The organism is Curtobacterium sp. AC268 (genome assembly GCF_979258745.1).
In genome coordinates, this window is record NZ_OZ409878.1 from 2,845,599 (window position 1) to 3,070,887 (window position 225,289).

Below are 225,289 nucleotides of genomic sequence, written 5' to 3' on the forward strand. Positions count from 1 at the left end.
ACTGCCAGGATCAACCTGGCGCCAACGACCGTTCTCCCTGATCCTCCGGTCGGTTTCGGTGCCCGCATCGTCTCGACCCGAAAGTGATCATGCAGCGTACGAACCCGGGCACCGCTGTGTCCGCCGACGGTCCCGACCGTCCTGCCGGCACCCGTGCCACCCGCCGACCCGGCCTGCGCGCCGTCGCCGTGCTCGGAGCCGCGCTCCTGGTGGGCACCGGGTTGACCGCGACCTCCGCGGTCGTCGCGGCCGCGCCGGCCTCGGCCGTCAGCGCCACGAAGGACGGCGCCATGGTCTGCACCCCGCAGGAGACGCTGTACGCGATCGACGGCACGGGCAAGGTCCTCGCGGTCGACATCAGCACCGGGGCCTCGCGGGGCACCACCGCCGACGTCACGAACCTCGGCACCGGCGCGAACAACGGTCTCGGCATCTCGCGCGAGGGCGTCTCGATGTTCGCCGCGTCGAACAACCAGACCGCGACCCTGCGGCAGTTCGACCCGAAGACCGGTGTCGCGTCCGACCCGGTCGCGACGGACAAGACGCGCACCGTCATCCGGGGCGCGGTCAATCCGGTGACGGGGATCTACTACTACGGCGACAACACCGGGTGGCTCGGCGCGTACGACCCGTCGACGGGCAAGTACCTCGGCCAGGTCGGTCAGATCGACGGACTCACGAAGCGCAACGCCGCGGACACTGCGAACGCCAACGGCGACTTCGCGTTCAGCTCGCGCGGCCTGTTCTTCGTCGTCGCGGCGAACAAGGTCTACCGCGTCAACGTCGACCAGGTGCCGGCGACAGCGGGCGCCACGGCGATGAGCACCACCGAGATCGCGACCCTGCCGGCGAGCACGAACAGCCCCGGCATCGCGTTCTCGTCCGACGGCTACCTCTACGTCTCGAACACCGTGACGACCAACAGCGTCGCGACGACCACGATCTACCAGCTCGACCCGACCTCGGGCAAGGAGGTCCGCAGCTTCCCCATCGTCGGCAACTACGCCGCGAGTGACCTGGCGAGCTGCAACTACGCCGACACCGTGACCGGCGCTGCGAGCGTCGACCAGCGTTGGAGCAGCGGCGACCAGTTCGCCCTGGCCATCAGCGGGGGCGGCATCGACCCGGCGACCGCGGGCGTCTCCGGCACCACGACCGGTTCCGCCACGGGCGTGCAGGCGCAGAAGGCCGGCGCGGTCCTGACGACGCCGAACAAGGACTACACGGTCAAGCAGACCGCCGCGGGCACCACCGACCTGGCGAACTACGACACCACGTGGAAGGCGGTCGACCAGACGACCGGCACGACCGTCGCCAGCGGCACCGGCACCACGGGGACCTTCACGTTCCCGGCGGCCACCACCGCGGACGGCACCGACGTCCTGGTCACCTTCACGAACACGCTGAAGGCCACGCACGTCACCACCAGCAGCGACACCGCCACGACCCCCACCGGCACGGCGCTGTCGGTGCCGGCCTCCTCGGGCGTGCTCGCGAACGACCGTGGCACCGGCCTGTCCGTCGTCTCGAACACCACGCCGGCGCACGGCACCGCCACGGTCGCCGCCGACGGCTCGTACACGTACACCCCGGCCGGCGGGTTCTCCGGCTCGGACACGTTCCAGTACACGGCGAAGGACTCCTCCGGGCAGACCTCGACCAGCACCGTGACCGTCACCGTCGCACCGAAGGGCTCCGACGACGCGTACAGCGTGCACGCGGGCACCGTGCTCAAGGTGAACGCCGCGGACGGCGTCCTGACGAACGACCGCGGGTCCGACCTGACCCTCACCGGCAACAGCCAGCCGTCGCACGGTCTGGTGAAGATCGGCCCCGACGGGTCGTTCTCCTACGGCGCCGACAAGGGGTACTCCGGCCCGGACTCGTTCACGTACACCGCGAAGGACGGCTCCGGCGCGACCGTCACGGCGACCGTGCGGCTCACCGTGCTGCCGACCGCGTCGGCCGACGCCGTCACCGCGACGGCCGGGTCGACGACGACCGGCAACGTGCTGACGAACGACCTGGGCACCGGCCTGACGGTCACCGGCAGCAGCGCCCCCGCGCACGGCTCGGCGACGGTGCGCCCCGACGGCTCGTACTCGTACACCCCGGCAGCCGGGTTCTCCGGCACCGACTCCTTCACCTACACCGTGACCGACGGCAGCGGCGGGACCGACACCGTCACGGTCACCGTGCAGGTCGCTCCGGCCGCACAGGACGACACCGTCAAGGTCGCCGCGGGTGGCACGGCCACCGCCGGCACCCGGGCGACCGGTGTGCTCGGCAACGACTCCGGCACCGGGCTCACCGTGGCGTCGAACACGTCCCCCTCGCACGGTGCGCTGACGCTCGACAAGGCCACCGGCACGTTCACGTACACGCCGACCGACGGGTACTCCGGCCCCGACGCGTTCACCTACACGGCCGTCGACGGCTCCGGCTCGCCGAGCACCGCGACCGTCACCATCACCGTCAACCCGACCATCGCCGCCGACACCGCGTCGACGGACTCCGGCGCCCCGGTGACGATCGACGTGCAGGCCAACGACCGTGGCTCGGACCTCGAGACCACGATCGTCACCGGTCCGACCCACGGCACAGCCGTCGTCGCAGCGGACGGCTCGGTCGAGTACACGCCGACCGCCGGCACGTCCGGTACCGACTCGTTCACCTACACGGTGACCGACGGCAGCGGAGTCACCACCGGTGCGGCGACCGTCACGATCACCGTGCGACCCGTCGCGACCGCCGACACGGTGTCGACCCGTGCCGACGAGGCGCTGACCATCGACGCCGCCACCCTGACCGGCAACGACCGGGGCACGGGGCTGACCGTCACCGACGTGACCGCAGGCGCTGCCGCCGGCACCGGCACCGGCACCGGCACCGGCAACAGCACCGGCACCGGCACCGGCGAGACCGGCACCGCCCGCGGCACCGTCACGCTCGACCGTGCCACCGGCCGTGTCGTCTACACCCCGGCCGACGGCTTCTCGGGCACGGACAGCTTCACCTACACGGTGACCGACGCCGCCGGCCGCTCCACCACCGGCACGGTCACGGTCGTCGTCGGCCCCCGCGCCACGGCCGACACCGCCACCGCCACGGCCGGGTCGACCCTGACCGTCGCGAAGGGCGACGGCGTGCTCGCGAACGACCGGGGCACCGGCCTGACCGCCGCCATCGACCAGCAGCCCGCGCACGGCACGGTCGAGCTTGCGGCGAACGGCTCGTACACGTACACGCCGAAGGACGGCTTCTCGGGCACGGACACCTTCACCTACACGGCGACGGACCCCGCCGGCCGCACCACCACCAACACCGTGACGGTCACGGTCCGCCCCGGCGCGGAGCCCGACACCATCACCGTCGCGGCGGGTGGCAGCACCACGGTCACCTCCGGCGCCCTGACGGGCAACGACCACGGCACCGGACTGACCGTCGTGTCCGTCTCCGGCGGCGATCACGGCACCGCGACCCGCAACGACGACGGCACGATCACGTACACGCCGAAGGACGGCTTCTCCGGCACGGACACCCTCACCTACACGGTGACGGACCCGTCGGGCGCCACGAACACCGGCACCGTGACGGTCACCGTCACCCCGGTCGCCGGCGGCGGTTCGACCTCGGCCGAGGCCGACGCCACCACCGCCGTGCCGGCCGGCACCGGCCTGCTCGACGGTGCGAAGGGCACCGACCTCGCGGTCACCGACCACACGGAGCCCTCGCACGGCGAGGTCACGGTCGACGAGGACGGCTCGTACACGTACAAGCCCGAGCCGGGCTACTCCGGCCCGGACGGGTTCGACTACACGGTCACCGACGGTTCCGGCACGTCCACCACGGGCACCGTGACGATCATCGTCGCCCCGAAGGCCGCCGCGGACACCGCGACGACGAGCGCCGCGACCCCGGTCGACGTCGCCGTCACCGGCAACGACTCGGGCACCAAGCTGGCCGTCACCGCCGTGTCGCAGCCCGGCCACGGCACCGCCACGATCACCGGCGCCACGACGGCCGGCGGAACCGACGGCGGTTCGACCGCTGCCAGCTCGGTCACGTACACGCCCGCCGACGGGTTCTCCGGCACGGACACGTTCACCTACACGGTGACCGACCCGACCGGCGGCACCGCGACGGCGACCGTCACCGTGACCGTCACGCCGACCGCGGTCGCCGACGCCCTGCGCACCGCGGCGAACACCGCGCTGCCGATCTCCGGTGCGACCCTGACCGGCAACGACCGCGGCACCGGCCTCGCCGTCACCGCGCACGGCCGCGCCGAGCACGGCACCGTGACCGAGGGCACCGAGCCCGGCTCGCTCGTCTACACCCCGGCCAAGGGCTTCTCCGGCGCGGACACGTTCGAGTACACGGTGACCGACGGCGCCGGACGGACCTCGACCGCGACGGTCACGGTCGTCGTCGGCGTCGCCGCGATCGACCACTGGCACACCATGTCGACGAACCGCAGCATGCGCATGTCCGCCGACAGGGGCGTGCTGGTGGGTGACTCCGGTCGTGGGCTCTGGGCCGCCATGGAGACGAAGCCGTTCAACGGGAAGCTGTCGCTCGAGAAGGACGGCTCGTACGTCTACACGCCCACGTCGAACTGGTCCGGCCGTGACTGGTTCACGTACTCGGCCAACGACTCCGACGGCACCGCGGCGTTCGCGCGCGTCATCATCGACGTCGCCCCGTCCGCGAAGGACGACAAGGCGACGACCACGGCCGGCAAGACGGTCCGGGTCGTCGGCCACGGCGTGCTCGGCAACGACCACGGTGACGCCCTGACGGTCGTCGCGGTGGGTCAGGCCCGTCACGGCACGGCCTCCATCGCCGCCGACGGCACGTTCGTCTACACGCCGGCGAAGGGCTTCTCGGGTACCGACACCGTCACGTACCGTGCGCAGGACTCGACGGAGCAGCAGGTCGACGCCACCGTCACGATCACGGTCGGCATCGCCGCAGCGGACGACACCGGGCGCACCGTGTCCGGCACGCCCGTCACCCGTGACGCCCGCCACGGCCTGCTCGCCGACGACCAGGGCACCGGCCTCACCGCCGCCCCGGCCCGGAAGCCGGCCCACGGCACCGTCACGATCCAGCGGAACGGCGCGTACGTCTACACCCCGGCCGCCGGCTTCACCGGCAAGGACACCTTCACCTACACGGTGACGGACGCCTCGGGGCAGACGGCAACCGCCACCGCGACCATGACCGTGGTCGCCGCGGCGGTCGCCACCGACGACTCCGCCACCGGGATCGTCGGACACCGGGTCGTCGTGGATCCGCTCGACAACGACTCCGCCACCGGCGGCGCCACGTTCGAGCCCGGCACGCTGCACCTGCTCCACCCCGAGTCCGGCACGCCGACCGACCGCGTGGTCGTCGCCGACCAGGGCACGTGGACCATCCGCGACGGCCGGGTCGTCTTCACCCCTCAGGATGGCTTCACCGGAACCACCTTCGTCGGTTACGTGGTCACCGACAGCGCGGGACAGACGGTCACCGCGACCGTCACGGTCACGTTCCCGACCGGGCTCGCCGCGATCGTGCACGGTACCGAGCTCGCCTTCACAGGCGTGACCGGGCTGGTCGGCCTCGGGCTCGCGGCACTCGCGCTCATGCTGGCGGGCGTGCTCCTGGTGACCCGACGACGGATCGCGGTCCGCGTCGCGCCGGGCATCCGCCGCAGCGCACGTCCGTAACAGGGCACCGGACTGGAGGCCCGGATCACCGCAGCAGACCCGCTGCGGTGATCCGGGCCTCCTGTCCGCGCGCGGGGCGCGACCGCCTACGCGACGGGCGCGATGAGCTGCGGTCCGTCGTTCCGCACGCTGTTCACCGTGCGTGAGACCTCGTACTGCGCGAGGCCCGCGGCCACCGTCAGCGACTCGTGGTCGAGCAGGGCCAGCAGGTCGTCGGCGTGCAGGTCGCCGCCGAGCCAGTCGTCGTAGCCGTCGGGCGTCAGGAACGCCGGCATGCGGTCGTGGACCTCGCCCGGAGCGACGTGGGCGTCACGGGTGATGATCGCGAGCGACAGGCGCCACTTGTCCGGGTCACCCTCGGGCTTCGTGGGGTCGGGCCAGGCGCTCACGACGCCGGCCATCGCCAGGGCGCCGCCGGGTTCGTGCACGAAGTGGGGTTCCTTGCCGTCCTCGCGCACCACCCACTCGTAGTACCCCTGCGCCGGGACGATGCAGCGGTTCGTGGCGAAGGCCCGCTTGAACATGCCGCTCGTCGCGACCGTCTCGATGCGGGCGTTGATCGGCTTCGGGCGCTGCTTCTGGAAGTCCTTCGCCCAGCTCGGCACGAAGCCCCAGCTGATCTGCGGCAGCTCCCGTTCGCCGTGCCGCTGGCGGACGGCGTACACGGGGTCGGTCGGGGCGACGTTCCAACTCGGGGCGAGGCCGGGGTGCACCTCGCCGGTGTCCTCGTCGACGTGCTCGGTCCGGGCGGCGAGCTCGCCCATGAGCTCGGGCAACAGATCAGCCGTGGTGTCGGAGACGACGAACCTTCCACACATGCGCCCAGTGTGCCCGCCACCGCCGACAGTGGTGCGCGTCGGGGTGCGCCTCGGGCTCGTCGGTTCGCCCAGTGAGCAGAAGACGTCGGGTGCGGCTGCGCGACTCGACGTCTTCTGCTCACTGGATCGGGCGTGCGGGGGCCTCGGGGACGGGCTCGAGGGACTCGGCGGCCAGGCGGGCTCGTTCGGAGCGGCCGAGGTGGACGAAGTACTCCGACAGCCCGATTGCGTAGACCGCGATCCAGAGCACGTGGAACCAGCTGACGAGCCCGAGGACGAACGCCCCGAGGACGGCGACGACACCCGAACCGAGCAACGGTGTGACGCGGGCGAGCGTGCCGATCAGCCCCCGCCGCAGCAGGACCGTGTCGGTGCGGACGATGTCGCGGTGTTCCGGCAGGACCGGCACCGGACGACGCTGCACGTACAGCTGCGTGGCGCCCCGCGCCGCGAGCTGCCACGAGGGCCGCACCTGCCGGCCGTTGATCGTGGTCGAGGGGTCCGGCGGCCCCCACGTCGGGATGCACGCGAAGGTGAGCAGTCCGACGCCGAGCGCCAGGAGTACCATCGCGACCACACTGCGGACCGGGGTGGTCCCCGTCCAGTCGACCCGGGCCTCCAGGACGGCCATGCCGGCCAGCGCGACGACCGCCGCGAAACCGGACCACCGGGCAGCGCGACGGACGCGTGCCGGATCCAGCACGTCCGTGACGTGCCGGCGGAAGACCTGCCAGCCGAGCATGAACATCCATCATGTCTACCCGGTGGGGGGTGCTGGGTGCCCGCACGCTCGCGTGCGTGAGCAGAAGATGTCGGGTGCGGGCGGGGGACCCGACATCTTCTGCTCACCAAGCGACGCGCTCGCACCCGCAGCCCCCAACCCGGACACGCCCGAGCGCTCCCCGGCCCGAGCCGCCGCACCCGCGACGTGGTGCTGCCGCTCAGGATTCGTCCAGGCGAGCACGGTGACCTCGGACCATGAGTCTCGACATCGTCTACACCGCCGCTGCCCACGCCACCGGAGGCGGCCGCGACGGACACGTCCGCAGCGAGGACGACCGGCTCGACCTCGACACCCGTCCGCCCAAGGAGATGGGCGGCAGCGGCGAGGGTACGAACCCAGAGCAGCTCTTCGCCGCCGGGTACGCCGCGTGCTTCCTCGGCGCCCTGCACGCCGCCGGCAAGGAGCTCGAGGTCGACACCACCGGCGCCGAGGTCTCCGCCGAGGTCGGCATCGGCGGCACCGGCAACGGCGCCTTCGGTCTCGCGGTCGAGCTCGACGTCTACGCCCCGAACGCCCCGCAGGAGCAGCGCCAGCGCCTGGCCGAGCGTGCACACGAGATCTGCCCGTACTCGAACGCCACCCGCGGCAACATCACCGTCACGCTGTCCATCGTCGACTAGCGTTCGGCCGGTGGTCACCGACACGACGCGCTGCCCCTGCCTGAGCGGCAACCCCTACGGGGAGTGCTGCGGCCCCCTGCACGCCGGGGCCGTGGCGCCGACCGCGGAACGGCTCATGCGCTCCCGCTTCAGCGCCTTCGCGCTGGGCCTGCCGGAGTACCTGCTGCTCACCTGGCACCCACGCACCCGCCCGGCGGGTCTCGAGTTGGACCCGACCCAGCGCTGGACCCGGTTGGACGTGCTGGCGACCACCTCGGGAGGCCCGTTCGACTCCCACGGCACCGTCACGTTCCGCGCCTGGTGGCGTTCCGACGACGAGCGCGGCACGCTCGAGGAGACGAGCGACTTCGTCCGCGAGCAGGGACGATGGTTCTACGTGGACGGCGTGGTCGCCTGACGACTGCGCACCACGCCAGCTGACAGGAGCCCACATGCCCGTACGCGACCTCACCCGCTTCGGCGACCGAACCACGGCCGCCGAGGTCGTCGACGGCCTCGACCTGTCGGGGCGCACGGCGATCGTCACCGGTGCTGCGTCCGGCATCGGCGTGGAGACCTCCCGAGCGCTCGCCGGAGCCGGGGCGCGCGTGACGCTCGCGGTGCGGGACGTCGATGCCGGCCGACGGGTGGCGGACGACATCGCCCGGACGACGGGGACGGAAGCACCGGCCGTCGTCGAGCTGCACCTGGACCGTCCGGCTTCCGTCGAGGCCTTCACCGCAGCGTGGTCGGGGCCGCTCGACGTGCTCGTCGCCAATGCGGGCATCATGGACGCGCCCGAGACGTACACGCCCGCCGGGTGGGAGTCACACTTCGCGACCAACCACCTCGGGCACTTCGCCCTCGCGCTCGGGCTGCACGACTCCTTGGCTGCCTCGGGTTCGGCACGGATCGTCTCGGTGTCGTCGAGCGGACACGGTGGTTCGCCCGTCGTGTTCGACGACCTCTTCTTCCGCCGGCGTCGCTACGAGCCCGGCCTCGCGTACGGGCAGTCGAAGACCGCCAACGTGCTGTTCGCCGTCGCCGCCAGCCGCCGGTGGGCCGCCGACAGCATCACCGCGAACGCCCTCATGCCCGGCGGGATCTGGACCGGGCTGCAGAAGCACTGGGACCCGGAGGTCCTGGCCGCCACGAAGATCGCCGCGGCCGACGCCGTGAAGTCCCCGGAGCAGGGAGCCGCGACCTCGGTCCTGCTCGCCACCGCACCGGAACTCGACGGAGTCACGGGTCGGTACTTCGAGGACTGCCACGAAGCAGCGGTGGTGGAGCGGATCGAGGACGGCCTGCACGGGGTGCTGCCCTGGGCACTCGATCCGGACCAGGCCGATCGCCTGTGGGACGTCTCCGTCGCGCTGCTCGACGCCGAGGCGCGGTCCCGCCGCTGAGTGAGGGTTGCCGGCGCCGGCTAGCTGCCGATGACGGCGGGCAGGTCGACCGCGGTGCGCATCGCCCGGCGGACCCCGGCCTCGTCGGGGAGCAGCTCGTCCTCGTCACCGGTCAGGAAGAACCGGATCTGCCCGATCGCCTGCTCGGTGAGCATGTCGAGGCCGTTCAGCACACGGCCACCGGCGTCGGTCCACCGGCTGGCGACGACGGTGGGCCACGGTTCGTAGGCGACGTCGAACAGCACGGCGTCCGGCCCCGACGGACGGAACTCGAGCGGGTCGGCGGCACCACCCGGCAGCGTCGAGAGGACGAACCCGTGGTGCGTGCCGGCGAGTTCGCTCAGGGGGTGCACCTCGAGCGTCACCCCGAGCCGGACGGCCAGGTCGACCAGCGCACGCGTCTTCGCGGTGTCACGGACGAACACCCGGACGAGCGACGCCCCGAGCCGCACGGCAGCGGTCAGGGCGCTCGCCGCAGTGGCTCCGCCGCCCAGGATCGTGGCCTCGCCGGGCAAATGTCCGAGCGCCTCGACCGGGCGGACGAGTCCCTGCACGTCGGTGTTCGCGCCGGCTCGGACGAGCGTGGAGCCCTCGAGGCGGAACGCGACCGTGTTGGCGACCCCGAGCTCGTCGACGAGCGGGGTGGTGCGGTCGAGCAGCGGCAGGACCTCGCGCTTGAGTGGCATCGTGAGACTCAGCCCACGCCATTCCGGACCCAGCCCCGCGACGAACGCGGCGAGCTCGCCGGACGCGACCTCGTGCCTCCCGTAGGTGAAGGGCAGGTCGAGCGCATCGTAGGCCGCTGCGTGGAGCGTGGGCGAGAGCGAGTGCGCGATGGGGGAGCCGAGCACCGCGAGGTGCGTGCGGCCTGGATCGTTGAACGCCACGGTCACCCAGCCTAGCCAGCCGTGATCCTGAGCACCCCGTTAGGTTAGGCTACCCTTCGTGAACAGTTCTCCCTTGCGTCTCCGACGCGTGCTCGCCGCAGCCGGCGCCGTCGTCGCAGCGTCCCTCGTCCTCGCCGGATGCGCGTCCGGCTCCGGCTCCTCGACCGACTCGGCGTCGTCGGGGTCGTCCGACGCCGCGTTCCCGGTCTCGATCACGACCGGCCTCGGCACCACCACCATCGAGTCGGCACCAAAGCGCGTCGTCGCGCTCGGGTGGGGCGACGCCGAGACCGCGCTCGAGCTCGGCGTGCAGCCGGTCGGTGCGAGCGACTGGCTCGCGTTCGGCGGAAACGGTGTCGGTCCGTGGCTCAAGGGTGCGTACGACAAGTCGCCGAAGATCATCCAGACGCTCGAGCCGAGCTACGAGGACATCCTCAAGCTCAACCCCGACGTCATCCTCGACGTGAAGTCCTCGGGAGACAAGGAGCGGTACGACAAGCTGTCCGCGATCGCGCCGACCGTCGCGATCCCGAAGGGCGGCGAGAACTACCTCGCCTCGACCGAGCAGCAGACGACCATGATCGCGAAGGCGCTGGGCAAGGAGTCCGAGGGCAAGAAGCTGCTCTCCGGCCTCGACGACGCCTACGCCGCAGCACGCAAGGCGCACCCGGACTTCGAGGGCAAGACCGCCGTCGTCGGTGCCTACAGCTCCGAGGGCTTCGGGGCGTACGCCTCCACCGACAGCCGTTCGACCTTCATGCGGAACCTGGGCTTCGAGATCCCCAAGGCCATCGACGAGCAGGCCGGCAAGGAGTTCTCCGTGCACCTGTCCGACGAGAACCTCGACCTGCTCGACGCCGACCTGACGCTGATCCTGCCGATCTACGTCGACGCGTCAGAGGCCTCGTCGAACAAGCTGTTCCAGAAGGTGCCGTCGGTCGAGGCCGGGCACGCGATCGTCTTCGACGACAAGGACGTCTCGTCGGCGTTCTCGATGGGCACCACGGCCGCGATCGAGTGGGCGCTCGACAAGCTGCCGGCGCAGTTCGAGGAGAAGCTCGGCTAGGGCTGGTCGTCGCTGCTGCCCGGTTCCGCTGGTCAGTGCCACGAAAGCGACAGGGTGCCGCCGATGTCCGGTGGCACCCTGTCGCTTTCGCAGTTCGGGGAGGAACGGGGCTAGACGCCGATGGTGGAGCCCAGCAGCGCGAAGAGCAGCGCGATCAGGGGGAGCGTGCCCTGCTTGAACGCGGAGTTGACGTACTTGCGACCCGAGCCGAGCAGGATCACCGCGGCACCGAGCATGCTCGCCGTCGAGAACACCACGAGGGTCCAGCCGCTCACGGTGTTGCCGGCCAGTACGAGCACGACGCCGAGGATCGCCCCGATCGCCAGGAACAGGTTGTAGAAGCCCTGGTTGAAGGCGAGCGAGCGGGTCGCCACGGCTTCGGTCTCGGAAGCGATGCCGAAGATCCGGCGCGCTTGCGGACTGGTCCAGATGACCGATTCGAGGAAGAAGATGTACACGTGGATGAGGCCCGCGAGGACCGCACAGACACCCGAGATCACCAGCAGGACCGACATGTGCACATTCTCGCAGCAGCGGGCCGGGTTCCGCTGCACGTCCGCCAGTAGGCTCGGACCATGAACGACGACGTCACCCCGACCGAGGCCGACGCGAGCGCCGTCGCCGAACTGCGGAGCATCCGGCAGAGCATCGACAACATCGACGCCGCCGTCATCCACATGCTCGCGGAGCGTTTCAAGTACACGCAGCGCGTGGGGCACCTGAAGGCCGAGTCGGGCATGCCGGCCGCCGACCCGGACCGCGAACGGATCCAGGTCGCACGGCTCCGGTCGCTCGCCGCCGACTCCCACCTCGACCCCGCCTTCGCCGAGAAGTTCCTCAACTTCATCGTCGCCGAGGTCATCCACCACCACGAGCGCATCGCGGGCCGCGACGAATGAGCGCCGAGCTGCCGTCGCTGCTCATCGGGTCGTACACGGCGACCGGCGGCGGGAACGCCACGGGCATCTCGCTGGCCGACGCCGGACCGATCGGAGCCCTTCCGGCACCCCGGACCGTCGCGGTGCTCGACGACCCCTCGTTCCTGGCGGTCTCGGCTGACCGGGTCTACGCGGTCTCCGAGACGAACGACGGTGCCGTGTCGGCCTTCCGGCTGCAGGGCGGCGCACTCGAGCACCTGTGGGACGCCCCCGCCGGCGGAGACGCCCCGTGTCACGTGCGGGTCGACCCCTCGGGCGCGCTCGTCGTCACGAACTACGTCTCCGGTACGGTCACGGCGATCTCCCTCGCCCCGGCCGAGTCGTACGCCGCCTCGGTGACCGCCAGCGACGGCGTGGTGCTGCACGGGGACGCCGACCAGCGCTCCGTGCCGACCGAGGCCGTCGCGGTCGCCGTGCTGCCCGACGCCACGGGGCCTGACGACGACCGCCAGGACGCCCCGCACGCCCACCAGTCGATCGCCACCCCGGACGGCACGGTGCTCGTCGCCGACCTCGGCGGCGATGCCCTGCACGAGTTCCGCGTCACGGTGTCGGCCGACGGGGTCCCCGCGATCGAGGCACTCCGCGTGCACCACGTGACACCCGGCGCCGGCCCGAGGCACATGGCCTGGATCGACGGTGACCTGCTCGTCGCCGGTGAACTCGACGGGCACGTGCACCGCCTGCGCCGCGACGACTCCGGGTCGTTTGTGACGATCGCTGCCGTGCCGACGTTCGACGGTGCCGTGGGGGAGTCGCTGCTCAGCCACATCGAGGTCGACGAGGCCGGCCGCGCGTACGTGGCGGTGCGCGGGCGCGACCTGCTCGTGGTGCTCGACGCACGTGACGGCGGGCTCGCCGTCGTCGGGTCGGTGCCCTGCGGTGGGGTCTGGCCGCGGCACTTCGCGCGGGTGCCCGGGTTCGTCCTGGTGGCGAACCAGATGTCCGACGCCGTCGCCGTGCTGCCGCTCGACGCCGAGGGCATGCCCGGCGAAGCCGTCGCGCAGATCCCGGTCGGCACCCCGACCTGCGTCGTCCCGCTCTGACGCCGGCGTGTTCGGAGCCGCAGCGCGCTAGAACTCGATCAGGTTCTCGAACGGGCGACCCTCGGCCAGCGCGGCGACCTGCTTGCGCATGAGCTCGATCGACCGCGGCACGCTCAGGTCGGTGTTGCCGCCGACGTGCGGGGTGAGCACGGTGTTCGGCGTCGTCCAGAGCGGGTGTTCGGCGGGCAGGGGCTCCGGGTCGGTGACGTCGAGGGCCGCGAAGAGCCGCTCCGACCGCAGCTCGGCGACCAGGGCGTCCGTGTCGACGACCTTGCCGCGCGCCACGTTCACCACGAGGGCGCCGTCCGGCAGTGCCGCGAGCAGCTCCGCGTCGACCAGGCGTTCGGTCTCGGCGGTGAGCGGCGCGATGAGCACGAGCACGTCGGTCGTCGGGACGAGCTCGGGCAGCTCGCCGAACGCGTGCACGTGCCGGCCGTCCTGCTCGCGAGCGGTCCGGGCGACCACGGTCACCTCGGTGCGGAACGCCTCGAACCGGGTGGCGATCGCGGACCCGATCGCCCCGTAGCCGACGACGGTCACCCGGCGGTCGGCGAGCGATCGGGTCTCGCGGGCGTCCCAGACGCCGTTCGCCCGGTCGACCTGGAACGCCGAGATCTCACGGAGCGACGTCAGCGCGAGGCCGACCGCGAGCTCGGCGGTCTCGTCGTCGTGGATGCCGCGACCGTTCGCCAGCTGCGCGTGCCCGGGCACGTGCGGGACGGCGTGCTCGTACCCGGCGCTCGGCAGCTGCAGCAGCTGGAGCTCGGGCAGGTCGTGCACGAACTGCCAGCGGTGCCGCCCCTCGAAGTAGAACGGCAAGAACGTGATCGCGACGTCGTCCGGGCGACCGTACGGCGACTCGACGTCCCAGACGTCCAGCTCGATGCCGTCCGGCACGGGGCCGAACCGGTCGACGAGCTCGGCGAAGGGCAGGGTGACGATCGGCATCCGCGACCCGGCCTAGGCGTCGGTGCGCGGCGAGAAGGCACCGTCGGAGTCGAGCGGCCCGCGGCCGACGTACCCCTCGGTGACGTCCTCGACGATCACGTCGCCGAAGCGGGCCGGCAGCGTCGCGGCGTGGGTGCCGCGCAGCTCGTCGACCGTGGCCTCGAACGCGCCCTGGACCTCGAGCGTGCTCGACGTCGCGTCGGTCACGCCGATGCGCAGCACCGGGAAGCCCCGGCCGTCGCACATGCCCTGGAACCGCACGTCGTCCTCGCGGCGGACGGTCACGATGACGCGACCGGTCGACTCGGAGAACAGCGCCGTCGCGGTGTCGATGCCGTCGCGGGTCTCGAGCTCGTCGAGGACCACGCGGGCGCCGATGCCGAAGCGGAGCACGGACTCGGCGAGCGACTGGCCGAGGCCGCCGTCCGCCAGGTCGTGCGCGCTGGTGAGCAGCTGCTCGCCGGACGCCGCGTACAGCAGCTCGGCGAGGGCCTTCTCGCGCCCGAGGTCGACCGCCGGCGGACGCCCGCCCAGGTGCCCGTGCACGGTGCCGGCCCACGCGGAGCCGTCGAGCTCGAGGCTCGTGGTGCCGAGCAGGTAGATGTTGTGGCCGTCGTCCTGCCACCCCGACGGCACGCGCTTGGCGACGTCGTCGATGATGCCGAGCACGCCGACGACGGGTGTCGGGTGGATGGGGGTCGAGCCGGTCTGGTTGTAGAACGACACGTTGCCGCCGGTGACCGGGATGCCGAGCTCCATGCAGCCGTCGGCCAGGCCCTCGACCGCCTCGGAGAACTGCCACATGACCTCGGGGTTCTCGGGGGAGCCGAAGTTCAGGCAGTCGGTGACGGCGGCGGGGACGGCACCGGTGACGGCGACGTTGCGGTACGCCTCGGCCAGGGCCAGGCGTGCACCCTGCTTCGGGTCGAGCTGGCAGTAGCGGCCGTTCGCGTCGGTGGCGATGGCGACACCGAGCCCCGTTTCCTCGTCGACGCGGATCATGCCGCCGTCGTCGGGGAAGGACAGCGCGGTGTTGCCGAGCACGTAGGTGTCGTACTGGTTCGTGACCCAGTTCTTCGACGCCAGGTTCGGCGAACCGAGCAGGCTGAGGAACTGTGCCTTCAGCGCGGGGCCGTCGGCCGGTCGGTCGAGCGAGGCGGCGGTGTCGGCCTGCAGCGCGTCGATCCAGGTCGGGTAGGCGACCGGGCGGTCGTAGACCGGGCCGTCGACGGCGACGGTGCGCGGGTCGACGTTCACGATCTCCTGGCCCTGCCAGTCGATGACGAGTCGGCCGGTGCCGGTGACCTCGCCCAGCACACTGGTCTCGACCTCCCACTTGCCGACGACGCTCAGGAACTCGTCGAGCTTGTCGGGGCGGACGACCGCCATCATGCGCTCCTGGCTCTCCGACATCAGGATCTCTTCGGCGGTGAGCGTGGGGTCGCGGAGCAGGACGTCGTCGAGCGAGATGTGCATGCCGCCGTCACCGTTGCTCGCGAGCTCCGAGGTGGCGCAGGAGATGCCCGCGGCGCCGAGGTCCTGGATGCCCTCGACCAGGTCCTTCTGGAACAGCTCGAGGCAGCACTCGATCAGGACCTTCTCGGCGAAGGGGTCGCCGACCTGCACGGCCGGGCGCTTGGTCGGGCCGCCCTCGGTGAAGGTGTCGGACGCCAGGATAGACGCGCCGCCGATGCCGTCGCCGCCGGTGCGGGCACCGAACAGGACGACCTTGTTGCCGGCACCGGACGCGTTGGCCAGGTGCAGGTCCTCGTGGCGGAGCACGCCGACCGCGAGGGCGTTGACCAGCGGGTTGCCCTGGTACACCGGGTCGAAGTAGGTCTCGCCGCCGATGTTCGGCAGGCCGAGGCAGTTGCCGTAGAACGAGATGCCGCCGACGACGCCGTGCACGACGCGTGCGGTGTCCTCGTGGTCGATCGCACCGAAGCGGAGCTGGTCCATCACGGCGACGGGGCGGGCGCCCATCGAGATGATGTCGCGGACGATGCCGCCGACACCGGTGGCCGCGCCCTGGTACGGCTCGACGTAGGACGGGTGGTTGTGCGACTCGACCTTGAAGGTCACCGCCCAGCCGTTGCCGACGTCGACGACACCGGCGTTCTCGCCCATGCCGACCATCAGGTTCTTCGTCATCTCCGGCGTGACCTTCTTGCCGAACTGACGGAGGTAGTTCTTCGAGGACTTGTAGGAGCAGTGCTCGCTCCACATCACCGAGTACATCGCCAGCTCGCCCGAGGTGGGGCGGCGGCCGAGGATCTCCTTGATGCGGGTGTACTCGTCCGGCTTCAGGCCCAGCGCGTCGTACGGCTGCTCCTTGTCGGGGGTGGCTGCCGCGTCCTGCACGGTGTCGGGCTTCGGGCGAACGGGTGTCGTCACGGTGTCGTTGTTCCCTGTCACTTGACGAGCGCGTGCTCGATCACGGAGGTGAAGAAGGTCAGGCCGTCGGTGCCCGAGGCCATCGCAGCGGGGGTGTCCGGGCCGAAGCCGGCCTCGGTCGCGTGTTCGGGGTGCGGCATCAGGCCGACGACGTTGCCGCGCTCGTTCGAGACGCCGGCGATGTCGTCGATGGAGCCGTTCGGGTTCACGCCGACGTAGCGGAACACGACCTGGCCGTTGTCCTCGATGCGCTTGATCGTGTCGGCGTCCGCGACGAAGCGGCCGTCGGCGTTCTTCAGCGGGATGGTGATCTCCTGCTGGGCGCTGAAGCCGGAGGTCCAGGCGGTCGCGGTGGTCTCGACGCGGAGCTTCTGGTCGCGGCGGATGAACTGCTGGTGCGCGTTGCGGGTGTGTGCTCCGGGGACCAGACGGGCCTCGGCCAGCATCTGGAACCCGTTGCAGATGCCGAGCACGGGCATGCCCTTGCCGGCGGCGTCGATGACCTCGGCCATGATCGGGGCCTTCGCGGCGATCGCGCCGGCACGCAGGTAGTCGCCGTACGAGAACCCACCGGGCAGCACGATGGCGTCGACGCCCTGCAGGTCGTGGTCGCCGTGCCACAGGGCGACGGGGTCGGCGCCGGCGAGACGGACGGCGCGCTGGGCGTCGCGGTCGTCGAGCGAGCCGGGGAACGTGATGACGCCGATGCGCATCCGGGTCACTGGCCTTCGACGGTCACGGACACGACGTCCTCGATGACCGCGTTCGAGAAGACGTCGGCCGCGATGTCACGGACCTCGGCGAGCTTGGCGTCGTCGACGGGGCCGTCGACGGTCACCTCGAAGCGCTTGCCGATGCGGACGTTGGTCAGGTCGGCCTTGCCGAGGCGGGCCAGGGCGTTGCCCACGGCCTTCCCCTGGGGGTCGAGGATCTCGGCCTTGGGCATGACCTCGACGACGATCGTTGGCACGTGTTCTCTCCAGCACTTCAGGGGTGGGGGGACGCGACCAGTCTACGGGGCGCGCGCGACACGCCGGGACGGCCCCGGGCCTCCAGACCGGCTCTTGCTGTGCGTTTGCTCACGTCTGTTCCAACGCGTATATTCCAGTTCGAATAGTCAACAACGAACAAGCGGACTGGAGGCTCGTGTGCCGTCGCTCACGCCACTCGCGTTCGCCGCGCTCGGGCTCCTGGCCGAGGGGCCGACGCATCCCTACGAGATGTTCCAGACGATGACGCACCGACGGGACGGCCGGAACGTCAAGGTCCGGCCCGGCACCCTGTACCACCAGGTCGGCCGCCTGGTGGAGCTCGGCCTCGCCGAGATCGTGGGGACCGATCGGGCGGGCAACCGTCCGGAACGCACCACCTACGCCATCACGGACGACGGGTGGACGGCCCTGCACGACGGGCTCGTCCGGCTGATCGCCGAACCGGCCGAGGAGTACCCCGTCTTCCACCTGGCCGTCGCCGAGATCGAGAACCTGTCGGTCGACGAGGCCGAGTCCGCCCTCCGGGCACGGGCCGTCGCACTCCGGGCCCAGCGCGACGAGGCGGACGAGATCCTCGGGGTCGTCCGTGCCAAGGACCTGCCCGAGCGGTACTGGCTCGACGTGTCGTACGTGCGTGCCATGCTCACGACGCAGATCGAGTGGCTCGCCGCCACGGCCGACCGGATCGCCGCCGGCCACATCTCCTGGGACGCCTCCGTCGCGTCCGCAGACACCACCACGAACAGCAAGGAAACCACTCGATGACCACCGTCACGCCTCAGCGGACGACCGAGAAGAAGCCGTGGCCTGCCCTGTGGGCACTCGTCGTCGGGTTCTTCATGATCCTCGTCGACTCGACCATCGTGTCGGTCGCCACCCCCACCATCGCCCAGAAGCTCGACGCGGACATCAACTCCGTGATCTGGGTGACGAGCGCCTACCTGCTCGCCTACGCCGTGCCGCTGCTCATCACCGGCCGGCTCGGCGACCGCTTCGGCCCGAAGGTCATGTACCAGATCGGCCTCGTGGTCTTCACGCTCGCCAGCCTGTGGTGCGGGCTGGCCGGCTCGATCGAGGTGCTGATCGTCGCCCGCGTCGTGCAGGGCCTCGGCGCCGCGATGATGAGCCCGCAGACCATGTCGGTCATCACGCGCATCTTCCCGCCGCAGAACCGCGGCGCGGCCATGGGCCTCTGGGGCGCCGTCGCCGGTGTCGCGTCGCTCGTCGGCCCGATCGTGGGCGGCCTGCTCGTCGACGGCTTCGGCTGGGAGTGGATCTTCTTCGTGAACGTCCCCGTCGGTGTCGTGGCGTTCGTGCTCGCGCAGCGCTTCGTGCCGTCGTTCGAGCGTCACGGACACCGCTTCGACTACCTCGGCATCTTCCTGTCGGCAGCGGGCCTGTTCCTGCTCGTCTTCGGCATCCAGGAAGGCGAGACCTACGACTGGGGCGTCATCGCCGGCCCGATCTCGGTGTGGTCGCTCATCATCGTCGGCCTCGTGGTGCTCGCCGGCTTCGTCGTCTGGCAGGGCGTGCAGAAGGGTGAGCCGCTGCTGCCGCTCGGCCTGTTCAAGGACCGCAACTTCACGCTGGCCAACGTCGCCATCACGGCCGTCGGTGTCGCGATCGCGTCGTTCGCGCTGCCGATCATGCTGTGGGCACAGGACGTCCTGCGCTTCTCGCCGACCCAGGCCGCACTGCTCCTCGTGCCGCAGGCCGTGCTGTCCGCCGCGCTCGCGCCGATCGTCGGCAAGAACCTGAACCGCTGGAACCCGCGCTGGGTCGCCTCGTTCGGGCTCGCCTGCTTCTCGGTCGGCCTGTTCTGGTTCGGCGCCCTGCTGTCGAGCGGTGCCGAGTGGGGCTGGGTGCTCCTGCCGAGCGCGCTCCTCGGCCTCGCCAACGCCTGCATGTGGGGACCGCTGTCCGTCTCGGCGACGCGCAACCTGCCGCCGAAGCTGGCCGGTGCCGGCTCGGGTGTCTACAACACCACGCGCCAGATCGGTGCGGTGCTCGGTTCCGCCGGCATCGCCGCCCTGATGGAGGCGCGGATCACCGCGAACTTCCCGGCGTCGTCCGGTGGAGCCACGGCCGGTGGCGCGGAGCAGCAGGTCGGCGCACTGCCGGGCTTCCTGCTCGAGCCGTTCTCCAAGGCCATGGGTGAGTCGCTCTACCTGCCGGCGATCGTGCTCATCGTGGCCATCGTCGCGGCGCTGTTCCTGGCGAAGCCGAAGCAGACCGTCGCCTGGCAGCAGACCGGCTCGGTGACCACGCAGCCCGACGCCGAGCCCGCTGGAGCCCCGTCGAAGTAGGGCACGAGCGCACTTCGTGAGCAGGAATGGTCGGGTCGCCTTCGGGCACCCGACCATTGCTGCTCACGAAGTGGAACGCGGGAGATCCCCGACGCTCAGCCGCGGCGCTGCAGGTGCGCTCGGGTCAGCTCGTCCATCTGTTCGTCGGTCAGGGCGTCGACGGCCCGGGCCTCGCGGCGGTCGGTCCGCTGCCACCGGATGAACAGGGCGACGAGCACGGGGATGTCCGCCACCTCGGCGATGAACCACAGCAGGTCGCCCGCCAGGTGCTGGTCCTGCAGCGGTGACGGGTACCAGGCCCGCCCGACCACGGGCACGAGGGACCCGTCGAGCACGTGGTTCGTGATCCGCAGCACGATGCCGGGCACCGCGTCGACGACGAGCTCGACGAACGCCAGCAGGAACTCGGCCGTGGCGAACGTCGACGAGACGAGCACGCCGACCTCGGACAGCGGTGCGAGCAGGCCGAAACCGAGCGCCGGCACGGCCACGGTGATGACGGCCGCCCATGCGGGGGACTCCCGGATCACCGCCGAGAACGGGGTGAGCAGGACGGCGAACAGCGCGAGCGCGACCAGCGGCGCGACGATCGCGTTGCCGAGCAGGCGCACCGGACGTGACCCCATGACCGCGTCGGCGACCTGCGCGAGGCGAGCCGGGCCTCCGATCCGGAGCAGTGCGACGGGCGCACCGAGCGCGGCGAAGGTGGGGACCGCGAAGAACAGCAGGGCGGCCCGCAGGACGAAGGCCCAGCGCAACCGCTCGTCGTCGACGCCGACGATGCCGAACTGCAGGACGCCGAACAGCACGAGCGCCGTGGCGAAGGCGAGCGTGCGCCACCACGGCCACCGGGCACCCCGTCGCGCCGCGCCGACGACCCACCGGCCGTAGGCGACCGCGGCGACGACGAGGAGCACCGCCGCCAGGGGGTCGAACCGCCAGGTGCTCCAGAACTCGGGTGTCGACGGCGTGGGGAGCCTCCTGGTGATCAGGCGGACTCGTCCTTCGCACCGCCGGAACCATCCTCCGTCCGCCCGACGTCCGGCGGGGGTCCGTCGTGGCCCCGCGACGGTGAGAACCGGTTCAGATCCGGGCGACCCCGCGTGCCGGGACGGTCCGCGACAGCAGCCAGACGCCCACCGGCACGGCCACGGCACCGACGAGCGCGACGCCGAACGACAGGTGCAGCTGCATCACGAGGAACGCCGGGCCGATCGTGCAGAGGGCGGCGAACGCGACGACCGGCCACGACGGACGGTCGGCCGAGGGCAGCAGCCGGGGGAGCGGCCGGTCGAACCAGCGCAGGGCCCTGGCCACCCCGATCGCGACGGCGAGCACCACCACGAGTGCGACGACGCGCGACGCCCACCACGGACCGGACCCCGGCGCCGGGAACGGCACCCCGACGAGCAGTGCGACGCCGTTCAGCGCGATGAACAGCGGCAGGTGCCACAGGTAGATGGTCATGCCGTCGCGGCCGAGGACGAACACGGCCCCGAGTGCGGCCCGCGTCCGCATCAGCCTGGTGAGCGGAGCGTGCACGAGCTGGACCAGACAGGCCTGCGCGATCGCCAGGAACGCCAGCGGGAGCATCGGCGGGTTGAGGTCCTGCAGCATGTCCGGTGCCCAGAGCCCGACCGAGGTCATCGGCACGAGCACGGCGTACGCGGCGACGGCGATGCCGAGCAGGAGCGCCTTCGACCGGCGCGCGAACCAGCCGTCGGCCCAGAGGAAGCCGAGCTGCTGCGCGAAGAGCCACACCGGGCCGAGGTTGAGCAGCCCGACCTCGGCGACCCCGGTGGCCAGGCGGACGGCGTCGACCGCCCCGGCGAGCACGAGCAGCACGCCGAGGGTGGCCCACGGTGCTCGCTCGTGCAGGCGCATCATCACGGGCACGCAGCACTGGGTGATGCCGTAGGCGGCCAGGAACCAGAGCGGCGAACCGATGCCGAACGCGACCTCGGCCAGGAGCTCCGGCGGCGTGCCCGCGGCCGTGGCGACCCCGAGCCCGAGCGCGAGGAACACGAACAGCGGCACCGCGGGCCGGAACAGCCGCACCAGGCGGGTGGCCAGGTAGTCGCGGGCGGGGCTCGGCGCACCACGGGCGACGGTGCTGCGCCAGCCGACGGCGCTCGCGAACCCGCCGACCACGAAGAACAGCGGCATCACCTGCCCGACCCAGGTCGCGGCGACGTACCAGGGGAGTTCCTGCAGCGGGCTCGTGACCCGCACCCCCTGGTCATCGGCAGCGACGCCGACCATCGTGACGTGCACGATGACGACGAGGACGACGCAGGCCGTCCGGATGAGGTCGACGACCAGGTCCCGCTTCGCGATGATCCCCCGGACGTCCGCGGTGCTGTTCGCCTGTTCAGGCAGACCCTGGCTCGTGGACATGTCCGGACGTTAGCGTGCAGAACGGTCGGTCCAGGGTCGTCCCAGCTGATCGCGACCGGATCGTGACACTTCGTATTCCGGTAGCGGCATGTGGGTCCTCGCTGGTCGGCAGCAGAAGCTCGTGTACAGTGAACGCGTTGTCTTGATTCCTGCAAAAGAAAGGCTCAGCATGGACGCCGACGCCGATCTGCTCCGTTCCTCGGGGCTCCGGGTCACGACCCCACGACTCGCGGTGCTCCGCGCGACGGACTCGATGCCGCACGCCACCGCGGACGACATCGTCACCGCGCTCGCCGTGGAGCTGCCGACCACCAGCCACCAGGCCGTCTACGGCGTGCTGAACGCCCTGACCGGCGTCGGGCTCGTCCGCCGCATCGAACCGGCCGGCAGCCCTGCCCGGTACGAGCGCCGCACCGGTGACAACCACCACCACATCGTCTGCACCCTGTGCGGCGCGATCGAGGACGTCGACTGTGCGGTCGGCCACTCGCCCTGCCTGACGCCGTCCGAGACGCACGGCTTCGCGGTCACCACCGCCGAGGTCACCTACTGGGGCATCTGCGAACGCTGCGCGGCGGCAGAGCGCGACGACGCGGAACACGACGACGCAGAGCTCGACCACCCAGACGCGCCCGACGCGAGCGCGCAGGCGCCCAGCGCCCCCACGCCCGCCTGACGGCGACTGCCCACCGCACCGGCCGCACGACGCGCCGGACCCCGAACCACCCGAGCACCCCTGACCGAACCAACGTCCCACCTCCAGGAGGAACCGTGTCCGACCAGAACACGCCGACCGGCACCCCGACCACCACGACCAACAGCGGCGCCCCCGTCTCGAGCGACGAGCACTCGATGGGCGTCGGGGCCGACGGCCCCCTCGCGCTGCACGACCACTACCTGGTCGAGAAGCTCGCCCAGTTCAACCGCGAGCGTGTCCCGGAGCGCGTCGTGCACGCCAAGGGTGGCGGCGCCTTCGGTACCTTCACCGTCACGCAGGACATCAGCCGCTTCACCCGTGCCGCGTTCCTGCAGCCGGGAAAGCAGACCGAGATGCTGGCGCGTTTCTCGTCCGTCGCCGGTGAGCAGGGCTCCCCGGACACCTGGCGTGACCCCCGCGGCTTCGCGCTGAAGTTCTACACCGAAGAGGGCAACTACGACCTCGTCGGCAACAACACCCCCGTCTTCTTCATCCGCGACGGCATCAAGTTCCCGGACTTCATCCGCTCGCAGAAGCGCCTGCCGGGTTCGCACCTGCGCGACCACGACATGCAGTGGGACTTCTGGACCCTGTCGCCTGAGTCGGCGCACCAGGTCACGTGGCTGATGGGCGACCGCGGCCTGCCGGCGAGCTGGCGCGAGATGGACGGCTTCGGTTCGCACACCTACCAGTGGATCAACGCCTCGGGCGAGCGCTTCTGGGTGAAGTACCACTTCATCACCGAGCAGGGCCACAAGACCCTGACGCAGGAGGACGCAGACCGCATCGCCGGCGAGGACGCGGACTTCCACATCCGCGACCTGCACGCCGCGATCGAGCGTCAGGACTTCCCGCGCTGGACCCTCAAGGTGCAGGTCATGCCCTACGAGGACGCCGCCAGCTACCGCTTCAACCCGTTCGACCTGACGAAGGTGTGGCCGCACGCGGACTACCCCCTCATCGAGGTCGGCACGATGGAACTCAACCGCAACCCGGAGAACTACTTCGCGCAGATCGAGCAGGCGACCTTCGCCCCCTCGAACTTCGTGCCCGGAATCGCGGCGAGCCCGGACAAGATGCTCCTGGCGCGCATCTTCAGCTACGCGGACGCACACCGGTACCGCGTCGGCACGAACCACGCCCAGCTCCCGGTGAACGCCCCGAAGAACGAGGTCCACTCGTACTCGAAGGACGGCGGCATGCGCTTCGACTTCCAGAAGTCCGAGGTGCCGGTGTACGCGCCGAACTCGCTCGGTGGTGCGCACGCCGACCCGAACGCGACCGACGACGCCCCGGGCTGGGAGTCTGACGGTGCGCTGCAGCGTTCCGCCGCGACCCTGCACCCGGAGGACGACGACTTCGGCCAGGCCGGCACGCTCGTCCGTGAGGTCCTGGACGACGCCGCCCGTGAGCGCCTGGTCGGCAACATCGCCGGCCACGTCTCGAAGGTGACGCGCGACGACCTGCGCGAGCGCGTGTTCGCCTACTGGACGAACGTCGACGCCGACCTGGGTGCGCGCGTGCGCGCCGCGGTCGCGCCGAGCGCGCCGGGCTCCAACGAGGACCCGGAGAAGGTCGCGGTCGAGGCGTAAGCCCCGCTGGACGACCTGACGGACAGGAGGCCCGGTACCAGCTGGTACCGGGCCTCCTGTCCGTCGGTCGTTGTGTCTAGACCTGCTGGCCGTTCAGCCAGATCGGGCCGGCGCGTCGGGGGTGCCCAGTCCTCGTGCTCAGACCTGCTGGCCGTTCAGCCAGATCGGGCCGTCCGGCCAGTCCTCGAGCTGCGCTGCCACCGGCAGCGCCATCCAGCCGCCCTGCTCGGTGTTGCTGACGCCCGCGCCCTCGGCGGTGAACGCCGAGAAGGTGCCGACGGCCTCGGGGAACTCGTGCCAGCCGAGCTTCGCGTAGAAGGGGATGCGGTCCTCGCCCGCGCCGAGGAACCCGAAGGGCACGCGGAGTCCCTCGAGGACCGCGGCGGTGCGGGTCATCAGCTCGCGGCCGACGCCGGTGCCCTGCAGTCGGGGCGACACGGCGACCAGGCCGGTGTCGCCGACCAGGAGATCCTGCCCGCCGACGGAGATGTACATGCGGCGGATGCCGACGTGGGCCAGGACGACCCCGTCGGCGTCGTGCGCGAGCACCCGGCGTTCCGGCTGCATGCCGGACCAGCTCCGGCCGCCCACGTACCAGTGCGACCAGTCGGGGAAGGCCTGCCCGAGCAGTGCCGCGATCGCTTCGTGGTCGGGGAGCGACAGCATGCTCTCCTCGACCACCTCCCACCGGATGTCATCAGTCACGCGTCCATCCTGCACGGATGTGGTGACGGTCGTTGCGTTCTCGCACTGACCGGTAATACGTTAACGGTGACACCGGGGCGATGTCGCAACGAAGGGGAGATCGATGTCGATCAAGAACGTCGTACTGGGTGCGGTCGTGCTGGGGAGTGTCGTGGGCGGCGGGATCGCGGTCGACACCGTGACGGCGCCGGAGACGAGTGCGGCGACGTGCTGGCGGAAGGTGACGCAGAGCACGGGCTTCAACGAGTCCGGTTGTGGTCGCGCTCAGCACTTCAACCGTCTGCGGAGCGGGACGATGAAGTGGGGGAACGTGGTCGGTGGCAACAAGTGGTCCTACCAGGCTGCCTGCTGGACCAACATCGCCCAGTACGGCATGACCCGGGCCTGACGCGGTGATTCGGAGCAGGCTTCGGGGAGCAACGATCGTCGGGGCAATCGCCGCCGTGGGGCTCGTCGGTTGTGCCCAGGCGGATGCTGCACCCCGGGTCGTCGATCCGTCGGGCTTCTCCGCGGCCGGGCCGTGGGCGGGTGAGTTCGCGGAATCAGCCGCCGACGCCAGCCCGTACCAGCGGCAGATCCTCTCGGACGGAACGATCTCGGCGCGGGAGGTCGCGGATGCGCAGTCCCGCATGAGCGCATGCATGCGGGATCTCGGCTACGACTACACGACAGCGGAGGACGGCACGTCCGAAGCGTCGCCGCTCCCCGGGCGGAAGGCTGAAGACGCCACGGCCATGAACGATTCGAAGTCGAAGTGCGCGAAGGACTTCGACAGCGACGTGACCTACCTGTTCAACGAGGTCCGGCGGAACCCGGAGAAGCAGGACGAGGCAACGATCACTGTCGCGTGCCTCCGTGCTGCGAAACTCGTCGACGACACGTACACCGAACGTGACTGGCGTGATCAGAACGACGACGGGAACTTCTCCTTCTCGCCGTGGGATCCCGCAGCCGTACAGTGTCGGCTGGACCCCCTCGGCCTCTGGCGGCAGTGATGCGCTTCCCGTCTGCCGCGCTCCTGGCGCTCGGGGCGATGGTGGTCGCAGCGGCGACGGCCGCCGCCATCGTGGTCGTTGTGCCGGCCGAGGTCCCGGCCGCACTCCGGACGGCGGCCCCCGCGAGCACCGTCCGGGTGACCGAGCGCACCGATGCCGACGAACGACAGGTGCAGCTCGCACTCGACATCGGTGCCCCACGGGCGGTCGTGACGTCGCGGACCGGCACGGTGACGATGTCGACGTGCTCGACCGGGGCACCCGTGGGGAGCGGGGACGTCTTCGCGCAGGTCGACGGGCGGCCGGTGATCGCGCTCGCCAGTGACGAGCCGCTGTGGCGCGACCTCGAGCTCGGCGACCGCGGGGCTGACGTCACGGGGTTGCAGCGGGAACTCGCGCGCCTCGGTGCCGGATTGAGCATCGACGGCGTCCTCGGCCCGGGCACGCTCCGCGCTGCGCAGCAGTTCCTGGTCGACCGAGGCGTCGACCGCGACGACCTGCCCGACGACGTCGTGCCGCGGGCCCCGTTCGCATGGGTACCAGCCGCCGAGAACACCGTCCTGACGTGCGTGGCCGTCGTCGGGGCAACGGTCGGCGCCGACGGTGTCCTCGTCGAACTCCCGGCCGAACTCCGCGGTGCGCGCATCGAGGCGCTCCCGGTCGATCCGGCGCCGGGGAAGCGCGTGCTGCGGATCGGGAATGCCGACGTCCCGATCGACACCGCAGGGGTGGTCTCCGCGCCGACGGACCTCGCTGCGATCACCGCCCTGCCGGAGTACGCGGCGACGGTCGCTTCGGCGGACGGCGCACCGACGGTGGCCGCGACCTGGACGCTCAGTCGCCCACGAACCGTCCAGGTGGTGCCACCGACGGCCCTCTGGGACCTCGTGGGCGCGCAGGCATGCGTGCAACCGACGACGGGGCGGTCACTCCGGGTCGAGGTGCTCGGATCGGAACTCGGGCAGTCGTTCGTCCGGGTGCCCGGCGGACGAACGCTCGACCGGATCAGTGCCGCGCCGGACCGGTCCAGCTCGTGTCGGTGACGCTCGAGGGCGTCGGGCACGTCTGGTCGAACGGCACCGTGCTGTTCGACCGCGTCGACCGCACCTTCGCCGAGGGGACCGTGACCGCGGTCGTCGGGCCGAGCGGTTCCGGCAAGTCGACGCTGCTCGCGATCCTCGCCGGGATGCTCCGTCCGACGCGCGGTGCCGCCGTCCGTCCGCCGGGCTGTCGGCCGCTCTGGGTCTTCCAGAACCCGTACGGGGTGGCCCGCCGCCGCGTGCTCGACCACGTCGCGTTGCCGTTCGTCGCCCAGGGCGCGGATCGTCGGACCGCGGACGTCCGCGCGCTCGGGGTCCTCGAGCGCTTCGGGCTTAGTTCGCGGGCGCACGCGCGATTCGCCGAACTGTCCGGTGGTGAGGCGCAACGCCTGATGCTCGCGCGCGCGATCGCGAGTGCGCCGGGTCTGATGCTGGTCGACGAGCCGACGGCGCAACTCGACCGGGCGACCGCGATCGAGGTGAACCGTGGGATCGGTGCGCTCGCCGCGTCGGGGACGGTCGTCGTCGTCGCCACGCACGACGACGCGACCCGTGACGCCTGCGACGGAGTGCTCGATCTCGGGCGGTACCGATGAGCCTTCGCCGGATGCGGGTGACCGAGGTCTGGCGGGAGGCGTGGCGCGACATCGCTTCCGGAGCCTCGTGGGCAGCGACGTCCGCTGTCGTCCTCGCGGTGCTGCTCAGCGGTGTCGTGGGCCTGCGCGCAGCTGCGGTCGCCGATGACGTCCGAGCGGCTGCGGTGTTCGTCGCGAGCGGTGCGGCGACGACCGTCCAGCGGGCCGAGGGCCGGATCGACGGCCGCGTGTGCGATGCGCTCGTGGACACCGAAGGGGTCATCGCGTCTGGTGCGTTCCGGCGCCTCGACGTCGGGGTCGTCCCCGCCGCACTGCCGGGCTCGGCGATCCCGACCTACGAGGTGACCGCCGGGGTGCGTGGTCTGCTCGGCGGCTCCGATGCCGACGGCACCGCGGGAGTGATCGTCTCGCCCACGGTGCACGAGACCCTGGGCCTTGCTGCCGGCGATCGCCTCGTGACGGCGGGCGGTGCGGGCACCGGAGTTGCCGGTGTGTACGACTACCCCGACGACGGTCGGGACCCCGACCTGGAGTACGCGGTCCTCGCGCCGACGGTGGACGACGGGTCGCCGTTCGACGCCTGCTGGGCGACGGTGTGGCCACAGCGCGACGACACGGTCGCGATGCTCCGGCGCACCGTCCTCCCGGCGAGCGGGGCCGAGGGTGAAGACCGACCGACCGCCGGTCAGCTCAACCCGACGCTGGGCGCGGTCTTCACGCCCGCGGCGCGGCAGCCAGTGGTCGTCCCGTTCGGTGCAGCCGCCCTCGTGGGGCTGACGATCGGCGGGGCAGCGGTCGCACGGCGTCGGCTCGTCCTGGCCTCCGATCGGCACGTCGGGGTACCGCGGAGTGCGCAGGTCCTCGGCGTTGTCCTGCAGCACCTGGTCTGGGCATCGGTCGGGGCGGTGGTCGCGACGAGCGTCGCGGTGGTGTCGGTGCGTGGCCTCGACGTCGACGATGCGCTGCCGATCGTGCGCGAGGCGATCGCGATCGCGTCCCTCGGGCTCGTGGGCGCGCTGCTCGGTGGGGCGCTCGCCGCGGCCGCGATCCGCGAGCGCGCGCTGCACCGCTACTTCCGCTCCCGCTGACCGCGGCCGGCGGGGCGGACGCGCACCGGGCCTCCCGTCGCCTGCGCGCCCCGTCTGCTGCGCGCCCCCGTGCGCCAAAGCGACAGATCGCCGCGAACTGTTCGCAGAGACCTGTCGCTTTGGCGGGTACCGCGCACCGGGATGGCGTGGATCTGTCGCTCTGGCGCAGGCGACCGACGCCCATTTGGTTGACGCGTCAACTAAATGGGCGCACACTGGTGCCATGCACACGCAGGACCTCCTCGCCGCCGACACCGGGATGGGTGCCGTCACCCTCCGCGTCGCGAACCTCGACCGGATGATCGGCTACTACCGCGACGGCGTCCAGCTCTCGCTGCTCTCGAACGAGGGCGGCGTCGCCGTCCTCGGGCGACCGGGCGCCGGTGGCCTGGCGGTGCCGATCGTGATCCTCGAGCACGCGCCGTCCATGCAGCACGCCAGCCCGCACGACGCCGGCCTGTTCCACACCGCGATCCTGTTCGACACGAGGGCCGACCTGGCCGCCGCGCTGTACTCGGTCGCAACGAAGTTCCCGCAGACCTTCACCGGCAGCGCCGACCACCTGGTGAGCAACGCGTTCTACTTCACCGATCCCGAGGGCAACGGCGTCGAGCTGTACTGGGACCGTGACCGCACGGAGTGGTCGTGGACGCACGGCATGGTCGACATGGACACGAAGTACGTCGACCCGAACGCGTTCCTGCAGTCCCACCTGACGCAGGACGCCCTGGACACCGCCGCGGCACGCCCGGGCAAGGTCGGCCACGTGCACCTGTCCGTCGGCGACGTCGCCACCGCACGCTCCTTCTACGTGGACACCCTCGGCTTCGAGACCACCGCCGGCTTCGGCGAGGCACTGTTCGTCAGCGCCGGCGGGTACCACCACCACATGGCGATGAACACCTGGAACTCCCGCGGCGCCGGGCGTCGCCAGCTCGCCCTCGGGCTCGGACTCGTGCGGATCGAGGTGCCGGGGGCCGACGACCTCGGCGCCCTCGTGTCGCGTATGCACGACACCGGGGTGCAGACCGCCGATGACGGCCGAACGGTCGCGTTCGAGGACCCGTGGGCGAACCGCATCGAGGTGACTGCGCCCGGTCGCGCCTGACGCGGTCCGCCGCGGGACGGCCGAGACTCGGGCTGAGCGACACTTCTCGCGCCCGCAGTCACGAGAAGTGTCGCTGACTCCGAGACTCGGCGCCGGCTGCCCGGCCGCCCGCGTCAGGCGCTGTTCGAGATCCCGCCGTCCGACTTCAGCAGCTGCCCGTTCACCCAGGCGCCCTGCTCCGAGCAGAGGAACCCGACGAGCGCGGCGGTGTCCGACGGGCGTCCGAGTCGGCCGAGCGGAGTGCCCTCGACGGCCCACCCCTTGACCTCGTCGGACATCCAGCCGGTGTCGTTCGGGCCCGGGTTCACCACGTTCGCGCTGACGCCGAGGCTGCCGAGCTCCTTCGCGGCGCCGAACACGATCCGGTCGAGCGCGCCCTTCGACGCCCCGTACGGCAGGTTGTACGCGATGTGGTCGCTCGTCAGCGCGACGATCCGGCGTCGGTCGCGCGGTGCGGCGTCCCCGGCACGCTCGAGCCCGGCCGCGTAGGCCTGTACGAGCAGGAACGGTGCGCGGGCGTTCACGGCGAAGTGGCGGTCCCACGACTCGACCGTCGTGGTGCGGAAGTCGGAGTCGACGGACTCGCAGTGCGACATGACGAGGGCGGTGACGGGGGCGCCGGCTTCCGCCTCGGCGCGGCCGACGAGTGCGGCCGCCTGCTCCGGGTCCTCCAGGTCGACCGGGAGGCGCGTCACCCGTGCTCCCGCCGCCTCGCACTCCTGCACCACCGACTCGACCCCGTCCGGGTCCGCCCCGCCGCTCACGCGGTCGTCGTAGGGTCCCCACCACGAGATGGCGAGGTCCCAGCCGTCGGTCGCAAGCCGGGTGGCGAGCGCTGCGCCGATGCCGGCTCTGCGACCCACCCCGGTCACCAGGGCGAGTGGTCGTGCGGACGTCATGCGTGCCTCCTGTCCGGCGCTCCGTCGCGCCGATCGGCACCCAGTCTGCCGGAACCGGCCACCCGTGTGACCATCGCATCCGGTGTCCTGTCGGCGGACGGCCGACCACGGGGGCCAAGATGGACGGATGCCACGCACACGACGGCCCTCCCGACCGGGGCGCGGACCCCGCGGCGGTCGCCCGGACCCCCGCGACCTGCCGCTCGAGCACGTCCGCGACCGGATGTCGTCGTACATCTACGGCAACATCACGGTGCTCGCCGTCGCGATCGCGGTGAACCCGGAGCAGATCCACCACGGCGCCGCGGTGGCGACCGTCCTGGCGACCGCGGTGCTGACCTACCTGGCGCACGTGCTCGCACACCTGGTCGCACACGGGCTCGGCGACGACGGCGAGGAGTCCGCTGCGGACCGCGCTGCCCGCCGCGACTCGGTCGCGACGATCGTCCGGAACGCCAACCCGATCGCGACCTCCGGGCTGATCCCGGCGGTCCTCTACGCGGCTGCCTGGATCGGGTGGCTGCCGGCGGAGTGGGCGCAGATCGCGGCGACCGTCATCCTGGTGGTGCGCATCGGGCTGGTGGGCGTGTTCATGCAGCGGTTCAGCGGGAAGCAGCCGACGTTCCTCGGGCTGTGGGGTGGGATCGTGCTCGCCGCGGTGGCGTTCGTGATCGGTCTCGTCAAGGTGGTGCTGACGCATTGAGCGACACGCACGCACACGCCGGACCCCCCTCCGAGCCAGCAGCCGAGGACGAGCCGAAGCGCGGCGGGCTGCGGTTCCTGCGCGACCTCGTCATCATCGTCGTCGTGGCGCTGCTGGCGTCCTTCCTGGTCAAGGCGTACCTGGTCCGATCCTTCTACATCCCCTCGGCCTCGATGCAGAACACACTGCTCGTCGGGGACCGGGTGCTCGTCAACGAGCTCGTGCCCGGGGTCGTCCCGCTGCAGCGTGGTGACGTCGTGGTGTTCCAGGACCCGGGCGGCTGGCTCGGCATGGGCCAGGGCGACGACCTCATCAAGCGCGTCATCGGCCTGCCGGGCGACACGGTGTCGTGCTGCGACGCCCGGGGCCGCCTGTCGGTGAACGGGCACGCGGTGGACGAGCCCTACGTCGTGCTCGAACGCGGATCGGACCGTGTCGCCGGGAAGGACTTCGAGATCACCGTGCCGAAGGGGCGCATCTGGGTGATGGGCGACAACCGCTACGATTCCGCCGACTCGCGCGTGCACGGCACCGTGCCGGTCGACGACGTCGTGGGACGCGCCTTCGTGACCACGTGGCCGATCTCGCGGTGGTCGGTGCTGTCCCGCTACGGCGACGAGTGGGACCGGGTCCCGACGCCGTGACCGCTGACGACGAGGGCTTCGGCTACGAGACCGGCGGGGACGACGACCTGTCGATCCACCGGATCGCGACACCGGGCAAGCGGTCGGGGACGATCGGTCCGCGGCCCGACCATGTCGTGTTCTGGCTCGCCGACGGCCGGGCCAGCCTGACCGCCGACGACGGCGAGCACTGGGAGGTCGGTGCCGAGCGGCCGATGATGCTCTCGGCGTCCGTCGCGTACGGCTTCGAGACCGACGCGACCGCCACGACGCTGCTGCACCTGTCGCCGTCGCTGCTCGGCGACACGGGGGAGTCCTCGGTGTTCGGGCAGCCGGACGCGGCCGATCCCGCACTCGAGCCGCTGCGCGCACTGCTGCGCGAGGCCTCCGGGCGCATCCTCGACCCCGCCCTGCCCGCCGACGACCGTGCGGCCCTGAACCGGCGGATCGCGACCGTCGTCCTGTCGACCTTCGCCCGGTCGCGGTCGGACGTCGCGGACCGGATGCGGCGGGCGATCGGCTTCGTGCACGACCACGCCGACCGGACGCTGACGGTGGCGGACGTCGCAGCGGCCTGCGACCTGAGCGAGCGCGGACTGCAGGACCTGTTCCGCCGTCGTCTCGGCGTCACCCCCATGCAGTACCTGCGCGAGGTCCGGCTCGACCGGGTGCACCTGGAGCTGGGGCGGCCGGGGTCCCGCGCGCTGCTCGTCAGCGAGGTCGCGCGGCGGTGGCGGTTCACCCACCTGGGGCGGTTCGCGGCGCACTACCGGGAGCGGTTCGGGGAGCAGCCGCACCAGACCATCGCGCGGGGCGGCACACCTAGAGAACGGTAGTTCTCGCGTTCTTTGCGGATTCCGGCTATCCTGCTCGCGTGGATGCGCGACGGTCCGAATTGGGGCAGTACCTCCGCGCCCGTCGGGCACTCGTCCAGCCCGAGGACGTCGGCCTCACCCGCGAGCCCGGACGACGAGTGGACGGCCTGCGCCGCGAAGAGGTCGCACGGCTCGCGGGCATCAGCCCCGAGTACTACCTGCGGCTCGAACGGGGCCGTGACCACCAGCCGTCCGACCAGGTGCTCGTGGCGCTCGGCCGGGCCCTGCGGCTCGACCACGAGGCCGTCGACTACCTGCGCCGCCTCGCACACGCCGAACGCCGCCGCCCCGAGGGGGTCGTGCCGCCGGGGCTCGTCGATTCGGTCCGGTCGCTCCTGGCGCAGTGGTCGCACACCCCGGCGTTCGTGATGGACCGCAACCAGGACATCATCCTGTCCAACGCCCTGGCGAGCGCCCTCGGCCCCGGGTACATGGAGCCGGGCGCGAACCTCGTCCTGCAGATGTTCTCCGAGGCGTCCCGGCAGCACGCTGCCGACTGGCACCCCACCGCGCACCGGGTCGTCGCCGCGCTCCGGCTGCACGCCGAACCCGAGGACCCGCGGCTGCAGGAGATCGTCGGGACCCTGACCCTGCAGGACCCGGACTTCGCCCGCATCTGGGCCCGGCACGACGTCGCCGTGCAGCGCACCGGGGTCTCGCGGCACTGGATCGACCCGATCGGGTGGGTCGAGTTCCGCTGGCAGAACCTCGCGATCCCGGGCAGCTCGCACGTGCTCGTGACCTTCTGGGCCGACCCCGGCACCCCCGCAGCCGCGGCCGTCGCGTACCTCGCCGCGCAGGTGCAGCAGGGAACCGCCCGCCGGCAGCCGGTCGCGGGCGAGACCGCGGTGGGGTAGCGAGGCGGTCGCGGCGCTCCCGGTCAGGCGGTCGTCGCGTCCTCGTCGAGCAGTCCCCGGAGCGTCGTGAGCCGCGCGGCGGACTCCTCGTCCGCCGCCGTCCACACCACGAGCACGTGCTCGGGGTCCTCCAGCCGACGCAGCTGCTCCCACCGCAGGTCGATCCGGCCCACCAGCGGGTTCTCGAACGTCGACTCCCCGCGTCGAGCCGGCCGTACCGCGCCGCCGGCCCACTCGGTCGCGAACGTCGTGCTCCGCGCCATCAGCTCGCCCAGCAGCTCCTGGAACCGGTCGTCGGCGTCGTGCTCGTCCAGCGAGTCCCGGAGCATCGCGGCGGTGCGGTGCGCCTCGGCCTCCCAGCCGTCGACCGAGTCCTCGACCCAGGGGTTCAGGAAGGTGAACCGCGCCAGGTTCGTGCCGACGGTGAGGGACGCGGACAGGGCCCCGGCGAGCCGGTTCGCCGCCACCACGTCCAGGTGCCGGTCGAAGACCACGATCGGTTCGGCGAGCGCGTCCACGAAGTCCTGGGCCGACGTCGTCGTCGTGCCGTCCTCGTGTTCCATGCGATCACGCTAACCGGCTGGGCAGTGGAGCAGGGGGGAGAAGGGGACCCCGGCGGGGACCCCGTCGCCGTGCCTCCGCCCCGCAGGGGGACCCCGGCACGGTGCGTCCGGCCGTCCGAGGGCACCCCGCGTCGCTCCCGGGGCCGCCGAGACGCGCTGTCGTCGGGGTGACGGGCAACGACAGGGACACGACGGCCCCGCGCCCGCAGCCCTAGCGTGACGACGCCGGGACCCCCGGTCCTGCACAACCCGACGTTCGTCACGAAGGAGACCCGCAATGGCTGCACCCACCATCGTCCTCGTCCACGGCGCGTTCGCCGACTCCGCCAGCTGGGCGCCCGTCACCCGGGAGCTGCTCGACCGCGGCCACACGGTCCTCGTCCCGCCGGTCTACAACCGCAGCCTCGCCGAGGACGCCGCCTCGATCCGCGCCGTCGTCGAGCACGTCGACGGGCCGGTCGTCCTCGCCGGGCACTCGTACGGCGGCGCCGTGATCACCGTCGCCGGCGAGGCCGAGAACGTCGTCGGACTCGTTTACGTCTCCGGCTACGTGCTCGAGGTCGGCGAGAGCCTCGGACAGCTGCAGGGCGGGTTCCCCGACTCCGACCTCGCCGCGAACCTCGTGTACACGCCGTACCCGGTCGCCGGCGCCGAGGACGGCACCGACGTGTCCGTCGCGATCGACGCGTTCCCGCAGGTCTTCGCCGCCGGGGTCGACCCGCGCGTCGCCGAGGTCTTCGCGGTCTCGCAGCGTCCGCTCTCCGGTGCCGCCTTCGGCGAACCGGCCTCCGCCGCCGCGTGGAAGACCACCCCCGCGTGGGCGATCGTCTCGTCCGACGACCACACCATCAACCCCGAGGTCGAGCGCTTCGGCTACTCCCGCGCCGGCATCACCGACGTGACCGAGCTCGCCGCCCCGCACCTCGTCATGCAGACCCACCCGAAGGACGTCGCCGACGTCATCGAGCGCGCCGTCGCCGCGACCAGCGCGACCGACGGCGCCGCCTGACGCGACCACCCCTGGAGGCGCGGCGTGCGCCCGACGCGCACCGCGCCTCCAGGATGTCCCCGTTCCACCCCAGGAGGCGACGTGACCACGGAACGCACCACCCCCGCACCCCGCGGCGGCGCCCTGGCACCGCTCGCGATCCCGGTCTTCCGCGCCCTGTGGATCGCGGTGCTGGTGAGCAACATCGGCAGCTGGATGCAGACCGTCGGCGCGCAGTGGCTGCTCGTCGACGAGCACGCCGCACCCGTCGTCGTCGCCCTCGTGCAGACCGCGTCGAGCCTGCCGGTGCTGCTCGTCGGGATCCCCGCCGGGGTGATCGGCGAGTTCGTCGACCGGCGGCGGCTGCTCATCGGCGTGCAGGCGTTCCAGGTGGTCGTCGGCGTCGTGATGACCGTGCTCACCGCGACCGGCGACATGACCCCGGCGCTCCTGCTCACCGTCACGTTCCTGCTCGGTACCGCCTCGGCGCTCCAGCTGCCCGCGTACCAGGCGCTCGTGCCCGAGATCGTGCCGCGTGCCGCGATCACCGACGCCGCGGCGCTCAGCTCCGTCGGCGTCAACGTCGCCCGGGCGATCGGACCGGCGCTCGCCGGGGTGGTGATCGCGCAGCTCGGCGTGCCGTTCGTGTTCGCCGCCAACGCGCTGTCGTTCGCGCTCTTCCTGGTGGTGCTCGTCACCTGGCGTGGGTACCAGCGCCCCGAGACGCGGGCCGAACCGTTCATCGACGCCACCCGCGCCGGGCTGCGGTACGTCCTGCACGCGGCGGTCGTCCGCCGGCTGCTCGTGCAGCTCGCCGTCTTCATGGTGCCCGCGAACGCGCTGTGGGCACTCCTGCCACTCGTCGCCGACGGCCCGCTCGGCCTGTCCTCCGGCGGGTACGGACTGCTGCTCGCCGCCGTCGGCATCGGATCCGTCGGCGGCGCGTTCCTGATGCCGGCGATCCGCGCGCGGCTCGGCATCGGCCGCACGGTCGGGCTCGCCTCGGTGGTGTTCGGTGTCTGCACCGCGGTCGTCGCGCTCGTCCCCGTGCCGCCGGTCGTGCTCGTCGCGCTGCTGGTCGGCGGGGTGGCCTGGATCGCCGTGGTGACGACGCTGAACGGCACCGTGCAGGCGTTCCTGCCCGCCTGGGTCCGGACCCGCGGACTCGCCGCCTACCAGCTCGTGCTCTTCGGCTGCACCGCGATCGGTGCGGCGCTCGCCGGCGCCGTCGCCACGCCGCTCGGGGTGACGGGGGTGCTCGCCGGCGCCGGGGTCGTCACCGCGCTCAGCGCCGCGCTGCTGCTCGTGTCCGGGTTCCCGGTGCTCACCGACCGGCAGCGCGCCGTGACACCGATGCCGTTCGGGGACGAGGTGTTCGTGCCGGACGACCACGGCGCGGCGACGGGGGAGACCCTCGTGCTGCTGCACTGGACGGTCCCGGCGGACGCGGTCGACGAGTTCCGGGCGCGCGCCGGACGGCTCGGGCGGAGCCGGCGGCGGACCGGTGCCCGTGACTGGAACCTGTACCGGGACGCGGCGAACGGGCCGGACGCCTGGGTCGAGGCGTTCCGGGTGGGGTCGTGGCAGGAGCACGTCGACCAGCACGAGGTCCGGCAGACCGGGGACGACGCGCGGACCCTGCAGTCGGTGCGCGAGGTCGCAGGGGAGCCGCGGGTCGAGCACCTGGTCGCGGAGGGGGTCGGCGGCCCGTCGTCGGGGTGACGGGCAGGGTCAGCGGCCCGTCGGCGGGGTGACGGGCGGGGTCAGCGGCCCGTCGGGGCGACGGGCTGGGTCAGCAGTCCGTCGTGGTGGCGGGCGGCGTCAGCAGCCGGTCGTGGTCAGGGTGACCGTCGCGACCGTGCCGTCGGACACCTTGGTCGTCTGCGGGCAGAGGTCGCCGGCGCGGACCGTGACCTGGCCGAGGGGAACGCCCGCGAAGTCGGCCGTACCGCCCGGGAACACCCGCTGGTGCTCGGAGAGCTTGCCGGTCGAGGCGAACACCTTGACCTCGTAGGGGTGGTCGGCGGCGTTCGACGACACCGTGACCGACACCTGGCCGGTGGAGTCGTGGGCGCCACAGCCGGCGAGGGCCAGGAGCGCGGCCACGCCGAGGACGGTTGCGGGGACGACTCGGAGCACGACGACCAGGGTACGCCGACGCGCCCGACCACCTGCGCCCTCCGGACTGGGGCCAGGCCCTGTCCGTTCAGCGCGTTACCGTGGGAGCATGCAGCCGGAAACCGCGATGTCCGTGCCCGCGCCGACCGGGGCTGATGCCGTCCGGCGAGCGGCCCTGATCGCGGCGCTCGACGTGGTCGACGGCGGCGTCGAGGAACGGTTCGAACGGATCACCCGCATCGCACGCGAGGCCCTCGGGGTCTCCGGCTCCTTCCTCAACCTGGCCGGCGAGACCACGCTGACGATCAAGTCGCAGCAGAGCGACGCCGCCTTCGGCCCGGTCATCCCGCTACAGGACACGTTCTGCGGACGCACCCTGGGCGAGCAGGGCCCGGTGGTGGTCCCCGATGCCCGCGAGGACGCCCGGTACGCGGACCTGCCGATGGTGCTCGGTGACCCGAACGTCCGGTTCTACGCCGGTGTCGGGCTCCGGGCCGGCGACGACGACCTGAAGATCGGCACCCTCTGCCTGATCGACCCCGAACCGCGAACCCTCGACGCCGACGAGCTCGAACTGCTGCAGGAACTCGGCATCTGGGCGGAGCGCGAGCTCCTGGCCGGAGCCGACGAGGACCGCCTGCGCACCGTGCTCAACGGCCTGCAGCCGGCCGCAGTGCAGGTGCCCGGGTACCGGGTCACGGGGATGTCGATCCCGCACGGGCTCGTCTCCGGCGACTTCCACGACTGGCACCGGTCCGGCGAGGACTCGATCCACCTGACCGTGTCGGACGTCATGGGCAAGGGGATGTCCGCCGGGCTCCTCGCCGCGAACATCCGCGGAGGCCTGCTCGCCCGCGGCGACCAGGACCCGGGCACCGCCGTCGCCGAGCTCGAGGCGCAGGTCGCCCCGGAGCTCAGCCGCGCCGAGTCCTTCGCGACGATGTTCCACGGCCGGCTGACCCCGTCCACCGGGCGCCTCGACTTCGCCGACGCCGGCCACGGGCTCGTGCTGCAGCTCCGTGACGACGGCGCCGAGCGGATCCTGCGGTCGTCGGACCTGCCGATCGGGCTGCACCCCGCCGGGATGCCCCGCGCCGCCGGGTCGCTCGTGCTCCGGCCCGGTGACGTGCTCATCGTCGTGACCGACGGCGCGCTCGAGCTCTGGGACTCCACGCTCGCGTCGCTGTCCGAGCTCGGGTCGCTGTACCGGGAGTCCCCGGACGTCGAGACGTTCCTGCAGCGGGTGCGCGCACGCGTCGCCCAGCACGACCCGGGCGACGACCTGACCGTCGTCGTGGTGGCGCGCGAGGCGCTCGGGTCGCTCGGGGACTGAACGGTCGAGAACTGTCGTCGGCTCGTCGCCGGTCGAGTGGTCGCGACGTGTCGTGGGTGGGCCGCCGAGTGGTCGTGAACTGTCGGTTGGCGGGGCTTCGGCCGACGGTTCGTGACCGCTCGACGGACGTGAGCGGGGTGTCGTGACCGCTCGGGCGGCGCCGGTTCGTCGCCGGTCGAGTGGTCGCAACGTGTCGTGGGTGGGCCGCCGAGTGGTCGCGAACCGTCGGTTGGCGGGGCTTCGGCCGACGGTTCGTGACCGCCCGACGCACGTGAGCGGGGTGTCGTGACCGTTCGGGCGGCACCGGGCGCCGGCGCGGCGGGTGTCGTGACGTGTCGTGGGTGGGCCGCCGGGTGGTCGCGAACTGTCGGTTGGCGGGGCCTCAGGCGACGGTTCGTGACCGCTCGACGCACGTGAGCGGGGTGTCGTGACCGTCCGGGCAGCACCGGGCGTCGCGCGGCGGGTGGTCGTGACGTGTCGTGGGTGGGCCGCCGACTGGTCGTGAACTGTCGGTTGGCGGGGCTTCGGCCGACGGTTCGTGACCGCTCGACGGACGTGAGCGGGGTGTCGTGACCGTTCGGGCGACACGGGCCACGCCACACCACACCACGCCACGCGCCGGGCGCCGGGCGCAGCGTCAGGCGCCGAGGCGCTCGATCAGCTCGGCGTAGCGCGCAGCCGTGCGCTCGACGATCTCGTCCGGCAGCACCGGCGGCGTGCCCTTGCGGTCCCAGTGCGCGCTGAGCCAGTCCCGCACGATCTGCTTGTCGAACGAGTCGGTGCGGTCGGCCGAGCGGGCGTCCCAGTAGCGGCTGGAGTCGCTCGTCAGGACCTCGTCGGCGATGCGGATCCGGCCGGTGGCGTCCTGCCCGAACTCGAACTTGGTGTCCGCGATGACGACGTCCCGCTCGAGGGCGATGGCCGCGGCCTCGGTGTAGACGTGCAGCGAGAGCTCGCGCAGGGTGGCGGCGGTCTCGGCACCGACCAGGTCGACGGTCTGCTCGTACGAGATGTTCTCGTCGTGCTCGCCCTGGGCCGCCTTGTACGCCGGCGTGTAGATCGGTTCCGGCAGGCGGTCACCGTTGGACAGCCCGGCGGGGAGCGCGACGCCGCACACGCTGCCGGTCTCCTGGTACTCGGCCCAGCCGCTGCCGACCAGGTACCCGCGCACGACGCACTCGACGGGGAACATCGTGAGCGGCATGACGTGCATCGACCGTGCCTCGACCTCGGCGGGCACCGGGGTGCCACCGGAGGACGGGCCGATGATGTGGTTCGGGACGTCACTCAGCTGGGTGAACCAGAACCGCGACAGGCGGGTCAGCAGCTCGCCCTTGCCCGGGATCGGTGGCTCGAGCGCGAAGTCGTACGCGCTGACCCGGTCCGAGGCGACGAGCAGCAGCTCGGAGGCGCTCGCCAGGTCCGCGGTGCCCTCGGGCACGTAGAGCTCGCGCACCTTGCCGGACGAGACGTGCCGCCAGCCGGCGATCGGAGCGGCGGCGGTCACTTCGCGACCTTCGCGGCGATGTCGGTGCGGAACTGCGCGCCGTCGAGCGTGATGTCGCCGAGCCCGGCGTAGGCGCGCTCGCGGGCCTGGGCGAAGTCCGACCCGGTCGCCACGACGCTGAGCACCCGGCCACCCGTGGCCACGAGCGTGCCGTCGAGGACGCCGGTGGCGGCGTGCGCGACCGAGACGCCGTCGCGGGCGTTCGCGTCGTCGATGCCGGCGATCGGTCGACCGGTCTGCGGGTTCTCCGGGTAGCCCTCGCTCGCCAGGACGACGGTCACGGCGACCTCGTCGCGGAACACGGGTGCGGGGACGGCACCGAGCTGCCCGGTGGCGGCGGCGAGCAGGAGTTCACTGAGCGGCGTGGCCAGGCGGGGGAGCACGACCTGTGTCTCCGGGTCACCGAAGCGCGCGTTGAACTCGATCACGCGGACGCCCTGCTCGGTGACGATGAGGCCGCAGTACAGGAGCCCGACGAACGGCGTGCCCTCGTGCTCGAGGCGGCGGACGGTCGGCAGCGCGACGAGCTCGGTGACCTCGTCGACGAAGGCCTGCTCGGACGGCCAGCGGTCGGCGAGCCACGGCAGCGGCGAGTACGCGCCCATGCCGCCGGTGTTCGGGCCGAGGTCGCCGTCGGCCAGGCGCTTGTAGTCCTGCGCGGGGCTGAGCGCGCGGACGTCGTGCCCGTCGCTCAGGAAGAACAACGAGACCTCTTCGCCGTCGAGGAACTCCTCGACCACGACGTGTCCGTGCTGGAGCCAGTAGGTGGCGTGGTCGATCGCAGCCTGGCGGTCGTCGGTCACGAGCACGCCCTTGCCGGCGGCGAGCCCGTCGGCCTTGACCACGTACGGGGCACCGAGCTCGTCGATCGCGGCGACGGCTTCGTCTGCCGTGCCGGCGTAGACCGGACGCCCGGTGGGCACACCGGCCTCTCCCATGATCCGCTTGGCGAACGCCTTCGAGCCCTCGAGCTGCGCGGCGGCCTTGCCCGGCCCGAACACCGGGATGCCGCGGGTGCGCACCGGATCGGCCACGCCGGCGATGAGCGGGGCCTCGGGGCCCACGACGACGAGTTCCACGTCGTTCTCGATCGCGTACTCGGCGACGAGCGCACCGTTGGTGGGGTCGAGGGAGACGGTCTCGACGTCGGCGGCGATGCCGGCGTTGCCGGGCGCTGCCGTGATGACGTGACCCGCATGCTCAGCGAGGAGGGCCGTGATGATCGCGTGCTCGCGGGCACCGGAACCGAGGACGAGGATTCGCACCCGATCACCCTACCCAGCCCGACTCGCCGCCCGCGATGCGAGGGCTAGCCTGTGGAGATGCCACCCAGGAGGATCGAGGACGCCGACGGGCGCGCGGCACTGGCCGCGGTGCGTCGTGGGGAGACGGCGCGACCGGCCGTCGCGACCGCGGTGCGGTGGACGTTGCAGTGCCTGGCGGACGAGGTGCCGGGCAACAGCGTCGAGGTGCGGGTGCCGCCGTTCGCCGCCGTCCAGGCCGTGCCCGGACCCCGGCACACCCGCGGCACGCCGCCGAACGTGGTCGAGACCGACGCCACCACGTGGCTGGCGCTGGCGTCCGGCGAGCTGACCTGGGCCGAGGCGGTCGCGCAGTCGCGCGTCAGCGCCTCGGGCTCGCGCGCCGACCTGACGGCGTTCCTGCCGGTCCGGCTGCCCGCCCCCGGCGCTTGACCCAGCGGCACCAGAACCAGCGGCACCAGAACCACCGGCGCCAGACCCACCTGCGCCGAACGCGCCTGCGGAGAAGTCCCGCGCGAATTAGGTAGTGCCTACCGATGCGCCCGCATCGACCCGGTTCCTAAGCTTGAAGTCGCCGGGATTCGGACCCGACCCGAACGGGTCCGAACCCGGCGACAGGCACCAAGGTACGCGATGTTCCACACAACGTGTCAATCGTGGCGGCGCGTCGTGCTGCAATCCGCAACGTTCTTGCGTGTGCGACAGCCGATGCCGAACGCCGAGCAGCTCAGAGCAGCTCGCTGAGCTCCGACCGCGCGTGCAGGTCCCACTTCGCGAAGACACGGGACAGGTGCGCGTCGATCGTCCGCGTCGAGAGCCCGAGGGACTCCGCGATCCGCCGGTTGCTCAGCCCCTGCGCGGCGAGCTCGGCGACCTCGTACTCACGCTTCGTCAGCGGCGGCTTCGAGCGCCCGGCGGCCACCGAGACCCCGTGCGCCGCGAGCACGCCCTGCGCCGCGATCACCCGCGTGCGGTCGTCGGCACGAACGGCGTCGGCGTACTCGATCACGGCGGCGGCGAGTGGTCCGTCGACGCGGGTGGCGGCGTCGCGCATCCGCTCGAGCGAGCCGGTCGAGTCGCGCCCCTGCGACATGCCGACCGCGTGGTGCAGGGCGTACCCGTACATCACGTGCGTCCACGAGCCGTTGGCCGTGCTGCGTTCGATGATCTCGTCGGCGTGCTGCAGCCCGGCCGGGTTGCCGAGCACGGCCTCGGTCCAGGCGATCGACACGGCGACCTGCTCGCCGGTGATCCGCATCGCCCGCTGCGGGGTGGTCCGGGCCCGTTCGAGCGCACTGGAGGCTGCTTCCGGGCGTCCTGCGTAGGCGTGCGCCAGGGCCAGACGTGCCCAGGGGTAGGCCGCGAACCCGCCGTGGTCAGCGATGTCGTACCGTTCGCACGCCGCCGAGAACGCGGCGACGGCGTCGTCCCAGCGGCGCTGTGCGATCGCCAGGTTGCCCTGGCCGATGAGCTCGAGCGTGAAGTCGTACTTCAGGTAGGGGCTCGACCGCCCCGCCGGCACCTCGATGATCAGGTCGTCCAGGTCGCCGCGCCACATCTGCACCTGGTGCAGGACGGAGGAGTTCTCGCCCACGCTCCAGGGCGCTGCCTCGACGTGCGCCACGGCGGTGGCCAGAGCGCGGTGGCCGAGCGCGGACGCGTCGTCCAGTCGGCCGGCGGTCGCCAGCGCCATCACGGCGCAGGGTGCGACGGCGAGGAACGACATCGGCATCGTCGGGGCGTCCACGATGCCGCTGCGCTCGATCTCGGCCCGGACCTCGGCGAAGTCCCCGCCCCAGCCCTGGTGCGCCATCCGCAGCAGCCGCAGCCGTTCGGCGGCCTCGTCGGACACCACCAGGCGCGTGGCGGCATCGGTCAGGGCGACCGCCGCCGTGACGTCGTCGTCGTGGAACTGGCGGATGTTCGCCAGGGTCTCGCACGCTTCGATGACGGCCTCGTCGGTGACGTCGCCGACGTGCCGCTTCGCCACGCCCCAGGCGGCTTCGGCGTCGGCGCGGCCGGCTTCACGGCCGTCCGAGTACGAGTACGCCAGCGAGCGGAGGCAGTGCGCCGCGGCCTGTTCGGTGGGGGTGAGCGTCGTGCGGAGCGCTGCCGAGGCCAGGGCGATCCCGCTCTCGTGCTCCTGCAGCCGCACGGCGACCTGCGCCGCGTCGAGCAGCTGGTCCACCGACGGCAGGACCCCGCACTCGAGCGACCACAGCGCGGCACGCAGCCGTGCGGCGGGCGGTGCACCTTCGGGCCGGTCGGTGCGGAACGCGTTGGCGCGCGCGAAGAGTGCCGTGCGCCGGGCCACCGGCACCAGGGTCCGGATGACCTCGCCGACGAGCGGGTGCGACGGCCGGACGACCGCGGCGCCGTCCTCGAGCGAGTCGATCCGGACCAGGCCGAGCGCGACGACCCGGTCGACGTCCCCGCCGGTGACCAGGCCGAGCAGGCGCGCGAGCGGGATCGGGTCGGCGAGGGCGACGATGTCGACGACGTCGCGCAGGTCCTCCGGCAGCGACCCGAGCTCCGTGCGGTACATGTCGGCGAGGCTGTCCGACGCGGTCACCCGTCCGCGCCAGTACCACCCGGTCGCGGTGTGGTCGAGGGCGCCGGAGACCCGTGCCGCGCGGACCACCTCGCGCAGGTACAGCGGGTTGCCGGCGGTGGCACGGTGGACGCGCTCGGCCGAGGCGTTCTCGAGCGGCGAGCCCAGTGCCTCGGCGACGAGCGCCGCGGTCTCGTGCAGCGCCAGGGGCTGCAGGTCGATGCGCTCGAGCAGGTCGTCCTGCCACAGCGCGCGGAGCGGCTCGGGGAGCGCCGTGAAGTCGCGGCAGGTCAGGACGAGCCGGGCGCCCTGCCGGCGGACCAGCCAGGCGACGTACCGCGCGGAGATCGCGTCGAGGTGGTCGGCGTCGTCGACGCGGAGCAGGACGTCGCGGTCGACGAGGTCCTCGATCGCCCGGAGGCGTTGCTCGGCACCGGTGTCGTCGGACAGCTCCGAGATGGACGCCGGCAGCTCGCCGAAACGCTCGGCGACGGCGCCGAAGGGCATCGACCGGCTCGCGGCGACCGCCGTGATCGGCACGACGACGGTACGGCCGGTGCCGTCGCGACCGGCGACGCGGTCGGTGACCCGCGCCGCGGCGGTGCTCTTGCCGATGCCGGGGGCACCGACGAGCGCGACGCTCCACCGGTGCTCGGCGACGACGGCGACGGCGCGGTCCTCCTCGACGCGCTGTGCGACGGGCCAGGCCACGCGGGCGGGGGCGGTCGGTCGGCGTCGGCGGGCGGGTGCGGTTCGTTCACGCATCCGACACACCTCCTCCGCTTGCGATACCGACCAGTAGCGACCATCCTCTCCCGGATCAGTCGCCGCGCACAGGCCGCGGGACGTCCCACAGTGGGGGACAATGGACGGGTGAGCAACACCGATCAGCCCGACGAGCAGCCGCTCCCCACGCCGGCGCCGGCTCCCAGCGCGGTCGCCAGCCCCGACGAGGTCACCATCCGCCGTGCACCGAAGTTCGGCGTGTTCATCGTCGGCGGTGCCGTGCTCGGATTCCTCGCGACCCTCGTCGTGGTCGCCCTCACCATGAACCTCGGTGGTCAGCGGGACCAGACCAGCTTCGGCAGCCTGGTCGGCTACTTCAGCCTGTGGGGCGTCACGATCGGCGCCTTCATCGGTGCGGTCGTCGCCGTCGTGTTCGACCGGGTCTACGCCCGGCGGTCGGCCCGCCTGACGGCGGAGCGCGTCGAGGTCGAACTGCCGCCCGAGACGGTCGACGGCGAGCTCGACGACCACGGTGACCAGCGGCCGTAGCCGCTCCCGATCAACGGACTGGAGGCCCGGTGCCAGCTGGCACCGTCCCTCCAGGCTCGGCCGTCACCCCGCTGGCGCGGTGCGCCGGTACCGGCTGGTGGGGCCCACCTCCCGTCCGTCTGGTGGTCGCGATCGCGACCCCCACTCAGCTGAGCTGGTTGGCCTCGACCCAGGACAGGTACTCCGGGCTCACGGTGCCCGTGACGTACTCGCCGGTGAAGCAGCTCATCTCGAGGTCGGTCACGTCGGAGCCCTCGATGATGGCGTCCCGCATGTCCCCGACCTCCTGGTAGATCAGGTGGTCGCTGCCGAGCACACGGTTGATCTCCGGGATCTTCCGGTCGTGCGCGATGAGCTCCGCGCGCGTCGGCATGTTGATGCCGTAGACGTGCGGGAACCGGACAGGGGAGCGGCGCTCGTGAACGTGACCTCGTTCGCGCCGGCGGCCCGGGCCATCTCGACGATCTCGCGGCTCGTGGTGCCGCGGACGATCGAGTCGTCGACGATCAGGATGTTCTTGCCCTTGAACTCGGACGACATCGCGTTGAGCTTCTGGCGCACCGAACGCTTGCGCTCCGCCTGCCCCGGCATGATGAAGGTGCGGCCGACGTAGCGGTTCTTGTAGAAGCCCTCGCGGTACTCGATGCCGAGCTTCCGGGCGACCTGCATGGCCGCCGGACGGCTCGAGTCCGGGATCGGCATGACCACGTCGATGTCACCGGTCGGCGCGTACTGCTCGATGGTGTCGGCGAGACGGTTGCCGAGGCGCAGACGCGCGTCGTAGACCGAGATGCCGTTCATCACGGAGTCGGGACGTGCCAGGTAGACGTACTCGAACGAGCACGGCACCAGACGCGGGTTCTTCGCGCACTGGCGGGCGTGCATCTGGCCGTTCATCTCGATGAACACGGCCTCGCCCGGGGCGATGTCGCGGACGATCTCGTACCCGCCGGACTCGAGCACGAGCGACTCGCTCGCGACGACCCACTCCGGCTGCCCGGCCTCGTCGAACTTGTGGCCGAGGATCAGCGGGCGGATGCCGAACGGGTCGCGGAAGGCCAGCAGCCCGTGCCCGGCGATGGTCGCGATCGTGGCGTAGGAGCCCTCGACCCGCTCGTGCACGCGCTCGACGGCGTCGAAGACCTGACCCGGGTCGAGGTTCGCGCCGCGGACCTGGCCCTGCAGCTCGTGCGCCAGCACGTTCACCAGGAGCTCGGTGTCGCTCGTCGTGTTCAGGTGGCGACGGTCGATGTCGAACAGTTCACGCGTGAGTTCCCGCGTGTTGGTGAGGTTGCCGTTGTGGACGAGGACGATGCCGTACGGCGCGTTCACGTAGAACGGCTGGGCCTCTTCCTCGTTCGTCGCGGCGCCCTTGGTGGCGTAGCGGACGTGTCCGAGCCCCATGGTGCCGAGGAGGGCACGCATGTCGCGGGTGCGGAACGCCTCACGCACGTGGCCGCGGGTCTTGTGCATGTGGTGCACGTGACCCTCGACCGTGGCGATGCCCGTCGAGTCCTGCCCGCGGTGCTGCAGGAGGAGCAGTGCGTCGTAGATGGATTGGTTGGCGGGGCCCTGCGCAACAAGGCCGACGATGCCGCACATTCGCGGGTGTGCTCCAGACCGTAGAATCGGGGGGTACCGAACAAGTCTGCCATGTCACCGCGAAGGACTCCGCATGCCCAACCCGTACGCCGAAGCCGGAGTGGACACCGCTGCCGGTGACCTGGCCGTCGAACTGATGAAGTCCGCGGTCGCGGCCACCCACAACGCCTCGGTCCTCGGCGGCGTCGGCGGGTTCGCCGGGCTCTACGACGTCTCGTTCCTGAAGGACTTCTCACACCCGTTGCTCGCGACCTCGACCGACGGCGTCGGCACCAAGGTCGCCATCGCGCAGGCGATCGACAAGCACGACACCATCGGGCAGGACCTGGTCGGCATGGTCGTCGACGACATCGTCGTGGTCGGCGCGAAGCCGCTGTTCATGACCGACTACATCGCCTGCGGTCGCGTCGTGCCCGGCCGGATCGCCGACATCGTCGCCGGCATCGCCCGCGGCTGCTCGGAGACCGGCACCGCCCTGGTCGGTGGCGAGACCGCCGAGCACCCGGGGCTGCTCGGCCCGGACGACTACGACGTGGCCGGTGCGGCGACGGGTGTCGTCGAGGCCGACGCACAGCTCGGAGCGCACCTGGTGCAGGACGGCGACGTGGTCCTGGCGATCGAGTCGTCGGGCCTGCACTCGAACGGCTACTCGCTCGTGCGGCACATCCTGTCGTCGCGGGGCGTCGGCTTCACGGACCAGCTGCCCGAGCTGAGCGGCGTCGGGTTCGGCGGCGCGGTCTCCGTCGGCGAAGCCCTGCTCGAGCCGACCCGCCTGTACACCGCACCGCTCCTGGCGCTGCTCGAGCAGCACCCGGGTGCGGTGCACTCGCTCTCGCACGTGACCGGTGGTGGCATCGCCGCGAACCTGGCGCGCGTGCTGCCCGTCGGCTCCTGGGTCGAGGTCGAGCGTTCCACCTGGCAGCCGCTCCCGGTCTTCCGGGTCCTGGCCGACATGGCCGGCACCCCGATCGAGGACACCGAGGGCACCTGGAACCTGGGCATCGGCATGTTCGCCGTCGTCTCGGCCGGGGCCGCTGCCGAGGTCATCGCCTCGCTCGGTGCCGCCGGCATGCCCACGTGGCCCGTCGGCACGATCGCCACGTCCGCGCGGGACCTGACCGGGTTCGAGCAGGGTGCCAAGGGTGTCGACGGCGGCGCGGTCCGGCTCGTCGGGAGCTACGCGGGCTGACCCGCTCGGCGCCGTGCTGTGGCGTGCCGTGCCGTGGTGCGTGCGGTGAGTGGTCACAAACCGTCGTTCGGCGGGCCGGCAACCGACGGTTTATGACCACTCGGCGTCATGCACGCGGGGAGTCGTGACCACTCGAGGCCGGGAGTCGGGCGCGGCACCGGGCGTGGGACCGGGACGTGTGGCGAGCGCGGGCTGCCCTCTGCTCCCTGCCGCCGGCGTGGGTGTGCCGGGACTCGCCGTGGTGCGTGCGGTGAGTGGTCACGAACCGTCGTCCGGCGGGCCTGTAACCGACGGCTTGAGACCACTCGGCGTCATGCCCGCGGGGAGTCGTGACCACTCGAGCAAGGGAAGTGGGCGCGCCGAGAGGCGTCTGGACGCACTCGGCGTCTGGACGCGCCCAGTGTCCGGGAACGCGGAAACGCCGCGCTGCCCGAGGGCTGCGCGGCGTGACTGCGAGAGAGGTCAGGCGGACTTGTTCTGGTCTGCCTGGGTCTCGAACTCGTCTTCGTCTTCCGCCGGTTCCGGACCGTACTGGTCCGCCCAACGGTCGACGTAGTTCTCGTCGGAGTGTTGTCCGGCGGAGAGCTCCTGCTCGAGCGCACCGTAGTTCGTCTGCGGGCTGAAGTACTTCAGCTCACGGGCGACCTTGGTGTGCTTCGCCTTCTGACGGCCGCGCCCCATGCGTGACCCCCTCGTTCGGCTCTGGTCCGGTCCTGGCGAATGACGGAGGATCACTCGGGGAACCAGACGGTTCGTGGTTTGAAATCTGCCGATCACTCTACCATGTACCTCGATCTGGACGTCGCGCGACGGCTGGCCCGCACAGCAGAATCGAAGTGATGACGGAACCCCTCGAGACCCCGGTCGACCAGCACGCCCGCGTGGTGGTGATCGGTGCGGGGCAGGCGGGGCTCTCGGTGGGATACCACCTGCGTCGCCTCGGGCTCGTCCCCGGCAGCGACCTGGTGATCCTCGACCGCGCGCCGAGCACCGGTGGGGCGTGGCAGTTCCGGTGGGAGGCGCTGCGGCTCGGAGCGGCGCACCGGGTGCACGACCTGCCCGGCATGCGCGCGATGGGCCTGGAGTTCGACGACGCCGACCGGTCACGACCCGCGCGGGACGTCGTCGGGGAGTACTACCGACGCTTCGAGCAGCACTACGACCTGCGGGTCCGGCGCCCGGTCTCGGTGACGTCCGTCTCGCGCATCGACGGCGACGACGGCGTGGCGGGCGGCGCTCCGGCGGACGGCGGCCTGTGCGTCACGACCCGGAGCGCCGACGGCACCGTCACGCGCATCCGTGCCGAGGTCGTGGTGAACGCGTCCGGCACGTGGGGCACCCCGTTCGTGCCGTGGTACCCGGGGCGCGACGTGTTCCGCGGGCGGCAGGTCGACACGACCGAGTACCGCAGCGCCACCGAGTTCGCCCGCCAGGACGTCGTGGTGGTGGGCGGTGGGACGAGCGCGATCGGGTTCCTGCTCGAGCTCGACGGCGTCGCCCGCTCGACGCGGTGGTTCACCCGGCGCCCGATGGTCTGGGCCGGGACCGCTTCGCTCGACGTCGAGTCCGCGGTGGCCGCCGTCGACGAACAGGACCGGGCCGCCCGTGCTGGCGAGGTCCTGCCGAGCATCGTCAGCGGCACCGGGGTCCCGGTGTCGCGGCGGATCCGTGCCGGCGTCGACCGTGGCGTGCTGCGTGACGAGCCGATGTTCACGCGGATGGACGAGACCGGCGTGTGGACCGCGGACGGCACCCACGTACACGCCGACGCGGTCATCTGGGCGACGGGGTTCCGGGCCGACCTGCGGCACCTCGCGCCGCTGCACCTGCGGACCACGGCGGGCGGGGTGGTGGTCGAGGACGGCCGGTCAGCCGAGGAGCCGCGGTTGTTCCTGGCCGGCTACGGCCCCCAGGCGTCGACCATCGGTGCGAACCGGGCCGGCCGACGCACCGCCCGCCAGGTCATGGACGCGCTGGCGGGCTGAACGGCCGCGCGGCCCCTCGCACGGTGCGAGGGGCCGCGCGAACGGTGCGAGGTTCCGTTCCCGGTGCGGACCTCGTGAGCTCGCACGGGCGACGGAACCTCGCACCGGACGGACCGAAACGCGCGGCTCAGGCGGGCAGGGACTCCTCGACGCCACGACGACGGCGCGACGACTTGAGCACCAGGGCATCGAGCGAGAACCGTCCGGGCCCGGTCAGCGCCACGGCGAGCGACGCCACCGCGAGGACGAGCACGTACTCGAACCCGCCGTCCTGCGAGTAGAAGCCGGCGGTGCCGTGGGCCAGGAACCCGGCGACGACCATGTCGACGGCCAGCAGCACGCCGACGACGCGGGTCGCGACGCCGAGCACGAGCAGGATGCCGCCGACGAGCTCGAGGCCGGCGACGAGGGGTGCTGCGACCTCGGCGAGGGGGACGCCCATGCCCGAGAAGCCCTGCACCACGTTGGGGATGCCCTGGGCGAACTTCTGGGCGCCGTGGGCGATGAACACCACCCCGAGGACGATGCGGAGCGCGGTCAGGCCGATGGAGGTCGATGTCGTTCGCATGGCCACGAAGGTAGCCGGTGACGCGTCATCGATCGTCCTCGAACAGGGGACTGACCGCGCTTCGCCAGAACATGCCCAGAGCATGCCCAGACAGCGGTCCGCCGAAGGGCGGACTGCTTCTCAGGAATCGGCGCCGCGGCCGGTCTGCTGCTGGAGGCGGTCGATGTGCTCCGACGCCTGCGCCTTGGTGAGGTCGGCGGGGAGTTCCTCGCCGGCTTCACGGGCCAGGGTGTCGAGGTAGCTGCGCTGTGGTCCGGTCATCGGCTCGTCGCCGGTGACCCACTGCTCGGGGTCCTTGCTCGCGTCGGTGGAGGGGTCGGGTCGGGGGCCGCCGAGGGTCTCGCCCTGGATCGGTGCGTCCGGGGTCTGCTGCTGGTCGCGGTCTGCGTCACTCATGTCCGCGACGGTACGCCGCACCCCCGTCACGACACGCAGCAGCGGCGTCCCCCGAAGCGGCACAGCGGCTCAGCGCGCACAACGGCACAGCGGCACGCATCCGCACCGAAGCGGCTCAGACCGCGGTCGCCGCGTACCGCACCAGGTCGGCCCCGACGGCACTCGTGGCGATCGGCACGACGCGGTCGTCCCGCCGGATCCAGATGGTCGCCGCACGCTCGTCGATCCGGTCGACCTCGTGCAGCTCGCCGTCGAGCAGCACCGACGCCGTGACCCGGACGTGCCCGCTCGCCGGACGTGGGGGCAGCCCCACCACGTCGTCGCCGTAGGCCGGGTGTTCGCCGGGCTGCAGGAACGGTGACACCGGGGCGGTGACGACCTCGAGTCCCTCGTCGACCGCGGTCACCGCCACCAGGCGGACGGCCTGGTCGGTCGGCAGCGGCACGTCGACGACGGGCTCGGGGGTGGGGCCGGCCAGTGCGCGGAAGGCGGGGCGACCGTCGGGGGCGAGGTGGGCCTCCAGGCCGTCGATCCGGACGCGACCGCGCCCACGGGAGTCGGCGTAGACACCGGGCTCGATGCCGGACTGCCGCGCCTCGAGCCGGGTGAGGACGACGCGGTCCGGGCGGTACCAGTCGCGGAGCGCGGCCGGGTCCACCCAGCCGACGCTCGGGACGCCGCGGGAGAGCGCGGCGGACTCGTCGGCGGCACGCTCGTCGCGCGCACCGAGGGGGTGCTCGCCGCGCACGGCGACGAGCCCTTCGAGCGGGCTGCCGGCCGGCGGTTCGTGGTCGAGCACCTCGACGCGCTTCGAGACCTTGCCGCCGTGTCCGTCGAACGTGGCGAACGTCCGCAGGTCACTGATGGTCATGGGGCCACATGCTACGACTCGTCGGCTCCCCGTCGCGGCGGCGAGGGCACGAGGGCGTGGATCTCTCCCGTGCAGAGCGCGGGGTCGATGCCCTCGGCGGGGCCGGCGGGCCGGGTCGCGCGGCGCGGCTGGATGCTGTTGCGCTCGGCGGACCGGAGCAGGCGGTCCTCGGCCGAAGCCGAGGCCGCGGCCTCGGCCGACGAACCGGGCTGCGCTGGGCGGCGGAGCGGGGGCCGGACGGGCTCGCCGCGGCGCTCCTGGCCGGGCAGCGGGCGGGATCGGCGGCCGTACAGCAGCTCGGACGAGTCGAGCAGCCACGGCACCAGGGCCACGGTGACGCCGTGCACGAGCAGCAGCTTCTTGCGGATGCGTCGGCCGCGGTGGTTGTGGAGCAGGCCCTCCCACCAGTGCCCGACGATGAAGATCGGGGTGTAGACGGTGACGACCTCGGAGCCGTGCTCGGCCCGGTGTGCCTTGATGTACTTGATCAGGGGCATCGAGATGTCGCGGTACGGGCTCGGCACGATCGTCAACGGCACCTGGATGCCGTACTCCGCCCACTGGTCGCGCAGGCGCTGGGACTCGGCGTCGTCGATCGCGACGTGCACCGCCTCGATGCTCGCGTGCTCAGCGGCGACCGCGTAGTCGAGCGCCTTGAGCACGGGCTTCTGCAGCTTGTTCACCAGGACGATGGCGTGGTCGCCGGTGGCGCCGAACTTCGTCTCGACGTCGGCCTCGATCTCGTGCGAGACGTCGCGGTAGTAGCGGTTCACGCCGAGCATGAGCACGTACAGCACCGGCATGATCAGGAACACGAGCCAGGCGCCGTGGGTGAACTTCGTGATCGTGACGATGACGAGCACCACGAGGGTGAAGGTCGCACCGATCGCGTTGATCGTGCGGGAGCGGACGACCTGCCCGCGGTTCACGGGTGGCTCGCCGTCGGCGGCGGGCGCCCCGTCCCGGTCCCGATCGGCCCGCAGCAGTCGTGTCCAGTGCACGACCATGCCCGTCTGTCCGAGCGTGAACGACACGAAGACACCGATGATGTAGAGCTGGATGAGGCTCGTGACGTTCGCCCGGTAGACCACGAGCAGCGCCGCGGCGACCAGGGCCAGGACGATGACGCCGTTCGAGTAGATGAGCCGGTCGCCGCGGGTCGAGAGCGCCTTCGGAGCGTACGAGTCGCGCGCCAGGATCGAGCCGAGCAGCGGGAACCCGTTGAAGGCCGTGTTCGCCGCGAGGAGCAGGACCGCGGCCGTCGTCGCCTGGATCACGAAGAACAGCACCGAGTTGTTGCCGAAGGTCGCGGCCGCGATCTGCGCGATGAGCGAGCGCTGCGGCGTGGTGGCGCAGTTCGCGAAGCCCTGCAGGTCGCAGGCACGCTCGGCGTAGTGCACGTGCGACACCAACGCCAGGGTGATGAGCCCGATGAACAGGACGATCGCGATGCCGCCCATCGCGACCAGGGTGGCCTGCGCGTTCTTGATCTTCGGCCGGCGGAACGCCTGCACGCCGTTCGCGATGGCCTCGACGCCGGTCAGGGCCGAGCATCCCGAGGCGAAGGCGCGGAGGAGCAGCAGGATGAACGCCGCCTGCGTGGTGTGCTCGACGTTCTGCACCGTGTACGCCGCGGACTCGGCGACCGGGGCGTTGCCGGCGGCGACCCGGACGAGCCCGGTCACGACCATCACGAAGACGCTCGCCACGAACAGGTAGGTGGGGATCGCGAAGGCCTTGCTCGACTCCCGCACGCCACGCAGGTTCGCGGCGGCGAGCAGCACGACGAACAGCAGGGCGAGCTCGACACGGAAGTGGTCGAGCATCGGGAGCGCCGAGATGATGTTGTCGACACCGGAGGCGACCGACACGGCCACCGTCATCACGTAGTCGACGAGGAGCGCGCTCGCGACGACGAGCCCGGCCTTCTCACCGAGGTTCCGGTGCGCCACCTCGTAGTCGCCACCACCCGACGGGTACGCCTTGATGAGCTGCCGGTACGAGGCGACGACGACCACGAGCAGCAGCACGACGAGTGCGGCGACCCACGGCGCGAACGTCAGGAAGGCCATGCCGCCGAGCAGCAGGATCATCAGCAGTTCCTGCGGCGCGTACGCGACAGAGGACAGCGGGTCACTCGCGAAGATCGGCAGGGCCAGGTGCTTCGGGAGGAGCTGTCCTTCGAGCTTCTCAGAGGGGAGGGGATCCCCGATCAGTCGTGCTTTCAACGACCGGATCTCGTTCGTCACGAGCGGCAAACCTACTCAGTTCCGGGCGCGAGTCAACACGGTTCGCCTGCCGCATATTCCCGGCTGCCCACCGGTGCTCCACCCAGGGGATCGCGCACCCCGTGTGGTTGACGCAGCGTCAAGCATTACAGTCGCCAGCATGAGCGCATCGACAGGCCCGGGCGACCCAGCTGCGAAAGCTCCCCACGTCATCACCGAGGTGGCGCGTTCCGCCGGTGTCTCGAGTCGGACCCTTCGGCACTACGAGGCCGTCGGACTGCTGCCGGCCACCGCCGTCGGCGCGGGTGGGCTGCGGCGCTACGACGACCGTGCGCTCGTCCGACTGCAGCGCATCCTGCTGCTGCGCGGGCTCGGACTCGGACTTCCCGAGATCGCGCGACGGCTCGACGACGAGGGTGACGATGTCGCCGCGCTCACGGCACACCTGACGTGGCTCGAGCACGAACGAGACCGCCTGGCCCGGCAGCTCGCGGCCGTGCGCACCACCGTGGCGCGCGTCGAGCACGGGGAGGACCTGGCGGCGGCCGACGCGTTCGCCGGCTTCCCGCCGACGCGGCTGCCGGGTTCCTGAGGTGCCGGCAGCCCCGCGCACGCGGCGGGCCGACAGTCGGTGCGGACGGCGGCCGGGAGGCCCGTGGTCGCGACCGCCTGTCGGCCGTCGGCCGTCAGAGCGACTTGCGCAGGGCCTCCAGGCCGTCACGCAGACGCGTCACGGTGTCCGCGCCGAGTGTGCCGCGGGTCGCCCGACGGCGCAGGTCCGCACGCACCTGCTGCCGGAACGACGACAGGGCCATCTCGAGCTCGCGCAGGGCGCGGGCGCTGTCCGACGGCACGGACACGGGCTCCTCGGCGGAACCCGTCGCCGGGCTCTCGGCGGCGGCGGCCAGGTCGGCACGGAGCGAGCGCATGGCCTCGCCGACCGAAGCGCGCACGCCATCGGCCAACGACTTCACCGAGTCGCTCACGCCGGACTCGACCGCCGCGATCTCGTCGGCACGCGCCTCGAGCTCGGCACGGCCGGCGTCCGTGATCGCGTAGACGGTCTTGCGGCCGTCAGCGGTCTTGGTGACCAGGCCGTCGTCCTCGAGCTTCGCGAGCCGGGGGTACACGGTGCCGGCGCTCGGCACGTAGGTGCCGCCGAAGCGGTCGCCGAGTGCCTGGATGAGCTCGTAGCCGTGCATCGGGTGGTCGGCCAGCAGGACGAGCAGGTAGAGGCGCAGGTGGCCGTGGGCGAAGACGGGGCTCATTCGGGCACCTCGCTCTCGTTCGTCGGGGTGGTCGACGGGGTGGTCGGTGTCGTCGGGGGCGTCGGCTCGGCGACCGGCGGGGCGTGCAGCACCGCGATGTCGCCGGAGACGGAGTTCACCCGCAGGTCGAGCCACTGGCCGGACAGTTCGCCGCCCTGCTTGACGTACGAACCGCGCACTCCGCGGATCTCGGCGTCGTCGAACTGCAGCTTGCCGGTCGCGGTGTTCACCGTGCACTTGTAGGCGACGCCGTCCGCCAGGCGGACGCTCACCGACCCGGACACCGTGTTGACGCGGGCGGACTCGGGGACCCCGTGCAGGTCGAGCACGACGTCGGCCGAGACGCCGTCGGCCTGGAACCGCGGGATCTCGCCGGTGGCAACGACGTCACCGGAGACGGTGTGCACCGCGAGCGCACCGTCGAGGTCGCGGATCGTGGTGGCGCCCGAGACCGCGTTGACGGTGACGTCACCCGCGACGCCGTCGACGACCAGGTCGCCGGACACCGTGTTGAGGGTGGCTCCGCGGTTCGTGCCGGACAGCAGCGCACCGGCGGAGACGACACCGAGCGTGATGCCGGCGTCGCGGGGAACCAGGATGCTGACGTCGGCGTGGGCCTTGCCGCGGAAGGACTTCAGGAACCCGATGGGGTCGTCCCACCGGACCTGGGGGTGGTCGACGGTCAGGGTGTCGCCGTCGACCTCGATGAGCATCTGCTTGCCGGACACGCTGTGGATCTCGACCCGGGCCGTGGGTTCGTCGTGTGCGACGACGTCCACCTGCCCGCCGACGAGGCCGACACGCACGGTGCGCACGATGCCGGTGTCGATGACCTTGGGCTCGTCGACGAGCCACTTCTCCTGCGCCATGTTGCCTCCTGAAACTCGCGATGTATCGCGTCTGTGGTGGTCACGCTATATCGCGTTCCCCGCGGCCGCAAGGGGTCGCACGCGATCGCCGGGCGATCGCCGGGCGAGTGCCGGGCGATCGTGAGCAGGAATGGTCGGGTCGGCGCCGTGGACCCGACCGTTCCTGCTCACGAAGCGGGCGTGGCGGGGGTGGGGCGGGCCTCCAGGGCGGGTGTGACGGCGGGCGCAGTGACGTACCGCGCTGCGGCCGTGCGCTCGGGGCTCCACGGGAACCGGCGGAAGTGCGGCATGAGCGGCTGGACCATCGGGCCGATCGCGAACGCCGCGATGACGGTGCCGGCACCGACGTCCCCGCCGAGGACCCACCCGACGATCACCACGGTGACCTCGACCAGGGTCCGTGCGAGCCAGATCGGCCAGCCGAGCCGCTGGTGCAGGCCGACCATCAGGCCGTCCCGCGCCCCGGTGCCGAACCCCGCGCCGATGTAGAACGCCGTCGCGACCGCGAGCAGCACGAGTCCCGCGGCGAACAGCCCGATCCGGGCGACGATCCCCGACGGCTCCGGCACCAGCCAGAGCACCAGGTCGGCACTCGGCCCGATCGCCAGGGCGTTCAGCAGCGTCCCGATGCCCGGCTTCTGGCGCAGCGGGATCCACAGCAGCAGGATGACGCCGCTCGACACGACCGTGATGACGCCGAACGACCACGGCACGACGTTCTCGAGCCCCTGGGTCAGCACGGTCCACGAGCTCACGCCGACCACCGCTCGGACCTGCAGTGCGGTCGAGGCGCCGTAGAGGAACAGTCCGACGAAGAGCTGGACGAAGCGCAGGGTGAGAGCGGTGCGGCGGGGCATGTGGCCATCGTCCCGACGGATTGGCCTGCTGGTCGAGAGCCAATCGCGCTACCGTGGACCTGTGCCCCCTGTCCTGATCAGTGCCCGCGCCGCCGCCCACCTGCTGACCGACTGGCGTGCCAGCACCGACGCCCCGGCCTACGAGGCGCTCGCCGATGCGCTCCGGGTCCTCGTCATCGACGGGCGGGTCGCCCAGGGGGTCCGGCTGCCGGCCGAGCGCGGTCTGGCCGCAGCCCTGGGCGTCTCACGCACCACCGTCGCGAACGCCTACGCCCGCCTGCGCTCCGACGGGTTCCTGGTGTCCGTCCGTGGCTCCGGCAGCGTGGTCCACCTGCCCCGTGACCTGGTCGGCCGGCCCGACCCCGAACGCCTGGGCGGGGTCGTCGAGGGGGACCTGCTCGACCTGCGCAAGGCGGCCCTGCACGCGGCCCCCGGCATCGACGAGGCGGTCGAGCGGGCGGTCCGGCACGTCCCGGCGGCGCTCGCCGGCATCGGCTACGACACCGTCGGTGACCCCGGCCTCCGCGCCGCGATCGCCGCGCGCTACACCGAGCGCGGACTGCCGACCGAGCCCGCCCAGGTCATCGTCACCATCGGCGCGCAGCACGCGATCGCCCTGCTCGCGCGGGTGCTCGTCCGCCGTGGCGACGCCGTCCTCGTCGAGTCCCCGACCTACCCGCACGCGCACGAGGCCTTCCGTGAAGTCGGCGGCCGCCTGGTCGGCGTCCCCGTCGACGCGCGGACGGGGTGGGACGCCGCCGCGCTCGAGACGACGCTGCGTCGGACCGCGCCCTCCGTCGCGTACGTCATGCCCGAGCTCCACAACCCGACCGGTGCGACCATGTCCGCATCGACCCGCCAGCTCCTGCTGTCGGTCGCGGCCTCGGTCGGCACGACCGTCATCGCCGACGAGACGATGGGGGAGCTCCGGATCGACGGGTCGCCGTCGCCGCCGTTGGCAGCGGCGGACCCGTCGGGGGCGTCGGTCGTGATGATCGGTTCCGCCGCCAAGGTCTTCTGGGGCGGGCTGCGGATCGGCTGGATCCGCGCCGACCCGGCGCTGCTGCAGCGGCTGCTGCTCGCCCGCCCGACGGGCGACCTGGGCACCCCCGTGCTCGACCAGCTGGTCGTGCGCGAGCTGGTCCCGCGCACGGCGGCCGTCCTGGAGGCGCGGCGTGCGTCCCTGCGCGAAGGTCGCGACGCGGTCGTGGGGGCGCTCCGGGCGCGGCTCCCGGAGTGGGACGTCCCGGCGCCGGCGGGCGGGTTGACGACGTGGGTGGGGCTCGGGCGGCCGGTGTCGAGCGCGCTCGTGCTCGCCGCCCGGGCCGAGGGCGTGGTGCTGGCCTCGGGCGGGGTGTTCGGGCCGGACGGCGGGTTCGAGCGGTTCCTCCGGGTGCCGTTCACGATGGCCCCGGCCGATCGGGGACGGTTGGTCGACGTGCTGTCGCGTGCGTGGGAGCGGGTCGGTGGCGAGTCGACCGGGGTGCGGGGGTCGTTGGCGGCGGTGGTCTGAGCGGTGCGTCGGGCTCCGGGGCTCGGTGTCGTCCGCCGCGCTCGGTGTCGTCCGCCGGGCTCGGTGTCGTGCGCCGGGGCTCGGTGTCGTGCGCCGGGGCTCGGTGTCATCCTCTGGGGTGAGGCCGGGTCGGGGTTGTCGCTCCCCGGGGTGATGCGGCGGCGGTGGGGTCCGGCGAGGCTGGAGCCATGAACGCGACCCTGTCCGCCGGAACCCGCTCCGCTGTGCCGACGCCCGTCGACCCGCCCGCGCCGGTCCCCGCCGTGGTGCGGGTCACCATCGCGCTGAGCGGGGCGGCCCTGGCCGGCGTCCTGACGTCGTTCGGGCAGGCGGTGCCCGCACTCGCCTCCGTGTCGAACTCGGCCGGACCGTGGTTCCTCGTCTCCGCGCTGCTGTGCCTGGCGGCGGGAGCACGAGCGGGCCGGTTCGCCCTGCCGCTCGCGATGGTGCTCGGCGTCGTGCTCCTCGAGCTCATGCACGTCGGGTACTGGGCCACGACGGTCCTGCGCGGGTTCCCGGACGTGCTGTCGATCACGAACCCGTGGGTGCTGCTCGGGGTGCCGGCCGGGCTGCTGGCCGGGGCGGTCGCCGTGGCGGTGCGGTCCCGCGACGCCCGGTGGCGCGCGGGGGCGCTCGGCGTGACGGCCGCGGTGCTCGTCGGTGAGGGGATCCGCGGGCTGCTGCAGGTCGCCGCGACCACCGGGCACGTGACCTGGGTCGTCGAGATCGTCGTCGGCGTGGTGCTCCTCGGCATCGGGGTCCTCGGCACCCGTTCACCCGTCGCGCGCGTGGTGGCGCTCGGCACCGGGGTCGTCGGGACGGTCGCGGTGCTCGGGGCGTACCTGGTGCTCGGCGGGTTCTGATCCGGCGGCGGGTTCTGATCCGTCGGTAGGTCCTGGCCCCTCGGTCCTGATCCGACGGCGGGTTCTGGCTGCCAGCCGAGCGTTCGTCGGTCGGTCCTGCGAGGATCGATGACGTGCACCTCCTCTCGGTCTTCAGCCTGCGCAACCGGGCCCTCATCGCGCTCGTCACGATCGTGGTCGCGGTCTTCGGCGGCATCGCGCTCTCGAGCCTCAAGCAGGAGCTGATCCCCAGCGTCGAGTTCCCGCAGGTCGCGATCGTCAGCGCCTACCCCGGGGCCACGCCAGAGGTCGTGTCGAACGACGTCTCGACCAAGATCGAGCAGGCGATCCAGGTCGTCCCGGACCTCGAGTCGACCAGCGCGACCTCGTCCACCGGGCAGAGCGTGGTGTCGGCGTCCTTCCAGTACGGATCGAACCTGGCCAGCGCCGAGGACAAGATCCAGACCGCGGTGAACGCGCTGTCGCTGCCCGACTCGGTGCAGACGCAGATCGTCACCGGGTCCTTCGACGACCTGCCGGTGCTGCAGGTCGCGGTCTCGGCGTCCGGCAACCAGGAGCAGCTCGTCGACCGGCTGCAGGCCTCGGCGATCCCCGACCTCGAGAAGCTCGACGGTGTGCGGCAGGCGGACGTCTTCGGCAACCCGGGTCGTCGGGTCGTCATCACGCCGAACCAGGACGAACTCGCCGCCCGCGGCCTGACCCAGACGGCGATCTCGGACGCGCTCGACGACAACGGCACCCTGATCCCCGGCGGCACCATCACCGAGGACGGCTCGACCCTGTCGGTGCAGACCGGCGAGCGGATCGCTTCGCTCGAGGACATCCGCGCGCTGCCGCTCACGAGCTCGTCGAGTTCTTCGGGCTCGTCGGGCTCATCGGGGTCGGACGGGTCCGGGTCGGGTGCCGCCGGTGCCGCCGGGACGACATCGTCCGGTGACGGCACGGCTGCGGGTGCCACCGGTACGGGTGCGACCGGTGACGGCGCGACCGGAACCGGCACGGGTACGACCGGCACCGGGGCGACCGGTGACACCGCGACGGGCGGGTCCACGACCGCGGCCACGCCGACGGACACCACCCTGGGCGACGTCGCGAAGGTCGCCATCACGGAGTCGCCGCGCACCTCGATCAGCCGCGTGGACGGCCAGCAGGCCCTGACCATCTCGATCACGAAGACGCAGGAAGCCAACACCGTCGACGTCTCCGAGACCGTGCGCGACGCCCTGCCCGGCATCGAGGACAAGATCGAGGGGGACCCCCGCTTCACCGTCGTCTTCGACCAGGCGCCCTACATCCAGCAGTCCATCGACTCCCTGGCCGAGGAAGGCCTGCTCGGGCTCGCCTTCGCGGTGATCGTCATCCTGGTGTTCCTGCTGTCGTGGCGCTCCACGCTCGTCACCGCGATCTCGATCCCGACGTCGGTGCTCCTCGCCGCGATCGGCATGCGCGCGGCCGGGTACACGCTCAACATCATCACGCTGGCGGCCCTCACGATCGCGATCGGCCGCGTGGTCGACGACTCCATCGTCGTCATCGAGAACATCAAGCGGCACATGCTCCCCGGCGTCGACCGCGGCCGTGCCGTGCGGGACGCCGTACGCGAGGTCGCCGGTGCGGTCACCGCGTCGACGCTCACGACCGTCGCGGTGTTCCTGCCGGTCGCCTTCGTCGCCGAACTCGTGGGGGAGCTGTTCCGGCCGTTCGCCGTGACCGTCACCCTGGCGCTCGTCGCGTCGCTGTTCGTCTCGCTCACCATCGTCCCGGTGCTCGCGTACTGGTGGCTGCGCCCGCCGAAGGCGAAGCCGGGCGACGCGACGACGGCAACGGACGCGGAAGCGGAAGCGGTCGCAGCGCCGTCGGCTCCCGACGCCGAGCACGATCGCTCCGAGGGTGCGCTCGCCTCCGCCGCCGACCTGCACGACGCCGGCACCGCCGACCGTCTGCGTCGCGTCTACCTGCCGGTGCTCCGGTGGGTCGTCCGGAAGCCGGTCGTCGTCATCCTGCTCGCCGTGATCGTGCTCGGCGGAACGGTCGCGACGCTGCCGTTCGTCACCACGAACTACCTCGGCGACTCGGGGCAGAACACCTTCACGGTCACGCAGGACCTGAAGGCCGGCTCCAGCCTCGCCGTCCAGTCCGAGTCCGCACGCAAGGTCGAGCGCGCGCTGCAGGACGTCGACGGCGTCGAGACCGTGCAGACCACCATCGGCACGAGCGGCCAGTCGATCCAGGCGGCGTTCGGCGGGGGCGGCAGCGCCTCGGTGCAGTACGCCGTCACGACCGACGCCGAGGCCGACCAGCCGACGATCCAGGCCGACGCCCGGAAGGCGATCGGGGCGATCGAGGACGTCGGCGAGGTCACCATCGCGTCCTCCGGTGGCGGGTTCGGCGGCAGCAGCGACATCGAGGTCGACGTCACCGCGCCGACCCAGGCGCAGCTCGAGACGGCGTCGCGCCAGGTGCTGAAGACCATGCAGTCGGTCCCGGACACCACGGGCGCCACGAGCAACCTGTCCGCCGCTGAGCCGTTCCTCGCCGTCCGGGTCGACCGCCAGAAGGCCGCGTCACTCGGCCTGACCGAGACCCAGGTGGGTGGCCTCGTCGCCGCAGCGGTCTCGCCGCGGGACACCGGCAGCATCGAGATCGACGACGCGACGCTCGACGTCTACATCGCCGACCCGGAGCCGCCGACCACCATCGGCGCACTCCGTGCCCTCGACGTCCCGACGAGCACGGGCACGGTCCCGCTGTCCGACGTCGCCACCGTCGAGGAGTCCGAGGGGCCGACCACGGTCACCACGTCGAACGCGGCCCGCACCGCCACGATCACCGTGACGCCGGATGCCACGAACCTCGGTGCAGCCGTGCAGTCCGTCACGACCGCCGTCGACGAGCTCGACCTGCCGAAGGGCGCGACCGCCTCGATCGGTGGCGTCGCCGCCAGCCAGTCGTCGGCGTTCTCGCAGCTCGGGCTCGCGGTGCTGGTCGCCGTGCTGATCGTCTACGTGATCATGGTCGCGACGTTCCGGAGCCTGCTCCAGCCGCTGCTGCTGCTCGTGTCGGTGCCGTTCGCGGCCACGGGCGCGATCCTGCTGCAGATCGCGTCGGGCGTCCCGATCGGCGTCGCGTCGCTGATCGGTCTGCTCATGCTCGTCGGCATCGTCGTGACGAACGCGATCGTGCTCATCGACCTCGTCAACCAGTACCGACGGCGCGGGTTGCGGGTGCGCGAGGCGTTGATCGAGGGCGCCACACGACGCCTCCGTCCGATCCTGATGACGGCGATGGCGACGATCTTCGCGCTGCTGCCGATGGCGATCGGGCTGACCGGCAAGTCCGGCTTCATCTCGCAGCCGCTGGCGCTGGTCGTGATCGGTGGCCTGGTGTCCTCGACGCTGCTGACGCTCGTGGTGCTGCCGGCGCTGTACTTCGTGGTCGAGCGGGCTCGCGAGCGCCGCGCGGATCGACGGGCTGCGCGGCAGACGGAGCCGGGCGAAGCGGTCTAGCGGCGGTACTCGGCGTCGATGGCGGCGAGGGGCGAGACGACGACGCGCTCGGTCCGCTCCTCGCGCTCGACCGCACGGAACCACGACACGAGCACCAGGGTCAGCGTCACGAGGAACACCACGGCGGCGCCCTGCGACACGACGGCCAGCTGCCCGGTGACCGAGGCGTACCCGCCGAACGACACCGCGGCGACGAACGACAGCCCGAGCAGCAGCTCCCCGAACGTCTGCAGCGCCGGGCGGTCCCAGCGGGTCGCAGCGGCGCGGGCAGGGCGGGTCGAGGTGTCGGTCACCCCCGAAGTCTGCGGCCGGGCGCTCGGCAGCGGCAGTCCCGACTCCGGGTGGCACCCACCCGGGGCACGCGGTCAGCCCAGCTGCGTCCGCAGGAACGTGACCACGCGGCGGCTCATCGCCTCGTCGAGCTGGGCGATCGAGTGCGCCGTGCCCTCGACCGCCACGAACGTCACCGGGACGTCGTGGGACCGGAGCGTCGCGGCGAACTCCTGCGACTCCCACATCGGGATGAACTCGTCGGTGGAGTGCCCGATGAAGAACGGCGCGGTGTCCGAGGTGACGTGGAACTCCGGCGACGCCCGGCTGGCCGCCGGGCACCTGGCGTACGACCGGCACCCCCAGGTAGAGCAGCTGCTTGCGCTGGAAGGCCGCGGAGACCCCGTCGGGCTCGGTGGACCGGGTGGTCAGGTTCGTCGGACCGCTCAGGTCGACCACGGCACGGATCCGGTCGCCGTCGGCGTACGCGGCGGAGTCGTGGTCGGTGACGGCGAGCATCGCGGCGAGGTTGCCGCCGGCGCTGCCGCCGAACACGCCGACGCGCTGTGAGTCGACGTCGTAGGTCTCGAGCGTCGCCGGGCGGAACACGTAGTCGAGCGCACGGCGGACGTCGTCGAGCCCGGCCGGGAACGGGTCGGTCGGCGCCAGCCGGTAGTCGACGTTGAACGTCACGAAGCCCTCGGACGCCAGGTACTTGCACACGGACCGGTAGGCGGCGGTCGCCTTGTCGCCGTGCGACCAGCTGCCGCCGTGGATCATCAGGACCGCCGGGCGTCCGCTGGCGGCCCCGGCCGCTCGGGCCTCGGGGTCGGCGGTGGCCGAGGCGGACGGCGTCGCGGTGGGGGTCGCCGTCGTCGCGGGGCCGCTGTCGGCCGGCAGGCACACGTCGAGGCGCTGCAGCGGATCGGTGCCGTAGGGCACGTCGGCCACCACGTCGATGCCGTGGTACCGCAGCGACAGCGGGTAGATGATGCTGTTCGCGGTCACCGTGGCGTTCTCGTCGCCGACCGGGTCCGTGCTGCAGGACGCCATCGCACCGAGCGCCACGACCGCGGCGACGAGCGCGAGCACTGAGCGGCGGCCGGACTTCATCACGTCCACGCTAGCCGCACCGGCAGCCGCCCACGTCACCCGAGCGGAGGACGGCAGTGCGAGGATGAGCACGGCAGCCGCCGACCGGAGCACCGCAGGAGGACCCGTGAGCAATCGCAAGGCCTGGAACGCCGATCCCGAACCACTGCTCCGCGTCGAACCCGGGTTCCGCCTCGACCAGGTGGACCCGGACGGCACCCCGGGCTTCCCCGGCCGCAAGATCGACGGCCTCGAAGCCCTCGCCGCCGGAGCCGCCCGTCTCGCCGCCCTGCAGGAGCGCCTGTACGCGGCGTCGACCGCCGGTGACGAGCGCCGGGTGCTGCTCGTGCTGCAGGCGATGGACACCGCGGGCAAGGGCGGCATCGTCTCGCACGTCGTCGGTGCGGTCGACCCGAACGGCGTGCACTACGCCGGCTTCAAGGCCCCGACGGCCGAGGAGCGCGAGCACGACTTCCTCTGGCGCATCGAGCAGCAGCTGCCCGCAGCCGGGCAGCTCGGCGTGTTCGACCGCTCGCACTACGAGGACGTGCTCGCCCAGCGGGTCCGTGGGCTCGCCGCGCCGGACGAGATCGAACGTCGGTACGGCGCGATCACCGCCTTCGAGGACGGCCTCGCCGCCGCCGGCACGACCATCGTCAAGGTGATGCTGCACATCTCGAAGGACGAACAGCGCGAGCGCCTCGGCGACCGGCTCGACCGCCCCGACAAGCACTGGAAGTTCAACCCGGGCGACATCGACGACCGCCTGCTCTGGGACCGCTACCAGCAGGCGTACCAGATCGCCCTCGACCGCACGTCGACCCCGCAGGCGCCCTGGTACGTCGTGCCCGCGAACCGCAAGTGGTACGCCCGCCTCGCCGTGCAGCAGCTCCTGCTCCGGGCGCTCGAGGACATGCACCTGTCGTGGCCGAAGGCGGACTTCGACGTCGCCGAGCAGCGTCGTCGGCTCGCGGAGTCCTGAGCGCGCGGCCCCCGGCCTGGAGGCCCGTCCCGGGTCCGGCACGCCGCCGCCGGACCGCGCGGGGCTGGCGTCAGTGCACCGGCTCGCGTAGACTCGCTCGGTCGGCCTTCGACGTCGTGACATTGTGATCACGGAAATTCTGCTGGGTGTGTGTTGCTCGAGGGCTGGAATCACGTCGACTCGCGACGGGATGAACCCCCTCTCCGCAAGCAGCCCCCGCCGATGTCGCTGTCGGGCGCTGCGGTACGTTGCGCACCCGAGAAAGCAGCCATGGCCCCGTACAACAAGGGCGGCGCGGACAACCGCGCCTCCGACCGCGTCCGCCACCCGAACGGCACCCCCGCCGCCCGCAGCAGCAAGCACCGCGGGTTCCGCGCCGCCGACTCCTCGCAGCCGCGCCAGAAGCAGCGCTGGGACGCCGAGGAGCGTCGCGGCCGCGCGTCGCAGGGCGAGCGTCCGGCCCGTCCGAACTGGGAGCCGCGTGACAGCGGCGGCCAGCGTCGCCCCGAACGCGACGACCGTGGCGGCCGCGCCCCGCGTCGCTTCGATCGTGACGACCGTGCTCCGCGTCGTGACAACGACGACCGTCCGCGTCGCTTCGATCGCGATGACCGCGCACCGCGCAGCTTCAACCGCGATGACCGTGCGCCCCGTCGGGACAACGATGACCGGCCCCGTCGCTTCGACCGCGATGACCGCGCACCGCGCAGCTTCAACCGCGATGACCGTGCCCCGCGTCGGGACAACGACGACCGGCCCCGTCGCTTCGACCGCGATGACCGCGCGCCGCGCAGCTTCAACCGCGACGACCGCGCGCCCCGCCGTGACAACGACGACCGCCCGCGTCGCTCGTTCGACCGGGACGACCGTGCGCCCCGTCGTGACAACGACGACCGCCCGCGTCGCTCGTTCGATCGCGATGACCGCGCCCCGCGCAAGTTCGACCGCGACGACCGCGCCCCGCGCAAGTTCGACCGCGACGACCGCACCGACCGTGCCCCGCGCCGCTCGTTCGACGAGCCCGAGCGCGGCAAGTTCGTGCCGGCCGACGACGTCAAGCTCGAGAAGCTCCAGGCCGAGGCCACCATCGCGGCCGACGTCGAGGGCGTGACCTTCGGCGACCTGGGCATCGGCGGCAACATCTCCCGCGCCCTGCAGGAGCTCGGCGCCTCGAGCCCCTTCCCGATCCAGGCGGCGACGATCCCCGACGTGCTCGCCGGCAAGGACGTCCTCGGCCGTGGCCGCACCGGCTCCGGCAAGACCATCGCCTTCGGTGCGCCGCTGGTCGAGAAGCTCATGGAGCACGGCGGCGGCACCAAGCGCAAGATGGGCCGCGCCCCGCGTGCGCTCATCCTCGCGCCGACCCGTGAGCTCGCCCTGCAGATCGACCGCACGGTGCAGCCCATCGCCCGTTCGGTCGGCCTGTTCACGACCCAGATCTACGGCGGCGTGCCCTACGGCCGTCAGGAGGGCGCGCTCGAGCGCGGCGTCGACATCATCGTCGGCACCCCCGGTCGTGTGCAGGACCTCATGAACAAGGGGAAGCTCGACCTCAGCGAGGTCATCATCTCCGTGCTCGACGAGGCCGACCACATGTGCGACCTCGGGTTCCTCGAGCCGGTGCAGGAGATCCTCTCCGCCACGGCGGAGGTCACCCCGCAGGGCAACCGCGCGCAGAAGCTGCTGTTCAGCGCGACGCTCGACACCCAGGTCGCGGCGCTCGTCGAGCAGTTCCTGCACGAGCCGAGCGTGCACGAGGTCGCGGGTGAGGACCAGGCGTCCTCGACCATCGACCACCGTGTCCTCGTGGTCGAGCAGCGCGAGAAGGACCGTCTCCTCGAGGAGCTGGTCGCCGGCGACGGCAAGACCATCGTCTTCGCCCGGACCCGCGCCTACGCCGAGCGTCTGGCCGACCAGTTCGAGGACGCCGGCATCCGCGCGACCTCGCTCCACGGTGATCTGAACCAGTCGCGCCGCACGCGCAACCTGCAGCTGCTCACGAGCGGTCGCGTCAACGTGCTCGTCGCCACCGACGTCGCCGCCCGCGGCATCCACGTCGACGACGTCTCGCTCGTCGTGCAGGCGGACGCCCCGGACGACTACAAGGCGTACATGCACCGCTCCGGCCGCACGGGTCGTGCCGGCAAGGAGGGCACGGTCGTGACGATCGTCCCGCGTGGCCGCATCCGCAAGATCGAGGGCATCCTCGAGCGCGCCGAGATCGAGGCGGACCTGGTGCAGGCCGCACCCGGTGACGGCATCGTGTCGGAGCTCGCCGCGCGCTAGTCGCGACCACACGACGGACAGGAGGCCCGGTACCAGCTGGTACCGGGCCTCCTGTCCGTCACACGGTGCGACCGAAGACCGCACTTGCGCCCGGGTCATCCGCTCGGAGGACCCAGAGCCGCCGTGCTCATGCCCCCGACTGATGACACGGGCGAGCAGGACCGCTGCAATGATCACGTGACACCCGCAGCGCTCGTCGGACGACTCCGCCGGTTCCCCGTCTCCGTCTCCGTGGCCGCAGCGACGACCGCGCTCCTCGTGACCGCGCGGATCGCTCACGCCGAACCCGACTTCCCGCACCACCCGCCCGTCGCGTGCCTCGCCATGGTCCTCGTGATCGTGACGACGGTGCTCGCCGAACGGTCCCTCGGTTCCGTCCGCACGGTGGTCATCGGCGTGGTGGCCCCGGCGCTCGGCGTCCTCGGAGCCCTGCTCACCGTCAGCATCGGGTCAGCGCTCGGCGAGGCACACGCCGAACTCGCGGTCGGCCAGCCGCTCTTCGCCCCGTCGATCGTCGCCGCCGCCTTGCTCGGTGCCGCTTCGGCAGCGATGCCCGCGCAGCACCGGTGGCGGACGCGAGCCGCGCTCTGGACCGTCGTCCTCACGCTCGTGCTCTTCGCTGGCCACGGATCGGACCTCGCCCGTGCCCTGGCGACGCTGCTCGGCACCGCGGCCGGTTCGTTCGTGGTGCGCCGGGCCTCCGGTCCCGACGCGCCGACCGCGCGTGGCACCGTCAGCGCACGCACCTGCGTCGTCGCGACGCTCATCGCGCTCGGCGCGGGCACCCTCGTGACCCCTGTCGTGCCGGACCCGGACGGTGTGCTCTCGGTGTTCGCCGACGCCATGAGCGACCGTGCGGTCGTCATCGTCGGGCTCCTCCTGCTGGTGTCCGCCTGGCTCGTGCAGCGTGGCCGGCGGACGGGCATCGTGCTCGCCGTCGGCGTGCTCGTGACGCTGACCGCCGTCCTCGCCGATGTGTTCCTCATCGAACCGATGACCGACGACGCCGTGCAGTGGCGCGGTCTCGGGCTGGACGCGATCGAGTGGCAGGTCACGCTGCTCGGCGCGTGGCTCGTGCCGGCGATGGTGCTGCTGGCGGTCCTGGCGCTCCGCGGACGCCTCGTCCGCTCGCGGTTCCGTGCCGCCACCGACGGCCGCGGTGCCCTGGTCGAGATGCTCCGCGACGGCGATGCCGGAACCCTCGGCCACATGGGCACCTGGCGCGGCAACGCCACCTGGACGGACCCGGACGGACGTGGGGCCGTGGCGTACCGGGTCCGCGGGGACGTGGCACTCACCGTGTCGGACCCGGCGTGCAGCGCTGCGGACCGCGCCGAGGTCGTGTCCGCGTTCACGGCCTTCTGCGACCGCAACGGCTGGGTGCCCGCGTTCACGAGCGTGCACGACCCGGTGCGGCAGATCCTCGCCGCCGACGGGTGGACCGCGCTGCCCGTGGGAGTCGAGTCGGTGCTGGACGTCGCCACCTTCGACCTGCGCGGCAAGAAGCGGCAGGACCTCCGGACGGCCTCGAACCGGGCGGACCGCGAGGGGGTCCGTGACGAGTGGACGACCTTCGACGCCCTCGCTGACGAACGACGTGCCGAGGTCGAGGCGATCTGCACGCGGTGGGCGAGCGACCGGAGACTGCCGGAGATGGGGTTCACCCTGGGCGGCTTCCACGAGCTCGACGACCCCGACGTCCGACTCATGCTGGCGGTGACGGCCGACGGACAGGTGACCGCGGTCACGAGCTGGCTGCCCGTGTACGAGCTCGGCGTGCTGGCCGGCTACACGCTCGACGTCATGCGCCGCGGCGACGACGGCATGCCGGGCGTCATGGAGTTCCTCATCGCCCGGACCGCGATCCGGGCACGCGACGCAGGCCTGCGGATGATCAGCCTCTCCGGCACGCCGCTCGCCGCCCACGACGGCGCACGATCACTCGTGTCCGTCGGATCGGTCCTCGTCGCCCGACTCCTCGAGCCGGTGTACGGGTTCCGGTCGCTCCAGCGCTTCAAGGAGAAGTTCGGCGCCCGACACGAGGCGCTCTGGATCGTGGTCCCCACGCCGTTGCACGTGCCGCGGGTCGCACGTGCCCTGGCCGGCGCGTACGTACCGGGCCTCCGTCCGAAGCACCTCTGGGCACTGCGGCAGGCACACCGCTCGGCCGTGCGCGAGCCCGCTCCGGCGCGGGTGGTGTCCGAGCAGTGAGTCCGACCGAGTGGCTGCTCGCCACCCAGCTGCAGGCGCCGTCCAAGCTCGTCCCGCTGGACGTGGCGTTCGCCGTGCTCGGTCTCGCCGTCCTGCTGCCGGCGCTCGGGGCGCTGCGTTCGCGCGTCGCGTGGCGGCGGGCCGGGGTCCGCGCTGCCGTCGCGGTGGTCGCCGCCGCGGTGGTGCTCCTCGTGTGCTGGGTCCTCAGCGATCTGATGAACCTGTTCGGCGTCGCCCTGAGCCCCGTCACCCGGATGTGGTTCGTGGTTGCCGCAGCTGCACTGGCCCTGGCGGTCGTCGGACTCGTGCAGGGCCGTCGCTGGCGCCGCGTCCTCGCCGGGCTGCTCGTGCCGACCGCGCTGCTCGCGTCCGCCCTCGGGGTGAACGTCGAGTTCGCGATGTACCCGACGCTCGGCACCGTCGTGCAGACGGACCCGTTCCCGGAGCTCGACCTGGCCGCTGCACCCGTCGCCACCATGCCCACGACCGGCGAGGTCCGCACCGTCGAGATCCCCGGGGAGCGATCGGGGTTCCCCGCACGGCCCGCCGTCGTCTACCTCCCGCCCGCTGCCCTCGTCAGGGGTCCGACGCCGCTGCCCGTCGTCCTCGCCTTCTCCGGCCAACCGGGGGCTCCGAGCGACCTGTTCACCGCCGGCCGGATGGGCAGCGCACTCGACGGCTACGCCGCAGCCCACCACGGCCGAGCGCCGATCGTCGTCTCCGTCGACCAGCTCTCCGCGCCCGGCCTGAACACGATGTGCGTCGACTCGGACCTCGGCAACGCAGCGACGTACGTCACCGAGGACGTGCCGCGCTGGCTGACGGCGCACCTCCCGGTGACCCCGGACCGCCGTGCGTGGGGCCTCACCGGCTTCTCGCAGGGGGCGACGTGCGCGATGCAGTTCGCCACCGCGCACCCCGACCGGTTCGGGGCCGTGCTCGCGGTGTCCAGCGAGCTGCAGCCCATCGACCAGAACCCGCAGCACAGCGCCGACCGGGCCTTCGGCGGATCGGTCACCGCGTGGAAGGCCGCCGGTCCGATCGCGCAGATGCGGGCGGACGACCTGCACGGGCACGCGTTCTGGTTCACCGCGGGGTCGGCAGACGGGGCGTTCAGCCGCAACGCTCGCGTCCTCGCCGACGCTGCTCGGGCAGCGGGCGCGGACACCAGCGTCGCGTCCGCCCCGGGGAGCGGACACGACTGGAACACCGTGCAGTGGTCGTTCCGCACCGAGCTCCCGCACCTGGCCGACGCGCTGTCCGCGGGGCGTCACTGATCCGCGCCACCGGGGTCTGACCCACCTTCTGACGGACGGGAGGCCCGGTACCAGCTGGTACCGGGCCTCCCGTCCGTCACATGGTGAGCACCAATGGTCGGGTCGCGACGTCCGACCCGACCATTCCTGCTCACGAAGCGGCGGCGCGACCGCGACCGCGCGCGCTCAGCGGTTGAAGAACAGCAGCCCGCGCACGAAGCCGGCCTGCCCGGCGTGCTGCGTGCAGTCGTCCAGGATGCTGACGAGTCGCGCGCCGGCCGTGACGGGCGGGTCCCACGCGTCGTCGACGACGGGGTCGAGGTCGTCCGGGCCGAGCGTGCCGAGGTACGCGACCGTGCGCTCGTGCACCGCGCGCAGGTACCCGGTGAGCAGCTCGGCGGAGGCCCGCACCCGACCGACGTCGTCGCGGGACATGCCGTACCCGAGCGCCTCGGCCGGGAACGGCAGCCCGAACCGGTCGTACCAGCCGTCCGCCGTCCAGACCTGCTCGGAGCCGGCGAGCTCGGCGATCTGCACGTCCTGGCCGCGGGCGATGTGCCACGCGAGCCACGCGAGGGTGTTCGCCCCGGCGGCCGGCCGTGCCGCGAGCTGGTCCTCGGAGAGCCCGTCGACGGCCCGCTCGACCGTCTCGGGGACGCGGGAGAACGCTTCGGTGAGGAGTTCAGAGGGGGTCATGGCGCTCACGCTACGCGCGGGCCGTGACACCCGCTGTCACACGGCGGCGCTGCGGTGGTGGCGCTCCAGGGCGGCACCGAGCCCCTCGAACGCGGCGGCGACGACGGCTCGGTCGGACGGTGCGACGACCTGCTGGAACGCCTGCGAGTAGACGGCGCCGACCTCGCGGGCGACCGCCGTGCCCGACGGCGTGAGGTGCAGGAGCACGCTCCGGCGGTCCTCCGGGTTCGGACGACGCTCCAGGTGTCCGTGCTTCTCGAGCCGGTCGATCAGCGACGTCATCGCCCCGGTGGTGAGCTCGAGGTACTCGCCGGCCTGCTTCGGGGTCACGCCGTGGCCGCCGGCCGCGTTGAGGAAGAACACGAACCGGGTGTCCGTGGCGTTCAGTCCGCGAATCGTGCTCTCGTGGTGCAGGACGCGCGCGTGCTGCATCTGGAGCACCCGGAAGGCGGTGAGCAGTCGCGGCAGGTCGGCGTCGGGGTCCGCGTCGGCGGTGACGGGGTCCATCGACGTGACGTCGGGCGACATCGGCGCTGGCGGCGTGGTGGGGGCGACGCGCGCCGCGGGGACGGCGGGTGCGTGCGGGGGGAGGACGACCGGGTCGGTGTCCGTCATGGGAGCTCTTCTCGGGTACAGGGTGGGAACTTCAGTCAACAAGTAACTCACTCGTCAAGATACCCCCATCAGTGGGGACATCTCAGGTCTTGTGAGCTGTTCGAACGCCAAGTAGCTTGATCGTCGTACCACCTCGGCACGTAGCGCGACCAACCACCGCGGGCCCGTCCGAACCACCGATCAGATCTCTTCCTCACGGAGTCCAACCATGTCTCGTGTCACGCCTCGTGCTGCCCGCCTCGCCGCCTGGATCGCCATCCCCGCCGCCCTCGTCGCCTCGGGGGTAGTCGTCTCGACGGCCTCGTACGCGGCCTTCTCCTCGACCACCGTCAACCCGACGAACAACTGGACGGCCGGCAGTGTCGCCCTGTCCGACGACGACAACAACACCGCGCTGTTCACGGCGAACAACCTGAAGCCCGGCTCGACCGGTACGAACTGCATCGCGGTGACCTCGACCGGTTCGCTGCCCTCGGCCGTGAAGCTCTACGGCACGAACGTCTCAACCACGAAGGACCTGGCCGCGAACGTCAACCTGACCGTCGAGCAGGGCACCGGCGGTGGCTTCGGCTCCTGCTCCGGCTTCACCCCGGCCGCCACCGGCGGCTCGCTCTACAACGGCACCGTCGCGGGCTTCGGCGCTGCCTCGACCAACTACGCGACCGGCGTCGGTACCTGGGCCCCGACCGGCACCGCGTCCGAGACGCGCGTCTACCGCGTCACCTACACGGTCTCGAGCACCGCCCCGAACACCGTGCAGGGCGGCACCGCAGCCCTCGGCTTCACCTGGGAGGCCCAGAACAGCTGAGCCGGGACCGGGGCCGAACCAGCCCCGCCCGTTCCCTCCCCGCAACGCCCCCCCCGGTCGAAGGCAGTCATGAGCAGCATCGCAGTGCACGGTGGTCCCACACCGCACGCAGCGGTCCGTGACGCCGTCGACTGGGGGCGCGTCGTCGTCGCCACCCTCGCCCGGGGCGTGGTCGCGACGCTGCTCGGGCTCGCGCTCTGGGCGGCCGCGCCGGCGCTCATCGGCTGGCAGCCGACCACCGTGATGACCGGCTCGATGGAGCCGCGGATCGTCCCCGGTGACGTGGTCGTCTCGCGTCCGGTCGGCTCGGGCGAGATCGCGACGGGCAAGGTCCTGCTCGCCGACGACCCGGACCAGTCGGACCACCTGCGCATGCACCGCTACGTCGAGGACGGCCCCCGCGGCACGATGGTCACGAAGGGCGACGCCAACCCCCAGCCGGACTCCACGCCGATCGAGCGCTCCGCCGTGCACGGGGTCGCCTTCCTGCGCATCCCGTTCATCGGCGCACCGATCCGGTGGATCAGCGCCGGGGAGTGGGGCCTGGTCGCGATGCTCGCGCTCGGGCTGACCGCTGTGCTCGCGCTCTGCACGATCGACGGGTCGCTCCGACGACTCGTCGAGGCCGACGACGACACCGACGGTGCGGCCGGTGGTGCGGACGACGCGGCTGGTCCGGACGACGCCGCCGGTCCGGCAGACGGTGCCGACGACGGCCTGGAGGCGCGGGACGGTACCACCACGGGCCTCCCGACCGCTGCGTCCAGCGTCCTCACCCGTCGCGCCCTGCGACGACGAGCCCGTCGCGTGCGGCGGCTGCGCCGCGTCGGCGGGGGTGCAGCGGTGCTCGTGCTCGCGGCGGCCGCCGGCGTCCTGCTGCCCGGAGCGGCGGACGCGGCCCCGTGGTCACGGACCACCGTCGCACCGACCGCGAACTTCACGGCGGGCACGGCGACCGGTGTCCCCACCCTGACCTGCGCGCCGGCCGGGTCGAACACGGTGACGATCGCCTGGACCTACGACAACGGCGCGACCGTGCCGGTGTCGTTCGACCTGATGAACGGGACGACGCAGGTGGCCAGCACGACCACCGCCGGGGCCCGTTCGATGCCCTACGCCGGCGCCGGACTCCTCAACCTCGGCACGACGTACGAGCTGCGCCTCCGCACGAACCTCGGCAACAACTGGACCGCTCTGAGCACACCGACGGTCAGGGTCAGAGTCGTCTCGGTGCTGGGCCTGGCGTCCGCGAGCTGCGTGACCGCCTGAGTCCTCCACAGGGCACCGCGAGGTGCCCGGGGATGTCCCCGGCCGGCGTTACCGTGGCCGCATGCGCATCCTGCACACCGGCGACTGGCACCTCGGCCGCACACTGCTGGGTGCCGACCTGCTCGAGCACCAGGCGGCGTTCACCGACTGGCTCGTCGACCTCGCCCGCGAGCGCGCGGTCGACCTCGTCGTCATCGCCGGCGACGTCTACGACCGTGCGATCCCGCCGGTGGACGCCGTCCGCATGCTCTCCCGCGTGCTCGAGCGCCTCGCCGAGACCACCACGGTGGTGCTCACCCCGGGCAACCACGACTCCGCCGCGCGGCTCGGCTTCGGTGCCGGCGTGATGGGGCAACGCGTGCGCATCCTCGCCGAGCCCGCACACGTGGCCGATCCGGTGCTCGTGACCGACGACGACGGCCCGGTGGCCGTGTACGGCATCCCGTACCTGCACCCCGACCTCACCCGGTACGCCCTGGCGGCGGTCCCCGACGAACCCCTCGCCCGCTCACACCACGCCGTCGTGCACGCCGCCACCGAACGGATCCGCGCCGACCTCGAGACGCGGGCCGGCACCCGGAGCGTCGTCGTGGCGCACGCCTTCGTCGGGGGCGCCGACCCGAGCGACAGCGAGCAGGACATCCGCGTCGGCGGGGTCGACCGCGTCGCCGAGTCGGTGTTCGACGGGTTCGACTACGTCGCCCTCGGGCACCTGCACGGCCCGCAGCGCGTCGGCGACCACGACCGGATCCGGTACGCCGGGTCGCCGCTGGCGTTCTCGTTCGGCGAGCGGCACCAGCGGAAGTCCGTGACCATCGCCGACCTCGACGCGGCCGGTGCCGTCACCGTCGAGCTCGTGCCGACCCCGGTGCCACGGCGGCTCGTCGACGTCCGGGGCAGCATCGACGCCATCGAGTCCGGGGAGTTCCGGGCCGATGCCGACGCCTGGGTCCGCGTCGCGGTGACCGACACCGTGCACCCGGAACGCATGTACGCCCGCGTGAAGGACCACTTCCCGCACGCCCTGGCGATCACGCACGAACCGGCGGACCGGCCGGCCGCCACCGCCGCGCGGGCCGTCACCGCGACGTCCGACCCGGTCGAGGTCGCCGGCGACTTCGTGGCGTTCGCCACCGGGGGGCTGCCCGACGACGACGAACGGGCGGTGCTGACCGAGGCGTACGAGGCAGCGGTGCTCGCCCTGCAGCGTGAGGGGGACCGCTGATGTACCTGCACCGACTCGAACTGCGCGCTATCGGGCCGTACCCCGACCTCGTGACGATCGACTTCGCGGCGCTGGCTGCGTCCGGGGTCTTCCTGCTCGAGGGGCCGACCGGTTCCGGCAAGTCGACGATCATCGACGCCGTCGTGTTCGCCCTGTACGGCGGACTCGCCGGTTCCGACGCCAGCTCCGACCGGCTGCACAGCCAGCACGCCGACCCCGCGGTCGAACCGTTCGTCGAGCTCGTGTTCGAGACCGGTGCGGGCGTGTTCCGGGTCCGGCGCACCCCGCAGTACGACCGCCCGAAACAGCGGGGGACCGGCACGGTGAAGCAGCAGGCGTCCGTGCAGCTGTTCCGACTCGCCGCGCCCACCGACGTCGCCGGCGAACCCCTGTCGTCCCGCATCCCCGAGGTCGGGGTCGAGATCGCCCGGATCGTCGGGCTCGACCGCGCGCAGTTCCTGCAGACCGTGGTGCTGCCCCAGGGCGAGTTCGCACGGTTCCTCCGCTCCCCGGGCGAAGACCGCCGGAAGCTCCTGCAGTCGTTGTTCGGCACCCAGGTCTACGACCGCACCGCCGACGAGCTCGCCGCTCGCCGCCGAGCCGTCCAGGCCGAGGTAGAGGGCGCCGACGACCGCGTCCGCGAAGCCCTGGCCCGGTTCGCGCAGGCGGCCGACCTCGCCGAGGCCGACGAGTCCGTCGTCCCCGGCACGGTGGCGTCCCTCCGCGCCACGGCCGACGCCGCCGGGGCAGCCCGGGCGGCTGCGGCTGCCGCTGCGACGGCGGCGACCGACCACGAACGATCGGTGACGGCCCGTGCGGCCGCCCTCGAGCGCCGAGCGGCGCTGCTGCGGCGGCGGGCTGTCCTCGACGACGACGCCCCGGCGGTCGAGCAGGCACGGGCCTCGGTCGCGACGGCCGAGCGTGCCGCCCGGGTCGCCGCGGTGGCCGACGGCCTCGACGCTGCAACCGTGCGGGCCGACGACACCGCCGCGGCAGCAGCCCGGTTGCGCGACCAGCACGCGCTCCGCGCCGTCGACGCACAGCAGATCGCCCGGCGCCGCGACACGCTGACCGACGCCCTGTCCGACGTCCGGCACCTCGTCGCGGTCGAGGCCGGAGCGGACGGCAGGCGCACCGCGATCGCCGAGGCCACCACGACCGCATCGCGGCTCACCGACGACCTCGCCGCCCTCGACACCGCGCTCGGAGCCCGGCCGACGGAACGAGCCCGGATCGTCGAGGCCGCCCGGACCGCGTCGACGACCGCGGCCGACGCCGACGCCGCCGCGCACGAGGTCGCCCGGGTGCGGTCGCTCCGTGCCGACCTGGCCGCGCGCGACCACGCAGAGCAGCGCGTCGCCGATGCCGAACGCATCGTGGCCGGAGCCCGCCGTCGGGCCACCGAGGCGCTCGATGCCGAACGCTCCCTGCGCGAGCGCCGGATCGCCGGGCTCGCCGGCGAGCTCGGTGCCGCGCTGGCTCCCGGCGACCCCTGCCCGGTGTGCGGATCGACGGCGCACCCGTCGGTGGCCGCGCCGCAGGACGACCACCCGACGATCCAAGCGGTGGAGTCCGCGGGCGACGCAACGCGTCTGGCCGACCAGCAGCTCGCCGACGCGGCAGCCGACCTGGCCGTCGAGCGTGCGGAGCACCTCCGACTGACCGCCGTCGTCGGCACGATCGACACCGTCGCCCTCGACGCCATGACGGTGGCTGCCGACGAGCGGGTCCGTGCGGCGCACGACGCCGCGGCGCTGGTGCTGGAGCACGAGCGCGAGCGGACGGCGCACGACACCGCGACCCGGGCGCTCGAGCGTGAGCGGAACGATCTCGACGCCCGGCGCACGGTCCTCGCATCGACCGCGGCCTCCGATGCCGAGCGGCTCGAGGCCGACCTGCGATCGGTGCACGAGGCGATCGACCGGCTCGCAGCACTGCTCGACAGCGACAGCGACGGCGACGTCGACAGCGCGCCGGTCTCGCTCCGCGCCGTGGTCGACGACCTCGACGGGCGGCTGACGGTGCTCCGCGCCGTCGCCGAGGCCGACGACCGCGCGGCCACCGCGGCCCGCGCCCGCGACGAGCGCGGCGCCGAGGTCGCCCGGGTCCTCGACGAGCAGTCCTTCCCTGACGTCGACGCCGCACGAGCCGGTCTGCTCGACCCCGATACCGTCGCGCGCTTCCGCAGCAGCATCAGCGCTGCCGAGGCCGAACGCGCCGTCGTGCGGGCAGGGCTCGACGACCCCGCGGTGGTGCAGGCCGCCGACGACGATCCGGAGCAGCTCGACGTGCCGGCGGCGCAGGCCGAACGGGTCCACGCGACGGCCGAGCTCGACGAGGCCACCCGGCTCGCGGTGACCGCAGCGCACCGCGCCGAGGCCGTCGAGCAGTGTGCGACCGAGGTCGACCGCACCGTGCGTGCGCGACAGGAGACCTCGTCCCGCAGCCGCGCCGTCGTCCGACTCGCCGACGTCGCGAACGGCGTGGCGTCGGTCAACCCGACCGGCATCACGCTCGGCACCTACGTGCTCATGCGGCGCTTCGAGGACGTCGTGGCGGCGGCGAACGACCGGTTGCGCGGCATGCTCGCCGGGCGCTTCACCCTCGAGACCTCCGACGAGCGGGAATCCGGGTCGCGGTCGCGACGGACGGGGCTCGCCCTCGCCGTGCACGACCACACGACCGACACCGTCCGTGATCCCCGCAGCCTGTCGGGCGGCGAGACGTTCACCGTGTCACTGTGCCTGGCGCTCGGGCTGGCCGACGTCGTGCAGGCCGAGGCCGGCGGGGTCTCGCTCGGCACGCTCTTCGTCGACGAGGGGTTCGGCACGCTCGACCCCGAGACCCTCGACGACGTGATCGGACAGCTGTCCCGACTGACCGCGGGCGGGCGACAGGTCGGGATCGTCAGCCACGTCGAGGAACTCAAGCAGCGGATCCCGGAGCGGATCGCCGTGCGCCGCACCCCGACCGGTGGGTCGCAGGTCACGACCACGGTCTGATCAGACCAGACCAGATCAGATCAGACCAGACGCTACGGGGTCGGCGTGGCCCCCACCGTGCCGTCCGGCGGCGGCAGGATGTCCGCCGCGATCCACGGGAACACCCACTGGAACAGCACGAACACGATCGCCGCGAGCAGGACCAGCAGCTCGAGCACCTTCAGGGCGGTGGGGCCGGGCAGCAGCCGCCAGACCAGGGGGAAGATCACTTGGCGGTCTCCGAGAGTTCCTTCGGGGTGCCCTCGGACGCGGGCATCCAGTAGTCGAGCTTCGCGTGCGTCACGTACCGCTCCGCCGCCGACCACATCGGGTGGCAGGCGGTCAGCGTGAGCCAGCGGTCCTGGGTGGTCGGTTCGACGCCGGGCTTGTTCGGCACCGGCGCGATCGTCTCGATCTTGTCGGGCGTGACGATCTGGCTGTCGGTGACCTTGTAGACGTACCAGACGTCGAACTTCGTCTTCGCGTCGGTGACCCGGACCACGACCGAGTCGCCCTTCTGCAGTTCCGCGATCTGGTTCAGGGGCTTGCCGTAGGTGACCCGGTGTCCGGCGACGGCGAAGTTGCCGGGGGCGCCGGGCATCGCGGTGCCCTGGTAGTGCCCGAGCCCGATGGTGTTGAGGACCTTCTCACGATCCGTGCCCTCGCCGATCGGCCGGTTGTAGTCGTTGCCGAACCGGGGGATCTGCATCGTCCCGAACACGTCCGACAGCGCCGGCGGTTCGTCCAGCACGGGTGCGGTGCCGCGGTGCTCGGTGCCCTCGACCTTCGGGGTCTCGACCTGGTCGAGGCCCTGCACGAGCTTCGTCTGCTCGTTCACGGCGACCACGTCGGTCCACCACGCCGTCCACACCACGTACAGGCCGGTGCCGGCGCCCGCGATGATGAGCAACTCGGCGATGAGCGAGACGATCGCGCCGCCGACCGTCTGGCGTCGACGCGGGGAACGCCGGGACCGCGAGCCGGCTTCGTCGTCCCGTGCGCTGCGGCGCGACGGGATGGTGTCGTGTGCGGTCACGGGGCTCCTGATCGGCTGGGTGGTCGGACAGGTCTATCAGATCACGACGACAGGCCGGTGACGACGTTCTCCCCACCCCGTTAACGTGGGGGCATGGAGTACCGGATCCGCCCCTTCCGCACCGAGGACGCCGACGCGGTCGTCGCCCTGTGGGAATCCTGCGGGCTCGTCCGACCCTGGAACGACCCCCGACGTGACATCGCGCGCAAGCTGACCGTCCAGCCCGAGCTCTTCCTGGTGGCCGAGCCGGACGCCACCGACGGTGACGGTGACGACACCGACACCGCCGAAGCCGACGTGGTCGCCGCGGGCATGGCCGGCTTCGACGGGCACCGCGGCTGGGTGAACTACCTCGCCGTGCGCCCGGACCTGCAGGGCTCCGGCCTCGGTCGCACCCTGATGGCCGAGTTCGAGCGGCTCCTGACCGACCTCGGTTGCCCGAAGCTCAACCTGCAGGTGCGTGCGGGCAACGAGCAGGTGCTCGGGTTCTACGCGTCCCTCGGCTACACCGACGACCGCACGGTCTCGCTCGGCAAGCGCCTCATCCCCGACGCCTGACCGCGCTCGCCCGTCGCACCGTGCGGGTTCGCTCATCCGGTGCGGCGTTGGCGGCTCGGTGTGGTGCTGCAAGTCCGCACCGGGCGGTCAACCTCGAACGGTTCGAACGACTCGGCACCGTGCCCGGCCCCGCCCGCCCCCCCGCCCGGCCCCGCCCCGACCGCGCGCTACGCCAGCGCCAGCGCCACCGACGCGACGAACGCCAGCACGATGCCGATCCACTGCTGCGCCGTCAACCGCTCCCGCAGCACCACCCCGGCCAGCACCACCGTGCCGATCGGGTAGAGCGCGTTGAGCACACTCACGACGGGCAGGGTCGCCGGATCGTCGCTGCTGTGCAGTCCCGCCTGGATGAACACGTTCGCCATCGCGTCGAAGACGCCGCACACGGCCACGGTGACCAGCAGCCGCGGACCCCATCCGCGACCCGACCGACGCCCGGGGGTCGCGGCAGCCCCGTCGGGGCGGGCCGACGTCGGGGCGGACACCGGGCCTGGCGTCCGGAGTACGACAACGAGCGCCGCCGCACCCAGCAGCACCGCCTGCAGCACCCGCGCGACCACGAGGGGGGCGATGCCCGAGTCGGACGGCGTCATGTCGTAGGCCAGCACGATCCCGCCGAAGCCGCACCCGGCGACGGCGGCGGCGACCACGCCCCGGGCGGTGAGCCGTGCGCCCGAGGCGTCCCGGACCACCGCGACCAGGACCACCGCGACGACCGCGACCACGAGCGCGCCGGTGGCCACGGGCGACAGCACCGTGCCGCGGAACACGGCGACGAGCACCGGCACGACGGCCGCGAAGACGGCGGTGACGGGGGAGAGCACGCTCATCGGCCCGATGGCGAGTGCCGCGTAGAGCAGCAGCACCCCGACGCCGCCGGAGAGCCCGGCGACCGCGCCCCAGACCGCGGCCGGCCACGAGAACACGCCGCCGAGGACCACCAGTCCGACGAGCAGCGGCACGATCCCGATCGCGGCGGCCACCGCGGTGACGACGACCGGGCGGACCCGGCGCGAGGCGAGTCCGCCCAGGAAGTCGGCGAACCCGTAGACGATCGCGCCGGACAGGCCGAACAGGACGGTGAGCACGGCTCCCATCCTGCCCGGCCCGGTACCCTGCGGTGCGTGAGTGTTCCCTACCAGCGCCTGCCCCGGATCGACGCGCGCTGGAGGTGGTGGCGGCCGCTCGTCGCCCTCGCGTTCCTGGCGGGGTGGTACCTCGTGTCGCAGGTGCTGATCACCGTCGCCTACTTCATCCCGGTCGCCGCGGTCGGGGGTGCGTCCGGGCTGTACGGCCTGCTCGACGACCTGCAGAGCGGTGCCCTCGACCCGACCGACCCGTTGACCCTCTCGCTGACCCTGGTGTCGCTCGTGGTCCTGCTGCCGGGGGTCCTGCTCGCCGTGAAGATCGCGCGGATCGGACCGGCCGGCATCCTGTCGTCGACGCGGTTCCGGGTCCGGTGGGCCTGGACGGCGTGGTGCCTGCTGCCGACGCTCGTCATCGCCGTGGTCATGTTCGTCGTCCAGACCGGCCTGTTCGGGGACGGGGGGATGATCACGACCGACGGCGGCTTCGCCTGGAACCACGACGCGATCGGCCAGTCGACGGTCTCCCTCGGCACCCTCACCCTGACGATCGCCCTCGTCGTCCTGCTCGTCCCGTTCCAAGGCGCGGCCGAGGAGTACATCTTCCGCGGCTTCCTGATGCAGACCGTCGCGTCGTGGATCCCGCGTCGCGTCGGCACGGTCATCGCCGTGGCGGTCTCGACGGTCGTCTTCGCGGTGCTGCACATCCCGAACGGCTACAACGTCTGGGGCATCCTCGACGTCGGCTCGTTCGGCCTGATCGCGGCGATCATCGTCCTCCGGACCGGCGGGCTCGAGGCCACGGTCCTGCAGCACGCCTTCAACAACATCATGATCTTCGTGCTGCAGGCGCCCGGTTGGTCGAAGGTCGACCTGACCTCGTCGGACGCGAACGGCACCTGGCAGGGGACCCTCGTCACCCTCGTCACGTCGCTCGCGTTCTGGGGCATGGTCGAGTTCCTGGCGTGGTGGCGGGGGCTCGACCGCCGGTTCGCCGGGCACGAGGCACCCCGGTTCCGCGGTGTGACGCCGGCCTGGGCGGGCGGCGTCCGCTGGACCCGGCCTGGAGGCACGGGCTGGGCGACCACGCCGGCCCGCGCCGACGACGTGGCCGGTTCCGACCACCGCGCCGACTCCGGCACGGACGGTGCTGTGGACAGTGCGGTGGGTGTCGCCGGTCGCCCGTAGGCTCGTGGCATGAGCACCACGCCCGCTCCCGCTGCCGTGCCTGCTCCCGCTGCCGTGTCCGCACCCCGCCGTGCCGCTGCGCTCGACGTGCTGCACCGCGTGTGGGGCTACGACGACTTCCGCGGTGAGCAGGCGGCCATCATCGACCAGGTGGTCACCGGTGGCGACGCCCTGGTGCTCATGCCGACCGGTGGTGGCAAGTCCCTCTGCTACCAGGTGCCCTCGCTCGTCCGTGACGGCGTCGGGGTCGTGGTGTCGCCGCTCATCGCCCTCATGCAGGACCAGGTCGACGCCCTGGCGGCGAACGGCGTCCGGGCCGCGTTCCTCAACTCCACGCAGGGCCCCGACGAACGGTCCCGGGTCGAGCGTGCGGTCGTGCAGGGCGAGGTCGACATGCTCTACCTCGCGCCCGAGCGGCTCCGGCTCGAGTCCACCCGTGCGCTCCTCGACCGGGCGCGCGTCTCGCTGTTCGCCATCGACGAGGCACACTGCGTCGCCCAGTGGGGCCACGACTTCCGCCCGGACTACCTCGAGCTGAGCGTCCTGCACGAGCGATGGCCGACGGTGCCGCGCATCGCCCTCACCGCCACCGCGACGCCGCAGACCCACCGCGAGATCTCCGCCCGGCTCGGCCTCGACGACGCCGCGCACTTCGTCGCCGACTTCGACCGGCCGAACATCCAGTACCGCATCGAACCGAAGACCGGCGCGCTGCAGCAGCTGCTCACCTTCATCCGCACGGAGCACAGCGGCGACGCCGGCATCGTGTACTGCCTGTCCCGCAACTCCGTCGAGCGCACCGCGACCGCCCTGGCCGAGCAGGGGATCAACGCCCTGCCGTACCACGCGGGCCTCGACGCCCGGGTGCGTGCCCGCAACCAGTCGACGTTCCTGCGCGAGGACGGCGTCGTCATGGTGGCGACCATCGCGTTCGGCATGGGCATCGACAAGCCCGACGTCCGGTTCGTGGCGCACCTCGACCTGCCGAAGTCGGTCGAGGGCTACTACCAGGAGACCGGCCGTGCGGGTCGTGACGGGCTGCCGGCCACCGCGTGGCTCGCGTACGGCCTGAACGACGTCGTGCAGCAGCGGCGGATGATCGACCAGTCCGAGGGCGACGCCGCACACCGTCGGCAGCTCAGCGCCCACCTCGACGCCATGCTCAGCCTGTGCGAGACGATCGAGTGCCGTCGGGTGCGGCTGCTCGCGTACTTCGGGCAGGAGAGCACGGCGTGCGGCAACTGCGACACGTGCATCGCGCCGCCGGAGTCGTGGGACGGCACCGTCCCCGCGCAGAAGCTGCTGTCCACCGTCGTGCGGCTCGAGCGTGAGCGCCGCCAGCGGTACGGCGTCTCGCACCTCGTCGACATCCTGATCGGCAAGCGGTCGCCGCGCGTGCAGGAACTCCAGCACGACACCCTGGCGACCTTCGGCATCGGCGCCGACCTGTCCGAGGGCGAGTGGCGCGCGGTTGCACGACAGGTGCTGGCCCAGGGCTACGCGGCGGTGTCGGGCGACGGCTTCGGCACGGTCGTCCTCAGTCCGACGAGCGCCGAGGTCCTGACGGGCAAGGTGCAGGTGCGGATGCGTCGCGACCCGGTCAAGGCACCGAGGGCCGGCCGCAGCAGTCGACGGACGGTCGTCACCGACATGCCGCAGGAAGCCGTCGGCCTGTTCGAGGCCCTGCGTGCCTGGCGTGCTGCCGAAGCCCGCGAGCAGGGCGTCCCCGCGTACGTGGTGTTCAACGACGCGACGCTCCGGGGCATCTCCGCCGTCCGCCCGGCCGACGTCGACCAGCTCGGCGAGATCTCCGGCGTCGGCGCGGCGAAGCTCGAGCGGTACGGGCGCGCAGTCCTCGACGTCGTCGCCGCGGCCGACTGACGGCTGGCCACCACTGCATGCCGTTCGGGGCATGTGCCCTCCGCGCGCCTCATTACACTCGGTAGCTCGTCACCACGAGGAGGTCCGGTGTCCGGTTCGACGAAGTTCGCCACCGTGCTCAGTCGCGCGGTGGTGACCCCGCTCGCCCGGTTGCTGTGGCGGCCGAAGATCATCGGTCGTCGGAACGTCCCGAAGCGCGGCCCGGTGATCCTCGCGAGCAACCACCGCTCCTTCATCGACTCGCCCGCGATCACGCTCATGGCACCGCGCAAGGTGTCGTTCCTGGCGAAGCAGGAGTACTTCACGGGTTCGGGCCTCAAGGGAGCCGTCTCGCGGGCGTTCTTCGGTGGCATTGGCGCCATCGGGGTCGAGCGCGGCGCGGGGGCGGCTGCACAGCAGGCCCTCGACCTCGGGCTGGCACGCCTGCAGGAGGGCGAGGCGTTCGCGATCTACCCGGAGGGCACGCGCTCGCTCGACGGCCGGATCTACAAGGGCCGCACGGGAGTGGCATGGCTGGCGTTGACGAGCGGCGCCCCCGTGGTGCCCGTCGCGCTCACCGGCACCGAGGACGTGCAGCCGGTCGGGTCCCGGCTGCCGAAGCTCGCCCGCGTGACGATCGAGTTCGGGCAGCCGATCGACCTGTCGTCCTTCGGCGAGGCGTCGTCCGGCCGTGCTCGGCGCCACGCGACCGATGCGGTGATGGCGGCGATCCAGGAGCTCAGCGGCCAGGAGCCGGCGAACGCCTACAACAACCCGCCCGCGACGATCGTGGAACGGGTCCGTCGTGCACTGCAGCCGGACGACCCGACCGCGGCTGCCGTCGACCCGGACTGATCGCTGAGACTGTCCGGTCACTATTGCACATCTGAAATATCGATGGTTGAATGGCGGGCGTGCCGCTCGGCACGCCGCCATCGCCGGTCGCCCGAGAACGACCAGCCACGACATCCAGATCGGACCTTCCGCAGCATGTCCTCCACCCCGCTCTTCGACTCCATCGCCCAGCGTCGCGATCAGGCCGACGCCCCGCACTCCACGGTGCACTCCACCGTGCACTCCACCCCGTCGCCGGCGATCGCCGTCGTGACCCCGGTGCCGACCTCGCCGATGTCCGCGCCCGTCCGCCCGGGTGACTCCACGCTGGTCCCGGCCGCCCTCGTCGCCGCGATCGACGAGATCCCGGTGCGGGTGGCATCGGCCCTCGTGACCGAGGTCACGATCCGTCCCGAGCACCTCGTCCTGGTCGAGACCGTGGCCGACGCGCTCACCCGAGCGGTCGTCGACGCGGTCGTGTGCGAGCTCGACCGGATCGCCCGTGACGGCGTCGTCCGCGTCTGACCGGGCCGGTCACCGCACGATGACGACCCTCGACGACGGTCTGCCCCGGCGCCCGCGCGGTGCCGAGCGCCGTACCGCCGACCGACCGACCGAGCCCCCGCTGCGCCGTGCACGGCACGCTGCACAGCCCGGGGCCCTCCGAGCCGCCGGGGTGGCGGTGTCCCCTCCCGCCGCCCCGGCTTCCACCCGGCCCACGCAGGCGACGCAGCCGACCCGGCGCCCGCAGGCCGCGCAGCCGACCCGGCTCGCGCAGCCCATCGCTCCCGCGCGCCGCCGCCTTGCGTCGTTCCGGATCCCCGCCCGACGGACACTGCCCGCCGCTGCGGTGACCGCCGTCACGTGCCTGTTCGTCGCGGTCGGCTCCCCGCAGACCGCCGTCGCCGCTCCGGCCGCTCCGGGATCCACGTCGGCATCGGCCGGCATGCAGCACTTCGTCGCCGACGGTTCGTCCGGTCCGACCGCCGGGCGCGACGACTTCTCGGTGGGTCGGGCTGCGGCAGCCCTCCGGGTCCCCGGTGGTTCGGGCCCGACCGGGGGAGCCGTCCGCCCCACGGTCGGTGCGATCCCGGACGCCGGTGGCTTCGGCTCCCGCTGGGTCGTCGGCTGCACGGCCTGCTCGTCGAACCACCAGGGGCTCGACTTCGCCGCGGCCATCGGGACCCCGGTCGTCGCCGCGCTGCCCGGCCGGGTCGTCTCGGCGGGTGTGCTCGGTGGCTACGGCAACCAGGTCCTCCTGCAGCACGCCGACGGCACCGCGACCCGGTACGGGCACCTGTCGGCGATCGACGTCCGCCCCGGCCAGGTCCTCCGCGCGGGGGAGCGCCTCGGGGCCGTCGGCAACACGGGGGTCTCGACCGGCGCCCACCTGCACTTCGAGGTCATCGTGGCCGGCACCCCGATCGACCCGGCCGCCTGGCTGCAGGCTCGCGGGCTCCTCTGACGGCGTCGGGCGTAGCGTCGGGACGGTCGCGGCACGGAGCCGCGCCAGGACGGAGACGCACGTGCGAGTGACGGTGTTGGGAACGGGTGCGATGGGCGCCGGCGTGGCTGGATCACTGCTCCGCGAGGGCCACGAGGTGACGGTCTGGAACCGGAGTGCCGACAAGGCCTCGCCCCTCGGTGACCACGGCGCGACGGTGGCGAGCGAACCGGGCAGTGCCGTCGATCGTGCCGAAGTCGTCCTGCTCACCCTGTTCGACACCGATGCGGTCGTCGACGTCCTCGAGCAGGCCGCCGGCGACGCCCCGACCGACGCCGTGTGGGTGCAGGCCTCGACGATCGGCGTCGACGGCACCGCGACGGTCGTGCAACTGGCCGAGAAGTACGGCATCACCCTGGTCGAGGCGATGATGCTCGGCACGAAGGCCCCCGCCGAACAGGGCAAGCTCACGATGCTCGCGGCCGGCCCCGCGGACCTGATCGACCGTGTCGACCCCGTGCTCGACGCGATCGGCGCGAAGACCGTCCGCGCCGGCGACCACGTCGGCGACGGCACCGCACTCAAGCTCGCCGCGAACGCCTGGATCGCCTCGATCACCGCGGCGACCGGGCAGTCCCTGGCTCTGGCGGCGGCACTCGGGCTCGACCCAGCGCTGTTCCTGCAGGCGATCGAGGGCAGCGCGAGCGACTCCGCCTACGCCCACACCAAGGGTGCCGCGATGATCGCCCACGAGTTCCCCGCCCAGTTCGCACTCGACGGGTTGCGGAAGGACATCGGACTCATCACCGATGCCGCTCGGACCGCCGGGGTGTCCACCACGCTGCTCGAGGCACTCGGGCGCGTCTACGCCGATGCCAGCGCAGCAGGGCACGGGGGCGACGACATCGCCGCGGTCGGCACGGCGTTCTGACGCACGGGCGCACGCACGCGCACGGATCGGCCGACCGATCAGCCCCGACGGAACAACCGCCGCAGGCGCTTCGTGAGCCGTCCCACGGCCTCGTCGTTCAGGGTGTTGGCGAGGTCGAACGCCTCGCGAGCCGGATCGGACCCGGCCTGGATGCGTCGGAGTGCCGCGTCGGCACGGGCCCGCGAGTCGAGCTCGGCGAACGGCATGTCGTCCTCGGGGTGGTGCTCGCCGCGAGGGTCCATGCGGACCAGGTTACGCGCGACGGAGGTGGTCCGACCCGGCGTCGAGCTCGTCCACGACGCGGACCATCTCGTCCAGGAAGTCCACGACGACGGCCATCTCGTTGCTCGGCAGGTGCTCGGTGACCTCGAGCGCGCGGGCGTCGAGCTCCTCGATGACCCGGAGCGCGTGCCGCATCGAGGTGCCGGTGGCGGTGAGGATCACGCCACGGCGGTCGTTCGGGTCGGCGTGCCGTTCGACGTGACCGCTGCGGACGAGCCGGTCGACGAGGGCCGAAGTCGACGCCGCCGTGATCTCGAGCCGCTCGGCGAGGTCCTTCGCGTTGACGGTGCGGCCGTCGTGCTCGGCGTCGATCAGGAACCGGAGCGCCAGCAGTGCGTTCTCGCCGATCCCCAGTGCCTCGCGCGCTCGGCGCTGGGCAGCGCTCTCGGCCGTCCGGTACCGCCGCAGGGCGTTGAGGACGTCCACGGCGGAGACCGCGGAGTCCTCGTACCAGTACCCCGCGGTGCTGGTCATCACCTCGGACGTCATGTGCCCAATGCTAGACGCTCTAGTTAGATTGTCTAGCGAGCGCGGAGACGGGACACCTGCAACACCCGTGACGCGGTTCTGTAACACCCCGGCAACGCCGGCTCGTTAGGTTCTGGACATGCAGGAGCAGCCGTGCTGAGCCGCCTCGCGGGGAACGTCTTCCACGTGGGGAGCGCGGTGGAGCGCACCGACGTCGTCGCCCGGTTGCTCGACGTCTACGTCGCCCGCCGCGAACCAGGCACCCTCGACGACGACCGGCTCGTGTCCACCGAGCTCCGCAGCGTCATCGGGACCACCGGCCCTGCGAACGACCCGGACCGCGCCGCCACCGTCGACGCCCTCGCACTCGACCGGCACGAACCCGCGTCCATCGCCGCCGCGGTCGCCGTCGCCCGTGACCACGCACGCCGTGCCCGCGAGGTCGTCTCGAGCGAGCTCTGGGACTGCCTCGACGTCACGCGGTCGCGGATGCCCCGGAAGATCGCCCCCGACCGTGCGCACGAGTTCCTCGGCTGGGTGCGGGAGCGCAGTGCCCTCGCCATCGGGGTGGTCGAGGGCGACGCCAGCCGTGACGAGGTGTGGGAGTTCTTCACCCTCGGGCGATCACTCACCCGCTGCGCCTCCACCGCACGGCTGCTGGCGTCGCGGCTGCTCGAGCCGGACGCGGTCACCTCGTGGACGGCGGCGCTCCGGGCGTGCGGCGCGGGCGAGGCCTTCCTGCGCGGACGCGACCACCCCCCGGTGCCGTCGGACGCCGCCGCCTTCCTGCTCCTCGACGCCCACAGCCCGCGGTCGTTGCGCTTCACCGTGCACCGCGCGGCCGAGTGCCTGGCCGACGTCGCCCCGTCCTGCGTCGCGGACGAGGTCGCCGGGTTCGACGAGGTCCGCGCCCTGCTCGACGGCATCCCCGAGGAGTCGGCGCTCGCGGTGGCGGGTGACGTCGGGCAACGGCTGGCGGTGGCTGCCGACCGCGTCGCCGCGGCCCTCGACGAGCGCGTCTTCGCGTCGTCCGCACCCGTCCTCTGACCCGACCCGCCCCGGCGCGTGTGGCGGAAAGCGGCTGGTCCGCGCGTCGTGACCGCGGCCGTGGCCCCGGGTGGCGTCGGACGGGAGGCCCGTGGCGGCGCCGGTGCGGGCCTCCCGTCCGACGGTCGGTGCGTCACGGGCCGTCGGCCGACGGGCAGGGCGACCCGCCGGTCCGTCAGACGGCGCTGGAGCGGTCGGCGAGCGTCTCGTCGCGTTCCAGTTCGCGGCGGAGCGCCGCGCGTGAGCCGACCACCGGCACGGCGTGCGTGATCGCCAGGTGCAGCCGCGAGTCGGCGTCGTAGCGCAGCCGGACCCGCTGGTACCGGACGAGCCAGACGAGCGCGATCCCGAGTGCGACGAACCCCGAGGCCGCGCCGACGACGATCGCCCAGCGCGGGCCGAAGGCGTCGGCGACGGCGCCGACGAGCGGGGCGCCGATGGGGGTGCCGCCCGCGAAGATCGCCATGTAGAGCGCCATCACGCGACCGCGCATCGCGGGTTTCGTCGTCGTCTGCACCAGGGCGTTCGCCGTGGTCATGAAGGTCAGGGACGCGAGCCCGACGAACACCAGCACGATCGCGAAGGTCCAGTACGTCGGGGCGAGGGCAGCGGCCGTGCACGCGAGCCCGAACCCGCCGGCGGCGAGGACGAGGGTGCGCATCCGCGGCCTGTCCCGGCGGGCGGACAGCAGCGCGCCGAGCACCGAGCCGACCGCCATCACCGAGTTGAGCAGCCCGAACTCGCCGGCGCCCTGGTGGAGCTCGACCCGCGCCATGGTCGAGGTGAAGATCGGGAAGTTCACGCCGAACGTGCCGACGACGAAGATCATGCAGAGCACGACGACGATGTCCGGTCGGGTCCGGACGTACCGGAAGCCGGCGACGATCTGCCCCTTGCCGCGGCCCGCCCGGACCCGTTCGGCGAGCTGGGCGGGGTCGACGAAGCGGAGTGCGAGCAGGACGGCCAGGAACGACCCGGCGTTGATGACGAACACCCATCCGGAGCCGATCGCCGCGATGAGCACACCGGCGACCGCGGGGCCGATCAGGCGTGCGGCGTTGAACGACGCGGAGTTCAGGGCGACGGCGTTCGAGACGTCCTCGCCCTGCACGACGTCGGAGACGAAGGCCTGCCGGATCGGGGCGTCGAACGCGGCGACGATGCCGAGTGCCAGGGCGAAGCCGTACAGCGCGAGCAGGGTGGCGGTGTGCGTGAGGACCATGACGCCGAGTCCCAGCCCGAGCAGTCCCATCAGGCCCTGGGTGAGCATGAGCATCTTCCGGCGGTCGAACCGGTCGGCGGCGAGCCCGGTGAGCGGCAGGAGCAGCAGCTGGGGGCCGAACTGCAGGGCCATCGTGATGCCCACCGCGACGGCGTTGTTGTCGGAGAGCTGGGTCAGCACGATCCAGTCCTGGGCGGTGCGCTGCATCCAGGTGCCGACGTTCGACACCAGGGCCCCGGCGAACCAGATGCGGTAGTTGCGTCCGGCGAGGGAGCGGAACATGGCGGTCACTGCTGGGCCAGCCTCCTCATGATCTCGGTGGCGTCGGCGAGGGTGCTCCGCTCGTCGGCGGTGAGTGCTGCGAGTCGCGGGGAGAGCCAGTCGTCGCGGCGGCGTCGGGTCTCCTCGACGAACGCGGCTCCGGCGGGTGTCGCACCGAGCAGCACCTTGCGGCGATCGTCGCTGTGCCCGCACTTGGACACCAGGCCCCGCTCCACCAGCACCGCGACGGTCTTCGTCATCGACGGCGGGGTGACGCCGTCCTGTCGGCTCAGGTCGGCCAGGGTCATGGCGCCGTCGCGGTGCAGCCGTGCGAGGGCGGAGAACTGTGCGTCCGTGACGCTCGAGTCGGCCTTCTGGGCTCGGAGTGTGCGGGACAGCCGGTTCACCGCGATGCGGAGGTCGGTGGCGTCGGTCATCGGTCGTTAGCCTATCTCATTAGTTCAGCGAACGAACTTGATTTCGGGTGTACCGTGCTCGTAGACAACACGTGTTGCCGAGAGAGAAGGAGAACATGTCCGAGTTCGAGGGCAAGGTCGCCGTCGTCACCGGTGGTGGCAGCGGCATCGGCGAGTCCGTCGCGAAGGAGCTCGCTGCGGCGGGCGCCACGGTGGTCGTCGCCGACATCAACCTGGCGGGCGCCGAGCGCGTCGCCGCGTCGATCGTGGAGGCCGGTGGCACCGCTCGCGCGTTCGAGGCGAACTCCGCGGTCGCCGCGGACAACGAGCGCATGGTGCAGTTCGCGGTCGACACGTTCGGCGCGCTGCACTTGGCCGTGAACAACGCCGGCATCGGCGCAGCACCGCAGCCGATCGGCGAGTACGACATCGCCGCCTGGGACCGCGTCCGTGCGGTCGACCTGGACGGCGTCTTCTACGGGCTGCGCTACGAGATCCCCGCGATGGTGGCCGCCGGCGGTGGCGCGATCGTGAACATGGCGTCGGTGCTCGGCGTGGTCGGGATGGCGCAGAACGCGGCCTACGTCGCTTCGAAGCACGCGCTCGCCGGGCTGACCAAGGTCGCCGCGCTCGAGTACTCGTCGCAGGGCGTCCGCACGAACGCCGTGGGCCCCGGGTTCATCGACACCCCGCTGCTCCGCGGGTCGCTCTCGCCCGAGGCCATCTCGGCACTCGAGGACGAGCACGCCTCGAAGCGGCTCGGCACCGACGCCGAGGTCGCCGCGCTCGTGCTGTTCCTGCTGAGCGACAAGGCCTCGTTCATCACGGGCAGCTACCACCTGGTGGACGGCGGCTACTCCGCCCACTGACGGGTCGGGTGCACTGGACGTTCCGGGCGTACCTGGTCGAAACGGGCGTACCTGGTCGGTTCTTTCGACCAGGTACGCCCGTTTCCGCTTTCCAGCGCGGGTGCGATGGGAAGGAACGTCGGACGGGAGGCCCGCCCAGCGTGCGCCGGTCGGCTCGCGCTGGGCGGGCCTCCCGTCCTTCAGTGCCGCGCGTCCGTCAGGATCGCGTCGTGCGGGAGCAGCGCGTGCACGCCCCACGTGCGGTTCGCGACCTGCGTGATGCGCATGCTCACCGCCACGCTCGCCATCGCGAGTGCCTCGGCGCGGCCGATCCCGTGCAGCCCGGCGATCCAGTCGACCATCCGGTCGAGCGCCGTGGCCGTCGCGACGTTGAGGTCGGCGTCGAAGCCGAAGGTGATGCGTCCGGCGGGGGTGTCGGCGTGCACACCCTCGACCGGAGCCCGGTCGAGGAGCGTCAGGGTCATCGTCGTGGTCATGCCGCACTCGACCGCCGTTCCGGAGACCTCGCCGTCGCCCTGGGCCGCGTGCCCGTCGCCGACGTGGAGCAGGGCGTCCGGCACCGTCACGGGCAGGTACAGGGTCGAGCCGGCGATCAGCTCTCGGCAGTCGACGTTGCCGCCGCCGACCGTGCGGGGCGGGATCGTCGAGTGCTCCCCGGTGGGCTCGGGCGGCACCCCGACGACGCCGAGGAACGGTGCCGTCCGCACGCCGAGGCCGAGCTGGTTCACGGCGACTCCGGCGGACACGTCGATGTCCCAGAGCAGCGGGCCGCGCGACGCCGGGTCGGTCAGGCCGAGTGCGCGGTTCACCGGGGAGTCGACCCCGCCCGATGCCGTGTAGCCCCAGTCGTCGGGCACGAGGTCGTCGAAGTGCACCGCCAGGACCATCCCCGGATGTGCTCCCGCGACGGCGATCGGCCCGACCAGGCAGTGGCCCCGGCGCGGGTCGATCAGGGTCGGGGCGTCCAGGCCCGGGCCCGGCTGGCGTTCCGTGTAGCCCGCGGCGCTCAGGGTGCGGACGGTCACCGTGTCGCCCGGTTCCACGGTCAGGACCGGCTGGCGTCCGGCGGTGAAGACGTCGACGGCGGAGTCGACCGTGGCGTCGAGGTGGTGGGTGGTCACCGGTCGATCATCCCAGGCGGGTGTTCTGGGAAGGAACGTCCTCAGTGGAACTGGGGGATCGTCAACCAGATGCCCGCCAGCACCGCGGCGATGCACAGCGCGAAGCACACCACGGCTCCCGCCAGTGCCGCCGGCGGGGTGTGCCCGGAGCGCGGGGTCTCGTCGGAGTACTGCGTGCGCTCGCCGCCCGCGTCGTCCGGCTGCCCGGTCCCGAGCAGCCGGAGGCCGAGCGTGTACACGAGCACCAGGCCCACGGCGGCCACGAAGCCGACGCCGGCGACCGTGCCGATCGCGGTGAAGTCGATGTCCATCGTCGTTCCCCTCAGTTCGTCGCGCCGGTCGGCTGCGGCTCGGCCTGCTCGGCAGGCCCGGACTCGGTGGTGATGTCCTCGTGCGAGATCGGCTTGCGCTTGGCGAGGACGTAGAAAGTGAGCCCGCCGGCCAGGGCGAGGACCGCGACGAGCACCAGCCCGAAGGCCGAGGTCGACGCGAGCCAGGTCGCGAGCGCCCCGACCACCGCAGCGGCGGGCAGCGTGATCACCCACGCGACGACGATGCGGCCGACGACCGACCAGTGCACGTCGGCGAGCTTCTTGCCGAGCCCCGAACCGACGACCGCGCCACTCGTCACGTGGGTCGTCGAGAGCGCGAAGCCCAGGTGCGACGAGATGAGGATCGTCGCGGCGGAGCTCGTCTCGGCGGCGAAGCCCTGCGGCGACTGCACGTCGGAGATCTTCTTGCCGACGGTCTGCATGATCCGCCAGCCGCCCATGTAGGTGCCGAGGCCGATCGCGAGCCCACACGCCAGGATCACCCAGAGCGCCGGACCGGTGCCGGCAGCCTGGTAGTTCGCGGCGATGAGGGTCAGCGTGATGACGCCCATCGTCTTCTGCGCGTCGTTCGTGCCGTGTGCGAGCGACACCAGCGACGCCGAGATCGTCTGCCCGTGCCGGAACCCCGTCGCCGCACCGTGCGTCGTCGCGTTCTTCGTGAGCACGTACGCCAGGTACGTCGCGACCAGGGCGATCACCCCGGCGATGACCGGGGAGAGCAGCGCCGGCAGCACGACCTTCGACACCACCGTCGCCCAGCTGATCGAGTTCAGACCGGCCCCGATGATCGAGGCGCCGATGAGCCCGCCGAAGAGCGCGTGCGTGGAGGACGACGGCAGCCCGAGGTACCAGGTCGCCAGGTTCCAGAGCACCGCGCCGACGAGCCCCGCGAAGATCATCGTGGGGGAGATGTGGATGCCGTCCTGCCCCTCACGGATGATGCCCTGCGAGACGGTCTTGGCGACCTCGGTGGACAGGAACGCGCCGACCACGTTGAGCACGGCGGAGATGAGCACGGCGGTCCGGGGCTTGAGTGCTCCCGTGGCGACCGACGTGGCCATGGCGTTCGCGGTGTCGTGGAAGCCGTTCGTGAAGTCGAACACGAGGGCCACGACGATCACCAGCGTGACGATGACGATGACGTCCATGCGCAGGACGCTAGGCCCGCCCGGAACCCCCTGCGTGAACGCCGGGTGAACAGGTCCGGGATGGAGCGCGTCTGCGAGGATGGCAGTGTCTGAAAGGATGCGAGTGTGCCCACCTTCTCCGCCGCTCGCGGCGACGCCTCGTTCACCGACGCCCACGGCGTCGAGATCGTCTACTCGACCTGGCGTGCGGCGCGGCCGAAGGGTGTCGTGCAGATCGCGCACGGGGTCGGGGAGCACGGGCTCCGGTACGAACCGCTCGCGCAGGACCTGGTGCGTGCCGGCTACACCGTGCACGCGAACGACCACCGCGGGCACGGACGCACCGGCTTGACCCAGTGGGACGGCGACCACGCCAAGCTCGGGCGGCTCGGCCCCGGCGGGCTGCGCGCGGCGATCGCCGCGGTGGAGCAGATGAGCGCGGTCGCGCGGGCCGACGAACCCGGGCTGCCGCTCGTGCTGCTCGGGCACTCGTGGGGGTCGCTCATGGCGCAGCGGATCGTGAACACCTCGTCGGACCGCTACGACGGCGTCGTCCTGTCCGCGAGTGCCTACCGGCTGCCCGGCTGGATGAACAGCGGCGACCTCAACGCACGGCACGCGGGGTCGGGTCCCACCAAGTACGAGTGGCTCACCCGCGACCGCACGATCATCGACGCGATGGCGGTCGACCCCCTGGCGGTCGAGGCCGACGTCATCGGGCTGTTCGGGCTCGCCGACACCCTCCGGCTGCTCGGTGTGCCGCGGCGGGGGATCCCGCACGACCTGCCGATGCTGCTGCAGGTCGGCTCCGACGACACCCTCGGGGGTCCGCGCTCGATCGAGCGTCTGGCGCAGGCGTACCGCCGACGCGGCCGGCTGTCCGACGTGACCGTGCAGGTGTACGAGGGCGCACGCCACGAGGTCTACAACGAGACGAACCGCGCAGAGGTCATCGGCGACCTGGTCGCGTGGCTCGACCGGGTGACGGCGCGCTGACGGCGCTCGCCGCGTCCTGCGACGCGACCGGTGACGGACGGGAGGCCCGTGGCGACGCCGCCACGGGCCTCCAGTCCGTCACCGGGCCGGCCCACTGCCGGGCAGTCGGCCGTCCGGAATAGGGTTGCGGCATGCACGGTGAGTACAAGGTCCCCGGAGGCAAGCTGGTCGTCGTCGACCTCGAGGTCGTCGACGGCACGATCCAGCAGTTCCGCCTGGCGGGTGACTTCTTCCTGGAACCCGACGACGCGCTGCCGCTCATCGACGCGGCCGTGAACGGGCTCCCCGCCACCACCGACGCCGCGGGCATCGCCGCAGCCGTGCGGGCGGCCCTGCCGACCGATGCGGTGCTGCTCGGCTTCACGCCCGAGTCCGTCGGCGTCGCGGTGCGCCGCGCGCTGTCGCGGGCCTCGACCTGGCGCGACCACGACTGGCAGATCGTGCACGAGGGGCCGATCAGCCCGAACGAGCACCTCGCGCTCGACCAGGTGCTGACCGAAGAGGTCGGTGCAGGCCGTCGCGGTCCCACGCTGCGCATCTGGGAGTGGGACCAGCCAGCCGTCGTGATCGGCTCGTTCCAGTCGCTCAAGAACGAGGTCGACCCCGCCGGCGCCGAGAAGTACGGCGTGCAGGTGGTCCGACGGATCTCCGGCGGCGGCGCGATGTTCATGGATGCCGGTGCCGTGATCTCGTACTCCCTCTACGTGCCGTCCGACCTGGTGCAGGGCATGACCTTCGCCGACTCGTACGCGTTCCTCGACGAATGGGTGATCGAGGCGCTCAAGTCGCTCGGCATCGAGGCGTACTACCAGCCGCTCAACGACATCACCTCGACCAAGGGCAAGATCGGCGGGGCCGCCCAGAAGCGCCTCGGCACCGGTTCGCTGCTGCACCACGCCACCATGAGCTACGACATGGACGGCGAGAAGATGGTGCAGGTGCTGCGCATCGGGCGCGAGAAGATGAGCGACAAGGGCACCACCAGCGCCGCGAAGCGCGTGGACCCGCTCCGCTCGCAGACGGGGCTGTCCCGCGCCGAGATCATCGAGTGGCTGATCGGCACCTTCACCCGCCTGTACGGGGCGACCGAGGGGCACGTGACCGAGGCCGAGCGCGAGCGGGCACAGGAGCTGGTGCGGACGAAGTTCGCGACGAAGGAGTGGCTCGAGCGGGTGCCGTGAGCCCCGATCCCGATCGACGGTGGCGCGACGGCCGGAGCTGAGGGGGGACGTCCCGGCCGCCGCTTCCTCGAGTGTGCGCCTCGACCTCATGAACCAGACGTGTGGATGATGAGAATCCCCCGCGCGGCTGATCCGCTCGCCGCGCGGCCCACGTAGCGTCGCTGCCGTGAACTGGTTGATCTTCCTGGGGGCGGTGGCCGCCGTGGCCGTCGTGGTGTGGATCGCCGATCGCATGGGGTGGATCGACCTGTCGAACAAGTCCCAGCGGAGCGGTGGATCCGGAGGCATGGTCGGGATGCTGGACGAGGTGTTCGCACCGACCCGGCACGAGACGCAAGCCGAGTACGAACGGCAGGCGCGCCTGCCGAAACAGGCCCCGTCCCCGGCGGACGACGACCACGACCTGCTCAGTGGCAGCGTGCTCATCCGGGTGCCGACGGTGCGGAGCGCCGGCCGGCACGAGGCCCGCGTGGGGACGCACGACCGCTCGTACTGAGCGGACGGGCGCCGCGCTCGTCTGTGCGTCGCCCGCGTCAGCGGGTCGTGAGCTCCTGGTAGTCCGGGTGCCGCTCGATCCACGCGTGCACGTAGCTGCACTGCGCGACGACCCGGCGTGACGAACTCGCACGGACGTCGTCGAGCGCGTGCTGCACCAGGATCGACGCGTGCCCACCACCGCGGTGCTCGGGATCGACCTCGGTGTGCACGAAGCGGATCTCGTCGCCGTCGATCTCGTACGCCGCGAGGCCGATGACCTCGCCGTCCTCGATCAGGGAGTACTGCTGCTTGTCGGTGTCGTTGCGGACCTCGGGTGCTGCTGCCATGCACTCGACCGTACGCCGGGGCCCGGGGTGCGGTGCGTGCTCGTGCGGTGCGGTGCGGTGCGGTGCGCGTCGAGCGTGCTCGCTCGGTGCGCGACAATGGGTCCGTGCGCAGGGGAGACGACCGAGGCCCGGACCGCGTCGTCCTCGGCGACGCCCTCGACGTGGTCCCCGCCTACCCGGACGGGTCCTTCACGCTGGTGTACCTCGACCCGCCGTTCAACACCGGCCGGTACCAGCGCCGGCACGCGACGTCCGCCGTGCCGAAGGCCGACGGTCCCGTGATGGGGTTCCACGGCCGGACCTACGAGCGGGTGCGCGGCGACCTGATGCGCTTCGACGACCGGTTCGAGGACTACTGGTCGTTCCTCGAACCCCGACTCATCGAGGCCTGGCGGCTGCTCGCCGCCGACGGCACGCTGTACCTGCACCTCGACTACCGCGAGTCGCACTACGCCAAGGTGCTGCTCGACGCGCTGTTCGGCCGTGAGTCGTTCCTGAACGAGATCGTCTGGGCCTACGACTTCGGTGCCAAGTCCAAGACGCGCTGGCCCACGAAACACGACACGATCCTGGTCTACGTGAAGGACCCGTCGCGGTACTGGTTCGACTCCGAGGCCGTCGACCGCGAGCCGTACATGGCGCCGGGGCTCGTCACCCCCGAGAAGCGCGAGCGCGGCAAGCTGCCCACCGACGTCTGGTGGCACACGATCGTCTCGCCGACCGGCCGCGAGAAGACCGGCTACCCCACGCAGAAGCCCGAGGGGGTGCTGCGGCGGATCGTGCAGGCGTCCTCGCGCGAGGGGGACTGGGTGCTCGACTTCTTCGCGGGCAGTGGGACCACGGGCGCCGTGGCACAGGCGTTGGGGCGGCGGTACGTGCTGGTGGACGACAACCCGGCGGCGATCGACGTGATGCGGAAGCGGTTGCCGGGTGCGTCGTTCGAGGTGGCCGGAGGACCGGCGGCAGCGGCGGGGGGCGCGGCGCCGGCGGTCTGAGGCGCGGCACCGAGAACGGCAACGGCTCCCTCGACCCGACGACCTGAAGACCCGACGGAGAACCGACACCGATGACCGACCTGAAGCAGTGGATCGCAGTCACCGTGACCGCGATCGCGATCGTCGGCACGACTGCCGGCTGTTCTGGAGGACAGACGGAGAACCGACCGACCCAGGAGCCGGCCGATGCGGAGCGCAGCATCCAGCAGCTCGTCGACGACACGACCGATGCGCTCGGCGGGACGTGGACGGTCCAGGAAGGACCGCGGCTCGGCACGTGCGAGGACGAGCGCGGCGTCGGCGAGGGTGTGAACTACACGTACATCAAGTCCCGCGCTGATCGCGGCGACGTCGAGCAGGGGATCCGGACGCTCGAGAAGCTGTGGGGCGAGCGCGGACTCGACACGAAGCGGTTCTCCGATGCCGACGCGTCCTCCAGCGGCGTCGACGGCAGCGGGGACGGCGTGGCGAACATCGGGTTCCAATCCTCCGACCTCGGTGGGGGCGACACGGTCAGTGGTACCTCGGCGTGCGCTGCCGGGGACTACGTCGAGATGCGCGAGCGAGAGCGCTCGTAGTCTCCGCACGGGATCGACGATGTCGATGTCGCACGACGTCGACGGTGTCGCTCTCGCGCGGCCGCAACAGTTGCACGCGCGCCGATGCGACGAGGTCGCTGTCGTGCGACAGCGACCTCGTCGTTCGGCATCAGCGAGCGAGCGCCCGCGCCGACTACTCCGCGGAGTGCCGCCCGTGCGCGTGCGCGTCGTCAGCGTCCGGCCGGGAGGCGCGGCTCGCCTCCGCCGCATCGGCTCCGGCCCCGTGGGCGTTCGGCTCCACGACCGGGGCGGCGTGGGCAGCCCGGGTCCGGATGGCACCGGTCGTCGTCGGGGGCTCGTCGACCGGCGCAGCCGCCGAGTGCGCACCGTGCGTCGTGGCGTTCGGCAGCGGCGCGCGGGTGTCGTCGACCCCGTTCGGCAGCACCGAGACGTCCGACGCCCCGGCGGCCCGGGCAGACCGAGGCTGCACGTCCGGCGACCTCGGAACGTCGGGCGAGGTCGGGACTCCGGCGGAGGACGACGACCCCGTCGGCACCGGACCGGCCCCAGGTGCGGCGGCGGCAGCGGCTGCAGTGGCGCTCCCGTCCGACCCCGCGCCGGCAGCCGTGCGCGCGGCATCGGCCTGCTCCTGCAGCGCCGAGGTCTTGCGGAGCGGCGGCACCCGGAAGAACCACGTCAGCACGAACGCGAGCAGGATCACCGCGAGGCCGACGTAGTAGACGCGGACGGCCGAGTCGCTGAACCCGACCAGGAACGGACGGCTGAGCCGGGGGTCCGCCCCGTTCAGGAACGACGTGTCGCTCGTCGCCGAGTCGGTGGACGAGCTCGCGGCCGAGTCGCCGCTCTTGAGCTGCTTGATGAGCGTCGGGGCGACCTGGTCGACGACGTTCTCCCGCTGCCCCTTGTCGGAGTAGTCGATCTGCAGCGTGCCGTCGACGACCGAGGCGTTCGCCTTCGTGGCCGCCGTCTCGAGCGCCTGCTGCTCGGCTGCGGGCTTGGCGTCGTCGACCTGCTGGGTGATGATCGTGTCCGCTGCGGCGGCCGGGACGGTCCCCGCGGCGACCTGCTGCTGCACCGCTGCCGTCACCTGCTTGGTCACGGCGGCGTCGGCGGCCTGCTTCGCCTGCGCGGTGCCCTGGTCGAGTCCGTCCTGCACCTTCTTCTGCACCGGGTCGACGATCTTCGTCCAGATCTCGTCCATCACGCCCTGGTTCTTCGACGCGTTGGCGACCGAGGGCGTCATCGCGGCGTTGAGCGCGCTCTTCAGGTCGGACTCGTTCTGCATCGCGGCGCTGATGTTCGTCGGCATCAGGGTGAACAGCACGGAGAGCAGGACAGCGGTGCCCATCGTGCCGCCGATCTGGCGGAAGAACGTCGCGGCGCTCGTGGCGACACCGATGTCCCGCGGTGACACCGAGTTCTGCGCGGCGAGGGTCAGCGTCTGCATGAGCTGTCCGAGTCCGAGGCCGATGCCGAACATGCCGAGCATCAGGAACCACAGGGGTCGGTCGGCGGTCAGGAACGTCAGGACCGTGAAGCCGATCGCCGTGAACGCCGTTCCGGTGATCGGGAAGACCTGGTAGTTGCCGGTGCGGGAGATGATCTGGCCGGAGGCGATCGACGAGATCATCAGGCCGAGCACCATCGGCAGCATGGCGAACCCGGACTCGGTCGGGGTCACGCCCTTGACGATCTGCAGGTAGAGCGGGATCGTCAGCATCGCACCGAACATGCCGAAGCCGACGAGCACCGACAGGATCGCGGACATCGAGAACACCCGCGATCCGAAGAGCTTCATCGGCAGGATCGCGTCGTCGCCCATGGCTCGCTCGACGATGATGAACGCGATCAGCCCGAGGGCGCCGATGGCGTAGCAGGCGAAGGCGGCGGGGGAGTCCCAGCCCCACTCGCGGCCCTGCTCGGCGATGAGCAGCAGCGGCACGAGCGTGACGATGACGAGCGTCGCGCCCCACCAGTCGATGCGGGGCTTGCCCCGGTCACCGAACTTCGGCAGGTGCAGGAACGTCAGCACCATGAACAGGGCGATGATGCCGATCGGCACGTTGATCAGGAACACCCAGCGCCAGCCGGCGATGAACAGCAGCTGGTCCGCGCCGGCGAAGACGCCGCCGACGAGCGGCCCGATGACGGACGAGATGCCGAAGACCGCCAGGAAGTAGCCCTGGTACTTCGCCCGCTCGCGTGGGGCGAGCATGTCGCCCATGATCGCCAGCGGCAGGGACATCAGACCACCGGCACCCAGGCCCTGCAGCGCGCGGAACCCGGCGAGCATGAGCATCGAGTCGGAGAACGACGCCGCGAACGAACCGACGATGAAGATGCCGATCGCGGTGATGAAGAGCGGCCGGCGACCGAAGATGTCGGAGAGCTTGCCGTAGATCGGGGTCGTCACCGTCGACGCGATGAGGTACCCGGTCGTGACCCAGGCCTGCTGGTCGAGTCCGTGCAGGTCGTCACCGATGGTGCGGATCGCGGTGCCGACGATCGTCTGGTCGAGGGCACCGAGGAACATGCCGGCCATCAGGCCGTAGATCACCAACAGGATCTGTCGGTGGTTCATCACGACGTTGGACGCCGTGGTGGGGGCCGCGGGGGCGGTCGCCGTCTGGGTCATGAGCAGGGTCTCCCGGGGTACCGATGCGCTGGCAGAACGATTTTTGCGCTGCCTGCAAAGTTACAACTGCCGCAAGTGCTCGGTCGCACCGGAGACGGCTTCCTGAGTGGATCGGCAGTCACGGTACGCCCAGTGGGCCCCGGTGGCACACGGCCTGGAGGCCCGGCTCGGTTCCGGCGGACGGGCTGCGGTGTCCGAGACCCGCAGCCCGTCCGACGAGGGCGCTACGCGCCCAGGGCTGCGTCGACGATCTCCTTGGCCTCGCGCTGCACCTGCTCGAGGTGCTCCTGCCCGACGAAGCTCTCCGCGTAGATCTTGTAGACGTCCTCGGTACCCGACGGGCGCGCGGCGAACCACGCCTTGTCGGTGACGACCTTCACGCCGCCGACGGCTGCGTCGTTGCCCGGGGCCTTCGACAGCTTCGCGGTGATCGGGTCGCCGGCCAGGGTGTCCGCGGTGATGGCGTCGCCGTCGAGCTTGCCGAGGCGGGCCTTCTGCTCCTTCGAGGCCGCGGCGTCGACGCGCTGGTAGACCGGGGCACCGAAGCGTTCGGTCAGCTCGGCGTAGAGCTGCGACGGGGTCTTGCCGGTGACGGCGACGATCTCGGACGCCAGGAGCGCCAGGATGATGCCGTCCTTGTCGGTGGTCCACGCGGTGCCGTCGGTGCGCAGGAACGACGCACCCGCGGATTCCTCGCCGCCGAACGCCACCGAGCCGTCGATCAGGCCGGGGACGAACCACTTGAAGCCGACCGGGACCTCCCACAGGCGACGGCCCAGGGACTCGGCGACGCGGTCGATGATGCTCGACGACACCAGGGTCTTGCCGATCGCGGCGTCGTCGCGCCACTCGGGCCGGTGCGCGTAGAGGTACTCGATCGCGACCGCGAGGTAGTGGTTCGGGTTCATCAGCCCGCCGTCGGGCGTGACGATGCCGTGCCGGTCGGAGTCGGCGTCGTTGCCGGTGAGCACGTCGAAGTCGTCCTTGCGGGCGAGCACCGAGGCCATCGCCGAGGGGCTCGACGGGTCCATCCGGATCTTGCCGTCCCAGTCGAGCGTCATGAACGCCCACGTGGGGTCGACCTCGGGGTTCACGACGGTCAGGTCGAGGCCGTAGTGGTCGCGGATGGCGTTCCAGTACGGCAGCGAGGCGCCACCGAGCGGGTCGGCGCCGATCTTCACGCCGGCACGCTTGATCGCGGCGATGTCGATGATGTTCTCGAGGTCGGCGACGTACGTGTTCAGGAAGTCGTAGCGCTCGGGCTCGGCGTCCTCGGTGCGCTGCACCTCAGCGTTGCCGCCCTCGATGATCGCGTTCGCGCGGTTCGCGATCCAGCTCGTGGCGTCGCTGTCGGCGGGACCGCCGTGCGGCGGGTTGTACTTGAAGCCGCCGTCGCGGGGCGGGTTGTGGCTCGGCGTGATGACGATGCCGTCGGCCGTGTCCGGGTTGCCGGCGCGGTTGTAGCGGATGATCGCGTGGCTCAGCGCGGGCGTCGGCACGAAGCCGTCCTCGCTGTCGGCGAGCACGCGCACGCCGTTGGCGGCGAGCACCTGCAGAGCGGTCTGCTCGGCGGGGGCCGAGAGCGCGTGGGTGTCGCGGCCGATGAAGAGCGGCCCGTCGGTGCCCTGGTCGCGGCGGTACTCCACGATCGCCTGCGTGATGGCGGCGATGTGGGTGTCGTTGAAGGCGGTGTCGAGCGATGACCCGCGGTGTCCGGACGTGCCGAACACGACCTTCTGCTCGGGGACCGAGACGTCGGGCACTCGGTCGTGGTAGGCGGCGAGGAGCTCGTCGAGGTCGACGAGGTCGTCTGCGGTCGCTGGGGTGCCGGCGCGGTCGTTCATGCGTCCATCCTGGCATCGGCCGCCCTGGCGCGTTCGGGGGAAGTGCACCGGAGGCCGGGGGAACGCGAGCGAGCGGCCGCCCCACCCGGGTCGAGGGGGGACACCCGGGGCGGACGACCGCTCGCGGTCTGTGGAGGCAGGTGCCTCAGGCGGTGCGGAACGAACCCGTCGCCGTGCGGAACGAGCCGGTCAGGGTGCGCGTCGAGGACGTCGCGGTGCCGGGACGGCGGAACTGCGTGTCGACGAAGCGGCCGAGTGCTCGGCCGATGCCGGTGCCGGTGTAGCTGCTGACCGGGCTGCGGACCGCGTCGCCGGCGAAGGCGCCGAGCTCGGCGCGGGTCTCGAGGCCGGTCACGTAGGCGCCGCCCAGGGGGTTCTGACGGTTCTGCATGGGTGCTCCTCGTCGTCGTGCCGAGGTCCGCGGGTCACCGAGCCGGCGACCGCGACGCCGTCGGCTGGATGACCACCACTCTACGCACTTGTCTTGCATCATGCAAAACAAGAGTGCGTTCTGCGGTCAGATCCACCCTCGGTCCCAGGCCACGGCAGCGGCTGCGACACGGTTGTCGACGTGCAGTTTCGCGATCGCCGACGACAGGTGGTTCCGGACCGTGCCGTGTGCGAGCGAGAGCTCCCGGGCGATCTGCTTCGTCGCGAGCCCGTCGCGGGTGCAGCGCAGGACGTCGGCCTCCCGCGGGGTGAGCGGGCTCTCGTCCTCGGTGAGCGCAGCCGCCGCGAGACCGGCGTCGATGTACCGCTCGCCTGCCGCCACGTCGCGGATGATCTCGGCCAGCCGCGCCGCCGGTGTGGACTTCGGGACGAAGCCTCGGACACCGGCGGCCAGCGCACGTCGGAGGGTGCCGGGCCGCGCGTGGCGGGTGACGATCACCGTGGGCATCGCGTCCGACAGTGCGCGGGCGGCCTCGATGCCGTCGAGGACGGGCATCTCGAGGTCGAGCAGGACGACGTCCGGCCGATGCGTCCGGGCCGCGGCCACGGCTCCTGCCCCGTCGGCGACGTCGGCGACGACCTCGAGGTCGGTTTCCAGGCCGAGCAGTGCGACGAGTGCTCCACGGATGAGTTCCTCGTCGTCGGCGATGACGATCCTGATCACGGGCGCACCGCCGTTCGTGCGGGAACCGGGATGCGCACGAGGAGGATGAAACGGTCCTCGCTCCGGTCGGCGTCGACCGTCCCGCCGTTCGGCGCGACGCGCTGTCGGAGTCCGTCGATGCCGGTGCCGGCGCCGGTGCCGGGACGCTCGGACGGCCGCGGCGCGTCGTTCCACACCGTCAGTCGCCAGGCGTCGCCGTCCCGCAGCAGCTCGATCGACGCGGTGGTCGCGCGACTGTGCCGGATGGTGTTCGTCGCGGCCTCGCGGATGGCGACGGCGAACAGGGCGCCGACCGGGTCGGGCATGCCGGCGGTCTCGATGCGCACCGTGCAGTCGATCCCCGCCGATCGGAGGACGGCGGCGGCGTTCCGGACCTCGACCGCCACGGTGACCGTGCGGTAGCCGCCGACGAGCGCCCGGGTGTCCTCGAGCGCAGCCTGGGCCACCATGCGGATGTCCGACAGCTCCGCTCGGGCGCGCTCGGGGTCGCCGGGAAGCAGCCGTTCGGCGAGCTCGCTCTTCAGTGCGATGACCTGCAGGTGATGGCCCTGGATGTCGTGCAGATCGGTGGCGAACCGGAGTCGTTCCTCGGTGACAGCGAGGTCGGATGCGGTGCGACGAGCGGCTTCGAGCCGGAGCACGACGCGGTGGATCCAGACGACGCTGAGCGGCATCAGGGCGAAGAGCGCGAGGGTCCCGACCAGGACCAGTTCGGCGGGCTCGGCGCGGGCGTCGGCCGCCGCGACGAGCAGCACGACGGTGCCGGCGAGCACGGTGACCCGCGCCCACCCGCGCAGCAGGCAGCCGATCGTGCCGCCCGCGATCGCCAGGGTGAACGACCACGCGGAGCCGGTCGCCGACGGGACGAGCGCGACCACCCACGTGGCGGCCGCGAGCACCAGCAGGGCGAGCACGGCCGGGTGGCGTGCCGACGCCTCGCCGGCGGGGCGGAGCAGCAGCGGGATCGATGCGAGCGCCGCCACCGTCGCGGCGGCGGTGAGCACGACGAGTACGGGGGTTCGTGCCGTCGTCGGGCCGTCGGTCCCGATGAGCACCTGCACGCCGCCGCCCACCAGCACCACGAGCCAGAGCGACGCGACCGAGGACCAGCGGACCACCCGGACGTCGGCGTCGGCGCGGGGCTGTTCCTGCCCGGGGTGCGTCACGCGCCCAGGGTAGCGAGGGTCGCGTCGGTGTCCCTGGCGATCCGTTCGGACAGCGTGTGGTGCAGGTAGTGGTCGCCGACCAGCCCGATCACCCGTCCGTGGTCCACGCTCGCGGCCTGGCGCTCGTGCAACCGGACCCAGTTCGGCACGTCGTTGTCGTTCGTCCGCACGAACAACAGCACCGGCAGGTCCGCGGGGAACCGCGAGTCCTCGACGGACCGGAAGTTCTCCGGCGCGTGCCGCATCTCGTCGATGATCGTCGGGGCGGCACCGTTCTTCGCCGAGAGCAGCTGCATCTGGCGCCTCGTCGCGTCGTCGTAGGCATCGCCGTACGTGTCCGAGGACGCTCCACCGAGAACGCGCAGCAGACCGAGTCGGTCGAGGGCGACGATCGCGCCGGTCGGGATCGGCTCGTCCCAGCTCGACTGTCGCGGCACACTGCTGTCGATGCCGACGAAGGCGGTCACCTCGTCGCGGTACGCCTTCGTGTAGGGCAGGGCGTAGATGCCCGCGACCGAGTGGCCCATCAACACGTACCGGTCGACGTGCAGGTGCTGCAGGGCCTCGTGGACCTCGCGGGTGATGTTCGCGGCGGTCCGCGGGACGTCGGTCTGGTCGCTCAGCCCGGTGCCGAACGGTTCGACGGCGACGACCCGTTGCGTCCGGGCGAGCTGGTCGATGAGCGGCCCGAAGTCGAGCCCGGGAGCGGCGGTGCCGAGGCCCGGCAGGAGCACGATCGTCCCGGTGTCGGAGTTGCCGGTGCCGCGGACGACGACGTTCATCCGCTTGCCGTCCACGGGCACGCGCTCGCCGTAGTCGTCGATCTCGGACGCTTCGACGTGGGTCGCGACGACGTTGACGACCGTCGTCGTCGCCAGGGCGAGGACCGGGACCGCAACCAGTGCGCCGAGGGTGATCAGGGTGATGCGCAGGGACTTCCGCACGGTGCTCGTCTCGATCGGGCCGCGCGGGGTCCGCGCGGCGGGTCCGATCAGTCAAACGGCGTGGGGCGCGGAGCGGATGTGCCCCGGTGTCACGATCGACCGTGACGGATGTCACGGTCGATCGTGCCGCGGCCCGGTCAGGCGAGCAGCTCGCAGAAGTTCCGGCCCTCGGCCGTCCAGCTCTGCCGCGGGACCATCCCGGCGTCCGCTGCGTGCCGGTGCAGGGCGTCGAGGCCGACCTCGGCCCAGGGGAACCCGGCGCTCTCGTTGCCGTCGGCGTCCACCACCCGCGCGGTGTACACGCGGTCAGCCGCGGCTTCCGGGTTCGTCTCGACGATGACCCGGCCGCCGGTGCGCACGATCTCGCGGCAGCGGGCGAGCAGGGCCGTCGGGTCGCCACCGATGCCGATGTTGCCGTCGATCACCAGCGCGGTGTCCCAGTGGCCCTCGTCGGGCACCGCGTCGAACACGGAGCCCTGCAGGGCGGTGCCGCCGGAGCGCTGGGCGATGGCCACGGCCTCGGCGGAGACGTCCACGCCGAGCGCCGGGATGCCCCGGGACCGTGCGGCGACGAGCATCCTGCCCGGACCACAGCCGATGTCGATGACCCCGCCGTCGACGTCGTCGAGGAGCGAGCGGTCGACGCGGTCGGCGGCGGCGCTCCAGCGGCCGACGTCCATCGTGGTGACGGCGTCGGGACGGTCGGCGTCGGTCAGGCGCAGGTGGCCGTCGGTCCGCAGGGCACGGGCGTACGGTTCGCCGCCGCCGGCACCGAACGAGACGGGTGCGTGCATGGTCATCGGGTGCTCCCCACGGTCTCGGCACGGAGTGCCCGGGTGAAGTCGGAGTCGGGAGCGAGGTCGGCGACCCGCTCGGCGTCCGGGATCGTGTCGACGTCGAGCAGCTCCCCGAGCACGCCCACGTCGAGTCCGGCATCGGTCAGGCGTGCGAGCTGCACGGCTCCGGTGTCGTCGCGCGACATCGGGACGCCGCGCAGCAGGTCGCCGGTGGGCTGTCGCAGGTACAGCGACCAGAAGCCGCCGTCCTCGGCCGGGCCGAACCAGGCGTCGCGGGCGGCGTCCTCGAACACCGGGGCGAGGTCCGCGGTGGACACCTGCGGAGTGTCCATGCCGACGAGCAGCAGCGGACCGTCGACGGCGTCGAACAGGAACCCGAGGCGCTCGTCCAGACCGCCACCGGGCTGGTGCAGCACCTCGAACCCGTCGGCCGCGGCGGGCACGACGTCGCCGTCGAAGAACAGGACCCGGCGGGCCGCGGGCAGTGCGCGGACGGTGGCCAGGGTGTCGGCGAGGCTCGCGGACGCGACGCGTGCTGCACCCTCGGGGGAGAGCGCCGGCGTCAGCCGGGTCTTCACCTTGCCGGGCAGGCACTCCTTCGCCACGACGGCGACGGTGACGTCGGCGCGCGCAGCGTCGCTGGCGTGGGTGGCGGTCACGAGCGGGCCTCCTCGACCACGGGGGTGGACTCCGCCGCCTGGCGGAGCGGCCCCGGCGCGACGACCCGGACACGGGCCTCCCGGCGGTACGCACGGAGCAGACGGGACATGTCCCGCACCGCGTTGATCGTGCCGCGGAGCGTGCCGGTGACCTTGCTGTCGCCGATGCGCTGCGCGTACCCGATGTCGGACTCGTCGACGCGCCAGCCGGCGGCGTGCGCGGCCAGGACCATCTCGAGCGGGTAGCCGCTGCGGCGGTCGCGCAGGTCGAGGGAGACGAGGTCCTCGCGACGCATCACACGCATCGGGCCGAGGTCGCGCAGTCGGTAGCCGGTCGCGCGGTGCATGAGGACGGCGAGGACGCGGTTCGCGAAGCGCGCGTGCGGGGCCCACGCACCGCGGCCGGTCGGGACGCGACGGCCGAGTGCCAGGTCGACGCGGCCACTGGCCACACGGTCGACCAGGGGCGGGAGCTCGGCCGGGTCCATCGAGGCGTCGGCGTCGCAGAACGCGACGAAGTCGGCGGTCGCCGCGGCGACCCCGGCGGCACACGCCGAACCGAACCCCTTGACGGGTTCCGTCACCACGAGGGCACCGTGGGCGCGGGCGACGTCGGCCGATCCGTCGGTCGATCCGTTGTCGACGACGATGGCCCGGTAGCCCGTGGGGAGGCGCGCGATGACCTTCGGCAGGGCGTCCGCCTCGTCGAGGCACGGCAGGATCACGTCGACAGTCATGTCCGTCATTCGGTGCGGTCGGTCGGATCGACGGGTCTGTCCTGGCATGCACTCGACACAACACGACGACGCGCTGCGGGGTACAGGAAACTGCCGGGTCCTGGTCGTTCAGCGCGCTCGATCCGCGTCCGGTCCCCAGAACGGGGGACAGGGTGCGCGGGTATCGGGCGTTCCGGGGGCGGGGACTGCGGACGGGAGGCACGGGGCGGGGCCGTCACGGGCCTCCCGTCCGGTGGCTGGTCGCGCTCTCAGGCACGGCCAGCGGTGCGCCGCTCGCGCACGCGTTCCGGCTAGCGGACGGCGCTGCGGAGCGGTGCCGTCGCGAAGTCGCGCATCCCGGCCTCGAAGTCGACCTCGGCGTGCCAGCCGAGCTCGGCGGCGATGCGTGCCGAACTCGCGGTGACGTGGCGGACGTCGCCCAGGCGGTACTCGCCCGTGACGACCGGCTGCGGGCCGTCGGGTCCGGCGATCGCGGCGGCCATGTCCCCGATGGTGTGCACGGTGCCGGAGCCGACGTTGTACGCGCGGAACGTGTCCGACGGCAGGTCGGCGGTCGCCGCGATCGAGGCGGCGTTCGCGCCGGCGACGTCGTCGACGTGCACGAAGTCGCGTCGCTGGGCGCCGTCCTCGAAGACGCGGGGTGCCTCGCCGCGGGCCAGGGCCGAGCGGAACAGGGACGCGACACCGGCGTAGGGGGTGTTCGCCGGCATCCCCGGTCCGTAGACGTTGTGGTACCGGAGCGCGATCGCGCGGCCGCCCGTGGCACGGGCCCAACTCGAGGCGAGGTGCTCCTGCGCGACCTTCGTCTGCGCGTACACGTTGCGGGGGTCGAGCGCGGCGGACTCGTCGATCAGGCCGGGCAGCAGGGGCTGACCGTCGGGGCCGATGGGGTCGAAGCGGCCGGCGTCGAGGTCCTCGCGGCGGCGGGCCGGCGGACGGGTGGGTTCGCCGGAGGCGGTGGTGTACGCGCCCTCGCCGTAGACGACCATCGAGCTGGCGACGACGAGCCGGCCGATGTCGTGCCGGTCCATGCCGGCGAGGACGTGGGCGGTGCCGGCGTCGTTCGACGAGACGTAGTCGGGGGCGTCCTGGAAGTCCACGCCGAGGCCGACCTTGGCGGCCTGGTGGCACACGACGTCGATGCCGTCGAGGGCGGCGTCGAGGGCGACCCGGTCGCGGACGTCGCCGTGCACGAACGCGATGCCCTGCTGCTGGTGGGCGTGGATGACCTCGGCGGGGTCGCCGTGCACGTCGTCGCGCAGGGAGTCGAGGACGCGGACCTCGTGGCCGTCGGCCAGGGCGCGGCGGACGATCGCGGAGCCGATGAAGCCGGCACCGCCGGTGACGAGGAGGCGGCTCATGCGGTGGGGCCCGTGGTGACGGTGGCGGCGGGCTGGGCCTGCGTGGCGGTGGGGCCCGCGGGCTGGGCCTGCATGATGCTGGCGCTCGCGCTGCTCGGGACGAGTTCGCGCGGGGTGAAGTCGGCGGGGATCGCGGCGACGATCTGGCCGATGGCGCGGACGATGACCTCGTTGGCGCGGGCGAGGCGTTCCATGACGAGGGCGTGGGTGACGACGGCGCCGGCGTCGTCGACGTCGGGGCCGCTGGCTGCGGCTGCGGCGGCGGCCTCGTCCTCGGTCGGGGCCAGGCCGGCGTCGGCGTCGGTGACGAACGACAGGTTCACGGTGGCGATGCCGAGCTCGGCGGCCAGGGGGACCTCGGGCGTCATCGTCATGTTGATCGTGTGGCCGCCGGCCTGCCGGAGCCAGACGGACTCGGCGCGGGTGGAGAACCGGGGACCCTGGATGACGACGCAGGTGCCGGTCGGACGGAACGGCACGTCGAGGCCGCCGACGGCCTCGATCGCCGCGCGGCGGAGCGTCGGGTCGAACGGGTCGGCGAAGGACAGGTGCTGCACGTCGTCCTCGAAGAACGTGTCGGCGCGGCCCCAGGTGCGGTCGATGAGCTGGTCCGTCACGACGAAGGTGCCCGGGGCGTAGTCGGGGTGCAGGCCGCCCACGGCACTCGAGGACACGATCGCGCGGACGCCGAGCGAACGGAGCGCCCAGACGTTCGCACGGTGGTTGATGCGGTGCGGGGCGACGGAGTGCTCACGGCCGTGGCGGGTCAGGAACGCGACCCGTCGTCCGGCCATCGTGCCGATGCTGATCGGGCTCGACGTCGGGCCGAACGGGGTCGGGACGTCGAGCTCGTCGGCGGTGCCCTCCTCGAACAGCTGGTAGAGGCCGGAGCCTCCGATGACACCGATCGTCACGGCTTCGTCGTTCTCCACAGGTCCTCCGGTTGGTCGTCGGCGCGGGCTGCGCGCTGGATACGCTACTGACGGCGCCACCGGGCGAACCGGGAACGGCGCCACCAACCCCTGTTCGGAGGCACCTGTGCGAACGATCGGTCAGCACCGCGACGACCTGGCGGCGTTGCTCGCGCCGGTGGTGGCGGGCCTCGGAGCAGAAGAACTGCCGATCAACGAACTCGTCGGCGCGGGGTTCGGGGCCGGGTTCGCACACCGCGTGCTCGCGGCCGCCGTCCTGTCGCCCGTTCCGCTGCCGCCGTTCGACAACAGCCAGATGGACGGGTTCGCGGTGCGGGTCACCGAGGCCGGGCAGCAGGTCCGGGTCGTCGAACCGATCCCCGCCGGCGTGGTGCCCGAACCGCTCGAGCCCGGCACGGCCGCGCCGATCATGACCGGTGCACGGATCCCGACCGGTGCCGACGCGGTGTTCCCGGTCGAGGCGACCGAGCCCGGAGCGTTCCCGGCGGCGCTCGAGCTGCCCCGGGTGACGGCGCCCGCTGACCTGACCGCCGGCACGTTCGTGCGGGTCACCGGCAGCGACCTGCCCGCCGGTGCCGAGCTCGCTCCGGCCGGAGCCCCGGTGACGCCCGCCTTGCTCGGTGCGCTCGCCTCGGCCGGGGTGGCCACCGTGCTCGTACGCCGACCACTGCGGGTCCTCGTCGTCTCGACCGGCTCGGAGCTGCAGGGCGCCGACACGGACGCGGCGACCATCGGCGACGCGAACGGCATCGCGCTCCGGGCCGCCCTTGCTCAGGTCGGTGCGGACTCGCGGGCCGTCCGGGTGCCTGACGACGTCGCTGCCTTCGACCGGGCGCTCGATGCAGCCGTGGGGGACTGGGCTGACCTCGTGCTGACCACCGGGGGCATCAGCGCCGGGGCGTACGAGGTCGTGCGACAGGCGCTCGAACCACGCGGGCTCGCGGTGACGCCGGTCGCGATGCAACCCGGTGGGCCGCAGGCGTTCGGCAGCGTCGTGTTCGGAGACGGTCGCGCCGTACCGGTCGTGTCCTTCCCCGGCAACCCGGTGTCGGCGCTCGTCTCGTTCGAGGTGTTCCTGCGCCCGCTGCTCGCCGCCGCCGTCGGACTCGTGCCGGACCGCCCCACGCAGGTCCTGCCGGCGGCGTCCGCTGCCGGCTCACCCGTCGGCAAGCACCAGGTCCGTCGCGGCCGGGTGCAGGACGGGGCCGTGCACTTCGTCGGTGGGCCGAGTTCGCACCTGCTCGTGCACTACGCCGCGGCCACCCACCTGGTGCACGTCCCCGTGGGGGTCGACACCGTCGAGGTCGGCGACCCCCTGACCGTCTGGAGCCTCCGATGACTGACCCGTCCGCCTCCGACCAGCTGTCGCACGTCCGTGCCGACGGCAGCGCGCACATGGTCGACGTCTCCGCGAAGGACGTCACCGACCGGTCGGCCACCGCCACCGCCACCGTGGTCACCCGTCCCGACGTCGTCGCACGCATCCTCGACGGCTCGCTGCCCAAGGGCGAGGTCGTCGGCACCGCCCGGATCGCCGCGATCATGGCGGTGAAGAAGACCTCCGACCTGATCCCGCTGTGCCACCCGCTGCCGATCGCCGGCGTGCAGGTCGACATCACCGGCTCCGACGACCGCGTGCTGATCGAGGTGTCGGTCCGCACGACGTCGCGCACCGGCGTCGAGATGGAAGCCCTGACCGGGGCGGGCGTCGCCGCCCTGACGGTGTACGACATGGTGAAGGCCGTCGACCGAGCGGCCGTGATCACGGACGTGCGCGTGCTCGAGAAGCACGGCGGGCGCTCCGGGGACTGGAGCAACCGATGACCGCCGAGCCGACCAGGGGCCGGGCCGCCGTCGTCGTGGTGTCCACGCAGGCCGCCGCCGACCCCGCACTCGACCGCACCGGACCCGTCATCGCCGACTGGCTGCGCGACCGCGGGTTCACGACGAGCGACCCGATCATCGTCCCCGACGGCGGCGCGATCACCGAGACCGTCACCGCCGAACTCCTGGCCGACGCACGTGTCGTCATCACCACCGGCGGCACCGGGGTCACCCCGACCGACCGGACCCCCGAGGCCGTGGCGGGGCTGATCGACCTCGAACTGCCCGGCATCACCGAGGAGATCCGTCGACGCGGACTCGGGGGCGCCGGCCCGACTGCGCTGCTCACCCGCGGCGTCGCCGGGGTCACGAACGCCGGCTGCCTGCTCGTCACCCTGCCCGGGTCGCGCGGCGGGGTGTCCGACGGGCTCGCCGTGCTCGACGGTGTGCTCGACCACGTGGTCGCCCAGGTGCACGGCGAGGGCCACGCCCCGCGGAGCGCCTCGTGAGCACCCCCGAGTCCGCCGCACGGGTCGTGCTCGCCGACGTCGTCGACCGCGACATCAGCGTCGACGAGGTCGCAGCCGTGGTGGCCACCGAGCAGGACGGCGCCGTGGTGACCTTCGCCGGCATCGTCCGAGACCACGACGGTGGCAAGGGCGTCACCGCGCTCGACTACGAGCGGCACCCCAGCGCCGGCGAGGTCATCACCGAGGTCGCCCGGACCATCGCCGAGGACCACCCCGACGTCCGGATCGCCGTGCTGCACCGCGTCGGGGCGCTCGGCATCGGTGACGTCGCGCTCGCCGCAGCGGTGTCGTCGTCGCACCGGGCGCAGGCGTTCGCCGCGTGCGGTGCCCTGGTCGACCTGGTGAAGGAGCGCGTGCCGATCTGGAAGCACCAGCGGTTCACCGACGGGACGGACGAGTGGGTCGCGGCGCTCTGATCGGCCCCGACCCTGTGCACCTTCGCAACCGGGACGCTCGTTCGGGGCATGGTGAGACTCCAAGCGGATCCATAGAATCGCGAACATGAGCGTCTTGCTGCCCGGGATCACCGTCATCCTGCTGGTCTTCGCCCTGATCGACATCCTGACGAAGACGGATGACCAGATCCGCGGCCTGCCGAAGATCGCGTGGGTGATCCTCGTGATCCTGGTCCCCGTCGTCGGCAGCATCGTCTGGTTCGCCATCGGCCACGACTGGGCTCCGGGCGAACGGAACCACGGTCGCTACATCGAGCCGACCCGCCACGAGGACCGGTACGCCACCCTCGGCGACGCCCGCAGTGCCCACGGCGCCAAGCGCGTCACCGGTACCGAGCAGGAGCTCGCCGAGCTCGAGCGCGAGATCGAGTACTGGGAGGCGCAGGCCCGCCTGAAGCGTGCCAAGGAGGCCGCGGGCGAAGGCGACGCCGCTCCCGCGAGCTGACCCGGGCCTCCAGGCCGTCGCACCGACGAGCGGAGCGCCGCCTCGCCGACGCACCGTGCGCGGTCTGTCGGCTGGTGCGAGGTTGCGCGCTCCGTGTGCCGCTACAGGCTCGCACCGAGCCGGCAACCCCGCACCACTCGAACAAGCGCGCGCCGTGCGCCCAGAGCCATCCGCCCACCCGAACCACCCGCCCCGCACCCACCACCCCGCCGCGCCACCTACCCTTGACGCGTGGCACATCTCCCTCGGCGCCGAGAACCTGCATCTCGAGTTCCCCACCAAGGTCGTCTTCGACAACGTCACCCTCGGCATCGACGAGGGTGACCGGATCGGCGTGGTCGGCCGGAACGGCGACGGCAAGTCGACCCTCCTCGCACTGCTGTCCCAGCGCCTCGAGCCGGACGGCGGCCGCGTCACGCACCGCCGCGGGTTGACCATCGGCTACCTGGACCAGCGCGACATCCTGCCCGAGGGCGCGACCGTCGGCAGCACCGTCGTCGGCGACCTCGAGGAGCACGAGTGGGCCGGTGACCCGAAGATCCGCGACATCATCGGCGGTCTGGTCTCGGACATCCCGTGGGACGTCAGCGTCGACGAGTTGTCCGGTGGGCAGCGTCGCCGTGTGGCACTCGCGCGGCTGCTGGTCGGCGACTGGGACGTCCTGTTCCTGGACGAGCCGACCAACCACCTGGACGTCGAGGGCATCGAGTGGCTCGCCGGGCACATCAACCGCCGCTGGTCGTCGCACCAGGGCGGCATGGTCGTCGTGACGCACGACCGGTGGTTCCTCGACGCCGTGTCGACCGACACGTGGGAGGTCCACGACGGCGTCGTCGACCCCTTCGAAGGTGGCTACGCCGCGTACATCCTGCAGCGCGTGGAGCGTGACCGGCAGGCCGCCACGATCGAGCAGCGCCGCCAGAACCTGGCCCGCAAGGAGCTCGCGTGGCTCCGCCGCGGTGCCCCGGCCCGCACGAGCAAGCCGAAGTTCCGCATCGACGCGGCGAACGCCCTGATCGACGACGTCCCGCCGATCCGCGACACCGTCGCGCTGTCCCGGACGGCGACCGCGCGCCTCGGCAAGGACGTCGTCGACCTGCTCGACGTGAGCGTCTCGTTCGACGGCACGCAGATCCTCGACCGCATCGAGTGGCGCATCGCTCCGGGGGAGCGGACCGGCATCCTCGGCCCGAACGGCGCCGGCAAGTCCACGCTGCTCAACCTGGTCTCCGGCCGGCTGCAGCCGACGAGCGGGCGGGTGAAGACCGGCAAGACGGTGCAGGTCGCGGTGCTCGACCAGCAGCTCGCCGACCTGCAGCAGTTCGCCGACGACCGCGTGCGCGAAGTGGTGGCCCGCAAGAAGACGAGCTACGTCGCCGACGGCAAGGAGATGACGCCGTCGCAGCTGCTCGAGCGGCTCGGCTTCACCTCGGAGCAGCTCTCCACGCCGGTCAAGGACCTGTCCGGTGGGCAGAAGCGGCGCCTGCAGCTCATGCTCATCCTGCTCGACGAGCCGAACGTGCTCATCCTCGACGAGCCCACCAACGACCTCGACACCGACATGCTCGCCGCCATGGAGGACCTGCTCGACACCTGGCCCGGCACCCTGCTGGTCGTCAGCCACGACCGGTACCTGCTCGAGCGCGTCACCGACCAGCAGTACGCCGTGCTCGGCGGGCACCTGCGCCACCTGCCCGGCGGCGTCGACGAGTACATGCGGCTGCGCGAGGCCGGTACCGGTGGCGGGACCGCCTCTGCGGCTGCCGCCGCGTCTGCCGGGAGGCCCGACACCGTCGGCGGGACCGGCTCGGCCGGCGCCGCGGCTGGGTCCACGGCCGCTGGTGCGTCGGCCCTGTCGGGAGCGGACCGGCGGACGGCCGAGAAGGAGATGGCGGCGCTCGACCGCAAGATCGCGAAGGTCGGCGCGGACCGCAAGAAGCTGCTCGACCAGTTCGCGACGCACGACCAGTCCGACTACGCCGGACTCGGCGAACTGCAGGCGAAGCTCGGTGCGCTCGAGGCCGAGGTCGAGCAGCTCGAGGAGCGCTGGCTCGAGGTCGCTGAGCTGCTCGGGGTCTGAGGCGGTCTACTCGACGGACGCGGGGTCGACCTCGTCCTGGTCTGCATCCGTCGGCTTGGCCTCCTCGGGGGCTCCGCCGCCGGGGTTCGCCACAACCTCCCACAGGTGCCCGTCCGGATCCTGGAAGAAGCCGGACCACATGCCCCACGGGCGTGTGTACGGCGGTTCGGGCATCGTGGCGCCCGCTACCTGTGCTCGCTCGAGGAAGGCCTCGGCCTCGGCCTGGCTGCTCGTGAAGTGCCCGATCGTGCTGCTCGGTGCCGTGGCCAGCTGCACGCCGGAGTCCTTCGCCATGTCGTCACGGCCGTAGACGCTGACGATCAGCCCGTCGTCGAGGGTGAACATCGCCGTGGTGCCGCCGGCCTGCGTCTCGGTGGCGGCGTACTCGGTGCCGATGACGCCGCTGCCCTCGATGCCGAGCAGGGCGCGGTAGAACTCGGCCGATCGAGCGACGTCGGCGACGGCGAGGGTGATGGCGTGCATGCGCCGCACGCTACCCCGGGGCCGCTCGGCCCGTGTCGCGCTGTCGGTCAGTCCCCGAGGCCCAGGATGAGTCGGCGGAGCAGCCCGGCCAACTGGCCCTGCTCGTCGGCGGAGACCCCGGACAGGATGTCCCGCTCGGCGGCCAGCAGGTCCGCGATCGCCGCGTCCACCGCCACCCGGCCCTTGCCCGTCAGCGAGACGAGGATCCCGCGGCCGTCCTTCGGGTCGGTCCGTCGCCCCACGAAGCCGCGGGCAGCCAGGCGGTCCACTCGGTTCGTCATCGTGCCGCTCGACACCAGGGTCTGCTGCAGCAGGGTCTTCGGGCTCAGCTCGTAGGGCTCACCCGCCCGCCGCAGGGCCGACAGGACGTCGAACTCCCACGGTTCCATGTCGCTCGCGTCGAACGCGGTCCGCCGGGCGCGGTCCAGGTGTCGGGCGAGCCGGTCCACGCGGGACAGCACCTCGAGCGGGCCGAAGTCGAGGTCGGCACGCTCACGACCCCACGCCGCGACGATGCGATCGACCTCGTCCTCATGCGGCATCCCACCATCTTGGCCGAACCCGGAGCGGACAGCCAGCCTCGTCGGTCGTGGGAGGATGGAGGAGCACCCCTCGGTGCGTTCCGCCTTGGTGTAATGGCAGCACGACGGCCTTTGGTGCCGTTAGGTCCGGGTTCGAATCCTGGAGGCGGAGCGGGGACCGATAGGCCGATCGTCGGAATCGGTTCGGTCTATTCGTTCCGATGCGCCGCCGGACACGCGCAGACTTCCCGTGGCACCTTCAGCGCCGAGCGACTGGGGTCGGCCTGTTCAGTTCAAAGCCGGCCCGGGGTCAGGCCGCCACGGGTAGGTCCAGGGGCATGGTCGTGACCTCGATACGGATCGCTTCCTGCTTCCTGCTACCTCGTCGCGAGGTTCGCGCGACTGATGGAGCTTGCGGAGTAACTCGATCACTCGGGCGAGGAGCGCGGGCGAGCGCTCATCTCATGGGCGTGCGCGTCGGCTTCGGTCTTGTAGATCTCGCCCCATGCGATGCTCGCGGGCATGGCATGGGGACGCACGTCCGCGTCAGGCAGGCTGATCTGCACGAAGTGCGGGAAGGCGGGGAACGTCCAGAGGTCCTCGTCCTCGAACCGACTCCAGAGCAACAACTCTCCGACGCCGAGCGGGTGGCCGAGTTCCTGACCGTTCAACGGCGGATCGCAGCTCACCATCAGCGCATGGTGACCGTTCGGGAGCTCGATCGGTCGTTCCACCGTGCACCGGAAGACGGTCGAGAACCGCTTGCTGTCCATGGACGAGAGGAAGAAGACTTCCAGCATTTCGGGACTCCTGGTTGACTCCACTGACGTTGTCGACATGGATCGCTTCGTTGTCGATCCCGTGCGGAATGATGACGGAACCGACCCGGTCGGCCGCTCGTCACCACGAACTCGGCGCGTAGTCCTTCAGGAAGACACCGAACACGTCCTCACCGGCTTCGCCCCGGACGATCGGGTCGTAGACACGGGCTGCCCCGTCGACCAGGTCGAGCGGCGCGTGGAAGCCCTCTTCGGCGAGCCGGACCTTCGTGGGGTGCGGCCGTTCGTCGGTGATCCAGCCGGTGTCGACGCTCGTCATCAGGATGTTGTCCGTCTCGAACATCTCCTGCGCGCTCGTACGGGTGAGCATGTTCACGGCGGCCTTCGCCATGTTCGTGTGCGGGTGCCCCGGCCCCTTGTACGCGCGGCCGAACACCCCTTCCATGGCGCTGACGTTCACCACGTAGGTGCGGCGTCCTGTGCTCGCGGCCATCGCGGGGCGGAGCTTCGAGATGAGGATGAACGGCGCCGTGGTGTTGGCCAGCTGGACCTCGAGCATCTCGAGTGGGTCGACCTCGTCGACCTGCTGGGTCCACGAGTTCTCGTCGTGCAGGTCGGGGACCAGGCCGCCGGCGTCGATGGCGGTGCCCAGTGCGAGTCGTTCGAGCGAGCTCGATCCCGGCGCCATCGCCTGTTCGGTCAGCTCGTCGGCCCGGGCTGCGGCGGCCGCGAGGATCGGGTGCGCGGCCACCGAGCGTGCGAGCGCCAGCGGGTGCTGGTCGTTCGTGTGCCCGAAGGTCACGAGTTCGGGCAACGGTCCGTCAGGCAGCGGCGCGAGTTCCGCGTCGACCAGCGGCTGGTAGGCGCCGGTCGACCGGCGCACGGTCTGGGTGGCGTTGTTGATCAGGATGTCGAGGGGACCGGACGCGGCGACGTCCTCGGCGAGCCCGATCACCTGCGCGGGGTCGCGCAGGTCGATGCCGACGACCTTCAGACGGTCCATCCAGTCGGCGGAGTCGGGCAGGCTCGCGAACCGCCGCACCGCGTCGCGGGGGAACCGCGTGGTGATGGTGGTGTGGGCCCCGTCGCGCAGCAGCCGGAGCGCGATGTACATACCGATCTTCGCGCGGCCGCCGGTGAGCAGCGCCCGCTTGCCGGTCAGGTCCGTCCGGGCGTCGCGCTTCGCGTGGCTCATGCGAGCGCACGCCGGGCAGAGCTGGTGGTAGAACGCGTCGACGACCGTGTAGTGCTGCTTGCACATGTAGCAGGGGCGCGACTTCAGCAGCGTGCCCGCGGTCGTCGACGCGGTCGAGGCGCTGATCGGGACGCCTCGGGTCTCGTCGTCGATCCGGTCGGCGGCCCCGGTGGCGGTGGCGGCGATCACCCGGCGGTCGGCCTCGGCGATGACGCCGCGCTTCTCGAGTCGGTGCGCGCGCTTGACGGCCTTGAACATCTTCGCGGTGGCCTGGCGGACCCTGATGAAGTCCGGGTGCGTCTCGTCGATCGACGGCAGCTGCTCGAGCACCCGGAGCGCGACGGTCAGGTCGTCGGGGTCGATGCCGCTGGGTTCGGGGTGCTCGGAGCTCACACGCGATCCTACGTCGGGACCGAGCGCCGATCAGACGAGCTGCTGCTCCATGCACACGCTCGTCGGGTCGTCGACGTACGGGCCGAACCGGGGGATGTCCGCGTACCCGGCCTTCCGGTACAGCGCGATCGCCGCGGCCTGCGGCAGACCGGTCTCGAGCCGGACGGTCCCGATGCCGACCGCGCGGGCCCGGTCGTGCAGGGCGTCGAGCAGCCGCGTCCCCACGCCGAGCCCACGCGCGGCGTCGCTCACGAACATGCGCTTGACCTCGCCGGTGCCGTCGCCGGCGTCGACGAGCGCCACCGTGCCGAGGGCGACCCCGTCCTCGCGCGCCACCAGGAACGTGACGTCGGGCTGGTCCAGGTCGTCGACGTCGAGGGCGTGGTAGTTCTCGGCCGGGTACAGGCTCAGTCCGTAGTCGTCGCCCTGCTGCAGCAGGTGCAGGACGTCGTCCTGTCGGGGGCTCTCGATCCGCACGGTCAGCACCGTCACACAGTAGCGAGGACGACGAGAACAGTGGGCAGACGAGGCCCCCGGCCGACCGTGATCAGGCCAGGAGTCCCTCGCTGACCGCCCACAGGCGCCGGGCTTCGTCGGCGTCGAGCATCGCCGAGTTCGCGTCCGACGGGATCCGGTCCGCGGTGAGGGGCAGGACCCGGTCGTCGATCACGGCGACGTCACTGTCCTTCAGGTAGACCCCGCCGACGCCGTCGAGCAGCGGGCTCGCGGCACCGAACACGAGCGTCGCGGCGCCCTGCTCGACGGTCTTCTTGCCGACCTCGGGATCGATGACGGTCACCCCGTGGTCGTCGACCAGTCCCTGCTCGCGGTACGACGCGAGCACCGCCGGGTCGTGCGGGCCGGGTCCGATGATGACGCCCGGGTGTGCGGCGAAGGCGCGGATGCCCTGGTCGGCGTACCGCCGGTCGAGCTCCACCGTGAACAGGACGTTGGCGCGCTTCGACTGGCCGTACGCGGTGACCGGGTCGTACCCGTGCGCGAACGTCAGGTCGTCCCACCGGATCTGCCCGAACCGCGCCGCACCGGAGGTGACGGTCAGGACCCGCGCACGACGGGCCTCCAGGAGGGCGGGGAGGAGCGCCCGCGTGAGCTGGAAGTGCCCGAGGTGCGTCGTCGAGAACGCCAGTTCGTTGCCGCGGCCGTCGAGCCGGCGGTCCGGGGTGAAGAGCATCGCGGCACTGTTCACGAGCATGTGCAGCGGGCGGCCGGAGGCCGACCAGCGCGCGGCGAAGGCATCGACCGACGACGGGTCGGTGAGGTCGAGGGCCTCGACGTGGATGCCCGGGATGTCGGCGACGACTGCGGATGCCCGGTCGACGTCACGGGAGGCGACGGTGACGTCGGCGCCGGCCGCCGCGAGGGCGCGGCTGGTCTCGCGGCCGAGGCGGCTGTGTCCGCCGGTCACGACGACGTTCCGGCCGGTCAGGTCGACGCCGTCCAGGACGTCGGCGGCGGTGGACGCGGCGGTGAAGCCGCTGGGCAGGGGGTGCTGGTCGGTGATCACGAGTGGTGCTCCTTCGATTCGATGTGGCCGACGGCGGCAGCATGGCCGGCCGCGACGGCGGCAGCGGGGCCCGCCGCGTGGGCGGTGGCAGGGCCGACGGCGTCGGCGATCGCCGACCACGCGTCGGGGTCGAGCCCGAGCTCGGTCCGGAGGAACGCCGTCGTGGTGTGGCGGACGAGGTCCACACGCTCGGGGCTCTCGTCCGTGGTGGCGGTCGACTCGTAGTCCTGGATCCCGCCGAGCAGGTGCTCGCCTCCGTGGACGGTCACCAGGTACCGCGCGCCGGGGCTCAGGTGGTAGACGTCGGTGAACCAGTCCGGACCTCGCGTCGAGAGCTGGGACTGGTCGTGGTCGCCGGCGACGACCAGTGACGGGGTGTGCAGCTGGCTGAAGTCGGGGCTCATGAACGCGAAGTGCTCCTGCGCGAACGGCGCGAGGTCGCCGCGCGCGATCCCGGTGGTGGACAGCAGGACCCCGGCGCGCACGCGGTGGTCGGTGCGGTCCTCGCCCGGCCGCCCGTCGGCGTCCAGGACGCGGGCCCCGAGCAGCATGCCCACGGACTGTCCGCCCCACGAGTGTCCGACCGCGGCGAGGCGGGCGGTGTCGACGCGCCCGCTCAGACCGGGGACCGCGTCGATGATCTGGTCGAGGTCGTCGAGCACCCGCTCGAGGTCGTCGACGCGCGTCTGCCAGATGGTCGGGTAGCGCGGGTCCTCGAGCGTCAGCCCGTAGGCCTTCGCGTCGAGGAAGGTCGGCTGGACGACGACGAAGCCGTTCGCGGTCCAGTGGTCGACCAGGGGGTCGCCGCCGGTCATGGACTGGCCGAAGCCGTGGGCGAAGACGATGACGGGCAGGTCCGTTCCGGTCGTCGGTGCGGTGATCCGGACCTCGAGATCCTGACCGCGCGAGGGTGCGGGAAGCGTGACGGGGCGCACGCTGATGACCTGCGGTCGAGGTGCTGTGGGTGCCATGTGGGCCTTTCCGGGAGGCAGTGTCGCCCGTGGTCGGAGCGATCGTCGTCCGAAGCGGAGCGACGTTCCGGAACGATACGGAACAGCGATCCGGATTGCAAGATGAAGCGGAGCATTGTTCCGCATCGCGTCGGTGTCGTGCGATGATCGACGCATGAGCACCCCGTCGACCGACCCCGTGCCGCGTCGCCGTCGCGACGTCGAGCGCAACGAGCGCACGATCCTCGACGCCGCTGCCGCGGTCTTCACGGCCTCGGGCGTCGGCGCACCGGTGCGCGAGGTCGCCACCGCCGCCGGTGTCGGGGTAGGTACGCTCTACCGGCACTTCCCGACCCGTTCGGACCTGGTCGTCGCCGTCTACCGGCACCAGATCGAGGCCCTGGTCGACGCGGGGCCGGCGCTGCTCGACTCGGAACCGACACCGTTCGCCGCCCTGCTGCGCTGGGTGCACCAGTTCGTCGACTTCCTCGGCACCAAGCACGGTCTGGCGCGCGTCTGGGAGGGCGACGCCGACGGCTTCACGGCGCTGCACACGCTGTTCGTCGACGAGCTGGTGCCCGTGCTCGGCCGGCTGCTCGACGCCGCGCGGGCGTCCGGCGAGGTGGCCGCCCCGACCCCGCCGTACCAGCTGCTCCGGGCCGTGGGTGACCTGGTGGCGTGGAGTCCCCAGGACCCCGACTACGACGTCCGGACGATCGTGACCCTCTTGGTCACCGGGCTGCGGCAGGCGCAGCCGACGGTGACCGGCAGCGCGTAGCCGGCCACGTGCACTGGTCGCGACCGGCACCGGACTGGAGGCGCGGTGCGTGCCCGTGACGGGCCTCCCGTCCGGCGTCGCGACCGTCTCGGGCCGCACCAGCGCCGTCGGAGCGCCCCGCTCAGACCGCGCCCGGCTCCGCGGGGCAGCCCGCTGTGTCCTCGTGTTCCGGCAGCACGTCGACGTCGGTGACCGTGTACCCGAGCGGCACCTGGCCCAGCGCGAGCAGGAGCGCCGTCCGCCGGTCGTCGTGCTCGGTCTCGATCACCCGCCGCTCGGTGGGCACGACGACGAGTCGGACCCGGTGCGTCACGGGTGCCCCCACGCTGCGGTGCCGCGCAGGCGTCGCCCTGCGTGCTGACCAGGTCGCCGACGCAGCAGCAGGTGGCGGACCGCGAGCAGGTGCGGGAACTCGACGAGCATGCCGACGACGATCGCCGTGGTGATCAGTGGCTGGTGGGGGAGTGCTGCACTCGTCAGCCCGATCATCAGGGGCGCGTTGCGCGCTGCCGTCGTCATCGCGAGCAGCGCCGACCGCGGGTACGGCAGTGCGGCGAGGCGTGACGCCCACTCGGCCGCGATGAACACGACGGCGAAGAAGACCACCGCGCACCCCAGCACGGCGACGAACACCGGCAGGTTCGCCAGCAGCAGCGCGATGTGCGAGGCGAAGAGCCCGGCGACCATCGCGCCCACGATCCAGGGAACCGCGCGGCCGGGCAGGGTGGCGGCGCGGGCTCGGGCGCCGTCCGGCAGCAGTGAGATCCCGAGGCGGATCACCACGGCGATCGCGGCGGGCAGGACGAACCACTGCAGCAGGGTGCCGACGGTCCCCACGGCATCGATGCCGGCGTTGCCGCCCAGGACCGTGATCCACGCCGGGAACAGCAGCAGCTGGGTGACCATGTTGATCGGCAGCAGGGTCGCCCCGACAGCGGTGTCCCCGTCGCTCAGGCGGGTGAACGCCAGGAACCAGTCGGTGCAGGGTGCCAGGAAGTACAGCATCACGCCGAGTTGGACGGCGGGGTGCCCGGGCAGGGCCATGCGGGTGAGCAGGAACGCGACGAACGGGGCGAGCAGGAAGTTCATGCTCCAGGCGATGCCGATGACCTTCCACGCGCCCGGCGTCCGTGGGAGGCGGCGCAGCGGGACGTCGACGAACAGGGCGACGACCAGGGTGATCACCAACGGGTCCACCACGGAGCCCATGGCATCGCCGCTCGCGGGGGAGGTCCCGCCGATCACCGACCCGACCAGGATGGCGCCGCCGACGATCGCGGGGGTGGCCCAGAGTCGTGCACCGGCGGGGTGGGCGGGCCGCTGTGCCGGCATCAGCACGCGCATTCGACACCGCAGCAGCTCAGGTCGTCGGTGAGCATCCCGGCGTCGTCCCACTCCTGCAGGGCGCCGCAGTCGCGTCCGGCTCGTTCGCCGATGACGCGGGCGAACCGCTGCCGGAACTTGTACACGAAGCAGAACTGCAGCCCACCGTGCCGGAGCGCCGTGCCTGCCAGGAACAGCCCGGGCGTGGTGGTCGACTCGTCGTCCTCGGTGAGCAGCGGCCAGCCGTCAGCGCGGGTGTCGAACAGGCTCGCGGCCGGCCCGAGCCCCGGGCCGTACCCGGTGGCGAGGATCGGTGGCACGTCCGACACCAAGGCGGTCCGTCCGGCGACGCCGACGGTGAACCCCTCTCCGGACCGTTTGATGCCGGTGACCTGGCCGTCGTCGACCAGGGTGAGGCGTCCACTGGCCCGCGCGGCCGCGAGCCGTTGACGGGTCCGCGGGGCGAGGCGGAACGACGGGTCGGACCCGCTGCCGGCGTCCCAGGGGTGGGACGGGTCGACGACCGTCACCGTCGCCCCCTGCTCGACGTGGTGGCACGCCAGGTCGATGCCGGACTCGAAGCCGCCCACGACCACCACGTGTCCGGACTGCGCCACCCAGGCTGCCTCGGCGGACGCGTGCACCCCGAGCGAGGTGCCCGCGCAACGGGGCAGGATCGGGTCGGAGAACTCGCCGCCGGCCCAGACCACGTTGCGGGTGACGACGGGGCCGCGGCTCGTGGTCACGCGGAAGCGGTCGTCGTCCGGCTCGATGTGCTCGACCTCGGTGTCGAGCAGGGTCGGCAGGTGGAAGGCCGCGACGACGCCGCGCAGGTACCGGGCGTACTCCGGCCCCGAGGGGTAGTCGGTCCCCAGGCTGTAGGCGGGGGAGGTGCGCGGGTGGACCGCGTTGAGGTCGGTGGCCCCGAACCCGTTCCCGGTGAAGGACGGCGTCAGGAACCGCTGGTGCTCGGGCCACCGCCGGAACGTGTCCCCGACGACGCCGCGTTCGACGACGCCGAACAGCAGGCCGTCGACGGCATGGAGTGCCAGGCCGGTGCCGACGCCGGCCGGTCCGGCTCCGACCACGAGGGCGTCGAGGGTCTCGGTGGGGTGTGGTGCTGGCATGGGGTCGGTCTTCCCAGCAGCTGTGGCTGCGTCGATGGAACGGCCACCGTCGTGTGGTCGCTGCACGCCATCTTAGTGAGAAGACTTATCAACAAGCTACTGCGGCATCAGCCCGCCGGCGTCGAGTACAGGACCGCCAGGGTCGCTCCAAGTCCGACGACCACGATGCCGAGGTCGAGCACGGCCAGGGTGACGAGTCGGGTCCGTTGCGGCCGGACGGCCATCCGGACCACGACCATCGCCACGAACAACACGACGACGAGCACCAGCGCCGGCCAGCCGATCGTCGGCGCTCGGATCGCCATGAGCACCATCACCGCGGCGACGATGACGGCCGTGACGGCTCCCCACACGAGCCAGTTCGAGCCCGACGCCGTCCGGAGTGCGGGCTGGTCGCCGACGCGGGTGGGATCGGGGCGGCGGGGCTGTTCGTCGGACACGAGCCGGACGGTACGCGGCGGCCCCTGCCCGTGCCCGCAGCCGCCCGGACACGAGAGGATGGGGTGTGCACACCGCCGCGACCATCCTCGACGCCGTCGTCCGGCACATCGACGCGACGGGGTTCGCCGCACACGGCATCCACGTGCGCACGCGGACTGCGGCGCCGGGCACCGACGGCACCGCGGACGACGTCGCCGAGTACCACTGGACCCCCGACGTCCGGCGCGAGGTCCACTCCGCCGCCAAGGGAGTCTGCGTCCTGGCCGCCGGCATCGCCGCCGACGACGGCGTGGTCGACCTCGAAGAACCGATCGCGACGTACCTGGTCGGCACCGGCCTCGGGGCGGAGACCGGCCTCTTGCTCGGCCACGGCATCGACCGGGTCACCCTCCGGCACCTGCTCACCATGACGAGCGGGATCGACATGCCCTGGTCGGCGACCGAGCTGACGGACTGGCCGGACCTGGCGGCCGAGTTCCTGCGGCGACCGTCCCGCGGCCGGGTGTTCCAGTACGCGAACGCCAGCACCTACACCGCGATGCGCGTGCTCGAGGCCCGGGTCGGTGACGTCGGCGCGTTCGTCACCGAACGGCTGTTCGCGCCGCTCGGCATCCGGGACGTCGAGTGGCAGCGCTGCCCGAACGGGTTCGTCGCCGGCGGCGAAGGGCTGTCGCTCCGCACCGAGGAACTCGCCCGCATCGGGCACCTGATCCGCGACCGCGGGGTCGTCGACGGACAGCGGATCGTCAGCGCGCGGTGGTGCGACGCGATGCACACCGACTGGGTGGAGCGCGAGGGCACCGGCCCCGGCTACGAGCGCTACGCGATGGCGGGGTGGGGTGGTCCCGGCCGGCTCTGGCGGCTGCACGGTGCGTACGGGCAGATGCTGCTGTTCGACGAGACCGAGGCGAGCAACGACCCCGGCACCGTCGTCACCATCACCGCCGACGACCACTTCGGCGCCGACGCGCTCGCCGTCTTCGTCGCCGACGAGCTGGCCCGCCAGGACCCCCGCCGGTAGCGACCGCGACCATCCGACCTGCACGTCCGCGCGCGCCCGGCGTGGGAGGATCGATCAGTGCAGCAGCAACCCGTCGCGATCATCATCGCGGCCATGAGCGAAGAGGTCTCGGCCTTCGCCGACCTCTTCGGCGGCGTCCCCGTCCTCGACGGCCCCGTCGGTGGCCACGACCCGCACCAGCTGCTCGACATCGGCGGCGCCACGGTCGTCGTGCGCCGCAGCGGCATCGGCTTCACGAACGCCACGGCCGCGGTCGCCCACGGCTTCCACGACTTCGGCCCGGGCATCCCGGTCATCAGCGTCGGGACCGCCGGCGGGCTCATGCACGGTGTCGCCATCGGTGACGTCGTGGTCGGCGACCGGTACGTCAACCTCAACGCCGACGCCACCGCGTTCGGCTACGCCCTGGGCCAGGTCCCCGGCATGCCGACCGGCTACGCGCCGGACGCCCGGCTCGTCGAGCTGGCGATGGGCGCCGACATCGCGTGGCCGCTGCGGTCGGCGACGATCGGCTCGAGCGAGGTCTTCGTGACCGAGGGTCGTGCCCGCGCACTCCGGGTCGCGTTCCCCGACGTGGCCGCGGTCGACATGGAGTCGGCCGCGATCGCGCAGTTCGCCCACGTGCACGACATGCCGTTCGTGTCGGTCCGGTGCATCAGCGACCTCTGCGCGCCGGACGGCGCCGAGTTCCGCGAGCACCTGGACGACGCCGCGGCACGCGCAGCGCGCGTGGTCCACGACCTGGTGCTCGGACTGCGTTCCTGAGTCCGCACCGGTGCACCGGCCTGGAGGCGTGACTCGCCGCCGCCGGTCTGCCGGCGGTGATCCGGGCCTCCAGTCCATCCCGCTTGGTCGCGTCCGTGCCTGCGTTCCGCGGCCATCAGGCGGCCGGAACTGCGTTCCACGGACGTTCCGGGACGGATCGCGAACTCGGCTCCGAGGCCCTCGCTAGCCTCCATCCCGGGGGCCCAAGGAACCACGGCCAATCACACAGGGAGATCAGCCATGAGCGCCTACACGAGCGACGAGAACGTCGAACCCGCACGCATCACCACCTTCAAGCGCGTCCGCAAGCAGTGGCGTCGGACGGGTGAGGTCGGCTACACGCACAGTGGCAGCGACTTCTTCCGCGACGACGCCCCGGAAGCGGTCCAGCGGTAACCAGCGGCAGCCACGAAGTGCCCGCCAGGAGCGATCCTGGCGGGCACTTCTGCGTCAGCGACCGAGCTGGTCCCGCAGGTAGGGCGCGGTCCGGCTGGTGGTCGACGCGGCGACCTCGGCGGGCGTGCCGGAGGCGACGACCCGACCGCCGTCCTCGCCGCCCGACGGGCCCATGTCGATGACGTGGTCGGCGCTCGCGACGACGTCCATGGCGTGCTCCACCACGACGACCGTGTTGCCCGCGTCGGTCAGGCGGGCGAGCTGGGCGGTGAGCAGCTCGACGTCGGCCGGGTGCAGGCCGGTGGTGGGCTCGTCGAGCAGGTACAGGGTGTGGCCGGTCCGCGCACGCTGTAGTTCCGTGGCGAGCTTGATGCGCTGCGCCTCGCCGCCGGAGAGCTCCGGAGCGGGCTGGCCGAGCCGCAGGTAGCCGAGGCCGACCTCGCGGAGGGTCTCGAGTCCGCGCCCGGCTGCGGGCAGGGACGCCAGGAACGGCGCCGCTTCGTCGACGGTCATGCCGAGGACGTCGGCGATGGACGCCCCGTTCCACCGGACCTCGAGCGTCTCGGCGGTGTAGCGGGAGCCGTGGCACTCGGGGCACGGTGCCCAGCTGCCCGGCAGGAAGAGGAGTTCGACGGACACCGACCCCTCGCCCTGGCAGACCTCGCACCGACCGCCGGCGACGTTGAACGAGAACCGTCCGGCGGTCCAGCCCCGGGCCTTCGCGTCGTCGGTCTGGGCGAAAGCGGCCCGGACCGCGTCGAACAGGCCGGTGTAGGTGGCGAGGTTCGAGCGGGGGGTCCGGCCGATCGGCTTCTGGTCGACCTGGACGACGCGGTCGATGAGCGGGTGCGACGTCGCGACGCCGGGCAGCACGCCGCCGACGAGCGACGACTTGCCGGAGCCGCTGACCCCGGTGACCGCGGTGAGCACACCGAGCGGCAGGTCGACGTCGAGCCCCCGCAGGTTGTGCAGGGTGAGGTCGCGGAGTTCGAGCGTGCCGATCGGGGACCGGGCGGCACGGTCGGCGGTCGGCTGCCGGGGCTCCAGGAAACGCCGGGTGACCGAGGCCTCGACCTCGGCCAGGCCGGCGACCGGGCCGCTGTACAGGACGGTGCCGCCACCGGTGCCCGCGCGGGGGCCGACGTCGACGATCCAGTCGGCTCGGCGCACGATGCTCATGTCGTGCTCGACGACGAAGACGCTGTTGCCGCCGGCACGCAGGTCGTCGAGGACGTCGACGAGGGACTCGGCATCGGCGGGGTGCAGCCCGGCGCTCGGTTCGTCGAGCACGTAGACGACACCGAACAGGCCGGAGCGCAGCTGCGTCGCGATCCGCAGCCGCTGGCTCTCACCGGGGGAGAGCGTCGGGGTGGCGCGGTCGAGCGCGAGGTAGCCGAGCCCCAGGCCGACCAGGACCTCGACGCGGGTGAGCAGGTCGCGGGAGATCGCCACGGCGACCTCGGTGTGCTCGCCGGACGATGCTCGCGACGTCGCCGCTGCCGCGTCGGTGATCGCGGCGATCGGGCGCAGGACGTCGGCCAGGCCGGTCAACGGCAGGGCGTTCAGCTCGGCGATCGAGTGGCCGCCGATCGTGACGGCGAGTGCGGCTCGGGTCAGGCCGGTGCCGCCGCACAGCCCGCACGGGCCGGACTCGACGAACTGCAGCACCTTCTTGCGCTGGGTCTCGCTCTGCGAGTCGGCGAGGGTGTGCAGCACGAACTGGCGGGCGCTCCAGAACCGGCCCTTGTAGGGCTTCGCCACGCGGTCGCGCTTCGGCTGCACCTGCACGACGGGCTGTTCCTCGGTGAAGAGCAGCCAGTCGCGGTCCTCGCGCGACAGCTCGCGCCACGGGCGGTCGATGTCGTAGCCGAGCACGGCGGTGACGTCGCGCAGGTTCTTGCCCTGCCACGCACCGGGCCAGGCGGTGATCGCGCCGTCGCGGATGCTCAGCGACGGATCGTGCACGGCCGATGCCTCGGTCACCTCGTGCGCGGTCCCGATGCCGTGGCACCGGGGACAGGCGCCGGCGACGGTGTTCGGCGAGAAGGAGTCCGACTCGAGCCGGTCGGCGCCGGACGGGTAGGTGCCGGCACGCGAGTAGAGCATGCGCATCGAGTTCGACAGCGTGGTCATCGTGCCGACGGTGGAGCGGGAGCTCGGGGCGCCGCGACGCTGCTGCAGGGCGACGGCGGGCGGCAGCCCGGTGATCGAGTCGACGTGCGGGGTGGAACCCTGCGCGATCAGCCGCCGCGCGTACGGGGCGACGGACTCGAGGAACCGGCGCTGCGCCTCGGCGAAGACGGTGCCGAAGGCGAGTGAGGACTTGCCGGAGCCGGAGACGCCGGTGAACGCGACGATCCGGTCGCGGGGGATGTCCACGTCGACGTCGCGCAGGTTGTTCTCGCGGGCGCCTCGGACGCGGATGAAGTCGTCCGGCCCGGGTCGGTCGTCGGTGGGGGTCGAGCGAGGAGCGGGCATTCGCTCGATCGTAGGCTCGGCCACTGGGAGAAGCAGTACCGGTGCGGAACCGCGAACGACGAAGAGCCGCTCCGCCCTGATCGGCGGAGCGACTCTTCGTGTCGTGCGGTGTTGTGGTGGTGCGGGGTGTTACTTGATCTGTGCGGTGATGGTGGCGGTGCCGACGAGGAGGCCGCGCTTGACGGCGTCGGTGCCGAAGGTCTTGTTCAGCAGGCCGGCGGCGTCTTCGGAGATGTGGACGGTGGTGCCGGTGAGGATGGCGTTGTCGCCCTCGAGCTGGAGGGGCTTGAGGGAGCCGCCGTGCAGCTCGAACAGGAACGCGTTGGCCGCGGCGACCTTGCCGTTGACGAGGACGTCGCCGTAGAGCTTGGACGAGCCCGGGTTCACGACGAAGTTCTCCAGCGTGACGGTGGTGTCGCCGGCCTTCAGGGTCAGTCCCGAGTCGTCGTGGTTCAGCAGGCCCTGCACGTACGGGCGGTAGTTGCCGTCGGGGGACCAGTAGGTGACCGACCCGGCGGTGATCGGGAACGACACCGACCCGTCAGCCAGGGTCGCGTCGCCGGAGACGCCGGGGGTGAGCTTCAGGGCGGTGAGGGCGTCGGTGAAGCCGGAGTCGAGCTTCACGGCGGTGGAGCCGCCGAGGACCTCGGGGACCGAGGCGACGGGTGCGGGGATCTTCGACGACGACGAGGACACCGTGTGCACGTTCGGGGTCGCGGCCTGGGCGGAGGAGATCCCGAACGCGGCACCGCCGAGGACGAGGGCGCCGGTCGTGGCGAGGGTGATGGAGGTCTTGAGGCTCTTACGCATCGTGATCAGTCCTTTGCTGTTGTCGCGCTCGGCGCGGCTGCTGTGTGCGCGCCGAACACACCCTTGGTGGGGTGGAGAACCAGCGATGTGCGGCTGGTGAGCGCTCCGGGTGTTTCCCGGTCGTTGCAGGTGATTCGGCACCCTGCGGCGAAGAGTTTGGACGGATCTGCCGTCGTTACCGCTCTGTGACCTTCGGGCTCATCCGGACAGCAGTCACGCCCGCAAGTACGTTCTCTGAGAGGCCGCTGAACGTGGTCCATCGAGAAAGGCATTCCCCATGGCATCGACGTCCAGTCGTCCCACCTCCGTCACCGTGTCGTTCGTCATCTGGCTGGTGGTGGTCCTGGCGAACATCCTGCAGGGCATCATCGGTCTGGTCTCGGGTGGCAGCTCCTCCGCCGCACAGGACGTCGGCACCGCCCCGCTCGTCGGCGGCGCGATCTTCGCGTTCATCCTGGCCGTGATCGAGCTCATCATCGTCTTCAAGATGCGCGACGGCCGCAACTGGGCCCGCATCGTGCTGACGGTCCTCGCGGTCCTGCAGCTCATCGGTGTCGGCGTCGGCGCGGCCTCGGGTGGCAACGCCTTCGGCTGGATCGGTGGCGTCGCGGTGCTCATCGCGACGATCCTGATGTACGTCGGTGGCGCGAACGGGTACTTCCGTCGCCACTGAGCACGCGTGCGGATGCGCTCCTGCGTGACGCACACCGGTCGCTGAACGCGACCACCTGACGGACGGGAGGCCCGGTGCCAGCTGGCACCGGGCCTCCCGTCCGTCGTCTGGCCGGGTCAGAACGCCTTGCCCGGGTTCAGGGTCCCCGCCGGGTCGAGTGCGTCCTTGACGGAGCGGTGCATCGCGAGCACGCGGTCGCCGAGCTCGACCCGCAGGCCCGGCAGCTTCAGCAGCCCGACGCCGTGCTCACCGGTCACGGTCCCACCGAGCGCCAGGCAGTCCGCCACGATCTGGTCGAACGCGGTCTTCGCGCGGGCCTTCGCGGCGTCGTCGCCCTCGGGCGCGATGATCAGCGGGTGCAGGTTGCCGTCGCCGGCGTGCGCGATGTTGGCGATCGTGACGTCCTGTTCGTTCGCGGTCACCTGGATCCGCCGGAGCATCTCGGGCACCGCGCTCCGCGGCACGCAGATGTCCTCGGTCAGCACCGGGCCGAGCCGTTCGAGCGCCGGGTAGGCGAGTCGGCGGGCCTGGAACAGCCGGTCGATGTCCCCGGGGTCGGTGGCCCGCTCGACGTCCGTCCCACCGGCCTCGGCGAACACGTCCGCGACGTGGTCGGCGATCTCGTCACCGGCCGCACCGCGCTCGTCGACCCGGGCGAGCAACAGGGTGTCGACGTCCGCAGGCAGCCCGAGGTGCATCCAGTCGTCGACGGCCCGCAGGCAGGTGCGGTCGACGATCTCGAGTGCCGCGGGGACGATCCCCGCACGCGAGATCGCGGCCACGGCGTCGCCCGCTGCGGTCAGCGAGGGGAAGTACCCGATCACCGCCCGTTCGTCACGGCCGGCCAGGGGGAGCAGCTTCACGGTGACCGACACGACGATGCCGAGCGTGCCCTCGGAACCGACCAGCAGTCCGGTGAGGTCGTACCCGGCGACGCCCTTCGCCGTCCGGCGGCCGAGCTCCACGACCGACCCGTCGGCCAGCACGACGGTCATGCCGAGCACGTAGTCGCGGGTGACCCCGTACTTGACGCAGCAGATGCCGCCGGCGTTCGTCGCGACGTTGCCGCCGATCGTCGAGATCGCCGAGCTCGCGGGGTCCGGCGGGTACCAGAGGCCGTGCTCGGCGACCGCGGCGCGGAGTGCGTCGTTGATGACGCCGGGTTCGGTGACCGCGTAGCGCTCGTCGGTGTTCACCTCGAGCACCCGGTTCATCCGCTCGAGCGACACGACGATCGAGTCGGCCATCGCGTTGGCACCGCCGGACAGACCGGTGCCGGCACCGCGGGGAACGACCCGGAGGCCGGCGGCGGCTGCCCAGCGGACGGCGGTGACGACGTCGTCGGTGCTGCGTGCCAGGACCACGGCGAGCGGTGCCGTGGAGTCGGCCCACTCGGCGTCGTCGTGGCGGTAGCGCTCGAGCGACTCCGGGTCGCGGAGCACCTGGTCGGGCCCCAGCAGGTGTTCGAGGGCGGTGGCGTCGGCTGCGGTGGCGGATGCGGCGGTGACGGTCATGCGGGGTGGGGGTCCTTCCGGGGCGCGGCGGTGCGGTTCGGGTGCATCGACGATACGCCGGTCAGTCCAGGCAGAACTCGTTGCCTTCGACGTCCTGCATGACGATGCACGACTCGTTCACCTGGTCCGCCGTCATCCGACGGACCTGGGTGCCGCCGAGCCCGACCAGTCGGGCGCTCTCGGCGTCGAGGGCCGCGAGCCGTTCGGCACCGGTCATCCCGGTGCCGACCCGGACGTCCAGGTGCACGCGGTTCTTCACCGTCTTGCCCTCGGGGACGCGCTGGAAGAACAGGCGGGGCCCGGCACCGGTCGGGTCGACGCACGCGAAGGCCGATCCCTGGTGCTCCGGCGGCAGCGACCGGTCGAACGCGTCCCAGTCGGCGAACCCCGGTGGGGGCGGTGGCACCACGTAGCCGAGGACCTCGCACCAGAACCGTGCGACACGCTCCGGCTCGGCGCAGTCGAACGTCACCTGGACCTGTCGCACCGTTGCCATGGCGCCGAGGATACGACGATGCACGACCGGCGTCCGCTCAGCGTCCGCTCGACTTCCGCCCGGCGTCCGCTCGACGTCCGCTCAACCGAGCTGGGCGGCCGCGGCTCGGAGCTCGGCGAGCGCGGCCGTGGCGTGGTCGGCCAGTCGGTCGTCGTCGGCGCGCCCCACACCCGACCACCGCTCGAAGCCCTGCTTGAAGGCGAGGACACCCATCTCGGCGGCCAGTCGAGCGGGCGCGTCGGGGACACCGCGGCCGACCAGGGCGTCGGTCATGGCCGCGGCCATCCCGACGCTCTTGAGGGCGTCGCGCTCCTGCAGCTCGGCGCTGGCGGCGACGGCCGCTCGCAGTCGTGGTCCGAGCTCGCGGTTCAGCGGGCCCATCTCGTCCGAGGCCCGTTCCAGTCCGGCGGCGACGGCATCGAGCGGGGTGGCGTCGGCCGGTGCGTCGGTGATGCCCTCGGCCAGGAGTCGGCTCAGGGTCTCCTGCCCGGCGACGAGCAGTTCGCGCTTGTCCGGGAAGTGCCGGAAGAACGTGCTCTTCGTGACGCCGGCGCGCTCGGTGATCTGCGCGACGGTCGTCTCGTCGTAGCCCTGCTCGGAGAACAGGTCGACCGCGGCCAGGACCAGTCGTTCCCGGGCCCCGGGTTGCCATCGCACCATGCGACGATCATACGCGACGGGACAATTGTCCCGTCGCGGGTGTACGGTGACGGTACAAAAGTCCCATCACTTCTGAGGAGCACCCATGCACGTCTTCGTCACCGGCGGCACCGGCACCATCGGCACCGCGGTCGTCACCGAACTCATCGCCGCCGGGCACACCGTCACGGCCCTGGCCCGGTCGGACCGGTCGGCCGCTGCCCTCGTCGCCGCGGGGGCGACCCCCGCCCGCGGTGCGCTCACCGACCTCGACGTGCTGCGCGAGGGCGCACGCGCCGCCGACGGGGTCATCAGCCTCGCGTTCTCGAACGACTTCAGTTCGGCGGAGGCGCTCGAGCGGGGGATCACCGAGGAAGGCGCCGCCATGGCCGCACTCGGCGAGGCGCTCGTCGGCAGCGACCGCCCGTTCGTCGTCGTCTCCGGCACGCCGTGGGAGCCCGGTCGGGCCTCGGTCGAGACCGACCCGCTCCCGCTCGAGGGGCCGGTCGCGGGTCGAGCCCGATCCGTCCTCGCCGCCCTCGACCTGGCGGCACGGGGCGTCCGGGTCTCGGCGATCCGGCTGCCGCGCACCGTGCACGCGGACGGCACGGGCGGATTCGCCGGCATCCTGACCGAGACGGCCCGACAGGCAGGGGTCGCGGGCTACCCCGGCGACGGCGAGCAGCGGTGGCCCGCCGTGCACGCAGCGGACGCCGCGGTGCTGTTCCGGCTCGCGCTCGAAGGTGCACCGGCGGGGACCGTCTGGCACGCGGTCGCCGACGAGGGCGACCGGGTACGTGACCTGGCCGAGGTCATCGGGCGTCGGCTCGGCCTGCCGGTCGAGCGGGTGGCCGACGAGACGTTCGGCGCGTTCGCGCCGATCTTCGCGATGGACCAGCCGGCGTCGAGTGCCCACACGCGTGACGCGCTCGGCTGGGTCCCGACCCACCCGAGCCTGCTCGAGGACCTGGAGAACGTGCAGCGCTGAGCGCGGCCCGCACCGTCAGCGGTGGGCGCACGGCGCGCCGGACGGGAGGCTCGGTGCCGGGCCGCCACGGGCCTCCCGTCCGCCGTGCAGCCGCGTCAGTGCTGCTTGCCGCGTAGGCGGCCGATGCCCAGCACGATGCCGACGACGACCATGCCCAGCGCGAGGCCGACCACGGCCGACACGGCCGTGTCGGCGATCCAGACGACGACGGGGCCTGCGGCCTCGAGCGTGTGCTCGATCACGTGCAGCAGGTCGTACGGCCCGTGCCAGAAGGTCTCGGCGAGGTTCGCGATGACCAGGTGTCCACCGACCCACAGCATCGCGACCGTGCCGATGACGCTGATGACCCGGAAGACCATCGGCATCGCACGCACGATGCGGGCGCCGATCCGGCGGGTGCGGCGGACGGAGTTCTTCATCATCTGCAGGCCGATGTCGTCGACCTTCACGAGCAGTGCCACAGCGCCGTAGACGACGGCCGTCATGACCAGACCGATCACGATCAGGGCGCCGAGCGTCGGCCAGAGCCCCAGGTCGGGATCGAGGCCCGCCAGTGCGATGAGCATGATCTCGGTGCTCAGGATCAGGTCGGTGCGGATGGCGCCGAAGACGAGCTTCGGTTCGGTGACGGCCTCGTCGGACCCGCCCTCGTGGTGGACACCGAACCACTCGGTGACCTTCTCGGCGCCCTCGAAGCACAGGTACGTGCCGCCGAGCAGCAGCAGCCACGGCAGCACCCCGGGTGCGAAGGCCGTGAGCAGCAACGCCAGCGGGATGATGATGATGAACTTGTTGAACAGGCTGCCGAGGGCGATGCGCCCGACGACCGGGAGTTCACGAGCGGGCTCGAGACCCTGCACGTACTGGGGCGTGACGGCGGCGTCGTCGATCACGACCCCGGCGGTCTTCGCGCTGGCCTTGAGGGCTGCGGAGAGGATGTCGTCCACCACGGCGAGCAATCCGACTGACAATTCGTTCTCCACTCGTCTGACCTGTGACCGTGCACAGCGTAGTGGCCGCGGAGCATCCTGAACGCCAGCCACGGGGCGTCCGTAGGCTCGCGGCATGGCTGACTTCACCGCATCCCAGGCCGCCGTCGTCCGGATCGAGCGTTCCGAGCAGGGGCGCTGGGACCTCTCCGTCATCAGCGACGCCGGTGTCGCGATGGGGCACGGGGTGTACCTGTTCGACGCGGACCACGACGACGCCGAGGACGAGCAGGCCGCGGCCCTCGACTTCGTCCGCGACTACGGGTTCCGGTTCGAGCGCGACGCCGTGCAGGCCGACGGTCCCGACGCCTTCTGGGCACCGCTGCTGCCGTCCGACCAGCAGTAGGCGCTGCAGCGCGCGGGACTCAGCGCGCGGAGTCCTCGAACCCGATCAGCCAGGTGACCCCGTACGCGTCACGGACGGCGCCGTCCCAGTCGCCCCACGGGCGCTGCTGCAGCGGGTCGACGACCGTGCCGCCCTCGGCGAGCTGGTCGAACCACCGGCGCAGGACGTCCGGTTCCGCGGCGCCGAGCAGTGAGAAGAGCAGCCCCGTTGCCGAGAACGGGGTGTCGCCCTCGCTCGCGTCCGCGGCGAACAGCTGCAGCTCGCCGGTGAGCTGGCCGTGCGCGACGGCGTCGGCCGGACCGTCCGTGCGGGAGAAGTCCGCGTAGGTCGCGATCTGCACGTCGCCGCCGAACACCCCCTGCCAGTGCTCGAGGGCCTGCCTGGCGGTGCCGGCGAACTGGAAGTACGGCGCGGGTCCGGTCGTGTGCATGCCCGGCAAGGTACTCCGGCGTGCGGCGTGGGGGAACCCCGGGGCTCGTCAGTCGAGCAGCGCGAGTGCGCGCTCCACGACGTCCTCCGGTCGTCCGTCGCCGTGCAGTGCCCACCAGGTCAGTGCGGCGCTCGCGGCGGCGGCCAGCGTGTGGGCGCGCACGGCCACGGCGAGGTCGTCGGCGGTGACCCCGTCCCGCTCGGCCACGTACCGCAGGATCTCGTCGGTCAGGGCCGTGACCGTGGCGGTGCCGACGTGCTCGAGCGACGGGTTCGCGCGGATGACCCGGAGCCGGTGTCGGGTGACCTCGACCGCGTCGACCGGGAACGTCGCACCGATCCGGTAGGCCGCCCGGAGTGCCACCGCCGAGGGCTCGTCGGCGGGCCGTGACCGCAGGGCTTCGCGGAACCGTGCGGCGAACTCGTCGAGACCGCCCCAGACCAGCGCCGCCTTGTTCGGGAACAGCCGGAAGAGCGACCGGCGACTGACCCCGGCCGCCGCGGCGACGTCGTCCATCGACACCGCGTCGAAGCCCTGGTCGTCGAACAGCCGGAGTGCGACGAGGGACACGGCGTCGGGGTCGATGGTGCGCGGGCGCCCCGTCGGACGGTCGTTCGTCGAGCGCATGGAGACCTTTCGGCACTGAGTGCTATAACCGGGTGTGGCGCAGCGAGCGCCCCGCATCGAGGAGACCACATGACCGACACCACCGCCGGACGGTTCACCGGCAGGACCATCATCGTCACCGGAGCGGGTTCCGGCATCGGACGCGCCACGGCGACCCGCATCGCGAGCGAGGGCGGGCGCGTCATCGCGACCGACGTCGTGGCCGAGCGGCTCGACGCACTCCGCACGGAGCTCGAGGGCTTCGCCGTGGAGACCGTCGTCGGGGACGTCTCCGCGAGCGAGACCATCGACGCACTCATCGCCGTCGCCGGCGACCGGGTGGACGGGCTCGCCAACGTCGCCGGCATCATGGACGCGTTCCTGCCGCCGGACGAGGTCGACGACGCCACGTGGGAGCGCGTCTTCAGCGTCAACGTCACCGGCCCGATGCGCCTGACCCGCGCCGTGCTGCCGCTGATGATCGCCGCCGGCAAGGGATCGGTCGTGAACGTCGCGTCCGAGGCCGCGTTGAAGGCCTCGGCCGCCGGTGCTGCCTACACCTCGTCGAAGCACGCCATCGCCGGGTACACCAAGAGCGTCGCGTTCTTCCACGGGCCGCAGGGCATCCGGGCGAACGCCGTGGCACCGGGTGCGGTCGCCACGAACATCGAGGCGCCGATGCGCAGCGAGTACGCGGCCCGCCGGGTCGGTCCGATCATGCAGACCACCATCCCGCCGGTCGCCCAGCCCGAGCAGCTCGCCGCCGCCATCACCTGGCTGCTGAGCGACGACTCGGCGAACGTCAACGGCGCGGTGCTGCCGAGCGACGGTGGCTGGTCCGTCGTCTGACCCGTTGCTGCGGCACGAGACGCCGTCGTCACGTCGAGACGCCTCCGGAAACGGGGGTGTCTCGACGACTTCGCGGCGTCGGGCAGACACGACGGCGTGTTCGCCACCCGGCCACCTGACGGACGGGAGGCCCGTGGCGACACCGCCACGGGCCTCCCGTCCGCCTCCGGCCACGTCGACGACGCGCGGGTCCTTCCCAGAGCGCGTGCGCTGGAAAGCGGAATCGGGCGTACCGGGCAGGAAGTTCCTGCCCGGTACGCCCGATCCGACACGGCGAGCCGACGGCCGGCGGCTCAGGAGACGAGCGCCGCCATCTCGCGCACGACGGCACGGAGCCGATCCGCGAGCTCGTCGTTGCTCCGCACGGTCTCGCGGTGCGCCACCTCACTGAGCGCCGACATCACCAGGGTCACCGCGGTGCGGGCGGTCTGCGCGTCCGTGCGGGTGCCGACGACGCTGAGCAGGGACTGGCGCGACTCGGCCATCCACTGCATCACCATCGAGGACATCTCCGGCCGGAGCACGAGCAGCTCCTTCATGCGGCGGCGGTCCTGCGAGAGCGGGACGGTGGCCGCGACCAGGGCGCACAGGTCGTCGACCAGGGCGCCGTCGGCCTCGGCGAACCAGGCCGCTGAGCGCTCCGGGACCTCGACGGAGTCGAGCCCGAGCGCCGCGTGCGCCTTCGACGAGAAGTAGTTGAAGAAGGTGCGGGGGAGACGTCGGCGTCGGCGCAGATCTGCTCGACCGTGACGCCGTCGAGTCCGTGCGCGGACACCAGCGTGAGCGCTGCGTCGTGCAGCGCTTGCCGGGTCTGCTGCTTCTTCCGTTCTCGCAGCGTGCACGGCTCCGTTGCCGCAGCCGCTGCCGGGGTGGTGATCACGTGGACTCCTGCTGGGTTGGTGTGTGTGGGAGGGGCGCCCGCCCGGAAAGGGGGCACGGACGGACGCCCCGGTCGGTCACCGACGGTGCGTCGGCGTGGATCCGGTCGAACCCGAGCCGGTCGAACCCGAACCGGTCGAACCCGAACCGGTCGGCACGGACCCGGTCGGCACGGACCCGGTCATCGGGCCGGTGAACGAGCCGGCCTCGGCTGCGGCGGCGCCCGCCTCGGCCTCGAGCTGTGCTTCGGCGGACATGTCGGCCTGCTCCTGCAGGGCGGACCGCTGGCGCAGCGGCGGCACCCGGAAGAACCAGGTCAGCACGAACGCGAGCAGGATGACGCCGAGACCGACCCAGTAGATCGTCACGGACGAGGCGTTGAAGCCCGCCATGAACGGCCGGGTCAGGCGGCTGTCGGCACCGGTCAGGAACGAGGTGTCGTTCGTGCTGGTGGCGCTGTCGCTCGTGGTGTTGCCGTCGTCGATCTTCTTCGCCAGCTCCGGGGTGAGCTCGTCGACCCAGTAGGAGCGCTGGTCGGCGTCCGCCCAGTCGACGGACACGGTGCCGTCCTGCACGCTGGCGTGCGCCTGTTCGGCGACCTGCTCGAGTGCCGACTGTTCGGCGGCCGGCGTGGCCGCGGCGACCTGCTGGTCGATGACGGTCTGCGCTGCTGCGGCGGGCACGGCACCGGCGGTGACCTGCTGCTGCACGGCCGCGGTGACCTGCTCGGTGACCGCGGCGTCGGCGGCCTGCTTCGCCTTCGCCGAGGCGGCGTCGAGCTGCGACTGCACGGTCTTCGTCAGCGGGGTGACGACGGGCGTCCAGATCTTGTCCATGGCGCCCTGGTTCGCCTTCGCGCTGGCGACGGTCGGGTTGAGCGCGGCGTCGAGCGCCGGACCGAGGTCCTTCTGGTTCGCGGTCGCGGTCAGGATGTTCGCCGGCATCACCGAGAACAGGATGGACAGCAGCACGGCGGTGCCGAGCGTGCCACCGATCTGGCGGAAGAACGTGGCGGACGACGTGGCGACGCCCATGTCGCGGGCCTCGACGGAGCCCTGCGACGCCAGGGTCAGCGACTGCATGACCGAGCCGAGGCCGAGACCGATGAGGAACATGCCGATCATCAGGAACCAGAGCGGCTTGTCGATCGACATGAACGTCAGGACGACGTAGCCGGCGGAGACGAGCGCGGTGCCGATGACCGGGAAGATCCGGTACCGGCCGACGCGGGCGACGATCTGCCCCGAGGTGATCGAGGCGATCATCAGACCACCGACGAGCGGCAGCGTCGCGAAGCCGGACTCGGTCGGGGTCAGTCCGACGACGATCTGCAGGTAGAGCGGGATGGTGAGCATCGCGCCGAACATCGCGAAGCCGACCAGGAACCCGATGACGGTCGCCATCGAGAACGTGCCCGAGCGGAACAGCTTGAGCGGGATGATCGCCGCGTCGCCCATCTTCGACTCGATGAGCAGCAGGCCGATCAGGCCGACGACACCGACGACGTAGCAGGCGATGGCGGCGGGGGAGCCCCAGCCCCAGATGCGGCCCTGTTCGGCGACGAGCAGGAGCGGCACGAGGGTGACGATGACGGCGGTCGCGCCCCACCAGTCGACCTTCGGCTTCGCGTCGCCGGCGCCGTGCACCTTCGGCAGGTGCAGGAACACGATGACCATGAGGAGCGCCGCGACACCGATCGGCACGTTGATCAGGAGCACCCAGCGCCAGCCCGTGATCCACAGGATCTCGGAGGAACCGGCGAGCAGACCGCCGATGAGCGGGCCGATCACGGACGAGATGCCGAACACGGCGAGGAAGTACCCCTGGTACTTCGCGCGCTCACGCGGGGCGAGGATGTCGCCCATGATCGCGAGCGGCAGCGACATCAGCGCGCCGGCACCGATGCCCTGCACCGCGCGGAAGGCGGCGAGCATGAGCATCGAGGTCGACATCGACGACAGGACGGCGCCGAGGATGAAGACGACGATGCCGAAGATGTACAGCGGACGGCGGCCGAAGATGTCGGAGAGCTTGCCGTAGATCGGCGTCGCGATCGTCGAGGTGATGAGGTACGCGGTCGTCACCCAGGCCTGCTGGTCGAGCCCGTGCAGGTCGTCGCCGATCGTGCGGATCGCCGTGCCGAACACCGTCTGGCCGAGTGAGGACAGGAACATGCCCGCCATCAGGCCGTAGATCACCAGGAGGATCTGACGGTGGGTCATCAGCGGCTGCTGGCCGGCGCCCCCGGAGGCCGCGGGGGCCTCGGCGGTGTGCCGACCGTGCTGCACCGGGACGGGTGCGGTGGCGGTCATCGAACTCCTTTTTCTGGCTGTGAAACTTTGCAGACCGCGCAACGATACATCTGTTGCTTCCAGCAAGCAACTAAATGTGCCCGCTACGCTGAGCGCGTGACCGACGACCGGCGTGCCGCCGAGCGACTCCTGCGATCCCAGCTCGACCGGCTGTGGGTCCGGCAGACCCTGCGCTCCTCGCTCATCGAGTCCCGCGGCGGCCTCGACCCGACGGCCCGCGTGATCCTGCGTGCCGTCGCCGGGCACGGGCCGGTCCGGGCGACCGCGATAGCCGACGCGACGGGGTTGTCGCGCCCGGTGATCAGCCGCCGGGTCGCCTCGCTGGTCGAGGCCGAGCACCTGATCGGGTCGCCGGACCCAGCGGACGGCCGTGCCACGCTCGTCACGCTCGCCCCCGCCGGCCGACGACTGCTCGACGAGCTGGACGCCGCCGGCGCCGAGGTGTTCGACGACCTGACGGAGGAGTTCGCCTCCGACGAGCTGCGCTCGCTCGCCGAGATGCTGACGCGACTGAACGACCGGGCGGACGCGGTCCTGGGGATCGGCACCACGCGCTCCTGACGTGACCAACAGGACGGACGGGAGGCCCGTGGCGGCGTCGCCACGGGCCTCCCGTCCCTGCGGAGCGCGCATTCGAGATACCGTTGGTGGTATGAGCACGGACACCACCCCCACCACTGAGACCCTCGACGACGGGCCCGTGGTGACGTTCGCCGATCTCGGCCTGAGCGACGCTGTGCTCAAGGCCGTCAGGGACATCGGTTACGAGACCCCTTCCGCCATCCAGGAAGCCACCATCCCCACGCTCCTCGCCGGGCGCGACGTCGTCGGCCTGGCGCAGACCGGTACCGGCAAGACCGCGGCCTTCGCGCTGCCGATCCTGTCCCGCATGGAGTCCGGCAGCAAGAAGCCGCAGGCGCTCGTGCTGTCCCCGACGCGCGAGCTCGCCCTGCAGGTGTGCGAGGCGTTCGAGCAGTTCGCGTCCCACATGAAGAACGTCCACGTCCTGCCGGTCTACGGCGGCCAGGCCTACGGCGTGCAGCTCTCCGCCCTGCGCCGCGGCGTCGACGTGATCGTCGGTACCCCCGGTCGCATCATGGACCACCTGGCGAAGGGCACGCTCGACCTGTCCGAGCTGAAGTACCTGGTGCTCGACGAGGCCGACGAGATGCTCAAGATGGGCTTCGCCGAGGACGTCGAGACGATCCTCGCCGACACCCCGGACGACAAGCAGGTCGCGCTCTTCTCGGCGACCATGCCCGCGCAGATCCGCCGCATCTCGCAGCAGTACCTGACCGACCCGGCCGAGATCACCGTCAAGACCAAGACGAAGACCGCCGCGAACATCACGCAGCGCTACCTGATGGTCTCGTACCCGCAGAAGGTCGACGCGCTCACCCGCATCCTCGAGGTCGAGGACTTCGAGGGCATGATCATCTTCGTCCGCACCAAGAGCGAGACCGAGACCCTGGCCGAGAAGCTCCGTGCCCGCGGGTACGCCGCCGCCGCGATCAGCGGTGACGTCGCCCAGGCCCAGCGCGAGCGCACGGTCAACCAGCTGAAGTCGGGCAAGCTCGACATCCTGGTCGCCACCGACGTCGCCGCCCGTGGCCTCGACGTGGACCGCATCACGCACGTCGTGAACTTCGACATCCCGGTCGACATCGAGTCCTACGTGCACCGCATCGGCCGGACCGGTCGCGCCGGCCGCTCGGGTGACTCGATCAGCTTCGTCACCCCGCGTGAGCGTCGCCTGCTGTCCGCGATCGAGCGTCACACCAAGCAGCCGCTCACGCAGATGCAGCTGCCGACCATCGACGACGTCAACGAGACGCGCCTGACCCGCTTCGACGACGCCATCACCGCGGCGCTCGAGGACCAGGGCCGGATCGCCGCCTTCCGCGACGTCATCGCGCACTACGTCGAGCACCACGACGTCCCCTCGGACGACGTCGCCGCAGCCCTGGCCGTCGTGGCGCAGGGCGACTCGCCGCTGCTCCTCACCGCAGCCGACGACGCCCTCCGCAGCCAGATGGAGCGTGACGCCCGCCGGAGCGAGCGCGACGAGCGTGGTGCCCGCGACGACCGTGGCGGCCGCAACGACCGCGGCGACCGTGGTGGCGACCGCGACCGTGGTGACCGCGGCGACCGTGGCCCGCGCCGTTCGCAGCCGATGTCGCCGTACCGCATCGAGGTCGGCCGTCGTCACCGCGTCGAGCCGCGCCAGATCGTCGGTGCCCTCGCCAACGAAGGTGGCCTGCGTCGCGACGACTTCGGTGCGATCCAGATCCGTCCGGACTTCTCGATCGTCGAACTGCCGGCCGACATGGACCCCGGTGTGCTCGACCGCCTGACCGACACCCGGATCAGCGGCAAGCTCATCGAGATCCGTGCGGACCGCCGCGGTGGTGGCCGCCGCGACGACCGCGACGACCGTCCGGAGCGCAAGCCGCGCTACTGAGACGCGACCCCCTTCTGACGGGAGGCCCGGTGCCAGCTGGCACCGGGCCTCCCGTCCGTCGTCGGTGCGGGTCCCGGGCCCGCGAGACGCCGTCGTGTCGGTTCCACGCCGCCGAGTCGGCGAGACGCCGTCGGATTCGGCGGTGTCTCGGGAACACGACGGCGTCTGCCGGTACGGGCCCTGCGCATCTTGCGGTGCGGGGAACCGCAGATCCCGCCCGCAGGCGTTCCCCTGGAGTCCGCACGGTGCTGTGATGACCGGAGCCGTGACGCAGGGAGCCGCGGAGAAGGCAGGGGAACCATCGTGTACCGAGCACTCATCACCGCGGTCGCAGCCGCGGCGCTCGTCTTCGGAGGTGCGGTGCCGGCGACGGCGCACACCTCTCCGTCGGTGCCGGGAGCACCGACCGCCGTCCGCGTCACCGGCGACGCGGACAGTGCCACGCTGACGTGGCGCGGCCCGAAGCACGGCGCCGAGGTGACCGGCTGGAAGGTCGCCGTCGCCGCAGTCGCGAACCGGCACGACCACCAGGTCCACCGACTCCACCCGCGCGCCCGCTCCGACCGCTTCGACGACCTCTCGCCCGCGACCACGTACCGCTTCTCGGTGCGTGCCCTCGGCCACCGGGGGACCGGTCGCACGGTCACGCTGCGCTGGACGTCACCGTCGGTGCCCGAGCCGGAGACGACGCAGTCGCTGTTCGCCCTCGACGGCAACGGTGCCGTCGTGCGGTTCGCGGACTCCGGGAGCGGTGCGAAGACCGTCGTCGCGACGGACGGTGAAGGCTTCGCCGCGAACGCCGACGGTGACGTGTTCACCCCGTCGGCGGACGGCACCGAGATCCTGCGGGACCCGGCCGACGGCAGCGGGATCTCGATCATCGCGTCCGGCCTGCACCTGACACCGGACCTGCGCTCCGACGCCGAGGGCAACCTGTACTGGGTGGACTCGGTGACCGGTGCGGTGCAGAAGCTGTCCGTCGGCACCTCGACCCCGAAGGTCGTGCTGGACCTGGGCGGCAAGGCCGTCGGGAGCGACGAGCGTTTCTGGACGGTCACCCCGGACGGCAAGGTCGTCGTGCTCGGCGGAACGGTCAGCCAGCCGTACGTCAAGGGCACCGGCATCGCGCCCCGCACGTTCACCGGGCCCGGCGGCTCGACCGTCGGCTACCCCGCCGGCGTGCTCGCTGACTCGCACGGCAACGTCTACGTCGATATCCGCTCGCCCGGTGCCGCCGGGTCGTGGATCTGGTACCAGCTCAAGCCCGGGGCGACCGAACTGACGAAGATCGAACCGCGGTACGCGTTCGAGTACGCCGCCGCGAACGCGGACGGCTTCTCGCTCCTGCAGTCGGCGGAGTTCTGCCCCGCCCCGTCGGAGTACCCGACCAGCCCGACCGGTTGCAAGATCGACCGCGGCATCCCGGACAAGCTCGTGGTCGGCAGCGGCGGGACGTCCACCGTGCCGGTGACCGGACTGACCGCCGGGTCGCGTGGCGAGCACCTGGGTGCCGCCTCCGCCGACGGGGACGTGTTCGTCTCCATCGACAGCGGCCCCTCGGTCGGGCTGTGGAAGGTCCCCGCCGCGGGTGGAGCTGCCCAGCAGCTCGACGCGGCGCAGTACTCGAGGCTGCTGGTGATCTGACCGGCGGTGCGAGGCGGAAGGGGGATGGGGCGCAACGGCGCGTCCTGTCCCCCTTCCGTGTGCGGTGCGTGGTTTAGACCGCGCCAGCGGCCGTGCGGCGGCAGACCTCGTCCCACGGGGTCGGTTCGATGCCGAAGCGCGCCCGGCTCTCGCGGTCGTCGACCACGTACGGCGCGGTCCACTGGTAGGTCAGGTCGGCCAGCTCGCGCATCATCGGCGACACGAGCCCGCCGACGTGGAACAGGGCCGCGGGCATCCGGCGCACCGGCACCGCGGGCTTCCCCGCCGCCGTGAGGACGTCGGTGAGGGCCTGGTGCTGCGTCCGCGGGGCGTTGCTCGGCACCATCCACGTGCGACCGTGCGCGCCCGGGTCCGCGGCAGCGGCGACGAGGGTGCGGGCGACGTCGAGCACGTCGGTGAAGGTGTGCGGCAGGTCCGTGCGACCGACCATCGACACCGCCCGTCCCCGCAGCGCCGCCGGCAGCACGCGCGTGACGTGCCCGTTCGCGCCGATCCCGGGGCCGAGGTAGTCGGAGGCGCGGACCTCGACGACCCGGACACGGCCGGCGTCGTGCGCGGCGAGGGCGTCGGCCCACAGGGTGGCGCGGAGCACCCCCTTGTGGTCGGTGGCAGCGTCCGGTAGTCCCTCGTGCATCGGCCCGTCGACCGGGCCGTACGGGTACAGGTTCCCGGTGATGGCGTAGGTCGCCCCGGTGCGTTCGGCCGCGGTGAGCAGTGCTGCGGCGAGCGGGGGCCAGGTGTTCTCCCACTGCGTGTAGTCGCCGGGGTTCGCGCAGTTGTGGAGGACGGCTGCTCCCTCGGCAGCGCGGGAGAGGGCGTCGGCATCGGAGGCGTCGAGCGCGAGGTGCTCGACCCCGGCGATGCCCGTGCTGCGACCGGAGCGGGAGACGACGGTGACGCGGTCGCCCCGGACGGTCAACAGTTCCGCGACGTGCCGGCCGACGGGGCCGGCACCGACGATGAGGTGGTGGGTCATGGTCTCCTGCTTCCTGGTTCCGAGAGCACCGCTCTCGGAACCGAGCATGACGGTTCGTCGACGCGAAAGCAAGAGCAGTGCTCTCCTTTGTGTGCGCTGCTCTCCCGTGCCAGGATCGTCGGATGGCACCCACCGCCCGAGCACTCGCACGGCAGACGGTCACCGCGGACATCCTGGCTGCGGCGCGCACCCGCCTGACCGGCGAGGGTCCTGCCGCACTCAGCCTGCGTGCCGTCGCCCGTGACGTCGGGATGGTCTCGTCGGCCGTGTACCGGTACTTCCCGAGCCGCGACGACCTGCTGACGGCCCTGCTCATCACCGACTACGACGAGCTCGGCGCCGCGGTCGAGGCCGCCGGTGCCGCGGCCGGACCGGCTCCCGGTGCGCGCTGGGTGGCGATGTGCCGGGCGATCCGGGACTGGTCGATCGCGCACCCGGGGGACTTCGCGCTGCTGTTCGGTTCGCCCGTGCCCGGCTACGCGGCGCCGCGGGAGACCGTCGTGCCCGCGACACGGACGACGCTGGCGCTGGTGCGCGTGGTCGCGGACGCCGTCGGGTCCGGTGCGCCAGGTGCGCCAGGTGCGCCTGGTGTGTCCGGTGCGCCTGGCGCGTCGGGCTCGTCCGTCCCGTCGACGCCGGGGGCGGCCGGGAGGCCCGGATCACCCACCGCCCCTCCGGCGGCTCCCGGGGTGGCCGGTCCCGCCGTCGCGGACGGGGTCGCCACCCTGCGCTCGTTCGGCATCACCCTGCCCGACGAGGTCCTGGTCCGCACCCTGATGGCTTGGACGACGGTGTTCGGGACGATCTCGTTCGAGCTCTTCGGGCACTTCGTCGGTTCCGTGTCCGACCCGGCCGCCTACTTCGACCAGGTCATCGTGCGTCTGGCGGATGACCTGGGGTTCACCGCCACGTTCTGACGCGGGTGCTGTCCCCAGATCGGGTGCGCTGCCTGACAGAGCACCCGCCCGTGCGGTAGACAGGTCGTCACGCCGAGGTCGTGCCCGATGACCGGAGCGGACGACCGGCACGGTGTCCTCAGGGTCAGCTGCCGGACGGAACCACACTCGGGCGTGCGACGCGGCCGGGGCCCGCGCGGGGATCAGGAGGAACGCTTGCGACGCAGCACGTCCGGCGACGCCGCGGACGGGGAGACCCGGTGACCGCGCTCGACGTCAGCCGACAGGACCGCCGCCGCCTGACCACCGGCACCGCCCGCCGACGCCTGGTGACCGTGCGGACGGTGGCGCTCCTGGCGTCCCTCGCCGGTGTCAACTACATCGTGTGGCGCTGGGCGGCCTCGGTGAACTGGCACTCGTGGTGGATCGCGGTGCCGCTGATCCTCGCCGAGACCTACAGCGTCATCGACTCCCTGCTCTTCGCCCTCGGGGCCTGGCGGCTCCGGGAGCGCGGCGAACCACCGGCGAAGCCGTCCACCGACGTCACCGTCGACGTCTTCATCACGACCTACAACGAGCCGATCGACCTGGTCGAGCGCACCGCCCGGGCGGCGAAGGCGATCACGCACCCGCACACCACCTGGATCCTCGACGACGGCAACCGCCCCGAGATGCGTGCGGCGGCCGAGGCGCTCGGCATCGGTGTCATCACGCGCGGCGCCGACTGGGTGGACCGGCCCCGGCACGCCAAGGCCGGCAACCTCAACAACGCCCTGCTCGCGACGCAGGGCGAGTTCCTGCTCATCCTCGACGCCGACCAGGTGCCCGACCCGGCGATCCTCGACCGCACCCTCGGGTACTTCAAGGACCCGCGGATGGCGCTCGTGCAGACGCCGCAGTGGTTCGAGAACGTGCCGGACGACGACCCCCTCGGCAGCCAGGCACCGCTGTTCTACGGCCCGATCCAGCAGTCGAAGGACGGCTGGAACGCGGCGTTCTTCTGCGGGTCGAACGCCATCCTGCGGCGCGAAGCACTCATGCAGCTCGGCATCTCGCGTTACGTGGCCGAGGTCGAGGCGTCCGTGCAGCGCACCCTCGCCACCTCGCGCAAGCTCCTCGCCCGCTCCCGCGAGACCGAGACCGACCCGCGCGTGCTCGCCGCCCTCGACGACGCCGAGGCCGTGGTGGACCAGGCGCGCGAGCAGGTGCGGGCCGGTGAGCCGCTCGGCGACGTGACGTACGCGTTCCAGCGGGGGATCGACGCCATCGCGTTCCGGTTCGCCGCCGCCGACCTCGAGTCCGTGCGGAACGACCTGCAGGAGCTCGCGGCGATGTCCACCGACGCCAACACGTTCGCGGGTCTCGACGACGCCGCCCTCGACGTGCTCGGCCGGCGCGAGGCCTCACCGGTCGCCGCCATCGAGTCCATCGCCGTGCTCGCCCGTGCCCTCGACGTGAACCGCGACGACGAGGCGCAGCCGATCATGCCGCTGGCGACGATCTCGGTGACCGAGGACATGGCCACCGCGATGCGCCTGCACGGCCTCGGCTGGAAGTCGGCCTACCACGACGAGATCCTGGCGAAGGGCCTGGCCCCCGAGGACCTGCCGACGATGCTCGTGCAGCGACTCCGCTGGGCGCAGGGCACCATGCAGGTGTTCTTCCGCGAGAACCCCCTGGTGCAGAAGGGGCTGTCGTGGGGGCAGCGGCTCATGTACTTCTCGACGATGTGGAGCTACCTGTCCGGGTTCGCCGCGATCGTCTACATCGCCGCCCCGGTGCTCTGCCTGTCGTTCGGGGTCATCCCCGTGCAGGCCTACAGCGTCGACTTCTTCGCCCGGCTCATCCCGTTCCTGGTCTTCAACCAGTTGCTGTTCTGGGTGGTTGCCGCCGGCAGACCGACCTGGCGCGGGCAGCAGTACTCCCTTGCACTCTTCCCGATCTGGATCGAGTCGGTGACCAGCGCGTTCCAGAACGTCTACCGGGGCAAGCCGCTCGGGTTCCGCGTCACCCCGAAGGTGCGCGACGAGACCGAGCAGAAGCCGCGGTGGGACCTGGTCAAGCCGCAGCTGTACGCGATGGGAGCCCTGGTGGCCGCGCTGGTCATGATCGGCGTCCGCTACCTGACCGGCCAGGCCGAGGGGATCGCACCGCTCGTGAACACCGCGTGGGTCGTCTTCGACCTGTTCATCTTCAGCATCGTGATCCGGGCCGTCCGGTACCGCGGCCCGGCCACCCCAGCCCAGTCCGAACACGAGTCGAGCACCGCCGGAGGACCCCTGTGAGCACCGAGACCACGTTCGAGGTCGCCGCGACGCCCGACTCCCTCGACGAGGTGCAGGACCGGTTCGCCACGTGGTGGGACGGTCTGGGCATCGACGACGTGCGGCTCCGCTTCGCGCTCGAGACCGCCCTGGCCGAGGTCGCCGCGAACATCGTCGAGCACACCGTCCGCGCCGACCGGGGGACCGGGCGCCGGTACACCGTGCACCTCGAGGCCACCGACCGTGCCCTGACCGCGGTGCTGACCGACAACGGGATGCCCGTCGACATCGACCTCAGTGCCGTCACCATGGCCGACGTCGAACAGGAGAGCGGGCGCGGTCTCGCCCTCGCCATCGCGGCGCTCGACCGGTTGGAGCACCGGCACGAGCCCGGCCACAACGTCTGGACGCTTGCGTGCGACCGGTGAAGAAGCCGGTGGCCCGCGCGGTCGCCCTCCTCGTCACGATCGCCACGCTCCTGCTCGGTGGTGCGCTGCCGGCGTCGGCTGCGTCCGTGCACCCGGCGGCCGCCGTGCAGCCGGCCGAGGGGTCGACGTGGTTCGGCCCCGACCTCGACTGGGCCAGCGATTCGCCCGAAGGGTACGAGGGGCGGCTCGGCGCGACGCCGTCGATGTACGGGGTCTCCGTCGACTACCCGCTCGACCGCACCGCGAAGCAGGAGCTCCTCCGCTCGGCGCGTGCGGCGGCGACCCAGGGCGCGGTGCTCGTCGTGAGCCTCGAACCCGACCGCGAACTGCGGTCGCTCGACACCGCGGACACCCGTGCCGTCAACACCGTGTTCGAGGACCTGCACGACCAGTACGACACCCAGGTGCTCGTCCGGTTCGCACCGCAGATGAACGGCACGTGGGTCCGCTGGGGCCAGCAGCCGACGGAGTTCGTCCGGGCGTTCCGTGCGCTCGGTACGACCGTGCACGCGGGCACGTCGGACGCGCTCATGGTGTGGTCGCCCGGGTACGGTGCCGGTTACCCGTTCGGCGAGTCCGCCGGGCGGCTGCGGAACCTGTCCCCGGTCGACGTCGCGAAGGCGGACACGAACGGCGACGGACAGCTCACCGGCGCCGACGACCCGTACGGGCCGTACTGGCCGGGGGCCGAGGCCGTCGACTGGGTCGGGCTCTCGATGTTCTCGTACGGCAAGGGCGACCCGACCGAGGCCGCCGGTCGCGCCGTGCCGCTCACCCGCAGCGGTGAGGTCGAGGCCCGGTTCGACGAGGACTGGGGGTACGACCAACCCCAGTCGGGCACGTTCTACGACCGGTTCGCAGTGGCCGACGACCGTCCGATGCTGCTCGACACCGGCGCCCTGTACAACCGTGAGCTGCAGGGCGACGCCGAGCTCCAGGTCAAGCGGAGCTGGTGGCGGCAGGTGCTCGCCGCCGTGCAGGAGCGTCCGCTGATCCGGGGCATGACCGTGCTCGAGGCCGAGCGACGCGAGCCCGAGGCCGGCAACCGCGTGGCCGACTGGCGACTCACCGCGGACCCGGGCGTCGCGGAGTCCTTCCGCACCGACCTCGAGCGGTCCGGTGACTTCGCCTTCGGTCCGGTCACCGACCGCGTGACCGTGCAGCAGGGCAACGCGGCGATCTCCCAGGAGTACGAGACCGGCGGCGAGCAGATGGCGTGGATCGTCTGGCTGGCCGCCGGCCTGGCGATCGTGTTCCTGCTGAGCGGGGTGTTCGGCCGGCTCCTGCCGAGCTGGCGCTACCCCGACGACGGCAAGCCCGGCCGTGACCTGCGGCTCGACCTGTTCCGCGGGTTCATCATCCTCGCCGTGGTGATCACCCACATCGAGATCGGCGGGCCGTACTCGTACCTCACGCTGCATGCCGTCGGTGCGATCACCGGTGCCGAGATGTTCGTGTTCCTGTCCGGCATGGTCCTCGGCATGACGTACCCGTTCGCCGTGAAGAAGTTCGGCGAGTGGGCGGCGGCCGTCGGTGCGTGGAAGCGCGCGCGCAAGCAGTACGTCGTCACGCTCGTGGTGATCCTGGTGGTCTTCGCGCTGAGCTTCGTCCCGTTCCTGAACACCGACGCCATCACCACGTTCACCGACCGCGGCACGGGGACCGGCGGTGTCGATGCCGAGGGCCGGGTCTACGACCTGTACCCGAACGCGATGCAGCTGCTCGCCTACCCGCCGCCCTGGTACGCGATCCGGCAGTTCCTGCTGCTCGAGATGGGGCCGTGGCCGTTCAACATCATGGGCCTGTTCGTGGTGCTGAGCCTGTTCATCCCGGTGCTCATCTGGGTGATCCGCCGCGGGTTCTGGTGGGCGCTCCTCGCCGCCAGCTGGGCGCTGTACGTGTTCCAGGCGCTCAACCCCGACTTCCGTCCGCTGAACTCCCAGTTCGAGGCGGTGTTCCCCCTGTTCACCTGGCAGGTGGTGTTCACCCACGGGCTCGTGCTCGGGTACTACCGGCGGCAGATCGTCGGCGCGCTCACCGGGCGGCTCGGCAAGGTCCTGGTCGGCGTCGCCGTCGGCGGGTACGCGGCGTTCCTGGTCTACGTGTGGGCTGGTGACCACTTCGGGTTCACCCCGGTGCCGTTCCCGGCGACGATGTACGAGTCCCTGTACAACACGGCGTACCAGCGGGTGGACCTGCAGTGGGGCCGCCTGGTGGACATCGCGTTCTTCGCGGTCGTGTCCTACGCGATCCTCACGGTCTTCTGGAAGCCCATCGCCGCCGCCATCGGCTGGCTCTGGATCCCGCTCGGGCAGGCGAGCCTGTACGTGTTCGTCTGGCAGGTGTTCTTCGCCCTGGCGATCGCGTCGATCCCCGGTGTGCCGTGGGGGGACTTCTGGATCGGGTTCGTGGTGCACACGGCGCTGATCCTGCTGGCCTGGTACATGGTCCGCAAGAAGTTCCTGTTCTCCGTCATCCCGCGCTGATCGCGCGCACGGACGGACAGGAGGCCCGTGGCGGCGTCGCCACGGGCCTCCTGTCCGTCATGCGCTCACGCGATCCGCGTGACGCCCAGCGGCGTCGGGTCCACGGGGTCCGGCGGGACCGGGAGCGACCCGCGGATCTGGTTCTGCGCCTGGCAGTCGCTGGTGCAGTTCGTCGCACCCTGCGACAGTTCGACGGCGTCCTCGCCGAGCACTCCGCCCAGACGCCCGCCGGGCTGGACCGTCCACGTGGTGGTGGTCGTGGTCTGCGAGGTCTTCGTGGCGACCTGCGGGCTGTCCTTGCCGAGGAGCATCTGGTGGGCACCGCTGCCCGCGGACACCGCGGCCGTGCCGTCGCCGAAGTTGATCTTGCCCGTGTACGGGTTCGTGAAGTAGAACAGGCCCGCCCCGAGGGTGTGGGTGAACGTCACCGGCCCGGCGAACTCGGTCTCCATCTGGAAGATGCCGCCCTGGGCGCCGTCCTTCGCCTGGACCTTGAGCTTCCCGGCCCCCGTCGAGAAGATCGCGACGAGGGTGTCGTCCTTGACCTCGAGCGACGAGAGCTTCGTGCTGGCGAGCTGCGCGGCGGTGAGCGACGGGACCTTCGACGCGAACACCACGGTCGGCTTCGTCACCATCCGCTGGGTGTCGGCAGCGCCGGTCAGCGTGTAGTCGTACACGCCGAGGTCGGCGATCCGGATGTCGAAGCCGTTGTGCTTGCCGCGCACCGCGATCGTGCCGGCGACCGCGGTGTCGCGCACCTTGAGTTCCTTGCCCTGGGCGGGGTTCGTCGTGACCCCGTTCACGGTGACGGCGTAGTCGCCACCGGTCGAGGTCTTGCCGGACGCGTTCGCGGGGGAGACCCCGACGAGGGCAGCGGCGGCGACGGTGCCGAGGGCGATCGCGGCGACGATGCCGCTGCCGATCCTGCGTGAGCGCTGGGTGTGCATGGGTGCCTCCTGGTGGGCCTGTCTGGCCGGTACGACGATCGTCGCCGCCGGCCCGGCTCCGCACCATCGGACCTTGGTACTAGTACCCGGTCAGCAGCGTCAGCAGGGCACGGTCACCAGCCGTGGTCGCGCGCCCACAGCGCCGCGCTCGTGCGGTCCGCGACACCGATCCGCCGGAACAGCGACCCGACGTGCACCTTCACGGTGCGCTCCGCGATGCCGAGCTCCGTGCCGATCTGCCGGTTCGACATGCCCCGGGCGATGCGGACGAGCACGTCCCGTTCCCGGGGCGGGAGCTCCGGGCCCCGGTCCGCGGCGGCTCCGGCGGCTGCTCCGGGCAGGAGCGCCCGGGCCACCCGGGGGTCGATCGGCGTCTCGTCGCGCGCTGCGGCACGGACCGCCGCGACCACGTCGTCGGGCGCGGCGTCCTTGAGCAGGTAGCCCGTGGCGCCGGCTGCCAACGCGGCCCGCACACGGTGGTCGTCCGAGAACGTCGTGACGACGAGGACCCGGACCGACGGCAGGAGCGCCCGCACCTGCCTGGTCGCCTCCACACCGCCGGCACCGGGCATCGACAGGTCCATCACGACGACGTCGGGCCGGAGCGTCGGCACGAGCGACACCGCTGCTTCGCCGGTGGCTGCCTCGCCGACGACCTCGCAGTCGTCCGTCGTCCCCAGCACCGCGCGCAGCCCGCTCCGGACCAGCGCGTGGTCGTCGACCAGCAGGACCCTCACCGCAGGGCCTCCGCGTCGACGGGGACCTCGAGGTCCCAGGTGGTGCCGGCACCCGGAGCGGTCCGGAGCAGCAGGGACCCGCCGGTGTCCTCGGCGACCTCGCGCAGCAGGGTCGTGCCGAGGTGTCCGGTGCGGCCGCCCTCGACGACCACGGCGGGGTCGAAGCCCGCCCCGTCGTCGTGCACGACCACCCGGACCGAGCCGCCGGCCTGCGTCACCGTGACGTCCACCCGGGTCGCTTCGGCGTGCTTGACGACGTTCCAGACGGCCTCACGGACGAAGCGCACGACCGCGAGCAGCGCGGCGGGGGACGCGTCGACGGCGGCCGGCACCCGCACGGTGGTCGCGAGCCCCGCTGCACGCGCGCGGGCACAGGCGTCGTCGAGGGCGGCGCCGAGTCCCTCGGGTGTCGGAGCCGCCGGCCGGATCGTCGCCATCGAGGTCCGCAGCGACGACACCGCACCCCGGAGCACGGTGGCGGCGTCGCGCGTGGCGGGATCGGCACCAAGGGACAGTGCGAGTCCGGCGACGTCCTGCACCGGTCCGTCGTGCAGTTCGGCGGCCATCCGTCGGCGTTCCGCGGCTTCGGCGTCGAGCGCGCGACCGAGCAGCCGCTCCCGCAGGCGCTGCCCGGAACGGATCCGCAGCAGCAACCCGAGCAGCAGCGGCACCAGGAGCGCGAGCACCACGGCCACCGTGCCGAACGCCAGGACGGCGAACGACCGCCGCAGGTCCGCGGCGCGCGCGAGCACCTGGTCGTACGGCTGGTACGCCTCGAACAGCAGCGCCTCGCCGGACGGCGTGTGCACCGCCTGGTACGCCTCGAGCAGCGGCCCGTGCCCGCGCTCGTAGCGGTTCTCCGGCTCGGTCAGGTCCGACACCTCGGCGTCGGAGCGGTCCGACTCCAGCGCCTCCAGGTCCTCGTCGGACAGCGGGAAGCGCTCGCCGACCAGTCGACGTTCGTCCGACCAGAGCACCGTGCCGTCGGCCGCCCAGAGCTTCATCCGGACCGCCGATCCGGCGCGCAGCTCACCGGCCACCGCGTCGTCCAGGCGCGTCCGTGCGGCGTTCCGGTCGACGGCGGACCGGGACGGGTCGGCGACCGCGTCGAGCAGTGCGGGTTCGACCACGACGCGTGCGAGCGCCGCGGTGTCGCTGGTCGCGTCACGGACGGCGAACGACTCCGCGATGCGCTGCGCCACCAGGGTGCCGGCGGTCGCGACCGCGGCGCCTCCGACGACCGCGGCGAGCACGACGCCGACCAGGACGAGCCGCCAGGGCGTCCGGCCGGTCCGCCGGCGCGGGTCGGCCGCGACGAGCACGACCGGCTCCGCCGCCGTGTCACTGTCCGACGACCGTTGTCCGTGCACCCGGACACCGTAACCGGCGGCGTCCCCACCGGGCGCGCGTGGGGCCCGGATCGCCACAGAACGCAGGCCTGGAGGCCCGTGGCGGCGTCGCCACGGGCCTCCAGGCCTGCTCGGGGTGCGTCGTACCGCACATGGTGAGCAGGAACGGTCGGGTCGCGGTGCGCGACCCGACCGTTCCTGCTCACGAAGCGGGCAGCCGCTCGCGCAGGGCGCCGCGGACCGACTCCCACCCGGCCAGGCGGTCGCGGATCGCGTCGTCCTGCTCGGCGGCCAGGGCGTCCCGGTGTGCCTGTTCGAGCACCTCGTCGATGACGACCCGGCGCCCGCTGCGGGCCGAGGTGATGGCCGCGTCGACCATCGTGAGGCTCATCACGTTGCCGTGCACCTCGCCGTCCGGCACCTCGCCGTCCGGCACCTCGCCGGAGCGGACCGCCCGGACGAAGGACGCCAGCGACCCGGCGATCTCGTGCCCGACCGACGGCGCAGCGGCAGGGGAACCGGGGCTGCCGTCGAGGTCGCTCGAGGGGTCGTGGTCGCCGTCCCAGAGTGCCGTGCCGGCCGCTCCGGAGGCACGCCAGTCGCCGTTCCACGAGGTCTCGGCACCCGGCGCGCACCACGAGCCGTCGTAGACGTAGCGGACGTCGTCCTCGAACGTGAAGACGGCTGCGGCGGCCGCGTCACCCCGGTACCAGGACCACGACGGGTTCCACGACTCGCAGTACACCGACACCGGGTCGCGTTCGAGCACGTACCGGGCCGAGTCGAAGGCGTGGATGGCCATGTCGAGCAGCAGGACGTCGTCCATCTCCTCGCGGAAACCACCGAAGTGCGGCGCCTTCGCGAACCGGGTGCTCAGCCCGCCCACGACACCGAGGTCGCGGACGTGCTGCCGGAACGCGACGAGCTGGTCGTTGTAGCGGCGGGACTGCGACACCATGAACAGCTTGCCGGTGGCCTCGGCGGCGGCGGCGAGCGACAGCGCCTCGGCGACGGTCTGTGCGGCCGGTTTCTCGCCGAGCACGGGGAGCCCGGCCCGGAGCGCCTGCAGCGTGACCGGGTGGTGCGCGACCGGCACGGTGATGTCGAGGACGGCCTCGGCACCGGTCTCGGCGGCCAGCACGGTCAGGTCCGTGCCGACCGGGATCGACGGGTCGCCGGCGTGCTCGGCCCCGGCGCGGGCGGCGTCGAGGTCGAGGTCGACGATGCCGACCAGCTCGACCTCGGGGTCGGCGGCGACGGTGGCGAGCCAGGCCCGCCCCATCCCGCCGGCGCCGACCTGCAGGACGCGGAGGGGGCTCACGCCTGCGCCCCGTCGCGCTCGGCGGTCTGCTCGGCCGCCGGCTCGCTGGCCGCCGGCTCGGCGGTCTCGGGCTCGGCGTCGTCGAACGGGCCGCGGTAGTGCTGCCCGTCGAAGTACTCGCCCAGGTCGTAGCGGCGGAGCGTCGGGATCTCCCGCTCCCGCTCGGGCCGGGCCCACTCGGCGCCGTTCGCGATCACGCGGCGGACGTCCGGGTGGTGGTAGACGGGGAAGTCCTGGTCACCGGGGGAGAAGTAGAAGATCTTCCCGAGGCCGCGGCGGTACGTCATGCCGCTCCGGAACACCTCGCCGCCGGTGAAGCCCGAGATGAACACGAGCTCGTCGGGCGTCGGGACGTCGAAGTACTCGCCGTACATCTCCTGCTCGGGGATGACGATCGGGTTCGGCACCCCGCGCGTGATCGGGTGCTGCGGATTGACGGTCCAGACGAGCTCCTGGTCGTGCTCGCTGCGCCAGCGGAGGGTGCAGGTGGTGCCCATCAGCTTGCCGAAGATCTTCGACCAGTGGCCGGAGTGCAGGACGAGCAGCCCCATGCCGGAGAGCACGTGCCGGTGCACCCGGTCGACCACGGCGTCGTCGACGTCCTGGTGTGCGGCGTGCCCCCACCAGGTGAGGACGTCGGTGTTCGCGAGGACCTCGTCGGTGAGGCCGTGCTCGGGCTCCTGCATGGTGGCGGTCCGGACGACGGCCTCGGGCAGGTGCTCGCGGATGCCGTCCGCGATCGCGCCGTGCATGCCGTCGGGGTACCGCTCGGCGACGTGCTGCTCGACCTGTTCGTGGACGTTCTCGCCCCAGACGGTGATGCGGAGCGGGGTGCTGGTCATGGTGTGTGCCTTTCGGGGGTGGTGGGACCCGGTCACTTGACTGCGCCGCCGGTGGCCCCGGCGGCGATGAACTTCTGCGCCACGAGCAGCAGCACGATGGCGGGGATCGAGGCCATCACCGCGGCGGCCATGACGGTCGACCAGTCGGCGGTGAAGGTGCCGATGTAGTTGTAGATGCCGAGCGTGATCGGCCGGACGTCCTCGGTGGTGGTGAGGGTCAGGGCGAACAGGAAGTCGCTCCAGGTGAACAGGAACGTGAACAGTCCGGCGGTGATCAGGGCGTTGGCGCTGATCGGCACGACGACCGAGCGGAAGGCCCGGAAGTTGCCGGCACCGTCGACCTTGGCGGCCTCGATGATCGACGGCGGGATGTTCTGCATGAACGCCCGCATGATCAGGATCGCGAAGGGCACGCCCGCGGTGCTGTCGGCCAGGATCAGCCCCGGCACGGTGTTGAGCAGGCCGAGGTCGTTGTACGCCGCGTACAGGGCGTTCGCGACGACGATGCCCGGGATCATCTGCGAGATGAGGATGCCGAACAGCACCGCGTTGATGCCCTTGACCTTGAACTGGGCGAGCGCGTACGACGCCGGCGTCGCGATGAGCAGGCTGACGACGACGCTGCCCAGGGCGATCACCAGGCTCGTGACCAGTGCGCCGCCCTGGTCGGCGATGGCCTGCGCGTAGCCGCCGAGCTGCGCGTTGATCGGGAACCAGGCGGCCTCGATCGCGGAACCGGCCGGCTGCAGCGAGATGTTGATCATCCAGTAGACGGGGAACAGCATCACGGCGAGGATCAGGATCCCGACGCCGGACAGCACCCACTGCTTCGCGCTCGTGGGACGGACGGGTCGCCGGGTGCCGCGGGTGACCACCGCGCGGGTCCGGAGGACGTCGTTGGTGGACGCTGCGTCAGTCATCGACGGCCTTCCTGTTGAGGCGGAGGTAGACGATCGCGAACAGGGCCGAGATCACGATGAGGATGTTGCTCAGCGCGGCGCCCTGCCCGAAGTCGAACTGCTTGAACGACAGGTCGTAGGACTGGGTCGCGATGGTCTGGGTGGCGTTCGCCGGCCCGCCGTTCGTCAACCCGAGGATGATGTCGAGCACCTTGATCGTGTAGACGACGCCGAGCACGAGCGTGACGCTCACGACGGGGCGGAGCATCGGCCAGGTGATCGCCCAGAAGGCCTTCCACCCGGTCGCGCCGTCGAGCGCCGCGGCCTCGTACAGCTCGGTGGGGATGTCCTGCAGACCGCCGTACAGGATCGTGGTGTTGAAGGGGATCCCGATCCAGATGTTCACCGCGATGACGGTGATGAGCGCCACGGCGGGGCTCGTCAGCCACGGGACCGACGGGATGCCGAAGGTGCCGAGGAACTGGTTGACGACGCCCGAGTCCTGGTCGAGCATCCACTTCCAGACCGCGCTCGAGACGATGAGCGGCAGCAGCCAGGGCAGCAGGAGCAGCGAGCGCAGGAGGCCGGACAGCGGGAAGTTCCGTCGGAAGAACAGGGCGAGCAGCAGGCCGAGGACGAACTGGCCGACGATCGACCCGATCGTGAACAGCGCGGTGTTGAGCATCGCCGTGCCGAACAGCTGGGACGACACGACCGACGCGTAGTTCGCCAGGCCGACCCACGGTGCCTCGCCCGTGTAGAACGTCGACGTCGTGTACGCCTGGAAGCTCATGACGATGTTCTTGACTACCGGGTAGCCGAAGAACAGCAGCAGGAACAGGACGGCCGGCAGCAGGAACAGCAGCTGCGCGATCCGTTCGAAGCGCAGCGAGCGGCCCGGGCGGGGCCGCCGGGACGGAGCGGGCGCTCCGTTCCCGGCGGCCCGCCGTGGGGCGACGGGGGTCGCGGTGCTCGTCATGCTCAGTTGCTCGACTGCGCGTTCTGCAGGGCGTCGGCCGGGGAGTCCTGCCCGGTCAGCGCCGACTGCACGGCCGTGTAGATCTTCGTCGCGGCCTTGGGCCAGTCGGCACCGAGCTCGCCGGTGCGGGCGCGGGCGTCGGCGACGAGGTCGACGAACACCTGCTCCTCGGGGACGTCCTTGCCGAACTGCTGCGCGACGTCGGTCTTCGAGGGGATCGTGTACCGCAGCTTCGCCATCGCGAGCTGGTTCGCGTCGCTGTTCATGCAGTCGACGATCTTCGCCGCGACGGCCTGCTTCGCCTTGTCTCCGGTGTTCGGGACGGTCCAGACCTCGCCACCGAGCGGGGCCACGGCCTTGTCGCTGGCGGCCTGCACGGGGATCTGGGCGATCCCGTAGTCGACCTTCGACTCCTTCAGACCGGGGATCTGCCACGGGCCGTTGATCATCATCGCGGCCTTGCCGGCCATGAACTGGTCGTTCACGTCGGCCTGGGTCCAGTTCACGACGCTCTTCGACATCGAGCCGTTGTCGACCAGGCCCTTCCAGAGCGACAGTGCTTCCTCGGTCTCCGGGGTCGCGATGTCCTTCTCGTCGCCGCCGTTCGACCACATGAACGGCAGGAACTGCCAGGTGCCCTCGTAGGTGGCGTTGGCGTCGACGGCGAACCCGTACTGGTCGCCCTTGGTGAGCTTCGCCGCGGCGGACTGCAGCTCGTCCCACGTCTTCGGCGGGGTGACACCGGCCTCGGACAGCACCTTCTTGTTGTAGAAGAGCGCGATGGTGTTCACGGTGGGGGCGAGGCCGTAGACCTTGTCCTCGTAGGTCCCGGCCTGCAGCACGCCCTTGGCGTAGCCGTCGGTCGAGATGTCGTAGTCGGACAGCGGCGACAGCGCACCGGTCTCGGCGATCTGCTGCAGATCGGGGTTGTCGAGCATCAGGACGTCCGGCAGGGTCTTCGACGACGCCTGCTGCAGGACCTTCTGGATGAGCGACGAGCCGGGCACCAGGCTGCGCTTGATGGTGACGTCGTTCTCGGCCCCGCACTTGTCGAGGTACTCGCCGATGACCTTCTTGTCGTTGCCCTGGTTGTAGTAGTCGAGCACGGTGATGGAGTCCACCTTGCCGCCGGAGCTCGCTGACGAGCCGCCGGAGCAGCCGGCGAGGACGAGGGGGACGGCCGCCAGCATGGCGACCGCGCTGAGGACCTGAGGCGTCCTGCGGTGTCGAGGCTTCATTGCTTCGCTCTTCTCTGGATGGTTGCCGGACACGAGTCGAACGTGTCGCTCGTGGATCGGGGACGACCGGACCAGAACCGCTCCGTCGCGTCCCGAGTGGGGTCGAAGCTAGCATCGAAGCGGTTAGATGGTAAAGCGCTTAGACGAACTTTCTCGGGCACCGCCCCCGCTACAGTGAGCGGGACAGGGTGAGGGAGCGGCATGGCGACGATGCAGCAGGTCGCCGACCGAGCGGGCGTCTCGATCGCGACGGTGTCCTTCGTCGTGAACGGGAACAAGCGCGTGTCCGCCGACACCCGTGCCCGGGTCACGGCGGCGATGCGCGAGCTCGGCTACCGGAACAACGTGGTCGCCCGGGCACTGGCGTCGCGCCGCACCCGGATCCTCGCGCTCGTGTTCCCGGTGCTCGAGCACCGGCTCGGCCAGACCGCGCTGCAGTTCTTCACGAGCGCCGCGAGCCGCGCCTCGGAGCTCGGGTACCACCTGGTGCTCTGGCCGGCGGTGACGACGGCGGACGACGTGCAGGACCTCATCTCAGGCGGTCTCGCCGACGGGGTCGTGGTGATGGAGGTCACGATGCACGACCCCCGGATCGCCCGTCTGACCGAGCTCGAGGTCCCGTTCGTCGCGATCGGCCGCACCGCCGACCCCTCGGGCATCTCCTACGTCGACATCGACTTCGAGCGCACCGTCGAGGACGCCCTCGATCACCTCACCGGACTCGGGCACCGTCGGATCGGGCTCGTGGTCGAGGACCTCGACGGCACCACCATGGCCGACTACGGGCCGAAGCTCCGCTCCGAGGCGGCGTTCCACGCCGGCATCGAGCGCCGCGGACTGACCGGCACCGTGGTCGCCGCCGGTGCCTCGGCCGAGGGTGGGCGTCGCGCGGCGGCGGACCTGCTGGCGCACGACCCCGACGTCACGGCCGCGATCATCATGAAGGACGACTCGAACTTCGGGCTCGTCAGCGGGTTGCGGGCCGGCGGTCGGCGGGTCCCCGAGGACGTCTCGGTCATCGCGATCGTGTCCTCCGACGGCGCCGGTGCCGCGACCGAACCGGTGCTCACGACGCTGAACGCCCCCGGCCCGGAGCTCGGCCGCCTGGCGGTCGAGTCGCTGGTCGACCGCCTCGAGGGCGGCAGCACCGAGCGCACCCACACGCTCATCCCGTGCGCCCTGCACCTGGCCGACTCGACGGCCCCCGCCCCCGCCTGACCCCCTGCCGGCCTGGAGGCGCGGGTCGGCCCCGCCACGCGCCTTCAGGCCGCCGTCGGCCCCGTTTCGGGCTGCGCGACAGTCCACGGATCCCCGAGCGCGTGAGGTGTCGTCCACCGCGAAAGGTGCGCGGCGCGACCGCGCAGGCGGCCGCGCCGCCACCGCCCCCTGGCGGACAGACCAGGCTCCGCCTGGTTGTGTGGACGTACAGGTTCGCAGCACCACACGTCGAGGAGGACGGATGGCAATCGACCGGAGGACGTTCATGCTCGGGGGAGCGGGGGTGCTGCTGCTCGCCGGTTGCTCCACTCGACCCGAGCGCACACGGGTCGAGGACTGGCCCACCGAACCGCCCGAGGGCGAGGCGACGATCAGCTGGTGGGCCGGTCAGGTCGCCTCGAAGGACGGCGGTGACCTGCGGCGGAGGCTCATCGCGGAGTTCCAGAAGGAGCACTCGAACATCCGGGTCCGGATCGTCAGCGCCCCGAGCGACACCGACACGAACCGGACCAGCCTGACGACCCAGATCGCGGCCGGCAGCAGCACGCCGGACGTCTACCTCGGTGACGTCGCCTGGCCCGGGCAGTTCGCGAAGAACAAGCTCGCGACCCCCGTGAACCAGCTCGTCGGCGAGGACTTCTTCGACCAGTTCCCCGAGGGCCTGCGGCTGGCGGCGAGCGTCGACGGCACGTACTACATGTTCCCGCTGTACATCGACGAGTCGTTCTTCCTGTACCGGAAGGACCTGCTCGCGAAGCACTCCCTGCAGGTGCCGGGGTCGTGGGAGGAAGTGCGCGAGACCGCCGCGAAGCTCGTCGACACCGGCGACGTGTCGTACGGGTTCGCGTTCCAGGGCGACGTCTACGAGGGACTGACCTGCAACGTCACCGAGTTCGTCGCCGACGCCGGCGGGTCGCTGCTCAACGACGACCTGACGAAGCCGGAGACGACCAGCTCGGAGACGAAGCGTGCGTTCGAGTTCATGCGCTCGCTCATCACCGACGGCGCGAGTCCGCGGGCGACCCTGACGTACCAGGAACAGGACACGAACGATGCCTTCTCCGGCGGCCGCGCGGCGTTCCTCCGCAACTGGTCGTACGCGTGGGGGATCGCGAACGGCCCGGACAGCCGGGTCGCCGGCAAGGTGGGTCTCGCCGCCCGGCCGACGTTCGACGGCATCGACGAGCACCACTCGACGATCGGCGGGTGGGGGAACTACATCAACCCGCACACCCAGGAACCCGCGGCGGCACTGACCTTCGCGCGCTGGATGTCGAGCGAGACCGCGCAGCAGTTCTTGACCCGCGAGGGCGGGGTCCTGCCGGCCCGCTCCGCGAGCCTCGTCAGCGCGGACGCGAAGCGCCAGGAGCGCCCGACCTACGACACGGCGGCGGGCATCACGCTCGTGCCCCGTCCGACCTCGACCGCCTACTACCCGAAGGTGTCGCAGGGGGTCTACCAGAACGGCAACAGCATCCTCGGCGGGCAGGCCTCCGTCGACGGCGGCACCAGCGCGATGGCCTCCGCCATCTCGCTCGCCCTGCAGGGAGCGGCGCTGTGAGCGCCGGCACGGCGACACGACCGGCACGGCCTGGAGGCGCGGGTCGCGTCGATCCGCCGCCCCGGCCGACGGGGCGGTCGCGTCTCGACCGCATCCGCTCGCGGGGCGCGTGGGGCTTCGCAGCCCCGGCGCTGCTGGTGGTCGCGGCGGTGACGATCTTCCCGGTCGTGTACTCGGTCGTCCTGAGCTTCGCGGACGTCGAGGTCGGGTACGAGGGCTTCACGATCCAGTCGTTCGGGTTCGACAACTACGCGGCCCTGCTGCAGAGCGCCGACTGGTACCGGGCGCTCGGCTTCACGGTGCTCTACACGGTGGTGACGGTGTCGGTCGAACTCGTGCTCGGCATGCTCGTCGCGCTGGTGCTCGAACGCCTCGGGGCCACCCGCGGCTGGATGCTCGCGCTCATGCTCATCCCGTGGTCGCTCGTGACCATCGTGAACGCGCAGCTGTGGAAGTACATCTACGACAGCACCTACGGCGTCGCGACGTGGTTCTTCGGGTTGTTCGGGGACGCCCCGGTGATCCTCGGCGAACCGGTGCCCGCGATCACCGGGCTGATGGTCGCGGACATCTGGAAGACGACGCCGTTCGTCGCGATCATCCTGCTCGCCGGACTCGTGCAGATCTCGGAGGACCACTACGAGGCCGCCGAGCTCGACGGCGCGAGCACCTGGCAGACGTTCTGGCGCGTGGTGCTGCCGCAGCTCACCCCGACCCTGACGATCGCGGTGCTGTTCCGCATCCTGCAGGCGTTCGGCGTCTTCGACCTGCCGTTCGTGCTGACGAACGGCGGCCCGGGCACCGCCACCCAGTCGCTCGCGATCATGGGCTACAAGGTGCTCTTCCAGGACATCAACATCGGACCGGGCGCGGCGATCGCGACCTCCACCGCGGTCATCGTCGCGGCGGGGTGTCTGCTGTTCCTCCGGGCGTTCCGGAACCAGGCGAAGGGAGGGGACGACTGATGCCCCGTCAACGTGTGCGCAAGGGCTGGCGGAAGTGGGTCAACACCGTCAACGTCAGCGGTGTCGTCATCGCGGTGCTCACCGCACTGCCGCTCTACTGGCTCGTCACGACGGCGCTCAAGCCGGCGTCCGAGATCGGGCAGTCGCCGCCCACCGTCTGGCCGCAGTCGTTCACCTTCGACAACTTCGTGGTGGCCTTCCGCGACAACGCGCTCGGCCAGTACATGGTGAACAGCGTCATCGTGTCGGTGTCGACCACGGTGATCGTGCTCGCGCTGGCGTTCCTGGCCGGGTACGCCCTGGCCGGCCGGTTCATCCGGGGGCGCACGGCGATCATGACCTCGCTGCTCATGCTGTCGGTGTTCCCCGCGATCGCGGTGCTGACGCCGCTGTACCTGCTCGAGCGCAACCTCGGGCTGCTCAACTCGTACCCGGGCCTGATCGTGCCGTACGTGGCCTTCAACCTGCCGTTCGCCATCTGGATCATGCGGAACTACCTGCAGGGGATCCCGTCGACGATCGAGGAGGCGTCCGAGATCGACGGCGCCGGGGCGTGGCGGACCGTGCTGTCGGTGATCCTGCCGATGGCGAAGCCGGGCCTGTTCACGGTCGGCGTCTTCACCTTCACGGCGTCGTGGAGCGAGTTCCTGATGGCGCTGACCTTCAACAGTGAGAACTCGTTCCGGACGATCCCGGTCGGCATCGCGCTCTTCGGGACGCAGTTCACGGTGCCGTTCGCGCAGATCTTCGCCGCGAGCGTCGCTGCGACGGTGCCGATCGTCATCCTGGTGCTCGTGTTCCGCCGCTCGATCGTGTCCGGCCTGACCTCCGGAGCCGTCAAGGGGTGACGGGTGTCCGGCATGCGGAGATAGGTAGGGAACTTACCTAGCTGCGCATGCTGGACATTCGTCCGGGCGGCGTCCTGACCGCCCGTACCCTGCCGTCAGGGGCTCGGTGCGCCGAGATCGACGGCTGCGACGATACGGTCGATGATCCGCACGAACCTGGCCCGCTCCCGTTCCGAGAAGGAGGCCATCAGGTCGTGCAGGTGCTTGTTCGTGCCGTCCATCGCGCGCGCGTAGTCGCGGCGGGCAGCATCGGTCAGCTCGATGTACCGGCTGCGGCCGTCGTCGGGGTTCGGGACACGGCTGATGTGTCCGCTGTGCTCGAGTCGGTCCACCATGCCGGTGATCGCCGGGCCGGTGAGCCCCAGGTGCTTCGACAGGTCCTTCACGCGCACCGTCCGGCCCGCTTCCTCGGCGCGCGAGACGAACTGCAGCAGCGTCAGGTCGCCGCCGGAGACGCCGAGCTCGTCGCGCAGTCGACCGCGCAGTTCGGAGACCGCGGCCTCGAGCCGGGTCAGCGCCGCGTCCAGGTCGACATCGCTCACGACAATGCCCCCCTTCGCACGGGTCTCGTCCGGGTCACGATACGCCGCAGTCACCGCCCCAGCGTATCCACATAACGCGGAGCGTGGAACGGTGCAGGTGACGGCATCGGGAGCGAGGCGTTGTGGCTGACCCCGTCCCGACTCCCCAGTCCGCTGCACGCGCCGGGGAACCGGTCCGTTTCGAGGTCTCCGGCGGGGACCCCGACTCGGCCGAGCGCGACCTCGCCGCCGTCCACGGCGCCGATCGGTGGTCCGTCCGGCGCCTCGACGACGACTTCTCGTACCGGTACACGGCCGTCGGGGACTCCGACGTGAGCATCCGGCGTTCGCAGCTCCGCGGTGCCGTGCGCGGCTCGGTGCCCGTCGGTGCCGACTACGTGGTGACGTGGATCACCAGCGGGACCGCGCACCTGGACTCCGGGCGCGTCCGGATGGAGTTGCGCCGGGACGTCCCCGTGCTCCTGCCGCCCGAGGACGACTTCGTGTTCACGGCCGAGGACCACGACCAGCGGCTGGTGCACTTCGGGCGGGAGTACGTGCACCGCGTCGCGTTCGAACACCTGGAGGTCGAAGCGGCACCACTGCGGTTCGACCCGACCCGCATGCCCGAACCGGAGACCGCGGAGCGCTGGCAGGGGGCGCTCGTGGCGCTGTCCCGGGCCCTGCGCGCCGAGGGCCCCGACTCGGACGCGTGGCACGAGGCCAAGCGGTCGGCGGCCACCGCGTTCCTGGACACCTTCCCGCCGCAGGCCGACGACCTGCCCGCGGTGCTCGGCCTGCCCCGGAACGCCCGACTGCGCGCCGCGGTGGAGTACATCCACGCGCACGCCGCCGAGCCCGTCACGGTCCAGGAGCTGTCCGAGGTCGCCGGTCTGAGCGTGCGGTCGGTGCAGGAGTCGTTCCGCCGGGTCTTCGACGTGTCGCCGCTGACCTACCTGCGCGAGGTCCGGCTCGACCGGGTGCGCGGGGAACTGCTCGAACTCGACCCGCAGGCCGGGATCGTCGGCGACGTCGCCCGGCGGTGGGGGTTCGCCCACCTCGGCCGGTTCTCGGCGGCGTACGCGGCCCGGTTCGGCGAGTACCCGAAGCAGACCCTGCGCCGCTGACGGCGGCGGGTGCTCAGCGGCCGGACGTCGGCCTCGGCGCGGGGCCCGTGCTCGCCCGCACCCGCAGGGTCGTCGGGAGCCGGACGTGGTCCGTGGTCGGTTCGCCACGGAGCATCGTCAGGAGCATCTGCACGGCGTGCGACCCGAGCTCGGCGAGCGGCTGCGACACCGTGGTGAGCGGCGGGGTCGTGGTGGACGCCTGCGGCACGTCGTCGAAGCCCACGACGGACAGGTCCTGGGGGACGCGGAGCCCGACCTCGGCCGCGGCGCGGAGCACGCCGATCGCCGACGAGTCGTTCGCGGCGAACACGGCGGTGGGGCGGTCGGCGAGGGTCAGGAGCTCGCGGGCGACGGCCGCGGACTGGTCCTCCTGGTAGCCGCCGTCACGCAGCAGGCACTCGTCGACCGTGATGCCCGCGGCCGTCAGGGCCGAGCGGTACCCGGCGGCGCGCAGCTGGGCGGAGGCCAGGTCGGCGCGTCCCTGCAGGTGCGCGATGCGGGTGTGTCCGAGTGCGAGCAGGTGTTCGACCGCCTGCACCGCGCCGGCCTCGTTGTCGGCGTCGACGGTGGCGTGCCCCTCCGGCCCGGTGTGCGGGTCGATCGCCACGACGGGGATCGACGAGCTCGACAGTGCCGTGGTCGGGGTGACGACGATCGCGCCGTCGATCAGGGTGCCGGACAGGCGGGAAAGCGACCGGCGCTCCCACCCGGGTCGGTCGGCGCCGGTCATCAGGCCGGCGTAGGCGAGGAGCTCGTAGCCGGTGCCGGTGGCCGCCCGCGAGATGCCGCGGAGCAGCTCGGTCGAGAACGGCTCGAACTCGGGCACCAGGATGCCGACGACCCCGGTCCGCGAACTCCGCAGGCTCCGGGCGACCAGCGAGGTCTCGTACCCCAGGTCGTCGACCACCTGCTGCACGCGGAGCATCGTGGCGGGTGCGACCCCGTCGCGCTGGTTGATCACCTTGGACACCGTCGGGATCGAGACCCCGGCCACCCGCGCCACGTCGCCGATCGTCACCCGGCCGGCACCGGGACGCGCGCCGAGTGCCGAGTCCATGTGCACACCGTACCGCTGCGGCACCATGCGATCGGTAAAGAAAACGTTATCGATATCGATTGACATCGACCTGGAGCAGCAGGCATGCTCTCCGCAGCGGCAGTCGATGTCGCGCATGTCAACGACGACACTTCAGGAGTTCCACGATGACGAGGAAGATCCGTGCCGCGGCAGCCATCGCGCTGATCGGGGCCACAGCACTGGTGGCCAGTGGGTGCTCGGCGGGCAGCGATGCCTCCGAGGACGGCGGGAAGGTCACGATGACCTTCTGGCACAACTCGACCACCGGACCGGGCAAGGCCTACTGGGCCTCGACGGTCAAGGCGTTCGAGGAGAAGTACCCGAACGTCACCATCAAGACCCAGGCGATCCAGAACGAGGACCTGGACGGCAAGCTCCAGACCGCCCTCAACTCCGGCGACGCCCCCGACGTGTTCCTGCAGCGCGGCGGCGGCAAGATGGACGCGATGATCGCTGCCGGGCAGCTCATGGACATCTCCGACTCCATCAGCGCCGACGCGAAGAAGTCCATCAGCGCGGGCACGTTCGCCGGGTACGAGAAGGACGGCAAGACCTACGCCATGCCGGGCGCGGTGCTCCCCGAGGGCATCTGGTACTCGAAGGACCTGTTCAAGGAAGCCGGCATCGAGGGCACGCCCACGACGATGGACGAGCTGAACGACGCGATCACGAAGCTCAAGGCCAAGGACATCGACCCGGTCGCCGTCGGCGCGAAGGACGCCTGGCCGGCCGCCCACTGGTACTACAACTTCGCGCTCCGCGAGTGCAGCCAGAAGACCCTCGAGGACACGGCGAAGTCGCTGAAGTTCGACAACGCCTGCTGGACGAAGGCCGGCGAGCAGCTCGAGGACTTCAACGCCACCAAGCCCTTCAACAACGGCTTCCTGACCACCGCCGCACAGCAGGGCGCCGGCAGCTCCGCCGGTCTCCTCGCCAACCACAAGGCGGCCATGGAGCTCATGGGCGCGTGGGACCCGGGCGTGATCGCGTCGCTGACGCCGGACGCCAAGCCGCTGCCGGACCTCGGCTGGTTCCCGTTCCCCGCGATCGACGGTGGCAAGGGTGACCCGAAGTCGATGATGGGTGGTGTCGACGGCAACTCCTGCTCGGCGCAGGCCCCGAAGAAGGCGTGCACCGACTTCCTGAACTTCATCGTGCAGAAGGACAACCAGGAGGGCTACTACAAGGCCTTCAACGCCATCCCGGTGAACAAGGAAGCCCAGTCGGTCGTCGACTCGGACTACCTGAAGACGGCCCTGGCCGCCTACCAGGAGGCCCCGTTCGTCTCGCAGTACCTCGACACCCTGTACGGCCAGAACGTCGGCAACGCGCTGAACACCAGCGTCGTCGACCTGCTCGCCGACAAGGGCAGCGCGAAGGACATCGTCGAGACCACCAACCAGGCTGCGGCCAAGGGCTGAGCATGACCCTCGACACCTCGCTCGGTACGACTCCGACCACCGGGTCGGACACGGCCGCGGGGACGTCCCCGGCGGGGAGCGGTTCGCCGCTCCCCGCCGGTCGGCGGACCAAGCGCCGCATCGCGGACTGGCGGAAGCGCGTCGAGATCGCGGTCCTCGCCGGACCCGCGGTCATCGTCTTCGTCACCTTCGTGATCCTGCCCGTGGCGCTCGCCGCCTACTACGGGTTCTTCAAGTGGCAGGGCTACGGCCCGCCCACCGACTTCGTCGGGCTGCAGAACTACCTGATCATCTTCCAGGACAAGGCGTTCCACGCGGTCCTGATGCACAACGGCTTCATCGTCGTGCTCTCCCTGGTGCTGCAGGGGCCGATCGCGATCGTGCTCGCACTGCTGCTCAACCAGAAGATGCACGGCCGAGGACTCGTCCGCGTGCTCGTCTTCGTGCCGTACGTCATCTCCGAGGTGATCGTCGGCACCGGGTGGAGCCTGATGCTCCAGTCGAACGGCGCCGTGAACGACCTGTTCCAGAGCATCGGCCTCGGCGGCCTCCGTGCGGACTGGCTGTCGAACCCCGACATCGCCATCTGGACGCTGCTCGTGATCATCTCGTGGAAGTACATCGGCTTCGCGGTGATCCTGTTCCTCGCCGGCCTGCAGAGCATCCCCGAGGAACTGTTCGAGGCCGCCGCCATCGACGGCGCCGGCTACTGGCAGATCCAGCGGCGCATCACGCTGCCGCTGCTCGGTCCGACCATCCGCATCTGGGCGTTCCTGTCGATCATCGGCTCGCTGCAGCTGTTCGACCTCGTCTACATCATCTGGGGGCAGTACATCGCGTCGACCGCGGGCACCTCGACGATGGCGACGTACATGGTCGCCAACGGCCGGACCTCGGGCAACTTCGGCTTCGGCAGCGCCGTCGCGGTCGTGATGTTCGTGATCTCGCTCGTGGTCGCCCTGATCTACCAGCGCTTCGTGCTCCGCCGCGACACCGCGGGTGCACTCACCGAGAGGAAGAACTGATGGCCACCACGAGCATCGTCGCCCCCGGGCGCCGGGCCGTGCGGGAGCGCCGGTCCAGTGCCGCGATCGGACGCGCGAACCCGCTGACCTACGTCGTCGCGATCCTGTTCGTCGCCGCCAACCTGGCACCTGTGCTCTACATCGTGCTGGGCGGCTTCCGGACGAACTCGCAGATCACCACGAGCCCCGCCGGGCTGCCGGCACCGTTCGAGTTCGGCAACTACGGGTCCGTGCTGTCCAGCGGCATCTTCTGGCAGCAGCTCGGCAACTCCACGATCAGCGCCGTCACGACCACCCTCGGGGTCGTCGTGCTCGGGCTGATGGTGAGCTTCGTGCTCGCCCGCTACCGGTTCGCCGGTCGCGGGGCGCTCTACGCCCTGTTCGCCGCTGGTCTGATGTTCCCGATCACCGTCGCGATCACCCCGCTGTACCTGCTCGTCAAGGACCTCGGTCTGACGAACAGCCTGGCCGGCGTGATCCTGCCGCAGATCGCGTTCGCGCTGCCGACCACCGTCATCATCCTGGTGCCGTTCCTGCGGGCGATCCCCGACGAGCTCGAGGAGGCCGCGTCGATCGACGGGGCGAGCCGTCTCGGGTTCTTCTTCCGGATGGTCGTGCCGCTGTCGCTGCCCGGCGTCGTCACGGTCGGCATCCTGGCGTTCATCGCCAGCTGGAACAGCTACATCCTGCCGCTGTTCATCCTGAACAACGAGGCCGCGTACACGCTGCCGCTCGGGGTCCAGTCCTTCTCGTCGCAGTACTCCGTCGACACCGCGAAGGTGCTCGCGTTCACCTCGATGTCGATGATCCCGGCCCTCGTGTTCTTCACGATCTTCCAGCGCCGCATCGTCGGTGGCCTGACCGGGGCGGTGAAGGGGGTGACCGCGACCGACGCGACGCAGACCGCCGGACGCGACCCGCGCCTCCAGGCCGACAGCGCGACGGATGCGACCGCGACGGATGCGACCGCGACCACCGCCGGACCCCGCGCCGACGCCCTGCTCGCCGTGATGACCCTCGACGAGAAGGTCGCCCAGCTCGTCGGTTACTGGCTCGACCAGAACGGCGTCGTCGCCCCCATGCAGGGCGAGATGGCGGCCGTGCAGCAGGGCAGCGCCCTGGCGGACATCACCCGCGACGGCATCGGGCAGTTCACCCGCGTCTACGGCACCCGTCCCGTCGAACCCGACGAGCGTGCTGCCTGGCTCTGGGCCGAACAGCGCCGCCTGCAGCGCGAGACCCGGCTCGGGATCCCGGCACTCGTCCACGAGGAGTGCCTGACCGGGCTCGCCGCGTGGAAGGCCGCGACGTTCCCGACCCCGCTGGCGTGGGGTGCGTCGTTCGACCCGGAGCTCGTCGAGCAGGTCGGCGCCGCGATCGGTGCGTCCATGCGCCAGCTCGGCGTCCACCAGGGGCTCGCGCCCGTGCTCGACGTGATCCGTGACCCCCGCTGGGGCCGGGTCGACGAGTGCATCGCCGAGGACCCGTACCTGGTCGGTACGGTCGGCACCGCGTACGTGCGCGGGTTGCAGTCCGCCGGGGTCGACGCGACCCTGAAGCACTTCCTCGGGTACTCGGCGTCGCAGGCGGGGCGGAACCACGCCCCCGTGCACGCCGGGGCCCGCGAGGTGGCCGACGTGTACCTGCCGCCGTTCGAGATGGCGCTGCGCGACGGCGGCGCCCGGAGCGTCATGAACTCGTACGCCGAGATCGACGGCGTGCCCGTCGCGGCGAACGGCGAGCTGCTCACCGACCTGCTCCGCGACCGGCTCGGCTTCGACGGCACGGTCGTCGCGGACTACTTCTCGGTGGCGTTCCTCGAGGTCATGCACGGCATCGCCGCCGACCGTGGCGAGGCCGCGGCGCTGGCGCTCGAGGCCGGCATCGACGTCGAGCTCCCGACCGGTGACGCGTACCTCGCGCCGCTGGTCGAACGGGTCCGCAGCGGGCAGGTGGACGAGGCCCTCGTCGACCGCGCCGTGCTCCGGGTGCTCCGGCAGAAGGAGCGGCTCGGCCTGCTCGAACCGGACGCCTTCGCCGAGGACGCCCCCACCGGGATCGACCTCGACACCCCGCTGCACCAGGCGCTCGCACGGCAGCTGGCGGCGAGGTCGCTCGTGCTGCTGTCGAACGACAGCGGCAGCGATCACGCCACCGTCGACGGCAGCACCGTCGACAGTGCCACCCCCGTCCTCCCGCTCGAACCGGGGGCCTCGGTCGCGGTCATCGGCCCGAACGCCGACCGAGCCGAGGCCCTGCAGGGCTGCTACTCGTTCGCCAACCACGTGCTCGCCTCGCACCCCGACCTGCCGCTCGGCTTCGCGATCCCTACCGTCCGCGAAGCCGTCGCCCGGGCCCTCGGCCCGTCGGTGGTCCGATTCGCAGCGGGCTGCGCCGTCACGGGCGACGACCGGGCCGGCTTCGCCGACGCGGTCGCCGTGGCCTCCGCCTCGGACGTCGCGGTGGTCGTCGTCGGCGACCAGGCCGGACTCTTCGGCCGTGGCACGGTCGGCGAGGGCAACGACACCGAGTCGCTCGACCTGCCCGGCGTGCAGCGCGAGCTGGTCGAGGCAGTCGTCGCGACCGGGACCCCCACCGTGATGGTGCTGCTCACCGGCCGGCCGTACGCGATCGGCTGGGCGCTCGACGGCGACCAACCGCGTCCGGCCGCGGTCGTGCAGGCGTTCTTCCCGGGCGAGGGCGGCGGGCTGGCGATCGCCGACCTGCTGACCGGCGAGGCCTCGCCCTCCGGCCGCCTGCCGCTGTCCCTGCCGCGGTCAGCCGGTGCGCAGCCGTTCACGTACCTGCACCCGCGGCTCGGCGGTCCGTCCGACGTCACCGCCGCGGACTCCACGCCGGTGCGACCGTTCGGCTTCGGCCTCGGCTACACCGACTTCGCCTACGACGAGCTCGTCGTCGACCAGGACGTCCGCTCCGACGGCGTCTTCGCCGCGTCGGTGACGGTCCGGAACACCGGGTCCCGTGACGGCGAGGACGTCGTGCAGCTCTACGGGCACGACGTGCACGGCAGCGTCACCAGGCCCGAGGTGCAGCTCCTCGGGTACGCGCGGGTCGCGCTCGCCGCGGGGGAGTCCGCGCGGGTCCGCTTCCGCGTCCCGGTGCAGCGCTTCGCGTTCACCGACCGTCGGATGCGCAAGGTGGTCGAGCCCGGCGACGTGCAGGTCTGGGTCGCGTCGCACGCGGCGGCGTCACGGCCGGGAGGCCCGGTGGCAGCCGGTGGGATCGTCGCCTCGGGCGACGGTCCGGTCCGACACCCCGTCCCCGGCACCGCCACGGAGCGCGCCACCGTCGCGGTCACCGGCGCGGTCCACGAGGTCACCCCGGGCGACCCCCGCCTGGTGGAGTGGTCGCTCGTCTGACCGGCTGACGGATCACGCGCCCGGGCGTGACCGGCTGACGGACGGGAGGCCCGGTGCCAGCGTGCACCGGGCCTCCCGTCCGTCAGCGGGTCACGGTCACCCGAGGCGGTTCGATCCGGTCGGACAGGTCCAGTGACCAGACGGCGACGCCGGTCAGGCCGAGCCGTTCCGCCAGGGCGACCCGCTCACGCAGGGAGCGTGCGTCGGACCACCAGAGCACCTCACCGCTCGGCAGGGTCGCGGTCCACTCGCCGGCCGTCGCGTCCCACCGGGCGGTCGCGCCCGCCTTCCGGACCCGCAGTCGTGCCTGGGCGTCCGAGAGCTGACCTGCCGGACGCTTCCCCTGCCAGTGGTAGCCGTACCCGGCGACGCCGAGCACGATCTGGTCGCGGGGGGCGAGGGTCGCGAGGGCGCGGGCGGCCTTCGACGACCACGCGAGCGACCCGACGGGGCCGGGTGCGTCCGGCTCCCAGGGGCCGTGCTGGTCGTAGGCCATGAGCGTCAGGTGGTCGAGCGGGGCGCGGAGGGCGCGCACGTCGTAGCCCAGGCGGGCGTACCCGGCCGCGGTGGTCGACGCGGACAGGGCGATGTCGAGCCGGACGTCGTCGCCGACGGCGGCTCGGAGCTCACGGGCGAAGGAGGTGAGACCGGGCTTCTCGGCCGAGGTCAGCGCCTCGAGGTCGATCATGATCGAGTCCCAGCCGCCCGTGGCCACGTCGGCGGCGAGTGATCGGACGACCCGGGCGCGGTTCGCGGGCGAGGTCAGGAGCTTCCGCGCGATCGGCTCGCTGAAGTCGCCGTCGGCTTCGGAGTAGTTGCTGACGAGCAGCTGCGCGGTGAGCCCGTCGGCGTGTGCCCGGTTGCGCTGGGCCTCGGCAGAACGCGAGGGGGCGGTGACCTTCGTGCCCGTGCGGTTCAGCAGCAGCCCGTCGACGCCGACCACGTCCATCGCGGCGGCGTTCGCGTCCACCAGGGTGGTGTCGGCGTTCTCGGGCTGGAAGCCGGTCACGTCGAACCCGTCGGCCCGGGCAGTCGTCGGGGTCGTGCAGCCGGCGAGTGCGAGTCCTGCGGAGAAGAGGGCGAGCAGCGCGGAGCGGCGTCGATGCGGGGTGGTCGTCACGGCGAAGGGGCGTCCTGTTCGGGGTGGCCGGGTGCCGACCACGGCGGGAGCTCGGCCGACGGGTACCCGCCGTGCTCGTCGGGCGCCCGCAGCATCGGGTTGACCGCGCGCAGCCGGATGCCGGAGGTGTCCCGGGCGGCCCCACGGACGGCGCTCGCCAACAGGAACGCGACGACGTCGGCCGTGCTGCCGTCGGGGTCGTAGCCGTGCCAGGGGCGGTCGTCGCCCTGGGCGCGTCGCAGGGCGCTGGCGAACGTCGCGTCGGCGTCGTCGACCTCCACCTCGCAGTCGAGCACGATCCGGAAGCGTGATCCCTCGCCCGGGGACCCGGCGAGGTCCGACGTGGCGCGGGGGTCCGGGTTCTCCGGGTCGAACGACCGGAGCGCCGCGGACGGTGCGGTGCCGAAGGCGGCACGGTACTCGGCCGCCATCCGCCCGGCGTTGCTGAAGTGCCAGTGCTTCGCGATGTCAGCGATGGTGCGACGGTCCGCCGGTGTCATCGACAGCAGGTCGCGGCGGACGCCCTCGAGCCGTACCCCGCGCAGGTACGACGCGGGCGAGGTCTGCAGCTCCCGCCGGAACGCGCTCTGCAGGCCGCGGGTCGACAGGTGTGCGGCGGCGGCGATGTCCGGTACTGAGATCGCGTCGCGGGCGTGGGCGTGCACGAACCGCAGCGCCTCGTGCACGGTGCGGGACAGCCGTGCTCCGCCGTGCTCGGGACCACTTGCCGTGGTCGGTGCCTGGTCCATACGTGGAGGGTACGAGTCGGTCGGGTGGATCGGCCTCCGACGCCACGACGCCGCCGTTATCCGAGGTGCGCGGATGTGGATCGCACCCGTTCGGGGGCCATTGTGGACCCCGGTGAGGGTGCTTATCGTCCAAGAGGTACTCAAACTGTCCCCCTCCGAACAGGGTCGGAGGCACGGGGGCAGATCGGAGGATCTGATGAGTGGTCACGAGCGTGCACCGGGGGTCGCCCCGGTCCACATCACCTCCTACCGGGCTCGGGCACGCGCTGCCCGACGCGGGTGGATCGTGCAGTCCGAGGACGACGTCGACCGCGAGCGGTTCACCTTCGCGGACCTCCGCGCCCGGCGAGGATCGGGCCGGTGAGCAGCGACACCGTCCCGCGGGCCGCCGTCGGCCACGCCCCCCGGACGGCCGAGCGGTGCGGCCGGACCCCCGCGGACGCCGTCCGGACGGTGCGTGCCGTGTACGACGGTCGCGACGTCCGGTTCGCACCCACCGACCGGTTCGCGTTCCGCCACCGGACGGTGCGCCACCACAACGTCGCGCTGCTGTCGTCGGCGGTGTCGACGACCACCGCCGCCTCGTTCACGCCGGACGGCACGCCGGTGCTGGCGTGGTCGACCGCGGGGTGCCTGCGGGTCGACGACGACGCGCCCACCCGGCCCGGCGTGCCGGTGCTCCTGCCGACGGACCGACCGTTCACGCTGATCGTGCCGGCGGGGAGCGTCCAGGTGCTGCGGGTGGACGGTGGCTTCCTCGACGCCGTGAACGGGGTCGTGTTCGACCACCGCTTCGCCGGCCGACTGCGATCCCGCCCGACCGAGGCCGAGGTGTCCCAGCTGCTCGCCCGCATCGACGCGGTCGCGGTCAACGCGCTGCACCCCGACCGCAACCCGGGCGGCCACCTGTCCGCACAGGTCCTGCTGGCCGAGGCCGTCCTGCGGGCCTTCGGCGGGACGGACGCCGAACCGGACGCACGGCCGGTGCGCCGGACGGTGAACACCGTGCAGCTCGCGCAGGCCTGGCTCGCGGAGCACTGCGACCGGCCGCTCCAGCTCGCGGACGTCTGCGGGGCCGTCGGGGTCAGCTCCCGCACGCTCCAGGAGAACTTCGTGCAGCACGTCGGCGTGAGCCCCATGACGTACCTGCTGCAGGTCCGTCTCGACCGGGTCCGGATCGCACTCCAGCTCGCCGACCGCGCGGAGACGACGGTTGCCGAGGTCGCGCACCGGTGGGGTTTCCGCCACATGGGGCGGTTCTCGAGCACGTACTTCCAGCGTTTCGACGAGTACCCGAAGAAGACGCTCCAGACGAGCACCTGACACCCGACACCCGACACCCGTCAGCGCAGGCGGTCCGCCAGGAACGCGGCCTGACGCTCCCAGTGGCGGAAGCCGCCACCCTCGTGCCCGTTGTACGGGTACACGACGATCTCGCGGTCGGAGGAGCCGAGGGCGTTGAACGCGGCGAAGGTCGTGCGGGGCGGCACGACGTCGTCCATCAGCGCGACCGAGAACAGGGCCGGGGCGGTGATGCCGGCGGCGTGGTTCACCCCGTCCAGGTACGCGGCGGTCTCCCACACGCGCTCGGCCGCGTCGCGGTGGACGGCGAGGTACTGCGCGAGCTCCAGGTACGGACCCCCGACCGCGACGTCGGTGCCGTTCCGCCAGTCGGCCAGGAACGCCACGTCGGGCAGCACCGCGGCGACCGGCCCGACGTGTGCCTCGACCAGGGCGGCCGCGGCGATCGTGATGCCGCCGCCCTGGCTGCCGCCGGTCAGCGCGATGCGCTCGGGGTCGATCCCGGGCAGCGTCCGCACCGCCTCGACGAGCCGCACGGCGTCGGTGTAGACGCGGCGGTAGTAGTGGTCGGCCGGTGAGCCGATGCCGCTCGTCATCCAGCCGCTGGCGTGCGGAGCGGACCCGTGCGGGTCCGGCGTGTCACCGCCGGCCCACCCGGAGCCCTGGCCGCGGGTGTCCATCACGACGTGCACGTACCCGGCGAGGGCCCAGTGCACGCGCTCGCCCGGGCGACCACGGCCACCGCCGTAGCCGAGGAACTCGACGACGACCGGCAGTGCGCCGCGGTCGTCGGACACCGGACGGTTGACCCACGCGCGCACCGGGTCGCCAGCGAACCCGGGGAACGTCAGGTCCTCGACGACGAGACCGGTCACCGGGGTCTCGGCGGGCACGAGGGTCACCTCGACCCCTTCGCCCGCGGTCCGGGCGGCGGCGATCGTGTCCGCCCAGAAGGCGTCGAAGTCGGCGGGACGACGGACGTCCGAGCGGTGCGCGCGGAGCGCGTCGAGGGGCAGGTCGGTCAGTGGCATGGGTGTCCTCCGGGGACGATGATGCCCCCGGCGCCCTGATGGAGGGCGCCGGGGGCAGGGAGTGTCGGATCCGGTGCGTCGGTCAGCGCGCCGCGGCGCGGTACTGCTCGAGCACCTCGGGGTGCGGGTCGGACGGCACGGTGGTCGTCGCGGTGTCCCACGTCGGCAGTGCGCCGGTCAGCGCCCATGCGGCCTGCTTCGCAGCACCCGCGGCGACGTACTCGCCGGGCTCCGGCACCAGGACGTCACGGCCGAACACCTGTGCGGCGACGGTGCGGACCGCCGGGTTCCGCGCAGCGCCGCCGATGAGCAGCAGCCGCTCGACGGTCACCCCGGTGTCCTGCACCGCGGCAAGTCCGTCGGCGAGGGCGCAGAGCATCCCCTCGACGGCCGCCCGGGCCAGGTGTGCCCGGTCGGTGGTCGCCGGCGTCATGCCGAGCAGCGATGCGGTCGCGTCCGGCCGGTTGGGCGTGCGCTCGCCGACGAAGTACGGCACCAGGACGAGGCCGTCGGCCCCGGCCGGCGCCTGCAGCGCCAGCTCGCCGAGTGCGTCGTGGTCGACGCCGAGCAGGCCGCCGATCACCTCGAGCACGCGGGCCGCGTTGAGCGTCGTGACGATCGGGAGGCGCGACCCGGTCCCGTCGGCGAAGCCCGCCACGGTCCCGCTCGGGTCACGCACCTCGGCGTCGCTGACCCCGAAGACCGTGCCGCTGGTGCCGAGGGACACCGCGACGTCGCCCGGGCCGAGACCCAGGCCGAGCGCTGCCCCGGCGTTGTCGCCGAGTCCGGCACCGACGACGAGGCCGGTCCGGGCGACCGCGCCGCCGGGCAGCTCGACGTCGGTGGACAGGGTGCCCATGGCCTCGTCGGGGGCGACCACGCGGGGCACGACCACGGCGTCGTCGTCACCCATCGACGCCGGACGCATCGATCGCCCGAGCGCGAGCTCGAACAGCTCCGGGTCGTACTCGCGGCGCACCGGGTCCCAGTACCCCGTGCCGCTGGCGTCGGACGCATCCGTCGCCAGGGCGTCGAGGTCGGGGCCGAGCGGGCTCTCGTCCGCCGGGCCGTGGCCTCGGAGCCGCCACGACAGCCAGTCGTGGGGGAGCGCCACGGCCGCGACGCGGGCCGCGTTCTCGGGCTCCGCGTCGCGGAGCCACCGCAGCTTGGTACCGGTGAACGACGCGACCGGCACCAGCCCCGTCCGGGCGACCCACGCCTCCTGGCCGAGCTCGTCGACCATCTGCGCGGCCGCGTCCGCACTGCGCACGTCGTTCCAGAGCAGGGCGTCGCGGACCACGCGACCGTCGGCGTCGAGCGCGACCATGCCGTGCTGCTGCCCGGCGATGGCGACGGCACCGACGTCGTCGAGGCCGCCGGCGTCCGCGACGGCGGCACCGAGGGCCTCCCACCAGTGACGGGGGTCGACGGAGGTGCCGTCCGGGTGGGACGCGCGTCCCTCGCGGACGACCGCACCGGTCGCGGCGTCACGGATGGTGACCTTGCAGGACTGGGTCGACGAGTCGACCCCCGCGACGAGCTGGCGCGCGTCCGTGTCCTCAGCCACTTCGGCGGCAGGCCGCCTCAGCTCGCGGGATGCAGCCGCTGGCGCGTCTGCCTTCAATTCCGCGCGCCCATCAAGTGCTCCATCGCGAGCTGCTGCAGGCGGACGAAGCCGAAGCCCTTGCCGCCGAAGTAGGCGTCGGCGTCGAAGTCCTCGTAGGCGGACCGGTCGGCGAGGAACGTGTCGTACGACTCGCCGTCGTTGAGCGTCGGCGTCGACAGCTCGCCGACCTTGGAGGCCTCGAGCGCTGCCTGCACCTCGGGGTCGGCGCGGAACGCCTGCGCACGCTCCTTGAGGAGCAGGTACATGCGCATGTTGGCCGACGCGGAGTCCCAGACGCCGGTGATGTCCTCGGTGCGGCTCGGCTTGTAGTCGAAGTGGCGCGGGCCGTCGTACGCCGGGCCGCCCTGCGGGGCGCCGTGCTCGAGCAGGTCGACGAGCGAGAACGCGTTCTGCAGGTCGCCGTGACCGAACACCAGGTCCTGGTCGTACTTGATGCCGCGCTGACCGTTGAGGTCGATGTGGAAGAGCTTGCCCTGGTAGAGCGCCTGGGCGATGCCGGCCGTGAAGTTCAGGCCCGCCATCTGCTCGTGGCCGACCTCGGGGTTGATGCCGAACAGCTCCGGACGCTCGAGCGTCTCGGTGAAGGCGATCGCGTGGCCGAGGGTCGGCAGGAGGATGTCGCCGCGGGGCTCGTTCGGCTTCGGCTCGATGGCGAACCGGATGCCGTAGCCCTTGTCGGTGACGTACTGGGCGAGCAGGTTGACGGCCTCGCGGTACCGCTCGAGCGCGGCCTGCACGTCCTTGGCGCTGTCGTACTCGGAGCCTTCGCGGCCACCCCACATCACGAACGTCGACGCGCCGAGCTCGGCGGCGAGGTCGATGTTGCGGAGCACCTTGCGGAGCGCGAAGCGGCGGACCTGCCGGTCGTTCGAGGTGAAGCCGCCGTCCTTGAAGACCGGGGCGGAGAACAGGTTCGTCGTGACCATCGGCACGACGAGCCCGGTCGACTCGAGCGCGCCCTTGAGGCGGTCGATCTGGGTCTGGCGTTCGGCGTCGGTGGAACCGAACGCGAACAGGTCGTCGTCGTGGAAGGTCAGGCCGTAGGCCCCGAGCTCGTCGAGCTTCTCGACCGCCTCGACCACGTCGAGGGCGGGTCGGGTCGGCCCGCCGAAGGGGTCGGAGCCGTTGTAGCCGATGGTCCAGAGACCGAAGGAGAACTTGTCTGCACGGGTGGGCGTCGTTGCCATGGTGGTCACCGTTCGTCGTCGAAACAAAATGTTGCCGCGCCCAACATAAGCGGTAGTGTTGGCTGTGGCAAGCACGTGATCGCAAAGGAGCGAGCGGATGGCAAGTAAGTCGACGGTGCAGCAACGACTGCGGGTCGCGATGGTGGGGCACGGCTTCATGGGAGCCGCACACTCACAGGCGTGGCGGACCGCCCCCAGGTTCTTCGACCTCGGAGCCGAGCCGGAGATGGCGGTGATCGTCGGGCGTGATCCCGAACGCACCGAGGCCGCTCGGCAGCAGTACGGCTGGCAGGCGGCGTCCACCGACTGGCGTGCCGTCGTGGCCGATCCCGACATCGACGTGGTCGACGTCGTGTCCCCGGGGTCCTCGCACGTCGAGATCGCGATCGCCGCGCTCCAGGCCGGCAAGCACGTCCTGTGCGAGAAGCCGCTCGCGAACACCGTCGCCGAGGCCGAGGCGATGACCGCCGCCGCCGACGCCGCCCGTGCACAGGGTGTCCGGGCGATGGTCGGGTTCAGCTACCGCCGGGTGCCGGCCATCGCGTTCGCCCGGCAGCTGGTGCAGGACGGCCGGATCGGCACCGTGCGCCAGGTCCGTGCGCTCTACCTGCAGGACTGGCTCGCCGACGCCGACGGCCCGATGACCTGGCGCCTCGACAAGTCGCTCGCTGGCTCCGGGGCGCTCGGCGACATCGGCGCGCACGCGATCGACCTGGTCGAGCACGTCACGGGGGCGTCGCTCGCCACCGTGTCCGGCACCCTCGAGACCTTCGTGACCGAGCGTCCGCTGATGGCCGAGGGGGTCGGGCTGTCCGGCACCGCGTCGAGCGAGCGCGGGCAGGTCACCGTCGACGACGCCGCGTTCTTCACCGCACGGCTCGACGGCGGCGCGGCCGACGGTGCGATCGGCACGTTCGAGGCGACGCGCTACGCGACCGGGCGGAAGAACGGTCTGACGCTCGAGATCAGCGGTTCCGAGGGCGCGATCCAGTTCGACCTCGAGTCGATGAACGAGCTCCGGCTGTACGAGTCGAACGCCCCGGCGGGGGAGCAGGGGTTCCGCCGCATCCTCGTCACCGAGCCCGAGCACCCCTACATGGCCGCGTGGTGGCCGACCGGGCACCTCATCGGGTACGAGCACACCTTCAGCCACCAGGTGAAGGACTTCGTCGACGCCATCGTCGCCGGCACCGACCCGTCGCCGTCGTTCGCCGACGGCCTGCACGTGCAGCGGGTCCTCGACGCCGTCGAACGCAGCGCCGCCGCCGGCAGCACCCTGGACGGCGACCTCGTGAGCGCCGCCGAGCAGACCCGCCAGGCGCTCGTCGTCCGCGGCGGGTGGGACGGCCACCAGCCCGTCGAGACCACCGACCTGTTCATCCCGTTCCTGCAGGACCACGGCTTCGCGGTCCGCGTCGAGGGATCGCCCGCCGTGTACGCCGACCAGGAGTACATGGACACGGTCGCCCTGATCGTCCAGGTGAACACCATGACGACCATCGCCGCCGACGAGTTCGCCGGTCTGCAGCGGGCCGTCCTGAACGGCACCGGCCTGGCCGGCTGGCACGGCGGCATCGCGGACTCGTACCGCGACAACGCCGACTACCTGCACATGATCGGCGGGCAGTTCGCCCACCACGCGGGCAAGCACCCCGACGAACGGGTCGGGGAGCAGTCGGACAACTACATCCCCTACACGGTGCACATCACCGACCTCGGGCACGAGCACCCGATCACGCAGGGCATCGAGGACTTCGACCTCGTCACCGAGCAGTACTGGGTGCTGAGCGACGAGTACGACGACGTCCTCGCCACCACCACGCAGGAGGCCCGCTCGTGGGACCCCTGGAACCGCCCGGTCACCGCACCGGCGATCTGGACCCGGCAGTGGGGGAAGGGACGGATCTTCGTCTCGGCCCCCGGACACCGGATCGAGATCGTCGAGTCGCAGCCGGTCCGCACCATCATCGAACGGGGACTCCTGTGGGCAGCACGGTGAACGAAGGGGTGCTCCGCGTCGGCGTGGTCGGCGTCGGGGTCATCAGCCAGCAGTACTTCGAGCACTTCCCGGCCCTGCCCGGCCTCGAGCTCGCCGCGGTCGCCGATCTCGACGTCGCCCGTGCCCAGCAGGTCGGTGCGGCCCAGGGCGCGCGCGGGACCACCGTGGACGACCTGCTCGCCGCCGACGACGTCGACGTGGTCCTCAACCTGACGATCCCGGCCGCGCACGCCGACATCGCCACCCGGGCACTCGCCGCCGGCAAGCACGTCTACGGCGAGAAGCCGCTCGCGATGTCCACCGCCGAGGCCGCACCGGTGCTCGCGGCCGCCCGCGCCGCCGGCCTGCGCGTCGGCAGCGCCCCGGACACCGTCCTCGGCACGGGCATCCAGACCGCCCGCGCCGCCCTCGACGACGGCGCGATCGGTACCCCGGTCGGTGCCGCCGTCGCCTGGAGCGCACCCGGGCACGAGCTCTGGCACCCCGCGCCGGCCTTCTACTACCAGCCGGGCGGCGGACCGCTCCTCGACATGGGGCCGTACTACCTGACCAGCCTCGTCACGTTCTTCGGGCCCGTCGTGCGGGTCAGCGGCAGCGCCACCCGCTCCACCCGTGAACGGACGATCGCCACCGGGCCGAACGCCGGCACGTCGATCCCGGTCGACATCGACACCCACGTCGTCGCGATCCTCGAGCACGAGGGCGGCGTGGTCTCCACCGTGACCGTCTCGTTCGAGGTGTGGGCCACCCGCGCCCCGCTGTTCGAGGTGTACGGCACCGCGGGCACACTGGGCGTCCCGGACCCGAACCGGTTCTCGGACACCGTGTCGATCGCCACCGCCGACGACCGCTCGTGGCGCGACCTGCCGGTCGCCGCCGGGTACGCCGACGCCGGCCGCGGTTACGGCCTCGCCGACATGGCGCACGCGATCGCGACGGACCGGCCGCACCGAGCCTCCGGCGACCTCGCGTTCCACGTGCTCGAGGTCATGGAGGCGGTCGCCGCCGCCGCCCGTGACCACTCGGTCGTCGACGTGCAATCGCGCGTCGAGCGACCCGCCACCGTCCCCGCCGGGTCCGCACCCGGATCCTGGTGACGGAACCCGACCACCGCGAAGAAGGACGACGACGATGACGACGACGGACGCGAGCGAGACGACGGAGACGACCCGGGCCTCCAGGCCGGTCACCCTGTTCACCGGACAGTGGGCCGACCTGCCCTTCGAAGAGGTCGCCCGGCTCGCCGGCGAGTGGGGCTACGACGGACTGGAGATCGCCTGCTGGGGCGACCACCTGGACGTCCGGCGCGCCGCGACGGACCCGGGGTACGTGGCGGACCGGCTGGCGATCCTGGAACGCCACGGCCTGCGGGTCTGGACGATCGCCAACCACCTGGTCGGCCAGGCCGTGTGCGACGATCCCATCGACCAGCGGCACGAGGACATCGTCCCGCCGCACGTGTGGGGCGACGGCGACCCGGAGGGCGTGCGGCAGCGTGCGGCCGAGGAACTGCAGTGGACCGCCCGTGCCGCCGCGGCGCTCGGGGTCGACACCGTCACCGGCTTCTCCGGCTCGTCGATCTGGAAGACCGTCGCCGGGTTCCCGCCCGTGCCCCCGGGGATGATCGACGCCGGGTACCAGGACTTCCACGACCGCTGGTCACCGATCCTCGACGTCTTCGAGGAGGTCGGGGTCCGGTTCGCACTCGAGGTGCACCCGTCCGAGATCGCCTACGACTACTGGACCGCCAAGCGCACACTCGAGGTGTTCCAGGACCGGCCGGCGTTCGGGTTCAACTTCGACCCGTCGCACTTCGTCTGGCAGGACCTCGACCCCGCCGCGTTCCTGCTCGACTTCGCCGACCGGGTGTACCACGTGCACTGCAAGGAGTCGGTGAAGCAGCTCGACGGGCGCAACGGGCGGCTGTCCTCGCACCTGCCGTGGGGCGACCCCCGGCGCGGGTGGGACTTCGTCACCGCCGGCCACGGGGACGTGCCGTGGGAGCGGGTGTTCCGCGTGCTGAACCACATCGGGTACGCCGGCCCGACCAGCGTCGAGTGGGAGGACGCCGGCATGGACCGGCTCGTCGGCGGGCCCGAGGCGCTGGCGTTCGTCCGGCAGCTCGGTACCATCGCGCCGCCGGACGCCGCGTTCGACGCCGCGTTCTCGCAGTCGCGCTGACCGGCCGTCGCGGTCGGTCGCGGTCGCGCTCGCGGTCGCGGAGGTTTCGCGCTGCGCGACAGTTCACGGGCTCGTCGGTGCGAAACTCGTCGCTCAGCCCGAAATCCCACCCACGACCGCACCCACCAACGAGGAGGACCCATGGCACGGCAGCCCACGGCGACGCCGGGCAACGCCGCGCGCGTCCTCCGGCTCGTCCACGAGGACGGCCCCGTCACCCGCGCCGAGCTCACCCGGCGCACCGGCCTGAACCGCTCGACCATCCTCGCGCTCGTCGGGGAACTCGTCGATGCCGGTCTCGTGCACGAGGAGGCCCCCGCCGCGGGGACCCCCGGTACCGGTGTCGGACGGCCGAGCGGAGTCGTCCGGGCGTCCGGCGACGTCCTCGCCGCCGCGGTCACGGTCGAGATCGACGCCGTCGGGGTCGCCCTCGTCGGCCTCGACGGCACCGTGCGCGACCGGCTGGTCGAGCCGCAGACCACCGTGCCCACCGCGACGCAGGCGATAGACGCCGTCGCACGGGTCCTCGCAGCACTCCTCGCCCGCACCGGACCGGCAGCCCGGATCGTCGGGGTCGGCGTCGCCGTGCCCGGCATCGTCCGGGTCGAGGACGGCACCGTGCGCGACGCCCCGCACCTCGGATGGCGTGACGAACCCCTCGCCGCACCGCTCGCGGAACGCCTGGGGCTGCCGGTCCGGGCCGCGAACGACGCCAACCTCGGTGCCTGGGCGGAACGGCTGTACGGCAGCGCCCGCGGCGTCGACGACCTCGTGTACCTGAACGGCGGCGCGAGCGGCATCGGCGGCGGGATCGTCAGCGCCGGCCGGCCGTTCAGCGGCGCCGACGGGTACGCGGGCGAGCTCGGGCACACCTTCGTCGCGGCGAACGGGATCCGCTGCCACTGCGGTGCGGTCGGCTGCCTGGAGACCGAGGCCTCGCGCTCGGCACTCACTGCGGTCACCGGGACCCCGCCGGACGACCTCGACGCGCTCGCCGCGGCGCTCGCCGAGGGCCGGCCCGAGGTCGAGCGGGTCGTCGACCGACAGATCACCGCACTCGCGACCGCACTGCGGAACGCCATTCACACCGTCGACCCCGAGGTCGTCGTGCTCGGCGGGTTCCTCGGTGCGCTGCTCGGACACGTCGGCGACCGGATCGACACCGACGTCCGGGCGCAGACGATGGCCGCCATGACCGACCGGCTCCGCATCGTCCCGGCGGCACTCGGCCGCGACGTCCTGGTCCGTGGTGCCGCCGAGATCGGCTTCGCGGAGCTGCTGCGCGACGCCACCATGCCCGCGGCGCTGGCGCCAGCGCCAGCGCCAGCGCCGGCGACCACGCCCGCGGCGCCCGCCGCCGCCCCCTCCACCACCCACACGTCCGGCCGCGACGACGCGGCCGAGGAAGCGAGAACCGCATGACCTCCACCCAGCGCACCAGCGTCCTGCTCGGCACCCAGGACCTCACCGTCGAGGACCGCCCCGTCCCCGCCGTCGACCCGGGCGACGTGCTCGTCCGCGTCGCCGCCGTGGGGGTCTGCGGCTCCGACGTGCACTACTTCCGCCACGGCCGCATCGGTGACTTCGTCGTCGAGGAGCCCCTCGTCCTCGGGCACGAGCTGTCCGGCACGATCGAGGCCGTCGGCGCGGGCGTCGACCCGTCCCGCGTGGGGGAGCGCGTGGCCATCGAGCCGCAGCGCCCCTGCCACCGCTGCGCCCAGTGCCTGGCCGGCCGCTACAACCTCTGCCCGCACATGCGCTTCTACGCGACGCCGCCGGTCGACGGGGCCTTCACCGAGTTCGTCACCATCGAGGCGGAGTTCGCGCACGTCCTGCCCGACGCCGTCTCGTTCGAGGCCGGCGCGCTCCTCGAGCCCCTGTCCGTCGGCATCGCCGCCGTCCGCAAGGCGGGCATCGTGCCCGGTTCGTCGGTGCTCATCGCCGGCGCCGGTCCGATCGGCATCATCTGCGCCCAGGTCGCGAAGGCCTTCGGTGCGTCGCGCATCGTCGTCAGCGACCTGGTGCCGGAGCGCCGTGCGCGGGCCCTGGAGTACGGCGCCACCGAGGTCGTCGACCCCACCGCCGTGTCTGTCGCGTCCGACATCGTCCCCGTCGACGCGTTCATCGACGCCAGCGGTGCACCCCGAGCGGTGTCGGACGGCATCAAGGCGGTCGGTCCGGCGGGTGCCGCGGTGCTGGTCGGGCTCGGCAACTCCGAGATGACGCTGCCGGTCGAGCACATCCAGAACCTCGAGGTCACGGTCACCGGGATCTTCCGGTACACGAACACGTGGCCGGTCGCCATCGAGCTGGTCGCGTCCGGCCAGGTCGACCTCGACTCGCTCGTCACCGGTCGCTTCGGGCTCGACGACGTCCGCGAGGCCCTCGAGAGCGACACCGACCCGGAGTCGCTCAAGTCCGTCGTCTACCCCGGCGGCGTCCCGGCCTGAGCGACCTGCGCGTCGTCCGGTGCGGGCTTCGCCAGCCTGGGCCGAGTTGCCCGCCTGGTGCGGCGTTGCAGCCGGGCACGGTGCGTGGAAGCTCGCACCGGGTGACGACGCTCGCACGGTGCGGACAGGAGGCTCGGGGCCAGGCCGCCCCGCGCCTCCCGTCCGGCACGTGACCCGGAACGGGGCCACCGCCGCGTCACCGGGACGCGCTACGGTTCGCGCATGACCGCTTCACCGGCCGCCGTCGTGCCGCAGCGCACCGACCGGCGCGCGCTCGTCTCCTGGGCGCTCTGGGACTGGGGTTCCGCCGCGTTCAACGCGGTCGTCACCACCTTCGTGTTCAGCACGTACCTGGCCAGCCGGGCGTTCGTGGACCCGGCGCTCGTCGCCGACACGTCCGCGGCCGGCAAGGCGATCGTGGAGCGGGAGCTCGCGCACAACGCGGCCGTCGTGTCCACCGCACTGACCATCGCGGGCATCGTCGTGGCCCTGGTGGCACCGGCCATGGGGCGGCTCGCGGACTCGTCCGGGCACCGCCGCCGGTCGGTCCTCATCGCCACGATCGGCGTCGCGCTGTCGATCGGCGGCATGGTCTTCGTCGCGCCGAGCCAGCCGTACCTGCTGCTCGGCGCAGCCCTGCTCGGCATCGGCACCGTCGCCTACGAGATCGCGAGCGTGGGCTACAACGCCATGATCGGGCAGGTCGCCTCCGGGGAACGCACCGGCCGGGTCTCCGCCATCGGGTGGGCGGCCGGGTACTTCGGCGGGATCGTGCTGCTCGTCCTCCTGCTCGTGCTCTGCATCCAGGACTTCCGTGGCGACGGGGTCGTCGGCGGGCTCCTGCAGCTGCCGGCGACGGTCGCCACCGGGCAGTGGGACGTCCGTGTCGCGATCGGCATCGCCGCCGTCTGGCTGGCCGTCAGCTCGATCCCGCTGTTCCTCACCGTGCCCGAAGCGGTGCCCGACCGCACCCGCGGCGGCGGCGTGTTCAGTGCCTACGCGGACCTCGGCCGGGACATCGCGCGGCTCTGGCGCGAGCGGCGCAACGTCCTCGCCTTCCTGCTCGCCAGCGCGGTGTTCCGCGACGGCGTCGGGGCCGTCTTCACGTTCGGCGGGATCGTCGCCGCGCAGGTGTTCGGGTTCACGCCGTCGCAGGTCATCCTGTTCGCCATCGCCGCGAACGTCGTGGCCGGCATCGCGACGTTCGTCTCCGGACGCCTCGACGACCGGTTCGGGTCGCGTTCGCTCATCATGGTCTCGCTCGTCGGCCTCGCCGTGTGCGGGGTCGGGGTCTTCGCCGCCGGCAACGAGACGCAGTGGTTCTGGGTGCTCGGACTGACCCTCGCCGTGTTCGTCGGCCCGGTGCAGTCGTCGTCCCGCGCCTACCTGGCGCGGCTGGCGACCCCCGGCCGCGAGGGCGAGCTCTTCGGCCTCTACGCCACCACCGGCCGGGCCGCGTCGTTCCTCGCGCCGGCACTGTTCGGCGTGGCCGTGACCGTCGGTGGGTCGACCCGGTTCGGGATCCTCGGCGTGGTCGTCGTGCTCATCGCCGGGCTGGTGCTGATGGCGTTCGTCAAGCGGGAACCGCAGGGCGCGCGGGCCTGATCCACGGCGGGCCGTCGGCGCGGCCTGGAGGCGCGGCGCACCTCCGTCCACAGGCTGCGGTTCTGCGCACGGTTCCCCACAGGGCCGTGGTCAGGTCGGGCGGCCCGGGCTGCGGTGCGCCAGGATGGGTGCATGACCGACCAGCGCATCGCCGTCGTCGTCCTCGCCGCCGGGCAGGGCACGCGCATGAAGTCGTCCACGCCCAAGGTGCTGCACCGGCTCGCCGGACTGCCGCTCATCGGGCACGTCCTGCGCACCGCGTCGTCCCTCAGCCCCGAGCACGTCGCCGTCGTCGTGCGGCACGAGCGTGACCTCGTCGCGGCCGAGGTCGTCGAGCGCGCACCCGACGCGATCGTCGTCGACCAGGACGACGTCCCCGGCACCGGCCGCGCGGTCGAGGTGGCGGTCGAAGCACTGCCCGCCGACTTCGACGGCGCCGTCGTGGTGCTGTCCGGCGACGTCCCGCTGCTCGACGCCGCATCGCTCCGGCTCCTCGTCGACGCCCACGTCGGCGGCGGCAACGGGGCGACCTTCGTGAGTGCGATCGCCCCGGACCCGACCGGTCTCGGACGGATCGTGCGGGATGCCTCCGGCGCCTTCGTCAGCGTCGTCGAGCACAAGGACGCGACGGCCGAGCAGCTGACCATCACCGAGGCGAACGCGGGCATCTACGCGTTCGACGTGGCGCACCTCCGTGCCGCGCTGCCGTCGCTCACCACGGCGAACGCCCAGGGCGAGAAGTACATCACCGACGCCCCCGCGCTGATCAGCGAGCGCGGCGGGCGCATCGACGTGGTCACCCTGACCGATCCGTGGCTCGTCGCCGGCATCAACGACCGTGCGCAGCTCTCCGACGCCGCGCGGGAACTCAACGCCCGCATCGTCCGCCGCCACCAGCTCGCCGGCGTCACCGTGCAGGACCCGGCGACCACCTGGATCGACCTCGACGTCACCATCGAGCCCGACACCGAGGTCCTGCCGGGCACCCAGCTCATCGGCGCCACCGCGATCGCCGCCGGAGCCGTCGTCGGGCCGGACACCACACTCCGCGACACCGAGGTCGGGGCCCGCGCCACCGTGAACCGCGTCGACGCCACCCTCGCCGTGATCGGGGACGGCGCCTCGGTCGGCCCGTTCGCCTACCTGCGGCCGGGCACGATCCTCGGAGACGACGGCAAGATCGGCACCTTCGTCGAGACGAAGAACGCCCGGATCGGTCGCGGCAGCAAGGTCCCGCACCTGTCCTACATCGGCGACGCCGAGGTGGGCGAGGACTCGAACATCGGCGCGAACACCATCACCGCGAATTACGACGGCGTGCACAAGCACCGCACCGAGGTCGGCTCGAACGTCCGTACAGGCTCGCACAACGTGTTCGTCGCCCCCGTTAGGATTGGTGACGGTGCGTACACCGGCGCCGGGACCACCGTCCGCAAGGACGTTCCGGCAGGATCGCTCGCGATCAGCTACGCCCCACAGCGCAACACCGACGGATGGGTCGAGGAACACCGACCCGGCACACCGGCGGCCGAGGCTGCTCGGCTCGCGAACGGCGAATAGATCCCGGCGACCACCCGTCGCCGACATCGACCCCTCGTGGGTCAGGGAGTGAGCACCGCACTTGTCCGGAATCAAGACAACCGGCCAGAAACGACTCGTCCTCGTCTCGGGGCGAGCACACCCGGCGCTCTCTGCCGAGATCGCGGAGGAGCTCGGGGTCGACCTCGTGCCGACCGATGCCCGGACCTTCGCGAACGGTGAGCTCTACGCCCGCTTCGACGAGTCGGTCCGTGGCTGCGACGCCTTCGTCATCCAGTCGCACACCGCGCCGATCAACGAGTGGCTCATGGAGCAGCTCATCATGGTCGACGCGCTGAAGCGTGCCTCGGCGAAGCGCATCACGGTCGTGGCACCGTTCTACCCGTACGCCCGTCAGGACAAGAAGGGCCGTGGCCGCGAGCCGATCTCGGCCCGCCTCGTCGCAGACCTGTTCAAGGCCGCCGGCGCGCACCGCATCATGAGCGTCGACCTGCACGCCGCGCAGATCCAGGGCTTCTTCGACGGCCCCGTCGACCACCTGTTCGCCATGCCGGTGCTGCTCGAGCGCTTCCGTCAGATCCTCGACCCGAAGACGCTCACCGTCGTGTCGCCCGACATGGGCCGCGTCCGTGTCGCCGACATCTGGTCCGAGAAGCTCGGCGCCCCGCTCGCCATCATCCACAAGCGCCGCGACCCGCTCGTGCCGAACCAGGTCTCGGTGCACGAGATCGTCGGTGACGTCAGCGGCCGCGTGTGCCTGCTCGTCGACGACCTCATCGACACCGGCCGCACGATCGCCAAGGCTGCCGAGGCGCTCAAGAACGCCGGCGCCACCGGTGTCGTCGTCGCCGCGACCCACGCCGTCTTCTCCGACCCGGCGACCGAGCTGCTGCAGAGCGAGTTCATCGACCGCGTGGTCGTGACGGACACCCTGCCCCTGCCGATGGACAAGCGCTGGGACCGCCTCGAGGTCCTGCCGATCGCCCCGCTCATCGCCCGTGCCATCCACGAGGTCTTCGACGACGGCTCGGTGACGTCGATGTTCGACGGCGCAGCGTAGCGGAGCCGTCGAACCATGGGCACAGCCGACGGCGCAGGACCATCTCCGCGACGTGACGTGTCCCGTCGCCCGTGGTGACCCACCCCGCGCGTGACGCCCTCGCGGCCCGGCTCCGGGCCGCGGGGAGCGTCTTCGCCGAGGACGAAGCCGACCTGTTGCTCGAGGCCGGTGACGGTGAGCCGGTGCGACTCCGCACCCTCGTGCAGCGTCGGCTGGCCGGTGAGCCGCTCGAGTACGTGCTCGGCTGGGCCGCCTTCGACGGGCACCGCATTCGGGTGACCCCCGGGGTCTTCGTGCCGCGAGCCCGCACCACCGTCGTCGTCGAGCAGGCTGCGCGTCGACTGCAGCGTTACGACCGCGTGGTCGACCTGTGCTGCGGCGCCGGCGCGATCTCGGTCGCCCTGTTCGGCCGCGTCGGCGCGCTCGACCTCGTCGCCACCGACATCGACCCGGACGCCGGCGACGTCGCAGCCGAGAACATCGGCGACCGCGGCATCGTCGTCGCCGGTGACCTGTTCACGCCGCTGCCCGATCGGTTCCGCGGGGCCGTGGCGGTCATCGCGGTGAACGCCCCCTACGTGCCGACGGCCTCGATCGAACTCATGCCGACCGAGGCCCGCGAGCACGAACACCGCGTCGCCCTCGACGGAGGTGTGGACGGCCTCGACCTGCACCGGCGGATCGCCGCGGGTGCGGGGGAGTGGCTCCGCCCCGGCGGTGCCGTCGTCATCGAGGTGTCCGAGGCCCAGGCCGAGGAGTCCGCCGCTGCGTTCACGGCCGCGGGCTTCTCCACCGTGGTCGAGCGGGACGCCGAGGTCGACGGCACCTGCGTCGTCGCGATCCTGCCCGCCTGACCACTGCCTGCCTGACCCTGGCTTTCCCGCCGGACCCCGGCGTCGAGCGGTCACGACATGCCGCTCAGGTTCGCTGGGGCGGCACGAAGTGTCGCCTGGGCGTCCGCGAACCGACGCTTTCTGCACCCCCGACGTGACGCACGTGGCGTGTCGCGCGACCAGGGCGAGGGGCGGGGCGGGCTGGCACCGGGCCTCCAGGCCGTCGGGTGCCCGGAGCGCGTCGGCGACGAGCGGTCACGACACACCGCTCAGCTTCGCCGCGGCGGCACGAAGTGTCGCCCGCGCGCCCATGAACCGACGCTTTCTGCTCCCCCGTCGGCAGCCAGCGGGCGTGTCGCGGACCCACTCCCGGACGGTCAGCGCGCGTCGACCGTGACCGTGTGCCAGCCCGTTGCACCGTTGGGAGCCGGCGGCCGGTCCACGCTCGTCTGCACCTCGCCGTCCGCACTGGTCGCGCGCACCTCGATGCGGTGTGAGCCGGCGGCCGGCGTCCACCGCACCACCCACTGTCGCCAGGTGTCCGCAGAGACCGAGTCGGCGAGTTCGGCGCGCTGCCAGTCGCCGCCTCCGACGCGGACCTCGACCGCCTTCACGCCCTTGTGCGGCTGCCACGCGACCCCGGCGATCGCGACCGGCTTGCCCGCGGTCACCGTCGACCCGTTCCGCGGGGTGTCGATGCGGGACTCGAGCTTGACCGGGCCACGCTCCGACCAGCCACGCGGGGTCCAGTAGCCCTGCGCGTCGGCGAACCGGGTGACCTCGAGCTCGGTGACCCACTTCGTCGCCGAGACGTACCCGAACAGGCCCGGCACGACCATCCGCACCGGGAACCCGTGCTCGGTCGGCAGGGGCTCGCCGTTCATCCCGACCGCGAGCAGCGCCGCGGTGCCGTCGTCCTGCAGCACGTCGAGCGGGGTGCCGGCGGAGAACCCGTCGATGCTCCGTGAGAGCACCATGTCGGCGTCGCCCGCCGGACGTGCCCGGGCGAGGAGCTCCCGGATGGGGTAGCCCAGCCAGCGGGCCGTGCCGATGAGGTCACCGCCGACCTCGTTCGACACGCAGCTCAGGGTGGCCACGTGCTCCTCGAGCGGCAGTGCGAGCAGCTCGTCCCACGTCAGCGTGATCTCCTGCTCGACCGCACCGTGGATGCGGAGCGACCAGTCGGCGGGATCGACCTGCGGCACCCGCAGCGCCGTGTCGATCCGGTAGAAGTCGGCGTTCGGCGTGATGTACGGGGTGATGCCGTCGACGTCGAGCGACGCACCCGCGGGGACCGCCGGTGCAGCGGTCGCCGCGGCGGGCAGCCGGATGGCCCGCCTGGCAGCAGCGGCCGCCTGCATCGCGGACGACCCCAGCCGGGAGGCGGTGCCCACCACGACCGCGACGGTCGCCGTCGCGACGCCCCAGACCAGGAACGTCCGGCGCTCCGTCGACGCGGGTCGCGGTGCCGCCGTCGGCACGGTCGCCGCGGCCTCCCACCGGCGCAGCCGCTGGAGCAGCAGGCGCAGGACGACCACCGCTGCCGCGATGCCGAGGACCGTCGGGGTGCCGTCGAGCGTCCCGCTGCCCGAGCGGGTGCTGACGGCCAGCAGGGCCAGCACACCACCGGCGGCGAACACGAGGGCGCCGAAGGGCGGGCGCACACGTTCGAGGACACCGGCACCGGCACTGATCGCGATGACGATCACCGTCATGAGCACGAACAGGGCGACCTTGTCCCCGGTGCCGAACACGGCGACCATGAAGTCCTTCGCACCCGGGGGAGCGAGGTCGATGACGGCGGACCCGACGGCGACCAGGGGGCTGCCCGCTCCGCCGAGCAGCAGCGCGCCGAACTCGGCGACACCGAGGAACGCGGCGGCGGCCACGACGCCGACGATCGCGGCGATCAGCGTCCAACGTCGGGTCGCAGGGCTGTCGGGCCCGCTCGGGCCGTCCGACGGACCCGCCGTCGATCGACCGATCGGTTCGTCCGTCGTCTCGGTGGTCACCGCCCGAGCGTAGGTCGCCCGGCCGCTCGTGGGCTGTGTGTGCGGGCTTCCCCGCGCGTTCATCGGGTTCGGCCAGCAGGTGGCGCGTGGCTCGTGGGAGGATCGGACCGTGCTGCAGCGTCCGGATGGTGTCCCGCGGTCCGGTCGTGCCCGCGGTGCACGGCGGACACCGATGTCTCCGGCACGTCGACTCGCCACCCTGCGCTGGGTGATCGTCGCCGTGTGGCTGGTCCTCCTGATCACCCGGATCGTCGTCGTCTCGACGGCGCCGGGCGTCGACCTCTCCTGGTACGGCATCGTCGAGTTCGGCGCGATCGCCCTCGGCGTCGTGGTCATCGTGGTCGCCGTCGTGCGGACCGCGACGGCACGGCGGCGGCAAGCGGACGAGGCTCTCGCGCTCGCCATCCGGCGGATCGACCCGACGGTGTGGCTCGTGCCGGCGGCGCCGACACCGGAACTCCGTGGCATCGTCGACGAGGTCCGTCCGGACACGCACCTCGGTTCGCGCGTGACCTGGGCCTTCGGTGCCACCGAGGCCTCCCTGTGGGAACTCGACGAACGGCGGGCGACCCGGCTGCTCGTGATCCGGTGGAGTCGTGTCGTGCACGTCGGACTCGAGGACGTGGCGGACGGCTTCGACAGCTCGGGACGACTCGACGGTGCAACAGCGGCAGGCGGCGCGGGGCGACCCGGTGGCTCGCCGCGACCTGGCGGTCCCGGTGGTGCTCGCCGCGCGTGTGCGGTGGCGATCCACCACGTGCGACCGGACGACACCCCCGCCGTGGCGACCTTCTTCGTCCGGACCGCCCCGGGTTCGCGTCGGCTGCTCGGACGCGGTCCGCGGCTGGACCGACTCGTCGCCGACCTGGCACGGGAACGCATCGTCGCCTGACGCGGCGGAGGGCCCCGGGTTCAGCGAGGCCCTCCTGGCGATGCCCCGCACCGACCACGGTGGTCGGCAGGCGGCGCGGCAGCGGCAGCGGGCGCGGTCGTCAGTGCGTGGACGGCTCCTGCTCGACCTCGCGGCGGTCGTCGTCGGACCACAGCGTGTGGAAGGTGCCGTCCTTGTCGATGCGCTGGTAGGTGTGTGCGCCGAAGAAGTCGCGCTGGCCCTGGATCAGCGACGCCGGCAGACGGTCGGACGCGAGCGAGTCGAAGTACGACAGCGCGGACGAGAAGCCCGGCGCGGGGACGCCCGACGCGGCCGCGATGCCGACGATGCGGCGCCAGGCGGCTTCGCCCTCGGCCACCGCGTTCGCGAAGTACGGGTCGACCAGCAGCGACTCGAGCTTCGGGTTCTCGGCGTACGCCTCGACGATGCGGTTCAGGAACTGGGCCCGGATGATGCAGCCACCCCGCCAGATCTTCGCGACGTTGCCGAGGTCGATGTCCCAGCCGTACTCCTTCGCCCCGGCGATGATGAGGTCGAACCCCTGCGCGTACGCGACGACCTTCGAGGCGTAGAGCGCCGCACGGACGTCGTCGGCGAAGGTGTCCGGCACCTCGGCGATCTGCGGACGGTTCTTGACCGACTGCTGCACGGCGGCACGCTGCGTCGGCTTCGACGACACCGCACGGGCGAACACGGCTTCGCCGATGCCCGAGACGGGGATGCCCAGACCCACGGCGTTCTGCACGGTCCAGACGCCGGTGCCCTTCGATCCGGCCGCGTCGCGGATGACGTCGACGAGCGGCTTGCCGGTGTCGGCATCGCGCTGCTTGAGGACCTCGCCGGTGATCTCGATCAGGTAGGACTCGAGGTCGCCCTTGTTCCACTCGTCGAAGACCTGCACCAGGTCCTCCACCGAGAGCCCGCCGACGCGACGGAGCAGGTCGTACGACTCGGCGATGAGCTGCATGTCGGCGTACTCGATGCCGTTGTGCACCATCTTGACGAAGTGCCCGGCGCCGTCGGTGCCGATGTGGGTCACGCACGGTTCGCCTTCGGCCACCGCGGCGATCGACTTGAGGATCGGCCCGAGCGTCTCCCAGGCCTCCTTCGAGCCACCGGGCATGATCGACGGGCCCTTGAGCGCGCCCTCTTCACCACCGGAGATGCCGGTGCCGACGAAGTTCAGCCCCTTCTCGCGCAGGTCGTGCTCACGTCGGATGGTGTCGTGGAAGTTCGCGTTGCCGCCGTCGACGATGATGTCGCCCGGTTCGAACCGTTCGGCGAGCTGCCCGATAACGGCGTCGGTGCCCTTGCCGGCCTGCACCATGATGATGGCCGTCCGGGGCTTCGACAGCGAGGCGACGAACCCGTCGATGTCCTCGGACGCGATGAACCCGGCGTCGCCGTGCTCCTGGAGCAGCTCCTCGGTGCGGGCGTACGTGCGGTTGTAGACCGCGACCGTGTTGCCTTCGCGCGATGCGAGGTTGCGGGCGAGGTTCGAGCCCATCACTGCGAGTCCGACGACTCCGATGTTCGCCTGACCGTTGTTGTCTGCCACGAGGGTCTCCTTTGTCCTGACGTTGGCGCCCAACCTACGACCGGTGGTCTGGGACCGCACAGGTGTTCCGGGAACTGGGGACCAGAGTTCACCGGATCAATACTGTGGAGGGATGAGCGAGCTCGCTGTCCACCCGCCCGTCCTCGTGATGGGAGTCTCCGGCTCCGGCAAGTCCACCATCGGCCTGGCGCTCACCGACGCCCTGGTCGCGCAGGGCGAACCGTGCGTCTTCGTCGACGCCGACGACCTGCACCCGGTCGCCAACAAGGAGAAGATGCGGCAGGGCATCCCGCTCACCGACGAGGACCGTTGGCCGTGGCTCGACGCCTGCGCCGAGCGGATCGCCGCGGTCGAATCGGACGGCTCCCGGTGCGTGATGGCGAACTCGGCGCTCAGGCGCGCCTACCGGGACCGTCTGCGCGAGTCGGCGCCGGGTCTCGTCATCGCCTTCCTCGACGGGTCGCGCGACCTGATCGCCGAACGGCAGTCCCACCGCCAGCACGAGTACATGCCGACGACGCTGCTCGACTCGCAGTTCGCGACCCTCGAGCGGCCGCAGCACGACGAGGCCGCCGTCGTGGTGTCGATCGACGGATCGGTCGACGCCACCGTGCAGGAGATCCTCGCCGCGCTCGCGGTCACCACCGACTGACGAGCGTCGACGACTTGCGACGGATCCTGGCGGTTCCTCCACAGGGCGCAGCACGGCCGTCGCCGTCCCCAACCGATCCCCGGTCCCGTCTACTTCGAGGCGGACGCTCGTACCGTCGTTCCATGACCACGATCACTGCAGCCCGTTCAGATACCACTCTTGGTACCATCGACCCCATGGCCATGACCCTCCGACTCGACGATGCCGAGGCAGCGGCGTTGCGCAAGCGTGCTGACCTCGAGGAGCGCTCGATGCAGGAAGTCGCCCGCGCCGCCATCCGCGAGTACGTCGAGCAGCACAGCCGCAGCGATCTGATCGACGGCGTCCTCGACCGAGAACTCCCGCGCTACGCAGAGGCGCTCGAACGACTCGGCAAGTGATCCACCTCACGACCGACGAGGCGTTGCACGTCGCTCGTCGGACCCTGGGGGCTGACTACGCGATCCGCGACGTCGGACTGCTCGAGGCGGCGGTCGCGCGACCCGCCGCGTCGGTGGGCGGGAACGATGCCTACCCGACGCTGGTCGAGAAGGCGGCGGCGCTCGTCCACTCCGCCGTCCGGAACCATGCCCTGGTCGACGGCAACAAGCGCCTCGGGCTGATGCTGCTCGTGGTCTTCCTCGGCGTGAACGGGGTCCGGCTCCACGCCTCGAACGATCAGGCGTACGACCTCATCGTCGCGATCGCCGAAGGGGAACTCGATGCCGTACCGGAGATCGCTGCGGCTCTGAGCTCGATGGTCTCGGACGCCTGAACGGCCGCTTGGACGGGGAACGGTCAGCGATCAGCGGCGCACCGCACTGATCGCCCCGTGCGGCCGGTGCCCCGGGCCCGTGCGGGTGTGGACGTCCACCACGTCGAAGCCCGCTTCGTCCAGCAGCGCCGCCAGGGACGCGACCGGCCAGCGGTAGGCGGTGACGACCGCGTGGGCGAAGGCCTCGACCGCGGCGCCCTCGAAGAACCCGAGCAGCAACCCACCGCCGGGGGTGAGCACCCGGCGGAACTCGGCGAGTGGCCCACCGATCCGCGACGGCTCGTGGTGGATCACCGAGTACCAGGCCAGGACCCCGTCGACGCTGCCGTCCGCGAGCGGGAGCGCGTCGAGCGACCCGACCCGGAAGTCGACCGAGGCGCCGTGCGTCCGTCGTGCGTGCTCGACGAACTCCGGCGCCGCGTCGATGCCGCTGACCCGGTGCCCCTGCCGTGCGAGGTGCGCCGTCCAGTGACCGGGGCCGCACCCGGCGTCGACCAGGGCACCGCTCTGACCTGCTGCCCAGGCGTCGACGAGGGCTCGGTCGTCGGGGTGGACGGCGCCCATCGACCCGAGCAGCGCCGCGTACTCGTCGGCCCGAGCGCTGTACGCCGCCGTCACCCGCTCCGTCATGCGCCCGACCGTACCGCCGCAGCGCCGAACCGTGCGAGGTTCCGTGTTCCGTGCGACCCGGCACCCTCGCACCAGGCACGGAACCTCGCACCACGCGGCAGCACCGCGCAGCACCACGCCGCACCACCCGCGCCGCGCCGCACCACCCGCGCCGCGCCGCACCACCCACGCCGCACCCGCCCGCGTCAGAGCTTGAACGTCGCCCGCGGGATGTCGGACACGATGCGCCGGGCGGTGCGGACGGCGTCCTCCTCGGAGACCTGGTGCGTGACCACGAGCGACGCCAGGTACGCCGCGTCTGCCCGCCGCGCCATGTCGTGCCGCGCGGGGATGGAGCAGTACGCGCGGGTGTCGTCGATGAACCCGGAGGTCTTGGCGAACGACGCGGAGTCGGTGACGGCCGACCGGTAGCGCCCGATGGCCGCGGGCGTGTCGATGAACCACCACGGTGCGCCCGCGTACACGGCGGGGTAGAAGCCCGCGAGCGGCCCGATCTCGCGCGAGAAGACCGTCTCGTCGACGGTGAAGAGCACCAGGTGGAACCCGGGAGCGGTGCCGAAGGACTCGAGCAGCGGTCGGAGCGGCTCGGTGAAGGACCCGACGGCCGGCAGGTCGTGCCCGGTGTCCGGCCCGAAGCGCTCGAGCGTCGGGGTGTGGTGGTTCCGGATCACCCCTGGGTGCAGCTGCATGACGAGGCCGTCCTCGACGCTCATCTCCGCCCAGCGGTACAGCATGTCGTGCCGGTACGCCGTCGCCTCGGCCTCGGTGACCGACGACGCATCGCGCAGCGCCGCAGCGTGGATGCGTTCCCGCTCGCTCGACGGCAGGGGAGCGGAGCCCGCGTCGAGCACCCCGGTGTCCGTGGCGGTGGCGCCGTGCTGGATGAAGTACTGGCGACGTGCGCGGAGTGCTGCCAACAGCCCTGCGTGGGTGCCCGTGTCGATGCCGGCGGCCTCGCCGATCGACGCGACCACGGGCCTCCAGTCCGACCGCGTCGGGTCGAACACGGCGTCCGCGCGGAACGTGGGGAGCACCCGGCCGGTGAAGCCGGGGTCCGCCGCGAGCTGCGCGTGCGCAGCGAGGTCGTCCGCCGGGCCGTCCGTGGTGGCGAGGACCTCGATGCCGAAGGCGTCGAAGAGCGCGCGTGGTCGGAAGGCGGGGGTCGCCAGCAGGCCGGCGATGTGGTCGTACTGGTCGTCCGCGTTCGCGGCGGACGGCGCCTGGTCGAGCCCGAACACGTCGTGCAGCTCCGTCTCGAACCAGTAGCGCACGGGGGTCCCGAGGAAGTCGTCCCAGTGCTCCGCCAGCTGCCGCCAGACGGCGCGGCCTGGCGGCGTCGGCTCAGCGGCATCGCGCCAGCGATGCGCCGACGCCGCCGGGCGAGCCTGCGAGCCCGGGCGGGGCCCCGACAGGTCCGCGCGTCCGAGCGCGGCCAGGTCCACCCCGTTCGCGTGCAGCAGGCGGAGCACGTAGTGGTCGGGCGTGATGAGCAGCGACGCGGGGTCGCTGAACGGCTGGTCCGAGGCGATCAGCGCCGCATCGACGTGCCCGTGCGGCGAGATGATCGGGGCGTCCTTGACCGCTTCGTACACGGTGCGTGCCACGGCTCGCGCTCCGGGGTCGGCGGGGAACAGCCGGTCAGGGTGCGGCGCGAGCCGGGTGGTGGTGCTGGTGCGGGTCATCATCGACTCCTTCGGGTGTGGCGAGTTCGCCGGTGGCGAGTGCGGGGGTTGCTCGTGCGGGATCAGTCGGTGCCGGCGCGGGGCGCCAGCCCGGTCGACTCGCGCACGGTCAGGTGGGTGGGCAGGGCGACGGCGCCGGACATGTGCTCCCCGGGCAGTTCGTCGGCGGGCAGCGCGCCGAGCCGTCCGAGCAGCATCCGGATCGCGACCCGGCCGGCCCGCTCGATCGGCGAGGTCATCGTGGTGAGCGGCGGGTTGCAGAAGTCGGCGCCGAAGATGTCGTCGCAGCCCACGATGCTCATGTCCTCGGGGACGCGGACCCCGCGCTCCCGCAGCCGGGCGAGCATCCCGATGGCGATCAGGTCGTTGAAGGCGATGCACGCGGTCGCGCCGGCGTGCACGGCGGCGTCGGCGGCCGCGGCACCGGAGTCGACGAAGGGTGCGTGCGGCCCGACCCGGGCGACGCGGATCCCCAGGCGCTTGGCGACCTGCACGAGGGCGCGCCACCGACGCTCGTTCGACCACGAGCTGTCCGGCCCGGCGACGTACAGGATCTCCCGGTGTCCCAGCGACACCAGGTGCTGCACCGCCTGCTCCACCCCGCCGGGGGTGTCGATGAGCACCGAGGGCACGCCGGTGGGCCGCCGGTTCACGACGACCAGGGGGATCCGCTCGGCGAACCGTGCGATCTGCGCGTCGGACAGGCGTGACGCCGTGAGCACGACCCCGTCGGCCTTCGCCCCCACCGCGGTGAGTGCGGCCATCTCGGCGTCGGCGGACTCCTCGGTGTCGACGAGCAGCTGCGTCCAGCCGGCCCCGGCGAGCTGGTGCTGGGTGCCCCGGATGACGTCGAAGTAGAACGGGTTCGTGATGTCGGACACGAGCACGGCGACGGCGCGGGTGCGCCCGGACGTCAGCGCCCGGGCCTGCGAGTTGGCGACGTAGCCGAGTTCGCGGGCTGCACGCTGGATGCGCTCCTGTGTGACGGGGTTGACCCGGTCGGGCAGGGACAGGGCGCGGGAGACGGTGGACGCGGCGACCCCGGTGGCGTCGGCGATGTCGCGGATGGTGACGCGACGTGCGGCACCAGCGGCGGCGCCGGCAGCGCGAGCACCAACGGCGGCGCCCGCGCCAGCGGCGCCACCAGCAGCGCCTGCGGCACCGCCCGTGCGCCCGCCGCCGTCCGTCGAGAGGTCCTTCACGAGGCCGAACGTATTCGCGTCTGGCAACAAGTGGCAACCGGTTGCCGCATGTTGCCAACGGCGGAACAGTGGTGCCACCGAGCAGCGCCGCTCGGAGGAGGTCTCGAGGAGGAAACCCCCGTGAAGACGCGAAGACTGCAAGTCCGCACCCTCGTCGGTGCCGTCGCCGTGGTCGCCCTCGCCGCGCTGTCCCTGCAGGGATGCGCCGTGGTGAACGGCAGCGGCGACGACCCGAACACCCTCCGCGTGATGATGGGCGCGGACACCACCTACCCCAAGGAACGCAAGCAGTGGCAGCGGGAGACCGCCGCCGAGTTCAAGCGCACGACCGGTGCCGACATCCAGTGGGAGACCTACTCGTCCGCGCAGGAGGAGTTGACCGCGATCCAGACGAGCGTCATCTCCGGGCAGGGCCCCGACGTCTACGCGATCGGCACCACCTTCACCCCGACCGCGTACGCCACCGGTGCCTTCGTCGAGATGGGCGCGAAGGAGTGGGACGCGATCGGCGGCAAGGACCAGTTCGACCCCGCGTCGTTCGGCATCTCCGGTCCGAGTGCGTCGAAGCAGATCGGGATCCCGTTCGCCAGCCGTCCGTTCGTGATGGCGGTGAACAAGGACCTGCTCGCGAAGGCCGGCATCACCGACATGCCCACGACGTGGGACGAGCTGACCGCCGACGCGAAGGCCACCACGGGTGACGGACGCCACGGCATGGCGATCGCCTACGCCGACGGCTTCGACCCCTGGAAGTTCGTGTGGGGGATGGCCCAGAACGCCGGCAACACGATCGTCGACGGCTCGAAGGCCGAGATCGACAGCGAGGCCGTCGAGAACGCCTACCGCACCTACTTCGACTGGGTGACGAAGGACGGTGTCGTCGACCCTGCCGCGATCGGCTGGAACAACGCCCAGGCCCTCGCGCAGTTCACCGAGGGCAAGGCGGCGTTCTTCCCGATGACGACCACCACCGCCATCAACTCGTTCCAGGACACCAAGGTCGACGGCAAGTACGAGTTCGCGCTGCTGCCGACCGTCCCGCCGGGTGCGACGGAACGTCCGTCCGACGGCATCGAGGCCGCCAGCATCCTGTCCGGCGACAACTGGGTCGTCGCCGACTACGGCACGAAGCAGGAGCTGTCGTTCGCGTTCGTCAAGCAGCTCAGCGCCCCGAAGGCCCAGCTCGAGTACTACGACCTGTTCGGCAACCTGCCGACCAACGCGTCCGCCGCCGCCGACCTGGCGGCCGACAACCCGCAGCTCAAGCCGATCATCGACGCCGGCCGCCTGTCCAAGCCGACCGCGTTCACCGGCGCCTGGTCCGACATCCAGCTCGCCCTGGTCGACGTGGTCGTGCAGTCGATCCCGTCGCTGAAGTCCGGCGAGGTCACCGACGACCAGCTCCGCAAGCGACTGCAGGACGCCCAGAAGGACGCCCAGGCCACCCTCGACCGTCAGAAGAACGGAGGTCTGTGATGACCAGCACGCAGACCAGGCCCCGCACCGACGCGGCGCCGCCCCGGCCGGTCCGCCCCGCCGGCAAGACGCCCCTCTACAAACGCGAGCGCCCGCTGTGGATGCTCCTGCCCGGCGGGGTCCTCATGCTCGCCGTCATCGTGGTGCCGCTCCTGGTGGGCTTCTGGATCGCGATGCTCGACCTCGACCAGTACACGCTCCGCCAGTGGTTCAGCGCCCCGTTCGTCGGGCTGGCCAACTTCACCGAGGCGTTCACGAACTCGCCGCTGCTGCACTCCATCTGGATCTCGGTGTCGCTGTCGGTGCTCGTCACGGCCGTGACCGTGCCGATCGGGGTCGCCGCCGCGATCTCGACGCAGAACCGGTTCCCCGGTCGCGGGCTCGTCCGTTCGATCTACCTGATCCCGTACGTGCTCCCCGCCTTCGTCGTCGGCACGTTCTTCCGCACGATGCTCCAGCCGCAGGGGGTCGTGAACTCGATCCTGCACACCGACGTGCTGTGGCTGAACGGCTCGGCGTCGTACTGGGCGCTCGCCGGCGTGATGATCTGGACGAGCTGGCCCTTCGTCTACCTGCTGTCCCTGGCCGGGCTGCAGGCCGTGGACAACGAGGTGCACGAGGCCGCCGCGCTCGACGGGGTGACCTGGTGGGCGAAGCTGCGGTACATCATCTTCCCGTACCTGCGCGGACCCCTCAGCCTCGCGGTGATCATCTCGATCCTGCACAACATCAACAACTTCACGCTGCCGTTCGTCCTGTTCGGCATCCCGCTGCCGTCCAGCGTCGAGGTGATGCCCGTCCTGACGTACATCGCGAGCTTCCAGTCGTTCCGCTTCGGCCTGTCCGCAGCGATGGCGATCTGCTCGCTCGTGATCGTCGCGATCCCGCTGTTCGTCTACCTGCGGGCGGTCAAGCTCGACACCGGCGACGACGCCGGCCCCAACCGGAAGCAGCGTCGCGCCGACCGCGCCACGCTCGCCGCCGCCCCGACCGCCGCCGACATCGACGGAGCACGCGCATGACCACCCCGAGCACGTCCTTCAGTACCCGCACCCGCCCCACCGCGACGCTCACCGAGAGCATCACGACCGGCAACAGCGGGCGACGGAACAAGCGCCCCTACGACACCGACGTCACCCGGCTGCTGCCGCGCTGGCTGCTCGTCACCGTCATCGCGGTGATCATCGCGTTCATCGCCGTCCCCGTGCTCTACATCCTGTTCGGCTCGGTGAACTCCGACGTCGCCGTCGCCCGTGGCGAGTACTTCCCGTCCGAGTTCACGCTGTCGAACTACGTCGAGATCTGGTCCACCGTCGCCCTCGGCGAGGGACTGGTGAACTCGATGCTCACCGCCGGTGCCGTCGCCGTCGCGAGTGCCGCGCTCGCCGTGTCCACGGCCTACGTGCTCGTCCGGTTCCGGTTCCTCGGGCGCCTGACCATCCTGCGTGGGCTCCTCGCCCTGCAGTCGATCCCCGGCACGCTCCTGCTCCTGCCGGTCTTCGTGGTGTTCTCGAACATCGCCAGCGCCACCGGCGTGCAGATCATCGGCACCCGCTGGGGCCTGTTCGTCACCTACCTGACCTTCGCCCTGCCGTTCTCGACGTGGGTGATGGTCACGTACCTGCGCGGCCTGCCGAAGGAACTCGAGGAAGCGGCGCGCATCGACGGCGCCAGCTCGACGAAGATCCTGACGAAGATCGTGCTGCCGCTGTCGTGGCCGGGCATCGTCGTGTCCGCGATCTTCGCCTTCCTGCTCGGCTGGAACGACGTCCTGTTCTCCACGATCATGACGACCCCGAACACCCGGACGGTCGCCGTGGTCCTGCAGGTGCTCGGCACCACCCAGGAGGGCGGAGCGGTCCCGATCTACGGCCAGATGATGGCCGCCTCGATCGTCTGCGCGGTCCCCGTCGTCGCCCTGTACCTGATCTTCCAGCGCTACCTGGTCGGCGGGCTCACCGCCGGCTCCGTCAAGTAGGCCGCAACCCAGAACCGGACTGGAGGCCCGTGGCGGCCCCGCCACGCGCCTCCAGTCCGAACGAAAGGACACCATGACCGACCAGCCCAGTTGGGAACTCTCCGGTTTCGGCGACGAGATCGACGCCGACCCGGTCGTCCAGGTGGCGGTCCTCCAGGCGCTCGGCGCGAGCGCCATCGAGGTCCGCAGCGCCTGGGGCGTCAACGTCGTCGACCTCGACGAGGACCAGCTCGCCGGACTCCACCGGCTGCTCGACGAGCGCGGGCAGACCGTGTCCGCGATCGCCTCGCCGATCGGCAAGGTGCCCGTCGACGAACCCGTCGAGCACGAGGTGTCGCGGCTCGCCCGTGCGATCCGTGCCGCGCACGCCCTCGGCACGACGAACATCCGGATCTTCTCGTTCTGGTTCGAGGGCCGCACGCCCGACGACGTCCGCGACGACGTCCTCGTCCGGATGCGGGCGCTGGCCGACCTCGCCGAGCGCGAAGGGGTGACCCTGCTGCACGAGAACGAGAAGGACATCTACGGTGACGTCCCCGCGCGCGTGCTCGACATCGTCGAGAGCGTCGGTTCGTCCGCGCTCCGCCTGGCCTGGGACAACGCGAACTACGTGCAGTGCGGCGTCCGGCCCTTCACGGACGGCTGGGAGCAGCTCGCCCCGTACGTCGACTACCTGCAGGTCAAGGACGCCCTCGCCGCCGACTCGTCGGTGGTGCCGGCGGGCGAGGGCAACGGCGAACTCATCGAGACCCTGACCGCCCTCCGGGACGCCGGGTACTCCGGGTACGCCTCGCTCGAGCCGCACCTCAGCGACTTCACCTCCCTCGGCGGGTTCTCCGGCCCAGCGGCCTTCGGTCGTGCCGGCCGCGCCTTCCGAACCCTCACCGACCAGATCGGAGTCACCCTGCGATGACCGAACCCACCAACCCGCTCCGCTTGGCCGTCGTCGGCACCGGTGTCATCGGACGCCACCACGCCACCGTCGCGGTGCACCACCCGGATCTGCAGGTCGTCGCCCTCGTCGACGCCGTGCCCGAAGCCGCCACGAGCGCGGCGGACGCGATCGAGGCGATGGGCGTCGACCGTCCGATCACGACGTCCACCATCGAGGAAGCGATCGAGCAGACCGACATCGACGTCGTCGCGATCTGCTCGCCGTCCGGCATGCACGTGCAGCTCGCCGAGGCCGCCCTGGCCGCCGGCAAGCACGTCGTCATCGAGAAGCCGCTCGACACCACGATGCCCCGGGCACGGCAGATCGCGGCGCTCGCGGCAGCCGCTCGTAACCGCGGGCTCGTCACGAGCGTCATCAGCCAGCACCGCTTCGACCCGGCGTCGGCAGCCGTCGCCCGGGCCGCGCACGACGGCGGGTTCGGCACCGTGACCTCGGGGCTCGCGAGCGTTGCCTGGTACCGGTCGCAGGGGTACTACGACTCCGGTGACTGGCGCGGCACCTGGGCACTCGACGGCGGCGGCGCGGTGATGAACCAGGGCGTGCACACCGTCGACCTGCTCGTCTGGGCGCTCGGCCGTCCGGTCGAGATCTCGGCCCAGACCGGGCTCCTCGCCCACGACCGCATCGAGGTCGAGGACACCGCCGTCGCCACCGTCCGGTTCGACGGCGGGGCGCTCGGGGTCGTCCACTGCACGACCGCGGCGTACCCGGGGCTCTCCGCCCGGTACGCCGTGTACGGCACGCACGGTTCCGCCATCGTCGACGACGACCGGCTCGCGTACTTCCACATCGCCCCGGACACCGCCACGCTCGAGTCCGCCGCGACCACGTCGAACGCCAGCGCCGTCGCCGGAGCGGTCGACCAGAAGGACCAGATCGTCCCGCCCGAGCACGTCGTCGGCGGCCCGGCTGAACCCGACCACTTCGCCGCGGGGCACGCTCGGCAGTACACCGACATCGTCGACGCGATCCGGCAGGGACGCGAACCGGGTGTCACCGTCGACGCGGCCCTCGTGTCGCTCGCCACCGTCCGCGGGCTCTACGTCAGCGCGACGCTCGGACACCCGGTGCGCATCGACGACGTGATCGAGGGGAAGTACGACGACGTGGTGCCGGTCGTCGGCACACCCGCCACCGCCAGCGCGACCGAAGGAGCCACCCGATGAAGTTCTCCGTGTTCACCGCCTCGACCCCCGACTGGACCCCGTCCGAAGCCGTTGAGACCCTGGCCGCACAGGGCTGGGACGGCATCGAGTGGCGCATCGTCGACGACCGTCCGGCTGACGGCGCCGAGGTCCCCGCCGAGCGGTCGTTCTGGGCGGGCAACAACTCGACGTGGCAGTACACCGGCATCCGCGACCGGGTCGGTGAGATCGCCCGGATCACCGACGCCGCCGGGCTCGAGTACTCGGGCATCGGCGGCTACCAGCCGGCCGCCGACCACGACGGTGTCGAGACGATGCTGCGGGTGACCAGCGAACTGGGTGCCCGGCAGGTCCGCGTCACGATGCCGAACTACCGGGCCGAGAAGGAACGCACCGGCGAGACCTACCCCGAGCTGTTCGACCGCACCCGCACCGACCTCGAGTGGGCGGCGGACCGCGCGGCCGAACTCGGCGTCAAGGTGTTGGTCGAGCTGCACCACATGACGATCACACCGTCGGCCTCCGCAGCACTGCGGCTCATCGACGGCCTCGACCCCGCACACGTCGGCGTCATCCACGACCTCGGCAACCTCGTGATCGAGGGTGACGAGGACCACCTCGCCGCGTTCGAACTGCTCGGGCCGTACCTGGCACACGCCCACGTGAAGAACGCCCGCTGGGTCGACACCGGCGCCACCCGGGCCGACGGCAGTTCGATCTGGCAGCACGAGTGGGCACCCCTGCGCACCGGCCAGGCGTCGGTGTCCGAGTACCTCGACGCGCTCCGCCAGGTCGGGTACGACGGGTGGGTCACCATCGAGGACTTCTCCACAGACCTCCCGCTCGAGACCCGCACCGCCGACAACCTGGCGTACCTCCGCTCCCTCGTCCCGGTGTCGGCATGACCGACCGGCGTCCGGGCATCGTCCATGTGGGGGTGGGTGCGTTCGCTCGCGCCCACCTCGCCTGGTACACCGCCCACACCACGGGGGAGCCGTGGGGCATCACTGCCTTCACCGGCCGCTCGCCCGCGGCCGCGGACGCGTTGGCCGCGCAGGACTGCCGGTACACGCTGGTCACGCGAGCCGCGTCCGGCGACGGAGCCGAGGTGGTCGACACCATCGTGGCCGCCCACCCGGGCAGCGACGACACGGCCTGGAGGCACGTGGTCGCGTCCCCCGAGACAGCCATCGTCACGCTGACGGTCACCGAGCAGGGCTACCGGCCCGGTTCCGACGTGCCGGCGCGGCTGGTCGCGGGGCTCGACGCCCGCCGTGCCGCCGGTTCCGGGCGCATCGCGCTGGTCAGTCTCGACAACCTGACGCACAACGGGGTGGTCCTGCGCGGCGCCGTGCTCGACGCCGTCACCGACGACGACCTGCGCGACTGGATCGAGGCGAACGTCGCGTTCCCGAGCTCGATGGTCGACCGGATCACCCCCGCGACCACCGACGCCGACGTCGCTCATCTGTCGGAACTGCCGGGTGCGCTCGCCGGAGACCGGGTCCCCGTCGTCACCGAGCCGTTCGCCGAGTGGGTGCTCGAGGACACCTTCGCGGGCATCGACCGGCCCGCGTGGCAGACGGCCGGCGTCCGGATCGTCGACGACGTCACCCCGTACGAGCAGCGGAAGCTCTGGCTGCTGAACGGCTCGCACTCGCTCCTCGCCTACCTGGGGTTGCAGCTCGGCCACGACACGGTGGCCGAGGCGATGGACGACCCGGTCTGCCGCATCGCCGTGGAGCAGCTCTGGGACGAAGCCGCGCTCGAGCTCCCGCTGCCCGAGGCCGAGGTCACCGACGCCCGCGCGGCCCTGGTCGAGCGGTTCGCCAACCCGCGCATCCGGCACACGCTGCGGCAGATCGCGTCCGGCGGCTCGCAGAAGCTGCCCGTCCGTGTCGTCGACGTCGTGCGGCACCGGCTCGCCCGCGACCCCTCGGCTGGCATCGGCACCGGAGCGGCCACCGCACTCGCCGCGTGGTGGCTGCACGTCACCGAGCAGTCCGACCTGGTGGACGACCCCGGTGCCCCCGGGCCAGACTCGGACCTGCACGACGTCCTGGCCGTCGTCGCGCCCGAACTCGACACCACCCCCGTGGTCGCCGCCGTGACGGCGGCGGCCGACCGCATCCGCACCGCCGCGGCACGCGCCCGCGAACGCTCCAACGGAGGAGTCCACGCATGACCGACACGAACACCACGAACCCCGCGGCCCCGGTCTCCGGCGCCACCGACAGCGGGCCGGCCGAGACCACCGCCGGCCGTCCGGACACCTGGGCCTCGGCGGACCGCGGCCAGCTGATCGAGCGGGCCGAGGTCATCGTGACCAGCCCGAACCGGAACTTCGTGACGCTCAAGCTCACCACGGCCGACGGCGTCACCGGACTCGGCGACGCCACCCTGAACGGCCGTGAGCTCGCGGTCTCCGCCTACCTGTCCGAGCACGTCGTCCCGCTGCTCGTCGGCCGTGATGCCAGCCGCATCGAGGACGCCTGGCAGTTCCTGTACCGGTCGTCGTACTGGCGCCGTGGTCCGGTCACCATGGCCGCGATCGCCGCCGTCGACATGGCCCTCTGGGACATCAAGGCGAAGGTCGCCGGGATGCCGCTGTACCAGCTGCTCGGCGGGGCATCGCGCACCGGGCTCATGGCGTACGGCCACGCCTCGGGCAAGGAGCTGCCCGAGCTGTTCGACTCCATCCGCGAACACCAGGAAGAGGGCTACCGCTCGATCCGGGTGCAGACCGGTGTCCCCGGCCTCGAGTCCATCTACGGCATCGCGTCGAACAGGACCACCGAGGGCAACGCCGGCGTCCGCTACGACTTCGAGCCCGCCCAGCGCGGTGCGTACCCGGCGATGGAGGACTGGGACACCCGCGCCTACCTGCGCCACGTGCCCACCGTGTTCGAGGCCGTCCGCAACGAGTTCGGCCCCGAACTGCCGCTGCTGCACGACGGCCACCACCGGATGACTCCGCTGCAGGCCGCCAAGCTCGGCAAGTCGCTCGAGCCCTACGACCTGTTCTGGCTCGAGGACTGCACCCCCGCCGAGAACCAGGAGGCCCTGAAGCTCGTCCGGCAGCACACCACGACGCCGCTGGCGATCGGCGAGGTCTTCAACACCATCTGGGACTTCAAGGACATCATCCGCGACCAGCTCATCGACTACGTCCGCGGTGCCGTCACGCACATGGGCGGCGTCACCCCGCTCAAGAAGACGATGGAGTACGCGGCGCTGTACCAGGTCAGGTCCGGGTTCCACGGACCGACCGACATCTCCCCGGTGGGGCTCGCGGCGCAGATGCACCTCGGGCTCGCGATCCACAACTTCGGCATCCAGGAGTACATGCAGCACGGGCCGCAGACCAACCAGGTGTTCCACCAGACCTTCACGTTCACCGACGGCTACCTGCACCCGGGTGACGAGCCGGGCCTCGGGGTCAGCCTCGACGTCGACGAAGCCGGCAAGTACCCCTACGAGCAGGCGTACCTGCCGTTCAACCGCCTGGCCGACGGCACCGTCCACGACTGGTAGTCCCCGACGCCGTGGCGGGCACGGTGTCGAGCGGGCACGGTGTCGAGCAGGCACAGTGTCGAGCGGGCTCGGTGTTGAGCAGGCACAGTGGTGGCATGGAGTTCGCCGACGTCGCCAGGGAGCTGCTGCTCGTCGCGCCGCAGGACTTCGTCGCCGAACGCACCGCACGACAACGCGCGGCGCGGAAGGACGACCGTGCCCTCGCGACGGCGATCGGGAAGCTCCGGAAGCCCGCCCCGGCTGCCTGGGTGATCGACCTGCTCGCCCACGACGGTGCCCTCGACGACGCCGTCGACCTCGGACCGGCGCTCCGCAAGGCGCAGGCGGACGCCGACCCCGACGCGATCCGGACCCTCCGTCGGCAGCGCGCCGAGGTCGTCGACGCCCTCGCGCAGGCCGGTGCGGACCTGGCGTCCGACGCCGGACACCCCGTCACCCCGGCGGTGCTCGAGCAGGTCCGGTCGACGATCGAGGCGGCGATGGCGGACCCGCACGCCGGCGCGGCCGTCCGGTCGGGGCTGCTCGTGACGGCGCTCGAGAGCGTGGGGTTCGACGCGGTCCACCTCGACGGGGCGCTCGCGGATCCGGACGCGGTCCCCGATGCCTGGTCCGGCAGCGATGCCCCACCCATCCCCATCTCCCTGGCGAGGGGTGCGCGGAAGGCGAGCCGTGCCTCCAGGCCCGCGCAGCGCGACGCTCCGGAACCAGACGCCGAACCCGAACCCGAACCCGAACCCGAACCCGAACCCGAACCGAAGCGCGACCCGGCCGCCGACCGGAAGGCCGCGCGCCAGGCCGAGACCGCAGCGCGCACGGAGTCCCGCGACGCCGACGCAGCACTCGACACCGCCGAGGCCGATCTCGAACAGGCAGAGGAGCGCCGCGCGGAGCTCCAGCGTGCCCTCGAGCAGGCCGAGGCCGAGATCACCCGGCTCGAGGCAGCCCGCGACGAGGCCGAGGCGGCGAGCGACCGGGCGCGCGATGTCCTCCACGCCGCGCAGGAGCACCGGCGAGTGGTCGGCCGCTGAGCCGTCCGGGGTGACCTCATCACCTCGGATGAAAAGCGGCCGCCCGGCTCGGTCCCCGTCCGGCGCGGCCCATACGCTCGCGTCATGACCTCCCTCCTCCGCCGGTACCGGCACCTGCTGGCCCCGGCCGCCGGCGCCGTGTACCTCGTGCTCTGGATCGTCGCCGAGGCCGGACGCGCGGGGCTCGCCGACCACGTCGTCGTGGTGTCGGCCTTCGCCGTCGCCATCGGCCTCGCCGCGTGGATGCCCGCGACCGCGCTCGGACTGGTCGTCGGCATCCCGCTCCTGCAGGCGGCCCGGCTGCTCACCCGGCCGACCGACACGACCTGGCCGGAGTACCTGGCCATCGCGATCGTCGTCGGCGTCGTCGGTGCCGGTCGGTCCGACCTGCTCCGCTACCTGGCGGTCCCCGTGCTCCTGCTCGCGAGTGCGGCGGCCGCCTGGGCGATGGCGGTCCCGACCGCTGCCGACCGAGACGTCTGGGGCAGCTGGGTGGGGAACTCCGGAGGGACCCGGTCCGACCTCGTCACGATCACCTTCGCGTTCGTCGGGGTCAGCGGTGTCACCTGGGCGGTCGGCGTGGCCATCGGTGCCGCCTGGCGGATCGGCCTCGCCCGGGTCCGGGTGGTCGAGGCGCAACGCCGCACCGAGGTGACCACGACCGAGCTCCGGGCCGAGCAGGAGCGCGCACGGATCGCCCGCGACGTGCACGACTCGCTCGCCCACTCACTGGCGGTCGTCGTGTCCCAGGCCCAGGGTGCCGCGGCCATCGCCGTGCGGGACGAGCACGCCGCCCGGGCGCTGCAGGACATCGCCGACGTGAGCCGCTCGGCACTGGGTGACGTCCGGGCCCTGGTGGAACGCATCCAGGCGAGCGACGACGCCGACCGCCACGGGCTGTCCGACGTCCCCGACCTGGTCGAGGACATGCGGGAGCTCGGCATGACCACGACGTTCGAGGAGCACGGTGCCGGACTCCTGCCCGCGGGCAGCGCCAGCGCGGTGCACCGGATCGTGCAGGAGAGCCTGACGAACGTGCTGAAGCACCAGGGGCGGACCGCGACGGCCCGGGTGGCGCTCGACTGGCGCGGCCCGGGGCTCGGCGTCGTCGTGACGTCGCGGGGGAACGAGCCCCTCGTCGAGCTCGACGGCGCGGGGTCCGGTGTCGCCGGGATGCAGGAGCGCGCACGACTGGCCGGGGGCTGGCTGCGTGCCGGTGTCGGCGACACCCCGGACGAGTGGGTCGTCACCGCGTGGCTGCCGACGAGCGCCGCGGTGCCGACCACGGCGACGCCCCACACCGACACCGACACCGACACCGACACCGACACCGCGGCCGTCCTGCCGGAGCACGTCCGATGAGCGCCGTCCGCGTCGCCGTCGTCGACGACCAGCGACTGTTCGCCACCGGGATGCAGATGCTCGTCGACGCCCAGGACGACATGACCTGCGTCGGGACCGCCGGCGACGGTGCCGCCGCCCTCGAGCTCTGCGCCGCCGAACACCCCGACGTGCTGCTGCTCGACCTGCGGATGCCGGTCATGAACGGCATCGAGACCCTGACGCGTCTCGTCGCCTCGACCCAGGACCGCCCACGGGTCGTCGCCCTCACGACCATCCGCCGCGACGACGCCGTGCTCGCCGCACTCCGCGCCGGCGCCGCCGCGTTCCTGACGAAGGACGCCCTGCCCGACGTCGTCACCGCGACCATCCGCGACGTGCACGCCGGGCGACCGGCCCCGACCGAAGCCGAGGCACTCGACCTGCTGCGCGCGCAGGGCACCCCGGCCGTGACCGACCGACGCGACGAGGTGCTCGACGCGCTGACGGCCCGCGAGCGCGAGGTCTTCCTGCTCGTCGCGAAGGGGCTCAGCAACGCCGAGATCGCGGAGTCGGTCTTCCTGAGCGACGCCACCGTGAAGACCCACGTCCGCGCCGTCCTGACGAAGCTCGGACTCCGGAACCGGATCCAGGTCGTCATCACCGCACACGAACGCGGCCTCGTCCGCGCCTAGGGGGAACCATGCAGATCACGAACCGCGTCGCGAAGACCGGCACCCTCGTCGTCGTCCTCGCCGGACTGGCCACCGCGGTCGTCCACGGCCTGCCCGAACGAGCCGACGTCGCGGTCGCACCCACCGTCGAACAGGACAGCACGGCGTGGGCGATGCCCCTCGACGCCTTCGTCGCACCGGCCTCGTCGAAGACCACGTACGCCGAGGACCTCGTGGCCGAGCCCTGCCTGCGGAAGGCCGGCATCGACGACCCGGCTCCCTGGGCGACCGCGGCCGGGCTGCAGGCCGACGACGACGCGGCCGACACCGCCGCCCGGGCGAACCCGTCACCCGCACTCGCGACCACCAGGCCCCTCACCGCGGCGCTCGCCGAGTCCCGCGGATACCACGGTCCGTCCGCCGCGGGTGCGAACCTGGAGGGCATGCGGCAGTGGGGGTACGACCAGGACCGCCAGGCCGCGTTCGCCGCGCTCCCGGACGACGTGGCCGCCCGCTGCTGGAAGGCAGCCCGGAAGACCCTCGGCACGACGCTGCCCGGCACCGAGCAGACCGCGTCCGAACTGGCCCAGCGCCTGACGTACCTGGCGGCGCTGGATGCGCGCCAGGACGACAAGGTCCGCACGGCGGCGGCCGGGTGGCGCACCTGCATGGCGCCGTCCGGTGTGCCGGACCTGCCGGCGGGTCCGGAGGGCATGCCGACCCCCTCGATGCACGTCAGCGCCCGTGATGGCGACCAGGTCGTCCTGTTCTCGGACGATCCGGGGAAGGCAGAGGTCGCCGTCGCCGAACGGGACGTCGCGTGCCAGGAGTCATCCGGCTACCGCAGCGCGCTGTACGCGGCGGAGTGGGCACGGCTGCTGCACGTCACCGCGACCGACGCGGCCGCGCTCCGGAAGGGCTCGACACGGCAGCCGCAGGTGGACGCCCGCCTCGACCGGGTGATCGCACGGCTCGCGCCGGCGGCACCGACGGACGTCGACTGACGCGGCGGGTGCGGGGAGCGGTCCTGGGGGGAGCGCCCCGCGCCCGCCGCACGGGGACGACGGACGGGAGGCCCGTGGCGGGACCGCCACGGGCCTCCCGTGGCGTCCCGGCGAGCGTCCGGACCGTGACGCACGACACGCCCGGACGGTCCTGCTAGACTCGGTCCCTGACTTCGGCGAGGGCTGCGTACGCGCGGCCGTGATCGACGCGGTGGGATACCCGGCAAGACCCTGGGATCGTTCCTCACGCGTGCACGCGTTCGAGTTGCAACACCACAGACCCCCACGATGCCGGCACCCCGGCGTCGTCCCCGACACCAGGAGGCACCATGGCCGACTACACCAAGCTCGCAGCGGAAGTCCGCACCAAGTTCGGCAAGGGCGCTGCTCGCAAGCTCCGCGCGGCCGACAAGATCCCCGCGGTCGTCTACGGCCACGGCACCGAGCCGAAGCACATCTCGCTGCCCGGTCACGAGACCATGCTGCTCGTCCGTACCGCCAACGCGGTCGTCGACCTCGACATCGAGGGCGCTGCGCAGCTCGCCCTCGTCAAGGACGTCCAGCGTGACCCGGTGCGCCAGATCATCGAGCACATCGACCTCGTGGTCCTCCGCCGCGGCGAGAAGGTCACGGTCGACGTGCCCGTCGTCATCGAGGGCGAGTCCTTCTCCGGCACCATCCACGTGCAGGACCTCAACACGATCTCGCTGCTCGTGCTCGCCACCGACATCCCGGAGCACGTCTCCGTGAACGTCGAGGGCCTCGAGGACGGCGTGCAGATCCACGCCTCGCAGCTCGAGCTCCCCGAGGGCGCCGAGCTCGAGACCGACCCCGAGGCGCTGGTCGTCGCGATCGTCACCCCGCGTGGCACCGCTGACGACGACGCCGCGGACGAGGCTTCGGCCGAGGCCGGTGCCGAGTCGGGTGCCGAGGGCGCCGCGGACTCCGAGTAACACCCCTTCGAAGACATCTGGTCGACGCTGTGACACTGCGCTCATGAACGGCAGCAGCATCCTGGTGGTGGTCGGGCTCGGGAACCCCGGGCCCGACTACGCCGGCAACCGCCACAACGTCGGCCAGATGGTCCTCGACGAACTCGCCTCCCGCACGGGAGCGACGTTCAAGAAGCACAAGACGCCGAACCAGGTCGCCGAGGGGCGCCTGGTGCCCGGCGGCACACGACTCGTGCTGGCGAAGCCCGGGTCGTTCATGAACACCTCGGGCGGACCGGTCTCCTCGGTGCTCGGGTTCTACGGCGCCACCCCGGCCGACCTCGTCGTCGTGCACGACGAGCTCGACCTGCCGTTCGACACCGTCCGCCTGAAGGGCAACGGCGGGCACGGCGGGCACAACGGGCTGCGCGACATCATCAAGGCCACCGGCACGAACGAGTTCATGCGCGTCCGGGTCGGCATCGGACGTCCGCCCGGTCGGCAGGACCCGGCCGACTACGTGCTGCGTGACTTCTCCGCAGCCGAGAAGAAGACGCTGCCGATCCTGCTGGCCGACGCGGCCGACGCGGTAGAGGCGATCGCCGAGGTCGGGCTGCTCGCCGCACAGCAGCGCGTGCACGCTCCGTCCTGAGCGTTCGGCGCTGTTCGCCCGTCGCGCACGCCGCGGCCGGTGTCGGTGGCGGCCGGTACCATCTCCTGAGTGACGATCTCGGGCATCATCCCTGCGCTCTCGCGCGCCTCCGCCTTCGATCGCGTGCTGCGCGCCGCACCGCGCGACGCCGACTTCTCCGTCGTGGACGGCCTGCGCGTGCCGCTGCTCGGCGCGCTGCTCGCCGAGCGCAACGGTCCGCAGTGCGTCCTCGTCATCACGGCGACCGGGCGTGAAGCCGAGGCGGTCCGTGAAGCGTTCGGCAGCTACGTCCCCGACGCCGACGTGCTCGAGTTCCCGGCGTGGGAGACCCTGCCGCACGAACGCCTCAGCCCGAGTGCCCAGACCGTCGGCACGCGCATCGCGACGCTCCGGAAGCTCGCAGCGTGGCAGGCGGCGGACCCGGCCGATCGTCGCCAGACCATCGTCGTCGCGAGCGTCCGCGCCGCGCTGCAGCCGATCGCGAGCAACCTGACGTCCCTGGCGCCGGTGGTGCTGCGGACCGACTCGCGGGGCAACGACCTGGCGGCGATCGCGTCCCAGCTGGTGGACCTCGCCTACTCCCGCGTCGACCTCGTCACCCGCCGTGGTGAGTTCGCGGTGCGCGGTGGCATCCTCGACGTCTTCCCGCCGACGGCCGACCACCCGGCGCGCGTCGACTTCTTCGGCGACGAGATCGAGGCGATCAAGGCGTTCTCCGTCGCCGACCAGCGCACGACAGAGGACGACCTCGGCTCGGTCGAGCTCACCGCCTCGCGCGAACTCCTGCTCAGCGACGACGTCCGGCAGCGGGCACGCGAGATGCTGCACGAGTTCCCGAACCTGTCCCAGATGCTCGCGAAGATCGCCGAGGGGATCCCGGTCGAGGGCATGGAGTCCCTCGCTCCGGCGCTCGTGCAGGACCTCGTGCCGATGACCTCCTACCTGCCGGACGACGCCACCATCGCGGTGTTCTCGCCGGAGCGGGTGAACGGCCGCGCGAACAGCCTGGCCGAGACGAACACCGAGTTCCTGCAGGCGGCCTGGAGCGCGGCGGTCGCCGGTGCCCAGGCCCCGATCGACCTCGACGCCGGCAACTTCCTGACCGTGCAGCAGCTCAAGAACACCCGCGGCCAGCGCACCTGGTGGACGGTGTCGCCGTTCGACTCCGGCCTCGACGAAGGAGACACCGAGCGCGTCCTCACCGACGCCGAGGCCGCTGCCGAGGCCGGCGAGTACATCCGCGTCCGGGCCGAGGCCGTCCCGAGCTTCGCCGGCAGCGCCGACGGGGCGATCGCCCACGTCAAGTCGCTGACCGACGACGGGTGGGCCGTCGTTGTGACCGCGCAGGGCCAGGGCCTCGTCGAGCGTGCGGTGCAGGTGCTCGCCGACGCCGGGGTCGCCGCCCGTGCCGATGCCGTGACCGCGCCGCCCGAGCCCGGGTTCGCCGTCGTGACGACCGCGACCGTCGAGCACGGCTTCGCGATCCCCGACCCCCGCATCGCGGTCCTGAGCGAGGCCGAGTTCTACGGCCGCAGCGTCCAGCAGGGCGCCCGCACCGTCAAGAAGCTCGCGAGCCGGCGCAAGAACGTCGTCGACCCGCTGCAGCTCAAGCCGGGCGACGTCGTCGTGCACGCGACCCACGGCATCGGCAAGTTCGTCGAACTCGTCAGCCGCGAGGTCTCCAGCGGCGGTCGCAACGCCGTGAAGACGCAGCGCGAGTACCTCGTGCTCGAGTACGCGCCGTCGAAGCGCAACTACCCGGGCGACAAGCTCTTCGTGCCGACCGACCAGCTCGACCAGCTGTCGCGTTACGTCGGTGGTGAGTCGCCGACCCTGTCGAAGATGGGCGGCTCGGACTGGTCCGCCGCCAAGTCGAAGGCCCGCAAGGCCGTCCGCGACATCGCCGTCGACCTGGTCAAGCTGTACTCGGCGCGGATGGCGTCGAAGGGGCACGCGTTCGGTCCGGACACCCCGTGGCAGCGCGAGCTGGAAGAGGCGTTCCCGTTCGCCGAGACCGCCGACCAGCTCACCACGATCGACGAGATCAAGCGCGACATGGAACGCCCGATCCCGATGGACCGCCTGCTGTCCGGCGACGTCGGCTACGGCAAGACCGAGGTCGCGATCCGTGCCGCGTTCAAGGCCGTGCAGGACGGCAAGCAGGTCGTCATGCTCGTCCCGACGACCCTGCTCGTCCGCCAGCACATGGAGACGTTCCAGGAGCGCTTCGCCGGGTTCCCCGTGCACCTGCGCGCCCTGAGCCGGTTCCAGACCGAGAAGGAGTCGAAGGAGACCATCGCCGGGCTCGCCGACGGCACGGTCGACATCGTCATCGCGACCCACCGGATCCTGTCGCAGGGCATCACCTTCAAGGACGTCGGGCTCGTCATCATCGACGAGGAACAGCGGTTCGGCGTCGAGCACAAGGACCAGCTCAAGAAGTTCAAGACGAACGTCGACGTCCTGGCGATGTCGGCGACCCCGATCCCGCGCTCGCTCGAGATGGCGGTCACGGGCATCCGCGAGATGTCGACCCTGGCGACCCCGCCCGAGGACCGCCACCCCATCCTGACCTTCGTCGGGCCGCAGTCCGACCTGCAGGTGGCCGCCGCGATCCGCCGCGAGCTGCTGCGCGAGGGCCAGGTGTTCTACGTGCACAACCGCGTGAAGGACATCCAGTCGGTCGCCGCACACCTGGCCGAGATCGTGCCGGACGCCCGCATCGCCGTGGCGCACGGGCAGATGTCGGAGACCACCCTCGAGCAGGTCATGGTCGACTTCTGGGAGCGCCGCTTCGACGTCCTCGTCTCGACGACGATCATCGAGACGGGCCTGGACATCGCGAACGCGAACACGCTCATCATCGACAAGGCGGACAAGTACGGCCTGTCGCAGCTGCACCAGCTGCGCGGTCGTGTCGGCCGTGGGCGGGAGCGCGGGTACGCGTACTTCCTCTACGACTCCGACAAGCCGCTGTCCGAGACCGCACAGGACCGCCTCGAGACCATCGCCGCGAACAACGAGCTCGGCGCGGGCATGCAGGTCGCCATGAAGGACCTCGAGATCCGCGGGGCCGGCAACCTGCTCGGCGGGGAGCAGTCCGGCCACATCGCGGGCGTCGGGTTCGACCTGTACCTGCGGATGATCGGCGAGGCGGTGTCGCAGTTCCGTGGCGACGTCGCCGAGGGGCAGACCGAGCTCCGGCTCGAGATCCCCGTCGACGCGCACATCCCCGAGGACTACGTCGAGTCCGAGCGACTCCGGCTCGAGGCGTACCAGAAGCTCTCGGCGGCCTCGGCCCCGACGGCCCAGCCGAACGCGATCGACATGGTGCTCGACGAGCTCACCGACCGCTACGGGCAGCCGCCGCAGGCCGTGCAGACCCTGGTCGAGGTCTCCCGTCTCCGTCGCATGGCGCAGCAGGTCGGCCTGTCCGACGTCGTGGTGATGGGCTCGAACCTGCGGGTCGCCGGCAAGGAGCTCGCCGACTCGTCGCAGGTGCGCCTGAAGCGCATGTTCCCGGGGGCGCGCTGGTTCCCGCAGCAGAACGCGACGAGCATCCCGATGCCGCGTCCGCACGACCAGGCGCTGCCGGACGACGCCCTCATCCAGTGGGTGGAGAGCATCCTCACCGCCGTGTACGGGGCGACGACCCCGGCCGAGGCGCCGGCCGCGTAGACGCGAGCGGAGACGGCCTGGAGGCACGGTGCGGGCCCGCACCGTGCCTCCAGGCCGTCATCGGCCACGTCCACGGCGCGCTCGCTGTTCGCGACGATCCACGCGTCGAACGACGCGTGCTCTGTCGCGGAACGGGTGCGAACCGCCGGCCCGCGACCCGCTACTCGGTGTCCTCGGCCTCGGACAGCTCGCGGCGCGCGCGGTACGCCCGCGCCCGCAGGGTGACGACGACCGCCGACGCGACGATGGCGATGCCCGAGCCGACGAGCACGGCGAGGACGCCCTCGTCGAGGATCTCCTCGTTGCGGGCGAACGCCAGCTCGTTCATGAGCAGCGACACGGTGAAACCGATGCCGCCGAGCACGCCGACGGTGATGATCGAGAAGAACGACAGCGACGAGCGGCCGGGCGAGCGGAAGATGCGCGTGGCGATCGTGCCGAACAGCGTGATGCCGATGACCTTGCCGACCGGCAGTGCGAGGACGACGGCCCAGAACGTGGGGGAGAGCTCGCTGATGCCGACCGAGGGGATGATGACGGCGGCCGACGCGAACGCGAACACCGGCAGCACGATGGCGTTCGACCACGGTTCGACGTTCTCGTGCAGGGTGTGGCCCGGGCGTCGGGGCAGCACGAGCCCGAGGGCGACGCCGGCGATCGTGGCGTGCACACCGGAGTGGTAGACGAGCCACCAGGTCAGGAGTCCGACGACGACCATCGCCACGATGACGAGCGTCTGCCCGCTGCGCCCCGGACGGAGCATCCGACCGAGCAGCCAGAACGCCGCGAGGGTGACGACAGCGCCCGCGAGGGCCAGGAAGTCGGTGTCGTGGGCGAACACCACGGCGATGATGATGATCGCGATGAGGTCGTCGAGCACGGCCAGCGCGAGCAGGAACACCCGGATGCCGCTCGGCAGCCCGCGACCGAACATGGCGAGCACCCCGAGCGCGAACGCGATGTCCGTCGCCGTCGGGATCGGCCAACCGTGCGTGTACTGCGTGCCCGCGGTGACGAGCAGGAAGATGCCGGCCGGGACGAGCACGCCGCCGACCGCCGCGATGGCGGGGATGATCGCGGTCTTGGGGTTCGACAGCTCGCCGTCGACGAGTTCCTGCTTCAGCTCGATCGCGACGAGCAGGAAGAAGACCGCGAGCAGCCCGTCGCTGATCCAGTGCGCGATCGACAGGTCGAGGCCCAGGGCACCGAGCGGCAGGTGCGCGTCGAGCAACCGTTCGAGGCCGGGGCCGATCGGGGAGTTCGCCACGACCAGACCGAGCACGGCGGCGGTGAGGAGCGCGATGGCGCTGAAGCGGGGGAGCGGACGAGGGACGACATGGATCTCCGTCTCGAGGGGTCGGGTGAGTGTCCGTCGACCAGACTTCCCGACACACCACGGCCAGTCTACGCGGGTGGCACGATGACCAGATGACCGCCGTACCGGACCTCGTGACCGTCGTCGACCGCCTGCTCGCCGAGGACGGCGGGTGCGTGTGGAACCGGGCGCAGACCCACGCCTCGCTCGCGCGCTACGCCGTCGAGGAGTCGTACGAACTCGTCGACGCCATCGACGACGGCGACCCGGACGACGTCCGCGAGGAACTCGGCGACCTGCTCTACCAGGTGGTCCTGCACGCGGGGATCGCCGCCCGGGCGGGGGACTTCACCCTCGAGGACGTCGCCGCCGGGGTGCGGGACAAGATGACCAGGCGGCACCCGCACGTGTTCGGCGACGAGACGGCGGACACCGTCGAGGACGTCGTGCGGGTCTGGCGTGCGGCCAAGGCGGCCGAGAAGGCGAGCCGGCGGAGTGCGTTCGACGGGGTGCCCCGGGCGATGCCGCCGCTGGAGCGTGCGGTGAAGCTGCTGGAACGCCTGGAGGAACGTGGGGACGCCGACGCGGTCGTCGCGTCCGTCGTCGGGGGCGGTTCCGGCGTCGGCCCGGAGGCCCGTGGTGCGTCCGCCGCGCCGGCTGCGGACGACGGGGTGGGGACGGTCGACGCCGAGTGGGGGCGAGCGGTGCTCGGGGAGGTCGCGGCTGCGGCAGGACGCGGGGTGGACCCGGTCGCGAGTCTTCGGGCCGCGGTGTCGGCGCTGGAGGAAGCCGGTCGGGCTGTGGAGTGATCCCCGGCGTGCGACGGTGCTCCGGGCTCGGAGAATCCGGGCAGTGAGAACGGGCGCCCTCCCAACCCGAAAAAGAGAGGGCGCCCGTGAGCGGGCGTCGGCTCCACCAGGGAGAGGGGCCGACAGGGAAGCCCGCTCGAACCGCGGGACGCACTGCAGCACGTCGCCCCGCGAATCGGTCCGGAGCGTGGATCAGGCACGATCCGGACCGAGGTTCTGCATGCAGTATGCCAGTGGGTCGGCGGGCGCGCAAGCCGGCGACGCCGGTCTGCCAGAATTGACCGCATGGCAACGACCGTGACGGCACCCCGTGGCATGCGTGACTTCCTCCCGGCGGACAAGGCCCGGCGCGAGCACGTGCTCGGTGTCGTGCGGGACGTCTACTCGCGGCACGGTTTCGACGAGATCGAGACCCCGGTGGTTGAGGACGCTGCGCGGCTGCACTCCGGGCTCGGCGGTGACAACGAGAAGCTGGCGTTCGCGGTGATGAAGCGCGGGCTGACCACCGAGGACCTGCAGGCAGCCGAAGCACCGCTGGACCTCGCCGACCTCGGTCTCCGGTTCGATCTGACCGTCCCGCTTGCCCGGTTCTACGCCTCGCACCGTGCGGAGCTGCCGTCGGTGTTCCGATCCGTGCAGATCGCGCCGGTCTGGCGTGCCGAGCGCCCGCAGAAGGGTCGCTACCGCCAGTTCGTGCAGTGCGACATCGACATCCTGGGGGAGCCGGGGCAGCTCGCCGAGATCGAGCTCATCCGCGCGACGACCGCGGCCCTCGACGCCCTCGGGGTCAGCGGCACGACGATCCGGATCAACGACCGCCGGATCCTGCTGGCGCTCCTCGCGTCGTGGGGGATCACCGAGCCCGCTGCCGCCGATCGTGCGCTCATCACGATCGACAAGCTCGACAAGATCGGTGCGGACGGAGTAGCGGCGGAACTGCGCGGCACCGTGGGCGCCGACCTGCCCGGGCTCGAGGACACCATCCGCGCGCTCGAGGCCGCCGACTGGACGTCGGTCGAGGGGGCGCCGTGGCTCGACGCCGAGGCCTTCGCCGACCTGCTCCGCCTGCGCGAGGCGCTGCCCGGGGTGGACCTGCGCTTCGACCCGACGCTCGTGCGCGGCATGGGCTACTACACGGGCACGA

At 71.9% G+C, this 225,289-nt stretch carries 208 protein-coding genes, 1 tRNA gene and 6 pseudogenes (1 of these 215 running past the window's edge); 119 read left to right on the forward strand and 96 right to left on the reverse strand.

Annotated elements, in window-relative coordinates:
* The first annotated feature begins 89 nt into the window (after positions 1-89).
* A complete protein-coding gene (locus tag ACZZ9K_RS13535; protein ID WP_463444319.1) occupies positions 90-5,717 on the forward strand; it encodes an Ig-like domain-containing protein in 5,628 nt (1,875 codons plus the stop codon).
* An 86-nt stretch (positions 5,718-5,803) separates the two neighbouring features.
* On the opposite strand, the gene ACZZ9K_RS13540 is transcribed toward ACZZ9K_RS13535, so the two are convergent.
* Together ACZZ9K_RS13540 and ACZZ9K_RS13545 are read right to left on the reverse strand one after the other, a co-directional pair.
* Positions 5,804-6,535 carry an SOS response-associated peptidase gene (locus ACZZ9K_RS13540; RefSeq protein WP_027465014.1) on the reverse strand — a complete coding sequence of 244 codons (732 nt, stop codon included), beginning with the start codon at positions 6,533-6,535 and terminating at the stop codon, positions 5,804-5,806.
* Positions 6,536-6,653: 118 nt separating this feature from the next.
* A complete protein-coding gene (locus ACZZ9K_RS13545; protein WP_463444320.1) occupies positions 6,654-7,283 on the reverse strand; it encodes a hypothetical protein in 630 nt (209 codons plus the stop codon).
* Positions 7,284-7,513: 230 nt separating this feature from the next.
* Between ACZZ9K_RS13545 and ACZZ9K_RS13550 the strand changes: the two genes are divergently transcribed.
* From ACZZ9K_RS13550 to ACZZ9K_RS13560, 3 genes are read left to right on the forward strand one after another with little or no spacing between them, the layout of a single operon-like run.
* Complete coding sequence (locus ACZZ9K_RS13550; RefSeq protein WP_027465016.1) at positions 7,514-7,939, forward strand: organic hydroperoxide resistance protein; 426 nt, start codon at positions 7,514-7,516, stop codon at positions 7,937-7,939.
* 10 nt (positions 7,940-7,949) lie between these two features.
* Positions 7,950-8,336 carry a YchJ family protein gene (locus tag ACZZ9K_RS13555; RefSeq protein WP_027465017.1) on the forward strand — a complete coding sequence of 129 codons (387 nt, stop codon included), beginning with the start codon at positions 7,950-7,952 and terminating at the stop codon, positions 8,334-8,336.
* A gap of 34 nt (positions 8,337-8,370) precedes the next feature.
* On the forward strand, positions 8,371-9,324 hold the full coding sequence (locus tag ACZZ9K_RS13560) for an SDR family NAD(P)-dependent oxidoreductase (RefSeq protein WP_463444321.1): 954 nt from the start codon (positions 8,371-8,373) through the stop codon (positions 9,322-9,324).
* A 20-nt stretch (positions 9,325-9,344) separates the two neighbouring features.
* Here the strand turns inward: ACZZ9K_RS13560 and ACZZ9K_RS13565 are convergent, their stop codons facing one another.
* Positions 9,345-10,211 carry a shikimate dehydrogenase family protein gene (locus ACZZ9K_RS13565; protein ID WP_463444322.1) on the reverse strand — a complete coding sequence of 289 codons (867 nt, stop codon included), beginning with the start codon at positions 10,209-10,211 and terminating at the stop codon, positions 9,345-9,347.
* A gap of 58 nt (positions 10,212-10,269) precedes the next feature.
* Between ACZZ9K_RS13565 and ACZZ9K_RS13570 the strand changes: the two genes are divergently transcribed.
* Positions 10,270-11,277, forward strand: a complete 1,008-nt coding sequence (locus ACZZ9K_RS13570) for an iron-siderophore ABC transporter substrate-binding protein (protein WP_463444323.1) — start codon at positions 10,270-10,272, stop codon at positions 11,275-11,277.
* 110 nt (positions 11,278-11,387) lie between these two features.
* Here ACZZ9K_RS13570 and ACZZ9K_RS13575 read toward each other — a convergent pair whose 3' ends face one another.
* The gene (locus ACZZ9K_RS13575) at positions 11,388-11,792 is read right to left on the reverse strand and encodes a DUF1304 domain-containing protein (RefSeq protein ID WP_051596616.1); all 405 of its coding nucleotides are present in this window, start codon (positions 11,790-11,792) and stop codon (positions 11,388-11,390) included.
* 60 nt (positions 11,793-11,852) lie between these two features.
* Between ACZZ9K_RS13575 and ACZZ9K_RS13580 the strand changes: the two genes are divergently transcribed.
* Together ACZZ9K_RS13580 and ACZZ9K_RS13585 are read left to right on the forward strand one after the other, a co-directional pair.
* Complete coding sequence (locus ACZZ9K_RS13580; protein WP_027465022.1) at positions 11,853-12,176, forward strand: chorismate mutase; 324 nt, start codon at positions 11,853-11,855, stop codon at positions 12,174-12,176.
* Positions 12,173-13,261, forward strand: a complete 1,089-nt coding sequence (locus ACZZ9K_RS13585; protein ID WP_463444324.1) for a lactonase family protein — start codon at positions 12,173-12,175, stop codon at positions 13,259-13,261. The genes ACZZ9K_RS13580 and ACZZ9K_RS13585 overlap by 4 nt, the downstream gene beginning before the upstream one ends.
* A 27-nt stretch (positions 13,262-13,288) precedes the next feature.
* Here ACZZ9K_RS13585 and ACZZ9K_RS13590 read toward each other — a convergent pair whose 3' ends face one another.
* From ACZZ9K_RS13590 to purS, 4 genes are read right to left on the reverse strand one after another with little or no spacing between them, the layout of a single operon-like run.
* Complete coding sequence (locus tag ACZZ9K_RS13590) at positions 13,289-14,209, reverse strand: 2-hydroxyacid dehydrogenase (RefSeq protein WP_463444325.1); 921 nt, start codon at positions 14,207-14,209, stop codon at positions 13,289-13,291.
* A 12-nt stretch (positions 14,210-14,221) separates the two neighbouring features.
* Positions 14,222-16,603 carry a phosphoribosylformylglycinamidine synthase subunit PurL gene (purL, locus tag ACZZ9K_RS13595; RefSeq protein WP_463444326.1) on the reverse strand — a complete coding sequence of 794 codons (2,382 nt, stop codon included), beginning with the start codon at positions 16,601-16,603 and terminating at the stop codon, positions 14,222-14,224.
* A 17-nt stretch (positions 16,604-16,620) separates the two neighbouring features.
* Positions 16,621-17,316, reverse strand: a complete 696-nt coding sequence (gene purQ, locus ACZZ9K_RS13600; protein ID WP_027465024.1) for a phosphoribosylformylglycinamidine synthase subunit PurQ — start codon at positions 17,314-17,316, stop codon at positions 16,621-16,623.
* 5 nt (positions 17,317-17,321) lie between these two features.
* Positions 17,322-17,573, reverse strand: coding sequence for a phosphoribosylformylglycinamidine synthase subunit PurS (gene purS / locus ACZZ9K_RS13605; RefSeq protein WP_017886272.1), 252 nt, complete (start codon positions 17,571-17,573; stop codon positions 17,322-17,324).
* A gap of 178 nt (positions 17,574-17,751) precedes the next feature.
* Here purS and ACZZ9K_RS13610 point away from each other — a divergent pair, with 178 nt between their 5' ends.
* On the forward strand, positions 17,752-18,360 hold the full coding sequence (locus ACZZ9K_RS13610; RefSeq protein WP_163343268.1) for a PadR family transcriptional regulator: 609 nt from the start codon (positions 17,752-17,754) through the stop codon (positions 18,358-18,360).
* Positions 18,357-19,901 carry a DHA2 family efflux MFS transporter permease subunit gene (locus tag ACZZ9K_RS13615; RefSeq protein WP_463444327.1) on the forward strand — a complete coding sequence of 515 codons (1,545 nt, stop codon included), beginning with the start codon at positions 18,357-18,359 and terminating at the stop codon, positions 19,899-19,901. Before ACZZ9K_RS13610 ends, ACZZ9K_RS13615 begins: the two co-directional genes overlap by 4 nt.
* Before the next feature lie 95 nt (positions 19,902-19,996).
* Here the strand turns inward: ACZZ9K_RS13615 and ACZZ9K_RS13620 are convergent, their stop codons facing one another.
* A complete protein-coding gene (locus tag ACZZ9K_RS13620; RefSeq protein ID WP_138802560.1) occupies positions 19,997-20,818 on the reverse strand; it encodes a cytochrome c oxidase assembly protein in 822 nt (273 codons plus the stop codon).
* Between the two features lie 166 nt (positions 20,819-20,984).
* Positions 20,985-22,298, reverse strand: coding sequence for an acyltransferase family protein (locus ACZZ9K_RS13625; RefSeq protein ID WP_463444328.1), 1,314 nt, complete (start codon positions 22,296-22,298; stop codon positions 20,985-20,987).
* A 169-nt stretch (positions 22,299-22,467) separates the two neighbouring features.
* Here ACZZ9K_RS13625 and ACZZ9K_RS13630 point away from each other — a divergent pair, with 169 nt between their 5' ends.
* On the forward strand, positions 22,468-22,974 hold the full coding sequence (locus ACZZ9K_RS13630; protein WP_232750400.1) for a Fur family transcriptional regulator: 507 nt from the start codon (positions 22,468-22,470) through the stop codon (positions 22,972-22,974).
* 95 nt (positions 22,975-23,069) lie between these two features.
* Complete coding sequence (locus ACZZ9K_RS13635; RefSeq protein WP_463444329.1) at positions 23,070-24,587, forward strand: catalase; 1,518 nt, start codon at positions 23,070-23,072, stop codon at positions 24,585-24,587.
* A gap of 138 nt (positions 24,588-24,725) precedes the next feature.
* Here the strand turns inward: ACZZ9K_RS13635 and ACZZ9K_RS13640 are convergent, their stop codons facing one another.
* Positions 24,726-25,292, reverse strand: a complete 567-nt coding sequence (locus ACZZ9K_RS13640) for a GNAT family N-acetyltransferase (protein ID WP_463444330.1) — start codon at positions 25,290-25,292, stop codon at positions 24,726-24,728.
* Between the two features lie 103 nt (positions 25,293-25,395).
* Here ACZZ9K_RS13640 and ACZZ9K_RS13645 point away from each other — a divergent pair, with 103 nt between their 5' ends.
* The 6 genes from ACZZ9K_RS13645 to ACZZ9K_RS13670 all read left to right on the forward strand — a co-directional run bounded on the left by ACZZ9K_RS13645 (position 25,396) and on the right by ACZZ9K_RS13670 (position 30,119).
* On the forward strand, positions 25,396-25,680 hold the full coding sequence (locus ACZZ9K_RS13645) for a hypothetical protein (protein WP_463444331.1): 285 nt from the start codon (positions 25,396-25,398) through the stop codon (positions 25,678-25,680).
* A 55-nt stretch (positions 25,681-25,735) separates the two neighbouring features.
* The gene (locus ACZZ9K_RS13650) at positions 25,736-26,287 is read left to right on the forward strand and encodes a hypothetical protein (RefSeq protein ID WP_463444332.1); all 552 of its coding nucleotides are present in this window, start codon (positions 25,736-25,738) and stop codon (positions 26,285-26,287) included.
* Positions 26,287-27,330, forward strand: coding sequence for a peptidoglycan-binding domain-containing protein (locus ACZZ9K_RS13655; protein ID WP_463444333.1), 1,044 nt, complete (start codon positions 26,287-26,289; stop codon positions 27,328-27,330). The genes ACZZ9K_RS13650 and ACZZ9K_RS13655 overlap by 1 nt, the downstream gene beginning before the upstream one ends.
* Positions 27,321-27,923 (forward strand): ATP-binding cassette domain-containing protein, encoded by a 603-nt coding sequence (locus ACZZ9K_RS13660; RefSeq protein ID WP_463444334.1) that lies wholly within the window; start codon positions 27,321-27,323, stop codon positions 27,921-27,923. Before ACZZ9K_RS13655 ends, ACZZ9K_RS13660 begins: the two co-directional genes overlap by 10 nt.
* Complete coding sequence (locus ACZZ9K_RS13665) at positions 27,920-29,011, forward strand: hypothetical protein (protein ID WP_463444335.1); 1,092 nt, start codon at positions 27,920-27,922, stop codon at positions 29,009-29,011. Before ACZZ9K_RS13660 ends, ACZZ9K_RS13665 begins: the two co-directional genes overlap by 4 nt.
* A gap of 223 nt (positions 29,012-29,234) precedes the next feature.
* Positions 29,235-30,119 carry a VOC family protein gene (locus ACZZ9K_RS13670; RefSeq protein WP_463444336.1) on the forward strand — a complete coding sequence of 295 codons (885 nt, stop codon included), beginning with the start codon at positions 29,235-29,237 and terminating at the stop codon, positions 30,117-30,119.
* A gap of 113 nt (positions 30,120-30,232) precedes the next feature.
* Here ACZZ9K_RS13670 and ACZZ9K_RS13675 read toward each other — a convergent pair whose 3' ends face one another.
* Complete coding sequence (locus ACZZ9K_RS13675) at positions 30,233-31,018, reverse strand: SDR family oxidoreductase (RefSeq protein ID WP_071405848.1); 786 nt, start codon at positions 31,016-31,018, stop codon at positions 30,233-30,235.
* 127 nt (positions 31,019-31,145) lie between these two features.
* Between ACZZ9K_RS13675 and ACZZ9K_RS13680 the strand changes: the two genes are divergently transcribed.
* Genes ACZZ9K_RS13680 through ACZZ9K_RS13695 form a run of 4 tightly spaced genes read left to right on the forward strand, consistent with a single transcriptional unit; the run spans position 31,146 to position 34,076 of the window.
* Positions 31,146-31,721 carry a hypothetical protein gene (locus tag ACZZ9K_RS13680; RefSeq protein ID WP_128781582.1) on the forward strand — a complete coding sequence of 192 codons (576 nt, stop codon included), beginning with the start codon at positions 31,146-31,148 and terminating at the stop codon, positions 31,719-31,721.
* Positions 31,718-32,365: a signal peptidase I gene (gene lepB, locus ACZZ9K_RS13685; RefSeq protein WP_138802570.1), complete on the forward strand. Its 648-nt coding sequence runs from the start codon at positions 31,718-31,720 to the stop codon at positions 32,363-32,365. Before ACZZ9K_RS13680 ends, lepB begins: the two co-directional genes overlap by 4 nt.
* Positions 32,362-33,180 carry a helix-turn-helix transcriptional regulator gene (locus tag ACZZ9K_RS13690; protein ID WP_463444337.1) on the forward strand — a complete coding sequence of 273 codons (819 nt, stop codon included), beginning with the start codon at positions 32,362-32,364 and terminating at the stop codon, positions 33,178-33,180. Before lepB ends, ACZZ9K_RS13690 begins: the two co-directional genes overlap by 4 nt.
* Positions 33,181-33,218: 38 nt before the next feature.
* Positions 33,219-34,076 carry a helix-turn-helix domain-containing protein gene (locus ACZZ9K_RS13695; RefSeq protein WP_463444338.1) on the forward strand — a complete coding sequence of 286 codons (858 nt, stop codon included), beginning with the start codon at positions 33,219-33,221 and terminating at the stop codon, positions 34,074-34,076.
* A 23-nt stretch (positions 34,077-34,099) separates the two neighbouring features.
* Here ACZZ9K_RS13695 and ACZZ9K_RS13700 read toward each other — a convergent pair whose 3' ends face one another.
* Positions 34,100-34,639 (reverse strand): MmyB family transcriptional regulator, encoded by a 540-nt coding sequence (locus ACZZ9K_RS13700; RefSeq protein ID WP_111056835.1) that lies wholly within the window; start codon positions 34,637-34,639, stop codon positions 34,100-34,102.
* A gap of 277 nt (positions 34,640-34,916) precedes the next feature.
* Here ACZZ9K_RS13700 and ACZZ9K_RS13705 point away from each other — a divergent pair, with 277 nt between their 5' ends.
* Together ACZZ9K_RS13705 and ACZZ9K_RS13710 are read left to right on the forward strand one after the other, a co-directional pair.
* Positions 34,917-35,648 (forward strand): alpha/beta fold hydrolase, encoded by a 732-nt coding sequence (locus ACZZ9K_RS13705; protein WP_463444339.1) that lies wholly within the window; start codon positions 34,917-34,919, stop codon positions 35,646-35,648.
* 81 nt (positions 35,649-35,729) lie between these two features.
* Complete coding sequence (locus ACZZ9K_RS13710) at positions 35,730-37,349, forward strand: MFS transporter (RefSeq protein WP_463444340.1); 1,620 nt, start codon at positions 35,730-35,732, stop codon at positions 37,347-37,349.
* A gap of 99 nt (positions 37,350-37,448) precedes the next feature.
* Here the strand turns inward: ACZZ9K_RS13710 and ACZZ9K_RS13715 are convergent, their stop codons facing one another.
* Positions 37,449-37,766, reverse strand: coding sequence for a hypothetical protein (locus tag ACZZ9K_RS13715; protein ID WP_027465033.1), 318 nt, complete (start codon positions 37,764-37,766; stop codon positions 37,449-37,451).
* A gap of 88 nt (positions 37,767-37,854) precedes the next feature.
* Here ACZZ9K_RS13715 and ACZZ9K_RS13720 point away from each other — a divergent pair, with 88 nt between their 5' ends.
* On the forward strand, positions 37,855-39,078 hold the full coding sequence (locus ACZZ9K_RS13720; RefSeq protein WP_463444341.1) for a PP2C family protein-serine/threonine phosphatase: 1,224 nt from the start codon (positions 37,855-37,857) through the stop codon (positions 39,076-39,078).
* A 637-nt stretch (positions 39,079-39,715) separates the two neighbouring features.
* Here the strand turns inward: ACZZ9K_RS13720 and ACZZ9K_RS13725 are convergent.
* Both ACZZ9K_RS13725 and purD read right to left on the reverse strand, forming a co-directional pair.
* Positions 39,716-40,585: a phosphoribosylaminoimidazolesuccinocarboxamide synthase gene (locus tag ACZZ9K_RS13725; protein WP_138802578.1), complete on the reverse strand. Its 870-nt coding sequence runs from the start codon at positions 40,583-40,585 to the stop codon at positions 39,716-39,718.
* A complete protein-coding gene (gene purD, locus ACZZ9K_RS13730) occupies positions 40,582-41,850 on the reverse strand; it encodes a phosphoribosylamine--glycine ligase (protein ID WP_138802579.1) in 1,269 nt (422 codons plus the stop codon). The genes ACZZ9K_RS13725 and purD overlap by 4 nt, the downstream gene beginning before the upstream one ends.
* Positions 41,851-41,907: 57 nt before the next feature.
* Here purD and ACZZ9K_RS13735 point away from each other — a divergent pair, with 57 nt between their 5' ends.
* Positions 41,908-42,279 (forward strand): sterol carrier family protein, encoded by a 372-nt coding sequence (locus ACZZ9K_RS13735; protein ID WP_071248502.1) that lies wholly within the window; start codon positions 41,908-41,910, stop codon positions 42,277-42,279.
* A gap of 295 nt (positions 42,280-42,574) precedes the next feature.
* Here ACZZ9K_RS13735 and ACZZ9K_RS13740 read toward each other — a convergent pair whose 3' ends face one another.
* The gene (locus ACZZ9K_RS13740; protein WP_463444342.1) at positions 42,575-45,163 is read right to left on the reverse strand and encodes a helix-turn-helix transcriptional regulator; all 2,589 of its coding nucleotides are present in this window, start codon (positions 45,161-45,163) and stop codon (positions 42,575-42,577) included.
* Between the two features lie 108 nt (positions 45,164-45,271).
* Here ACZZ9K_RS13740 and ACZZ9K_RS13745 point away from each other — a divergent pair, with 108 nt between their 5' ends.
* Positions 45,272-45,673, forward strand: a complete 402-nt coding sequence (locus ACZZ9K_RS13745; protein ID WP_051596625.1) for a hypothetical protein — start codon at positions 45,272-45,274, stop codon at positions 45,671-45,673.
* Positions 45,674-45,818: 145 nt separating this feature from the next.
* Here the strand turns inward: ACZZ9K_RS13745 and purF are convergent.
* Positions 45,819-47,275 (reverse strand): annotated as a pseudogene (gene purF / locus ACZZ9K_RS13750) (amidophosphoribosyltransferase).
* 73 nt (positions 47,276-47,348) lie between these two features.
* Between purF and purM the strand changes: the two are divergent.
* Positions 47,349-48,464 (forward strand): phosphoribosylformylglycinamidine cyclo-ligase, encoded by a 1,116-nt coding sequence (gene purM, locus ACZZ9K_RS13755; RefSeq protein ID WP_138802581.1) that lies wholly within the window; start codon positions 47,349-47,351, stop codon positions 48,462-48,464.
* Positions 48,465-48,926: 462 nt separating this feature from the next.
* Here purM and ACZZ9K_RS13760 read toward each other — a convergent pair whose 3' ends face one another.
* A complete protein-coding gene (locus tag ACZZ9K_RS13760; protein WP_017886249.1) occupies positions 48,927-49,145 on the reverse strand; it encodes a DUF3073 domain-containing protein in 219 nt (72 codons plus the stop codon).
* Between the two features lie 158 nt (positions 49,146-49,303).
* On the opposite strand from ACZZ9K_RS13760, the gene ACZZ9K_RS13765 reads away from it, so the two are divergent.
* A complete protein-coding gene (locus ACZZ9K_RS13765) occupies positions 49,304-50,449 on the forward strand; it encodes an NAD(P)-binding domain-containing protein (RefSeq protein ID WP_463444343.1) in 1,146 nt (381 codons plus the stop codon).
* A 127-nt stretch (positions 50,450-50,576) separates the two neighbouring features.
* Here ACZZ9K_RS13765 and ACZZ9K_RS13770 read toward each other — a convergent pair whose 3' ends face one another.
* The 4 genes from ACZZ9K_RS13770 to ACZZ9K_RS13785 form a co-directional block, all read right to left on the reverse strand.
* Positions 50,577-51,017 carry a DoxX family protein gene (locus ACZZ9K_RS13770; protein ID WP_176708197.1) on the reverse strand — a complete coding sequence of 147 codons (441 nt, stop codon included), beginning with the start codon at positions 51,015-51,017 and terminating at the stop codon, positions 50,577-50,579.
* Positions 51,018-51,137: 120 nt separating this feature from the next.
* A complete protein-coding gene (locus ACZZ9K_RS13775; protein WP_017886246.1) occupies positions 51,138-51,413 on the reverse strand; it encodes a DUF3072 domain-containing protein in 276 nt (91 codons plus the stop codon).
* A 115-nt stretch (positions 51,414-51,528) separates the two neighbouring features.
* Positions 51,529-52,284: a hypothetical protein gene (locus tag ACZZ9K_RS13780; RefSeq protein WP_463444344.1), complete on the reverse strand. Its 756-nt coding sequence runs from the start codon at positions 52,282-52,284 to the stop codon at positions 51,529-51,531.
* An 11-nt stretch (positions 52,285-52,295) separates the two neighbouring features.
* The gene (locus ACZZ9K_RS13785) at positions 52,296-54,542 is read right to left on the reverse strand and encodes an APC family permease (RefSeq protein ID WP_463444345.1); all 2,247 of its coding nucleotides are present in this window, start codon (positions 54,540-54,542) and stop codon (positions 52,296-52,298) included.
* 130 nt (positions 54,543-54,672) lie between these two features.
* On the opposite strand from ACZZ9K_RS13785, the gene ACZZ9K_RS13790 reads away from it, so the two are divergent.
* On the forward strand, positions 54,673-55,104 hold the full coding sequence (locus tag ACZZ9K_RS13790) for a MerR family transcriptional regulator (protein WP_214526712.1): 432 nt from the start codon (positions 54,673-54,675) through the stop codon (positions 55,102-55,104).
* Positions 55,105-55,198: 94 nt separating this feature from the next.
* Here the strand turns inward: ACZZ9K_RS13790 and ACZZ9K_RS13795 are convergent, their stop codons facing one another.
* The 3 genes from ACZZ9K_RS13795 to yczE all read right to left on the reverse strand — a co-directional run bounded on the left by ACZZ9K_RS13795 (position 55,199) and on the right by yczE (position 57,506).
* On the reverse strand, positions 55,199-55,780 hold the full coding sequence (locus ACZZ9K_RS13795) for a PadR family transcriptional regulator (RefSeq protein ID WP_463444346.1): 582 nt from the start codon (positions 55,778-55,780) through the stop codon (positions 55,199-55,201).
* Positions 55,777-56,649 carry a DUF4097 family beta strand repeat-containing protein gene (locus ACZZ9K_RS13800; RefSeq protein ID WP_111056845.1) on the reverse strand — a complete coding sequence of 291 codons (873 nt, stop codon included), beginning with the start codon at positions 56,647-56,649 and terminating at the stop codon, positions 55,777-55,779. Before ACZZ9K_RS13800 ends, ACZZ9K_RS13795 begins: the two co-directional genes overlap by 4 nt.
* Before the next feature lie 167 nt (positions 56,650-56,816).
* Complete coding sequence (gene yczE / locus ACZZ9K_RS13805) at positions 56,817-57,506, reverse strand: membrane protein YczE (protein ID WP_463444347.1); 690 nt, start codon at positions 57,504-57,506, stop codon at positions 56,817-56,819.
* A gap of 61 nt (positions 57,507-57,567) precedes the next feature.
* Between yczE and yczR the strand changes: the two genes are divergently transcribed.
* From yczR to ACZZ9K_RS13820, 3 genes are all read left to right on the forward strand, one after another.
* Positions 57,568-59,019 carry a MocR-like transcription factor YczR gene (yczR, locus tag ACZZ9K_RS13810; protein ID WP_463444348.1) on the forward strand — a complete coding sequence of 484 codons (1,452 nt, stop codon included), beginning with the start codon at positions 57,568-57,570 and terminating at the stop codon, positions 59,017-59,019.
* A gap of 188 nt (positions 59,020-59,207) precedes the next feature.
* Positions 59,208-59,882, forward strand: coding sequence for a DUF6518 family protein (locus ACZZ9K_RS13815; RefSeq protein ID WP_463444349.1), 675 nt, complete (start codon positions 59,208-59,210; stop codon positions 59,880-59,882).
* Positions 59,883-59,995: 113 nt separating this feature from the next.
* On the forward strand, positions 59,996-63,388 hold the full coding sequence (locus ACZZ9K_RS13820) for an efflux RND transporter permease subunit (RefSeq protein ID WP_463444350.1): 3,393 nt from the start codon (positions 59,996-59,998) through the stop codon (positions 63,386-63,388).
* On the opposite strand, the gene ACZZ9K_RS13825 is transcribed toward ACZZ9K_RS13820, so the two are convergent.
* The 3 genes and pseudogenes from ACZZ9K_RS13825 to ACZZ9K_RS13835 all read right to left on the reverse strand — a co-directional run.
* Complete coding sequence (locus ACZZ9K_RS13825) at positions 63,385-63,681, reverse strand: hypothetical protein (protein ID WP_027465048.1); 297 nt, start codon at positions 63,679-63,681, stop codon at positions 63,385-63,387. The two genes, ACZZ9K_RS13820 and ACZZ9K_RS13825, sit on opposite strands and share 4 nt — an antisense overlap.
* 72 nt (positions 63,682-63,753) lie before the next feature.
* Entirely contained in the window at positions 63,754-63,906 is a 153-nt protein-coding gene (locus ACZZ9K_RS13830) for a hypothetical protein (protein ID WP_463444351.1), read from the reverse strand.
* 178 nt (positions 63,907-64,084) lie between these two features.
* Positions 64,085-64,771 (reverse strand): annotated as a pseudogene (locus ACZZ9K_RS13835) (alpha/beta hydrolase); the annotation flags it as partial.
* A gap of 64 nt (positions 64,772-64,835) precedes the next feature.
* On the opposite strand from ACZZ9K_RS13835, the gene ACZZ9K_RS13840 reads away from it, so the two are divergent.
* The 4 genes from ACZZ9K_RS13840 (at position 64,836) to ACZZ9K_RS13855 (ending at position 71,506) form a co-directional block, all read left to right on the forward strand.
* Positions 64,836-65,732: a PPK2 family polyphosphate kinase gene (locus tag ACZZ9K_RS13840; protein WP_463444757.1), complete on the forward strand. Its 897-nt coding sequence runs from the start codon at positions 64,836-64,838 to the stop codon at positions 65,730-65,732.
* Positions 65,733-66,002: 270 nt separating this feature from the next.
* Positions 66,003-68,018, forward strand: coding sequence for a DEAD/DEAH box helicase (locus tag ACZZ9K_RS13845; RefSeq protein ID WP_463444352.1), 2,016 nt, complete (start codon positions 66,003-66,005; stop codon positions 68,016-68,018).
* A gap of 177 nt (positions 68,019-68,195) precedes the next feature.
* Positions 68,196-70,229 carry a bifunctional lysylphosphatidylglycerol flippase/synthetase MprF gene (locus ACZZ9K_RS13850; protein ID WP_463444353.1) on the forward strand — a complete coding sequence of 678 codons (2,034 nt, stop codon included), beginning with the start codon at positions 68,196-68,198 and terminating at the stop codon, positions 70,227-70,229.
* Positions 70,226-71,506, forward strand: coding sequence for an alpha/beta hydrolase (locus ACZZ9K_RS13855; protein ID WP_463444354.1), 1,281 nt, complete (start codon positions 70,226-70,228; stop codon positions 71,504-71,506). Before ACZZ9K_RS13850 ends, ACZZ9K_RS13855 begins: the two co-directional genes overlap by 4 nt.
* Positions 71,507-71,671: 165 nt before the next feature.
* Here ACZZ9K_RS13855 and ACZZ9K_RS13860 read toward each other — a convergent pair whose 3' ends face one another.
* Both ACZZ9K_RS13860 and ACZZ9K_RS13865 read right to left on the reverse strand, forming a co-directional pair.
* Positions 71,672-72,181: a mycothiol transferase gene (locus ACZZ9K_RS13860; protein WP_111234943.1), complete on the reverse strand. Its 510-nt coding sequence runs from the start codon at positions 72,179-72,181 to the stop codon at positions 71,672-71,674.
* A gap of 36 nt (positions 72,182-72,217) precedes the next feature.
* Positions 72,218-72,796 (reverse strand): MarR family winged helix-turn-helix transcriptional regulator, encoded by a 579-nt coding sequence (locus ACZZ9K_RS13865; RefSeq protein WP_463444355.1) that lies wholly within the window; start codon positions 72,794-72,796, stop codon positions 72,218-72,220.
* Positions 72,797-73,004: 208 nt separating this feature from the next.
* On the opposite strand from ACZZ9K_RS13865, the gene ACZZ9K_RS13870 reads away from it, so the two are divergent.
* The 4 genes from ACZZ9K_RS13870 (at position 73,005) to ACZZ9K_RS13885 (ending at position 79,100) form a co-directional block, all read left to right on the forward strand.
* The gene (locus tag ACZZ9K_RS13870) at positions 73,005-73,604 is read left to right on the forward strand and encodes a hypothetical protein (protein WP_463444356.1); all 600 of its coding nucleotides are present in this window, start codon (positions 73,005-73,007) and stop codon (positions 73,602-73,604) included.
* A 69-nt stretch (positions 73,605-73,673) separates the two neighbouring features.
* On the forward strand, positions 73,674-74,873 hold the full coding sequence (locus ACZZ9K_RS13875) for a S24/S26 family peptidase (RefSeq protein WP_463444357.1): 1,200 nt from the start codon (positions 73,674-73,676) through the stop codon (positions 74,871-74,873).
* 61 nt (positions 74,874-74,934) lie between these two features.
* Positions 74,935-76,098 (forward strand): metallophosphoesterase family protein, encoded by a 1,164-nt coding sequence (locus ACZZ9K_RS13880; protein ID WP_463444358.1) that lies wholly within the window; start codon positions 74,935-74,937, stop codon positions 76,096-76,098.
* Complete coding sequence (locus ACZZ9K_RS13885; RefSeq protein ID WP_463444359.1) at positions 76,098-79,100, forward strand: AAA family ATPase; 3,003 nt, start codon at positions 76,098-76,100, stop codon at positions 79,098-79,100. The genes ACZZ9K_RS13880 and ACZZ9K_RS13885 overlap by 1 nt, the downstream gene beginning before the upstream one ends.
* A 32-nt stretch (positions 79,101-79,132) precedes the next feature.
* On the opposite strand, the gene ACZZ9K_RS13890 is transcribed toward ACZZ9K_RS13885, so the two are convergent.
* Positions 79,133-79,309: a hypothetical protein gene (locus ACZZ9K_RS13890; RefSeq protein WP_181419972.1), complete on the reverse strand. Its 177-nt coding sequence runs from the start codon at positions 79,307-79,309 to the stop codon at positions 79,133-79,135.
* Positions 79,306-80,115 carry a class E sortase gene (locus ACZZ9K_RS13895; RefSeq protein ID WP_259411150.1) on the reverse strand — a complete coding sequence of 270 codons (810 nt, stop codon included), beginning with the start codon at positions 80,113-80,115 and terminating at the stop codon, positions 79,306-79,308. Before ACZZ9K_RS13895 ends, ACZZ9K_RS13890 begins: the two co-directional genes overlap by 4 nt.
* 93 nt (positions 80,116-80,208) lie before the next feature.
* Between ACZZ9K_RS13895 and ACZZ9K_RS13900 the strand changes: the two genes are divergently transcribed.
* Positions 80,209-80,673 (forward strand): GNAT family acetyltransferase, encoded by a 465-nt coding sequence (locus ACZZ9K_RS13900; RefSeq protein ID WP_463444360.1) that lies wholly within the window; start codon positions 80,209-80,211, stop codon positions 80,671-80,673.
* Positions 80,674-80,840: 167 nt separating this feature from the next.
* Here ACZZ9K_RS13900 and ACZZ9K_RS13905 read toward each other — a convergent pair whose 3' ends face one another.
* Complete coding sequence (locus tag ACZZ9K_RS13905; protein ID WP_463444361.1) at positions 80,841-81,764, reverse strand: EamA family transporter; 924 nt, start codon at positions 81,762-81,764, stop codon at positions 80,841-80,843.
* 36 nt (positions 81,765-81,800) lie between these two features.
* On the opposite strand from ACZZ9K_RS13905, the gene ACZZ9K_RS13910 reads away from it, so the two are divergent.
* The 6 genes from ACZZ9K_RS13910 (at position 81,801) to ACZZ9K_RS13935 (ending at position 88,018) form a co-directional block, all read left to right on the forward strand.
* Positions 81,801-82,949 (forward strand): lysostaphin resistance A-like protein, encoded by a 1,149-nt coding sequence (locus tag ACZZ9K_RS13910; protein ID WP_463444362.1) that lies wholly within the window; start codon positions 81,801-81,803, stop codon positions 82,947-82,949.
* Positions 82,950-82,958: 9 nt separating this feature from the next.
* Positions 82,959-84,830 (forward strand): DNA helicase RecQ, encoded by a 1,872-nt coding sequence (gene recQ, locus ACZZ9K_RS13915; RefSeq protein WP_463444363.1) that lies wholly within the window; start codon positions 82,959-82,961, stop codon positions 84,828-84,830.
* Between the two features lie 87 nt (positions 84,831-84,917).
* Complete coding sequence (locus ACZZ9K_RS13920) at positions 84,918-85,664, forward strand: lysophospholipid acyltransferase family protein (protein WP_027465061.1); 747 nt, start codon at positions 84,918-84,920, stop codon at positions 85,662-85,664.
* A gap of 135 nt (positions 85,665-85,799) precedes the next feature.
* Entirely contained in the window at positions 85,800-86,168 is a 369-nt protein-coding gene (locus ACZZ9K_RS13925) for a hypothetical protein (RefSeq protein WP_138802602.1), read from the forward strand.
* Between the two features lie 19 nt (positions 86,169-86,187).
* Positions 86,188-87,108 carry a M23 family metallopeptidase gene (locus ACZZ9K_RS13930; protein ID WP_463444364.1) on the forward strand — a complete coding sequence of 307 codons (921 nt, stop codon included), beginning with the start codon at positions 86,188-86,190 and terminating at the stop codon, positions 87,106-87,108.
* Between the two features lie 73 nt (positions 87,109-87,181).
* Positions 87,182-88,018, forward strand: a complete 837-nt coding sequence (locus ACZZ9K_RS13935) for an NAD(P)-dependent oxidoreductase (protein ID WP_463444758.1) — start codon at positions 87,182-87,184, stop codon at positions 88,016-88,018.
* Between the two features lie 38 nt (positions 88,019-88,056).
* Here the strand turns inward: ACZZ9K_RS13935 and ACZZ9K_RS13940 are convergent, their stop codons facing one another.
* Together ACZZ9K_RS13940 and ACZZ9K_RS13945 are read right to left on the reverse strand one after the other, a co-directional pair.
* Entirely contained in the window at positions 88,057-88,260 is a 204-nt protein-coding gene (locus ACZZ9K_RS13940) for a hypothetical protein (protein ID WP_463444365.1), read from the reverse strand.
* Between the two features lie 10 nt (positions 88,261-88,270).
* Positions 88,271-88,789, reverse strand: a complete 519-nt coding sequence (locus ACZZ9K_RS13945; RefSeq protein ID WP_110864346.1) for a MarR family winged helix-turn-helix transcriptional regulator — start codon at positions 88,787-88,789, stop codon at positions 88,271-88,273.
* Positions 88,790-88,921: 132 nt separating this feature from the next.
* On the opposite strand from ACZZ9K_RS13945, the gene ACZZ9K_RS13950 reads away from it, so the two are divergent.
* Positions 88,922-89,815, forward strand: coding sequence for an alpha-E domain-containing protein (locus ACZZ9K_RS13950; RefSeq protein ID WP_051596633.1), 894 nt, complete (start codon positions 88,922-88,924; stop codon positions 89,813-89,815).
* Positions 89,816-89,990: 175 nt separating this feature from the next.
* Here the strand turns inward: ACZZ9K_RS13950 and ACZZ9K_RS13955 are convergent, their stop codons facing one another.
* Positions 89,991-91,328: an MFS transporter gene (locus ACZZ9K_RS13955; protein ID WP_463444366.1), complete on the reverse strand. Its 1,338-nt coding sequence runs from the start codon at positions 91,326-91,328 to the stop codon at positions 89,991-89,993.
* Positions 91,325-91,735, reverse strand: coding sequence for a MarR family winged helix-turn-helix transcriptional regulator (locus ACZZ9K_RS13960; protein WP_463444367.1), 411 nt, complete (start codon positions 91,733-91,735; stop codon positions 91,325-91,327). The genes ACZZ9K_RS13955 and ACZZ9K_RS13960 overlap by 4 nt, the downstream gene beginning before the upstream one ends.
* Positions 91,736-91,830: 95 nt before the next feature.
* On the opposite strand from ACZZ9K_RS13960, the gene ACZZ9K_RS13965 reads away from it, so the two are divergent.
* The gene (locus ACZZ9K_RS13965; RefSeq protein ID WP_463444368.1) at positions 91,831-92,583 is read left to right on the forward strand and encodes an SDR family NAD(P)-dependent oxidoreductase; all 753 of its coding nucleotides are present in this window, start codon (positions 91,831-91,833) and stop codon (positions 92,581-92,583) included.
* A 179-nt stretch (positions 92,584-92,762) separates the two neighbouring features.
* Here ACZZ9K_RS13965 and ACZZ9K_RS13970 read toward each other — a convergent pair whose 3' ends face one another.
* Genes ACZZ9K_RS13970 through ACZZ9K_RS13980 form a run of 3 tightly spaced genes read right to left on the reverse strand, consistent with a single transcriptional unit; the run spans position 92,763 to position 95,184 of the window.
* Entirely contained in the window at positions 92,763-93,704 is a 942-nt protein-coding gene (locus ACZZ9K_RS13970; RefSeq protein WP_463444369.1) for an acetamidase/formamidase family protein, read from the reverse strand.
* A gap of 41 nt (positions 93,705-93,745) precedes the next feature.
* Complete coding sequence (locus tag ACZZ9K_RS13975; RefSeq protein ID WP_027465070.1) at positions 93,746-94,015, reverse strand: hypothetical protein; 270 nt, start codon at positions 94,013-94,015, stop codon at positions 93,746-93,748.
* A gap of 11 nt (positions 94,016-94,026) precedes the next feature.
* Entirely contained in the window at positions 94,027-95,184 is a 1,158-nt protein-coding gene (locus ACZZ9K_RS13980) for an inorganic phosphate transporter (protein WP_027465071.1), read from the reverse strand.
* 105 nt (positions 95,185-95,289) lie between these two features.
* Here ACZZ9K_RS13980 and ACZZ9K_RS13985 point away from each other — a divergent pair, with 105 nt between their 5' ends.
* The 3 genes from ACZZ9K_RS13985 (at position 95,290) to ACZZ9K_RS13995 (ending at position 97,836) form a co-directional block, all read left to right on the forward strand.
* The gene (locus ACZZ9K_RS13985; protein WP_111024938.1) at positions 95,290-96,159 is read left to right on the forward strand and encodes an alpha/beta hydrolase; all 870 of its coding nucleotides are present in this window, start codon (positions 95,290-95,292) and stop codon (positions 96,157-96,159) included.
* A gap of 131 nt (positions 96,160-96,290) precedes the next feature.
* Positions 96,291-97,340 (forward strand): lipoate--protein ligase family protein, encoded by a 1,050-nt coding sequence (locus tag ACZZ9K_RS13990; protein ID WP_463444370.1) that lies wholly within the window; start codon positions 96,291-96,293, stop codon positions 97,338-97,340.
* A 166-nt stretch (positions 97,341-97,506) separates the two neighbouring features.
* Positions 97,507-97,836 carry a hypothetical protein gene (locus ACZZ9K_RS13995; RefSeq protein WP_051596634.1) on the forward strand — a complete coding sequence of 110 codons (330 nt, stop codon included), beginning with the start codon at positions 97,507-97,509 and terminating at the stop codon, positions 97,834-97,836.
* A gap of 37 nt (positions 97,837-97,873) precedes the next feature.
* Here the strand turns inward: ACZZ9K_RS13995 and ACZZ9K_RS14000 are convergent, their stop codons facing one another.
* A complete protein-coding gene (locus tag ACZZ9K_RS14000; protein ID WP_027465074.1) occupies positions 97,874-98,164 on the reverse strand; it encodes a GNAT family N-acetyltransferase in 291 nt (96 codons plus the stop codon).
* A gap of 104 nt (positions 98,165-98,268) precedes the next feature.
* Here ACZZ9K_RS14000 and ACZZ9K_RS14005 point away from each other — a divergent pair, with 104 nt between their 5' ends.
* Positions 98,269-99,159, forward strand: a complete 891-nt coding sequence (locus ACZZ9K_RS14005) for a DNA-methyltransferase (RefSeq protein WP_463444371.1) — start codon at positions 98,269-98,271, stop codon at positions 99,157-99,159.
* 71 nt (positions 99,160-99,230) lie between these two features.
* Positions 99,231-99,737, forward strand: a complete 507-nt coding sequence (locus ACZZ9K_RS14010) for a hypothetical protein (protein WP_463444372.1) — start codon at positions 99,231-99,233, stop codon at positions 99,735-99,737.
* 154 nt (positions 99,738-99,891) lie between these two features.
* Here ACZZ9K_RS14010 and ACZZ9K_RS14015 read toward each other — a convergent pair whose 3' ends face one another.
* From ACZZ9K_RS14015 to ACZZ9K_RS14065, 11 genes are all read right to left on the reverse strand, one after another.
* Positions 99,892-102,354, reverse strand: coding sequence for an MDR family MFS transporter (locus ACZZ9K_RS14015; protein ID WP_463444373.1), 2,463 nt, complete (start codon positions 102,352-102,354; stop codon positions 99,892-99,894).
* 224 nt (positions 102,355-102,578) lie between these two features.
* Positions 102,579-104,198: a phosphoglucomutase (alpha-D-glucose-1,6-bisphosphate-dependent) gene (pgm, locus tag ACZZ9K_RS14020; protein ID WP_071406014.1), complete on the reverse strand. Its 1,620-nt coding sequence runs from the start codon at positions 104,196-104,198 to the stop codon at positions 102,579-102,581.
* A 145-nt stretch (positions 104,199-104,343) separates the two neighbouring features.
* Positions 104,344-104,589 (reverse strand): hypothetical protein, encoded by a 246-nt coding sequence (locus tag ACZZ9K_RS14025; protein WP_463444374.1) that lies wholly within the window; start codon positions 104,587-104,589, stop codon positions 104,344-104,346.
* Positions 104,590-104,715: 126 nt separating this feature from the next.
* On the reverse strand, positions 104,716-105,312 hold the full coding sequence (locus tag ACZZ9K_RS14030) for a response regulator transcription factor (protein WP_232750437.1): 597 nt from the start codon (positions 105,310-105,312) through the stop codon (positions 104,716-104,718).
* Positions 105,309-106,478, reverse strand: a complete 1,170-nt coding sequence (locus tag ACZZ9K_RS14035; protein WP_463444375.1) for a sensor histidine kinase — start codon at positions 106,476-106,478, stop codon at positions 105,309-105,311. The genes ACZZ9K_RS14030 and ACZZ9K_RS14035 overlap by 4 nt, the downstream gene beginning before the upstream one ends.
* Positions 106,475-107,422 (reverse strand): alpha/beta hydrolase, encoded by a 948-nt coding sequence (locus tag ACZZ9K_RS14040; RefSeq protein WP_463444376.1) that lies wholly within the window; start codon positions 107,420-107,422, stop codon positions 106,475-106,477. The genes ACZZ9K_RS14035 and ACZZ9K_RS14040 overlap by 4 nt, the downstream gene beginning before the upstream one ends.
* A 137-nt stretch (positions 107,423-107,559) precedes the next feature.
* Positions 107,560-108,222, reverse strand: coding sequence for a class I SAM-dependent methyltransferase (locus tag ACZZ9K_RS14045; RefSeq protein ID WP_463444377.1), 663 nt, complete (start codon positions 108,220-108,222; stop codon positions 107,560-107,562).
* Positions 108,219-108,878 (reverse strand): TIGR04282 family arsenosugar biosynthesis glycosyltransferase, encoded by a 660-nt coding sequence (locus ACZZ9K_RS14050; protein ID WP_176708227.1) that lies wholly within the window; start codon positions 108,876-108,878, stop codon positions 108,219-108,221. The genes ACZZ9K_RS14045 and ACZZ9K_RS14050 overlap by 4 nt, the downstream gene beginning before the upstream one ends.
* Entirely contained in the window at positions 108,875-109,624 is a 750-nt protein-coding gene (locus ACZZ9K_RS14055; RefSeq protein ID WP_027465082.1) for a glycosyltransferase family 2 protein, read from the reverse strand. The genes ACZZ9K_RS14050 and ACZZ9K_RS14055 overlap by 4 nt, the downstream gene beginning before the upstream one ends.
* Positions 109,625-109,905: 281 nt before the next feature.
* The gene (locus ACZZ9K_RS14060; RefSeq protein WP_412161545.1) at positions 109,906-110,976 is read right to left on the reverse strand and encodes an NAD-dependent epimerase/dehydratase family protein; all 1,071 of its coding nucleotides are present in this window, start codon (positions 110,974-110,976) and stop codon (positions 109,906-109,908) included.
* Entirely contained in the window at positions 110,973-111,908 is a 936-nt protein-coding gene (locus ACZZ9K_RS14065) for an MTAP family purine nucleoside phosphorylase (protein WP_463444378.1), read from the reverse strand. Before ACZZ9K_RS14065 ends, ACZZ9K_RS14060 begins: the two co-directional genes overlap by 4 nt.
* A 106-nt stretch (positions 111,909-112,014) precedes the next feature.
* On the opposite strand from ACZZ9K_RS14065, the gene ACZZ9K_RS14070 reads away from it, so the two are divergent.
* The 7 genes and pseudogenes from ACZZ9K_RS14070 to ACZZ9K_RS14100 all read left to right on the forward strand — a co-directional run bounded on the left by ACZZ9K_RS14070 (position 112,015) and on the right by ACZZ9K_RS14100 (position 117,242).
* Positions 112,015-113,247, forward strand: coding sequence for a molybdopterin molybdotransferase MoeA (locus tag ACZZ9K_RS14070; protein WP_463444379.1), 1,233 nt, complete (start codon positions 112,015-112,017; stop codon positions 113,245-113,247).
* Positions 113,244-113,732: a cyclic pyranopterin monophosphate synthase MoaC gene (gene moaC / locus ACZZ9K_RS14075; RefSeq protein ID WP_463444380.1), complete on the forward strand. Its 489-nt coding sequence runs from the start codon at positions 113,244-113,246 to the stop codon at positions 113,730-113,732. The genes ACZZ9K_RS14070 and moaC overlap by 4 nt, the downstream gene beginning before the upstream one ends.
* Positions 113,729-114,241: a MogA/MoaB family molybdenum cofactor biosynthesis protein gene (locus ACZZ9K_RS14080; RefSeq protein ID WP_138802625.1), complete on the forward strand. Its 513-nt coding sequence runs from the start codon at positions 113,729-113,731 to the stop codon at positions 114,239-114,241. The genes moaC and ACZZ9K_RS14080 overlap by 4 nt, the downstream gene beginning before the upstream one ends.
* Positions 114,238-114,678, forward strand: a complete 441-nt coding sequence (locus ACZZ9K_RS14085; protein WP_266062958.1) for a molybdenum cofactor biosynthesis protein MoaE — start codon at positions 114,238-114,240, stop codon at positions 114,676-114,678. The genes ACZZ9K_RS14080 and ACZZ9K_RS14085 overlap by 4 nt, the downstream gene beginning before the upstream one ends.
* An 85-nt stretch (positions 114,679-114,763) precedes the next feature.
* Positions 114,764-115,162, forward strand: coding sequence for a PLDc N-terminal domain-containing protein (locus ACZZ9K_RS14090; protein ID WP_051596635.1), 399 nt, complete (start codon positions 114,764-114,766; stop codon positions 115,160-115,162).
* A 334-nt stretch (positions 115,163-115,496) separates the two neighbouring features.
* Positions 115,497-115,863, forward strand: a pseudogene (locus tag ACZZ9K_RS14095) (ATP-binding cassette domain-containing protein); the annotation flags it as partial.
* A gap of 23 nt (positions 115,864-115,886) precedes the next feature.
* A complete protein-coding gene (locus tag ACZZ9K_RS14100; protein ID WP_463444759.1) occupies positions 115,887-117,242 on the forward strand; it encodes an ABC-F family ATP-binding cassette domain-containing protein in 1,356 nt (451 codons plus the stop codon).
* A gap of 6 nt (positions 117,243-117,248) precedes the next feature.
* On the opposite strand, the gene ACZZ9K_RS14105 is transcribed toward ACZZ9K_RS14100, so the two are convergent.
* Both ACZZ9K_RS14105 and ACZZ9K_RS14110 read right to left on the reverse strand, forming a co-directional pair.
* Complete coding sequence (locus ACZZ9K_RS14105) at positions 117,249-117,725, reverse strand: VOC family protein (RefSeq protein WP_463444381.1); 477 nt, start codon at positions 117,723-117,725, stop codon at positions 117,249-117,251.
* A gap of 47 nt (positions 117,726-117,772) precedes the next feature.
* Complete coding sequence (locus ACZZ9K_RS14110; RefSeq protein WP_027465090.1) at positions 117,773-118,267, reverse strand: MarR family winged helix-turn-helix transcriptional regulator; 495 nt, start codon at positions 118,265-118,267, stop codon at positions 117,773-117,775.
* 79 nt (positions 118,268-118,346) lie between these two features.
* On the opposite strand from ACZZ9K_RS14110, the gene ACZZ9K_RS14115 reads away from it, so the two are divergent.
* A tRNA-Gln gene (locus ACZZ9K_RS14115) sits at positions 118,347-118,418 on the forward strand.
* Between the two features lie 256 nt (positions 118,419-118,674).
* Here the strand turns inward: ACZZ9K_RS14115 and ACZZ9K_RS14120 are convergent.
* From ACZZ9K_RS14120 to ACZZ9K_RS14140, 5 genes are all read right to left on the reverse strand, one after another.
* Complete coding sequence (locus ACZZ9K_RS14120; protein ID WP_463444382.1) at positions 118,675-119,046, reverse strand: hypothetical protein; 372 nt, start codon at positions 119,044-119,046, stop codon at positions 118,675-118,677.
* Positions 119,047-119,146: 100 nt separating this feature from the next.
* On the reverse strand, positions 119,147-120,613 hold the full coding sequence (locus ACZZ9K_RS14125; RefSeq protein ID WP_017886157.1) for an SDR family oxidoreductase: 1,467 nt from the start codon (positions 120,611-120,613) through the stop codon (positions 119,147-119,149).
* Positions 120,614-120,643: 30 nt separating this feature from the next.
* Positions 120,644-121,099, reverse strand: coding sequence for a GNAT family N-acetyltransferase (locus ACZZ9K_RS14130; RefSeq protein ID WP_301629464.1), 456 nt, complete (start codon positions 121,097-121,099; stop codon positions 120,644-120,646).
* Between the two features lie 61 nt (positions 121,100-121,160).
* Complete coding sequence (locus ACZZ9K_RS14135) at positions 121,161-122,138, reverse strand: SDR family NAD(P)-dependent oxidoreductase (protein ID WP_463444383.1); 978 nt, start codon at positions 122,136-122,138, stop codon at positions 121,161-121,163.
* The gene (locus ACZZ9K_RS14140) at positions 122,135-123,109 is read right to left on the reverse strand and encodes an alpha/beta hydrolase family protein (protein WP_463444384.1); all 975 of its coding nucleotides are present in this window, start codon (positions 123,107-123,109) and stop codon (positions 122,135-122,137) included. Before ACZZ9K_RS14140 ends, ACZZ9K_RS14135 begins: the two co-directional genes overlap by 4 nt.
* Before the next feature lie 154 nt (positions 123,110-123,263).
* Between ACZZ9K_RS14140 and ACZZ9K_RS14145 the strand changes: the two genes are divergently transcribed.
* Positions 123,264-123,866 (forward strand): TetR/AcrR family transcriptional regulator, encoded by a 603-nt coding sequence (locus tag ACZZ9K_RS14145; RefSeq protein ID WP_463444385.1) that lies wholly within the window; start codon positions 123,264-123,266, stop codon positions 123,864-123,866.
* 121 nt (positions 123,867-123,987) lie between these two features.
* On the opposite strand, the gene ACZZ9K_RS14150 is transcribed toward ACZZ9K_RS14145, so the two are convergent.
* From ACZZ9K_RS14150 to ACZZ9K_RS14165, 4 genes are all read right to left on the reverse strand, one after another.
* Positions 123,988-124,179 (reverse strand): hypothetical protein, encoded by a 192-nt coding sequence (locus tag ACZZ9K_RS14150; RefSeq protein ID WP_463444386.1) that lies wholly within the window; start codon positions 124,177-124,179, stop codon positions 123,988-123,990.
* Positions 124,176-125,198 carry an arsenic resistance protein gene (locus tag ACZZ9K_RS14155; protein WP_463444387.1) on the reverse strand — a complete coding sequence of 341 codons (1,023 nt, stop codon included), beginning with the start codon at positions 125,196-125,198 and terminating at the stop codon, positions 124,176-124,178. Before ACZZ9K_RS14155 ends, ACZZ9K_RS14150 begins: the two co-directional genes overlap by 4 nt.
* Positions 125,198-126,316 carry an NAD(P)/FAD-dependent oxidoreductase gene (locus tag ACZZ9K_RS14160; RefSeq protein WP_463444388.1) on the reverse strand — a complete coding sequence of 373 codons (1,119 nt, stop codon included), beginning with the start codon at positions 126,314-126,316 and terminating at the stop codon, positions 125,198-125,200. Before ACZZ9K_RS14160 ends, ACZZ9K_RS14155 begins: the two co-directional genes overlap by 1 nt.
* Before the next feature lie 107 nt (positions 126,317-126,423).
* Positions 126,424-126,756, reverse strand: coding sequence for a hypothetical protein (locus tag ACZZ9K_RS14165; protein WP_463444389.1), 333 nt, complete (start codon positions 126,754-126,756; stop codon positions 126,424-126,426).
* Positions 126,757-126,821: 65 nt separating this feature from the next.
* On the opposite strand from ACZZ9K_RS14165, the gene ACZZ9K_RS14170 reads away from it, so the two are divergent.
* The 3 genes from ACZZ9K_RS14170 (at position 126,822) to ACZZ9K_RS14180 (ending at position 128,939) form a co-directional block, all read left to right on the forward strand.
* Entirely contained in the window at positions 126,822-127,778 is a 957-nt protein-coding gene (locus ACZZ9K_RS14170; protein ID WP_463444390.1) for a serine hydrolase domain-containing protein, read from the forward strand.
* A gap of 57 nt (positions 127,779-127,835) precedes the next feature.
* Complete coding sequence (gene mtnN / locus ACZZ9K_RS14175) at positions 127,836-128,543, forward strand: 5'-methylthioadenosine/S-adenosylhomocysteine nucleosidase (RefSeq protein WP_083404427.1); 708 nt, start codon at positions 127,836-127,838, stop codon at positions 128,541-128,543.
* Positions 128,544-128,783: 240 nt separating this feature from the next.
* Positions 128,784-128,939, forward strand: coding sequence for a hypothetical protein (locus tag ACZZ9K_RS14180; RefSeq protein WP_155896774.1), 156 nt, complete (start codon positions 128,784-128,786; stop codon positions 128,937-128,939).
* A gap of 54 nt (positions 128,940-128,993) precedes the next feature.
* Here the strand turns inward: ACZZ9K_RS14180 and ACZZ9K_RS14185 are convergent, their stop codons facing one another.
* Both ACZZ9K_RS14185 and ACZZ9K_RS14190 read right to left on the reverse strand, forming a co-directional pair.
* Complete coding sequence (locus ACZZ9K_RS14185) at positions 128,994-131,417, reverse strand: excinuclease ABC subunit UvrA (RefSeq protein WP_463444391.1); 2,424 nt, start codon at positions 131,415-131,417, stop codon at positions 128,994-128,996.
* A gap of 129 nt (positions 131,418-131,546) precedes the next feature.
* Complete coding sequence (locus tag ACZZ9K_RS14190; RefSeq protein WP_071247112.1) at positions 131,547-132,227, reverse strand: hypothetical protein; 681 nt, start codon at positions 132,225-132,227, stop codon at positions 131,547-131,549.
* A 277-nt stretch (positions 132,228-132,504) separates the two neighbouring features.
* On the opposite strand from ACZZ9K_RS14190, the gene ACZZ9K_RS14195 reads away from it, so the two are divergent.
* Positions 132,505-132,900, forward strand: coding sequence for a hypothetical protein (locus ACZZ9K_RS14195; RefSeq protein WP_051596478.1), 396 nt, complete (start codon positions 132,505-132,507; stop codon positions 132,898-132,900).
* A gap of 116 nt (positions 132,901-133,016) precedes the next feature.
* Here ACZZ9K_RS14195 and ACZZ9K_RS14200 read toward each other — a convergent pair whose 3' ends face one another.
* The 3 genes from ACZZ9K_RS14200 to ACZZ9K_RS14210 all read right to left on the reverse strand — a co-directional run bounded on the left by ACZZ9K_RS14200 (position 133,017) and on the right by ACZZ9K_RS14210 (position 135,570).
* Positions 133,017-134,414, reverse strand: a complete 1,398-nt coding sequence (locus ACZZ9K_RS14200) for an FAD-binding oxidoreductase (RefSeq protein ID WP_463444392.1) — start codon at positions 134,412-134,414, stop codon at positions 133,017-133,019.
* 61 nt (positions 134,415-134,475) lie between these two features.
* Positions 134,476-134,910, reverse strand: a complete 435-nt coding sequence (locus ACZZ9K_RS14205; RefSeq protein ID WP_463444393.1) for a VOC family protein — start codon at positions 134,908-134,910, stop codon at positions 134,476-134,478.
* Between the two features lie 81 nt (positions 134,911-134,991).
* Positions 134,992-135,570 (reverse strand): TetR/AcrR family transcriptional regulator, encoded by a 579-nt coding sequence (locus tag ACZZ9K_RS14210; protein WP_173035970.1) that lies wholly within the window; start codon positions 135,568-135,570, stop codon positions 134,992-134,994.
* An 85-nt stretch (positions 135,571-135,655) separates the two neighbouring features.
* Between ACZZ9K_RS14210 and ACZZ9K_RS14215 the strand changes: the two genes are divergently transcribed.
* Positions 135,656-136,537, forward strand: a complete 882-nt coding sequence (locus tag ACZZ9K_RS14215) for an SDR family oxidoreductase (RefSeq protein ID WP_463444394.1) — start codon at positions 135,656-135,658, stop codon at positions 136,535-136,537.
* 95 nt (positions 136,538-136,632) lie between these two features.
* Here the strand turns inward: ACZZ9K_RS14215 and ACZZ9K_RS14220 are convergent, their stop codons facing one another.
* Positions 136,633-137,508, reverse strand: a complete 876-nt coding sequence (locus ACZZ9K_RS14220; protein ID WP_463444395.1) for a DUF808 domain-containing protein — start codon at positions 137,506-137,508, stop codon at positions 136,633-136,635.
* 94 nt (positions 137,509-137,602) lie between these two features.
* On the opposite strand from ACZZ9K_RS14220, the gene ACZZ9K_RS14225 reads away from it, so the two are divergent.
* Complete coding sequence (locus ACZZ9K_RS14225; RefSeq protein ID WP_071245932.1) at positions 137,603-137,872, forward strand: hypothetical protein; 270 nt, start codon at positions 137,603-137,605, stop codon at positions 137,870-137,872.
* 19 nt (positions 137,873-137,891) lie between these two features.
* Here ACZZ9K_RS14225 and ACZZ9K_RS14230 read toward each other — a convergent pair whose 3' ends face one another.
* Positions 137,892-138,302, reverse strand: a complete 411-nt coding sequence (locus tag ACZZ9K_RS14230; protein ID WP_463444396.1) for a VOC family protein — start codon at positions 138,300-138,302, stop codon at positions 137,892-137,894.
* 48 nt (positions 138,303-138,350) lie between these two features.
* Positions 138,351-138,929, reverse strand: coding sequence for a TetR family transcriptional regulator (locus ACZZ9K_RS14235; RefSeq protein ID WP_463444397.1), 579 nt, complete (start codon positions 138,927-138,929; stop codon positions 138,351-138,353).
* Between the two features lie 69 nt (positions 138,930-138,998).
* Here ACZZ9K_RS14235 and ACZZ9K_RS14240 point away from each other — a divergent pair, with 69 nt between their 5' ends.
* On the forward strand, positions 138,999-139,757 hold the full coding sequence (locus tag ACZZ9K_RS14240; protein WP_463444398.1) for an SDR family NAD(P)-dependent oxidoreductase: 759 nt from the start codon (positions 138,999-139,001) through the stop codon (positions 139,755-139,757).
* A gap of 293 nt (positions 139,758-140,050) precedes the next feature.
* Here ACZZ9K_RS14240 and ACZZ9K_RS14245 read toward each other — a convergent pair whose 3' ends face one another.
* The gene (locus ACZZ9K_RS14245) at positions 140,051-140,599 is read right to left on the reverse strand and encodes a TetR/AcrR family transcriptional regulator (RefSeq protein WP_463444399.1); all 549 of its coding nucleotides are present in this window, start codon (positions 140,597-140,599) and stop codon (positions 140,051-140,053) included.
* Between the two features lie 114 nt (positions 140,600-140,713).
* The gene (locus ACZZ9K_RS14250; protein ID WP_463444400.1) at positions 140,714-142,948 is read right to left on the reverse strand and encodes an MDR family MFS transporter; all 2,235 of its coding nucleotides are present in this window, start codon (positions 142,946-142,948) and stop codon (positions 140,714-140,716) included.
* Between the two features lie 96 nt (positions 142,949-143,044).
* Between ACZZ9K_RS14250 and ACZZ9K_RS14255 the strand changes: the two genes are divergently transcribed.
* The 3 genes from ACZZ9K_RS14255 (at position 143,045) to ACZZ9K_RS14265 (ending at position 147,053) form a co-directional block, all read left to right on the forward strand.
* Positions 143,045-143,509, forward strand: a complete 465-nt coding sequence (locus ACZZ9K_RS14255) for a MarR family winged helix-turn-helix transcriptional regulator (protein WP_185974115.1) — start codon at positions 143,045-143,047, stop codon at positions 143,507-143,509.
* A gap of 91 nt (positions 143,510-143,600) precedes the next feature.
* A complete protein-coding gene (locus ACZZ9K_RS14260; protein ID WP_463444401.1) occupies positions 143,601-145,409 on the forward strand; it encodes a DEAD/DEAH box helicase in 1,809 nt (602 codons plus the stop codon).
* 303 nt (positions 145,410-145,712) lie between these two features.
* Complete coding sequence (locus ACZZ9K_RS14265) at positions 145,713-147,053, forward strand: fibronectin type III domain-containing protein (RefSeq protein WP_463444402.1); 1,341 nt, start codon at positions 145,713-145,715, stop codon at positions 147,051-147,053.
* A gap of 73 nt (positions 147,054-147,126) precedes the next feature.
* Here ACZZ9K_RS14265 and ACZZ9K_RS14270 read toward each other — a convergent pair whose 3' ends face one another.
* Complete coding sequence (locus ACZZ9K_RS14270; RefSeq protein WP_463444403.1) at positions 147,127-148,050, reverse strand: NAD-dependent epimerase/dehydratase family protein; 924 nt, start codon at positions 148,048-148,050, stop codon at positions 147,127-147,129.
* A 122-nt stretch (positions 148,051-148,172) separates the two neighbouring features.
* Between ACZZ9K_RS14270 and ACZZ9K_RS14275 the strand changes: the two genes are divergently transcribed.
* The 4 genes from ACZZ9K_RS14275 to opgC all read left to right on the forward strand — a co-directional run bounded on the left by ACZZ9K_RS14275 (position 148,173) and on the right by opgC (position 154,124).
* A complete protein-coding gene (locus tag ACZZ9K_RS14275; RefSeq protein ID WP_463444404.1) occupies positions 148,173-148,967 on the forward strand; it encodes a TetR/AcrR family transcriptional regulator in 795 nt (264 codons plus the stop codon).
* A gap of 308 nt (positions 148,968-149,275) precedes the next feature.
* Positions 149,276-151,231, forward strand: coding sequence for a glycosyltransferase (locus ACZZ9K_RS14280; RefSeq protein ID WP_463444760.1), 1,956 nt, complete (start codon positions 149,276-149,278; stop codon positions 151,229-151,231).
* Positions 151,228-151,638, forward strand: coding sequence for an ATP-binding protein (locus ACZZ9K_RS14285; protein ID WP_463444405.1), 411 nt, complete (start codon positions 151,228-151,230; stop codon positions 151,636-151,638). The genes ACZZ9K_RS14280 and ACZZ9K_RS14285 overlap by 4 nt, the downstream gene beginning before the upstream one ends.
* Positions 151,635-154,124 carry an OpgC domain-containing protein gene (opgC, locus tag ACZZ9K_RS14290; RefSeq protein WP_463444406.1) on the forward strand — a complete coding sequence of 830 codons (2,490 nt, stop codon included), beginning with the start codon at positions 151,635-151,637 and terminating at the stop codon, positions 154,122-154,124. Before ACZZ9K_RS14285 ends, opgC begins: the two co-directional genes overlap by 4 nt.
* 65 nt (positions 154,125-154,189) lie before the next feature.
* On the opposite strand, the gene ACZZ9K_RS14295 is transcribed toward opgC, so the two are convergent.
* The 8 genes from ACZZ9K_RS14295 to ACZZ9K_RS14330 form a co-directional block, all read right to left on the reverse strand.
* Positions 154,190-155,071 carry a hypothetical protein gene (locus ACZZ9K_RS14295; RefSeq protein ID WP_111056918.1) on the reverse strand — a complete coding sequence of 294 codons (882 nt, stop codon included), beginning with the start codon at positions 155,069-155,071 and terminating at the stop codon, positions 154,190-154,192.
* Between the two features lie 113 nt (positions 155,072-155,184).
* Positions 155,185-155,808, reverse strand: coding sequence for a response regulator (locus ACZZ9K_RS14300; RefSeq protein ID WP_111056919.1), 624 nt, complete (start codon positions 155,806-155,808; stop codon positions 155,185-155,187).
* On the reverse strand, positions 155,805-157,178 hold the full coding sequence (locus ACZZ9K_RS14305) for a sensor histidine kinase (RefSeq protein WP_111056920.1): 1,374 nt from the start codon (positions 157,176-157,178) through the stop codon (positions 155,805-155,807). The genes ACZZ9K_RS14300 and ACZZ9K_RS14305 overlap by 4 nt, the downstream gene beginning before the upstream one ends.
* Positions 157,179-157,359: 181 nt before the next feature.
* Positions 157,360-158,478 carry a Gfo/Idh/MocA family protein gene (locus ACZZ9K_RS14310; RefSeq protein WP_463444407.1) on the reverse strand — a complete coding sequence of 373 codons (1,119 nt, stop codon included), beginning with the start codon at positions 158,476-158,478 and terminating at the stop codon, positions 157,360-157,362.
* Entirely contained in the window at positions 158,475-159,320 is an 846-nt protein-coding gene (locus ACZZ9K_RS14315; protein WP_463444408.1) for a ThuA domain-containing protein, read from the reverse strand. The genes ACZZ9K_RS14310 and ACZZ9K_RS14315 overlap by 4 nt, the downstream gene beginning before the upstream one ends.
* 32 nt (positions 159,321-159,352) lie before the next feature.
* Positions 159,353-160,240, reverse strand: a complete 888-nt coding sequence (locus ACZZ9K_RS14320; RefSeq protein ID WP_027464442.1) for a carbohydrate ABC transporter permease — start codon at positions 160,238-160,240, stop codon at positions 159,353-159,355.
* Positions 160,233-161,198, reverse strand: coding sequence for a carbohydrate ABC transporter permease (locus ACZZ9K_RS14325; protein WP_027464443.1), 966 nt, complete (start codon positions 161,196-161,198; stop codon positions 160,233-160,235). The genes ACZZ9K_RS14320 and ACZZ9K_RS14325 overlap by 8 nt, the downstream gene beginning before the upstream one ends.
* Before the next feature lie 2 nt (positions 161,199-161,200).
* On the reverse strand, positions 161,201-162,436 hold the full coding sequence (locus ACZZ9K_RS14330) for a sugar ABC transporter substrate-binding protein (protein WP_463444409.1): 1,236 nt from the start codon (positions 162,434-162,436) through the stop codon (positions 161,201-161,203).
* Positions 162,437-162,637: 201 nt separating this feature from the next.
* Here ACZZ9K_RS14330 and ACZZ9K_RS14335 point away from each other — a divergent pair, with 201 nt between their 5' ends.
* From ACZZ9K_RS14335 to ACZZ9K_RS14350, 4 genes are all read left to right on the forward strand, one after another.
* Positions 162,638-163,654 carry a LacI family DNA-binding transcriptional regulator gene (locus ACZZ9K_RS14335; protein WP_463444410.1) on the forward strand — a complete coding sequence of 339 codons (1,017 nt, stop codon included), beginning with the start codon at positions 162,638-162,640 and terminating at the stop codon, positions 163,652-163,654.
* A 241-nt stretch (positions 163,655-163,895) separates the two neighbouring features.
* Positions 163,896-165,215: an ABC transporter substrate-binding protein gene (locus tag ACZZ9K_RS14340; protein WP_463444411.1), complete on the forward strand. Its 1,320-nt coding sequence runs from the start codon at positions 163,896-163,898 to the stop codon at positions 165,213-165,215.
* Complete coding sequence (locus ACZZ9K_RS14345; RefSeq protein ID WP_181242942.1) at positions 165,212-166,180, forward strand: carbohydrate ABC transporter permease; 969 nt, start codon at positions 165,212-165,214, stop codon at positions 166,178-166,180. Before ACZZ9K_RS14340 ends, ACZZ9K_RS14345 begins: the two co-directional genes overlap by 4 nt.
* Positions 166,180-167,028, forward strand: coding sequence for a carbohydrate ABC transporter permease (locus tag ACZZ9K_RS14350; protein ID WP_259575725.1), 849 nt, complete (start codon positions 166,180-166,182; stop codon positions 167,026-167,028). Before ACZZ9K_RS14345 ends, ACZZ9K_RS14350 begins: the two co-directional genes overlap by 1 nt.
* A gap of 95 nt (positions 167,029-167,123) precedes the next feature.
* On the opposite strand, the gene ACZZ9K_RS14355 is transcribed toward ACZZ9K_RS14350, so the two are convergent.
* Positions 167,124-167,570 (reverse strand): MarR family winged helix-turn-helix transcriptional regulator, encoded by a 447-nt coding sequence (locus ACZZ9K_RS14355; RefSeq protein ID WP_071245956.1) that lies wholly within the window; start codon positions 167,568-167,570, stop codon positions 167,124-167,126.
* A gap of 122 nt (positions 167,571-167,692) precedes the next feature.
* Between ACZZ9K_RS14355 and ACZZ9K_RS14360 the strand changes: the two genes are divergently transcribed.
* A complete protein-coding gene (locus tag ACZZ9K_RS14360) occupies positions 167,693-168,676 on the forward strand; it encodes an AraC family transcriptional regulator (protein ID WP_463444412.1) in 984 nt (327 codons plus the stop codon).
* Between the two features lie 13 nt (positions 168,677-168,689).
* Here the strand turns inward: ACZZ9K_RS14360 and ACZZ9K_RS14365 are convergent, their stop codons facing one another.
* On the reverse strand, positions 168,690-169,733 hold the full coding sequence (locus tag ACZZ9K_RS14365; RefSeq protein ID WP_463444413.1) for a LacI family DNA-binding transcriptional regulator: 1,044 nt from the start codon (positions 169,731-169,733) through the stop codon (positions 168,690-168,692).
* A 146-nt stretch (positions 169,734-169,879) separates the two neighbouring features.
* Between ACZZ9K_RS14365 and ACZZ9K_RS14370 the strand changes: the two genes are divergently transcribed.
* The 4 genes and pseudogenes from ACZZ9K_RS14370 to ACZZ9K_RS14385 all read left to right on the forward strand — a co-directional run bounded on the left by ACZZ9K_RS14370 (position 169,880) and on the right by ACZZ9K_RS14385 (position 175,580).
* Positions 169,880-171,175, forward strand: a complete 1,296-nt coding sequence (locus ACZZ9K_RS14370; protein WP_027464451.1) for an ABC transporter substrate-binding protein — start codon at positions 169,880-169,882, stop codon at positions 171,173-171,175.
* Between the two features lie 2 nt (positions 171,176-171,177).
* The gene (locus ACZZ9K_RS14375; protein ID WP_027464452.1) at positions 171,178-172,200 is read left to right on the forward strand and encodes a carbohydrate ABC transporter permease; all 1,023 of its coding nucleotides are present in this window, start codon (positions 171,178-171,180) and stop codon (positions 172,198-172,200) included.
* Positions 172,200-173,078: pseudogene (locus ACZZ9K_RS14380) on the forward strand (carbohydrate ABC transporter permease); the annotation flags it as partial. The gene ACZZ9K_RS14375 and the pseudogene ACZZ9K_RS14380, both read left to right, overlap by 1 nt.
* 132 nt (positions 173,079-173,210) lie before the next feature.
* Positions 173,211-175,580: a beta-xylosidase/alpha-l-arabinosidase gene (locus ACZZ9K_RS14385; RefSeq protein ID WP_463444761.1), complete on the forward strand. Its 2,370-nt coding sequence runs from the start codon at positions 173,211-173,213 to the stop codon at positions 175,578-175,580.
* 82 nt (positions 175,581-175,662) lie between these two features.
* Here ACZZ9K_RS14385 and ACZZ9K_RS14390 read toward each other — a convergent pair whose 3' ends face one another.
* The gene (locus ACZZ9K_RS14390; RefSeq protein WP_463444414.1) at positions 175,663-176,700 is read right to left on the reverse strand and encodes a glycosyl hydrolase family 18 protein; all 1,038 of its coding nucleotides are present in this window, start codon (positions 176,698-176,700) and stop codon (positions 175,663-175,665) included.
* Positions 176,697-177,449 (reverse strand): helix-turn-helix domain-containing protein, encoded by a 753-nt coding sequence (locus ACZZ9K_RS14395; RefSeq protein WP_463444415.1) that lies wholly within the window; start codon positions 177,447-177,449, stop codon positions 176,697-176,699. The genes ACZZ9K_RS14390 and ACZZ9K_RS14395 overlap by 4 nt, the downstream gene beginning before the upstream one ends.
* A 196-nt stretch (positions 177,450-177,645) precedes the next feature.
* Here ACZZ9K_RS14395 and ACZZ9K_RS14400 point away from each other — a divergent pair, with 196 nt between their 5' ends.
* Both ACZZ9K_RS14400 and ACZZ9K_RS14405 read left to right on the forward strand, forming a co-directional pair.
* A complete protein-coding gene (locus ACZZ9K_RS14400; RefSeq protein ID WP_185974245.1) occupies positions 177,646-177,813 on the forward strand; it encodes a hypothetical protein in 168 nt (55 codons plus the stop codon).
* On the forward strand, positions 177,810-178,772 hold the full coding sequence (locus ACZZ9K_RS14405) for a helix-turn-helix transcriptional regulator (protein WP_463444416.1): 963 nt from the start codon (positions 177,810-177,812) through the stop codon (positions 178,770-178,772). The genes ACZZ9K_RS14400 and ACZZ9K_RS14405 overlap by 4 nt, the downstream gene beginning before the upstream one ends.
* A 20-nt stretch (positions 178,773-178,792) precedes the next feature.
* On the opposite strand, the gene ACZZ9K_RS14410 is transcribed toward ACZZ9K_RS14405, so the two are convergent.
* From ACZZ9K_RS14410 to xylA, 3 genes are all read right to left on the reverse strand, one after another.
* Positions 178,793-179,782 (reverse strand): acetylxylan esterase, encoded by a 990-nt coding sequence (locus tag ACZZ9K_RS14410; RefSeq protein WP_138802659.1) that lies wholly within the window; start codon positions 179,780-179,782, stop codon positions 178,793-178,795.
* 82 nt (positions 179,783-179,864) lie between these two features.
* Complete coding sequence (xylB, locus tag ACZZ9K_RS14415; protein ID WP_463444417.1) at positions 179,865-181,349, reverse strand: xylulokinase; 1,485 nt, start codon at positions 181,347-181,349, stop codon at positions 179,865-179,867.
* Between the two features lie 53 nt (positions 181,350-181,402).
* Entirely contained in the window at positions 181,403-182,596 is a 1,194-nt protein-coding gene (xylA, locus tag ACZZ9K_RS14420) for a xylose isomerase (RefSeq protein WP_111033642.1), read from the reverse strand.
* A gap of 139 nt (positions 182,597-182,735) precedes the next feature.
* Here xylA and ACZZ9K_RS14425 point away from each other — a divergent pair.
* From ACZZ9K_RS14425 to ACZZ9K_RS14470, 10 genes and pseudogenes are all read left to right on the forward strand, one after another.
* Positions 182,736-183,869, forward strand: a pseudogene (locus tag ACZZ9K_RS14425) (Gfo/Idh/MocA family protein); the annotation flags it as partial.
* 105 nt (positions 183,870-183,974) lie between these two features.
* A pseudogene (locus ACZZ9K_RS14430) lies at positions 183,975-184,595 on the forward strand (ThuA domain-containing protein); the annotation flags it as partial.
* Entirely contained in the window at positions 184,580-185,692 is a 1,113-nt protein-coding gene (locus ACZZ9K_RS14435; RefSeq protein WP_463444418.1) for a Gfo/Idh/MocA family protein, read from the forward strand. The pseudogene ACZZ9K_RS14430 and the gene ACZZ9K_RS14435, both read left to right, overlap by 16 nt.
* 34 nt (positions 185,693-185,726) lie before the next feature.
* On the forward strand, positions 185,727-186,776 hold the full coding sequence (locus ACZZ9K_RS14440; RefSeq protein ID WP_463444419.1) for a sugar phosphate isomerase/epimerase family protein: 1,050 nt from the start codon (positions 185,727-185,729) through the stop codon (positions 186,774-186,776).
* A gap of 141 nt (positions 186,777-186,917) precedes the next feature.
* Positions 186,918-188,198, forward strand: coding sequence for an ROK family transcriptional regulator (locus ACZZ9K_RS14445; protein WP_463444420.1), 1,281 nt, complete (start codon positions 186,918-186,920; stop codon positions 188,196-188,198).
* The gene (locus tag ACZZ9K_RS14450) at positions 188,195-189,226 is read left to right on the forward strand and encodes an NAD(P)-dependent alcohol dehydrogenase (protein ID WP_071245978.1); all 1,032 of its coding nucleotides are present in this window, start codon (positions 188,195-188,197) and stop codon (positions 189,224-189,226) included. Before ACZZ9K_RS14445 ends, ACZZ9K_RS14450 begins: the two co-directional genes overlap by 4 nt.
* Positions 189,227-189,448: 222 nt before the next feature.
* A complete protein-coding gene (locus ACZZ9K_RS14455; protein ID WP_463444421.1) occupies positions 189,449-190,831 on the forward strand; it encodes an MFS transporter in 1,383 nt (460 codons plus the stop codon).
* A gap of 132 nt (positions 190,832-190,963) precedes the next feature.
* On the forward strand, positions 190,964-192,391 hold the full coding sequence (gene glmU / locus ACZZ9K_RS14460; RefSeq protein ID WP_071245981.1) for a bifunctional UDP-N-acetylglucosamine diphosphorylase/glucosamine-1-phosphate N-acetyltransferase GlmU: 1,428 nt from the start codon (positions 190,964-190,966) through the stop codon (positions 192,389-192,391).
* Positions 192,392-192,452: 61 nt separating this feature from the next.
* Positions 192,453-193,430 (forward strand): ribose-phosphate diphosphokinase, encoded by a 978-nt coding sequence (locus ACZZ9K_RS14465; RefSeq protein WP_027464468.1) that lies wholly within the window; start codon positions 192,453-192,455, stop codon positions 193,428-193,430.
* A 74-nt stretch (positions 193,431-193,504) separates the two neighbouring features.
* Entirely contained in the window at positions 193,505-194,284 is a 780-nt protein-coding gene (locus ACZZ9K_RS14470) for a putative protein N(5)-glutamine methyltransferase (RefSeq protein ID WP_463444422.1), read from the forward strand.
* A 356-nt stretch (positions 194,285-194,640) separates the two neighbouring features.
* On the opposite strand, the gene ACZZ9K_RS14475 is transcribed toward ACZZ9K_RS14470, so the two are convergent.
* Positions 194,641-196,275 (reverse strand): molybdopterin-dependent oxidoreductase, encoded by a 1,635-nt coding sequence (locus ACZZ9K_RS14475; protein WP_463444423.1) that lies wholly within the window; start codon positions 196,273-196,275, stop codon positions 194,641-194,643.
* Positions 196,276-196,447: 172 nt separating this feature from the next.
* Between ACZZ9K_RS14475 and ACZZ9K_RS14480 the strand changes: the two genes are divergently transcribed.
* Entirely contained in the window at positions 196,448-197,167 is a 720-nt protein-coding gene (locus ACZZ9K_RS14480; protein ID WP_463444424.1) for a hypothetical protein, read from the forward strand.
* 100 nt (positions 197,168-197,267) lie between these two features.
* Here the strand turns inward: ACZZ9K_RS14480 and gndA are convergent, their stop codons facing one another.
* Positions 197,268-198,725, reverse strand: a complete 1,458-nt coding sequence (gene gndA, locus ACZZ9K_RS14485; RefSeq protein WP_027464472.1) for an NADP-dependent phosphogluconate dehydrogenase — start codon at positions 198,723-198,725, stop codon at positions 197,268-197,270.
* Positions 198,726-198,837: 112 nt separating this feature from the next.
* Between gndA and ACZZ9K_RS14490 the strand changes: the two genes are divergently transcribed.
* The 3 genes from ACZZ9K_RS14490 (at position 198,838) to ACZZ9K_RS14500 (ending at position 200,131) form a co-directional block, all read left to right on the forward strand.
* The gene (locus tag ACZZ9K_RS14490; protein WP_463444425.1) at positions 198,838-199,377 is read left to right on the forward strand and encodes a gluconokinase; all 540 of its coding nucleotides are present in this window, start codon (positions 198,838-198,840) and stop codon (positions 199,375-199,377) included.
* Between the two features lie 176 nt (positions 199,378-199,553).
* Complete coding sequence (locus ACZZ9K_RS14495) at positions 199,554-199,757, forward strand: ribbon-helix-helix protein, CopG family (RefSeq protein ID WP_173036022.1); 204 nt, start codon at positions 199,554-199,556, stop codon at positions 199,755-199,757.
* A complete protein-coding gene (locus ACZZ9K_RS14500; RefSeq protein ID WP_463444426.1) occupies positions 199,754-200,131 on the forward strand; it encodes a type II toxin-antitoxin system death-on-curing family toxin in 378 nt (125 codons plus the stop codon). Before ACZZ9K_RS14495 ends, ACZZ9K_RS14500 begins: the two co-directional genes overlap by 4 nt.
* Before the next feature lie 30 nt (positions 200,132-200,161).
* Here the strand turns inward: ACZZ9K_RS14500 and ACZZ9K_RS14505 are convergent, their stop codons facing one another.
* From ACZZ9K_RS14505 to ACZZ9K_RS14515, 3 genes are all read right to left on the reverse strand, one after another.
* Positions 200,162-200,761 (reverse strand): class I SAM-dependent methyltransferase, encoded by a 600-nt coding sequence (locus ACZZ9K_RS14505; RefSeq protein WP_463444427.1) that lies wholly within the window; start codon positions 200,759-200,761, stop codon positions 200,162-200,164.
* A gap of 185 nt (positions 200,762-200,946) precedes the next feature.
* Positions 200,947-202,443, reverse strand: coding sequence for a glucuronate isomerase (gene uxaC, locus ACZZ9K_RS14510; RefSeq protein ID WP_463444428.1), 1,497 nt, complete (start codon positions 202,441-202,443; stop codon positions 200,947-200,949).
* Positions 202,444-202,505: 62 nt separating this feature from the next.
* Complete coding sequence (locus ACZZ9K_RS14515) at positions 202,506-203,645, reverse strand: LacI family DNA-binding transcriptional regulator (RefSeq protein WP_463444429.1); 1,140 nt, start codon at positions 203,643-203,645, stop codon at positions 202,506-202,508.
* 120 nt (positions 203,646-203,765) lie between these two features.
* Here ACZZ9K_RS14515 and ACZZ9K_RS14520 point away from each other — a divergent pair, with 120 nt between their 5' ends.
* The 15 genes from ACZZ9K_RS14520 (at position 203,766) to mfd (ending at position 222,021) form a co-directional block, all read left to right on the forward strand.
* Positions 203,766-205,121 (forward strand): ABC transporter substrate-binding protein, encoded by a 1,356-nt coding sequence (locus ACZZ9K_RS14520; protein WP_181440121.1) that lies wholly within the window; start codon positions 203,766-203,768, stop codon positions 205,119-205,121.
* Positions 205,121-206,143, forward strand: coding sequence for a carbohydrate ABC transporter permease (locus ACZZ9K_RS14525; protein ID WP_110860751.1), 1,023 nt, complete (start codon positions 205,121-205,123; stop codon positions 206,141-206,143). The genes ACZZ9K_RS14520 and ACZZ9K_RS14525 overlap by 1 nt, the downstream gene beginning before the upstream one ends.
* Positions 206,140-207,099, forward strand: a complete 960-nt coding sequence (locus ACZZ9K_RS14530; protein ID WP_221935162.1) for a carbohydrate ABC transporter permease — start codon at positions 206,140-206,142, stop codon at positions 207,097-207,099. Before ACZZ9K_RS14525 ends, ACZZ9K_RS14530 begins: the two co-directional genes overlap by 4 nt.
* A 73-nt stretch (positions 207,100-207,172) precedes the next feature.
* Positions 207,173-208,012 carry a sugar phosphate isomerase/epimerase family protein gene (locus ACZZ9K_RS14535; protein ID WP_463444430.1) on the forward strand — a complete coding sequence of 280 codons (840 nt, stop codon included), beginning with the start codon at positions 207,173-207,175 and terminating at the stop codon, positions 208,010-208,012.
* Entirely contained in the window at positions 208,009-209,220 is a 1,212-nt protein-coding gene (locus tag ACZZ9K_RS14540; RefSeq protein ID WP_463444431.1) for a Gfo/Idh/MocA family oxidoreductase, read from the forward strand. Before ACZZ9K_RS14535 ends, ACZZ9K_RS14540 begins: the two co-directional genes overlap by 4 nt.
* Positions 209,217-210,104, forward strand: coding sequence for a sugar phosphate isomerase/epimerase family protein (locus ACZZ9K_RS14545; RefSeq protein WP_463444432.1), 888 nt, complete (start codon positions 209,217-209,219; stop codon positions 210,102-210,104). Before ACZZ9K_RS14540 ends, ACZZ9K_RS14545 begins: the two co-directional genes overlap by 4 nt.
* Positions 210,101-211,384 (forward strand): mannitol dehydrogenase family protein, encoded by a 1,284-nt coding sequence (locus tag ACZZ9K_RS14550; RefSeq protein ID WP_463444433.1) that lies wholly within the window; start codon positions 210,101-210,103, stop codon positions 211,382-211,384. Before ACZZ9K_RS14545 ends, ACZZ9K_RS14550 begins: the two co-directional genes overlap by 4 nt.
* On the forward strand, positions 211,381-212,733 hold the full coding sequence (manD, locus tag ACZZ9K_RS14555) for a D-mannonate dehydratase ManD (RefSeq protein ID WP_463444434.1): 1,353 nt from the start codon (positions 211,381-211,383) through the stop codon (positions 212,731-212,733). Before ACZZ9K_RS14550 ends, manD begins: the two co-directional genes overlap by 4 nt.
* A 95-nt stretch (positions 212,734-212,828) precedes the next feature.
* Positions 212,829-213,761 carry a hypothetical protein gene (locus ACZZ9K_RS14560; RefSeq protein WP_463444435.1) on the forward strand — a complete coding sequence of 311 codons (933 nt, stop codon included), beginning with the start codon at positions 212,829-212,831 and terminating at the stop codon, positions 213,759-213,761.
* An 84-nt stretch (positions 213,762-213,845) separates the two neighbouring features.
* Positions 213,846-215,123: a sensor histidine kinase gene (locus ACZZ9K_RS14565; protein WP_463444436.1), complete on the forward strand. Its 1,278-nt coding sequence runs from the start codon at positions 213,846-213,848 to the stop codon at positions 215,121-215,123.
* The gene (locus ACZZ9K_RS14570) at positions 215,120-215,776 is read left to right on the forward strand and encodes a response regulator transcription factor (protein WP_027464485.1); all 657 of its coding nucleotides are present in this window, start codon (positions 215,120-215,122) and stop codon (positions 215,774-215,776) included. Before ACZZ9K_RS14565 ends, ACZZ9K_RS14570 begins: the two co-directional genes overlap by 4 nt.
* 8 nt (positions 215,777-215,784) lie before the next feature.
* The gene (locus ACZZ9K_RS14575; protein WP_463444437.1) at positions 215,785-216,759 is read left to right on the forward strand and encodes a hypothetical protein; all 975 of its coding nucleotides are present in this window, start codon (positions 215,785-215,787) and stop codon (positions 216,757-216,759) included.
* A gap of 329 nt (positions 216,760-217,088) precedes the next feature.
* A complete protein-coding gene (locus ACZZ9K_RS14580; protein WP_042537722.1) occupies positions 217,089-217,712 on the forward strand; it encodes a 50S ribosomal protein L25/general stress protein Ctc in 624 nt (207 codons plus the stop codon).
* A 43-nt stretch (positions 217,713-217,755) separates the two neighbouring features.
* A complete protein-coding gene (gene pth, locus ACZZ9K_RS14585; RefSeq protein ID WP_463444438.1) occupies positions 217,756-218,343 on the forward strand; it encodes an aminoacyl-tRNA hydrolase in 588 nt (195 codons plus the stop codon).
* Positions 218,344-218,412: 69 nt separating this feature from the next.
* On the forward strand, positions 218,413-222,021 hold the full coding sequence (gene mfd / locus ACZZ9K_RS14590) for a transcription-repair coupling factor (RefSeq protein ID WP_463444439.1): 3,609 nt from the start codon (positions 218,413-218,415) through the stop codon (positions 222,019-222,021).
* Between the two features lie 160 nt (positions 222,022-222,181).
* On the opposite strand, the gene nhaA is transcribed toward mfd, so the two are convergent.
* Positions 222,182-223,288, reverse strand: a complete 1,107-nt coding sequence (gene nhaA, locus ACZZ9K_RS14595; RefSeq protein ID WP_463444440.1) for a Na+/H+ antiporter NhaA — start codon at positions 223,286-223,288, stop codon at positions 222,182-222,184.
* Positions 223,289-223,449: 161 nt separating this feature from the next.
* On the opposite strand from nhaA, the gene ACZZ9K_RS14600 reads away from it, so the two are divergent.
* Together ACZZ9K_RS14600 and hisS are read left to right on the forward strand one after the other, a co-directional pair.
* Entirely contained in the window at positions 223,450-224,145 is a 696-nt protein-coding gene (locus tag ACZZ9K_RS14600; protein ID WP_138802682.1) for a MazG family protein, read from the forward strand.
* 285 nt (positions 224,146-224,430) lie between these two features.
* Positions 224,431-225,289, forward strand: the 5' portion of a protein-coding gene (hisS, locus tag ACZZ9K_RS14605; RefSeq protein WP_138802683.1) for a histidine--tRNA ligase. The gene runs 386 nt beyond the window's last position; the window shows 859 of its 1,245 coding nt (coding positions 1-859); the start codon lies at positions 224,431-224,433; the stop codon falls past the right edge of the window.

Bases quoted from the DNA above. Each gene is read 5' to 3' on its own strand.
- ACZZ9K_RS14540 (WP_463444431.1), top strand. From the start codon at position 208,009: ATGACCGAACCCACCAACCCGCTCCGCTTGGCCGTCGTCGGCACCGGT.
- ACZZ9K_RS14370 (WP_027464451.1), top strand. From the start codon at position 169,880: ATGACGAGGAAGATCCGTGCCGCGGCAGCCATCGCGCTGATCGGGGCC.
- ACZZ9K_RS14145 (WP_463444385.1), top strand. From the start codon at position 123,264: ATGAGCACCCCGTCGACCGACCCCGTGCCGCGTCGCCGTCGCGACGTC.
- ACZZ9K_RS14400 (WP_185974245.1), top strand. From the start codon at position 177,646: ATGAGTGGTCACGAGCGTGCACCGGGGGTCGCCCCGGTCCACATCACC.
- ACZZ9K_RS13735 (WP_071248502.1), top strand. From the start codon at position 41,908: ATGCCACCCAGGAGGATCGAGGACGCCGACGGGCGCGCGGCACTGGCC.
- ACZZ9K_RS14025 (WP_463444374.1), bottom strand. From the start codon at position 104,589: ATGCAGAACCGTCAGAACCCCCTGGGCGGCGCCTACGTGACCGGCCTC.
- ACZZ9K_RS14535 (WP_463444430.1), top strand. From the start codon at position 207,173: ATGACCGACCAGCCCAGTTGGGAACTCTCCGGTTTCGGCGACGAGATC.
- ACZZ9K_RS14295 (WP_111056918.1), bottom strand. From the start codon at position 155,071: ATGCACACCCAGCGCTCACGCAGGATCGGCAGCGGCATCGTCGCCGCG.
- ACZZ9K_RS14230 (WP_463444396.1), bottom strand. From the start codon at position 138,302: ATGCACACGACCGGACCCGCGCCGTACTTCCAGTTCGCCGGCACCGCC.
- ACZZ9K_RS14160 (WP_463444388.1), bottom strand. From the start codon at position 126,316: ATGCCAGCACCACACCCCACCGAGACCCTCGACGCCCTCGTGGTCGGA.
- ACZZ9K_RS13535 (WP_463444319.1), top strand. From the start codon at position 90: ATGCAGCGTACGAACCCGGGCACCGCTGTGTCCGCCGACGGTCCCGAC.
- ACZZ9K_RS13575 (WP_051596616.1), bottom strand. From the start codon at position 11,792: ATGTCGGTCCTGCTGGTGATCTCGGGTGTCTGTGCGGTCCTCGCGGGC.
- ACZZ9K_RS13655 (WP_463444333.1), top strand. From the start codon at position 26,287: ATGCGCTTCCCGTCTGCCGCGCTCCTGGCGCTCGGGGCGATGGTGGTC.
- ACZZ9K_RS13880 (WP_463444358.1), top strand. From the start codon at position 74,935: ATGCGCATCCTGCACACCGGCGACTGGCACCTCGGCCGCACACTGCTG.
- ACZZ9K_RS14200 (WP_463444392.1), bottom strand. From the start codon at position 134,414: ATGACCGTCACCGCCGCATCCGCCACCGCAGCCGACGCCACCGCCCTC.
- ACZZ9K_RS14320 (WP_027464442.1), bottom strand. From the start codon at position 160,240: ATGACTGACGCAGCGTCCACCAACGACGTCCTCCGGACCCGCGCGGTG.
- ACZZ9K_RS13765 (WP_463444343.1), top strand. From the start codon at position 49,304: ATGACGGAACCCCTCGAGACCCCGGTCGACCAGCACGCCCGCGTGGTG.
- ACZZ9K_RS13875 (WP_463444357.1), top strand. From the start codon at position 73,674: ATGAGCAGCATCGCAGTGCACGGTGGTCCCACACCGCACGCAGCGGTC.
- ACZZ9K_RS13870 (WP_463444356.1), top strand. From the start codon at position 73,005: ATGTCTCGTGTCACGCCTCGTGCTGCCCGCCTCGCCGCCTGGATCGCC.
- ACZZ9K_RS14560 (WP_463444435.1), top strand. From the start codon at position 212,829: ATGGAGTTCGCCGACGTCGCCAGGGAGCTGCTGCTCGTCGCGCCGCAG.
- ACZZ9K_RS13845 (WP_463444352.1), top strand. From the start codon at position 66,003: ATGGCCCCGTACAACAAGGGCGGCGCGGACAACCGCGCCTCCGACCGC.
- ACZZ9K_RS13625 (WP_463444328.1), bottom strand. From the start codon at position 22,298: ATGTCCACGAGCCAGGGTCTGCCTGAACAGGCGAACAGCACCGCGGAC.
- ACZZ9K_RS13815 (WP_463444349.1), top strand. From the start codon at position 59,208: ATGAACGCGACCCTGTCCGCCGGAACCCGCTCCGCTGTGCCGACGCCC.
- ACZZ9K_RS13840 (WP_463444757.1), top strand. From the start codon at position 64,836: ATGAGCACGGCAGCCGCCGACCGGAGCACCGCAGGAGGACCCGTGAGC.
- ACZZ9K_RS13960 (WP_463444367.1), bottom strand. From the start codon at position 91,735: ATGACCGACGCCACCGACCTCCGCATCGCGGTGAACCGGCTGTCCCGC.
- ACZZ9K_RS13975 (WP_027465070.1), bottom strand. From the start codon at position 94,015: ATGGACATCGACTTCACCGCGATCGGCACGGTCGCCGGCGTCGGCTTC.
- ACZZ9K_RS14330 (WP_463444409.1), bottom strand. From the start codon at position 162,436: ATGAAGCCTCGACACCGCAGGACGCCTCAGGTCCTCAGCGCGGTCGCC.
- ACZZ9K_RS14350 (WP_259575725.1), top strand. From the start codon at position 166,180: ATGCCCCGTCAACGTGTGCGCAAGGGCTGGCGGAAGTGGGTCAACACC.
- moaC (WP_463444380.1), top strand. From the start codon at position 113,244: ATGACTGACCCGTCCGCCTCCGACCAGCTGTCGCACGTCCGTGCCGAC.
- ACZZ9K_RS14250 (WP_463444400.1), bottom strand. From the start codon at position 142,948: ATGACCGCCACCGCACCCGTCCCGGTGCAGCACGGTCGGCACACCGCC.
- ACZZ9K_RS13560 (WP_463444321.1), top strand. From the start codon at position 8,371: ATGCCCGTACGCGACCTCACCCGCTTCGGCGACCGAACCACGGCCGCC.
- ACZZ9K_RS14270 (WP_463444403.1), bottom strand. From the start codon at position 148,050: ATGACCCACCACCTCATCGTCGGTGCCGGCCCCGTCGGCCGGCACGTC.
- ACZZ9K_RS14440 (WP_463444419.1), top strand. From the start codon at position 185,727: ATGACGACGACGGACGCGAGCGAGACGACGGAGACGACCCGGGCCTCC.
- ACZZ9K_RS14110 (WP_027465090.1), bottom strand. From the start codon at position 118,267: ATGCCGCATGAGGACGAGGTCGATCGCATCGTCGCGGCGTGGGGTCGT.
- ACZZ9K_RS13590 (WP_463444325.1), bottom strand. From the start codon at position 14,209: ATGCCGATCGTCACCCTGCCCTTCGCCGAGCTCGTCGACCGGTTCGGC.
- ACZZ9K_RS13675 (WP_071405848.1), bottom strand. From the start codon at position 31,018: ATGACGTCCGCACGACCACTCGCCCTGGTGACCGGGGTGGGTCGCAGA.
- ACZZ9K_RS14045 (WP_463444377.1), bottom strand. From the start codon at position 108,222: ATGACCATGCACGCACCCGTCTCGTTCGGTGCCGGCGGCGGCGAACCG.
- ACZZ9K_RS13770 (WP_176708197.1), bottom strand. From the start codon at position 51,017: ATGCGAACGACATCGACCTCCATCGGCCTGACCGCGCTCCGCATCGTC.
- ACZZ9K_RS14545 (WP_463444432.1), top strand. From the start codon at position 209,217: ATGAAGTTCTCCGTGTTCACCGCCTCGACCCCCGACTGGACCCCGTCC.
- purM (WP_138802581.1), top strand. From the start codon at position 47,349: ATGCCCAACCCGTACGCCGAAGCCGGAGTGGACACCGCTGCCGGTGAC.
- ACZZ9K_RS14195 (WP_051596478.1), top strand. From the start codon at position 132,505: ATGGCATCGACGTCCAGTCGTCCCACCTCCGTCACCGTGTCGTTCGTC.
- ACZZ9K_RS13930 (WP_463444364.1), top strand. From the start codon at position 86,188: ATGACGACCCTCGACGACGGTCTGCCCCGGCGCCCGCGCGGTGCCGAG.
- ACZZ9K_RS14185 (WP_463444391.1), bottom strand. From the start codon at position 131,417: ATGCCCGCTCCTCGCTCGACCCCCACCGACGACCGACCCGGGCCGGAC.
- ACZZ9K_RS14505 (WP_463444427.1), bottom strand. From the start codon at position 200,761: ATGACGGAGCGGGTGACGGCGGCGTACAGCGCTCGGGCCGACGAGTAC.
- ACZZ9K_RS14335 (WP_463444410.1), top strand. From the start codon at position 162,638: ATGGCGACGATGCAGCAGGTCGCCGACCGAGCGGGCGTCTCGATCGCG.
- ACZZ9K_RS14105 (WP_463444381.1), bottom strand. From the start codon at position 117,725: ATGCACGCCATCACCCTCGCCGTCGCCGACGTCGCTCGATCGGCCGAG.
- ACZZ9K_RS13800 (WP_111056845.1), bottom strand. From the start codon at position 56,649: ATGGCGCAGGAGAAGTGGCTCGTCGACGAGCCCAAGGTCATCGACACC.
- ACZZ9K_RS14260 (WP_463444401.1), top strand. From the start codon at position 143,601: ATGAGCACGGACACCACCCCCACCACTGAGACCCTCGACGACGGGCCC.
- ACZZ9K_RS13580 (WP_027465022.1), top strand. From the start codon at position 11,853: ATGAACGACGACGTCACCCCGACCGAGGCCGACGCGAGCGCCGTCGCC.
- ACZZ9K_RS14225 (WP_071245932.1), top strand. From the start codon at position 137,603: ATGGCTGACTTCACCGCATCCCAGGCCGCCGTCGTCCGGATCGAGCGT.
- ACZZ9K_RS13780 (WP_463444344.1), bottom strand. From the start codon at position 52,284: ATGACCATCAGTGACCTGCGGACGTTCGCCACGTTCGACGGACACGGC.
- ACZZ9K_RS14210 (WP_173035970.1), bottom strand. From the start codon at position 135,570: ATGGTGCGATGGCAACCCGGGGCCCGGGAACGACTGGTCCTGGCCGCG.
- ACZZ9K_RS14455 (WP_463444421.1), top strand. From the start codon at position 189,449: ATGACCGCTTCACCGGCCGCCGTCGTGCCGCAGCGCACCGACCGGCGC.
- yczE (WP_463444347.1), bottom strand. From the start codon at position 57,506: ATGCCCCGCCGCACCGCTCTCACCCTGCGCTTCGTCCAGCTCTTCGTC.
- ACZZ9K_RS14385 (WP_463444761.1), top strand. From the start codon at position 173,211: ATGACCCTCGACGAGAAGGTCGCCCAGCTCGTCGGTTACTGGCTCGAC.
- ACZZ9K_RS13740 (WP_463444342.1), bottom strand. From the start codon at position 45,163: ATGCGTGAACGAACCGCACCCGCCCGCCGACGCCGACCGACCGCCCCC.
- ACZZ9K_RS14235 (WP_463444397.1), bottom strand. From the start codon at position 138,929: ATGCGCTCGACGAACGACCGTCCGACGGGGCGCCCGCGCACCATCGAC.
- ACZZ9K_RS13900 (WP_463444360.1), top strand. From the start codon at position 80,209: ATGGAGTACCGGATCCGCCCCTTCCGCACCGAGGACGCCGACGCGGTC.
- pgm (WP_071406014.1), bottom strand. From the start codon at position 104,198: ATGAACGACCGCGCCGGCACCCCAGCGACCGCAGACGACCTCGTCGAC.
- purQ (WP_027465024.1), bottom strand. From the start codon at position 17,316: ATGCGCATCGGCGTCATCACGTTCCCCGGCTCGCTCGACGACCGCGAC.
- ACZZ9K_RS14550 (WP_463444433.1), top strand. From the start codon at position 210,101: ATGACCGACCGGCGTCCGGGCATCGTCCATGTGGGGGTGGGTGCGTTC.
- ACZZ9K_RS13790 (WP_214526712.1), top strand. From the start codon at position 54,673: ATGAGCGCATCGACAGGCCCGGGCGACCCAGCTGCGAAAGCTCCCCAC.
- ACZZ9K_RS14445 (WP_463444420.1), top strand. From the start codon at position 186,918: ATGGCACGGCAGCCCACGGCGACGCCGGGCAACGCCGCGCGCGTCCTC.
- ACZZ9K_RS14055 (WP_027465082.1), bottom strand. From the start codon at position 109,624: ATGACGGACATGACTGTCGACGTGATCCTGCCGTGCCTCGACGAGGCG.
- ACZZ9K_RS14140 (WP_463444384.1), bottom strand. From the start codon at position 123,109: ATGGCACCCACAGCACCTCGACCGCAGGTCATCAGCGTGCGCCCCGTC.
- xylA (WP_111033642.1), bottom strand. From the start codon at position 182,596: ATGGCAACGACGCCCACCCGTGCAGACAAGTTCTCCTTCGGTCTCTGG.
- ACZZ9K_RS14080 (WP_138802625.1), top strand. From the start codon at position 113,729: ATGACCGCCGAGCCGACCAGGGGCCGGGCCGCCGTCGTCGTGGTGTCC.
- ACZZ9K_RS14215 (WP_463444394.1), top strand. From the start codon at position 135,656: ATGCACGTCTTCGTCACCGGCGGCACCGGCACCATCGGCACCGCGGTC.
- ACZZ9K_RS13865 (WP_463444355.1), bottom strand. From the start codon at position 72,796: ATGACGGACACCGACCCGGTCGTCCTCCCCCCGCACGCACCCGCCGTC.
- ACZZ9K_RS14180 (WP_155896774.1), top strand. From the start codon at position 128,784: ATGAGCGCCTACACGAGCGACGAGAACGTCGAACCCGCACGCATCACC.
- ACZZ9K_RS14340 (WP_463444411.1), top strand. From the start codon at position 163,896: ATGGCAATCGACCGGAGGACGTTCATGCTCGGGGGAGCGGGGGTGCTG.
- ACZZ9K_RS13860 (WP_111234943.1), bottom strand. From the start codon at position 72,181: ATGACCCCCTCTGAACTCCTCACCGAAGCGTTCTCCCGCGTCCCCGAG.
- uxaC (WP_463444428.1), bottom strand. From the start codon at position 202,443: ATGACCCGCACCAGCACCACCACCCGGCTCGCGCCGCACCCTGACCGG.
- ACZZ9K_RS13925 (WP_138802602.1), top strand. From the start codon at position 85,800: ATGTCCTCCACCCCGCTCTTCGACTCCATCGCCCAGCGTCGCGATCAG.
- ACZZ9K_RS14525 (WP_110860751.1), top strand. From the start codon at position 205,121: ATGACCAGCACGCAGACCAGGCCCCGCACCGACGCGGCGCCGCCCCGG.
- ACZZ9K_RS14565 (WP_463444436.1), top strand. From the start codon at position 213,846: ATGACCTCCCTCCTCCGCCGGTACCGGCACCTGCTGGCCCCGGCCGCC.
- ACZZ9K_RS14580 (WP_042537722.1), top strand. From the start codon at position 217,089: ATGGCCGACTACACCAAGCTCGCAGCGGAAGTCCGCACCAAGTTCGGC.
- ACZZ9K_RS13630 (WP_232750400.1), top strand. From the start codon at position 22,468: ATGGACGCCGACGCCGATCTGCTCCGTTCCTCGGGGCTCCGGGTCACG.
- ACZZ9K_RS13540 (WP_027465014.1), bottom strand. From the start codon at position 6,535: ATGTGTGGAAGGTTCGTCGTCTCCGACACCACGGCTGATCTGTTGCCC.
- ACZZ9K_RS14410 (WP_138802659.1), bottom strand. From the start codon at position 179,782: ATGCCACTGACCGACCTGCCCCTCGACGCGCTCCGCGCGCACCGCTCG.
- ACZZ9K_RS14315 (WP_463444408.1), bottom strand. From the start codon at position 159,320: ATGACCAGCACCCCGCTCCGCATCACCGTCTGGGGCGAGAACGTCCAC.
- ACZZ9K_RS14570 (WP_027464485.1), top strand. From the start codon at position 215,120: ATGAGCGCCGTCCGCGTCGCCGTCGTCGACGACCAGCGACTGTTCGCC.
- ACZZ9K_RS13680 (WP_128781582.1), top strand. From the start codon at position 31,146: ATGCCACGCACACGACGGCCCTCCCGACCGGGGCGCGGACCCCGCGGC.
- ACZZ9K_RS14120 (WP_463444382.1), bottom strand. From the start codon at position 119,046: ATGCTGGAAGTCTTCTTCCTCTCGTCCATGGACAGCAAGCGGTTCTCG.
- ACZZ9K_RS13940 (WP_463444365.1), bottom strand. From the start codon at position 88,260: ATGGACCCTCGCGGCGAGCACCACCCCGAGGACGACATGCCGTTCGCC.
- ACZZ9K_RS13700 (WP_111056835.1), bottom strand. From the start codon at position 34,639: ATGGAACACGAGGACGGCACGACGACGACGTCGGCCCAGGACTTCGTG.
- ACZZ9K_RS14600 (WP_138802682.1), top strand. From the start codon at position 223,450: ATGACCGCCGTACCGGACCTCGTGACCGTCGTCGACCGCCTGCTCGCC.
- ACZZ9K_RS14530 (WP_221935162.1), top strand. From the start codon at position 206,140: ATGACCACCCCGAGCACGTCCTTCAGTACCCGCACCCGCCCCACCGCG.
- ACZZ9K_RS14010 (WP_463444372.1), top strand. From the start codon at position 99,231: ATGACCGACCTGAAGCAGTGGATCGCAGTCACCGTGACCGCGATCGCG.
- ACZZ9K_RS14015 (WP_463444373.1), bottom strand. From the start codon at position 102,354: ATGACCCAGACGGCGACCGCCCCCGCGGCCCCCACCACGGCGTCCAAC.
- ACZZ9K_RS13760 (WP_017886249.1), bottom strand. From the start codon at position 49,145: ATGGGGCGCGGCCGTCAGAAGGCGAAGCACACCAAGGTCGCCCGTGAG.
- pth (WP_463444438.1), top strand. From the start codon at position 217,756: ATGAACGGCAGCAGCATCCTGGTGGTGGTCGGGCTCGGGAACCCCGGG.
- ACZZ9K_RS13795 (WP_463444346.1), bottom strand. From the start codon at position 55,780: ATGAGCCCCGTCTTCGCCCACGGCCACCTGCGCCTCTACCTGCTCGTC.
- ACZZ9K_RS14205 (WP_463444393.1), bottom strand. From the start codon at position 134,910: ATGGCAACGGTGCGACAGGTCCAGGTGACGTTCGACTGCGCCGAGCCG.
- ACZZ9K_RS14090 (WP_051596635.1), top strand. From the start codon at position 114,764: ATGAGCGTCTTGCTGCCCGGGATCACCGTCATCCTGCTGGTCTTCGCC.
- ACZZ9K_RS13585 (WP_463444324.1), top strand. From the start codon at position 12,173: ATGAGCGCCGAGCTGCCGTCGCTGCTCATCGGGTCGTACACGGCGACC.
- recQ (WP_463444363.1), top strand. From the start codon at position 82,959: ATGAGCACCACGCCCGCTCCCGCTGCCGTGCCTGCTCCCGCTGCCGTG.
- ACZZ9K_RS13830 (WP_463444351.1), bottom strand. From the start codon at position 63,906: ATGTGGGAGTCGCAGGAGTTCGCCGCGACGCTCCGGTCCCACGACGTC.
- ACZZ9K_RS13945 (WP_110864346.1), bottom strand. From the start codon at position 88,789: ATGACGTCCGAGGTGATGACCAGCACCGCGGGGTACTGGTACGAGGAC.
- manD (WP_463444434.1), top strand. From the start codon at position 211,381: ATGACCGACACGAACACCACGAACCCCGCGGCCCCGGTCTCCGGCGCC.
- ACZZ9K_RS13705 (WP_463444339.1), top strand. From the start codon at position 34,917: ATGGCTGCACCCACCATCGTCCTCGTCCACGGCGCGTTCGCCGACTCC.
- ACZZ9K_RS13980 (WP_027465071.1), bottom strand. From the start codon at position 95,184: ATGGACGTCATCGTCATCGTCACGCTGGTGATCGTCGTGGCCCTCGTG.
- ACZZ9K_RS14495 (WP_173036022.1), top strand. From the start codon at position 199,554: ATGGCCATGACCCTCCGACTCGACGATGCCGAGGCAGCGGCGTTGCGC.
- ACZZ9K_RS14155 (WP_463444387.1), bottom strand. From the start codon at position 125,198: ATGCCGGCACAGCGGCCCGCCCACCCCGCCGGTGCACGACTCTGGGCC.
- ACZZ9K_RS13720 (WP_463444341.1), top strand. From the start codon at position 37,855: ATGCAGCCGGAAACCGCGATGTCCGTGCCCGCGCCGACCGGGGCTGAT.
- ACZZ9K_RS14275 (WP_463444404.1), top strand. From the start codon at position 148,173: ATGGCACCCACCGCCCGAGCACTCGCACGGCAGACGGTCACCGCGGAC.
- ACZZ9K_RS13550 (WP_027465016.1), top strand. From the start codon at position 7,514: ATGAGTCTCGACATCGTCTACACCGCCGCTGCCCACGCCACCGGAGGC.
- ACZZ9K_RS14575 (WP_463444437.1), top strand. From the start codon at position 215,785: ATGCAGATCACGAACCGCGTCGCGAAGACCGGCACCCTCGTCGTCGTC.
- ACZZ9K_RS13670 (WP_463444336.1), top strand. From the start codon at position 29,235: ATGCACACGCAGGACCTCCTCGCCGCCGACACCGGGATGGGTGCCGTC.
- ACZZ9K_RS13615 (WP_463444327.1), top strand. From the start codon at position 18,357: ATGACCACCGTCACGCCTCAGCGGACGACCGAGAAGAAGCCGTGGCCT.
- ACZZ9K_RS13665 (WP_463444335.1), top strand. From the start codon at position 27,920: ATGAGCCTTCGCCGGATGCGGGTGACCGAGGTCTGGCGGGAGGCGTGG.
- ACZZ9K_RS14190 (WP_071247112.1), bottom strand. From the start codon at position 132,227: ATGCGTAAGAGCCTCAAGACCTCCATCACCCTCGCCACGACCGGCGCC.
- ACZZ9K_RS14240 (WP_463444398.1), top strand. From the start codon at position 138,999: ATGACCGACACCACCGCCGGACGGTTCACCGGCAGGACCATCATCGTC.
- glmU (WP_071245981.1), top strand. From the start codon at position 190,964: ATGACCGACCAGCGCATCGCCGTCGTCGTCCTCGCCGCCGGGCAGGGC.
- ACZZ9K_RS13775 (WP_017886246.1), bottom strand. From the start codon at position 51,413: ATGAGTGACGCAGACCGCGACCAGCAGCAGACCCCGGACGCACCGATC.
- ACZZ9K_RS14000 (WP_027465074.1), bottom strand. From the start codon at position 98,164: ATGGCAGCAGCACCCGAGGTCCGCAACGACACCGACAAGCAGCAGTAC.
- ACZZ9K_RS13645 (WP_463444331.1), top strand. From the start codon at position 25,396: ATGTCGATCAAGAACGTCGTACTGGGTGCGGTCGTGCTGGGGAGTGTC.
- ACZZ9K_RS13990 (WP_463444370.1), top strand. From the start codon at position 96,291: ATGCACGGTGAGTACAAGGTCCCCGGAGGCAAGCTGGTCGTCGTCGAC.
- ACZZ9K_RS14060 (WP_412161545.1), bottom strand. From the start codon at position 110,976: ATGAGCCGCCTCCTCGTCACCGGCGGTGCCGGCTTCATCGGCTCCGCG.
- ACZZ9K_RS14490 (WP_463444425.1), top strand. From the start codon at position 198,838: ATGAGCGAGCTCGCTGTCCACCCGCCCGTCCTCGTGATGGGAGTCTCC.
- ACZZ9K_RS14480 (WP_463444424.1), top strand. From the start codon at position 196,448: ATGTCTCCGGCACGTCGACTCGCCACCCTGCGCTGGGTGATCGTCGCC.
- ACZZ9K_RS13545 (WP_463444320.1), bottom strand. From the start codon at position 7,283: ATGTTCATGCTCGGCTGGCAGGTCTTCCGCCGGCACGTCACGGACGTG.
- ACZZ9K_RS13885 (WP_463444359.1), top strand. From the start codon at position 76,098: ATGTACCTGCACCGACTCGAACTGCGCGCTATCGGGCCGTACCCCGAC.
- ACZZ9K_RS13965 (WP_463444368.1), top strand. From the start codon at position 91,831: ATGTCCGAGTTCGAGGGCAAGGTCGCCGTCGTCACCGGTGGTGGCAGC.
- ACZZ9K_RS14325 (WP_027464443.1), bottom strand. From the start codon at position 161,198: ATGACGAGCACCGCGACCCCCGTCGCCCCACGGCGGGCCGCCGGGAAC.
- ACZZ9K_RS14450 (WP_071245978.1), top strand. From the start codon at position 188,195: ATGACCTCCACCCAGCGCACCAGCGTCCTGCTCGGCACCCAGGACCTC.
- ACZZ9K_RS14365 (WP_463444413.1), bottom strand. From the start codon at position 169,733: ATGGACTCGGCACTCGGCGCGCGTCCCGGTGCCGGCCGGGTGACGATC.
- ACZZ9K_RS14375 (WP_027464452.1), top strand. From the start codon at position 171,178: ATGACCCTCGACACCTCGCTCGGTACGACTCCGACCACCGGGTCGGAC.
- ACZZ9K_RS14395 (WP_463444415.1), bottom strand. From the start codon at position 177,449: ATGGACCAGGCACCGACCACGGCAAGTGGTCCCGAGCACGGCGGAGCA.